This window comes from Synechococcus sp. JA-3-3Ab (genome assembly GCF_000013205.1).
Lineage (GTDB): Bacteria > Cyanobacteriota > Cyanobacteriia > Thermostichales > Thermostichaceae > Thermostichus.
Window position 1 is genome coordinate 509,215 of sequence record NC_007775.1, and the last position, 222,160, is coordinate 731,374.

General features: G+C 59.7%; 220 protein-coding genes, 2 tRNA genes, 8 pseudogenes and 1 riboswitch. Of the genes and pseudogenes, 120 read left to right on the forward strand and 110 right to left on the reverse strand.

Going from position 1 to position 222,160, the window contains the following annotated elements; genetic code table 11:
- Window positions 1–219 precede the first annotated feature (219 nt).
- On the forward strand, window positions 220–597 hold the full coding sequence (locus CYA_RS02315; RefSeq protein ID WP_011429400.1) for a hypothetical protein: 378 nt from the start codon (window positions 220–222) through the stop codon (window positions 595–597).
- Window positions 598–616: 19 nt separating this feature from the next.
- Here CYA_RS02315 and CYA_RS02320 read toward each other — a convergent pair whose 3' ends face one another.
- The 6 genes from CYA_RS02320 to CYA_RS02345 all read right to left on the reverse strand — a co-directional run bounded on the left by CYA_RS02320 (window position 617) and on the right by CYA_RS02345 (window position 6,410).
- Window positions 617–991, reverse strand: a complete 375-nt coding sequence (locus tag CYA_RS02320; RefSeq protein ID WP_011429401.1) for a DUF3493 domain-containing protein — start codon at window positions 989–991, stop codon at window positions 617–619.
- A gap of 2 nt (window positions 992–993) precedes the next feature.
- Window positions 994–1,635, reverse strand: a complete 642-nt coding sequence (locus tag CYA_RS02325) for a hypothetical protein (RefSeq protein ID WP_011429402.1) — start codon at window positions 1,633–1,635, stop codon at window positions 994–996.
- A 132-nt stretch (window positions 1,636–1,767) separates the two neighbouring features.
- Window positions 1,768–3,069: a gamma-glutamyl-phosphate reductase gene (locus tag CYA_RS02330; protein WP_011429403.1), complete on the reverse strand. Its 1,302-nt coding sequence runs from the start codon at window positions 3,067–3,069 to the stop codon at window positions 1,768–1,770.
- A gap of 117 nt (window positions 3,070–3,186) precedes the next feature.
- Window positions 3,187–3,639 (reverse strand): hypothetical protein, encoded by a 453-nt coding sequence (locus CYA_RS02335; RefSeq protein WP_011429404.1) that lies wholly within the window; start codon window positions 3,637–3,639, stop codon window positions 3,187–3,189.
- A gap of 57 nt (window positions 3,640–3,696) precedes the next feature.
- Window positions 3,697–4,974, reverse strand: a complete 1,278-nt coding sequence (locus tag CYA_RS02340) for a hypothetical protein (protein WP_011429405.1) — start codon at window positions 4,972–4,974, stop codon at window positions 3,697–3,699.
- Window positions 4,971–6,410 (reverse strand): NAD(P)/FAD-dependent oxidoreductase, encoded by a 1,440-nt coding sequence (locus CYA_RS02345; protein WP_011429406.1) that lies wholly within the window; start codon window positions 6,408–6,410, stop codon window positions 4,971–4,973. Before CYA_RS02345 ends, CYA_RS02340 begins: the two co-directional genes overlap by 4 nt.
- Before the next feature lie 95 nt (window positions 6,411–6,505).
- On the opposite strand from CYA_RS02345, the gene gshA reads away from it, so the two are divergent.
- The gene (gene gshA / locus CYA_RS02350; protein WP_041438083.1) at window positions 6,506–7,642 is read left to right on the forward strand and encodes a glutamate--cysteine ligase; all 1,137 of its coding nucleotides are present in this window, start codon (window positions 6,506–6,508) and stop codon (window positions 7,640–7,642) included.
- A gap of 225 nt (window positions 7,643–7,867) precedes the next feature.
- Here the strand turns inward: gshA and CYA_RS14575 are convergent.
- Window positions 7,868–7,999 (reverse strand): annotated as a pseudogene (locus CYA_RS14575) (IS200/IS605 family transposase); the annotation flags it as partial.
- Between the two features lie 343 nt (window positions 8,000–8,342).
- Here CYA_RS14575 and CYA_RS15665 point away from each other — a divergent pair.
- Complete coding sequence (locus CYA_RS15665; RefSeq protein ID WP_346426101.1) at window positions 8,343–8,489, forward strand: hypothetical protein; 147 nt, start codon at window positions 8,343–8,345, stop codon at window positions 8,487–8,489.
- A gap of 42 nt (window positions 8,490–8,531) precedes the next feature.
- Window positions 8,532–8,888 (forward strand): IS200/IS605 family accessory protein TnpB-related protein, encoded by a 357-nt coding sequence (locus CYA_RS15210; protein WP_049749708.1) that lies wholly within the window; start codon window positions 8,532–8,534, stop codon window positions 8,886–8,888.
- Between the two features lie 72 nt (window positions 8,889–8,960).
- Here CYA_RS15210 and CYA_RS02360 read toward each other — a convergent pair whose 3' ends face one another.
- The 5 genes from CYA_RS02360 to CYA_RS02380 form a co-directional block, all read right to left on the reverse strand.
- On the reverse strand, window positions 8,961–10,601 hold the full coding sequence (locus CYA_RS02360) for a cation:proton antiporter (protein WP_041438822.1): 1,641 nt from the start codon (window positions 10,599–10,601) through the stop codon (window positions 8,961–8,963).
- Window positions 10,602–10,720: 119 nt separating this feature from the next.
- Window positions 10,721–10,821: riboswitch (Fluoride riboswitch) on the reverse strand.
- Between the two features lie 45 nt (window positions 10,822–10,866).
- A complete protein-coding gene (locus CYA_RS02365) occupies window positions 10,867–11,535 on the reverse strand; it encodes a DUF1997 domain-containing protein (RefSeq protein WP_228375414.1) in 669 nt (222 codons plus the stop codon).
- Entirely contained in the window at window positions 11,495–12,190 is a 696-nt protein-coding gene (gene hisIE, locus CYA_RS02370) for a bifunctional phosphoribosyl-AMP cyclohydrolase/phosphoribosyl-ATP diphosphatase HisIE (RefSeq protein ID WP_011429410.1), read from the reverse strand. Before hisIE ends, CYA_RS02365 begins: the two co-directional genes overlap by 41 nt.
- Window positions 12,191–12,450: 260 nt before the next feature.
- Complete coding sequence (locus tag CYA_RS02375; protein WP_083759144.1) at window positions 12,451–14,814, reverse strand: polysaccharide deacetylase family protein; 2,364 nt, start codon at window positions 14,812–14,814, stop codon at window positions 12,451–12,453.
- Between the two features lie 188 nt (window positions 14,815–15,002).
- A complete protein-coding gene (locus tag CYA_RS02380; RefSeq protein WP_011429412.1) occupies window positions 15,003–15,494 on the reverse strand; it encodes a phycobilisome linker polypeptide in 492 nt (163 codons plus the stop codon).
- 189 nt (window positions 15,495–15,683) lie between these two features.
- On the opposite strand from CYA_RS02380, the gene CYA_RS02385 reads away from it, so the two are divergent.
- From CYA_RS02385 to cobN, 5 genes and pseudogenes are all read left to right on the forward strand, one after another.
- The gene (locus CYA_RS02385; RefSeq protein ID WP_011429413.1) at window positions 15,684–16,217 is read left to right on the forward strand and encodes a DUF4079 domain-containing protein; all 534 of its coding nucleotides are present in this window, start codon (window positions 15,684–15,686) and stop codon (window positions 16,215–16,217) included.
- 489 nt (window positions 16,218–16,706) lie between these two features.
- Window positions 16,707–17,054: a hypothetical protein gene (locus tag CYA_RS15215; protein WP_206336911.1), complete on the forward strand. Its 348-nt coding sequence runs from the start codon at window positions 16,707–16,709 to the stop codon at window positions 17,052–17,054.
- A pseudogene (locus CYA_RS14580) lies at window positions 17,045–17,336 on the forward strand (IS630 family transposase); the annotation flags it as partial. The gene CYA_RS15215 and the pseudogene CYA_RS14580, both read left to right, overlap by 10 nt.
- Before the next feature lie 12 nt (window positions 17,337–17,348).
- Entirely contained in the window at window positions 17,349–17,594 is a 246-nt protein-coding gene (locus CYA_RS15670; protein ID WP_071813496.1) for an SBBP repeat-containing protein, read from the forward strand.
- A 389-nt stretch (window positions 17,595–17,983) separates the two neighbouring features.
- Window positions 17,984–20,188 (forward strand): cobaltochelatase subunit CobN, encoded by a 2,205-nt coding sequence (gene cobN / locus CYA_RS02400; RefSeq protein WP_011429414.1) that lies wholly within the window; start codon window positions 17,984–17,986, stop codon window positions 20,186–20,188.
- Window positions 20,189–20,279: 91 nt separating this feature from the next.
- Here cobN and CYA_RS02405 read toward each other — a convergent pair whose 3' ends face one another.
- Window positions 20,280–20,594, reverse strand: coding sequence for an RNA recognition motif domain-containing protein (locus CYA_RS02405; RefSeq protein ID WP_011429415.1), 315 nt, complete (start codon window positions 20,592–20,594; stop codon window positions 20,280–20,282).
- A gap of 254 nt (window positions 20,595–20,848) precedes the next feature.
- Window positions 20,849–23,587 carry a valine--tRNA ligase gene (locus CYA_RS02410; protein ID WP_011429416.1) on the reverse strand — a complete coding sequence of 913 codons (2,739 nt, stop codon included), beginning with the start codon at window positions 23,585–23,587 and terminating at the stop codon, window positions 20,849–20,851.
- 153 nt (window positions 23,588–23,740) lie between these two features.
- Here CYA_RS02410 and CYA_RS02415 point away from each other — a divergent pair, with 153 nt between their 5' ends.
- Both CYA_RS02415 and CYA_RS02420 read left to right on the forward strand, forming a co-directional pair.
- Window positions 23,741–24,163, forward strand: a complete 423-nt coding sequence (locus CYA_RS02415) for a heavy metal-responsive transcriptional regulator (protein ID WP_011429417.1) — start codon at window positions 23,741–23,743, stop codon at window positions 24,161–24,163.
- Window positions 24,160–24,621 (forward strand): putative iron-sulfur cluster-binding metallochaperone, encoded by a 462-nt coding sequence (locus tag CYA_RS02420; RefSeq protein ID WP_049749709.1) that lies wholly within the window; start codon window positions 24,160–24,162, stop codon window positions 24,619–24,621. Before CYA_RS02415 ends, CYA_RS02420 begins: the two co-directional genes overlap by 4 nt.
- Window positions 24,622–24,760: 139 nt before the next feature.
- Here the strand turns inward: CYA_RS02420 and CYA_RS02425 are convergent, their stop codons facing one another.
- A complete protein-coding gene (locus CYA_RS02425; protein WP_011429420.1) occupies window positions 24,761–25,582 on the reverse strand; it encodes a phosphatidate cytidylyltransferase in 822 nt (273 codons plus the stop codon).
- Window positions 25,583–25,901: 319 nt separating this feature from the next.
- Here CYA_RS02425 and pdhA point away from each other — a divergent pair, with 319 nt between their 5' ends.
- The gene (pdhA, locus tag CYA_RS02430; protein ID WP_011429423.1) at window positions 25,902–26,903 is read left to right on the forward strand and encodes a pyruvate dehydrogenase (acetyl-transferring) E1 component subunit alpha; all 1,002 of its coding nucleotides are present in this window, start codon (window positions 25,902–25,904) and stop codon (window positions 26,901–26,903) included.
- Window positions 26,904–27,123: 220 nt separating this feature from the next.
- Complete coding sequence (locus CYA_RS02435) at window positions 27,124–28,704, forward strand: NAD(P)H-quinone oxidoreductase subunit 4 (RefSeq protein ID WP_011429424.1); 1,581 nt, start codon at window positions 27,124–27,126, stop codon at window positions 28,702–28,704.
- Window positions 28,705–28,898: 194 nt separating this feature from the next.
- On the opposite strand, the gene CYA_RS02440 is transcribed toward CYA_RS02435, so the two are convergent.
- The 6 genes from CYA_RS02440 to CYA_RS02465 all read right to left on the reverse strand — a co-directional run bounded on the left by CYA_RS02440 (window position 28,899) and on the right by CYA_RS02465 (window position 32,878).
- The gene (locus CYA_RS02440) at window positions 28,899–29,078 is read right to left on the reverse strand and encodes a hypothetical protein (protein ID WP_011429425.1); all 180 of its coding nucleotides are present in this window, start codon (window positions 29,076–29,078) and stop codon (window positions 28,899–28,901) included.
- 317 nt (window positions 29,079–29,395) lie between these two features.
- Window positions 29,396–30,085: a V4R domain-containing protein gene (locus tag CYA_RS02445; protein WP_011429426.1), complete on the reverse strand. Its 690-nt coding sequence runs from the start codon at window positions 30,083–30,085 to the stop codon at window positions 29,396–29,398.
- 16 nt (window positions 30,086–30,101) lie between these two features.
- Window positions 30,102–30,572 carry a phycobilisome protein gene (locus CYA_RS02450; protein WP_099834947.1) on the reverse strand — a complete coding sequence of 157 codons (471 nt, stop codon included), beginning with the start codon at window positions 30,570–30,572 and terminating at the stop codon, window positions 30,102–30,104.
- 31 nt (window positions 30,573–30,603) lie between these two features.
- Entirely contained in the window at window positions 30,604–31,128 is a 525-nt protein-coding gene (locus CYA_RS14970; RefSeq protein ID WP_168175276.1) for a hypothetical protein, read from the reverse strand.
- 408 nt (window positions 31,129–31,536) lie between these two features.
- Window positions 31,537–32,175 (reverse strand): V4R domain-containing protein, encoded by a 639-nt coding sequence (locus tag CYA_RS02460; RefSeq protein WP_041438834.1) that lies wholly within the window; start codon window positions 32,173–32,175, stop codon window positions 31,537–31,539.
- A gap of 217 nt (window positions 32,176–32,392) precedes the next feature.
- Window positions 32,393–32,878 carry a 2Fe-2S iron-sulfur cluster-binding protein gene (locus tag CYA_RS02465; RefSeq protein ID WP_011429430.1) on the reverse strand — a complete coding sequence of 162 codons (486 nt, stop codon included), beginning with the start codon at window positions 32,876–32,878 and terminating at the stop codon, window positions 32,393–32,395.
- A gap of 444 nt (window positions 32,879–33,322) precedes the next feature.
- On the opposite strand from CYA_RS02465, the gene CYA_RS13680 reads away from it, so the two are divergent.
- The gene (locus tag CYA_RS13680; RefSeq protein WP_011429431.1) at window positions 33,323–33,886 is read left to right on the forward strand and encodes a phycobilisome rod-core linker polypeptide; all 564 of its coding nucleotides are present in this window, start codon (window positions 33,323–33,325) and stop codon (window positions 33,884–33,886) included.
- Here CYA_RS13680 and CYA_RS02475 read toward each other — a convergent pair.
- Window positions 33,850–34,854 carry an ABC transporter substrate-binding protein gene (locus CYA_RS02475; RefSeq protein ID WP_011429432.1) on the reverse strand — a complete coding sequence of 335 codons (1,005 nt, stop codon included), beginning with the start codon at window positions 34,852–34,854 and terminating at the stop codon, window positions 33,850–33,852. The two genes, CYA_RS13680 and CYA_RS02475, sit on opposite strands and share 37 nt — an antisense overlap.
- A gap of 193 nt (window positions 34,855–35,047) precedes the next feature.
- Between CYA_RS02475 and cobA the strand changes: the two genes are divergently transcribed.
- From cobA to grxC, 4 genes are all read left to right on the forward strand, one after another.
- Window positions 35,048–36,550 (forward strand): uroporphyrinogen-III C-methyltransferase, encoded by a 1,503-nt coding sequence (gene cobA, locus CYA_RS02480; protein WP_011429433.1) that lies wholly within the window; start codon window positions 35,048–35,050, stop codon window positions 36,548–36,550.
- A 36-nt stretch (window positions 36,551–36,586) separates the two neighbouring features.
- A complete protein-coding gene (gene menB, locus CYA_RS02485; RefSeq protein WP_011429434.1) occupies window positions 36,587–37,411 on the forward strand; it encodes a 1,4-dihydroxy-2-naphthoyl-CoA synthase in 825 nt (274 codons plus the stop codon).
- A 44-nt stretch (window positions 37,412–37,455) separates the two neighbouring features.
- Window positions 37,456–40,242 carry a DNA polymerase I gene (polA, locus tag CYA_RS02490; RefSeq protein WP_011429435.1) on the forward strand — a complete coding sequence of 929 codons (2,787 nt, stop codon included), beginning with the start codon at window positions 37,456–37,458 and terminating at the stop codon, window positions 40,240–40,242.
- Window positions 40,243–40,307: 65 nt separating this feature from the next.
- Complete coding sequence (gene grxC / locus CYA_RS02495; protein ID WP_011429436.1) at window positions 40,308–40,568, forward strand: glutaredoxin 3; 261 nt, start codon at window positions 40,308–40,310, stop codon at window positions 40,566–40,568.
- Window positions 40,569–40,619: 51 nt separating this feature from the next.
- Here the strand turns inward: grxC and CYA_RS02500 are convergent, their stop codons facing one another.
- From CYA_RS02500 to CYA_RS02510, 3 genes are all read right to left on the reverse strand, one after another.
- Window positions 40,620–40,916, reverse strand: coding sequence for a DUF2470 domain-containing protein (locus CYA_RS02500; protein WP_011429437.1), 297 nt, complete (start codon window positions 40,914–40,916; stop codon window positions 40,620–40,622).
- A 148-nt stretch (window positions 40,917–41,064) separates the two neighbouring features.
- Complete coding sequence (locus CYA_RS02505) at window positions 41,065–41,592, reverse strand: class I SAM-dependent methyltransferase (protein ID WP_011429438.1); 528 nt, start codon at window positions 41,590–41,592, stop codon at window positions 41,065–41,067.
- A 9-nt stretch (window positions 41,593–41,601) separates the two neighbouring features.
- The gene (locus tag CYA_RS02510; protein WP_011429439.1) at window positions 41,602–42,486 is read right to left on the reverse strand and encodes an arginase family protein; all 885 of its coding nucleotides are present in this window, start codon (window positions 42,484–42,486) and stop codon (window positions 41,602–41,604) included.
- Between the two features lie 222 nt (window positions 42,487–42,708).
- On the opposite strand from CYA_RS02510, the gene CYA_RS02515 reads away from it, so the two are divergent.
- Window positions 42,709–43,143, forward strand: coding sequence for a photosystem I reaction center subunit II PsaD (locus CYA_RS02515; protein WP_369781438.1), 435 nt, complete (start codon window positions 42,709–42,711; stop codon window positions 43,141–43,143).
- A 369-nt stretch (window positions 43,144–43,512) separates the two neighbouring features.
- On the opposite strand, the gene CYA_RS02520 is transcribed toward CYA_RS02515, so the two are convergent.
- The gene (locus tag CYA_RS02520; protein WP_011429441.1) at window positions 43,513–44,121 is read right to left on the reverse strand and encodes a peroxiredoxin; all 609 of its coding nucleotides are present in this window, start codon (window positions 44,119–44,121) and stop codon (window positions 43,513–43,515) included.
- 162 nt (window positions 44,122–44,283) lie between these two features.
- Between CYA_RS02520 and CYA_RS02525 the strand changes: the two genes are divergently transcribed.
- Window positions 44,284–44,520, forward strand: a complete 237-nt coding sequence (locus CYA_RS02525) for a hypothetical protein (protein WP_011429443.1) — start codon at window positions 44,284–44,286, stop codon at window positions 44,518–44,520.
- A gap of 1 nt (window position 44,521) precedes the next feature.
- Here the strand turns inward: CYA_RS02525 and CYA_RS02530 are convergent, their stop codons facing one another.
- Window positions 44,522–44,779 (reverse strand): DUF1830 domain-containing protein, encoded by a 258-nt coding sequence (locus CYA_RS02530; RefSeq protein ID WP_011429444.1) that lies wholly within the window; start codon window positions 44,777–44,779, stop codon window positions 44,522–44,524.
- A gap of 255 nt (window positions 44,780–45,034) precedes the next feature.
- Between CYA_RS02530 and glpX the strand changes: the two genes are divergently transcribed.
- From glpX to typA, 4 genes are all read left to right on the forward strand, one after another.
- On the forward strand, window positions 45,035–46,078 hold the full coding sequence (glpX, locus tag CYA_RS02540) for a class II fructose-bisphosphatase (protein WP_011429446.1): 1,044 nt from the start codon (window positions 45,035–45,037) through the stop codon (window positions 46,076–46,078).
- A gap of 318 nt (window positions 46,079–46,396) precedes the next feature.
- On the forward strand, window positions 46,397–47,692 hold the full coding sequence (locus CYA_RS02545; RefSeq protein ID WP_011429447.1) for a glutamyl-tRNA reductase: 1,296 nt from the start codon (window positions 46,397–46,399) through the stop codon (window positions 47,690–47,692).
- A 112-nt stretch (window positions 47,693–47,804) separates the two neighbouring features.
- Window positions 47,805–47,912 carry a photosystem II reaction center protein Ycf12/Psb30 gene (gene psb30 / locus CYA_RS02550; protein WP_011429448.1) on the forward strand — a complete coding sequence of 36 codons (108 nt, stop codon included), beginning with the start codon at window positions 47,805–47,807 and terminating at the stop codon, window positions 47,910–47,912.
- Between the two features lie 183 nt (window positions 47,913–48,095).
- Entirely contained in the window at window positions 48,096–49,913 is a 1,818-nt protein-coding gene (typA, locus tag CYA_RS02555; protein ID WP_011429449.1) for a translational GTPase TypA, read from the forward strand.
- A gap of 10 nt (window positions 49,914–49,923) precedes the next feature.
- Here the strand turns inward: typA and CYA_RS02560 are convergent, their stop codons facing one another.
- The 4 genes from CYA_RS02560 to tnpA form a co-directional block, all read right to left on the reverse strand.
- Window positions 49,924–52,032, reverse strand: a complete 2,109-nt coding sequence (locus CYA_RS02560) for a zinc metalloprotease HtpX (RefSeq protein ID WP_011429450.1) — start codon at window positions 52,030–52,032, stop codon at window positions 49,924–49,926.
- A 37-nt stretch (window positions 52,033–52,069) separates the two neighbouring features.
- Window positions 52,070–53,386, reverse strand: coding sequence for a competence/damage-inducible protein A (locus tag CYA_RS02565; RefSeq protein WP_011429451.1), 1,317 nt, complete (start codon window positions 53,384–53,386; stop codon window positions 52,070–52,072).
- A gap of 121 nt (window positions 53,387–53,507) precedes the next feature.
- Window positions 53,508–54,002 (reverse strand): GNAT family N-acetyltransferase, encoded by a 495-nt coding sequence (locus CYA_RS02570; RefSeq protein WP_011429452.1) that lies wholly within the window; start codon window positions 54,000–54,002, stop codon window positions 53,508–53,510.
- 87 nt (window positions 54,003–54,089) lie between these two features.
- Window positions 54,090–54,566 (reverse strand): IS200/IS605 family transposase, encoded by a 477-nt coding sequence (gene tnpA / locus CYA_RS02575; protein WP_011429453.1) that lies wholly within the window; start codon window positions 54,564–54,566, stop codon window positions 54,090–54,092.
- A gap of 9 nt (window positions 54,567–54,575) precedes the next feature.
- Here tnpA and CYA_RS02580 point away from each other — a divergent pair.
- Window positions 54,576–55,763: pseudogene (locus CYA_RS02580) on the forward strand (RNA-guided endonuclease InsQ/TnpB family protein).
- A 132-nt stretch (window positions 55,764–55,895) separates the two neighbouring features.
- Here the strand turns inward: CYA_RS02580 and CYA_RS02585 are convergent.
- Window positions 55,896–56,183: a DUF6464 family protein gene (locus tag CYA_RS02585; RefSeq protein ID WP_228375415.1), complete on the reverse strand. Its 288-nt coding sequence runs from the start codon at window positions 56,181–56,183 to the stop codon at window positions 55,896–55,898.
- 177 nt (window positions 56,184–56,360) lie between these two features.
- On the opposite strand from CYA_RS02585, the gene CYA_RS02590 reads away from it, so the two are divergent.
- Entirely contained in the window at window positions 56,361–57,443 is a 1,083-nt protein-coding gene (locus CYA_RS02590; protein WP_011429455.1) for an Mrp/NBP35 family ATP-binding protein, read from the forward strand.
- On the opposite strand, the gene CYA_RS02595 is transcribed toward CYA_RS02590, so the two are convergent.
- From CYA_RS02595 to cysE, 4 genes are all read right to left on the reverse strand, one after another.
- Window positions 57,440–57,808: a hypothetical protein gene (locus CYA_RS02595; protein ID WP_011429456.1), complete on the reverse strand. Its 369-nt coding sequence runs from the start codon at window positions 57,806–57,808 to the stop codon at window positions 57,440–57,442. The genes CYA_RS02590 and CYA_RS02595 overlap by 4 nt on opposite strands.
- Before the next feature lie 64 nt (window positions 57,809–57,872).
- Window positions 57,873–59,696 carry a BamA/TamA family outer membrane protein gene (locus tag CYA_RS02600; protein ID WP_228375416.1) on the reverse strand — a complete coding sequence of 608 codons (1,824 nt, stop codon included), beginning with the start codon at window positions 59,694–59,696 and terminating at the stop codon, window positions 57,873–57,875.
- Window positions 59,697–60,165: 469 nt separating this feature from the next.
- Window positions 60,166–60,513, reverse strand: a complete 348-nt coding sequence (locus tag CYA_RS02605) for a hypothetical protein (protein WP_011429458.1) — start codon at window positions 60,511–60,513, stop codon at window positions 60,166–60,168.
- Window positions 60,514–60,881: 368 nt separating this feature from the next.
- On the reverse strand, window positions 60,882–61,685 hold the full coding sequence (gene cysE, locus CYA_RS02610; RefSeq protein WP_011429460.1) for a serine O-acetyltransferase: 804 nt from the start codon (window positions 61,683–61,685) through the stop codon (window positions 60,882–60,884).
- 186 nt (window positions 61,686–61,871) lie between these two features.
- On the opposite strand from cysE, the gene grxD reads away from it, so the two are divergent.
- The 3 genes from grxD (at window position 61,872) to CYA_RS02625 (ending at window position 63,214) form a co-directional block, all read left to right on the forward strand.
- Window positions 61,872–62,210: a Grx4 family monothiol glutaredoxin gene (gene grxD / locus CYA_RS02615; RefSeq protein ID WP_041438844.1), complete on the forward strand. Its 339-nt coding sequence runs from the start codon at window positions 61,872–61,874 to the stop codon at window positions 62,208–62,210.
- An 8-nt stretch (window positions 62,211–62,218) separates the two neighbouring features.
- Entirely contained in the window at window positions 62,219–62,500 is a 282-nt protein-coding gene (locus CYA_RS02620; protein WP_011429462.1) for a BolA family protein, read from the forward strand.
- Between the two features lie 363 nt (window positions 62,501–62,863).
- Window positions 62,864–63,214 carry a phage holin family protein gene (locus tag CYA_RS02625; RefSeq protein ID WP_011429463.1) on the forward strand — a complete coding sequence of 117 codons (351 nt, stop codon included), beginning with the start codon at window positions 62,864–62,866 and terminating at the stop codon, window positions 63,212–63,214.
- 53 nt (window positions 63,215–63,267) lie between these two features.
- On the opposite strand, the gene topA is transcribed toward CYA_RS02625, so the two are convergent.
- Window positions 63,268–65,928 (reverse strand): type I DNA topoisomerase, encoded by a 2,661-nt coding sequence (gene topA / locus CYA_RS02630; RefSeq protein ID WP_011429464.1) that lies wholly within the window; start codon window positions 65,926–65,928, stop codon window positions 63,268–63,270.
- 200 nt (window positions 65,929–66,128) lie between these two features.
- On the opposite strand from topA, the gene CYA_RS02635 reads away from it, so the two are divergent.
- Window positions 66,129–66,548: a VOC family protein gene (locus tag CYA_RS02635; RefSeq protein WP_011429465.1), complete on the forward strand. Its 420-nt coding sequence runs from the start codon at window positions 66,129–66,131 to the stop codon at window positions 66,546–66,548.
- Between the two features lie 227 nt (window positions 66,549–66,775).
- Here CYA_RS02635 and CYA_RS13685 read toward each other — a convergent pair whose 3' ends face one another.
- The 5 genes from CYA_RS13685 to ebsA form a co-directional block, all read right to left on the reverse strand.
- Window positions 66,776–68,854, reverse strand: coding sequence for a DNA polymerase III subunit gamma/tau (locus CYA_RS13685; RefSeq protein ID WP_011429466.1), 2,079 nt, complete (start codon window positions 68,852–68,854; stop codon window positions 66,776–66,778).
- An 88-nt stretch (window positions 68,855–68,942) separates the two neighbouring features.
- Entirely contained in the window at window positions 68,943–69,416 is a 474-nt protein-coding gene (locus tag CYA_RS02645; protein ID WP_187147164.1) for a hypothetical protein, read from the reverse strand.
- A 91-nt stretch (window positions 69,417–69,507) separates the two neighbouring features.
- Complete coding sequence (coaE, locus tag CYA_RS02650; RefSeq protein WP_011429468.1) at window positions 69,508–70,200, reverse strand: dephospho-CoA kinase; 693 nt, start codon at window positions 70,198–70,200, stop codon at window positions 69,508–69,510.
- 99 nt (window positions 70,201–70,299) lie between these two features.
- Entirely contained in the window at window positions 70,300–71,967 is a 1,668-nt protein-coding gene (cimA, locus tag CYA_RS02655) for a citramalate synthase (protein WP_011429469.1), read from the reverse strand.
- Window positions 71,957–72,328 (reverse strand): type IV pilus biogenesis protein EbsA, encoded by a 372-nt coding sequence (ebsA, locus tag CYA_RS02660; protein ID WP_011429470.1) that lies wholly within the window; start codon window positions 72,326–72,328, stop codon window positions 71,957–71,959. Before ebsA ends, cimA begins: the two co-directional genes overlap by 11 nt.
- A 288-nt stretch (window positions 72,329–72,616) precedes the next feature.
- Between ebsA and larE the strand changes: the two genes are divergently transcribed.
- From larE to CYA_RS02675, 3 genes are all read left to right on the forward strand, one after another.
- On the forward strand, window positions 72,617–73,441 hold the full coding sequence (gene larE / locus CYA_RS02665) for an ATP-dependent sacrificial sulfur transferase LarE (RefSeq protein ID WP_011429471.1): 825 nt from the start codon (window positions 72,617–72,619) through the stop codon (window positions 73,439–73,441).
- A 47-nt stretch (window positions 73,442–73,488) separates the two neighbouring features.
- Window positions 73,489–75,315: a DUF3769 domain-containing protein gene (locus CYA_RS02670; RefSeq protein ID WP_011429472.1), complete on the forward strand. Its 1,827-nt coding sequence runs from the start codon at window positions 73,489–73,491 to the stop codon at window positions 75,313–75,315.
- A 280-nt stretch (window positions 75,316–75,595) separates the two neighbouring features.
- On the forward strand, window positions 75,596–75,877 hold the full coding sequence (locus CYA_RS02675; protein WP_011429473.1) for a DUF1830 domain-containing protein: 282 nt from the start codon (window positions 75,596–75,598) through the stop codon (window positions 75,875–75,877).
- A gap of 24 nt (window positions 75,878–75,901) precedes the next feature.
- On the opposite strand, the gene CYA_RS02680 is transcribed toward CYA_RS02675, so the two are convergent.
- Genes CYA_RS02680 through CYA_RS02690 form a run of 3 tightly spaced genes read right to left on the reverse strand, consistent with a single transcriptional unit; the run spans window position 75,902 to window position 77,617 of the window.
- The gene (locus CYA_RS02680) at window positions 75,902–76,276 is read right to left on the reverse strand and encodes a hypothetical protein (RefSeq protein WP_011429474.1); all 375 of its coding nucleotides are present in this window, start codon (window positions 76,274–76,276) and stop codon (window positions 75,902–75,904) included.
- A gap of 31 nt (window positions 76,277–76,307) precedes the next feature.
- Window positions 76,308–77,033, reverse strand: a complete 726-nt coding sequence (locus CYA_RS02685; protein WP_041438088.1) for a hypothetical protein — start codon at window positions 77,031–77,033, stop codon at window positions 76,308–76,310.
- Window positions 77,034–77,074: 41 nt separating this feature from the next.
- Entirely contained in the window at window positions 77,075–77,617 is a 543-nt protein-coding gene (locus CYA_RS02690) for a DUF3110 domain-containing protein (protein WP_011429476.1), read from the reverse strand.
- 481 nt (window positions 77,618–78,098) lie between these two features.
- Between CYA_RS02690 and speD the strand changes: the two genes are divergently transcribed.
- From speD to CYA_RS02705, 3 genes are all read left to right on the forward strand, one after another.
- Window positions 78,099–78,557 carry an adenosylmethionine decarboxylase gene (gene speD, locus CYA_RS02695; RefSeq protein ID WP_011429477.1) on the forward strand — a complete coding sequence of 153 codons (459 nt, stop codon included), beginning with the start codon at window positions 78,099–78,101 and terminating at the stop codon, window positions 78,555–78,557.
- 28 nt (window positions 78,558–78,585) lie between these two features.
- Window positions 78,586–79,524, forward strand: a complete 939-nt coding sequence (locus tag CYA_RS02700) for a polyamine aminopropyltransferase (RefSeq protein WP_011429478.1) — start codon at window positions 78,586–78,588, stop codon at window positions 79,522–79,524.
- A gap of 99 nt (window positions 79,525–79,623) precedes the next feature.
- Window positions 79,624–80,775 (forward strand): NAD-dependent epimerase/dehydratase family protein, encoded by a 1,152-nt coding sequence (locus CYA_RS02705; protein WP_011429479.1) that lies wholly within the window; start codon window positions 79,624–79,626, stop codon window positions 80,773–80,775.
- Here CYA_RS02705 and CYA_RS02710 read toward each other — a convergent pair.
- The 6 genes from CYA_RS02710 to CYA_RS02735 form a co-directional block, all read right to left on the reverse strand.
- Window positions 80,772–81,683 (reverse strand): histone deacetylase family protein, encoded by a 912-nt coding sequence (locus CYA_RS02710; RefSeq protein WP_011429480.1) that lies wholly within the window; start codon window positions 81,681–81,683, stop codon window positions 80,772–80,774. The genes CYA_RS02705 and CYA_RS02710 overlap by 4 nt on opposite strands.
- A 49-nt stretch (window positions 81,684–81,732) precedes the next feature.
- Entirely contained in the window at window positions 81,733–82,053 is a 321-nt protein-coding gene (locus tag CYA_RS02715; protein ID WP_011429481.1) for a hypothetical protein, read from the reverse strand.
- 580 nt (window positions 82,054–82,633) lie between these two features.
- A complete protein-coding gene (gene rsfS, locus CYA_RS02720; protein ID WP_011429483.1) occupies window positions 82,634–82,972 on the reverse strand; it encodes a ribosome silencing factor in 339 nt (112 codons plus the stop codon).
- 45 nt (window positions 82,973–83,017) lie between these two features.
- Window positions 83,018–83,659: a bis(5'-nucleosyl)-tetraphosphatase (symmetrical) YqeK gene (gene yqeK, locus CYA_RS02725; protein ID WP_011429484.1), complete on the reverse strand. Its 642-nt coding sequence runs from the start codon at window positions 83,657–83,659 to the stop codon at window positions 83,018–83,020.
- Window positions 83,652–85,463 (reverse strand): translation elongation factor 4, encoded by a 1,812-nt coding sequence (gene lepA / locus CYA_RS02730; RefSeq protein WP_011429485.1) that lies wholly within the window; start codon window positions 85,461–85,463, stop codon window positions 83,652–83,654. Before lepA ends, yqeK begins: the two co-directional genes overlap by 8 nt.
- 266 nt (window positions 85,464–85,729) lie before the next feature.
- Window positions 85,730–86,203: an NYN domain-containing protein gene (locus CYA_RS02735; RefSeq protein WP_346426099.1), complete on the reverse strand. Its 474-nt coding sequence runs from the start codon at window positions 86,201–86,203 to the stop codon at window positions 85,730–85,732.
- 19 nt (window positions 86,204–86,222) lie between these two features.
- On the opposite strand from CYA_RS02735, the gene CYA_RS15225 reads away from it, so the two are divergent.
- On the forward strand, window positions 86,223–86,405 hold the full coding sequence (locus CYA_RS15225) for a hypothetical protein (protein ID WP_168175270.1): 183 nt from the start codon (window positions 86,223–86,225) through the stop codon (window positions 86,403–86,405).
- On the opposite strand, the gene glyQ is transcribed toward CYA_RS15225, so the two are convergent.
- The 3 genes from glyQ to CYA_RS02750 are packed head-to-tail and all read right to left on the reverse strand — an operon-like array spanning window position 86,402 to window position 89,673.
- Complete coding sequence (glyQ, locus tag CYA_RS02740) at window positions 86,402–87,388, reverse strand: glycine--tRNA ligase subunit alpha (protein WP_011429487.1); 987 nt, start codon at window positions 87,386–87,388, stop codon at window positions 86,402–86,404. The genes CYA_RS15225 and glyQ overlap by 4 nt on opposite strands.
- A gap of 45 nt (window positions 87,389–87,433) precedes the next feature.
- Window positions 87,434–88,204 (reverse strand): proteasome-type protease, encoded by a 771-nt coding sequence (locus CYA_RS02745; RefSeq protein ID WP_011429488.1) that lies wholly within the window; start codon window positions 88,202–88,204, stop codon window positions 87,434–87,436.
- Between the two features lie 59 nt (window positions 88,205–88,263).
- Complete coding sequence (locus CYA_RS02750) at window positions 88,264–89,673, reverse strand: DUF697 domain-containing protein (protein ID WP_011429489.1); 1,410 nt, start codon at window positions 89,671–89,673, stop codon at window positions 88,264–88,266.
- A gap of 231 nt (window positions 89,674–89,904) precedes the next feature.
- On the opposite strand from CYA_RS02750, the gene CYA_RS02755 reads away from it, so the two are divergent.
- The 11 genes from CYA_RS02755 to CYA_RS02800 all read left to right on the forward strand — a co-directional run bounded on the left by CYA_RS02755 (window position 89,905) and on the right by CYA_RS02800 (window position 100,067).
- Window positions 89,905–90,189, forward strand: a complete 285-nt coding sequence (locus CYA_RS02755; protein ID WP_011429490.1) for a DUF427 domain-containing protein — start codon at window positions 89,905–89,907, stop codon at window positions 90,187–90,189.
- 119 nt (window positions 90,190–90,308) lie between these two features.
- Entirely contained in the window at window positions 90,309–90,827 is a 519-nt protein-coding gene (locus tag CYA_RS02760; protein WP_041438852.1) for a TolB family protein, read from the forward strand.
- 34 nt (window positions 90,828–90,861) lie between these two features.
- Entirely contained in the window at window positions 90,862–92,046 is a 1,185-nt protein-coding gene (locus CYA_RS02765) for an LL-diaminopimelate aminotransferase (RefSeq protein ID WP_011429492.1), read from the forward strand.
- Between the two features lie 115 nt (window positions 92,047–92,161).
- A complete protein-coding gene (locus CYA_RS02770) occupies window positions 92,162–92,950 on the forward strand; it encodes a hypothetical protein (RefSeq protein WP_228375419.1) in 789 nt (262 codons plus the stop codon).
- A 243-nt stretch (window positions 92,951–93,193) separates the two neighbouring features.
- Complete coding sequence (gene hisD / locus CYA_RS02775) at window positions 93,194–94,507, forward strand: histidinol dehydrogenase (protein WP_011429494.1); 1,314 nt, start codon at window positions 93,194–93,196, stop codon at window positions 94,505–94,507.
- 49 nt (window positions 94,508–94,556) lie between these two features.
- Window positions 94,557–95,381: a hypothetical protein gene (locus CYA_RS02780; protein ID WP_041438096.1), complete on the forward strand. Its 825-nt coding sequence runs from the start codon at window positions 94,557–94,559 to the stop codon at window positions 95,379–95,381.
- 96 nt (window positions 95,382–95,477) lie between these two features.
- On the forward strand, window positions 95,478–95,783 hold the full coding sequence (locus CYA_RS02785; RefSeq protein ID WP_011429496.1) for a hypothetical protein: 306 nt from the start codon (window positions 95,478–95,480) through the stop codon (window positions 95,781–95,783).
- Window positions 95,784–95,807: 24 nt separating this feature from the next.
- Window positions 95,808–96,998 (forward strand): tetratricopeptide repeat protein, encoded by a 1,191-nt coding sequence (locus CYA_RS02790; protein ID WP_011429497.1) that lies wholly within the window; start codon window positions 95,808–95,810, stop codon window positions 96,996–96,998.
- A gap of 359 nt (window positions 96,999–97,357) precedes the next feature.
- Window positions 97,358–97,975, forward strand: coding sequence for an IS607-like element ISSoc2 family transposase (locus tag CYA_RS13950; protein ID WP_011429498.1), 618 nt, complete (start codon window positions 97,358–97,360; stop codon window positions 97,973–97,975).
- Window positions 97,863–99,047: an RNA-guided endonuclease InsQ/TnpB family protein gene (locus tag CYA_RS13955; RefSeq protein ID WP_148203176.1), complete on the forward strand. Its 1,185-nt coding sequence runs from the start codon at window positions 97,863–97,865 to the stop codon at window positions 99,045–99,047. The genes CYA_RS13950 and CYA_RS13955 overlap by 113 nt, the downstream gene beginning before the upstream one ends.
- A gap of 249 nt (window positions 99,048–99,296) precedes the next feature.
- Window positions 99,297–100,067 (forward strand): RNA polymerase sigma factor SigF, encoded by a 771-nt coding sequence (locus CYA_RS02800; protein WP_041438097.1) that lies wholly within the window; start codon window positions 99,297–99,299, stop codon window positions 100,065–100,067.
- A gap of 195 nt (window positions 100,068–100,262) precedes the next feature.
- Here CYA_RS02800 and CYA_RS02805 read toward each other — a convergent pair whose 3' ends face one another.
- Window positions 100,263–101,033: a hypothetical protein gene (locus CYA_RS02805; protein ID WP_011429501.1), complete on the reverse strand. Its 771-nt coding sequence runs from the start codon at window positions 101,031–101,033 to the stop codon at window positions 100,263–100,265.
- 167 nt (window positions 101,034–101,200) lie between these two features.
- Window positions 101,201–101,485 (reverse strand): transposase, encoded by a 285-nt coding sequence (locus CYA_RS02810; RefSeq protein ID WP_071813498.1) that lies wholly within the window; start codon window positions 101,483–101,485, stop codon window positions 101,201–101,203.
- Between the two features lie 412 nt (window positions 101,486–101,897).
- On the opposite strand from CYA_RS02810, the gene CYA_RS02820 reads away from it, so the two are divergent.
- The 7 genes from CYA_RS02820 to CYA_RS02850 all read left to right on the forward strand — a co-directional run bounded on the left by CYA_RS02820 (window position 101,898) and on the right by CYA_RS02850 (window position 106,890).
- On the forward strand, window positions 101,898–102,200 hold the full coding sequence (locus CYA_RS02820; protein WP_041438099.1) for an urease subunit gamma: 303 nt from the start codon (window positions 101,898–101,900) through the stop codon (window positions 102,198–102,200).
- A gap of 82 nt (window positions 102,201–102,282) precedes the next feature.
- Window positions 102,283–102,639 carry an urease subunit beta gene (locus CYA_RS02825; RefSeq protein WP_041438100.1) on the forward strand — a complete coding sequence of 119 codons (357 nt, stop codon included), beginning with the start codon at window positions 102,283–102,285 and terminating at the stop codon, window positions 102,637–102,639.
- Complete coding sequence (locus CYA_RS02830; protein ID WP_011429503.1) at window positions 102,636–104,345, forward strand: urease subunit alpha; 1,710 nt, start codon at window positions 102,636–102,638, stop codon at window positions 104,343–104,345. The genes CYA_RS02825 and CYA_RS02830 overlap by 4 nt, the downstream gene beginning before the upstream one ends.
- 7 nt (window positions 104,346–104,352) lie before the next feature.
- Entirely contained in the window at window positions 104,353–104,802 is a 450-nt protein-coding gene (gene ureE / locus CYA_RS02835; RefSeq protein WP_011429504.1) for an urease accessory protein UreE, read from the forward strand.
- A gap of 6 nt (window positions 104,803–104,808) precedes the next feature.
- Complete coding sequence (locus tag CYA_RS15675) at window positions 104,809–105,462, forward strand: urease accessory protein UreF (RefSeq protein WP_011429505.1); 654 nt, start codon at window positions 104,809–104,811, stop codon at window positions 105,460–105,462.
- Window positions 105,438–106,082, forward strand: coding sequence for an urease accessory protein UreG (ureG, locus tag CYA_RS02845; RefSeq protein WP_049749711.1), 645 nt, complete (start codon window positions 105,438–105,440; stop codon window positions 106,080–106,082). Before CYA_RS15675 ends, ureG begins: the two co-directional genes overlap by 25 nt.
- A gap of 49 nt (window positions 106,083–106,131) precedes the next feature.
- Window positions 106,132–106,890, forward strand: coding sequence for an urease accessory protein UreD (locus CYA_RS02850; protein WP_143597337.1), 759 nt, complete (start codon window positions 106,132–106,134; stop codon window positions 106,888–106,890).
- Window positions 106,891–106,947: 57 nt separating this feature from the next.
- Here the strand turns inward: CYA_RS02850 and CYA_RS02855 are convergent, their stop codons facing one another.
- From CYA_RS02855 to CYA_RS15545, 4 genes are read right to left on the reverse strand one after another with little or no spacing between them, the layout of a single operon-like run.
- Window positions 106,948–107,328: a transposase gene (locus CYA_RS02855; protein ID WP_083759147.1), complete on the reverse strand. Its 381-nt coding sequence runs from the start codon at window positions 107,326–107,328 to the stop codon at window positions 106,948–106,950.
- Window positions 107,240–107,443 (reverse strand): transposase, encoded by a 204-nt coding sequence (locus CYA_RS15680; RefSeq protein ID WP_071813500.1) that lies wholly within the window; start codon window positions 107,441–107,443, stop codon window positions 107,240–107,242. The genes CYA_RS02855 and CYA_RS15680 overlap by 89 nt, the downstream gene beginning before the upstream one ends.
- Window positions 107,440–107,613, reverse strand: a complete 174-nt coding sequence (locus CYA_RS15540; protein ID WP_255322526.1) for a transposase — start codon at window positions 107,611–107,613, stop codon at window positions 107,440–107,442. Before CYA_RS15540 ends, CYA_RS15680 begins: the two co-directional genes overlap by 4 nt.
- A 19-nt stretch (window positions 107,614–107,632) precedes the next feature.
- Window positions 107,633–107,962: a transposase gene (locus CYA_RS15545; protein ID WP_168175274.1), complete on the reverse strand. Its 330-nt coding sequence runs from the start codon at window positions 107,960–107,962 to the stop codon at window positions 107,633–107,635.
- A 119-nt stretch (window positions 107,963–108,081) separates the two neighbouring features.
- On the opposite strand from CYA_RS15545, the gene CYA_RS02865 reads away from it, so the two are divergent.
- From CYA_RS02865 to CYA_RS02910, 11 genes are all read left to right on the forward strand, one after another.
- Window positions 108,082–108,441 carry an ureidoglycolate lyase gene (locus CYA_RS02865; protein ID WP_228375420.1) on the forward strand — a complete coding sequence of 120 codons (360 nt, stop codon included), beginning with the start codon at window positions 108,082–108,084 and terminating at the stop codon, window positions 108,439–108,441.
- A gap of 267 nt (window positions 108,442–108,708) precedes the next feature.
- Window positions 108,709–108,864, forward strand: coding sequence for a hypothetical protein (locus tag CYA_RS14975; RefSeq protein WP_168173315.1), 156 nt, complete (start codon window positions 108,709–108,711; stop codon window positions 108,862–108,864).
- 16 nt (window positions 108,865–108,880) lie between these two features.
- Window positions 108,881–110,038 (forward strand): CAP domain-containing protein, encoded by a 1,158-nt coding sequence (locus CYA_RS02870; RefSeq protein ID WP_011429509.1) that lies wholly within the window; start codon window positions 108,881–108,883, stop codon window positions 110,036–110,038.
- A gap of 460 nt (window positions 110,039–110,498) precedes the next feature.
- Window positions 110,499–112,046 (forward strand): ferredoxin--nitrite reductase, encoded by a 1,548-nt coding sequence (locus CYA_RS02875; protein WP_011429510.1) that lies wholly within the window; start codon window positions 110,499–110,501, stop codon window positions 112,044–112,046.
- Between the two features lie 61 nt (window positions 112,047–112,107).
- A complete protein-coding gene (locus CYA_RS02880) occupies window positions 112,108–113,430 on the forward strand; it encodes a CmpA/NrtA family ABC transporter substrate-binding protein (RefSeq protein WP_011429511.1) in 1,323 nt (440 codons plus the stop codon).
- 133 nt (window positions 113,431–113,563) lie between these two features.
- On the forward strand, window positions 113,564–114,523 hold the full coding sequence (gene ntrB / locus CYA_RS02885; RefSeq protein WP_011429512.1) for a nitrate ABC transporter permease: 960 nt from the start codon (window positions 113,564–113,566) through the stop codon (window positions 114,521–114,523).
- A 72-nt stretch (window positions 114,524–114,595) separates the two neighbouring features.
- Window positions 114,596–116,587 (forward strand): nitrate ABC transporter ATP-binding protein, encoded by a 1,992-nt coding sequence (locus tag CYA_RS02890; protein ID WP_011429513.1) that lies wholly within the window; start codon window positions 114,596–114,598, stop codon window positions 116,585–116,587.
- A gap of 38 nt (window positions 116,588–116,625) precedes the next feature.
- Entirely contained in the window at window positions 116,626–117,468 is an 843-nt protein-coding gene (locus tag CYA_RS02895; RefSeq protein WP_011429514.1) for an ABC transporter ATP-binding protein, read from the forward strand.
- Between the two features lie 96 nt (window positions 117,469–117,564).
- Complete coding sequence (locus tag CYA_RS02900; RefSeq protein WP_148203177.1) at window positions 117,565–117,918, forward strand: hypothetical protein; 354 nt, start codon at window positions 117,565–117,567, stop codon at window positions 117,916–117,918.
- Between the two features lie 225 nt (window positions 117,919–118,143).
- Complete coding sequence (locus CYA_RS02905) at window positions 118,144–120,279, forward strand: molybdopterin oxidoreductase family protein (RefSeq protein WP_011429517.1); 2,136 nt, start codon at window positions 118,144–118,146, stop codon at window positions 120,277–120,279.
- Window positions 120,280–120,303: 24 nt separating this feature from the next.
- Window positions 120,304–120,795, forward strand: coding sequence for a nitrate reductase associated protein (locus CYA_RS02910; RefSeq protein ID WP_011429518.1), 492 nt, complete (start codon window positions 120,304–120,306; stop codon window positions 120,793–120,795).
- Here CYA_RS02910 and CYA_RS02915 read toward each other — a convergent pair.
- The 4 genes from CYA_RS02915 to CYA_RS02930 form a co-directional block, all read right to left on the reverse strand.
- Window positions 120,767–121,960, reverse strand: coding sequence for an RNA-guided endonuclease InsQ/TnpB family protein (locus CYA_RS02915; RefSeq protein WP_011429519.1), 1,194 nt, complete (start codon window positions 121,958–121,960; stop codon window positions 120,767–120,769). The genes CYA_RS02910 and CYA_RS02915 overlap by 29 nt on opposite strands.
- A 460-nt stretch (window positions 121,961–122,420) precedes the next feature.
- Complete coding sequence (purD, locus tag CYA_RS02920) at window positions 122,421–123,716, reverse strand: phosphoribosylamine--glycine ligase (RefSeq protein WP_011429520.1); 1,296 nt, start codon at window positions 123,714–123,716, stop codon at window positions 122,421–122,423.
- 125 nt (window positions 123,717–123,841) lie between these two features.
- Complete coding sequence (locus CYA_RS02925; protein ID WP_228375421.1) at window positions 123,842–125,032, reverse strand: glycosyltransferase; 1,191 nt, start codon at window positions 125,030–125,032, stop codon at window positions 123,842–123,844.
- Window positions 125,033–125,098: 66 nt separating this feature from the next.
- Window positions 125,099–126,388 carry an HD domain-containing protein gene (locus tag CYA_RS02930; protein WP_011429522.1) on the reverse strand — a complete coding sequence of 430 codons (1,290 nt, stop codon included), beginning with the start codon at window positions 126,386–126,388 and terminating at the stop codon, window positions 125,099–125,101.
- A gap of 262 nt (window positions 126,389–126,650) precedes the next feature.
- Between CYA_RS02930 and CYA_RS02935 the strand changes: the two genes are divergently transcribed.
- Window positions 126,651–127,568, forward strand: a complete 918-nt coding sequence (locus tag CYA_RS02935) for an SGNH/GDSL hydrolase family protein (RefSeq protein ID WP_187147165.1) — start codon at window positions 126,651–126,653, stop codon at window positions 127,566–127,568.
- 17 nt (window positions 127,569–127,585) lie between these two features.
- On the opposite strand, the gene CYA_RS02940 is transcribed toward CYA_RS02935, so the two are convergent.
- Window positions 127,586–129,436 (reverse strand): ribonuclease J, encoded by a 1,851-nt coding sequence (locus CYA_RS02940; RefSeq protein WP_011429524.1) that lies wholly within the window; start codon window positions 129,434–129,436, stop codon window positions 127,586–127,588.
- A 253-nt stretch (window positions 129,437–129,689) separates the two neighbouring features.
- Window positions 129,690–130,646 carry a 4-hydroxy-tetrahydrodipicolinate synthase gene (gene dapA / locus CYA_RS02945; protein ID WP_049749712.1) on the reverse strand — a complete coding sequence of 319 codons (957 nt, stop codon included), beginning with the start codon at window positions 130,644–130,646 and terminating at the stop codon, window positions 129,690–129,692.
- 271 nt (window positions 130,647–130,917) lie between these two features.
- Between dapA and CYA_RS02950 the strand changes: the two genes are divergently transcribed.
- The 3 genes from CYA_RS02950 to CYA_RS15240 all read left to right on the forward strand — a co-directional run bounded on the left by CYA_RS02950 (window position 130,918) and on the right by CYA_RS15240 (window position 132,670).
- Window positions 130,918–131,544: a nitroreductase family protein gene (locus tag CYA_RS02950; protein ID WP_011429526.1), complete on the forward strand. Its 627-nt coding sequence runs from the start codon at window positions 130,918–130,920 to the stop codon at window positions 131,542–131,544.
- A 191-nt stretch (window positions 131,545–131,735) separates the two neighbouring features.
- Window positions 131,736–132,239: an RNA-guided endonuclease InsQ/TnpB family protein gene (locus CYA_RS15235; RefSeq protein ID WP_228375422.1), complete on the forward strand. Its 504-nt coding sequence runs from the start codon at window positions 131,736–131,738 to the stop codon at window positions 132,237–132,239.
- Window positions 132,240–132,268: 29 nt separating this feature from the next.
- Window positions 132,269–132,670, forward strand: coding sequence for a transposase (locus CYA_RS15240; protein ID WP_228375423.1), 402 nt, complete (start codon window positions 132,269–132,271; stop codon window positions 132,668–132,670).
- A gap of 13 nt (window positions 132,671–132,683) precedes the next feature.
- Here CYA_RS15240 and trpD read toward each other — a convergent pair whose 3' ends face one another.
- From trpD to purN, 3 genes are read right to left on the reverse strand one after another with little or no spacing between them, the layout of a single operon-like run.
- Complete coding sequence (gene trpD / locus CYA_RS02960) at window positions 132,684–133,715, reverse strand: anthranilate phosphoribosyltransferase (RefSeq protein WP_011429527.1); 1,032 nt, start codon at window positions 133,713–133,715, stop codon at window positions 132,684–132,686.
- Between the two features lie 29 nt (window positions 133,716–133,744).
- Complete coding sequence (locus CYA_RS02965) at window positions 133,745–134,545, reverse strand: PIN domain-containing protein (RefSeq protein ID WP_011429528.1); 801 nt, start codon at window positions 134,543–134,545, stop codon at window positions 133,745–133,747.
- A 26-nt stretch (window positions 134,546–134,571) separates the two neighbouring features.
- Window positions 134,572–135,234: a phosphoribosylglycinamide formyltransferase gene (gene purN / locus CYA_RS02970; RefSeq protein WP_011429529.1), complete on the reverse strand. Its 663-nt coding sequence runs from the start codon at window positions 135,232–135,234 to the stop codon at window positions 134,572–134,574.
- 738 nt (window positions 135,235–135,972) lie between these two features.
- On the opposite strand from purN, the gene CYA_RS02975 reads away from it, so the two are divergent.
- The 4 genes from CYA_RS02975 (at window position 135,973) to CYA_RS02990 (ending at window position 138,592) form a co-directional block, all read left to right on the forward strand.
- Window positions 135,973–136,443, forward strand: coding sequence for a hypothetical protein (locus CYA_RS02975; RefSeq protein WP_011429530.1), 471 nt, complete (start codon window positions 135,973–135,975; stop codon window positions 136,441–136,443).
- Between the two features lie 16 nt (window positions 136,444–136,459).
- Complete coding sequence (gene aat, locus CYA_RS02980; RefSeq protein ID WP_011429531.1) at window positions 136,460–137,038, forward strand: leucyl/phenylalanyl-tRNA--protein transferase; 579 nt, start codon at window positions 136,460–136,462, stop codon at window positions 137,036–137,038.
- Window positions 137,039–137,129: 91 nt separating this feature from the next.
- Complete coding sequence (locus tag CYA_RS02985; RefSeq protein ID WP_011429532.1) at window positions 137,130–137,312, forward strand: DUF3285 domain-containing protein; 183 nt, start codon at window positions 137,130–137,132, stop codon at window positions 137,310–137,312.
- A 146-nt stretch (window positions 137,313–137,458) separates the two neighbouring features.
- Window positions 137,459–138,592 (forward strand): histidine kinase, encoded by a 1,134-nt coding sequence (locus tag CYA_RS02990; RefSeq protein WP_011429533.1) that lies wholly within the window; start codon window positions 137,459–137,461, stop codon window positions 138,590–138,592.
- Here CYA_RS02990 and CYA_RS02995 read toward each other — a convergent pair.
- From CYA_RS02995 to CYA_RS03020, 6 genes are all read right to left on the reverse strand, one after another.
- Window positions 138,558–139,058 carry a fasciclin domain-containing protein gene (locus tag CYA_RS02995; RefSeq protein ID WP_011429534.1) on the reverse strand — a complete coding sequence of 167 codons (501 nt, stop codon included), beginning with the start codon at window positions 139,056–139,058 and terminating at the stop codon, window positions 138,558–138,560. The genes CYA_RS02990 and CYA_RS02995 overlap by 35 nt on opposite strands.
- 134 nt (window positions 139,059–139,192) lie before the next feature.
- Complete coding sequence (locus CYA_RS03000; RefSeq protein ID WP_011429535.1) at window positions 139,193–140,503, reverse strand: CO2 hydration protein; 1,311 nt, start codon at window positions 140,501–140,503, stop codon at window positions 139,193–139,195.
- A 45-nt stretch (window positions 140,504–140,548) separates the two neighbouring features.
- Window positions 140,549–142,078 (reverse strand): NADH-quinone oxidoreductase subunit M, encoded by a 1,530-nt coding sequence (locus CYA_RS03005; protein WP_011429536.1) that lies wholly within the window; start codon window positions 142,076–142,078, stop codon window positions 140,549–140,551.
- 40 nt (window positions 142,079–142,118) lie between these two features.
- Entirely contained in the window at window positions 142,119–143,954 is a 1,836-nt protein-coding gene (locus tag CYA_RS03010) for an NAD(P)H-quinone oxidoreductase subunit F (RefSeq protein WP_011429537.1), read from the reverse strand.
- Between the two features lie 352 nt (window positions 143,955–144,306).
- A complete protein-coding gene (gene psbM, locus CYA_RS03015) occupies window positions 144,307–144,414 on the reverse strand; it encodes a photosystem II reaction center protein PsbM (RefSeq protein ID WP_011429539.1) in 108 nt (35 codons plus the stop codon).
- An 80-nt stretch (window positions 144,415–144,494) separates the two neighbouring features.
- Entirely contained in the window at window positions 144,495–144,791 is a 297-nt protein-coding gene (locus CYA_RS03020) for a 2Fe-2S iron-sulfur cluster-binding protein (protein WP_011429540.1), read from the reverse strand.
- A 362-nt stretch (window positions 144,792–145,153) separates the two neighbouring features.
- Here CYA_RS03020 and psbB point away from each other — a divergent pair, with 362 nt between their 5' ends.
- From psbB to CYA_RS03035, 3 genes are all read left to right on the forward strand, one after another.
- Window positions 145,154–146,686 carry a photosystem II chlorophyll-binding protein CP47 gene (psbB, locus tag CYA_RS03025; protein ID WP_011429541.1) on the forward strand — a complete coding sequence of 511 codons (1,533 nt, stop codon included), beginning with the start codon at window positions 145,154–145,156 and terminating at the stop codon, window positions 146,684–146,686.
- Between the two features lie 113 nt (window positions 146,687–146,799).
- The gene (locus tag CYA_RS03030) at window positions 146,800–146,898 is read left to right on the forward strand and encodes a photosystem II reaction center protein T (RefSeq protein ID WP_011429542.1); all 99 of its coding nucleotides are present in this window, start codon (window positions 146,800–146,802) and stop codon (window positions 146,896–146,898) included.
- A 397-nt stretch (window positions 146,899–147,295) separates the two neighbouring features.
- Window positions 147,296–147,703 carry a response regulator gene (locus CYA_RS03035; RefSeq protein WP_011429543.1) on the forward strand — a complete coding sequence of 136 codons (408 nt, stop codon included), beginning with the start codon at window positions 147,296–147,298 and terminating at the stop codon, window positions 147,701–147,703.
- On the opposite strand, the gene purQ is transcribed toward CYA_RS03035, so the two are convergent.
- Both purQ and purS read right to left on the reverse strand, forming a co-directional pair.
- Window positions 147,700–148,377 carry a phosphoribosylformylglycinamidine synthase subunit PurQ gene (gene purQ, locus CYA_RS03040; RefSeq protein WP_011429544.1) on the reverse strand — a complete coding sequence of 226 codons (678 nt, stop codon included), beginning with the start codon at window positions 148,375–148,377 and terminating at the stop codon, window positions 147,700–147,702. The genes CYA_RS03035 and purQ overlap by 4 nt on opposite strands.
- A gap of 52 nt (window positions 148,378–148,429) precedes the next feature.
- A complete protein-coding gene (gene purS / locus CYA_RS03045; protein WP_011429545.1) occupies window positions 148,430–148,687 on the reverse strand; it encodes a phosphoribosylformylglycinamidine synthase subunit PurS in 258 nt (85 codons plus the stop codon).
- Between the two features lie 59 nt (window positions 148,688–148,746).
- On the opposite strand from purS, the gene CYA_RS03050 reads away from it, so the two are divergent.
- Window positions 148,747–149,520, forward strand: a complete 774-nt coding sequence (locus tag CYA_RS03050; protein WP_011429546.1) for an ABC transporter permease — start codon at window positions 148,747–148,749, stop codon at window positions 149,518–149,520.
- A 46-nt stretch (window positions 149,521–149,566) separates the two neighbouring features.
- On the forward strand, window positions 149,567–150,295 hold the full coding sequence (locus tag CYA_RS03055) for a 2-phosphosulfolactate phosphatase family protein (RefSeq protein WP_011429547.1): 729 nt from the start codon (window positions 149,567–149,569) through the stop codon (window positions 150,293–150,295).
- On the opposite strand, the gene CYA_RS03060 is transcribed toward CYA_RS03055, so the two are convergent.
- Complete coding sequence (locus tag CYA_RS03060) at window positions 150,292–150,576, reverse strand: hypothetical protein (RefSeq protein ID WP_049749713.1); 285 nt, start codon at window positions 150,574–150,576, stop codon at window positions 150,292–150,294. The two genes, CYA_RS03055 and CYA_RS03060, sit on opposite strands and share 4 nt — an antisense overlap.
- Window positions 150,577–150,782: 206 nt before the next feature.
- Here CYA_RS03060 and argC point away from each other — a divergent pair, with 206 nt between their 5' ends.
- The 9 genes from argC (at window position 150,783) to CYA_RS03105 (ending at window position 160,050) form a co-directional block, all read left to right on the forward strand.
- Window positions 150,783–151,889, forward strand: coding sequence for an N-acetyl-gamma-glutamyl-phosphate reductase (argC, locus tag CYA_RS03065; RefSeq protein WP_011429549.1), 1,107 nt, complete (start codon window positions 150,783–150,785; stop codon window positions 151,887–151,889).
- A gap of 38 nt (window positions 151,890–151,927) precedes the next feature.
- Window positions 151,928–153,358 carry a hypothetical protein gene (locus CYA_RS03070; RefSeq protein ID WP_228375424.1) on the forward strand — a complete coding sequence of 477 codons (1,431 nt, stop codon included), beginning with the start codon at window positions 151,928–151,930 and terminating at the stop codon, window positions 153,356–153,358.
- A 230-nt stretch (window positions 153,359–153,588) separates the two neighbouring features.
- The gene (locus CYA_RS03075; protein ID WP_011429551.1) at window positions 153,589–154,671 is read left to right on the forward strand and encodes a tocopherol cyclase family protein; all 1,083 of its coding nucleotides are present in this window, start codon (window positions 153,589–153,591) and stop codon (window positions 154,669–154,671) included.
- A gap of 150 nt (window positions 154,672–154,821) precedes the next feature.
- A tRNA-Arg gene (locus tag CYA_RS03080) sits at window positions 154,822–154,895 on the forward strand.
- Window positions 154,896–155,014: 119 nt separating this feature from the next.
- Window positions 155,015–157,489 (forward strand): ATP-dependent Clp protease ATP-binding subunit, encoded by a 2,475-nt coding sequence (locus CYA_RS03085; RefSeq protein WP_011429552.1) that lies wholly within the window; start codon window positions 155,015–155,017, stop codon window positions 157,487–157,489.
- Window positions 157,490–157,637: 148 nt separating this feature from the next.
- Window positions 157,638–158,270 (forward strand): ATP-dependent Clp protease proteolytic subunit, encoded by a 633-nt coding sequence (locus CYA_RS03090; RefSeq protein ID WP_011429553.1) that lies wholly within the window; start codon window positions 157,638–157,640, stop codon window positions 158,268–158,270.
- A gap of 17 nt (window positions 158,271–158,287) precedes the next feature.
- A complete protein-coding gene (locus CYA_RS03095) occupies window positions 158,288–158,869 on the forward strand; it encodes a Uma2 family endonuclease (protein WP_011429554.1) in 582 nt (193 codons plus the stop codon).
- Window positions 158,870–158,896: 27 nt separating this feature from the next.
- Complete coding sequence (locus CYA_RS03100; RefSeq protein WP_011429555.1) at window positions 158,897–159,508, forward strand: ATP-dependent Clp protease proteolytic subunit; 612 nt, start codon at window positions 158,897–158,899, stop codon at window positions 159,506–159,508.
- A 275-nt stretch (window positions 159,509–159,783) separates the two neighbouring features.
- Window positions 159,784–160,050, forward strand: coding sequence for a hypothetical protein (locus tag CYA_RS03105; protein WP_041438869.1), 267 nt, complete (start codon window positions 159,784–159,786; stop codon window positions 160,048–160,050).
- A gap of 33 nt (window positions 160,051–160,083) precedes the next feature.
- Here CYA_RS03105 and CYA_RS03110 read toward each other — a convergent pair whose 3' ends face one another.
- Window positions 160,084–160,683: a chromophore lyase CpcT/CpeT gene (locus CYA_RS03110; protein ID WP_071813501.1), complete on the reverse strand. Its 600-nt coding sequence runs from the start codon at window positions 160,681–160,683 to the stop codon at window positions 160,084–160,086.
- A gap of 162 nt (window positions 160,684–160,845) precedes the next feature.
- Between CYA_RS03110 and CYA_RS03115 the strand changes: the two genes are divergently transcribed.
- On the forward strand, window positions 160,846–162,240 hold the full coding sequence (locus tag CYA_RS03115; protein ID WP_011429558.1) for a malic enzyme-like NAD(P)-binding protein: 1,395 nt from the start codon (window positions 160,846–160,848) through the stop codon (window positions 162,238–162,240).
- A 379-nt stretch (window positions 162,241–162,619) separates the two neighbouring features.
- The gene (locus tag CYA_RS03120; RefSeq protein WP_011429559.1) at window positions 162,620–163,291 is read left to right on the forward strand and encodes a DUF1614 domain-containing protein; all 672 of its coding nucleotides are present in this window, start codon (window positions 162,620–162,622) and stop codon (window positions 163,289–163,291) included.
- Here CYA_RS03120 and CYA_RS03125 read toward each other — a convergent pair.
- From CYA_RS03125 to zds, 5 genes are all read right to left on the reverse strand, one after another.
- Complete coding sequence (locus CYA_RS03125) at window positions 163,288–165,420, reverse strand: caspase family protein (protein ID WP_011429560.1); 2,133 nt, start codon at window positions 165,418–165,420, stop codon at window positions 163,288–163,290. The two genes, CYA_RS03120 and CYA_RS03125, sit on opposite strands and share 4 nt — an antisense overlap.
- Before the next feature lie 648 nt (window positions 165,421–166,068).
- The gene (locus CYA_RS03130) at window positions 166,069–166,959 is read right to left on the reverse strand and encodes a CPBP family intramembrane glutamic endopeptidase (protein ID WP_011429561.1); all 891 of its coding nucleotides are present in this window, start codon (window positions 166,957–166,959) and stop codon (window positions 166,069–166,071) included.
- Between the two features lie 130 nt (window positions 166,960–167,089).
- Window positions 167,090–167,800 carry a class I SAM-dependent methyltransferase gene (locus CYA_RS03135; RefSeq protein WP_011429562.1) on the reverse strand — a complete coding sequence of 237 codons (711 nt, stop codon included), beginning with the start codon at window positions 167,798–167,800 and terminating at the stop codon, window positions 167,090–167,092.
- A 49-nt stretch (window positions 167,801–167,849) separates the two neighbouring features.
- Window positions 167,850–168,797 carry a sugar phosphate nucleotidyltransferase gene (locus tag CYA_RS03140; RefSeq protein ID WP_011429563.1) on the reverse strand — a complete coding sequence of 316 codons (948 nt, stop codon included), beginning with the start codon at window positions 168,795–168,797 and terminating at the stop codon, window positions 167,850–167,852.
- A gap of 131 nt (window positions 168,798–168,928) precedes the next feature.
- The gene (zds, locus tag CYA_RS03145) at window positions 168,929–170,380 is read right to left on the reverse strand and encodes a 9,9'-di-cis-zeta-carotene desaturase (RefSeq protein ID WP_011429564.1); all 1,452 of its coding nucleotides are present in this window, start codon (window positions 170,378–170,380) and stop codon (window positions 168,929–168,931) included.
- A 139-nt stretch (window positions 170,381–170,519) separates the two neighbouring features.
- Between zds and CYA_RS03150 the strand changes: the two genes are divergently transcribed.
- Window positions 170,520–170,591: transfer RNA gene (locus CYA_RS03150), tRNA-Gly, on the forward strand.
- A gap of 48 nt (window positions 170,592–170,639) precedes the next feature.
- Here the strand turns inward: CYA_RS03150 and CYA_RS03155 are convergent.
- From CYA_RS03155 to CYA_RS03165, 3 genes are all read right to left on the reverse strand, one after another.
- Complete coding sequence (locus CYA_RS03155) at window positions 170,640–171,374, reverse strand: M15 family metallopeptidase (RefSeq protein ID WP_011429566.1); 735 nt, start codon at window positions 171,372–171,374, stop codon at window positions 170,640–170,642.
- A gap of 39 nt (window positions 171,375–171,413) precedes the next feature.
- A complete protein-coding gene (locus tag CYA_RS03160) occupies window positions 171,414–171,851 on the reverse strand; it encodes a peroxiredoxin (protein WP_011429567.1) in 438 nt (145 codons plus the stop codon).
- Window positions 171,852–171,921: 70 nt separating this feature from the next.
- A complete protein-coding gene (locus tag CYA_RS03165; protein ID WP_011429568.1) occupies window positions 171,922–172,545 on the reverse strand; it encodes an HD domain-containing protein in 624 nt (207 codons plus the stop codon).
- Window positions 172,546–173,090: 545 nt separating this feature from the next.
- Here CYA_RS03165 and CYA_RS14600 point away from each other — a divergent pair.
- From CYA_RS14600 to CYA_RS03180, 4 genes and pseudogenes are all read left to right on the forward strand, one after another.
- Window positions 173,091–173,222: pseudogene (locus CYA_RS14600) on the forward strand (IS200/IS605 family transposase); the annotation flags it as partial.
- A gap of 1,054 nt (window positions 173,223–174,276) precedes the next feature.
- A complete protein-coding gene (mgtE, locus tag CYA_RS03170) occupies window positions 174,277–175,656 on the forward strand; it encodes a magnesium transporter (RefSeq protein ID WP_041438117.1) in 1,380 nt (459 codons plus the stop codon).
- Window positions 175,657–175,760: 104 nt separating this feature from the next.
- On the forward strand, window positions 175,761–175,958 hold the full coding sequence (locus CYA_RS03175) for a DUF7219 family protein (RefSeq protein WP_099812376.1): 198 nt from the start codon (window positions 175,761–175,763) through the stop codon (window positions 175,956–175,958).
- A 34-nt stretch (window positions 175,959–175,992) separates the two neighbouring features.
- The gene (locus tag CYA_RS03180) at window positions 175,993–176,694 is read left to right on the forward strand and encodes an MgtC/SapB family protein (RefSeq protein WP_011429571.1); all 702 of its coding nucleotides are present in this window, start codon (window positions 175,993–175,995) and stop codon (window positions 176,692–176,694) included.
- A 230-nt stretch (window positions 176,695–176,924) separates the two neighbouring features.
- Here the strand turns inward: CYA_RS03180 and CYA_RS03185 are convergent, their stop codons facing one another.
- On the reverse strand, window positions 176,925–177,518 hold the full coding sequence (locus tag CYA_RS03185) for a TMEM165/GDT1 family protein (protein WP_240527955.1): 594 nt from the start codon (window positions 177,516–177,518) through the stop codon (window positions 176,925–176,927).
- Between the two features lie 441 nt (window positions 177,519–177,959).
- Here CYA_RS03185 and CYA_RS15550 point away from each other — a divergent pair, with 441 nt between their 5' ends.
- From CYA_RS15550 to CYA_RS03195, 3 genes are all read left to right on the forward strand, one after another.
- Window positions 177,960–178,082 (forward strand): hypothetical protein, encoded by a 123-nt coding sequence (locus CYA_RS15550; RefSeq protein WP_011429573.1) that lies wholly within the window; start codon window positions 177,960–177,962, stop codon window positions 178,080–178,082.
- 22 nt (window positions 178,083–178,104) lie between these two features.
- Complete coding sequence (locus tag CYA_RS03190; protein ID WP_011429574.1) at window positions 178,105–178,506, forward strand: YraN family protein; 402 nt, start codon at window positions 178,105–178,107, stop codon at window positions 178,504–178,506.
- 299 nt (window positions 178,507–178,805) lie between these two features.
- Window positions 178,806–179,042, forward strand: a complete 237-nt coding sequence (locus CYA_RS03195; RefSeq protein WP_228375425.1) for a hypothetical protein — start codon at window positions 178,806–178,808, stop codon at window positions 179,040–179,042.
- Here CYA_RS03195 and CYA_RS03200 read toward each other — a convergent pair.
- The 3 genes from CYA_RS03200 to CYA_RS03210 form a co-directional block, all read right to left on the reverse strand.
- Window positions 179,039–179,581 carry an NYN domain-containing protein gene (locus CYA_RS03200; RefSeq protein ID WP_011429576.1) on the reverse strand — a complete coding sequence of 181 codons (543 nt, stop codon included), beginning with the start codon at window positions 179,579–179,581 and terminating at the stop codon, window positions 179,039–179,041. The two genes, CYA_RS03195 and CYA_RS03200, sit on opposite strands and share 4 nt — an antisense overlap.
- A gap of 134 nt (window positions 179,582–179,715) precedes the next feature.
- The gene (locus CYA_RS03205) at window positions 179,716–180,426 is read right to left on the reverse strand and encodes a class I SAM-dependent methyltransferase (protein WP_011429577.1); all 711 of its coding nucleotides are present in this window, start codon (window positions 180,424–180,426) and stop codon (window positions 179,716–179,718) included.
- 49 nt (window positions 180,427–180,475) lie between these two features.
- Window positions 180,476–181,435 (reverse strand): nucleotidyltransferase family protein, encoded by a 960-nt coding sequence (locus tag CYA_RS03210; RefSeq protein ID WP_011429578.1) that lies wholly within the window; start codon window positions 181,433–181,435, stop codon window positions 180,476–180,478.
- A 456-nt stretch (window positions 181,436–181,891) separates the two neighbouring features.
- Between CYA_RS03210 and CYA_RS03215 the strand changes: the two genes are divergently transcribed.
- The 6 genes and pseudogenes from CYA_RS03215 (at window position 181,892) to CYA_RS03235 (ending at window position 188,725) form a co-directional block, all read left to right on the forward strand.
- Window positions 181,892–182,755, forward strand: coding sequence for an ABC transporter substrate-binding protein (locus tag CYA_RS03215; protein ID WP_011429579.1), 864 nt, complete (start codon window positions 181,892–181,894; stop codon window positions 182,753–182,755).
- A complete protein-coding gene (locus tag CYA_RS03220; RefSeq protein WP_228375426.1) occupies window positions 182,752–183,573 on the forward strand; it encodes an amino acid ABC transporter permease in 822 nt (273 codons plus the stop codon). The genes CYA_RS03215 and CYA_RS03220 overlap by 4 nt, the downstream gene beginning before the upstream one ends.
- Window positions 183,574–183,667: 94 nt before the next feature.
- A pseudogene (locus tag CYA_RS15685) lies at window positions 183,668–183,824 on the forward strand (RNA-guided endonuclease TnpB family protein); the annotation flags it as partial.
- 284 nt (window positions 183,825–184,108) lie between these two features.
- Window positions 184,109–185,320: an RNA-guided endonuclease InsQ/TnpB family protein gene (locus CYA_RS03225; RefSeq protein WP_011429581.1), complete on the forward strand. Its 1,212-nt coding sequence runs from the start codon at window positions 184,109–184,111 to the stop codon at window positions 185,318–185,320.
- 152 nt (window positions 185,321–185,472) lie between these two features.
- On the forward strand, window positions 185,473–187,188 hold the full coding sequence (locus CYA_RS03230; RefSeq protein ID WP_011429582.1) for a succinate dehydrogenase/fumarate reductase flavoprotein subunit: 1,716 nt from the start codon (window positions 185,473–185,475) through the stop codon (window positions 187,186–187,188).
- Between the two features lie 139 nt (window positions 187,189–187,327).
- Complete coding sequence (locus CYA_RS03235; protein ID WP_011429583.1) at window positions 187,328–188,725, forward strand: aspartate aminotransferase family protein; 1,398 nt, start codon at window positions 187,328–187,330, stop codon at window positions 188,723–188,725.
- Window positions 188,726–188,749: 24 nt separating this feature from the next.
- Here CYA_RS03235 and CYA_RS03240 read toward each other — a convergent pair.
- A pseudogene (locus tag CYA_RS03240) lies at window positions 188,750–189,990 on the reverse strand (RNA-guided endonuclease InsQ/TnpB family protein).
- Window positions 189,991–190,275: 285 nt separating this feature from the next.
- A complete protein-coding gene (locus tag CYA_RS14980) occupies window positions 190,276–190,425 on the reverse strand; it encodes a hypothetical protein (protein WP_011429585.1) in 150 nt (49 codons plus the stop codon).
- A 134-nt stretch (window positions 190,426–190,559) separates the two neighbouring features.
- Here CYA_RS14980 and CYA_RS03245 point away from each other — a divergent pair, with 134 nt between their 5' ends.
- Window positions 190,560–191,804, forward strand: a complete 1,245-nt coding sequence (locus CYA_RS03245; RefSeq protein ID WP_011429586.1) for an Era-like GTP-binding protein — start codon at window positions 190,560–190,562, stop codon at window positions 191,802–191,804.
- Here the strand turns inward: CYA_RS03245 and lipA (CYA_RS03250) are convergent.
- From lipA (CYA_RS03250) to CYA_RS03265, 3 genes are all read right to left on the reverse strand, one after another.
- Window positions 191,801–192,655, reverse strand: a complete 855-nt coding sequence (lipA, locus tag CYA_RS03250) for a lipoyl synthase (RefSeq protein WP_011429587.1) — start codon at window positions 192,653–192,655, stop codon at window positions 191,801–191,803. The genes CYA_RS03245 and lipA (CYA_RS03250) overlap by 4 nt on opposite strands.
- Before the next feature lie 221 nt (window positions 192,656–192,876).
- Window positions 192,877–193,371 carry a DUF4079 domain-containing protein gene (locus tag CYA_RS03255; protein ID WP_011429588.1) on the reverse strand — a complete coding sequence of 165 codons (495 nt, stop codon included), beginning with the start codon at window positions 193,369–193,371 and terminating at the stop codon, window positions 192,877–192,879.
- A gap of 465 nt (window positions 193,372–193,836) precedes the next feature.
- Window positions 193,837–194,073, reverse strand: coding sequence for a DUF3148 domain-containing protein (locus CYA_RS03265; protein ID WP_011429589.1), 237 nt, complete (start codon window positions 194,071–194,073; stop codon window positions 193,837–193,839).
- A 508-nt stretch (window positions 194,074–194,581) separates the two neighbouring features.
- Between CYA_RS03265 and CYA_RS03270 the strand changes: the two genes are divergently transcribed.
- Together CYA_RS03270 and mazG are read left to right on the forward strand one after the other, a co-directional pair.
- Complete coding sequence (locus CYA_RS03270) at window positions 194,582–194,803, forward strand: DUF2949 domain-containing protein (protein ID WP_041438119.1); 222 nt, start codon at window positions 194,582–194,584, stop codon at window positions 194,801–194,803.
- Window positions 194,784–195,752, forward strand: a complete 969-nt coding sequence (gene mazG, locus CYA_RS03275) for a nucleoside triphosphate pyrophosphohydrolase (RefSeq protein ID WP_011429591.1) — start codon at window positions 194,784–194,786, stop codon at window positions 195,750–195,752. The genes CYA_RS03270 and mazG overlap by 20 nt, the downstream gene beginning before the upstream one ends.
- Here the strand turns inward: mazG and CYA_RS15690 are convergent.
- Window positions 195,739–195,922: pseudogene (locus tag CYA_RS15690) on the reverse strand (hypothetical protein); the annotation flags it as partial. The gene mazG and the pseudogene CYA_RS15690 overlap by 14 nt on opposite strands.
- 97 nt (window positions 195,923–196,019) lie before the next feature.
- On the opposite strand from CYA_RS15690, the gene CYA_RS15555 reads away from it, so the two are divergent.
- From CYA_RS15555 to CYA_RS03290, 4 genes are all read left to right on the forward strand, one after another.
- Window positions 196,020–196,145, forward strand: a complete 126-nt coding sequence (locus tag CYA_RS15555) for a hypothetical protein (RefSeq protein ID WP_255322527.1) — start codon at window positions 196,020–196,022, stop codon at window positions 196,143–196,145.
- A 116-nt stretch (window positions 196,146–196,261) separates the two neighbouring features.
- Window positions 196,262–197,299 (forward strand): isopenicillin N synthase family dioxygenase, encoded by a 1,038-nt coding sequence (locus CYA_RS03280; protein ID WP_041438122.1) that lies wholly within the window; start codon window positions 196,262–196,264, stop codon window positions 197,297–197,299.
- Window positions 197,300–197,402: 103 nt separating this feature from the next.
- On the forward strand, window positions 197,403–198,362 hold the full coding sequence (locus CYA_RS03285) for a transglutaminase family protein (protein ID WP_228375427.1): 960 nt from the start codon (window positions 197,403–197,405) through the stop codon (window positions 198,360–198,362).
- 92 nt (window positions 198,363–198,454) lie between these two features.
- A complete protein-coding gene (locus tag CYA_RS03290) occupies window positions 198,455–198,961 on the forward strand; it encodes a hypothetical protein (protein WP_011429595.1) in 507 nt (168 codons plus the stop codon).
- Window positions 198,962–198,970: 9 nt separating this feature from the next.
- Here CYA_RS03290 and CYA_RS03295 read toward each other — a convergent pair whose 3' ends face one another.
- Window positions 198,971–201,697, reverse strand: a complete 2,727-nt coding sequence (locus tag CYA_RS03295; protein WP_011429596.1) for a CBS domain-containing protein — start codon at window positions 201,695–201,697, stop codon at window positions 198,971–198,973.
- 235 nt (window positions 201,698–201,932) lie between these two features.
- Complete coding sequence (gene frr, locus CYA_RS03300; protein ID WP_011429597.1) at window positions 201,933–202,481, reverse strand: ribosome recycling factor; 549 nt, start codon at window positions 202,479–202,481, stop codon at window positions 201,933–201,935.
- Window positions 202,482–202,719: 238 nt separating this feature from the next.
- On the opposite strand from frr, the gene CYA_RS03305 reads away from it, so the two are divergent.
- Window positions 202,720–203,259, forward strand: a complete 540-nt coding sequence (locus CYA_RS03305; RefSeq protein ID WP_011429598.1) for a hypothetical protein — start codon at window positions 202,720–202,722, stop codon at window positions 203,257–203,259.
- On the opposite strand, the gene CYA_RS03310 is transcribed toward CYA_RS03305, so the two are convergent.
- Entirely contained in the window at window positions 203,231–204,424 is a 1,194-nt protein-coding gene (locus CYA_RS03310; RefSeq protein ID WP_011429599.1) for an RNA-guided endonuclease InsQ/TnpB family protein, read from the reverse strand. The two genes, CYA_RS03305 and CYA_RS03310, sit on opposite strands and share 29 nt — an antisense overlap.
- A 76-nt stretch (window positions 204,425–204,500) precedes the next feature.
- On the reverse strand, window positions 204,501–205,106 hold the full coding sequence (locus CYA_RS03315; protein ID WP_255322528.1) for a TMEM165/GDT1 family protein: 606 nt from the start codon (window positions 205,104–205,106) through the stop codon (window positions 204,501–204,503).
- Window positions 205,107–205,522: 416 nt separating this feature from the next.
- On the opposite strand from CYA_RS03315, the gene CYA_RS15560 reads away from it, so the two are divergent.
- Together CYA_RS15560 and CYA_RS03325 are read left to right on the forward strand one after the other, a co-directional pair.
- Entirely contained in the window at window positions 205,523–205,645 is a 123-nt protein-coding gene (locus CYA_RS15560; RefSeq protein ID WP_041438124.1) for a hypothetical protein, read from the forward strand.
- A gap of 94 nt (window positions 205,646–205,739) precedes the next feature.
- Window positions 205,740–206,108 (forward strand): YraN family protein, encoded by a 369-nt coding sequence (locus CYA_RS03325; protein ID WP_049749715.1) that lies wholly within the window; start codon window positions 205,740–205,742, stop codon window positions 206,106–206,108.
- Here CYA_RS03325 and ruvX read toward each other — a convergent pair.
- On the reverse strand, window positions 206,075–206,554 hold the full coding sequence (gene ruvX / locus CYA_RS03330) for a Holliday junction resolvase RuvX (RefSeq protein WP_011429602.1): 480 nt from the start codon (window positions 206,552–206,554) through the stop codon (window positions 206,075–206,077). The two genes, CYA_RS03325 and ruvX, sit on opposite strands and share 34 nt — an antisense overlap.
- A gap of 110 nt (window positions 206,555–206,664) precedes the next feature.
- Between ruvX and ahcY the strand changes: the two genes are divergently transcribed.
- A complete protein-coding gene (gene ahcY, locus CYA_RS03335; protein ID WP_011429603.1) occupies window positions 206,665–207,945 on the forward strand; it encodes an adenosylhomocysteinase in 1,281 nt (426 codons plus the stop codon).
- A gap of 140 nt (window positions 207,946–208,085) precedes the next feature.
- On the opposite strand, the gene CYA_RS03340 is transcribed toward ahcY, so the two are convergent.
- A complete protein-coding gene (locus tag CYA_RS03340; protein WP_011429604.1) occupies window positions 208,086–209,297 on the reverse strand; it encodes an argininosuccinate synthase in 1,212 nt (403 codons plus the stop codon).
- 566 nt (window positions 209,298–209,863) lie between these two features.
- Between CYA_RS03340 and CYA_RS03350 the strand changes: the two genes are divergently transcribed.
- Together CYA_RS03350 and lipA (CYA_RS03355) are read left to right on the forward strand one after the other, a co-directional pair.
- Window positions 209,864–210,361 (forward strand): DUF4079 domain-containing protein, encoded by a 498-nt coding sequence (locus tag CYA_RS03350; RefSeq protein ID WP_011429606.1) that lies wholly within the window; start codon window positions 209,864–209,866, stop codon window positions 210,359–210,361.
- A gap of 78 nt (window positions 210,362–210,439) precedes the next feature.
- Window positions 210,440–211,312, forward strand: coding sequence for a lipoyl synthase (lipA, locus tag CYA_RS03355; RefSeq protein ID WP_011429607.1), 873 nt, complete (start codon window positions 210,440–210,442; stop codon window positions 211,310–211,312).
- Here the strand turns inward: lipA (CYA_RS03355) and CYA_RS03360 are convergent.
- Window positions 211,309–212,523, reverse strand: coding sequence for an Era-like GTP-binding protein (locus CYA_RS03360; protein WP_011429608.1), 1,215 nt, complete (start codon window positions 212,521–212,523; stop codon window positions 211,309–211,311). The two genes, lipA (CYA_RS03355) and CYA_RS03360, sit on opposite strands and share 4 nt — an antisense overlap.
- 169 nt (window positions 212,524–212,692) lie before the next feature.
- Here CYA_RS03360 and CYA_RS14985 point away from each other — a divergent pair, with 169 nt between their 5' ends.
- Both CYA_RS14985 and aroQ read left to right on the forward strand, forming a co-directional pair.
- A complete protein-coding gene (locus tag CYA_RS14985) occupies window positions 212,693–212,842 on the forward strand; it encodes a hypothetical protein (protein ID WP_011429610.1) in 150 nt (49 codons plus the stop codon).
- A 208-nt stretch (window positions 212,843–213,050) separates the two neighbouring features.
- Complete coding sequence (aroQ, locus tag CYA_RS03365; protein WP_011429612.1) at window positions 213,051–213,554, forward strand: type II 3-dehydroquinate dehydratase; 504 nt, start codon at window positions 213,051–213,053, stop codon at window positions 213,552–213,554.
- A gap of 243 nt (window positions 213,555–213,797) precedes the next feature.
- On the opposite strand, the gene CYA_RS03370 is transcribed toward aroQ, so the two are convergent.
- On the reverse strand, window positions 213,798–214,334 hold the full coding sequence (locus tag CYA_RS03370; protein ID WP_011429613.1) for a thioredoxin domain-containing protein: 537 nt from the start codon (window positions 214,332–214,334) through the stop codon (window positions 213,798–213,800).
- Window positions 214,335–214,710: 376 nt separating this feature from the next.
- On the opposite strand from CYA_RS03370, the gene CYA_RS03375 reads away from it, so the two are divergent.
- Window positions 214,711–218,001 carry an AAA family ATPase gene (locus CYA_RS03375; RefSeq protein ID WP_011429614.1) on the forward strand — a complete coding sequence of 1,097 codons (3,291 nt, stop codon included), beginning with the start codon at window positions 214,711–214,713 and terminating at the stop codon, window positions 217,999–218,001.
- Here CYA_RS03375 and CYA_RS03380 read toward each other — a convergent pair.
- The 5 genes and pseudogenes from CYA_RS03380 to CYA_RS03400 all read right to left on the reverse strand — a co-directional run bounded on the left by CYA_RS03380 (window position 217,998) and on the right by CYA_RS03400 (window position 222,050).
- Entirely contained in the window at window positions 217,998–218,429 is a 432-nt protein-coding gene (locus tag CYA_RS03380) for a GerW family sporulation protein (protein WP_011429615.1), read from the reverse strand. The two genes, CYA_RS03375 and CYA_RS03380, sit on opposite strands and share 4 nt — an antisense overlap.
- Before the next feature lie 292 nt (window positions 218,430–218,721).
- On the reverse strand, window positions 218,722–218,985 hold the full coding sequence (locus tag CYA_RS03385) for a DUF2973 domain-containing protein (protein WP_041438126.1): 264 nt from the start codon (window positions 218,983–218,985) through the stop codon (window positions 218,722–218,724).
- Window positions 218,985–219,305, reverse strand: coding sequence for a DUF2605 domain-containing protein (locus CYA_RS03390; protein WP_011429617.1), 321 nt, complete (start codon window positions 219,303–219,305; stop codon window positions 218,985–218,987). The genes CYA_RS03385 and CYA_RS03390 overlap by 1 nt, the downstream gene beginning before the upstream one ends.
- A 49-nt stretch (window positions 219,306–219,354) precedes the next feature.
- Window positions 219,355–220,845: pseudogene (locus tag CYA_RS03395) on the reverse strand (cobaltochelatase subunit CobN); the annotation flags it as partial.
- A 26-nt stretch (window positions 220,846–220,871) separates the two neighbouring features.
- Entirely contained in the window at window positions 220,872–222,050 is a 1,179-nt protein-coding gene (locus CYA_RS03400; protein ID WP_011429619.1) for a transaldolase, read from the reverse strand.
- Window positions 222,051–222,160: the final 110 nt, after the last annotated feature.

Consider the following 222,160-nt stretch of genomic DNA (forward strand, 5'->3'; position numbering starts at 1 on the left):
TGTTTGAAAGATTAAAAAAAGGTTTACCGAAGGGCGTGGCAGCAACACCACTGCACGGGTGCCTTCAGTGTACTGTAGTCCTGCCAAACCACCCCGAACTGCGATCCAAATGTTCAGACAAATTTACATCCCCAGGGATCCCTTGCCGCGCCGACGGGAAGGTCGCCCTCGCGGTTGGGCTAGGATTGCCTGAGGAAGGACAGGGCAAGGATCCTACGAATGGGACGCTCGCTGCGGAATTGGAGAAGGCAAACTCGAAGCCAAATGCACCGCCTGGGGCCCGTTTTGGCCGGCATTCTCCAGGAAATCTATGCGGAGAACATACCTCGCCTGCGCCGCTGGGATCGGCAGCTCACCGACTGGGTGTACAGGCGTGGCTGGAGGGTGGATCCTTCCTTGCCCAAGGTGGCCATCTACGTGTTGGGCGCAGTGGTGATCCTGGCGATTCCAATTCTCACCTTGGCAGTTTTAGTGGCTCTCGCGGCCTTTCTTGCCATCCAAATAGCCCAAAAGTGGCCCCAGGAAGCCCGCCGTTATCTTCCCAGCGCCGACGAGGAAGACGACTCCGATCCCCGCCAAGGGGACTGGGACTATTGACAGGCTAGCCGTCCCTGCCCTAAAGCGGGGCATCGCCCTCGGGCGGACGGGGCGAGTCTTTTTGGCTGCTAAGGCGCTGCTTCATCCGTCTGACCAGCTTTTGCTGGGAGTGGCTTTCCAGCCTGTTGAGGCCGAGGGCGCCGGCCAGGATCCCTAACTGTAAGGCCAAGCTGGGCAGGGTGGTCTCCAGATCCCGCCCTGCCAAGGCTCGAAAGAAAAATACAAATGCCCCGATGGTGGCCGAAAAACCCACCGCCAGGTAGACAAAGCGCCGCAGACTGCGGTAGGGGGCGGCCAGTTCCGTGAGCAGCCTCACCCGATCTGCCGCTGGATCCCGACCTGGGGGCAGGGGCGAGCCAGGTTTTGGGGAAGGTTTGGGCTCCGATGTTGCCACGGCTACACCTCCTCGGGCAATAGTAGGGGATCCCGGCCAGAAATCGCCGCCAAGCTTTCCTCGGCAGCCCGACAGGCAGCCAGAATATCTTGCTCTTCCCCGCCCAAGTAGACGCGGCCAAAGCTGCCAAAGGGCATCACTTCGAGGATGTTGATGCGGGCCGATTTTTCTGCCTCGTTGGCGGCCAGGGGGGCATAGCCTGCCGGCTGCACCTCCAGGATGTAGAGGGTTTGGCCGGCTAGGAGCATCTGGCCGCGGCGGAAACGGTTGATCAACTGGGTTTGGTGGGGATCGATGTTGCGAATGATCTGGCTGGAGATGATGCGCGGCCTGAGGCGCTCCTTTTCGCTCACCCCCAAAGCCGCCAGGATGGCCCGACCGGCAGTGCGGGTATCCCCCTGGTTGCTGGAGTGTACCTCCAAAAGGCCGTAGAGGCGCTCCACCACCTGCAGCCCCGGCCTTACCGAGGTGGCTTTGAGGGCGATGTCCATAACGCGGTTGATCTCGATGCCGGGGGAAATCTCGACCCAGAGGGAAGTATCCCCTGGCAGAGGCAAAAAGCCCTGGGCCACCGTGCCCAGATAAGCAGCGTACTGGGGCTGGAGCCGATCCAAAAACACGTAACTGCGCAGGTCAATCCCCAAAGGAGTTCTCCCCCCTGTCTGTTGGGCTGGGTTGGACGTCGGACGACGGGGCCGGCATTCCTCCCTTTCTAGTCTCACGCCATCTCTTGGCTTTTGGGGAGAACAGCAGTTCGGTATCCCAACTTTCCCCTGCTACAGGTCACCCTGAGCCACTACCTTCACCGTTGTCAAGGCTTCCAGGTCGATGGGCCCGCGCACGTGCAGCCGCTGGGTGGAAATGCCCAAAGACAGGTCGCGAAACGCTCCCAAGGTGGGGATCCCGGCTCCCCGGCCTGCCGAGAGGGGAGAGGTGTTGATGTGGATCAGGGCGGCATCCACCTCCTGGAGAAAGCGCTGGGCTGCCGATTGGCTGTCGGTGAGGATCGTCTCCGATTGACGACAGCCATTTTTGTTGATCCAGGCGATCGCCTCCGTCAGGTCGGCAACGGGCTGGAGGCGCAGATGAGGCCGTTCTGTGGAGTCAAAGCCTTCCCCCAGCGGCTGAAGCTGGGGGAATCGCTCCAGAATGGGGGCTGCTGCCTGTATATCGATCCCTTGACCCAGCAAGTCTTCAATCAGGGCGGTCAGATGATGGGCGGCCCAATCGGTGTGGATCAGCAGCCAAAGGGTGAGGGGCTGATAGATCGGGATCCCTTCTGGGCCATAGCGAGCCAAGGGATCCAACAAAACCGACTTCACCAAAGGCCAAGGAGCGGTGCGATCCACATAGATGTGGCCGTACCCCAGATGCGTGACCAGAGTCGGCACTTTGCTGGCCTGCAACAGGAACTCCACCCAGCCGGGGCGACCGCAGGGGATCACCAGATCCACATAGCGGGTTTGCTGCAACAACAGCAACAGTGGGGAATCGGCCTGGGGATCGGTCGCTTGGTCTTGGGCGGGGAGGGTTTGAATGGCCCCTTCCGGGATCCCGTGCTCGTAGGCGGTCTCTGCCAACAGGTTGACCAGGGCCTGATGGGTTTTCTGGATGGGGCCGCTGCCGGCCAAGATCACGCCATTGCTCGTCTTGAGACACATGCCAATGCCATTCAAGGCAAACTCGGGGTAGATCTCGTAGACCAAGGCGATCAGCCCCAAAGGGACGCGGTAGCGGCCAATAAACAGCCCGTTGTCCTGACGGCACCCCCTCTCCAGGCTCCCGATGGGATCCGGCTGTTGGGCCAGGAGAGCAAGCAACTGGGCGGATCGCTGCAGGCGCTCGGGGGTAAGCTTGAGGCCGTTGAGGATCCACTCCGGCAGGGTTTGCTCGCGGCAGCTTTCCAGGTCGAGGGTATTGGCCTCCAACAGCAGATCGGAGCGCTCCAGCAAACGGCGCGAGAGAGCCAGCAGGGCCTGGCGTTTGGTTTCGCCGCTCAAGCGCTGGAGCTGAGGCAGTAAGCGGCGCACCTGGCGCAGGGTGGTGCTGAGGTCAAAGGCTGAACCAAAATCGGTCACTCGCTTCCCTCCTGCCCGGCTGACCGACGACAGACCTGCTCCTGACCACTGCTAACAAGAAATGGCTAGATCCACAAGGGCTGAAACTAGGGATCCCTGGCAACGATCCCAAGCATCTCAAGGCCGCCGCAGCAGCAGGATCGCCGTCACCATCAACAGCGTCAGCAACAGGCAAAGAATCAGGAACCAACTGAGCAACTGGGCTTGGCTGGGGAAGAGCAACACGCCCAGAAACCCCACCGCCAAAGCAACCCCCAGGCTGAGGGTGAGGCCCAAGAGCGCAGATCCCTGGAAAGTGCTTTGCCGGTGCAACACCCACTGATGGCCGTTCCAGAACCAGATTTTACGGTAGGGGTAGGAGACGGCCAGTTGCTCAATGTGCAAACGGTCGGGGGTGATGGCGAAAATATGCTGGCAACGGCTGCAGCCAAAAGCCTCAGTCAGGGTAATCAGGCGCAACTGACCTTGGTGGCAACAGGGGCAGGGGTAAATTTTGGTGGGCTCGATGGGCTGAGCCACTCGCAGGGACGATTTCTGCCGAGGCCACTTGTGGGGAGAGGAAAACGCCACAGCTCTCAGTCGGTGAGAAGTCGGGATCCCTCACATCCTATCCTCAAGAAAGCAGGGTCAAGCCACCCAGAGATGGTGGACGTAGCGCCAGGTCAAGATCTGGTTGAGGACGAGGAAGATCAGGCCCAGAAGCCCATAGCCCAGCTTGAGAACTCTGCTTAGGTGGGGGCGCGCCCACAGGGGAAGGAAGCCGAAATCTGTGTGCTTGGCCCAGTGCAGGAGGGCCAGCACTTGCACGAGGTGAACCGGTAGGCAGTAGCGAATCATGCTTCGCTGGCCTAGGGGACTCATGCCGGCTACAGCGATGTAGAACATAGCCCAGGCAGCTAGGTGAAACCCCAGCCGCTCCTGCCAGCGCCGGCTCTTACCGGCCACGACACTCAAACCATCCAGCAAGCCTGTAACAACTAGGGATCCCAGCGTAACAGACACAAACAGTTGGCTGAGAGCATCAGACCACAGGCCAGGATCCTGCAGCGGTGCAGAAGGAGAGAGCAAGACCTGCCATCGCTCAGGGGAAAGAACATAGGTATGAGCCTGGAAAAGGGCTTGGTAATTGGCCTGGACGCCGGTAAAGTAGCGCTGCATCTCCATGTAGAGATCCCAGCGACCGAAGCGGAGCTGACAGTAGAGGAAAAAACTCAGCCCCCCCAACAAGGCCAAAACAACGGCGCCTGCCGTCCAAAACCAACGGCGGGATAGCCGCAGCAGGGGAACCAGCGCCACCGGCAAACCCACAATGCGGGTGGCACTCATCGCAAAACCGTGGATCCCGGCCAGGAGCCCTGCCTTCATCGAATTCAAGCAGGCCAACCAGTAGAAAAAACCCAACAAGCTGGCCATGAAGAGGGATTCGCTGTAGCCCACGACAAGGTAAAAACTGCTGGGATAGACCAAGATAATCAGACTTGCCAAAACTTGCCAAAGAGTGGGGATCTGCCAGCGGCGGTAAAACAGGAAAAGGTAAATCCACATCAGCCAGCAAAAGAGCTGGGCAGTGAGATAAAGCCCCAGTTCAGGGTCAACTCCCAACAGGCGGCTCATGGCGGCCACCGCCAGGGGATAGCCTGGAAAGAAGGCCACATTGCTCTGCTCGTAGGCAATCTTGTCAAAGCCCACAAACTGATACCCCCGCTCCACAATGCTCAGGTACCAGTAGCTATCGCGCTGGGTTAAACCCTTGAAGATGGAAGCATAGTCATCCTCCTGGCTCCAAAAGGAGATCAAGAAAATCTGCAGCAGCGTCAAAGCCACAGCGGGAAGCAAAACTTGGACGGCAAAAGAGACCAGATGCTGCCGGCTGTGCTGCAAGAGGTGGCTAGGAGGGAAGCTCATTGTCGCACCTTTGCGGGTGGGGATGGCACTTTAATCTCCTCTTGGTAATCGTCATCGGAGTTCACCTGCCAGAGATCGTGGCTGCCGGGTTGGAGAATGTTCTCAGCAGCCAGCAGGCCCATCAGCAAACTGTGATCTTGGTTGTTATACTTAAACGAGCCGTAGCGGCCTACCAGTTGCAGATTTTCAAACTCGCCAAGATACCTCTGCAAAATGGCCAAGTCTTCTTTGTAGCTGCCGGCGTAGATGGGATAGGTGCGGGGCAGGCGCACCACAAAGCCACCGCAGATCTTCTGATCCTGGAGCAGGCCAATTTGGCGCAGCTCCCTCTCAGCCAAAGCCAGCAATTCCTCCTCAGGGGCTTGCCACAAGGGATCCTCAAAGTTGCACCAATACTCACAGCACAAGGGGGTTTGTTCTCGGTTGGGGAGCATAGCCGGCGACCAATTGGCAAAATTGGTTACCCGACCAACTTGTACTGTTGGTTCATTGATATACAGCCAGTTATCGGGGAAAAGCTGGGATCCCTGCACAATCAAGTAAACCAAAACGGTGTTGCGAAACTTGAGCTTGCGAGCTGCCTGCAGCACTTGGGGGGGAGGCAGTTCCCGCAGGCTCTGCACCAACACTGTCAAAGGGATGGAAGAAATGACGTGGGAGGGGGAGACCCAAGTTTCCCTTCCATCCTGGAGATGGCGCAATTGCAGCTCGACAATCCGGGATCCCTGATGTCTAAGGGCGATGACTTCTGTATTTAGCCAAACCTTTTGACCCTCAGCCAGCAAAAACTCCTGCATTTTTTCGTAGAGCTGTCCGGATCCCAGGCGGGGAAACTGAAACTGGTCGATCAGGGATTTGACCGAACCGCGCTTCCAGCCCAAGGCCTTGCGGATGGCTTGCCCAAGGCTGAGACCTTTGATGCGCTGGGCAGCCCAATCGGCGCTGATTTCGGTACAAGGGATCCCCCAGAGCTTTTCCGTGTAGCTCTTGAAGAACATCTGAAAAAGCCGGCTACCAAATTTTCCCTTGACCCAGTCGGCAAAGTTCTGGGGAGCTGGGTGCGGGATAAGTTGGGCCCAGAGGTAGGAAAGAACAATGAGCAGGCTTTCCCACCACCCCACTTTGCGCAGGACTTCCCAGGCTTGAATGGGGTACTGAAAATAGTGCTTGCGGTAGTAGATGCGGGTAAGCCGCCGGACAGTCACTTGTTCGGATCCCAAAACCTGGTTCCACAGCTCCAGCACCGCTGGGATCTTGGTAAAAAAGCGGTGCGGGCCATAGTCGAGAATGAACCCCCGGTAGCAAATGCTTTTGGCCAAGCCCCCAACCCTGTCTTCCCGTTCCACTACCACCACAGGGAAGCCCAGTTGGGTCAAGCGGTAGGCAGCCGCCATGCCCGCCGGCCCTGCTCCCAGAATGTAGATGGGATCCCGCATCTGGCCTTGCGCTCGCCTTCAAGCCTTGCCGACATTGTAGTACCTGCAAAACCCTGGGAAAATAGGCAGAGGAGGCTGCGGCTGGAGGCTGGCCTGTGCTGTTGACCAAGGGCTTTGAGGTAGAGATGTACACCGGCACCGCCGCCGGAGAAGTGGTGGGGTTGTCGGATCGCATCTGCCAGGCTTTGCCGGGGTTTGTGCGAGAACCAGATCGGCGCAACGTCGAGTACATCACTCCGCCCCTTCGCCGCTACGAGGATCTGCTCTGTGCCCTGCTGCGGCCTCGGCTGCAACTGCGGCAATTTTTGCGCCGCCTTGGCCCCTACACCCTGTTGCCGGGGAGCACGCTGGCTTTGGGCGGCAGCGACCACTTTGAGCGCTCGGATCCGGACAACCCCTACCACGACTACATCGAGCGCACCTACGGCACGCGGGTGGTGACCGCCAGCATTCACATCAATGTTGGCCTGCCGGATAGCGAGGCCATTTTTCTTGCCTGCCGTTTGCTGCGGGCGGAAGCTCCCCTGTACTTGGCCCTGAGCGCTTCTTCTCCGTTTCTGGACGGCCAGGTGACAGGCTACCATTCCAGCCGTTGGCAGGTGTTTCCCAAAACGCCGGCCCAGGTGCCCTTCTTCCGGGATCACGCCCATTACATCGCCTGGATGCGGGAGCAACTGGCCCTGGGCACGATGCAGAATGTGCGCCACCTCTGGGCCTCTGTGCGGCCCAACGGCCCAGAGCGGCCCTACCATCTCAACCGGGTGGAGCTGCGCATCTGCGACCTGGTGGCAGATCCGGTGATGACCCTGGCCATCACTGCCTTGGTAGAGGCCCGTCTCTGGCAGTTGCTGGCCCAGCCAGAAGCGCTGGATCCCTTGCGGGGGCCTTTGACACCGACGGAGCTGGAGAGCCTTTGCGAGGCCAACGAGCAGGCCGCTGCTCGCGAGTCCTTGCGAGCCCGTCTGGTCGATTGGCGCACGGGCCGAGAACGGGTGGCCCAGGAGTGGATTGAAGAGCTGCTGACCGAAGCGTGGCGCCTCGGCCAACCCCAGGGCCTGGGCTGCTTTTTGGCTCCCCTGCAAACTCTGCTCCAACAGGGCAACGAGGCCCAGCGCTGGCTGAAGCAGGTCGACCAGGGATCCACACCCGCCCAGGTGTACCAACGGGCCATTCAGGAGCTGGCCGAACAAGACCGAGAAAGACAAGAGACCCTCTGCCAGCTTGTTGGCTAAGCCTTTGCCCAACGGTGGGCGCTTCTCAGTCCGGTGCCTGCCCCCCACCAGATCCCCAGTTCAAACCTGACTTAGATTCGCCTAGACAGGCTCCACCACTTCCCCTAGGGCTTGCCGAGCCACACAAAAGGATAGCTTGGTAGCCCCGCACTTGAGTGCGGGGCGGAAAAGCCCGCTAGCGACTTTGGTCGCTTACCCATGATGGGGGTCGTTGATATAGTTTCATAGCTCAAACAACCTCTTCCTGACTTCTCCTACCAAGACCTCTTTCCTTCTCTTTAGCCAAAAAATAAGATAAACAACCGCTAGCCCCACACCATGGTTGTAGTGATTGTACCGTTGACTTTCCTCTCGCACTATCGCTTGCCCATGTCAGACTGCGGTTGTCATGCCGCTTGCCAACAATGATGGAGTACGGCTGTCAGCAGGTTATAGTCAGGAACAGAGAGCTAGTCCCCCTATTAGTGTGTCAACAGTCTAATAAGCAACTGTGCTTTGTACTATGCGAGACAAGTCTATTTCAAAACGAAGCGATGGGCAAGCTATGGTGAGCTTTGCGCTGAGATGGGGAGAACCCAAAGCAAGCACTTCATCGCAATGTATGTTTCCGCCGCGCAACAGACCTGCAAGTCTGTAGCTGAAGTGGGTCTATGCCAAGCCTGCTCAACCTCAATCGCTGGATCCGAGAAAAGCTTTAGCAATTGACCACGGAGTCAACAACTGGCTTACGTGCGTTAGCAACTTAGGACATAGCTTCATCATTGACGGCCGCAAAGTCAAGTCCTTTAACCAGGGGTACAACAAGGAGCTGGCTAGGCTCAAGACTCACAAGCTGCCGGGGTTTTGATTGCAAAAGCTTGGTCGAATTACGGAAAAAAGAAACCGGCGGATGCGGGATGCAATCCACAAAGCTGCGCGCAAGGTCATTGACTTCTGTTTACACCACTCAATTGGGAGAATCGTCTTTGGTTGGAACAAAGAACAAAAACAAGAATGCGGCTTTAACCAAAACTTTGTTTTCATTCCAACAGGTCGGTTCAAGGAGCGTATTGCGCAATTATGTCAGCATTATGGCATGGAGTTTATTGAGGTAGAGGAGGCGTACAGCTCGCAGGCAAGCTTCCTAGATGGAGATGAGCTACCTAATTATGGTGAAAAACCCGACGGGTGGAGACCCTCTAGGCTGAGGCGAATGCTGCCACCAACCTACTTAAGAAAGTCAGCAGAACCTTGGGGCTTTGCGTGAAGGAACTGTCTAGAGGCGCTTTGACAACGCCGTTACGGGTTCTTTTGTGGACTGCGTAAGAATCCCCCGCCTTTAGGCGGTGGGAGTGTCAATTCTGGCTTTCCCGAACTCCTCTTCTTCCACCAAAATCACCGGGATGGGGCTGGTCTCCAACACCGCTTGCGAAGTGGATCCCAGCAATACTTGCTCCCAGCCCCGCTGGCCCCGCTTGCCCATGACTATATCGGTAACCTGACGCTCCTGGGCTAGGCCCACGATGGTCTCTGCCAAAGGCCCGGAGGCCAGGCAAAATTCGTGGCGAATGTCGGCCAAGAGGCGCTGGGCCAGCTGCCGCAACTGTTCTACTCTCTTCCCCTGCGGCTCGTCGGTAACATGGAGCACAATCACTTCCCCGTCCAGCCGCCGCGCCAGATCCGCTGCCTTGCGCAGCACTGCCTCGGCCAAGGGAGAAGTATCGACGGCTGCCAAGAAGCTCACCTTGCCCTGGCTGCCCACCTTGGTGGGATCCACCTCCCCTTTTTCCAGCAGGCGAGGGGCAAAGACCTGGGTCAGCCAAGCCCCTAGGGGTGCTGTGGCCAGAATCGACAAGGCCGCTATGGCCAGGATGGTCTCTCCGCCAGGGATCCCTTGGGCCAAGGGGATGCCGCCGATGGCCGCCTGCACCGTGGCCTTGGCCATGTTGCCCGGCAGCAAAAAGAGCCGCTCCCGCCAGTTCCAGTTGCTCCCTACCGTGGAAAGCCACCAGCCCAGGCCCCGGCCCAACAGCAGGCTCAGGGTCAAAAGCAGCAAGCCGGGCAAGAGCAGGGATCCCAGTACCTGCAGATCCAAAGAGGCCCCCAGCAGGACAAACAGCACGATCTCCGCCACCGTCCAGAGGGCGTCGAACCCAAGCCGCAGCCGCCGCGCCAGCGGCCCATCCAGTTGGACGAGAAAAAACCCCAGGGCCATCACCGCCGGGTAGCCGGAAAAATAGGGCCACACCTGCGACGCCAACACCAGGCCCAGCGCCAGGCAGGCTGCCAGCAACACCTCTTGCGTGCTGTTGCGCGTCCAGTTCTGCTGCACCAGGAGCGCCACCAAAAGCCGCGCCCCCAGGTAGCCGATGACCACCCCCAGCAGGATCTCCATCCCCACCTGGAACGGCAGCCACTGCAGCGGCGACAGCTCCAGGCCGAACAGGCGAAGGCCCTCTGGAGATCCCTGCCCCAAAAAGCTCAGCAACAGGCTAAAGCCCAACAGCAGCAGCACGTCGGAAAGGGCGCTGCCGGTCAAAATGGCGTCCGGGATCCCTTTGGCCACCCCCCAGCCCAAGCTCTTGAGGCGCAACATCCCCGGCACGATCACCGCCGGCGACTCCGCCCCGATTACACAGCCCAAAAGCAGCCCCGTCGCCCAGTCCAACCCCAGGATCCAGCGGCTCAAGAGCGCCACCGCCAGCGCCTCACAGGCTGCCGGCAAAAACCCCAGCCGCAGCGCCACGGATCCCTGCTGGGCCAGCTTTTCCCGATCCAGCCCCAGCCCGGCCTTCATCAGGATAATCGTGACGGCCACCAAGCGCAGATCCCCGGCTGCCGCCAACAGCTCTGGGGACAAGACCTCTTGCAACAGGATCCCGACCAGGATCATCCCCACTAGCGGCGGCATTCCCAGCCGGCCCAGGATCTGGCCGACAAAAAAGCCCATCCCCAAGATCCACAGCCAACTGCCCAGCATCAACAAAACCTCTCTCCTCGCCGTCCGCGTGTTGAAGGGCAGCCCAGGGAGAAAAAGCCGTTCGCGTTTCTGCGGGGTGAGAACTCAACATCAAAGACTCCCACCCCCTGGATCTGCCCAGAAGAGTAGGAGTCATCAGCCCCAGCTCTAAGTCTTAGAGAAACTTTATCCCTAGGATCTGCCTGAGGCGGTTGCGGCGAACCCCATCGCCCGTTGCCGGGAAGGACCAAGCAGCCTGCCCGCAACACATGTGCCCCTTACCATATCACGCCCCATCTTCCACCGCAACCAAGCGATAGGGGTGATGGGAACGGCCAATGGAGCCATAGAAATCGCTGCAGACATTGTGGGTAAAGCGATCGCTGAGGCCGCGGGTAACCTGCTGCACCACCTGGCTGCCCACTTTCTGAACCAACTTGCGCGGCAGAACCTGCAAAAACTTGGGCAAATGCAGCCGGATATTCAGCTGGAGATCCCAGTGGACGCGGGTGGTGGCCAGGGATCCCGGTAGTTCTTCCAGCCGGAAGCTGGCCCGACAATCCACCCAGTAGGGCAGGGCGGCATCCCCCGGCAGCTCAATGGAAGTCAGCCGAAACAGGTAATCTTCCTCTGGCCAGATCTTCACCCCAAAGCTGGGCTCCAGCTCAAACCCCAGCCCGCCCATGCGGAAAAACTGCAGCCTATAGATTTCGGCAGAGAGGGGCTCCACCTGGAGTGGCCGGAAGCAGCGCTGGATCCACTGGCCATGGCCGCGCAGGTAACGGGCCAAAGTCTCCCGGTCGGTTTCCAGATCCACCTGGCCCCGTCGCGCAGCCTGTAAATCTAGGTAGGTCTTGGCGGGGGGTTGCTCCATCTCCTCCAAAGGCAGCTCCCCCTCCTCGGACAGAGCACCTTCACTGAGGGGAACGGCGGGCTTGGAGCTGGCGATAGACATCCCGAATATCCACCTGATGATGAGCAAGAGCCACGAGGCAGTGGTACCAGAGATCCGCCACCTCGCGGGCCAGGGCTGCCTTGTCTCCCTCTTTTGCCGCCATCACCACTTCAGCCGTCTCCTCGCCGAGTTTTTTCAGGATGGCGTTGTCTCCCTTGGCCAGCAGGCTGCTGGTGTAGGAATCGGGCCGGGGATCCGCCTGGCGGGCCTTGACCACGGCAAACACCTGCGACAGGGTATCGGCGGCCGGCATGGGATCCCCTTCCTTCTCGGGGAGAGTGCGGAAGAAGCAGCTTCGCGCCCCTGTGTGGCAGGCCGCCTCTCCCACCTGCTCCACCAAGATAACCAGCGCGTCGCTGTCGCAGTCGTAGCGGATTTGCTTGACCCACTGCACGTGGCCAGAAGTTTCCCCCTTGGGCCACAGCGCCTGGCGGGAGCGGCTCCAGAACCAGGTGCGGCCCGTTTCCAGAGTCTTCTGCAGCGACTCGCGGTTCATCCAGGCCATCATCAGCACCGTCCCGTCCAGGTAGTCCTGCACGATGGCCGGGATCAAACCCTGTTCGTTGTAGCTGAGGTTGTCTAGATGGGCGATTTCCGCCGGCAGAAGAGTGCGGGGCAGATTTGCTGAAGCAAGAGAGGCCAAAGCAACAACCATCAAAGGCGGCAGAAAATCAGAAAGGTTAAAGATTCCTGAAAGCAGGATAGCAGAACTCGCCCCAGAAAGGATATCTCTCACTCCCCCCAGATCCCAACCCCGCTCGGCCACTTTCACGCGCAACAGTCGCGACCAGCCTGGCTTCTGCCGGGAGAAACTTCACCCTGCAAACCAGGGGGGCCTAGCCTGGCTTTGGCCTCAGCTTGAGGTTAAATCGCTGCGCTCACCAACTCTTTGCAGCTATGGCTGTGGGGAGTATGTCAATCCAGAGCCGCTCTCGGCAGCAGCTTCCGGGTCGGCTTGCGCTCCAGAGGCCAAGTTGGCCGCTCCAGACGGGTATCCACCAACACAGAGGCTGGGGCGAGATTAACCCGCTCCAGTAAGCGTTGCAGCAGTTGAGCATCGATGGCATCCACCCTAAGGACTCCGTCCCACGGACGCGATCGGGACAGGGTTGCCGTTCCCGCCACCAGGGGAGTGGGGGTTGTTTGCGGGGATCCCGTCTCACCGCCCCCAGCTAAGGACTCCGTCCCGCTGACGCGATCGGTCAACAGCAACTCTGCCACTGCCTGGGCCACCTCATTGCCATACACCCCATCGGGGCCAGAGGGGAGCAGATCCAGCCGTCCCTGCTGAGCGGCCAGGCGGCTTAAGCCCAGTTGCACCGCCACCACGGCCGGGCCCCGCTCCCCCCGCTTGAGGGTGCGCTGGCCGGCCAGGATGCTCTCCAGCTGCGCCTTGGCCACTTCCTGGTCGCCGCTGGGGAGCAACTGCACCAGCCCCTCCAGCTGGCTGCCGGGAGAGTTGGCGCTTGCCTGCTGCTGGGGATCCTCCCTCCACAAACGGGTTAGGTCGTAGAGCAAAATGGCATGGGGCACCGGGCGGCTGGGCTGGTTGGGGCCGGCATGGCCAGTGGCCAGAATTTCTCCTCGGTAAACCAACGAAGTGCTAAAGCCAGAGTCCAGCAGCACCGCCTCGCGGATCCCGATTTTGGGCAATAGGCTAGCCAGGATGGCGGCGTTGACGTGGGTTTTGGTAACTCCGATTACCACCTGATCCTGGTCGTCCACCCCAAAAAAGGCGCGGGGTCGGAACTCGGCGGCGCTAGAGAGGCGAAACGAGTCAATCTCCGCTGGCGAAAGGGCCCGGCCATCCTTGACCAGCCACAAGCCCGCCACAAACAGGTCCGTGACATCCGGCATGAGCTGGCGAAGGTTGTCGAGCTGAGTCATCGTGTCGGGATCAAAAGGCACAAAGCGCAGCCGATCCCTGCCCAGCAGCACCAGGGGGCGACCGCGCACCACCTTGTCGTCTTCGGGGCGACCGGGGATGAACGTCTTGTGGTTGGCGGCCATCACCGGTCCCACCATGACGTTGCTGGCGGAGTTGATCCAAGGAATGGAGAAGAAGCTGCCGTTGATGCCGGCATCGGCCTGGTAGCGCTGGGCCAAGGTTCTCACCTCGTAGCGCCGCTCCGCGTGCACCGTGGCTGCCCGTCCGCCGCGGATGGTGAGGATCCTCACCCCGTCAATGACCTCATCGGTCGGGGCCAGGGGCTGAGTCACATCCAGCCAGTAGTCGGGGCTGCGGCTGAGGGTGAAGGTGCGGGCGCCGATGATGGCCTCGGTGATGCGAAACTGGTTAAAGCGCCGTACCTCCAGCAAGTTGGGCGACTGTCCCGTAAAGCCGGGATCCATCGTAAAGGCCATCCAGTAACCCGCCTCGGCCAGGTATTGCTTTACCCGCTCGTCCCGATTGCCTTCCGGATAGGCGAAGTAGTGGATGGGGTGGCCCAGCTCCTCTTCCAGCTTGGTCTTGCAGTCAAACACCTCTCGCCGCAGGCGGGCATCGTCTAGCACCCGTAGGTCAGGGGGATGGTTGACGGTGTGGGCAGCAAAGTCGATCAACCCGCTGGCATCCATCTCCCGCATCTGATCCCAGGTGAAGTGATCTTTGCTGGTGGGCACGCCGACAAAGCCGGTCTGCACAAAGTAGGTGGCGGGGTAGTTGTACTCCTTCAAAAGCGGGTAGGCGTTTTCGTAAAGCCCAAGGTAGGCGTCGTCAAAGGTGAGCAAAATGGCCTTTTCCGGCAAGGGATCCCCATCTCGCAGGTGTTTGTAAAGCTGGTCGATGTGGATGGGAATCAGCCCCGCCTGCTTGATGGCTTCAAAGTGCTGTCGCAGCTCCGCCGCCGTGGTGTCAAACCAAACCTCTTTGCGGCCGGCCACCACATCGTGATACATGATGGCGGGCACGTAGGAGAGGCTGGCCAAGGGATCCAACGCAAAGGGATCCCGCTGCAGTTGCGGCTGTTGGGGGAGGGGCGGGCGCTGTCGGGCTGCCTTGGCCTCGGCCCGAGGCGCTGGCAACTCGGCTGGGGGTGGCAGCAGCCCCGACAGGCGGCTCACCCAACCAGGATGGGCAGTGGCCCAGGCCACCAGGGCTCCCGTCCCAAATCCCAGCACTGTGGTCAACAAAGCCAAGAAGCGGAGCAGCTGGAAGCGCAACTGGGTTGGCGGTCGCTGCGCAGAGCTAGAAAGACTTCGGCCCAGGAAGGGGGATCCCCTTTTTGCCCTAGGAACTGGATGGCCGCCCCGGCGCGTCGGCGGCTGTCGAGACGTCATGTCCTCCTCCTCACCGGCAAAACCAACGTCAGCCTACCACCCCCATCTCCTGGTTGGGGATAGGGAAGCCCTTGCCCGTGGTTCCCTCCAAAACGCCCAGGGATCCCTTTCCTCGCCCAGGTAGCACCCCAGCCCATAGAAGTGGCAGCAGAGCCAAAGCCCACCGCCCCAGATGCCTTCCAGGCAAGTTAGTCGAGGTTGCTCAACAAATTGGACTCCGTAATGCTGACGATCTTGCCCCCCCTTTGGGTAATCCGCTTTACTTCTTGAGAAAGGCGGCTGAAGGGCACTTTGTACTCGACAACGCTTTTGCGCACGCCCCCTCCCACCAGACCGGCTACCTTGATGGTGAAGATCTTGTCGCTGTTGGGCAGGGACGAGGCTGCCGAAGGGGCAACCTGAGCAGGTTTGGTCGCTGGAGCCGCTTCCGCTTGCGGTGCAGCGGCACTCTCCCGCTCCAGAAGCAGCCGCCAACTGCGAGGATAGGCGGGAGCCAGACGATAAACCACCTTGTAAGAGCCGGTTACATGGTCATCTTCCGACTCCACCCTCACCACTGTTCCTGCTGGGATATCCAGTTTGGCGCCCTTGGACATGATTTTAATTCCAGGCCAATTGGTGGGCACATCCGTCAGCAGCTCAACTTCAAAGGACTGATCCCCCAACAACAACTTGGCCATGTGAATAACTCCGTTTTGCTCATCAGCAGGCGGCAGCCGAAGATCTGTGGCCGACCACGGCTTCACCGCTAGACATTTTACCGTTGCGGCTGCACCCCCTGAAGCTTCCCGCCGGCATCTGTCATCGAAAGTGGGTTTGTTGTAGATTTGTTAAGAAGTTGTAGTTGTCCCGAAGGTGGAGGGATCCCTATGCTGAGTGTGGCTCTGCCCGATCTGTCGGCAACTTCGGAGAGGTTGACGGCTGCCTTGCAGCCGGTGGCCCAGTTTTTTGCCGGCTTCAACCTGCCCCAGCCAATCGTGCAATGGGGACATCCTTTGATGATGGGCATTGTGGTAGTGGTCATGGGCAGCTTTGTCGGCCTGACCGGCTGGCGGGGGCGGGTCTTGCGCCTAGCAGCCGAGGGATCCCTGCCGGAATCGGCCCAAAAGCCGCTTTGGGATCACCGCAAGCTGGCCCCTTGGATGGCCACCTTCATTGCCCTAGGCTACACCGGCGGCCTTCTCTCCTTGGTCATGCAGGGCCAGCCCCTGCTGAGCAGCCCCCATTTTTGGACGGGATCCCTGGTGTTGCTGCTGTTGGCAGCCAACGGTGCCCTGTCCCTAAGTGGCTTTGGGGGCAACCGCGAGGCCCTGCGCACCACCCATGCCTACTTAGGCAGCCTCATCCTCTGCGTGCTCTTCGCCCATGCTTTGCTGGGACTGAAGCTGGGCCTATCTCTGTAGGCGATCCCGGCTTTCTTCCTTCCAGTGCCTGGGGTGGGGGCGTTGCTCAGCGAAGTAAGCAGAACCTTAGGGCTTTGCCCTAGAGAACTGTGTAGGGGCGTCTTGACAACGACTTGATGAGTCCGCTTGTGGACTGCGTAGGAATCCCCCGACTTTAGTCGGGGGAGTGTTTCGGGACAAAGAGACGGCCCCAGAAGTTGTAGCCAAGGGATTTTTCTGGAACTTCAAGGGAGATGAGGCTCTGTTCCCGCTGGTTTCCGAAGCCTAACGAATTCGTCTAGCCCACTTTTCAATCCCCTACTTCCAGTTCATACCTCCCTGGCGGAACCTCTGCCCTACCAGATTAGCGCCGTCTATGAAAAAATGCTGACGCGGCAGCCGCTGCGCTTTTTGCTGGCTGAAGATCCCGGCGCCGGCAAGAGAGTTATGGCGGGGCTCTTGATTCGCGGCAATCTGCACCGTTGTCTCATTGTCTGTCCTGGCAGCCTAGTGCTGCAGCGGATTGAAGCTGCGCGAACGGGAAATTTGTTTCAAGAGATCCCTTTGCTGATTGCCCGGCTGGATAAACTGAGCCGAGATGAGGCGCTGCAAGAAAAGCTGAAGGCAACAGATTGGGATTTGATTGCTGTCAATGAGGCTCACAAGCTCTCGGCCTCTTTTTTCGGCGGAGAAGTCAAGGAAACCAAGCGCTATAAGCTAGGTAAGTTGCTCTCCCAGCTAACGCGCCATTTCTTGCTAATGACAGCTACCTCCCACAATGGTAGGGAAGAGGATTTTCAGCTCTTCCTAGCCCTTCCGGGCGGGGATCGCTTTGAGGGAAGATTCTCAAGAAAGTGATGGCAATTATTGCGGAACAACCAGACTTCTACCTGTGGCAGTATCAAGAACTCTTGCGGGAGGGCTTAGCGATTGATGTGAGTACCGTCACGATACACAATCTCTTGAAAAAGCAAGGAATGACTCTAAAAAAAGACTTACCGCAGTGCGAGAGACCAAGAAGAAGAGGTGCAAAGAGAACGACTAGCTTATAGTCAAGAAGTCAGGGATATTCCAGCGGAGGATTTGATTGCCCTCGACCAGACAGGGGTGTGGGAGGGAATGAAACGGGGAGTAGCTCGGAAAAGAGGGCCTATGAGCAGGAGACAGGCACTGGCTAGAGCAGTTCTGGGCGGCTTAGCTTGTGTCGGCTTAGGTTTTGGGTGTGGTCGCGGCCCTTGGCTGCGCCAGTTGGGCACCCCTTCCTCTGACGAAGCCCGCGCCATCGCGATTGATGCCCAGGGAAATGTTTGGGTGGCAGGGGTAACCGAGGGAAACTTTTTTGGCCAAAGCTCGGCGGGGAGCAGCGATGTTTTCTTGCGCAAGTACACAAGAGGATAGCTTGGTAGCCCCGTACTTGAGTGCGGGGCGGAAAAGCCCTTGAGCAACTTTAGTTGCTTCTTTGTTATAGTTAGTACAGAGCTTCTCCAGGAAAACAACCTACTGCGGTGCAAAACCCGCGCGGCAATAACTAACCTGGAGGAACTTAAGTCCGAAGTAAGCAGAACTTTGAGGTTATGCCTCAAAGGACTGTCTAGGGGCGTCTTGACAGCGCCTTTGCGAGTCCATTTTGGGCTGCGTAAGAATCCCCTGGGTGGGAGTGTCAACCAGGGAACTTTCCCCGGCCAGACCAGCGCCGGCGGGCAGGCTGCTTTTGTGCTTAAGTACGGTCGCTAAGCTGAGGTGTACGCTGAGGAGAAGTTACTGGCGGAGCGCTTGGCGCTGGCTCTATGCATCGGATAGCCGCTTTGCCAGGGGGATGGGATCCTTCGCAAGGCGGGGTCGTTTTCCTGGAGCAGGATCCGGCCCCCATCGTTGTCCTGTCGGCAGCCGACACGGATCTGACGGCCTTGAGCGCGGCGATGCGGCTGCTGCCGGCTGATTTTCCAGCGGTGCGGGCGGCCAATTTGCTGCAGTTGCAACAGCCCCTGAGCATCGACGACTACGCCGAGAAAGTGTTGCGGCGGGCCCAGGTGGTGCTCCTTCGCCTTTTGGGGGGAAGGGCCTACTGGAGCTATGGCCTGGAGGTGGCCAAAGAGGTAGCGGCAGCAGCGGGATCCACCCTGATTGTGATCCCTGGGGATGACCGCCCCGACTGGGATTTGGTCAGCCACTCCACCGTGCCCCTAGCGGTGGCAGACCGGGTGTGGCAGTACTGGCTGGAAGGGGGGGCGGCCAATGTGGCGGCCTGCTTGAAACTCTTGGCCAGGGAGTTCCTGGGGCAGGAGTACGCCGTGCCGGAGCCGCAGGTGCTGCCCCGCCTGGGGATCTACTATCCCCCCCTGCCCAGGGATCCCCACGCCCCCAAGGTAGGGATCCTGCTCTACCGGGCCCATGTTTTGGCGGGGAATACGCAGCCCATAGATGCCCTGGCCGAAGCCCTGCAGGAGCGGGGGTTGCAGCCGCTGTGTCTTTATACCTACAGCCTGCAGGAGCCGGACTTGCCCCAGGCCATGCGGGAGCACTTCGGCGGCCAAATTGAACTTTTGTTGAACACCACCAGTTTTTCCCTCGCTCGGCTGGAGAGCGAGCAGCCCGATGTTCGCCTTTGGCAGGAGCTGGATGTGCCGGTTGTGCAGGTGGTCTTGAGCAGCGGGTCGCGGGAGCGCTGGGAGAACGCCACGCGAGGCTTGGGGGCGCGGGATCTGGCCATGAACGTGGTGCTGCCAGAGGTGGACGGGCGCATCCTCAGCCGGGCCATCTCGTTCAAGACGGTTCAACAGTGGGATCCCCGCCTGCAGACGGAGATCATGGCCTATGAGGCCGTGCCGGATCGGGTGGCGTTTGTGGCCGAGCTGGCGGCCAACTGGGTAAAGCTGCGGCGCACCCCTGCCGAGCAGCGCCGTCTGGCCTTGATTTTGGCCAACTACCCCAGCCGGGATGGGCGGCTGGCCAATGGGGTAGGGTTGGATACACCGGCAAGCTGCGTCGAGATCCTCAAAGCCCTGGCGCAAGCCGGCTACCGCGCCTGTCCACTGCCCCAGAGCGGAGATGAGCTCATCCGCTGGCTAACCCAGGGCCAAACCTATGATCCGCTGGGATCCCTACGCCCGGCGCGGCAGGTGCTGCCGGCTGCCCTCTATCGGGAGTGGTTTGCCCAGTTGCCTGCCGCTGTCCAAGGCGATCTGCTGCGGCAGTGGGGGGATCCGCCTGCCCACGACATCCCCATTGTCGGCCTGCAGCTAGGGCACGTTTTTGTCGGGATCCAGCCGCCGCGGGGCTACGACCGGGATCCCTCTTTGAACTACCACGCTCCGGATCTGGTGCCACCCCACGAGTACCTGGCCTTTTACCTGTGGCTGCGCCAGGTGTTCGGCGTCCACGCGGTGGTGCATGTGGGCAAGCACGGCAACCTGGAGTGGCTGCCCGGCAAGGGATCCGCCCTTTCCGCCACCTGCTACCCAGAAATTGCCCTAGGGCCTCTGCCCCACTTCTATCCTTTCATCGTCAACGACCCCGGCGAAGGATCCCAGGCCAAGCGGCGGGCCCAAGCGGTGATCCTCGACCACCTCACCCCGCCCCTGACCCGCGCCGAGCTCTACGGCCCCTTGGCAGAGTTGGAGCGGCTGATGGACGAGTACTACGAGGCCCAGCAGATGGATCCGGGCCGCTGCCCCCTGATTCGCGCCCAGATCCAAGAGCTGGTTCGCCGAGAGCAGCTGGACTGGCAGTTCAACCTGGAGAAAGAGGAAGACTGGGGCCGCCTCGATGGCTACCTCTGCGAGCTCAAAGAATCCCAGATCCGGGATGGGCTGCACATTTTTGGCCGCACCCCCACTGGCGAGCAACTGGTGGATCTCCTGTTGGCCCTGGCCCGCTACCCGGGCGCTGGCCAGTTGGGCCTCACCCAGGCCATTGCCCGCGACTGGGGCTGGGACTGGGATCCCCTAGCCGTTGACCTGACAGAGCCCTGGCCGGACAAACCGCCGGCTTAGTTGCAAGAAAAGGCTCGTTGTCTCGATCCCCAACCCCCCTCTCCCTCTGGGAGAGGGGCCGGGGGTGAGGGGTTGACGTTTTAATAGCGAGTTAATAGCGAGATTGGAAGTTGCGCCGCCGCTCGCCGCCGTTACCAGAGCGGAAACCGGAGGTGGGGCGTTCTTCCCGCGGGCGAGCCTTGTTGACCTTGAGGTCGCGGCCCATCCATTCCGCGCCATCCAGAGCGGCAATGGCAGCCTGCTCTTCGGCCTCAGAGCTCATTTCCACAAACCCAAAGCCGCGGATGCGGCCCGTCTCGCGGTCGGTGGGGATCTGCACCCGCTTCACAGAACCGTACTCGGCAAACACAGCGGTCAATTCCGCTTCCGTCACCTTAAAGGAAAGGTTACCTACATAAATCGACATCGACGATCTCCGAAAGAGAGAGGAACAAGCGAGATATTCGGAGAGCCGTCTGCCAATACAAAACGTGAAAACCCGTCCAGACCGGAAGAACCGAACGCTACAACCGACATTTATCTCGAGCTAAGCCTTATCGTAACACAGAGATGGGGAATGGCCACTGCAATTTCGCAAAAATAGCCGGTGCCATTAAGCTCGAGGCTACGAAAGTCGGCTGCCCAGGGCAAGAGCCGCCAAGGAGAGCGCTCCCCACTGCTCTAGCCCAACTTTTCCATGCGGGCTTGCAAAAGCTGCATCTGGGCCTCCAGCTCCGCCAGTTGCTCGCGGCTGGCCTGCACCACTTCGGGGTTGGCCCGGTTGAGGAAATTGGGGTTCTCCAGGCGGGCGCGGATCCCTTGGGCTTCTTTTTCCAGCTTGGCCAGATCTTTTTGCACCTTGGCCCGCAGCGCCTCCACATCCACCAGCCCTGCCAGGGGCACCAGCACCTGCACTGTGCCCACTACGGCAGCCGCCACCTGCTTGGGATCCCTGGCCAGGGATCCCGTGATTTCTAAGGACTCCACCTTGGCCAGCTCGCGGATGTAGGCCTGGGCGGTGGTGAGGATCCGCTGCTCGTCCGGATCGGCGGTAACCAGAAAGGCGGCGATGGTCTGATGCGGCTTAAGGCCAGCCTCTGCCCGCAGGTTGCGCAGGCTGCTGATGGTCTGGATCACCAGGCCAAACTCCCGCTCCAGTTGCGGGTTAACCCAGCTGGGGTCGGGGGTGGGATAGGGCTGGACGGAGATGGAGGTGGCTTGGTTGGCCTGGGTGAGGAGCTGCCAGACTTCTTCGGTGATATGGGGCATCCAGGGGTGCAGCAGCCGGAGGATGGTCTCCAGCACGCTGGCCAACACCTGCTGTGCCGTGCGCTTGGAGGTGGGGTCTTCCCGCCGCAGCCGCGGCTTGACCAGCTCGATGTACCAGTCACAAAAGTCATCCCAAATCAGGGAGTACAAGAGCCGCGCCCCCTCGCCCAGGCCGTAGGCTTCCAGCTCTTCAATAACCTGGGTGGCCGTGGAGTGCAGCCGCGACAGGATCCAGCGATCGGCCAGCTCCAGCGCCTCCGGAGCCGGGGATCCCAGTTGGGCGGGGGTTTGCCCCTCTAGGTTCAGCAGCACAAAGCGGGAGGCGTTCCAGATCTTGTTGGCAAAGTTGCGGGCCGCCTCGACGCTGGCGCTCTCGCCAGTCTTGCGGTCGTAGGCCAGGCGGATATCCTGGCCGGCCCCCACCACTTCTTTAACCAAAGCGTAGCGCAGGGCGTCGGTGCCGTACTTGTCCAAAAGCTCGATGGGATCGATGCCGTTGCCCTTGGACTTGGACATTTTCGCCCCGTGCTCGTCCCGCACCAGGCCGTTGATGTAGACATCTTTGAAGGGGATCTGGCCGGTAAACTGCACTCCCATCATGGCCATGCGGGCCACCCAGAAGAAGATGATGTCGAAGCCCGTAGACATCAGGGAGGTGGGGTAGTAGCGCTTGAAGTCCTCCGTCTCCTCCGGCCAGCCCAGCGTGGAAAAAGGCCACAGCGCCGAGCTAAACCAGGTGTCCAACACATCGGGATCCCGCTCCAGCCGCTCCACGTCGGGGCCGAACTTCTCCCGCGCCTTGGCCCACGCCTCTTCGGCGTTGCGGGCCACCACAAAAGCCTGCGGATCCTCAGGGAGCTGGCCGTCGATGACCGGATACCAGGCCGGGATCTGGTGCCCCCACCACAGTTGCCGCGAGATACACCAGGGGCGCAGCTTCTCCAGCCAGCCCGTGTAAACCTTGGTCCAGCGCTCCGGAATAAAGCGGGGGTTGTGGTGTTCCCGCTCCTCCTGCAAGCAGCGGGCCGCCATCCCGGAAACATCGCAAAACCACTGAATGGAGAGCAGCGGCTCAATGGGCACACCCCCGCGGTCGCTGTAGGGCACGCTGTGGGTGTACTCCTCCACCTTCTCCAGCAGGCCGTGCTCAGCAAACCACTGCACCACCTTCTCGCGGGCCACAAAGCGATCCAGGCCGGTGAAGGGATCCCCGTTCTCGTTGAGGGTGCCGTCCTTGTTGAGAATGTTGATCAAGGGCAACTGGTGGCGCCGGCCCATCTCAAAGTCGTTGGGGTCGTGGGCCGGGGTGACCTTGACGCAGCCAGACCCAAAGGTGGGATCCACATACTCGTCGGCGATGATGGGGATGAGGCGATCCTTGATGGGCAGCCGCACAAACTGGCCGATGAGATGGCGGTAGCGCTCGTCTTGGGGGTGGACCGCCACGGCTGTATCCCCCAGCATCGTCTCCGGGCGGGTGGTGGCCACCACCAGGTACTGGCTGGGGTCGGCGGCCAAGGGGTAGCGGAAATGCCAGAGGTGGCCCTTGACCTCTTTGTTGTCCACCTCGATGTCGGAGACTGCTGACTGGGTGGCCGGACACCAGTTGACCAAATACTCGCCCCGATAGATCAGCCCTGCTTCGTAGAGGCGGACAAAGGCTTCCGTAACTGCCCGGCTCAGGCCCTCGTCGAGGGTAAAGCGATCCCGCGTCCAGTCCAGCGACAGGCCCAGCCGCCGCAGTTGGCTTTTGATGGTGCCCTGCGATTGCTCCTTCCAGGCCCAGGCCCGCTCTAGAAAAGCCTCGCGGCCCAGGTCAAAGCGGCTCTTGCCCTCCTGGCGCAGTTGGTTTTCCAGAATGGTGTGCACGGCAATGCTGGCATGATCCGTGCCCGGCAGCCAGAGGACGTTGTAGCCGCGCATGCGCTTGTAGCGCACCACCACATCGGGCAGGGTAAAGGCAAAGGCATGGCCCATGTGTAGGCTGCCGGTGACATTGGGCGGGGGCAGCACCATGCTGAAGGCTTCTCCCGGCGCCTTGGGATCCGCTACGTAAAACCCCTTTTCCTCCCAAAAGCGCTGCCACTTCGGCTCGGTCTCAAAGGGGTTGTACTGGCTGGGCAGGTGGGCGAGGGAAGGTGCAGCAGTCATGCAGAATCCAGGCCAGGCTTGTTAAAGGACTACCCTATAGGTTAGCAGGCTTACTTTAAGCCGGCGGGCTCTTGCTAGGGATCCCTCTTGACCTTGTAGTTAGCTATAGGGTTTAGGCTGAGAGAGCTTCTGGAGAGAGGGAATCAACCGGGCATGTCTGAACTGCTGCGGGTGGGTCAGGTAGCCGAGAAACTGGGCATCACCCCCCAAACCCTCTACTTCTACGAGCGCCTGGGGCTCATTCCCAAGCCGCGCAGGACGGAGGGGGGCTATCGCCTCTACGGGGAGCCTGAGCTGGAGCGGCTGGCTTTCATCGCCCGCGCCAAGGCTTTGGGACTTACCCTAGCCGAGATCAAGGAACTGCTCTTGCTTCAGGAGAATGGGCAGGCTTTGCCCTGTTGGCAGGTGTACGTAAAGCTAACCGAAAAGCTCAGACAAATCGATAAGTCAATTGCCCATCTGCAGGAACTCAGAGGGGAGTTGTCAACACTCATTGAAAAGTGTCAACAAAAATTTTCTGAGCAAGAGAAAAGCTCTTCTTGCGCCATCTTTCAACAACAGCTTGATAACTCATGACAAGAGAACCCCTTGTACCATTTTCTGCTAGTGCTTGGCAGCCCTTGTGCCCAAGAAGTGGGGAGCAGGGGATCTCAATTCAACTGATTACCCTGAAGAGCCTGCTATCTCCTCCAGCTTTGGCACAATTGGATGCCGACAGCAGCTATGCGTTTTGTCGGGATCCCATTTGTCCTGTTGTTTATTTTTCTGAGCAAGGTCAGAGCTTTGGGGTTGACGACCTCAAGGTTCCAGTCTTTCAAAAAGAAAGTGGCGAGGACGTGCCCGTCTGCTACTGTTTTGGCTGGACGCGCCAGCGCATCCGGCAAGAGCTGAAGGGATCCAAAACGCCCCAGGCCATTCTGGAGGAAATTGCCGCCCACATCAAAGCCAAGCGCTGCGGCTGCCAGGTCAACAACCCGCAGGGGTTTTGCTGTCTGGAAAATGTTAGGCAGTTTATCTCTGAAGTGCAACAATGAAAAGCTCAGGAACAAAATAACTCGGACCTCTGCCCGCAACTCTAGCTATCTCAAACCCAGTTGAGAGTTTTGCCGCCGACCCACAGCTCCGCGCTGCTATCGCAATACCCTCAGCCCTGAGAGATGCGGCTAAAGTATGTCAACGATTGAAATAGGCGCTAAGCCACTCCAGGCATTGCATAAAGTAAAACACCAGGGGCCCGGTAAAGACGTAGCTATCTCCCCGATCCAAAATGCCGCCGTGGCCGGGGATGAGATCCCCGGAATCCTTGACGCCGGCATCTCGCTTCATCAGCGATTCGGTCAGATCCCCCAGCAGGCTGGTCAGCCCAATTAAAAACCCCAACACCCCGCCGCTCAGCCAGCTCCACGGCCACTTGAGGTAGTAGGCTCCCGCCACAGCCAGGGCCATGCTGGCGGCAATCCCCGCTACGGCCCCTTCCACCGTCTTCTTGGGGCTGAGGATGGAGAGCTTGGTGCGCCCAAAGGTCCGCCCACAGAGATAGGCGGCCACATCCGCTGCTATGACACAGCCGATGGCCAGCAGCGTAATCCACAGTCCTTCCCCAAGCTCTTGGGAAAAAGACAGGGCCCTGACCCGGATCCAAAAGCTGGGCAACAGCGCACAGTAAAACAACCCCAAAATCGAAGTGGCAATGTCGGCAATGGTGGCCACCTTGGGCTTAAAGAGCAAATAAAAACAGATGATGGATCCCGCCACAATAAAAGCAGGGCTGGTCCATTCCGGCTTTGCCTGCTGCAAAAACACCAGCACCTGGCTAGACAACATGGTGGTGCGCATGGCCGGCGCATTGCCCTTGGCCTGCACCAGGCGGAAGAACTCCAGTTGGGCCAGGAAAATGATCAGCCCCATGGCTGCTGTGAAGTACCAGCCCCCTAGCAGGGTAACCGTCAGGGCAAACAGGACCGCCGCAAAACCGCTAACCCAACGGGCTCCCATAGGCACACCCCGTCACGTTGGTTGGCCAAAGACCTCCTGCCCGCGGCTCCAGGTCAAAGTCCACGCCGAAGGCAGAAGCAGCCCTCAGCCTTGCGCTCTTGGTGTTTAGGATTTGCGTCTGCGCGATGAAGTCCTGCTGCGGCTGCTGCAACGAAAATGCCTCTTGCCCTAGCCTTCCAGTTTACTCTTCTTGATCCCAGAGGAACCCCTCTCTGGAACTGGGATCCCTACCTATCCCTGGGTTGGGGGCTTCAGATGTCGCGGAGCATGGAATAATTGAAAAGCTGCAAAAATTGGTTACCCTCGACCCGATTCCAGCATGGTTCAGGAACTGACGTCCCCCGTGGCTAGCGCTCGCATCTCTGCCGAAGAAGCCCGCATGCTCTACGAAGACATGGTGCTGGGCCGCCTGTTTGAGGACAAGTGCGCCGAAATGTACTACAAGGGCAAGATGTTCGGCTTTGTGCACCTGTACAACGGGCAGGAAGCCGTCTCCACGGGGGTGATCAAGGCGCTCAAGCCCACCGACTACGTCTGCAGCACCTACCGGGATCACGTGCATGCCCTTAGCACCGGGATTCCCCCACGAGCAGTGATGGCGGAGCTCTTTGGCAAGGCTACCGGCTGCAGCAAGGGCCGCGGCGGCTCGATGCACCTGTTTTCGGCAGAGCACAACTTTTTGGGGGGCTATGCCTTTGTGGCCGAAGGGATCCCGGTGGCGACGGGAGCAGCGTTTTCGGCCAAGTACCGCGGCACCGACCAGGTGACCGTCTGCTTTTTTGGGGATGGAGCCTGCAACAACGGCCAGTTCTATGAATGCCTCAACATGGCCGCCCTCTGGAAGTTGCCCATCGTCTACGTAGTGGAAAACAACTTCTGGGCCATTGGCATGGCCCACAAACGGGCCACCTCGGTAACCGACATCTACCTCAAGGGCCCCGCCTTTGGCATGCCCGGCTACCAAGTAGACGGTATGGACGTGCTGGCGGTGCGGGAGGCAGCCCAGCAGGCCATTGCCCGTGCCCGCGCCGGGGAAGGCCCCACCTTGCTAGAGTGCATCACCTATCGTTTCCGGGGCCATTCTCTGGCCGACCCTGACGAGCTGCGCAGTCCTGAGGAAAAAGAGTTCTGGCGGCAGCGGGATCCCATCAAACGACTGGAGCGCTACGCCTTGGAACACAACTTGATGACTGAAGCGGACTTCCAGGCCATTCAGGAAAAGGTGAGCGCCGTGATTGAGGATGCCGTCCTTTTCGCGCTGGAAAGCCCTGAGCCTACCCTGGACGAGTTGCACCGCTTCGTTTTCGCTGAAGACGAGTAGATCCTGCTTGGTTCCCAGTGTCGAGGGAGTGCGGGGGCCCAACTCCGCGCAACTTTCCACCCGGGCTGCCATCGCCGCTCCCTTGGCAATCCTCCCGGCTTAGCCTCAGAGAAACCTTCTCCAGATCTGCGCAAGAGCGCAGATCTGTAAAAATCGCTTTCCATTTGTTTACATAGCTTCATATCATTGGGGTATCGAGCATGAGTATTTATTCCCGGTCATGAGCAATTCTCTTGAGTTTCCCTGGCTGTCGGCCCTGGTGCTCTTGCCGCTGCTGGCAGCCTTTGGGATCCCCCTGCTCCCCCAGAGCCGCTGGGCGCGTTGGTATGCCCTTGCCGTGGGGGCTTTGGATTTGGGCCTGATGGCCTACATCTTTGGGTGGCACTACGACCTGCGGGATTTTTCGCTGCAACTGGCCGAGCGCTACGCCTGGGTTCCCCAGATTGGGTTCCACTGGTCGCTGGCGGTGGATGGCCTCTCCTTCCCGCTGGTGCTGCTGTCGGGCTTGATTACGACTTTGGCGATCGTGGCGGCTTGGAATCTCACCCACAAGCCGCGTTTGTTTTTCTTCCTGCTGCTGCTGATGTACGGCGCCCAGGTGGGCGTGTTCTTGGCGCAGGATCTGCTCCTCTTTTTCTTGATGTGGGAGATCGAGCTGGTGCCCGTTTATCTCCTGATTGCCATCTGGGGTGGGCCACAGCGCCAGTACGCCGCCACCAAGTTTATCCTCTACACCGCTGCCGCCTCTATTTTCATTCTGGTGGGATCCCTGGCGATGGCCTTTGGCAGCGAGGGCTTTAGCTTGGAGATGGCAGAGCTGGGGGCCAAGTCCTATCCGCTGGCTCTCCAGATCTTGGCGTATGCAGCTTTCCTAATTGCCTTTGGGGTGAAGCTGCCGGTCTTTCCGCTGCACACCTGGCTGCCGGATGCTCATAGCGAAGCCTCGGCGCCCATTTCCATGATCCTGGCCGGGGTGCTGCTCAAGATGGGGGGCTACGGCCTGATCCGCCTAAACGTGGGCATCTTGTCGGAGGCGCATGTGTACTTCGCGCCAGTGCTGGCGGTGCTGGGGGCAGTGAACATCGTCTACGGAGCCCTGGCCGCCCTGGGGCAAAACTACCTCAAGCGGCGCTTGGCCTATTCCTCCATTGCCCATATGGGCTTTGTCTTGATCGGCATTGCCGCTTTTACGGAGCTAGGTCTCAACGGCGCCCTCTTGCAGATGATCTCCCACGGTCTGATCGCTGCGGTTTTGTTCTTCCTGACGGGGATCACCTACGAGCGCACCCACACCCTTGCCCTCGACAAGTTGGGCGGGTTGGCTAAGCAAATGCCGAAGGCCTTTGCCCTGTTTACAGCAGGATCCCTGGCCTCGTTGGCGCTACCCGGAATGAGCGGATTTGTGGGCGAGCTGACGGTGTTCTTGGGCTTGATCACCAGCGATGCCTATGCGCCGACCTTCAAGGCAGGAATTGCTCTGCTGGCGGCAGTGGGCATTATTCTGACGCCCATTTACTTGCTCTCTATGCTGCGGCAGGTGTTCTATGGGGCTCAGGATCCCGGCTTGGTGTTGGAAGACTACCTGGGGGATCTGCGCCCGCGAGAAATGGCGGTGGCTCTCTGTCTGCTGTTGCCGATTCTCGGCATTGGCCTCTACCCGCGGCTGGCTACCCAAACCTACGACGTTACAACGGTGGCGGTAGCTGCTCAGTTGCGCAGTGCCCTGCCGACGGAAATTGTGCAACGGCCCCTCCTGCCGGTGCAACCGGCTCAGGTGGCGGCTTTGCCCCCGACAGATTAGGGAGCATCGGGATCCCCGCTTCTCTCTATTGGTCTCGCCTTGAACGGAAGAGCTGTTGCTTGAGAAGTTGCTTACCTCAAGTTTCAGCTCTTCTTTTGTTTTTTTAGCTTGCTTTAACTTTCGAGTTGGACTCGTGAGTGAGGATGTTTTGGGCTGGAATTCCCTTCTAACCGACTCTCCTTGGGCTGTCAATCCTAGCGAGGATCAGAATGAATGGAGTTGTGCTCGCTCAGATTGAGCTGCACCACCAGCCACCAAAGGGTAACGTCGGAGTAAGTTGCCCGCCGCTTCAGCCGGGAAATGGAATGAACCGGATTTTGGCTGTCGATCATCCACTCCGAAGCGATGATTTGGCTCCGTTGCTGAGCATTCATTGCCTCTCCCCCTTCGCAACTGCTCAAGACTTGGAATAGCTAATATCTAATATTTAGGATGGCGAATTTGTAGGGGAGCGTGTGAAAAAATATATTACGCAGGGATCCCTAAGGACAGCTAACTTTCTTAGCAATTGGGATCTCGACGGCTGCTCAGTTGAGGACCTACTGGCCGAGGAGCCCAAAAAACTTTGCAAAAGATGAAAGATTGAGCAGGGAGATTTGTCTTTGTCTTTACAAGTCTTAAGACCCAGAAAAATTCAATTCTCTCCTTCTCTGCCAGCCTGGAAACATGGGTCTTCAGCAGGGATCCCTCCCTAGGAACCGGCGGCCAGCCGATCCCAAATCTCCTCGTGGGAGAGGCCTTTGCGCACCCATTCTTCACAATTGTGCAGGCGCTGGGCGGTGCCGATGAGGAAGCGGTTGAGGTCGGCCCCCAGGGACTCGCAGGTGGTCTGCACACAGACTAGATCCCGTTCCGAGAGCAAGGAGAAGAGGCCGGCCAGCATGCCCGCCTCCAGATGGCCAGCCGGCTCCCGCCGCGCAGACAGTTCCTCCGGCCTAAGGCTGGCACGAGCAGCCAGGGCAAAGCCGGAGTTGCGGATCTTGGCTTGAACCAGGCCGCGGTCGGCGGCGGAAAAATCCAGCTCCAGGCGGCCCCAGCCGTGGGTGGCCCAGAGATCGCTGAGGGCATCGAGGAAGATCCCCATCGGCAATTCCTGCAACGGCTGTTGGTAGTAGCGGGAGAGTTCGTCTTCAATGCGGCGGAAAAACGCCTCTCCCCACTCGCGACCACAGTTGTAGAGGATGACGCGGGTGGCTTGGCCGGTTTCGTAGCGCAAGCCGGCGTAGATGGCTTCCAAGAGGGGCATGGGAAAGGCCGCCAGGCGGTATCCTCCCCGGCTGTAGAGCAGGCCGCTGTGGATGTCGGGGCGGATGTAGTAGGCAGGGCTGAAGCAGTGGCCGGGCAGGATCTGGTCTTGCAGGAGCTCTTGCAGGGTGGTCATGGCTGTCCTCTGGACTCTAGTTGACCAGCATCGACTTGGCCAAGAGCACGTAGGGGCGGATGGACTCGCTCTCTTCGGGGCCGAAAACAGCGCTGAGGGAGTCGAGCATCAACTTGTAGGCGGGCTGGCACTGGTCGCGCATCTTGAAAGATTTCAGGATCGTCTCCAGCCAGTAGAGCAACTTATCCCGCAGGTAATCCTCGTCATTGAGCAGCATAGCCAGGCAGCAGTAGCGCCACACCATGATCAGGTCGCGGCGGCAGCGCTCCCAGGCCAGGTGCCCATGTTGGCGGGGCAAATTCGGCATCATCTGTTGGAACTTTTCCATCACCCAATCCACCAGCTCCTGCTCCTTGGCCTGCAGGACTTGATACAGGCGGACTCGTTTGGGGATCCCTTCCACGTAGGCGTGTAGGGTTTTCAACTCATCTGGGCACAGATAGCGACCCTCGCTTTGCTGCATCAGCTCGGCCACGCTTGAATTCATCAGCATCATCGGGAGCCTCCGTTGGCTGGTCTTACGCGAACATTTCCATCAGGGTAGGTGCCGGTTCCGAGGCCCCTTCTGCCTTGGCTTTAGGCAAAGGGGCAGAAGAGGGATCCCCAGTAACCCGCAGGAGTTGCCAGTAGGGGGCAAGCAGTTCCCATTGCTCTGCTGACAGGGATCCCTGCACCACTGCACCTAGTTGATCCAGCGCCTGCGGCAGCCCCAAATACTGTTCCATCGCGCCAAGGGTCCCCTGCTGCAGAGGGGTGGGATCCCCCAGCAACAGGCTCAAGCCCAGGGAGCGCAGGCAGAAGGCCAGTTGCCGGGCCAAGAGGCGCTGAGCGGGGGTAAGAGAGGATTCTGCCCCGCCGGTGTACCCGTGCTGTTGCAGAACCTGCTCGATCCACGCCCGCTCTTGTTGTTGCAAGACTTGGTAGAGATCCAGCCGCTCTGGAAACGAGAGGGCGTAGCGGATGAGATCTTGCAGATCGTCGGGTGTCAGGTAATCCCCTTCTCGATCGGCAATGCGCTCCGGCCAAGGGCGAAGGTCGTTCATGGGTGAGGTCTCCTTAAAAAACGCGATACGAGTCAAAAGATCGAGCGGCTCGAGGAAGCAAGGCCTAAGTTGGGGCCAAGCAGGGCTAAAGCAAAGCTCCGCCAAACAAAGCGGCAAAATCCTCAAGGGTAAAGGGATCCTCTGGCGGCAGCTCTGGGCGCAGGCAGATGCCCGACCAATTGCAGCCGGCAAAAACACCGACTGGGCCAAAAGCAGGGACGCGCCGAACTCCGGCAACACTTCTGAGGAGAAAAAGGTCTGGACTGAGGGACGGTTATCCCAATTCAACCCTTGCAAAAAAACTGCTAGCGGTTGCCCTAAGTCCAGATTGGGGTTGAGGTTGGAAGTAAGCATAGGCATCCTCCCCACAATGCCGAAGAGAGGGACTGCAAAAGCCACAGGCAGGCCTCACAGTTGGCGCAAACGCTGCTCGATCTCACGGGCGCTGGCCCCTTCGCTCATCCAGAAATTGGCGGCATCGATGCGCTCTTGGCTGCCCAGCAAAAACTTGCAGTAGGTTTCGCCCATTGCGTAGCACTGGATCTCGATGCAGGCCAGCTCACGGGAGGTCATGGCAGAGAAAAATCCGGCAAACAGCCCGGCATAGAGGTGACAAACCGGTTTGCCCACGTCGCCCAGGGTGCGGGCCACCATCGAGTCAAACAGGTTGATGAACAAGAACCCTTTTTGTTTGGATTCGGTTTCCACCTCCCACTTGCCCCACCCTTGCGCCGTAAAGGGCCACCACCAGGTCTCCAGCAAAAACAAAAGGTTGGACTGCTTGACCCCAACCCCGTACTCCCGCTCGTACCACTGGGAAAAGTGCTGGGCATCGCGGACGCCCCACTCCTTGCCGATGGTGTACATCACCGCCGCAGAGGCATCGCCCACTTCCCGCTCTAGGCCGGCCTGCAGGCCGACAATGAAGTCTTCGCTAAGCAGCAGGTTTTGGGTGTTATTCCAGTCGATAATCGTGCCTTGCTCTCGGTTAAAGCGGAAGAAATCGCGGTAGCTGTAGTGAGCGTGCTTGTCGCGGCCCACCGGCATGGTGACTGCGGGACGGGGATCCGATCGAGTGGTGGTGCTAACCATGGCTTTCTCCTAAGGAGCAATCTAGACGGCAAAGTAATCGGAAAAGTCCCTAGCTTTGATGGGCTGCCTTCTTGTTGAAATTCAATCTATTGAGCCTCTAGCCTGGCCTTTTTTGCCTGTGAGCCACGGGGATTGCGCCCCCGCAGCGGCCTAGCTAAGCTGCCGCGATCCCTTAGGCCTCGCTGGTCTGGGCAAGGGTGCTGCCGATGATGCGAAAATCTTCGTTTTCCAGTTGCTTGACGGTGGAGCGAGTGATGATCTTGCCCTGCTCCACCAAAACGCGCCCCGTCCGCGGGTGGAGCAGATCTTGTTCGGCCCGCCGACCGATGAGCACTTCGATATCCCTGAGCGAGTTCACGTACATCCCCGGCGGCAGCTCCACCACCACCCCATCGGCCACCACCCGCGCCTGACAGGCCAGCCGGGAATTGCTGCGGGCGCTGGTGATTGTCTCCAGGGTTTTCGCCTCGCGGGGGGTGATGGGGGTAAGAGCCTCCATCCCCTCCTTGACGTGGACATGACAGGTGGCGCAGAGGCCGCGACCGTTGCATTCCTTTGAGACATGGAGCTCCTCCGACAAAATGGCCGACAGCAAATTGCTGTAGGTATCCACCTCCGAGACGCGGGATAGGGGCTCTAGCCGGATTTGTTTCACCATAGGCGGGATCCCCAAGTTCAAAGCAAACAAAACCTCTGCCGACAGGCACGCCCTGCCGCAAAAGCAATGCAAGCGGAAAATCAGTTTCTACTCGTATTCTGGATTTTGACCAGGCTGGAAGAATCAAAATGTCATAATCTTTAACTACGAGTAGATACGGAAAAGTTATCCATCCAGAAAGCTGGAAAGTAGAATCACGTAAACCCGAGAAAACTGTGGCCTTCTCGTAAATATTTATCGCAAGCTTCCCCAGTTCATCTTATCGACAAGATAAATCTTGAGTAGGGCTTTTGCTCGATTGGGTTCCAGGTTGGCATTGACAATTTTTGGATCGGGCTACTGCCGACTGTAAAAGTTATCGAGCAACTCTATCTTCATCGTTTCTTTAAGTCGATCTTTTGGCTAATCGCTTTTTGTCGGTCGCGTTGCTTGGGAGCTATCGCTATGGAACTACGCCAGCGGGATCCGCAACTGTTGCAAAACCTGTTGCGGGCCGCCTACCAACAGCTTTTGGAACGCCAGCCCTACCAGCACGAGAAGGCGGGAGAGCTGGAGAAGATCGAGCAGGACTTCTTGCGGGGCCAAATTGGGATCAAGCGCTTGGTTCGCCAAATTGGGGGATCCCGGCTCTACCGGCAGCTCTTTTTCAGTGCCGGCTGCAACACCCGCTGTGTGGAGCAGGCTTTTAAGCACTTTTTGGGACGGGCGCCGGCCAGCAGGGAGGAGGTGGCGGCCTATCACAACATTCTGGTGCGCCAGGGCTTTCAAGCCATGGTCAATGCCTTTATCGACTCGGAGGAATACCGCCGCACGTTTGGCAACGACCGTCTGCCCCACCCGCGGCAGCGGCTGAGCGGCTACCCGCCTCTGGCCTACCTGCTGACAGAGCAGATGCACCGGCGCCATGAGCTGGCGATGCAGGGATCGCCGCGGCTGCAGAGCTTGGCGGTGATGGAGGGAGGTGGGATCCCTCAGGCGGTGGGGCCGGGGAGAAAGTCGAGGCTGTAGGCCTGGCGGACATTCAGGCCAGCTTCGACAATTCCCAGGGCAACCATTTCCTGAAAATAGGTCTGCCAGCGCTGGTGGGTCATGGCGCCGATCCCCAGGGTGGCGGCGTCGCCGCCGGTGAGGAGGTTGTAGTCTTGCAGGGCTTGGTGGGCATAGGCCAGAAGGGCCTCGCTCATGTTGGGGTTGTCCTGGCGGATGAGGCGGTTGCCGGGGCGGGGATCCTCCAGGTAGCTCTGCCAGCCCTGGATGGAGGCGGCCACAAATTTTCGCACCTCCTCAGGGTGTCGTTCGGCAAAGGGGCGGGTGGTCTCCAGGGTGGTAGCATAAGGGGAATAGCCGTAGTCGGCCAGCAGGAAGACGACCGGATCAAAGCCGCCCTCCTGGCGCACGCGGAAGGGCTCGGAGGTGACATAGCCCTGCTGGGCAGAGGATTTGTCCAGCAGGAAGGGGGTGAGGCTGAAGTTGTAGGGGCGCTTTTGCTCGTCGGTAAAGCCAAACTTGGCCCGCAAGAAAGGCCAGTAGGTGAGGTTGGCCCCTGGAGAGACCCAGATGGGCTTGCCCCGCAGGTCTTCTAGGCGCTCGATGCCCACCCCCGGATGGGCCAAAAGACACTGGGGATCCTTCTGGAAAAAGGCGGCCACGGTGAGCACGGGGATCCCTGACTGCAGAGCCGCTAGGGCCTCGGGGCTGCCGCCGAGGACAAAGTCTGCCGCTCCCCCGGCCAGCAGTTGCAACACGTTAACCGCCGTTCCCCCCATGCGGATTTCCACCTGCAGGCCATAGTCGGCGTAGATGCCTAGGGCCAGGGCCTGGTAGAAGCCGCCGTGTTCCGCTTGGGCATACCAGTTGGTCACCAGGCGCAGGGGCCGGGAGTGGGAGCGACGGGATCCCGCTGCTGCTGCCACTAGAGCAGCTCCACTGGCCAGAAAGCGCCGCCGGGGCCAGAGCTCTGCAGTTACACCAGACATGGGCAGGGATCCTCAGGCTGCAACGCTTTCAGTATCTCGCAGGCAGGCGGTTTTTGCCTCAGCTTGGCCCAAGTGGCCCCAACCCCTCTCCCTGAGGACCCTCACCCCCAGCCCCTCTCCCAGAGGGAGAGGGGAGCGGGATCCCGCTTTTGCGGCAGGATCAACAGGTAGAGGGCAAGATAAGGGGTGCGGCATGGGCAAGGTGTATCTGGTGGGCGCGGGGCTGGGCGGGCGGGCGGGCCTGACGCAAGGGGCGTTGGAGATCCTGCGGCGGGCCGAGGCAGTCTGGGTGGACGAGCTGGTGGACGAGCGCTTGTTGGCGGAGCTCCCCGCCCAAGCGCAGGTGTGGCGACGTTCAGGAGCAGCGGGTTTGCAGGAGGGCCTTCGCTGGCTCATCCAGCGCTGCCGCGAGGGCAAGCAGGTGGTTCACCTCAAGGCGGGGGATCCCTTGATCTTTGGCCGTGCCCGCGAGGAGGTGCAGGCCCTGCGGGAGGCGGGCTGCCCGTTTGAGATCTGGCCAGGTCTATCTTCGGCCTTGGCCGGCCCCCTGTGGGCGGGGATCCCCCTGACGGACAAGCACTTGAGCCGCGCCTTTGCCGTGCTGACGGCCCACGAGCTGGAGGCCCTGCCCTGGAGCGCCCTGGCCCAGTTGGATACGTTGGTTATTTTGATGGGATCCCGGCAGCGGCAGCAGATTGCGGCCCAGTTGATGGCAGCGGGGATCCCGCCGGAGCGAGCGGCGGCCCTGATCTGGGGGGCGGGGCAGGCGGAGCAGCGGGTTTGGGTGGGCACCCTGGCAGAGCTGCAACAGGGGGAAGGGCCAGAAGCTGGGGAGAAGTTGCCCGGCCTGCTGGTGGTGGGCGAGGTGGTGCGGCTGCGGCAGGAATTTTTGCCGGGGATCCCACCGTTGCCGCCACCGGCTCCTTTGGCAGGCAAGACGGTGCTGGTCACCCGTGCTGAGGGGCAGTCGCCGGCTTTTCGCGAGCTGCTGCGGGCTCAGGGGGCGCGGGTGTTGGAGATGCCTGCCCTGGTCATCCAGCCGCCTAGCAGTTGGGATCCCTTGGACGCGGCCATTGCCAACCTGGAGAAGTTCGACTGGCTGCTGCTGACTTCGGCCAATGGGGTGCAGGCTTTCTTCGAGCGGCTGCAGCAGCAGGGGCGAGACAGCCGGGCGCTCCACTCCCTGCAAGTGGCGGTGGTGGGAGCCAAAACAGCGGCGGCGCTAGCGCAGTACGGCATCCGCCCAGATTTGATGCCCTCCGCGTTTGTGGCCGAAGCCTTGCTGCCCATTTGGCCAGAGCCGGTGCAGGGGCAGCGCATCCTCTTTCCCCGCGTCGAATCCGGAGGACGGGAGGAGCTGGTGCAGGGGCTGCGGCAACGCGGAGCTGAGGTGGTGGAGGTGGCTGCCTATCAATCGACCTGTCCGGCAGCGGCGGATCCCCAAGTCCTGGAAGCCCTAAAGACCCGCCAGGTGGATATTCTCACCTTTGCCAGCTCCAAAACGGTGCAGCATTTTGCCCATCTCCTGCGCCAGGCAGGGCTAGGCCCTGAGGTCTGGGATCCGCCGGTGCAGATTGCGGCCATTGGCCCCAAAACGGCGGCAACCTGCAGGCAGATCTTGGGGCGGGTAGATGTGGTGGCCCAGGAGTACACCCTGGAAGGGCTGGTGGGATCCCTCCTGCAGACTGTCCCCTAGCAGGATAATGGGAGGGCAGTTGGGACGCTGGACACCATGTGGCAGACGGCCAAGCTCTACGAAGACATCCTCTACGAGAAGACCGACGGCATTGCCAAGATCACCATCAACCGCCCCCACAAGCGCAACGCCTTCCGCCCCAAGACCGTTGCCGAGATGATCGATGCCTTTGTAGATGCGCGGGAGGATCCCAAGATTGGAGTCGTGCTCTTGACGGGCGCCGGGCCCCACACGGATGGAAAGTATGCCTTCTGCGCCGGCGGGGATCAGAGCGTGCGGGGAGAGGCCGGCTACCTGGACGAGGCGGGGATCCCGCGCCTCAATGTGCTGGATCTGCAGCGCCTCATCCGCTCCTTGCCCAAGGTGGTGATTGCCCTAGTGGCCGGCTACGCCATTGGGGGAGGCCATGTTTTGCATCTCCTCTGCGATCTCACCATTGCCGCCGACAACGCCATCTTTGGCCAGACCGGGCCTCGCGTGGGCAGCTTCGACGGCGGCTTTGGGGCCAGCTACCTGGCGCGGGTGGTGGGGCAGAAGAAAGCGCGCGAAATCTGGTTTCTCTGCCGCCAGTACACAGCCGCCCAGGCGCTGGAGATGGGCCTGGTCAATGCGGTGGTGCCCGTGGAGGAACTAGAGGCAGAAGGGATCCGCTGGGCGCGGGAGATCCTCCAGCACAGCCCCCTGGCCATCCGCTGCCTCAAGGCCGCCTTCAACGCCGATTGCGACGGCCAGATGGGACTGCAGGAGCTGGCGGGAGACGCGACGCTCTTGTATTACATGACCGAGGAAGCTGCCGAGGGCAGACGCGCTTTTTTGGAGAAGCGTCCTCCCAACTTTCGCCAGTTTCCCTGGCGGCCCTAGGGGGCAGCAAACGATAGGCTGGACTCAGTTGTTGGTCTTGGCCGATGGCTTCCCACCCTCAGACGCTCCTTTTGGTCGATGGCCACTCCCTGGCCTACCGCTCTTTTTACGCCTTTGCCCATAGCCGCGAGGGGGGCTTGCGCACCTCCACCGGGATCCCGACCAGTGTCAGCTTTGGCTTTTTGAAATCGCTACTGGAGGTCTTGGAGAAATACCCCCCCACCCACATAGCTGTTGCCTTTGATACCCGGCAGCCCACCTTTCGCCACGAGGCCGATGAAACCTACAAAGCAGGCCGTCCGGAAACGCCGCCGGAGTTCGTTGAGGATGTGGAGAACCTCCAGCAGGTGTTGGCGGCGCTGCGCATTCCGATTTTGGCAGTGCCCGGCTTTGAGGCTGACGACGTTCTGGGTACGCTCTGCAGGCTTGCCCCCCAAGAGTATCGGGTGCAGATCTTAAGCGGCGACCAGGATCTCTTTCAGTTGATTGACCCCGAGGGAAGAATTCGGGTTCTGCACCTCAACAGCAAAGATCGCGTCAGCGAATTTGGCCCCCAAGAGGTCAAAGAGAAACTCGGCATCTGGCCTTGGCAGGTGGTCGACTACAAAGCCCTCTGCGGTGACCCTTCCGACAACATTCCCGGTGTCAAGGGGATCGGCCCCAAGCGAGCGGCGGAGCTCTTGCAGCGCTATGGCAGCCTGGAGGAGATTTTCAACCATCTGGGGGAGATCCCTGGCAAAATCCAGCAGTACCTCAGGGAAGGGATCCCAGCAGCCCAGCACTCCCAATTTCTGGCTCGAATTCACTGCGATGTCCCCCTTTCGCCTGACTGGGAGAGCATGAGGTTAACTGGGTTTGACCCAGAGGAAGTGCTGCCGCTTTTGGAGAAACTAGAGTTTCGCAGTTTCATTGCTCAAGTGCGCAAGCTGCAAGCCACTTTGGGCGGGATCCCAGCCCAAGCCTCTCAAGCAAGGACAACTTCAAAGGATGGCTCTACCTACGACGAGGCTCTTTGGTTTGATTTTCCCGCTGCTCCCGCTCCCTCTTTGCCAGCAGTGTGCATCGTGGATACAGCGGAGAAATTGGAGCTGTTGCGGCAGGAGCTGTTGGCCTGTTCCGGGATCGTAGCCTGGGACACAGAAACCACGAGTCTGGATCCCCGCGACGCCCAACTGGTGGGGATTGGCTGCTGCTGGTCAGAACGGGATGTTGCCTATTTGCCCCTTGGCCATCGCCAGGGATCCAACTTGGACTGGGACCTGGTCAAACAGAGTCTACAGCCCATTTGGGAGGATCCCAATCGGCCCAAAAGCCTGCAAAACTGCAAGTATGATCTCAGCATTTTTCGCGCCCATAGCATCCGCCTGCAAGGGATCCAATTTGATCCCATGCTGGCCAGCTACGTTCTCAATCCAGAGGCCAGCCACAACTTGGCCGACTTGGCAGCTAGCTATTTAAATTTGCCCACCACCAGCTACGAAAAGTTGCTGGGCAAAGCAGAGTCCCTCGCCGATCTGCCCATTGCCAAAGTGGCAGAATACTGCGGCACCGATGCCTACTGCGCCTATCGTTTGGTGCCCATCCTCACCGAAAAGCTGCAACAGACTGACCCACGCCTCTGGAATCTTTTTGTCCAAGTGGAGTTGCCTTTGGCCCATGTTTTGGAAGAAATGGAGTGGGTCGGCATCCGCATCGACACTGAGTTTCTTCGGCAGTTTTCCCAGGAGCTGGAAAAAGAGCTACACAGTCTAGAGCAGAAAGCCTATGCTCAAGCAGGCGAGGTGTTTAACCTCAACTCTCCCAAACAACTGGGATCCCTGCTCTTTGAAAAGCTCAAGCTAGATGTCCGCAAAACTCGCAAGACGGCCACCGGCTACTCCACCGACGCCTCGGTTTTGGAAAAGCTGGAAGGGGATCACCCAGTCATTGAAACCATTCTCCAGTACCGCACCCTGGCCAAGCTCAAATCCACCTATGTGGACGCGCTGCCGGCTCTGGTAAGACGCGATACGGGTAGGGTGCACACCAGCTTCAACCAGACCGTTACTGCCACTGGCCGGCTCAGCTCCTCCAACCCCAATTTGCAAAATATCCCCATCCGCAGCGAGTTTAGCCGCCGCATTCGCCAGGCCTTCGTTCCCCAGGAGGGATGGCTGTTGGCCTCGGCTGACTACTCGCAAATTGAGCTGCGCATCCTGGCCCACCTCAGCCAAGAGCCAACCCTCATCGAGTGCTTTCGCTCTGGGGAAGATGTGCATACCCTTACCGCTCGCTTGCTCTTTGAAAAACAAGAAGTAACCAGCGAAGAACGCCGCCTGGCCAAGACGATTAACTATGGGGTGATCTACGGCATGGGGGCGCAGCGTTTTGCCCGCACTGCCGGCGTCTCTCTAGCGGAGGCGAAGGAATTTTTGCGGCGATTTAACGAGCGCTACGCCGGCGTTTTTGCCTATCTCCGCGCCACCGAAGCCTTTGTGGAAAAGCACGGCTATGTGGAAACCCTTTTAGGCCGCCGTCGCTATTTTCCCAATTTGTCTCAGCTATCCGGCCATCGCAAACAGGCCGAGCTGCGGGCTGCGGTGAACGCCCCCATCCAGGGATCCGCCTCAGACATCATCAAAGTGGCCATGGTTCGCCTGCAGGAAAAGCTGCAGAACTTTCGCTCGCGTTTGCTTTTGCAGGTTCACGACGAGCTGGTGTTTGAAGTAGAGCCCTCCGAATGGCAGGACTTACGGCCCCTCATTCAAAGAGAAATGGAAGAGGCAGTGCCCCTTTCCATACCGCTGGTGGTGGACATTCAAATTGGCCACAACTGGAAGGAGGCCAACTAAGGGATCCCGGCCTCGGAGAAATGTTAAGCTATGTAAAAGTGTGTGAAAGTGTTGGTTATCTCCCTATGGCCGTTGAGATCTACACGTGGCGTTTTTGTCCCTTCTGCATCCGCGCCAAGCAACTGTTGGATCGCAAAGGGGTGAAGTACATCGAATACGCCATCGATGGGGATGAGGCGGCGCGGGCGGAGATGGCCAAGCGGGCCAACGGGCGCCGCTCCGTGCCCCAGATTTTCATCAACAACCAGCACATCGGCGGCTGCGACGACCTCTACGCCCTTGAGGCCCAGGGCAAGCTGGATTTGCTCCTGCAGCAGGCCAGCTAGCTGCCTGCTTTCCTGCTAGCCTGGGCGGGATCCAAACCCGTTAACTTGTGGCTAACCGGCGGCCTGCCTGAGCTGGGCACGGGCTTGTTTGAGCATGGCAATCAGGGTGTGGTGGGCATCTTCAGAATCTTTGAGAGGGTGATCAAAGGGGATGCGCAGCTTCCGCACAGCCCCATCCACCTCCACCTGTAAGTCCATTCCTTCCGCGTCGATGGCCTCCATACGGGCCTGGACCACTCCTTCCACCTGGCCGAAGACCCTGGCGTAGAGGGCCACGGCATCGGCGTGGTCTTCGTTCATGTGCTTGCAGATGCGCTCGCTAACTTGAGGGGTGAGAGGATCGCCCATAGAAGGTGGGAATTGCCAGGTACAGGTTTTAGTCTAGCGGAGTCTTGACCGAAACCTTGGCGGCGCAGATCCCGCTCTTCCCCTTTCCCCCCGTATACGGGGGATGAAAGGGGGGAGAACGCCAATCAAAGAGCTAGTTGAGGGCAGGCTAACGGTTGCCAGGGCCAGCCATATCTCGGTCTAGGTTGCAGCCATCTCCGATCGCCCTCTGGATAGGGTTGAGACGCCTTTGCCAGCTTTGCACCTGGGGATCCGGGCTGAGGCCGTGCTCGAGAAAAAACAGCTTGCCCCCCACCCGCAGCACCCGCCGGATTTCCCCCAAAGCCTTGGCCAAATCGGGGATGCTACACAGGGTCCAGGTGCTGACCACGCTGTCAAAACTCTGGTTCGAAAAAGGCAGCTCTTGGGCGTCCGCCACCAGCCAATCGACGGCGATGGAGGAAGCCGCGATGCGGCGGCGGGCCAGGGATCCCATGCCGGGGTTGGGATCTGCCACTGTAATTTTTTGAATGTGCTCTGGGTAGCAGGCCAGGTTGAGGCCGGTGCCAAAGCCGATCTCCAAGACCGCTCCCCGCACCTGGGCCAGAAGCTGCCGCCGATAGCTCTCCAGACGCTCGCTGGCCAGAGCCCAATCCAGCAACCTCGGAAAAAGCACCTGCCGGTAGAAAGCCTTCATAAGCCGGGCTCAAGAGGTTCGCGATCTATTTTCGGGCCGTTCGAGCGTAGCGGGGTTGGGGGCCAGCTTCAGGGAGTAGAGGCCGTAGCAGGCCAGCAGCCAATTGAGCAGGCGGGCCACCACGCGGGCGGTTGGCCGCGTCGCCGCTCCCACCGCCACTCCTCCCAAGGAAAGGCCGATCACAGGGCGGGCGGCGAAGATGGCCTCACAGGTTGTTAACAGTTGAAACCAACTCAGCCCCCCCGGCTCCGGGTGGTGCACCGCCGGCGCCAAAGAGGGATCCAGCACACTGCAGTCCACCACCAAAAACACCGGCTGCTCCGGCAAAGCCTCCACCACCTGCTGCGGATCCCAGCCATCCTGGGCCCAAAAGATCGGGCTGGCGTGGTTTTTCAGCCAGGCGTAGGCGCGGGCACTGCCGCTGCGCAGCCCCACATGCACCACCGGCAGCCTATGCTGGTAGAGCAACTCCACCCAGGCAGCGTTGCCATAGCCCATATCTTGCTCCGGCTGGGTCATCTCCTCGGGCGGCATCAGGTTGGCATGGGCGCTGCAATGCACCACACTCAGGGCGAGGTAGTGCTTCCAAAGGGCACGAATGGCTCCCCAACTGGCCGCCAAGACCGAAGGCAACAGCACCGGCCACTGTTGTCGTCGCCAAGCCTGAATAACCGCCGCCTCACACATGCCATAGGGCGGCTCATCCACCAGCCCCGGCAACTGCGCCACTGCTATCTCATCCACATTGATCCCCAACCGCGGCTCAAAAGCACACAGCTCAGCACCGGCGTTGAGGATGGCCAGCGGCGCCTGCGTATCTGGGCCAAAGGCAGTGGGAATGAGGACAACCCTGGCGTTGGACTGGGAACTGGGATGGAGGGACCACTGGGCCATGGGCGTCGTTCCTGTTGCAAACGTGGGGCTCTGCCGCCTGCTTCTATGGTGGCTCAGAGAGTAAGCCGGGATCCGCCCGCGCCAGAGCTGGATCTGCTACGAAAAATTACAGTTCGCCGGCAGATCTGGGGTCAAAAATCGGGCCGATGGTACATTCAAAGTGCTCCGCGCCTCAACCCCAAGCGCGGCCCAACAACGCAAACGACGACGAGAAGGTAGGCTATGGCTGTGATGGAAGGCGATCCCCGTCAGGGGGCAAAGTTGCCCCTATTCGGGGGATCCACCGGAGGGCTGTTGAGCGCAGCCGAAACCGAAGAAAAATATGTGATCACCTGGACAGGCAAGCCGGGGCAAGTGTTTGAAATGCCCACCGGCGGCGCCGCCGAGATGGTGGAGGGCAAAAACTACCTCACCTTCGCCCGCAAAGAGCAGTGCCTGGCGCTCGGCGCTCAGTTGATCTCCGAGTTCAAGATCAAGGACTACCAGATCTTCCGCATCCCGGCGGGTGGACAGCCGGAACTGGTGCATCCCAAGGATGGTGTCTTTCCCGAGAAGGTCAACGAGGGGCGCCAGCCCGTCGGCAAGGTGGATCACAACATCGGCAAGAACAAAGAGCCGGTTACCTACAAATTCACCAACGGGAAACCCTGGGACTAATTCCGGCGACCTTTGTCTTTCTGTCTTGTCGGATCCCCTGGCCAGCCCAGGGGATCTTTATTTGTTCGTCTCCACATTTGTTCGTCTCCACTGGCAACCGGTTTGAAAGGGTTCGGCGCTGTTAGCCCTCACCCCCGGCCCCTCTCCCCGAGGGAGAGGGGAGGCGGAAGGTCATGTTGAGAAGAGTCGGATCCTTTGTCGGGCTGCCTTTTGCTAAAAAAAAAGCTCCAGCAAAGCATACCTACACGGAACTGTCTAGAGGTGTCTTGACAGCGCCTTTACGAGTCCGTTTATGGACTACGTGAGAATCCCCCGCCTTCAGGCGGGGGAGTGTCAAAACCCGGGATCCCTGACAGGGCCTGGACAAGCCTACTTGGCAACCGCCGCGAAGAACTCCTTGGATTTCACCGGGTCGGGGTTCAGGGTTCTCTGGCCGGGCTGCCAGTTGGCCGGGCAAACTTCATCGGGGTGAGCTTGCACGTACTGGATGGCCTGCAGGGTGCGCAGGGTTTCATCCACGCTGCGGCCAAAGGCCAGGTTGTTGATGGTGGCGTGCTGGATGATCCCTTCCTTGTCGATGATGAACAGGCCGCGCAAAGCCACCCCTGCCGCCGGATCCAGGACATTGTAGGCGGCGCTGATCTCCTTTTTCAGGTCGGAGACCAGCGGATACCTCAGCTCGCCCACCCCTCCGGCTTTGCGGTCGGTCTGAATCCAGGCCAGGTGAGAGTACTCGCTATCCACCGAGACGCCGAGGATCTCCGTGTCCAGCTTGGCAAACTCGTCGTAGCGATCGCTGAAAGCCGTGATCTCCGTCGGGCAGACGAAGGTGAAGTCCAAGGGGTAGAAGAACAGCACCACGTACTTCTTGCCCCGGTAGTCGGAGAGCCTCACCGTCTTAAATTCCATGTCGTAAACGGCAGTGGCCGAAAAATCGGGAGCGGGCTGCCCCACCCGCAGACATCCTTCCTGAGACATCAGTCGACGCTCCTTACGGTAAAGTACAAATGTAAACTAAACCTAACATACCATACTCATAATGACTTTGTCTTACTGGCTGGCTAAGCTGGAGCGCCGCGATCCAGGGGATCCCCATTTCTTTCCGTTTTTCGGCTCTGCCAGGTCAGGGAGTCGGTTGCCATGAGGGTGGCGCTGCAGTTTCTCTACCACTTCTGTTGTGACCGCTGCCGGCGGTGGTGGAGAGGGGATCGCCTCTATTGCCCCTACTGTGGCTATCACAATTGCGTGGAGCGCATCGATACCTTTCGCGACGCCGCGCGAGGCAGTTGCCTCACCCGTCCTCCCGATGCCCCCTCTGCCGAGCTGCCCTGCGAGGAAACCGAGGCTCGGCCTCAGGAGCCGGGATCCCCAAGCTGATTCATCCGTTCACTGCATCTGCCAGCCTGTCCAGGTGGGGGTCAGCCTCAGGCAGTGAGGAGTCCAACAAACGGCGGCAGGGGTGGCGCTCTTCCAAAATGGTGGTAGAACAGCAGCAGCTATAAACCTCCAGGTAGTCGTCCGGCTCTGCCTCGAAAATGGCATACTGGCCGGGGAAGAGGGTGCGCTCCCAGTGGCCGGGAATTGTTCGGATGACCTGAACCTGCTGAGAACGGTTGACGAAAACGTATCTTTTCATTGCGTTTTTTTAATCGCCTTAAGAAAAACTTATTGGCTTTAAGCCAGGCTATCACTCTTGATCCCCAGCCGACAATAGCCAACGGGCAAGACGGGGATCGCTCTTTCTGCTTGACTTTGGCCGATTTGTTTTCTCAGCTTATGAAAGCTGAGGCAAGGGGATCCCGAGAAGAAGCCCGCCTGGTAAACTGAGGGGAAGAGTCTGAAGATATCCTTAATTGGCCTTCATCGTTCCGACATACCAAGGGGGCACGCCGTGGACAACAAGTTGGGGCTAGAGATCATCGAAGTGGTGGAGCAGGCTGCCATCGCCGCTGCCCGTTGGATGGGCAAAGGCGACAACAAGACCGCCGATCAGGTGGCCGTCGAGGCCATGCGGGAGAAACTGAACCAGATCCCCATGCGCGGCCGCATCGTCATTGGGGAGGGAACCCGCGATGAGGCCCCCATGCTCTACATCGGGGAAGAGGTGGGCATCTGTACGCGCCCGGACGCCGAGCAGTTCTGCCGCGTGGAAGAGCTGGTGGAAATCGATATTGCCGTGGATCCCTGCGAAGGCACCAACCTGGTGGCCAAGGGCCAAAACGGCTCCATGGCGGTGCTGGCCATCTCCGAAAAAGGCGGCCTTCTGCACGCGCCGGACATCTACATGCAGAAGCTGGCGGCTCCGCCCCAGGCCAAGGGCAAGGTACATCTCGACTATCCGCCGGAAAAGAATCTTCAGATTATCGCCGAAAGCCTGGATCGGGAGGTCTCCGATCTGACGGTGGTGGTCATGGACCGCAAGCGCCACGTCGATCTCATTCGCCAAATCCGGGAGGCGGGGGCGCGGGTAAAGCTGATTACCGACGGCGACATCTCGGCGGCCCTCTCGGCAGGCTTCAACGGCACCGGCATCCACGCCCTGATGGGGATCGGGGCAGCCCCAGAGGGGGTGATCTCGGCGGCGGCGCTGCGCTGCCTCGGCGCCCACTTCCAAGGTCGGCTGATCTACGACCCCGAGGTGGTGCAGGCGGGCACCTACCTGCCGCCGGTGGAAGAGACAAGACGGCAACTGAAAGAACAGGGCATCGAGGATCCCGACAAGGTGTGGGAATGCGAAGAGCTAGCCAGCGGCAAGGAAGTCCTCTTTGCGGCCACCGGGATTACTGATGGCGACCTGATGCGCGGGGTGCGTTTCTTCGGCGGCGGGGCACGCACCGAGACCTTGGTGATCTCCAGCCAGTCGCGCACGGTGCGCTTTGTGGATACCATCCATATGAAAGACGGCCAACAGCCCCGCAGCCTGCAACTGCGCTGACGGATCCCCGGCCCGACATCTCCCTCGGCAAGGGCGGCTTTCCTCTGGCGAAGGTCGCTCTTGTCCTTTGGGAAGTTAAGAAATCTATCAGTCAGTCGCCCGAAAAAACGTAATAACTCTTCAGCAAAATCCTGCAAAACCGGCTCGATACTGTTCTTAGGGTTTAGGTAGGCTGAGAAAAGTTACCTAAGCTTGCTGCAGCCGAGACAAGGCAATCCCTTGACATCGGTCTTGCCTTCCTTGTCCTAGCTAGGTGAGTTTGCTTTTGTTCATAGTTTCTGTTTTTAATAACTGTTGCTGTACAGACGACGGAGAGGCATGTTTATCGCGGTTGTCGGTCTTAGCCATCGCACAGCTCCTGTGGAGATCCGGGAGCGCCTCAGCATTCCCGAGGCCGAGGTGGGGGAGCGGATCCAGCAGCTCCGTGCCCACCCCCACATTGAGGAAGCGGCGATCCTCAGCACCTGTAACCGGCTGGAGGTCTACATCGTCACTCCAGAAATGGAAAGTGGTGTCCGACAGACGATGCAGTTCTTGGCCGAGGCGAAAGGGATCCCGCTGCCCCAACTGCGCCCGCACCTGTTTACGCTGCTCTACCAGGATGCGGTGACGCACCTGATGCGGGTGGCCGCCGGGCTGGACAGCTTGGTATTAGGGGAAGGGCAGATCCTGTCGCAAGTGAAAAAAGCGCAGCAACTGGGCCAGGCCTGCAACGGCATGGATCGCATCCTCAACCGCCTCTTCAAGGCGGCCATCACCGCCGGCAAGCGCATCCGCACCGAGACGGGGATCGGCACTGGCGCCATGTCCATCAGCTCGGCAGCGGTGGAGTTGGCCTTGCAGGAGCAGGGATCCCTTTCTCAGGGCAAGGTGACCGTGGTGGGGGCGGGGAAAATGGCTCGCCTGTTGGTGCAGCACCTCTTGGCCAAAGGGGCGGTGGATATCACCGTGGTCAACCGCTCCTTGGAGCGGGCAGAAGCGCTGGCCAAGCAATTTGAGCAGCCAATTCAAGTATTGCCTTGGGAGTCGCTGCTGAGTAGCATAGCGGAGTCCAACCTGGTCTTCACCAGCACCGGCGCCACCCAGCCCATCCTCACCTACGAGCAACTGGCGGGGGTGCTGCAGCCGGATCAGCCGCTGCTGTTGGTGGACATCTCGGTGCCCCGCAACATCGATCCCGGCGTGGAAAAGCTAAGAGGGGTACAGGTGTTCAACGTGGATCACCTCTCCCGTATCGTGGAAGAAAACCGCGCCCAACGGCAAAAGCTGGCCCTGGCCGCCGAAGCCTTGGTGGAAGAAGAAGTAGAACAGTTTATGGAGTGGTGGCGCTCCTTGGAGACGGTGCCCACCATTTCCAGCCTGCGCCACAAGGTGGAGTCCATCCGCGAGCAGGAGATGGAAAAAGCCCTCTCCCGCCTGGGCAAAGACTTCGCCGAAAAGCACCTGGAGGTCATCGAGGCGCTCACCCGCGGCATTGTCAACAAGATCCTGCATGATCCCATGGTGCAACTGCGGGCCCAGCGGGACATCGAGGCGCGGCGCAGGGCTATGCAAATTCTGCAGGAGCTGTTTAACCTCGATCCAATGCCGTTTCAGGCGCAGCAGGAGCGCTAGGGATCCCCAGGGGGTGAAGTGGGGTCAGGTGTTGAAGAATTGTAACAGCTCTCTCATCTCAGGGGGAGAGCTGCCCTTAGGATACAAAACGTAAGCGCTGGGAGTTGGGGGCATGTTCGGACAGTACGAAGTGTTTGTGCAGTTGCTGCTGTTGGCCTTGATCGTCCTGGCAGGGCCAGCGGTCATTCTGCTGCTTTACCTGCGCGGCGCCGATATGTAGGCGAGCCAGGCTGGTTGCCGGCGCAGTTGACAGAACCCCCTGAGCAGCCCCTGTCGGCATCGACCAGGGAGTTCGCCTTGTTTCTTTGTTATCTCTTAATGTAACGCTTCTTTGCGCTACAGTTATAGAGACAGCCCTAGGGCAAACTCGCCTGTAGGGCAATACTTTATGGGTTGATTATTTATGTCACTCCCCATCCGCAACGTCGCCATCATCGCCCACGTCGACCACGGCAAAACCACACTTGTGGACGCCCTGTTGCGCCAGGCGGGCACCTTCCGCGAGGGAGAAGACATTCCCGCCTGCGTGCTGGACTGCAACACGCTGGAGCGGGAGCGGGGCATCACCATCCTGGCCAAAAATACAGCCGTCCGCTACGGCGAAACCCTGATCAACATTGTCGATACCCCCGGCCACGCCGACTTCGGCGGGGAGGTGGAGCGGGTGCTGGGCATGGTGGAGGGCTGTCTGTTGGTTGTGGACGCCAACGAAGGCCCGATGCCGCAAACCCGCTTTGTGCTGCGCAAGGCGTTGGAAAAAGGCCTGCGCCCGCTCGTAGTGGTCAACAAAATCGACCGCCCTCGCGCCGAGCCCTACAAAGTTGTCGACAAGGTTCTGGATCTGTTTTTGGAGCTGGGGGCAGACGAAGACCAGTGCGATTTCCCTTACCTCTTTGCCTCGGGGCTGCAGGGCTTTGCCCTGGAAGAAGCCGACCTGAAAGCCTTTTTGGAAGGGAGGTACAGCGGCCCCTTGGACATGAAGCCCCTCTTTGAAGCCATCCTCAAGCATGTCCCACCGCCGATTGGGGATCCGGCCAAGCCGCTGCAACTACAGGTCACCACGCTGGAGTACTCGGAGTACTTGGGCCGGATCGTGATCGGCAAGATCCACAACGGCACCATCCGCCTTGGGGATCAGTTGGCGGTGGTCAAAGAAGATGGGTCGATTGCCAAGGGCAAGGTAACCAAGCTGTTTGGCTTCCAGGGCTTGCAGCGTGTTGAGCTGACCGAGGCTACTGCCGGCCATATCGTCGCCGTGGCGGGGTTTGCCGAGGCCAACATCGGCTACACCCTCACCTCTCCCGAAAACCCGCAGGCCCTGCCGCTCATTAAGGTGGACGAGCCGACGTTGCAGGTGATGATCTGCGTCAACGACTCTCCCTTTGCCGGCCAGGAGGGCACCTTTGTTACTTCGCGGCAATTGCGGGAGCGCCTGCTGCGGGAGCTAGAAACCAACGTGGCGCTGCGGGTGGAAGAAACCGACTCCCCCGATTGCTTTTTGGTCTCCGGGCGGGGCGAGCTGCACCTGGGCATTTTGCTGGAGACCATGCGGCGGGAGGGCTACGAGTTTCAGGTGGGGCAGCCGAAGGTGATCTTCCGCGAGGTAAATGGCCAGCCCTACGAGCCCTACGAGTGCTTGGTGCTGGATGTGCCGGAATCCACGGTGGGCGCCTGCATTGAACGGCTGGGGCAGCGGCGGGGAGAGATGCAGAACATGATGGTAGGCGCGGACGGACGGGCCCAGTTGGAGTTTGTCATCCCGGCCCGAGGGCTGATCGGCTTCCGCAGCGAGTTCATCCGCATTACCCGCGGCGAGGGGATCATGAGCCACAGCTTTTTGGAGTACCGTCCCCTGACGCCGGGGATCGAGACCCGCCGCAACGGCGTGCTGATCGCCTTTGAAGAGGGGGTGGCCACCACCTATGCCCTGAAAAATGCGGAAGACCGAGGGGTGTTCTTTATTACGCCAGGTACCCGCGTTTACAAGGGCATGATCGTGGGCGAGCACAACCGGCCGCAGGACTTGGAGTTGAACGTCTGTAAAACCAAGCAACTGACCAACCATCGCGCTGCCGGCGGGGAGGAGCTGGTGCATTTGCAGGCGCCGGTGGAGATGAACCTGGAGCGGGCGCTGGAGTACATCGGCGAGGACGAGCTGGTGGAGGTTACACCGAAGTCGGTGCGGCTGCGCAAGGCGCAGTTGACGGCCTCTCGCCGCTAGCGGTCGGCTCCTACCGTCGCAGGTAGAAGCGCAGGTTGGGAAAAGAGAAGGCCCCCCAGACGCCGAACAAGACGACTCCCAGGCCGAACAACGCCAGCCACAGGCGGGGACGGCTGTGGAGCTGCTGGGATCCCGCCTGGACGTAGGCCAGATCCACCCAGGCGGTGTTGCCGCGGCGGAACCAGCCCACCACCTTGACGCGCTGACCCATGAGGGCGCGGAGCCGCTTCAGGCCGGAAAAGACATTGCCCACCGGCCCCAGGGAAGAGGTGAAGCGCAGCGGCATCAGCCCAGTGGCATCTTGCAGCTTCAGCTCTGCCCCCAGTTGGTAGCCAGCCTGTCCCAGCCCCACCAATTCCCCCTCCAACTCCACCGGCTGGCTGCGGCAGGGATCCGCCTCGGGATCGGCCAGCAAGTGCAGCACATCGGTCGGCTGGGGCGACAGGGATCCGCGGTACATCAAGACCGCCTTGGATCCCAGGCCCAGGCCATAGCCCACCACCGCTGTTGCCGCAATCACCTTGGGATCGAGGCGATCTGGCAGCGCCAGATAGAGGATCAGCCCCAGGAGCCAGCCAATTACCATCCCGCTCACTTCGGCAGCATAGATAGCCAGATCCAGCCAGAAGCGGCTTTGCAGACGGGCCCCATCCAACTTGGGTCCGGATCCCAGGCTCAACTCTGGCAGCAGGCGCAGCCGTTGGGCATACCCCGCCAAGACCTGGAAGCGGTGCCCCAGCAACGGATGGCTGGAGTTGACCTGCATCCAGCGGGCCCAGGGGTTGAGCTGATCCCAGAGAAAGACTTGGCCGGCTTGGGCGGGATCCCGCAGGCGGCTGGCGGCACTGGCGGCGGCGGTGGTTTTGAAGTCCAAGAAGCTGAAGAGGCGGGTGCAGTGCAGCAGCGAAGAGGGGCGGCGGTCGTTTTTGTGGGCCTCCTGCAGGCCGGCAGCCGCTTTGAGCAGAGCGGCCATCAGACCGTTGGGATTGCCCGTCGCTTCCACTGCAAAATGGTCGGCGTGGTAGGTGCCGAGGCGACAGAGGAAAAACAGGGGATAGGAGAGCACCGTGTAGATCAGGTAGAGCAGCGGAGCCACATGCCCGATCAGATCCCGCCGCTTGTTTGCCAGTTGGCTCACCTGCTCCAGGGCCAAGTAAACCAGTTGAACGGGGGATCCCAGTAGGGTCAGGATCAAGATGTCGCCGTTGAGGATGCGCCCCAGGGCTTGGGCATAGACGGCGGCAATCTCATCCGGGGCAAGCTGCTGCAACAGGGCCTGGGTGACCACGATGCGGCCGCCGTCGGGAAGCGTGCCATAGACAAAAGCCAGCGGCCCCCCTTCCGGGATCACCCCCAGCCGAGGCAGTTTTAGCTGTTTTTGGGCGCAGAGGCGCTGCAGCAGACGGGCAGTCTCGGGACTGTGGCGCTCGATTTCCCCCAAGGTGGCCCAGCGCAGCTTGTGCAGCCGCCGGTGCAGGTGATCCATCAGCCAGGGGGCAAAAAACAAAAGGCCGACGCCAAAGTTGACCGCCAGGCTGCCGGCTACCAACCAGCGCAGGCCATTGCGCAGCCAGGGCAGCAACCCCTGCAAAAACCAAAGCTGCCGCGGAAAACTCAGCCGTCCGAAATCCAGGTGAGCGCCCACCAGCACAAAACTCAGCCACCAGAGGAACAGAATGCCCACCCCCAGGGATCCCCACTTGGCCCAGCGCAGAGGGCCGGCCCGCTCCGGCAGGGGGATCTTCAGGCCCAATTGACCGGCCCGTTGGCGGCTGGAGAGCGGCTGAGCCTCAGGAGCTGGCTCTGGGGAGGGTGGGGAAGCAGCGGGTTTTTCCACCGTTTGGGGCAGGCGGGGCAGGATTTTTTGGGCCCAGCCTCGCGCCTGCGGATCCGGGTGCTGCAGCAGTTCCAGACAAAGCGCCCGCGCCTTCTCCGTCTCGCCCAACTGATGGTAGGCCCGCACCAGGTTCATCTGGGCCTCCAGGGCTTGGCTGTCGGATGCGCCTGCTTCGCCCCGCTGGCGAGACTGCGCCAAGTAGGCCTCCAGCAGTTGGATGGCTTCTTGGAAACGGCCCTGCTGCAGCGCCTCCCTGCCGGCCTGAAGGGCATCGGGGGTCATCAGCCTGCTCCGAGATCTGCCTGCTCCCCCAGCTTACTCAAGGATTTGGCCTTGCTGAGGTGGATCCCCCCGAAAGGGGGTAGTGGAGCAAGCGCCGCCGCAGGCAATCCAGCGCCGTCTGGGCGCTCCACCAGCGCACCCCCTCTCGGCCCCGCAAGCTGCCGAAGCGGTACTCGTGGACTTCCACTTTCCCCTCCGGGTCGGCCAAGCCCAGATAGACCAGGCCAACCGGCTTGGTGGATGTTCCCCCCTCTGGGCCGGCAATGCCGGTAATGCTCAGGGCCCAGTCGGAGCCGAGGACTTGCTTGGCCCCCAGGGCCATCTGGGCCGCCACCGGCTCGCTCACGGCCCCGTGCTGCCGCAGCGTCTCTGGATCCACCCGCAAAAGCTGCTCCTTGATGCGGTTGTCGTAGGCAACAATCCCGCCGACAAAATAGCGGGAGCTGCCCGGGATCCCGGTCACCAATTGCCCCAGGAGCCCGCCGGTGCAGGATTCCGCCACCGCCAGCGTTTGCCCCCGCTGCAGCAGCAGCTCCCCCACCACGCTGGCCAAGGTGGCCTCGTCGCTGCCGAAGTAGTCTTCCCCAGAAACCTGTAAAATCTGCTCCACCACCGGGGCAATCAACGCTTCCGCCGCCTCGCGCGTGGGGGCGCGTCCGGTAACCCGCAGGCGCACCTCCCCCTGGCTGGCGTAGGGTGCCACGGTGGGATTTTCCCCCGCCAGCAGGGATCCCACCCGTTCGGCCAAGGTCGATTCGGGAATGCCCCAGTAGCGCAACACGCGGCTGTAGAACACCTCCTGGCCCCAGCCCAGGGAGCGCAAATAGGGCACAGCCGTCTCCTGCCACATCTGCTGCATCTCCCGCGGCACCCCGGGAAAGGTGAGGATGTGCAGGTCGGGCCGCGGCTGCCAGATGAGGCCACAGGCGCTGCCGACCGGGTTGGGCAGGACGGTTGCCCCCTGAGGCAAAAAGGCCTGCTTGCGGTTGCTGGGGGAGGGCTCCATACCTCGCTGGCCGTACTTCTGCCGGATCTCCTCCCAAACCTGCGGGTGCTCCACCATCTCCACCCCGAAGAAAGAGGCCAGCGCCGCGTGGGTCAGATCATCAGGGGTCGGCCCCAGGCCGCCGGTGATCAAAATCAAACGGGAGCGGTTGCAGGCCACCTCCAGGGCGTGGTGGATGCGGGCTTCGTTGTCCCCCACCACCGTTTGGTAATAATGGGGGATCCCCAGCTTGGCCAGCTCGGCTGCCAGATATTGGGCGTTGGTGTTGGTGATCTCTCCCAAGAGCAACTCTGTGCCAATGCAGAGGATCTCAGCCCCCTGGGGAATAGCGGTTTGCGGTGGGCTCATGCTTGGCCTTGAGCTCAGCTCAGCCGCAAGTATACAAGCATAGAGGTCTCGGCCCCCCTTCACGCCCTCAGATTTTTGGCTGGTCGTCGGCCATTCCGAATTGCGATCCCAGAAGACTTGCTCAAGCTCGCCAGGGATCCTCGGCCAGCCGAGCCAAAGCTTCCAAATCAGCACCCACCACGCGGTGCAGGATCCACTCGGGATGTGGCTTGGCGCCCAGGCGCCGGTAGAACTCCAATGCCGGCTGGTTCCAATCCAAAACCATCCACTCCAGCCGCCCGTATCCTTTGGCCACCGCCTCCTGGGCCACCCGCGCCAAGAGCGCCCTGCCGATGCCCCTGCCCCGGAACTCCGGCAACACGAACAGGTCTTCCAGGTAGATTCCCGGCCGGGTGAGGAAGGTGGAGAAATTGCGAAAGTAAAGAGCAAAGCCCACCGCCTGCCCTTCTACCTCCGCCAGCAACGCCGAAACGAAGGCCTCGGGGCCAAACAGATGCTGTCGCAGCAGCTCAGCGGATCCCGTTACCAAGTGGCTCAGCTTCTCGTACTCGGCCAAAGCACAAATGAGATCAAACAGAACGGGCGCATCCTCAGGGGTGGCAGGGCGGATTTCCATCAGAACCTCCGGGGTACTCCCGCCACAGCGCAGCTTGGCGGGATGGGGGATAGGCGGTGAGACGAAGGGGTTCAATGCCCCTGAGTCTCACAATCTGGGCGTTGCCTGCTGCTCGACATACTTCTTCAACTCCTCAACGGTGACCCCACCACAAGAGGCAACAAAATAGGCCCCTGTCCAAAATACAGGCTTGCTGTAGAACCGTGCCACCTCTGTGGCGAACTCTTTGCGAATCAACCGGCTGGAGACTGTTTTCAGGTTGTTCACCAGCTTCGAGACCTGAACATCCGGCGGAAAACTCACCAACAGATGCACATAATCCGCCTCACCGTTGAACTCCACCAAGGAACAGCGCCACTTTTGGCAGGTCGCTCGAAATATATCTTCCAGCCTCTGCAACATTGGAGCAGTTATCACCCGACGACGGTACTTTGTCACCAGCACCAAGTGGATTTGTAGGCTGTAAACAGAACGATGGCCTATGTTGTAGCTCGTTGCGCTAAATGCTAGAACCGTCTCATGATTCTCACCCACGAGTACCGGATCCTGCCCAGCGACGACCAAGCCGCTCTGATGACCGAGTGGCTGGAATTGTTGCGGCGGCAGTGGAACGACGCTCTGGGGCAGAGACTGGATTGGCTGACCGCAACCCGTTGCCCAATTGACCGCTGCAGTCTTGTCTCTTGTCCGTTGCCTGTGTCAGAACCCCCGCTGGAGCCGAATTATTATCGGCAGGCGGGATCCCTCAAACAAATCAAGCAACTGTTCCCGGCCTACCGGGGCATTTACGCCGAGGTGCTGCAGCAAAACTTGATGCGGCTGGACAAGGCGTGGAAAGCGTGGCAGGTGCCGGATAGCACAGGCAAGCGGCGGGGGCGGCCCCGCTTCAAAAAAGCGGGGGAGTTGAGATCCTTCACATTCCCCCGCATCAATTGCCCCAAGGCGGGAGCGCATCTGGAAGGGGAGACTCTGCGGCTGAGCAAGATTGGCTCGATGCCTGTGGTGCTGCACCGCCCCTTGCCGGAGGGGTTTGTGCCCAAAACCTGCACAGTGGTGCGCAAGGCCGATGGGTGGTATGTCTGCATCACCTTGGAGGACAAAAGCGTCCCTTCCCCAGAGCCTGTGCCGGTCAAAAGGGCGGTGGGCATTGATGTGGGATTGGATAGGTTTCTCACCACCAGCGATGGGGAGGTGGTGCCTATCCCGCGGTACTACCGCCGAGCCCAAAAACACTTGGCTCGACAGCAGCGGCAACTGAGCCGCAAGGTGAAGGGATCCGCCAACTGAAAGAGACAAGCCACGAAAGTTGCTTGTTTGCAGTTGCACGTTGCCCGACAACGCAAAGCGTTCCACTACCAAGTGGCGCACTGGCTGGTGGGGCAATACGACCTGTTGGTGGTGGAGGATCTCAACGTCCGAGGGCTGGCACGGACTCGGTTGGCTAAATCGATTTTGGATGCGGCTTGGGGACGATTTCTCGACATTCTGACAGCAGTGGCGGTCAAACGCGGCAAACAGGTGTTGAGAGTGGATCCCCGTGGTACGTCCCAAAATTGTTGTGTTTGTGAGGAGCGTGTTCCCAAGACCTTGTCGGAACGGGTGCATGATTGCCCCCGTTGCGGGTCGTGGGACAGAGACTTGAACGCTGCTATCGAGATTTTGAAGCGAGGACTCAGGTCCCCCCGTATACGGGGGGATATAGGGGGGCGGTGGGACTGCCGCTCTCTGGCTGTGGAGGATCCTGGTTTACCAGTCCGTTGAAGCAGCAACTCCGGGAAGTGATTCTCGGAAGCTCCCGTCTACAGCCCGTCAGGGCTTAGCGGGAGAGGATGTCACACTCTTGTCTAGATCCACACACGAATTCTGTAAGATACCCGCACGAGACCAGGGGGACTAACCTGTTGACCCCGCTCCTGGGTCGGTGGAGCTCTGGCAACGCGCGACGTAGTGGGGGCAGCGACAGGGGCCCAGGGGGTTCACAGCACAGGGCAGATAGGGCGAGCGAGAAAAGTAGCGGCAGGAGGGATCCCAACTCGAGGTGGGCTGCAGCTGGCGGGAGGGAGTGGGCTCATCCCAGCTTGAGGGGCGACGGGAGCCTCTCTTTTCCAGCAGAGGGAGCAACTGGGCCAAGAACGTCAGGCCCAACCACAAACCGACTCCCAGGATCAGCGCTGGCACCATTGCCCTCCTCCGTCGGCCAACAGCCTTGTCTTCCAACCAGAACCAGCCTAGGCCAGCCGGTTGGCAGAGGGCCAGCCTTGGCAGACAGTTTCGCAACTGTCCTGGTTAGCCAGCGAAGAGCCGGGAGAAAAAACGACTAGAGTGAGAAATGGAGCCGTTACCTCGTTTTTGAATGCCATGACCACCTCCACCCTCGATGCTGCCGCCATCCTTGAGGCGTTGCGCCCGGTTCAAGATCCGGAGCTGCGCCGCAGCCTGGTGGAACTGAACATGATCCGCGACATTCGCGTCGAGCCCAAGCGGGTGGCCTTTACCCTGGTGCTGACCACGCCGGCCTGCCCCTTGCGGGAATTCATTGTGGACGAGTGCAAAGCTGCCATCCGCCGCTTGGCCCCAGTTGAAGCCATTGATGTCACAGTAACGGCGGAAACCCCCCGCTCCCCTTCTCTGCCGGATCGCCAGTCTGTCCCCGGCGTGCGCAACATCATCGCCATCTCCAGCGGCAAGGGAGGCGTGGGCAAAACCTCCGTCTCGGTCAATGTGGCCGTGGCCCTGGCCCAGAGCGGAGCGCGGGTGGGGCTGCTGGATGCCGATATCTACGGCCCCAATGTGCCGCTGATGCTGGGCCTCCAGGATCGCTCTTTGTTGGTGCGCAAGCGGGAGGACGGCGGCGAAGACATCTTCCCCCTGGAAAATTACGGCGTCAAGATGGTGTCGATGGGCCTGCTGGTGGGGCGGGATCAGCCGGTGATCTGGCGGGGGCCAATGCTCAACGGCGTCATCCGGCAGTTTCTCTATCAGGTGCAGTGGGGGGAGCTGGACTATCTCATCGTGGATATGCCCCCCGGCACCGGCGACGCCCAACTGACCCTGGTGCAGGCGGTGCCCTTGGCCGGCGCCGTGATCGTCACCACACCGCAGTCGGTGGCCCTGCTGGATAGCCGCAAGGGCTTGAACATGTTTCGCCAGTTGGGGGTGCCCATCCTCGGCATTGTCGAGAACATGAGCTACTTCATTCCCCCCGACCTGCCGGATCGCCAGTACGACATCTTTGGCTCAGCAGGCGGAGAGACCACGGCCCGCGAGCTGGGTGTCCCACTGCTGGGGCGGATCCCGCTGGAAATTGCCCTGCGGCAGGGGGGAGATGCGGGCCAGCCCATCGTGGTCGGTCAGCCTGAGTCTGCTTCTGCCCAAGCTCTGCAGCAGATCGCCAAAACCTTGGCCGGCCGCGTCTCCATGCTGGCCTTGGGGGCCGGCTAGAAGCGCTCCGCTTCCACCAACGACACCCCGAAGCTGCGTCCTCCCAAGACAATGCCCTCTTGGGCCTTGCCGCGCACGGTTACGGTGCTGTTCATGGCCGGCAAGCCCTTGTCGGTGATGACCCAGAGGGAGCCGCTGCTGTCTTGGATCTCGTACACACCCTGGCCGAACACCCCTATCTGGTTGACCACGCGACCGCGGACGTACACATTGGTGTAGCGGGAAGGATTTTGTTCGATCTGGGCAATCGGGGTTGTGCCAATGCCTAAGCGCGCCAACGGCCCACATCCTGTCAGGGCTAGGCTGGCACAGAACAAGAGTACCAGGGATCCACCGCGGAACGATTGGCCGAGTTGCCGTTTCATGGGTTGCTTCCCTCACGAGCCCTTGCTCTCACCATAGCAAGCCGGCAGCAGATCCACCGCCAAGCTAGAACTTCTCGCCAATGCCAAAGTGCAGTTGAGGCCGGCCGGCCTCCCCTTGCCCGATGGCGTAGTCGATGCGCAGCGGCCCCAAGGGAGATTGGATGCGGATGCCGGCCCCCAGCCCCAAGCCGCTGCCCGGCTTGTTGCGCACCGCCGCCGGATTGCCGATGACCGCCGCGCCGCTGCCCAGATCGGTGCCGTAGTCGGCGAAGACCACCGCCCCCACCGGGTCGAACAGGGGGAAGCGCAACTCCGCCGTCGCCGTGGCAAAGCTGCGACCGGAGCCGACGCCGCCCTCAAAAAATCCCCGCACCGAGCTGCCCCCGCCGATGGGGAAAGCATCGTAGGGAGCCAAGTCGCCAATCGTGGTGCCCGCCCGCACGTCAAAAGCCAGCACCTGCGGTCGCTCGCTGCGCGTCTCGAACAGCTTGACGGGAATGAACTGGCTGTAGCTGGTCTCGAGGCGGTTGGCGTTGAGGCCGTTCTCCAACAGACGGACCGACTGTTCGGTGGAGAGGCGAAAGACGGATCCCTGGCTGGGGCTGTTGGGGTTGTCGCGGCTGTCGTGGACAAGGCCGAACCGCAGGGTGGTGTAGCTGTCTTGGCCGCTTGCGCTGAAGGTAATCGGGTTGCCCAGCACATCGAAGCGCTCCTGCTCGCCGTTGCTGTTGCGGGCTTCCACAAATTGGACGCGGGTGCCCAGGCTGGCCCGCCAATTGCCCCCAATGGGACGGGAGAAGGTGACGCCGCCGCCCAGCCGGTTGATGCGCACGGGATCCCCGTTGGGCAGGGTCAATCCCTCGTTGAAGACAAAGCTGGAGCTCTGCTGGTTGGCGATGTTGACGTTGTAGGAGGTGGGGATCTCCAGCGTGGCAATGCGCGGGTCGGTGAAGTTGAGGTCAAACAGAGTTTCGTTGGTGCCCACCTGCACGTTGAAGCTGGCGCTTTGGTTGTTGCCGCCCAAGTTTTCTTCCGAGACGTTGAGGCCGGCAAAGACCCCTGTGGCCGAGCTGACGCCGATGGTGCCGCTCAAGGTGCCGGTGCGGCGCTCTTCCACGTTCACCACCACCACCACCTTGTTGGGATCCTGGCCAGGGTTGAGCCCAACATTCACATCTTGAAAAAGGTTAAGGTCGAAAACTGCCTGGAGATCCTTCTGGATTTGGTTGCGGTTAAACACATCCCCTGGCTTGGTCTTGAGCTCGCGGGTGATGATGAAGTCGCGGGTTCTGGTGTTGCCTTGAACGCGAATGTCCTCGATCTCCCCTTCGGCAATTTCCAGAGTGAGGGTGCCATCTTCGGAGGAGCGCACGTCGGTCACCTTGGCCAGCACGTAGCCCTTGTCGGCGTACCACTGCTCGATCTCGGCCACTGCCGCTTGCAGCTCGCCAAAGTTGAGCACCCGCCCTTCTTGATCGGCAAAGGCCTTCTTGAGCACCTCCGGATCCAGAACTTTTGCCCCTTCTGTGCGCACGGCTTTGAGGATCGGATTGGGCTTGACCTCAAAGGTAACCCGCACCCCCAGGGGCGTATCGGAGGGCACCGCCCGCACATCGGCAAAAAACCCAGTGGCAAACACAGCATTGATGTCTTCCCGCAGTTGGGAGCGAGTGGAGACCTCGCCGGCCCGCGTGCGAATAGCCTTGTAAACCTGCTCGATCAACTCTGGGTCGTCGGTTCCTTCCACCACCACTTCCGCTACCAAAACTTCTGGCTCGCCAGCGGCTGGGGTAGGTGTAGGGGAGGGTTGGGCGGGGGTATCGCCATTGGTGCGCAGATCCAGGGTGCCGGGCGGGGGAGCTGATTGCGCCCAAGCCGCGGATCGCATCGACAGACCGTTCGCGAAAGCGGTGCGTAGCACTACCCCACAGGCGAACACTGAAGCAAGCCGGAGTCCGAGTTGCTGGGAACGGTTCATAGGGATCCCTCACACACCGCCAAAATCCAAAGAGCTAAGTTGCAGAACTTCTTATTGCCCGGCAGCGGACAATTGCCCTGAATTATATCAACCCCGACCCGGGCAGAGCTGAGCATTGCCGCGAGCCGGATTGCGGGCTTGGGCAGTGTAAACTACCCGACTCCAACCGCTAGGCGGCACGAAGCAGGCTTTCAGTAGCCCCCAAAAGCGCAATCCCCTTGGCACCATCTACATCCTTTCCCCAGCCACAGGCCGAGTTGACATAACGGAGCGGCCCCCAGTCCCCCTTCGCCCCCCGTACACGGGGGGTGTGGGGGGTGGGGAGTCCAGTGCGGGGCTCCTGCGGCTTCTAGCTGAAGTACAAGCAGCAGCCTCTTCTTTACGGCAGGCGCAGGGATCCCTGGCAGCGCTGGCCACAGGCCTGGGGCTTGGCTGCCTCGGCGGACAGGTTGGCTTGGGAGTTGAGGATAAGAATTGTCATGGGGGCGGGGGGCGGTGAGGGGCTGCTGTGCCAACCCCACCTGCCGGCGAAGTGCCGCGTTGGGGCGCTGGGCACAACGAAGACGATGTTTTGTAGGACATTGCCTTGTAGAGGGGTGGCGCTGTTCTGTCTGCTGTCGAGGAGCACTGTTTGCTGCGGGAGGAGTGTCTGGGCCAGAGCGGCTGGAGCGGATCCCAAACTGAGCAGAGCTGCCAGACCAGAAAAGATGAGCTTGCTCGGCAACATCAGCCTTCCTCTCCAAAATGCTGGGACGCCGGCACCTTAGCTAGTTCCATCCAAAAAGCTCTATCGACTTGCCGCAAAAAAAGCTACGCTCTAGAGCAAAATTTCTCCTGGGCACAGAGAGCTTGCAGAAACGCCCTCCTCCTCTCAGGAAGCTGCAAAAAGGTTGTGGGCAAAAATTCTGGACAGCCCAATCGGGGTTGAGGGCAAACAGGCCGACTGGGCTCGAGGGGTTATCCCGGGCAGACAGCCAGACGGGCAAAGCTGAGCAGAACCGCCCTGGGTGCTGCCCCTTTTCCCAGGAGTTCTGAGCCGCCAACCTGCCCTACAGTTAGCCGGCACCAAGGATGCTCCCCGCCATAGCCGCAGCCTCATTCGCATCTGACCTGATCCTGGCGGTCCTGTTCCCGCTCTTGGTTGAGGCGGGCCACCTGGGCTTCCAGCTCTTGAATGCGGTGCAACAACTGCTCGATCGCCCGTCCCACTGGGTCAGGCATGAGGTGGTGATCTAGATCGATGCCATGGGCGGGGATGCGGCGTTGATGGGGTGGGATGACCGCTCGACCTGGGATCCCGACCACCGTCATGCCGGGGGCCACATCTTGAATCACCACTGCGTTGGCTCCGATGCGGGCTCTAGCACCGATGCGAACCGGCCCCAGGATCTTCGCCCCTGTGCCCACAATCACCCCATCTTCTAGGGTGGGATGCCGTTTACCTTTGGTCCAAGAGGTGCCCCCCAAGGTAACCCCGTGGTAGAGGGTGACGTCATCGCCAATTTCCGCCGTCTCCCCGATCACCACGCCACAACCATGGTCGATGAAAAAGCGCCGTCCAATCCGGGCTGCCGGGTGAATTTCGATCAACGTAAAGGAGCGAGAAATGAAACTGAGCAAGCGGGCCAGAAAAAAGCAGCGCCGTTTCCACAGCCAATGGGCGATGCGGTGCAGGAAGAGAGCATGTACCCCTGGGTAGGTGAGAAGCACCTCCCAGCGGTTGCGCGCCGCCGGATCCCGCTCGAAGACACAGTCGATGTCTTCCCAGAATTGCTGCCAGAACCCCAGTTTTGGCTCCGGCTTGGCAGAAGAGGGAGAATCACTCCCCCCTGTCTCGGGGCTTTCCACCGCCGACGGCAAGGACTTCGTCCCGCTAACACGAGAGGACTCTGTTAGCATGAATGGCCTCCGGTGAGAAACCTCCACTGCTTCCCCTTCTAGCACTTTTTGTTGTCAGCAGGGGGATCCCCCGCCAAGCTCCAGGATGCCTGTTGACGCTTTTCGTCAAAAGCAGATGAAAATGAGATCACGATAGGAGCCGAATTGGCCTGTCCCCTGTTGTCGCTAAACTGGCTGGCTACCATGCTGGATCCCCTTTTGGAAGAGAAAATCCGCAACCAGGTCCGCACGCACAAGGTGCTGATTTACATGAAGGGCACCCCAGAAATGCCCCTGTGTGGGTTTTCCTACGCCGCCGTTCGCATATTGGATAGCTTGGGCTTCCCCTACACGGCAATTAACGTGCTGGAGGATCCTGAGCTTCGCCAAGGGATCAAAGAGTTTTCCAACTGGCCGACCATTCCGCAGATCTATATTGACGGGGAGTTTGTGGGCGGCTGCGACATCCTCCAAGAGATGCACGCCCGCAACGAGTTGCGTCCCCTGATCGAGGCGGCTTTTGCCAAGGCCGGCACTCAATCTTAAAGGATCCCATGCTCACCTCGAACCGCCTTCGGCAGCTCTTGGCTGAGAAGCTGCAAGCCCTCTACGTCCACGTGGAGGACGAATCACACCGCCATGCCGGCCATGGGGAACGGCAACAGGGATCCGGGGGGCACTACCGCGTGCAGGTGGTGTCGCCTCTGTTTGCCGGCAAAACTTCTCTGCAACGGCATCGCCTGGTGTACGCCGCCCTGGCCGAGGAGATGGGGCAGAGTATCCATGCTTTGGCGTTGCAAACTTACAGCCCGGAAGAGCATGACTCTAGTCAATAATAAGCTCAACTATACTGAAAGTAATGTATAATATGTTCAGTACGGATTACTACCAGTTGATCTTTCTGTTTACTTTCGAGTCTGCCAACATGGTAGCCAAAGCAAAGCAGAAAATTGGTAGTAAGACGACACGGAAACTGCGCTTTGGGTATTCTACTCAAAGCTTTGCGGGATACCGCCATTCTGTTTGGACTCCGTCCCGCTAACGCGAATGGAAACAAGCAGAATGCTATCGCTGCATAGTTGAACAGTGATGTTCAGCAGTGTTCAGCGTAAATGTATCAGGTGCCGACAGCCGGGATCCCTCACAATTGGATAGCATAGAGGGCGAAATGGCTGCCCCAGCGGGGTAAGGGAGGAAGTATGGCAGCTCTTTTGGCCACCTGGCTGATGTCGGCCTTGAGCGTGATGATTTTGGCCTGGCTTTTGCCCGGGATCCACGTCTCCGGGTTTGGAGGTGCCTTGGTGGCGGCGCTGGCCATTGGTTTGGTGAATAGCTTGGTGAAGCCACTCCTGCAGTTGATTACCCTACCGCTTACGATCTTCACTTTTGGTCTGTTTTCCCTAATTTTGAACGCCATTTGCTTGCTCATTGCCGACAAGCTTGCCGGTGACGCCTTCAAGGTTGACAACTTCGGCTGGGCACTGGTTGGGGCAATTGCCCTCTCCATCATTAGCAGCTTGGTTCGGAGCATTTTTGAACAAGCTGCTTAGTTTCCTTGCAGAACAAGCCGAGTTAGCCAGCAAGTTGCCCCTACCCCCACCGCTCAAGCCCGAGCTTTGGAGACAGCCTCCAGCAGGGTGGGATGGGATTGTTGCTTCTGGGGAGCAGCTTCAGCCTTCTTGGCCCGCTTGGCCGCCGCTGGTCGGCTGGCTTTTGCCTGGCCCTTGCCTTCTTTTTCCGCCAGCAACTCCAGCGCCATCTCCAGCGTCACGGCTTCCGGGGAGAGATCTTTGGGCAGTGAGGCGTTTACCTTGCCGTGCTTGACATACAGACCATAGGGGCCGTCGTGCAAGGTGACCGGCTCGCCATCCTCAGGATGGGATCCCAGCTCGCGCAGGGGCTTGGCCGAGCCGCGCCCACGGCCTTTTTTGGGCTGGGCCAGCAGCTCTAGCGCCCGCTCTAGGCTGATGGTCAGCACATCCTCATCGGCAGGCAGCGAGCGGAAATCCCCGTCGCAGACCACGTAGGGGCCGAAGCGGCCAATGCCGGCCTGCACCTTTTTCCCCGATTCCGGGTGCTCCCCCAACGTGCGGGGCAGGCTGAGCAGCCCCAGGGCAATCTCAGGGGTGACCTGCTCCGGCTTCAGCCCTCTGGGCAGGGAGGTGCGCTTGGGCTTTTTGTTCTCCTCCGACACCTCTCCCAACTGCACATAGGGGCCGTAGGGACCCTGGGGAATTACGTAGACCGGCTCTTGGGTTTCCGGGTGGAAGGCGATGGGCTTGGGACCTTCCTGCTTGCGCCGGATGAGCTCCTCGATGTGTTCGGCGCTGAGATCGGCGGGGGGAATATCCTCCGGCAGGTTGGCGCGCACCTCTCCTGATTCAGTCTCTACCGACACATAGGGGCCGTAGGGGCCGATGCCGATCTTGACGGGCAGGTTCTCCAGGTAAATGGAGCGGGCCAGGCCGGAGTCGATTTCCAACTCGCGCGCCTTCACCTGGCCTTCTAGGCCCTGCTCGCCCAGGAAGAAATGGCGCAAGTAGGGCAACCAGTCTGCCTGGCCAGAAGCGATGTCATCGAGGGTTTGCTCCATCTCGGCAGTGAAGCGGGTGTTCACCAGGTTGGGAAAGTATTTTTCCAGCAGCTCGGTCACCGCAAAGGCGGTGTAGGTGGGCACGAGGGCGTTCCCCATCGACCTGACGTAGCCGCGGCTCATGATGGTGTTCAGGATGGTGGCGTAGGTGCTGGGGCGGCCAATGCCCTCGCTTTCCAACACCTTGACCAAGGATGCTTCCGTATAGCGAGGCGGCGGCTGGGTTTCGTGGCCCACCGGCTCCAACTGCAGGCAGCTCAAGGGATCCCCCTGCCGCAACAGGGGCAGATGCACTTCCCGATCTTCCAAAGCCGCCTCTGGGTCGTCGGATCCCTCCACATAGGCGCGGAAGAAGCCGGGAAAGTCAATGCGCTTGCCGCTGGCCCGAAACACCGCATCGTCCACCGCGATGAGCACGATGGTGTGGGTCTGCCGCGCCTCGGCCATTTGGCTGGCGACAGTGCGCTTCCAGATCAGGTCGTAGAGGGCCAGCTCCTGCCCTGTGAGGGGGGTTTGGCTGGGCAGGCGAAACTCCGAGCCGGCGGGACGAATGGCCTCGTGGGCTTCTTGCGCCCCTTTGGTTTTGGTGGTGTACTGCCGAGGTTCGGGGCTGAGGTACTCCTTGCCGTACATCGACTCCACGCAGGCGCGGGCGGCGCGGATGGCCTGTTCCGACAGGTGTACCGAGTCGGTGCGCATGTAGGTGATGTAGCCCTCTTCGTAGAGCTTTTGGGCGATGCGCATCGTCTGCTGAGCCGACAGGCGCAGCTTGCGGTTGGCCTCCTGTTGCAGCGTGGAAGTGGTGAAGGGAGGGGCGGGCTTGCGGGTGGAGGGGCGTTCTTCGACCGAGCTGACGACCCAAGCTTTCCCCAGCAGGCGATCCCGTAGGGCCTCGGCCTGGGCTTGATCCAACAGCACCACATCCCGTCCGGCTATGAGCTGCCCGGTGCTGGGATCGAAGTCTTGCCCGCTGGCCAGACGTTTGCCGCCCAGGCTCACCAGCTCTGCCGGGAAAGAGGCCGCTTGGCTTGCTGTCCTCGGTTGCAAATCCGCTTTCAGATCCCAGTAGGTGGCTTTTTTAAAGGCGCGACGCTCCCGCTCCCGATCCACCAAGAGCTTCACCGCCACCGACTGCACCCGACCTGCCGAGAGTTTGGGGGCAATTTTTTTCCACAGCAGCGGCGACAGAGTGTAACCCACCAGGCGATCCAAGATGCGGCGCGTCTCTTGGGCCCGCACCAGTTGCTCGTCCACCTCACGGCAATTTTGCAGCGCCTCCTGAATGGCCTCGCGGGTGATCTCGTGGAACACCATGCGGCGGGTGGGCACCTTGGGCTGCAGCACCTGTTGCAGGTGCCAACTGATACTTTCCCCCTCCCGGTCTTCGTCAGTGGCCAGAATTAGCTCGTCGGCTTTCTTAAGCGCCTCCTTCAGCTGTTTGACTACCTTTCTTTTGTCCTTGGGGATCACGTAGAGAGGCTCGAAGTTGGCGTGGACATTGACCCCGAGACGGCTCCACTCTTCTCCCTTCACCTCTTCGGGAATGTCAGAGGCCGACTCCGGCAGATCGCGTACATGTCCCATCGAGGCTTGCACCTCATAGCCGGCGGGCAAGAAGCCGCGGATGGTACGGGCTTTGGTGGGAGATTCGACAATGACCAGCTTGGGCATGATGATGTTGACTAGAAGGAATCGACTGAAGGTGGTGAGCCTCCCGACCCAGGGGTGCGGCGGATCGGCGCCCACAATCGGGTCTACCTATGGATCTATCGCTACTTCTTCTGGAGCCTAGCAAGTCTGCTTGTGCTTGGCTAGCGATCCTGGGCGGTTGACCTGGGCAGTCTGCTCCTATTCGACCTCTTAGCACAACCATGAAGCTGCATCACTTTTCCATTCGCACCGCCGATATTTTTCGCTCCATCGCCTTTTACGAGGGTCTGGGCTTTGTGGTGGAAGAACGGTTTACCGCTGGGATCACCTTAGCCTGCTGGATGCTCAGCCCCTGGGGTCGCCTGGAGCTGATGCAGGTGCCGCAGCCCCATCCTGCGCCGGATCCTTTCGGGGATCCCCACTATGTGGGCTACTACCATCCCTCTTTGGAGATCGGCCCTGAATGGGGATCCCTGGCCGACTATCTACAGCATCTGGAGGCACAGGTGCCCCTTACCTTGCTGTTGCCGCCGCAGTGCCAGCAAATTGGCGGCCAAGTCTATGAGGTGGCGTTCATCGCCGATCCCGATGGCCTGCCGATCGAACTCATCCGCCCCCAGGGATGCCCAGGATCAGAATAAGGTTTGCCCCGACGCAGGGATCCAGGAGATATCTCCTCAATTGACGGAACGGGTGGAGGCGGTCGCTCTCTCTAGCTGGGCTGGCCCTTAAGGATCCCAGCGCTAGAGGCGTTCCTTGATGGGCCAGCCAAAGTGGCAGGGGCAGAACCAGCGCCCAGTCCGGCGCCTGCGCCGAGAAGCGGATCAGATCATGGGGCCCAAGGGTCAAGACAATCCCAAAGTAACGCCTAGAAAGGTAGCTCCTCCTCTGCGGGGGCTAGGGGGGACTGGGTTGCCGGCGGGCCGTAGGCTTCACCCAGATCCGGGGATCCCTCTGCTTCCAGGCTCTCGAGAGCGGACAGTTCTGCCGTCGCCTCCTCGGGCGAGGCCAGGATCCCTTGCAAATCTATCAGGCTGCCGTTGAAATGGTCGGCAAAGCGGCGGGCCACCTCCGCCAGCTCGTGGGCAAGGTGGTAGGAGGGAGGCTTTGCCGCTTGCGCTGGCGGGATGGAGTTCTCGCCAGGGGTCTCTGGCTCAGCAGGAGGAGGTTGCCCGACTCTACCGTAGCTTTGGGATCCCGCCTTGGGAGATGGCGATAAGTCTTTGGGGAGGTTGTCGCCCCTGGGGGTTCGGCTCTGCAACTTTGCAGGGGCGAGGGGTGGAGCCTTTTCGCGACCTGAGGTTTCGCCAGCACTCCCCTCACGATGGCGGGACGAAGGTCCCTGCTGCACCACCAAATTTAGCCGCACCGGGCGCTGCAGCAGGTTGTGGAGCGCAGAGCAGAGCTCGGCTTCTTTGCTGCGCACCTTGTCCACTAAGCCCTTATTGGGAAAAGCAAGGGTGATCTCTAAGGTCTCCGTCCCGTCAGAGCCAACGAGAGACTCCTGCTGCAAATAGCCGGATGCCAATAGGCCTCTGGTGATGGGGCGAAGGTTTTCAAGAAACTCCTCCCACCGGGGCCGCAGCAGCTTGAGGGGATGCGGATCTTTCGCTTTTTCCGGGCTGGCCGGCTTCTCCCGACTTGGCTTTGCCGTTTGCGACGGCGGGAGGGATCCCCCTGTTGCAGCAGGGGAAGGGGCTGGGGTCTCTGGAAGGGTTGTCGTAGGAGCTGTCAGCTCCTCGCTGGCTGGGACGGTGGGGCTAGGGGTCTTTCCGACCGTTGGCGGGCCGACGGCTGGGAGCGGCTCTCCGCCTTTGGCCTCTATTGACGGCAGCGGGACGGCACTCTGGCGAAGCTGGCCCAGCAGATCCAGCAGGGCGATCTCCAACCAAAGCTGGGGTTGCCCGCTCTGGCGAATTTGCGGCTCGCACTGGCGCAGGTGGCTCTGGGCCGCCAGCAGCATCTCCACCGAGTAGCGAGGAGCCCGCTGCTGCAGAGCTGCCCAGGTGGGATCCGTTACGGCCGCCAACTGCCGCTGTTGGGGGGCCGTCTTGGCCAGCAGCAGATCCCGGTAAAAAACCACCAGGCTCTGCAGCACCACCAGGGGCTCTCTGCCCCGCTCCAGCAATTGTCGCGTCTGGGCCAGCACCGCCTGCACATCCTGAGCCAGCAACGCATCGGTCAAATCCAAAAGCTGCCGCTCCGGGATCCCGCCCACCAAGTCCCATACGGCTTCTGGGGTGATGGATCCCTCCAGCAAGCTGAGCTGATCCAACAGGCGCTCGGCGTCCCGCAGCCCGCCCTGGGCCAGTTGGGCCACCAGGTGCAAGGCTTCTGGTGCAATGGGGATCCCTTCCTGGGCGGCGATCTGGCCCAGGTGGGCCACCATGTCGTCAAGGGGGATGCGGCGGAAGTCAAACCGCTGACAGCGGGAAACGATGGTGGGCAGAACCCGCTGGGGGTCGGTGGTGGCCAGCACAAACACCACGCGAGGAGGCGGCTCTTCCAGCGTCTTCAGCAACGCGTTGAAGGCGGCATTGCTGAGCATGTGGCACTCGTCGATGACATAGACCTTGTAGCGGCTATTTACCGGCGCAAATTGGGCCCGCTCGATCAGCTCGCGGATGTTGTCTACGCCGGTGTTGCTGGCCGCGTCGATCTCAATCACGTCCAAAGAAGAGCCGGCGGTGATGGCGCGGCACTGGCTGCATACCTGACAGGGATCCGGCGTTGGCCCCTGCTCGCAATTTAAAGACTTGGCCAAGATGCGGGCGCTGGAGGTTTTTCCGGTGCCCCGCGGCCCACAGAACAAGTAGGCCGGCGCCACCCGCCCCAGCCGGATGGCATTGGCCAAAGTCTGCACGACTGCCCCTTGGCCCACCACCTCGGCAAAGCGCTGCGGGCGGTATTTCAAATGAAGGGGTTCGTACTTGCCAGCAACGGCCATTTTTTCGAGCTCTCCAGTCGCCTTGCAAGCGCGCCCCCGCCGAAACCGCTCTTGCTGGGCAATGCTGAGGCATCCCAGGGGGGCTCCCCTATTCTGGCTTCTCCCTTTGTCCCTCAAGAGCGATACTGGGCCTGGGAGGAGATGTCGCTCCCTGGGCGGGCAGAGCTTTGGGATCCCGGCGGCGCAGCGGAGGGATCTGCGGCAATTGCACCTTCCAGCCGGGGGCATCCAGTTGATCCACGTGCTGCAGCCGGTAGCTGAGCTGGTACAGTTCCCTCTTGAGCCGGCGATTTTCTGCCTGCATGGCGGCGATGCGCTCGCGGATGGGCTGCAGGCGGGCCTGAAGTTTGCGCCGGTAGAGCTCCGGCAGCTCCTGGAGCATCTGCTCCAACACCTGCTTTTCTTGGTAGAGCTGCTCGATCTCGGCCTCGTAGCTGCGAATTTGCCGCTGTTGCTTTTCTTGGCGCAGCTCCAACAGGTCGATCTGGCTCTGCAGCAGGCGGTTGCGCTCCCGCAAAAGCTGGATCTCCCGCTCCCGCGCCGCCAGCGCTGAGGTCCACAAAGACTCTCTCCCGCTGCCACAAAGTGCTTCCTGCATCGCCTCTTTCTCGATCCATCCAGACATAGCTGCAAAGAAAGGGATCCCTCCCCCGTCACTCTATCCGGCTCGGCGGGGTGGGGCAAATGGCCCCTCCTTCTCTGGGGTGAGCCCCCAGGGCTTGCCTAACCTGGGCTTCCAGCTGCGCCAGGGATCCGGAATTGTCCAGCACTACATGGGCGCGACGGGCCTTTTCTTCTAGGGGCCACTGGCTGGCCAGGCGCGCCTCGATTTCTGCCGCCGTCAGCAGATCCCGCTGCGCCAGCCGCTGCCGCTGCTGCTCCGGGGTACAGGTCACCACCCAGATCTCGCTGGCCCAGTTTTCCATGTGGGCCTCAAACAGGAGCGGGATCATCAGGCAAACGGTGGGATGGCCTTCCCCGTGAGGACATTGGCAACTGGGTCGAGCCTCAGTCGCTTCCTCAGGCGGCGCAGATGCCCCGTGGGCCTCGAGAAACTCCCGCAGCCGCGCTTTGACAAAAGGATGGATCTGGGCTTCCAGCCAGGCCCGCTCGGCGGCATCGGCAAAGACAATCCGCCCCAACTGGCGGCGATCCAGCGCTCCAGAGGGATCCTGGATGGCCCGGCCGTAGCGCTGCAGCACCCGCTCGCGGATGGGGGATCCCACCGCTAGGGCTTGCCGCGCCATCTGATCTGCATCGGCCACCGGGATCCCGTGCCGTTCCAAGATGCGGGCCACCGTGGATTTGCCTGTGGCTATGCCGCCCGTCAGGCCGATGATTCTCATGGGAGCTGGGTGATTTCAAATGAGTTGGAGACAGGCCCAAGCGCTCCGCGCCGGCCCTCACCCCCAGCCCCTCTCCCAGAGGGAGAGGGGAGATCCCCTTCAAGGCGAGGCCCTTTGGGTAGAGGGTGGGGAAAGGCAAGGTTCTGTTAAGAGACTATACTCAAAGCCTTCCACCAAGGCCCGGCAGGAGGCTTCGATGATGTTGGTGGAAACTCCCACCGTGGTCCAACGGCGGTGGCCGTCGCTAAACTCCACCAGCACCCGCGTCTTGGCCGAGGTGCCGGCCCGCCCGTCCAAGATGCGCACCTTGTAGTCGGCCAGGTGAATGGCCTCCAGTTGCGGGTAAAACTCCAGCAAGGCTTTGCGCAGCGCCCCATCCAAAGCCGCCACCGGCCCATTGCCTTCCGCTGCCGTCACCCGCGTCTGCCCCCGCACCGCAATCTTCACCGCCGCCAAGGACTGCACCTCCGTTGCCTCGCCGCTGGGATCCCAGTCTTTGCTGCTCCAGTCGGAGCGGGTGGTGGCGCTGACATGGAAGCTGAGCACCTCAAACGGATGCGAGCGCTGCCCCAACAGCTCCCGCACCAAGAGCTCAAAGCTGGCCTCAGCGGCCTCAAACTGGTAGCCCTGCAGCTCCAAGGTCTTCAGCCGCTCTAGGATCAAGCGGGCCTGGGGATCCGACTTGTCCAGCCGGATCCCGAACTCGGCCACCTTGCTGAGGATATTGCTCAACCCCGCCTGATCCGAAACGACGATGCGCCGGCAGTTGCCCACCTGCTCCGGAGCAATGTGCTCGTAGGTAAGAGGGTTTTTCTGAACAGCGCTGACATGGATCCCACCCTTGTGGGCAAAGGCGGATCGGCCCACGAAAGGAGCATGGTCGTCCGGGGCCAGGTTGACCACCTCACTGATGGCGCGGGAGATCTCTGTTAGGTGTTGCAGCTTTCCCTCGGGCAGACAGCGGTAGCCTAGCTTGAGTTGTAAGTTGGGGATAACGCTGCACAGGTCGGCATTGCCACAGCGCTCCCCGTAGCCGTTGATGGTGCCCTGCACCATGCGCGCCCCCGACTGTACTGCCGCCAGGGCATTGGCCACAGCAGTGCCAGAGTCGTTGTGGGTGTGGATCCCCAAGGGCAAATGCCCCAGGTGATGGGATTCGGCCAAGACGGCTGCCGTGATGGCGGCGATCTCGTGGGGCAGGGATCCGCCGTTGGTATCGCAGAGAACCAGCCACTCCGCCCCTGCCTCGGCAGCCGCCACGAGGGTTTGCAGGGCGTAGTCGGGGTTGTGGCGGTAGGCGTCGAACCAGTGCTCGGCATCGTAGATCACCCGCCGCCCTTGGGAGCGCAAATAGGCGATGGTGTCGCGGATCATGGCCAGGTTTTCCTGCAGCGTGGTGCCCAGCCCCTCCGTAACATGCAGATCCCAAGACTTGCCAAAAACCGTCACGTAGCGGGTTCCCGCCGCCAAGATGGCCTGCAGCAGGGGGTCATCGGCTGCCCGCCGCCCCGGCTTGCGGGTGGAGCAAAAGGCCACCAGCTCCGCCTGCTCCAGCGGCTCTTCCCGCAGTTGCCAGAAAAATTGTCCATCTTTGGGATTGGCCCCCGGCCAGCCCCCCTCAATAAAGGGGATCCCCAGCCGATCCAGCAGCTTGGCAATCTGCACCTTATCTGGCACCGACAGCGACAGCCCCTCCCGCTGCGCCCCATCCCGCAGCGTGGTGTCGTAGAGGGTGATGGCGACCGGAGAATCTGCTTCAGTCTTCATACCGCATCAACTTTTTGTAAAAGGCGGTGGTGAAATCCGGCGGCTGCCCCCGCTGCACCAGCGCTACCAGGTCGATGAGGTAGTCCACAAACTCGTAGTTGACGATGGAGAGCTGGTAAGTGAGCTCGGCATCCTGATCGAAGACCACCTGCACCACGGTCAGATCTGCGGGCAACAGCGACGTGTGCCAACTGGCCAGGAAACGCACGGGCTTGTCTCCCTCGATGGCCCTCTGTCCTTCCAGGCTGCCTTTTTTGTAAAGGCCCACGGCCAGGGGCAGGTACTGCCGGCGGGCAACCGCGTAATAGGGCTGATAGACGGACACTTCCGACGGGCCGGCGGGTTCGAGCTGCAGAGCCATGGCGTGTCAAGGGAAGAAAACGGTTAAGGACGGCAACAACCCCAACTGCAATCCAGCCTACCGCCTCGACGACTTGCTGGTCTAAGGGTTAGGGGCTCTAGGAGGATCCGGCACCTTACTTTGGGAGAAAAGCGTTGGAAAGTCGAGAAGCTCTGCGGAAGAATAGGAGAAGTAAAGAGGGGATCCCCCCAAGCGACTCCCTCTTCGGCATGTCCTGGACCCATGGACACCAACCAAGACAGGAACATCGCTTCCCCCGCCCCAGCTCTGGCGACGGAGTGGGATCCCGTGCTGCAGCAAAAGTTTGAGCAGCTTGCCCAGATCTTGGCCAAGATGGGGCGGGTCTTGGTGGCCTACTCAGGCGGGGTGGATAGCAGCCTGGTGGCCAAGCTGGCCTGGGATCAGTTGGGGGAGGGGGCCCTGGCCGTCACTGCCGCCTCCCCTGCCCTTTTGCCCGAAGATCTGGAGGAGGCCATCTGGCAAGCCCAATCCATCGGCATCCGCCACCAGATCGTCGAGACCCAGGAGCTGCAGGATCCCCGCTACGCCGCCAACCCCGCTAACCGCTGCTACTTCTGCAAAAGCCACTTGCATGACCTGCTGTGCCGGCTGGCGCAAGCCCAAGGATACGACTACGTGGTGGATGGCCTCAACGCCGACGATCTGGCCGACTACCGGCCGGGAGTGCAGGCAGCTCGAGAGCGGGGCGTGCGTTCCCCCCTGGCGGAGGTGGGGATGAGCAAGCTGGAGGTGCGGCAACTGTCTCGCCATCTGGGCCTGCCCTGGTGGGATAAGCCGGCTCAGCCCTGCCTCAGCTCCCGCTTTCCCTATGGCGAGGCCATCACTGCCGAGAAGCTGCGCCGAGTGGGGGCGGCAGAGCGCTATTTGCGCAGCTTGGGCTGGCACCAGGTGCGGGTGCGCTCCGAGAAAGATACTGCTCGCATCGAACTGCCCCCTCACCAGATCCGAGAGTTTGTGCAAAAAACCGATCTGGAAGCGCTGGTCAGGGCTCTGCAATCCTTCGGCTACCTCTACGTCAGTCTCGATTTGGAGGGCTACCGCAGCGGCAAGCTCAACCGCGCCCTCAACCCGCCCCCGCCGACAACGGGCTGAGCCAGCCCGGGGGCTTGGGCTGAAGTTTTGCGCAGGTTTGGGGGAGTATGAAAGGGTTTTGGTGGCTCTGGCTTTGCTTGGGGGTGTTTGGCCTGGCAACGGCTGCTCCTGCCTCAGCCCAGAAAGACCAGGTGGCAGCCGCTCAGCCTGGGGATACGAGTGCCCCCGATACCCTTGCGGATCGCACGTTACGGCTGCGCTCCGACCGCCAAACCTTCGACCAACGGGCGCAGGTTTTCCAGGCGGAAGGAAATGTGGAGATGCGGCTGGGCCGCTCTGTGCTGCGGGCAGACCGCCTGCGCATCGAGCTGCAACAGCGGCGAGCCGTGGCCGAGGGCAATGTCTCGGTGGAGCTGCATCGGCAGCGCATCCAGGGATCCCGCCTGGAATACGACTTTGAGCGGGAGCAGGGAGTTTTGGAAGAGGCCTTCGGGCAGGTGGATATCGGCCAGTTGCAGGCCGCCGGATCCCCGGCAGCGGCCCTCTCGCCGCAGCGGCTGGTGCGCTTTCGCGCCGTTCGCATCCGCTTCGCTGCCAACAACTGGGAAGGAGAGCAAGTGCAGTTGACCAACGACCCGCTAGATCCGCCAGAGCTGGAGATCCGCAGCCCGCGAGTGACCTCCGCCCTGCAGCCGGATGGTTCCAGCCTGCTGATGGCCGAGGCGGGGCAACTGGTTTTCGACCAGGTCTTTTTTTTGCCCCTGCCCATTCGGCTGCGTCTTGACTCCTTCAACCGTCAGCCTCCGGTCAGCCTTTTTTACGATGACTTCGACCGGGAAGAACTGCGGCGCGGCCTGATCCTGCAAGCCAACATCGAGCTGCTGCAGGATCCCAACCTCAGCTTGGTGCTCTCCCCCCAACTGTATCCGCAGCGCCTCTGGGGGAGCCTCCAAGGGATCCGCGATGGGGTTGGGCTGCGGACGGATTTTCGTTGGCGGCAACCGGAAGCCAATGCCCAAACCTCGCTGTTTGCCGAGCTGCGCGGGATCGTCTTCGAGGAATTTGCTCGGCGCTTGCGGGCGCAGGTCGAACACCGCGTTACCACCGGCGACGGCGGCCAAGTCACCTACACCTATGCTTATCGGGAGCGTTTTTTCAGCGGGCGGCTGGGGTTTCAGATCGTGGAAAATCGCTTCGGTGTCAGCTACAACTCGCCCACCCTCCTTCTCGGCGACACCGGCTTGAATTTCAGCTACCGCATAGCCGCCGACTCCATCGACGCCCTAGGACAACTCGGCGACATCGACACCGATCCCGATCTAGCCCTGGCCAAGACCACCGACCGCATCCAGCTCACCCGACTGCAACTGGGGGCAACCGTGAGCCGCTCCTTTCCCATTTGGCGGCCCCCCAAGACGGCAGCAGATCCCCCACCCCGCTTTTCCGCTTTGCCCATCGAACAGGGAATCTGGCTCAACACCGGCCTCAGCAGCAGCCAGTCGTTCTACTCCAATGGCCGTGCCCAAAGCTATACTGCCGGCAGCATTGGCCTCGACGCGGTAATCGGGGCTTTCGTGGCCGATACCTTCGACTACACCAACCTGAGGGTGACCTACTCCAATGGCTTTTTGGCGGGGGCCTCGCCGTTTTTGTTCGACCGCATCACCACGCGGGAGCAGCTTGTTCTGGGCTTTTTACAGCAACTGTACGGCCCGCTGCGGGTGGGGGCCGAAACCACACTGGATCTCCAATCCGGCCAGCAGGTGGATACCACCTATCGCCTGGGTTACGACCGCCGCACCTATGGATTTAGCTTGCAATACAATCCGGTGCGTCAGTCGGGGGCGCTGGAGCTGCGGGTGGAGGGCCTGAACTGGGATCCCCGCCAGTCCTCGCCGAAGCCGACGACCGGAGCGAGCCTCCACGAGCCGTGATCCCCAAACTCCCAAGGGGACTCAAAATGTAATCTTAACTACTGCTCTGCGGAGATTCTCTGTGAGAAATTGCCTCGCCGCAGGGAGAAATTTCAATCCAAATCCCTCCTGATTTGAAGGGCCATTCTGAAAAATCAAAACGGTAAGATAAAATACAGAAATTACTTTTCCAGGATTCATTTTTGCTGGTTGGGATCGCCGTATCAAAGGCTACTGCAGCGATCCCCAGGCGGTGTTAGGGTAGATAGTAGGCTGAGCAGAGTGGGCTGGTGATCTAATTATGCAAACACTTGATGCGATCCCCGACAAAAAACGAGTAGAGCGAATAACCTGTAGCTACATCAACGCGACCAGCTCCGTTCAGGTGGTTCGCATCACAAATATCGAGAACTGGTACTTTGAGCGGGTGGTCTTCCCAGGGCAGCGGCTGCTGTTTGAGGCAGTGCTGGGAGCCAAACTGGAGATCCACACGGGCATGATGGCCAGCTCCATCCTGACGGATATCATCCCTTGCGAAAAGCTGCGCGTGCGAGAGACGGAGCCGGTGACGGTGGGCGCCTAGATGCCCCGAGGCCAGCGGTGTGGACTAGGTCTCGCGACCTTGCTCCTTTCTCTCCTCTCTTTCCGGGCTAGGGGAAGGTTGGGGTGAGGGGCGAGGCTTGGGCGGCAGTGGGATCTCAAGGAAACGGGCGCTCAACCGCACCGGGCTGATCTCGCGCCGTTGCGGCGGCCACGGGATCCCCAGCCAACGGGCCGTGAGCTCCAGCAGGCTGGGGGGCGGTGTGGGAGTAGGGGTGGGCGTTGGTGGTGGGGTGGGGTACAGATCCAAGCGCGGCGGACGGGGGGTGCTGACCCGAAAAGCATCGGGGGGAGGTTGGGTCAGCGGCACATTGGGATCCCCGCACCCCAGCAGGCCCAGCCCCAGCAGGATGTACAGCGTTGCGGTGCCTCTGCTTCTCATGAACAAGCTGCCGAGCATCGACACCAGACTATCACCGGGATCCCAGGGCTCTGAGCTGGGTTTGCAGATCTGCTTCCAGGGCAGATAGCTCGCGAGCTATGGCTGCGTAGCGGTTGGCAGTCAAGTTTTTGGCGATAAATTGCTCCAGCAGTTGCTGATCCCGGGCAACCATCTGGTTAAAGTACTGCTCTACGGGAACCCGTGGGTCTTCGATCAAGGCTCTGCACATCTGCAAAGCCGTGATCAACTGGGCCCGCACCTGCAAAAAGAGCGACTGGATATACCGCTGCTCGGCCTCGCTCAGTTGGCGAAAATCTCGCCAATACTGGCCCCCCTCCAGCGATTGTTGGAGCTCTTGCACCCAGCGGTTGTACTCTTTTACCTTGCGGGCGAGATCGCTGGCAAACTCCATGATCTTGGGAGGGCTATTTAGGAGGTGGGCCTCCTGCCAGCGCTGGCGAATGCGGCGCAGGCTCTGCTGCAGCTCCAAGCTGGCCCAGAGGAGCCCCAGCAAAACCACCGCCAGCAACACGACGGCCACTGTATACAGTAGCCAATAGCCGGGATCCCGCATCCCCAAAAAGATCACCAGGGCAACCACCAACAGGCAGAGGGCCAGCATAACCCAGAAGCGCAGTTGTTGTTGTTGCAGACGCAGGTACCCTTCCCTCAGGCCAAATGCTTCACAGCAAGCCTCCAGATCCGCATCCATGATCTGGCGAAACTCCTCTAGAGAGATTGGTTCGGCAGTGATCATCGAAGACCCTCGCAACGCAATCTGGGTTGAAGTCCAGGCCGTTAGGATTTGCCCTGCCAATTCCGCGCGGCTTCCGTACTCTCCTCCAGCGGCTCCAGCACCTCGCTGGCTGGAACCACCATCAACCCATAGCCCCCTTCGCGACAAAAATCGACGATCTCCTGAGTATCAAAGCGCTCGGCCAGCGGCTTGGGCAGCCCCTGCTGGGCCAGCCTTTGGGCATATTTTTTCGCCCCAAAGGCGCTCTCAAACGCAATGACAATGTCCTGCCCCCCGATCTGGCGTGTGCAGATCCCCTCTTGGCCATTGGCTTGGTAAAGCAGCACGATGACCTGGGAAGGCAAGTCTTCCGGGCTAGCCCAAGCCAACTCCTTCTCAGCCTGGGATCCGCCGCCGAGCAACACATCCCGCGCCTCGTTGAGCCGTGCCAGTTGCGCCTCCAGCAAGGGCCTTTGCCGTTCGTCCTCCAGCTCCAAGAGGGCGGCACTGAGGGTTTGATATTCTCGAAACCACTTCCTCCGGATCTCCCGTTCGCTGGCATCCGGCGGCAGGTTGAGAACTTGGAGGGCCTCGGCGGTGTCCATCGACAGCCTCTGCTCGGATTGAGAGGAACGTCACTGTCCACAGTCTAGACTAACCGCTCTGGGAGCTTTGAGAGGGGGACTCTTCCAGGGATCCCCGCTCCTTGGCGCTGTCAGCCGGTCGTTGGGTAGGAAGCCGAACTGCTGAGCAATTCCCCTTGCACCACGTTCGAGATGCCGCCAGCGGGGTGGGCAGATATCGGGCTTGGCCAACTGGATAGGCAAATCGGGCAGAGCAGCAAAGGATGGTGTGGCACAGCAAGTGGGGGTTGCCTGCCAGCAGCTACTGCAAGTTGTGAAAGAATCGCCGCTCTCCCCCTGCGTGGGAGCAAGCCGGCAGGGCTGCGGACAACGTCAAGGTTAATTCTCAGTTAAGAAAAAAGCCGTTGCGGGGTGTAATCCCGCTGCATCTATGAGAAGATGGTAAAGCTGTGCTTTTTGTTCGCACGGCTTCGGTAGTCTATCTGGCCAATTAGGGGATAGTATGCTGCACACACTATCTGGCCAATTAGGGGATAGGTCTCTGGCTCTGATCGGGATCCACTGCATCCTAGAGCTTTACGACTGCCCGGCCAAACTTCTGGATGATGTTTCCCTGGTGCAACAGGCCTTGCGGGAGGCAGCAAGACGCTCCAACTCCACCCTCTTGGGCGAGCTTTGCCATCCGTTTGAGCCACAGGGGATCACGGCTCTGGCCCTTTTGGGAGAATCCCATATCTCCATTCACACTTGGCCCGAAGCGGGCTATGCAGCGGTGGATGTGTTCACCTGTGGTCGCCACACGCGGCCCGAAGCAGCCTGTGAATACTTGATCCAGGTGTTTCAAGCGCGGCGGTATTCGCTGCGCAAGCTACCTCGCCGAACCACGGATGCGGCACCCATTGAAGAGATGGCGGATTTTCCCAAAGCGCTAAGCTGTGAAACGGCCGGACGAAGGCGCTGAGATCCCGCCACTTTTTGTCAGGTGTCCTATGAACACCCCAAAGAGCTTCTTCTGGGCGCAGGAGTACTTCACCCCCTGGGACTACACTGCCCGTGCCATCACGCGCATTCTGGCCTACCGAAAAACCCGTTTTCAGGAGATGCTGATCGCCGAGACGGGAGCCTATGGCAAGGGCCTGATGCTGGATGGCCACTGGCAGTCCACCACGGCGGACGAATTCCTGTACCACGAGGCTCTGGTTCATCCGGCCCTGGTGCAGGTCGTCCAGGCGGGTGGGATCCCGCGGCGAGTGTTGATATTGGGTGGTGCGGAAGGGGCGACGCTGCGGGAGGTGCTGCGCTGGCGCTCGGTGGAGCAAGTGGTGATGGTGGATATCGACGGGGAGGTGGTGGAAGCCTGTCGAGAGCATCTGCCGGAAATGCACCAAGGATCCTTTGCGGATCCGCGGGCAGAGGTGGTGATCGCCGACGCCTTGGACTTTCTTGGCCAGACGGAGCCGATCTGGGACGCGATCCTTTCCGATCTGTCGGATCCCGTTGAGGCCGGCCCGGCCTACCGCCTCTTTACCCAGGAGTTTTTCCGCCAGGTTCGCTCCAAGTTGCAGACCGCTGGGGCTTTTGTCATCCAAGCTGGGCCGACGGGTCCAGTGGAGTTGTGGCAGCACACTCGCATCGTTCACACCTTGAAAACGGTGTTTGCTGCTGTGCAGCCCTACGCTATCTACGCCCCCACCTACGGCGGGCCGCTGGGGTTTGCCCTGGCAGCCCAGGATCCCATCTCTTCCAGGCCGGAGCCCGAACAGGTCGACCAGATCCTGGCCCAACACCTGGATCCCGACCGCGGAGCGCTGCGCTTCATCGATGGCATCACCCTCCTGGGACTCTACCAGGTTCCCGCCCACCTGCGCCGTGCCATTGCTGCTGAGACCACCGTCTACACCCTGGCCAACCCTCCTCAGGTCGAGTAATCTGGCGGCCCAATCCGCGATTAAAAGTGGGATCCCAGGGTATTTGTCTTCGGTGCCATAACTTGGTAGATTCGTGAGCAGCCGAATTTTGCTTCCCCGATGAAAGTCCTGGTTATTGGTGGTGACGGATACTGCGGCTGGGCAACGGCCCTACACCTGTCCAACAGGGGCTATGAGGTGGCCATTCTCGATTCCTACGTGCGCCGCCTCTGGGATCTGCAGCTAGGGGTTTCTACCCTGACGCCCATTGCCCAGCTCGAGCAGCGGGTGGATCGCTGGAAGGGGCTGACCGGCAAGGATATTCCCATTTTCGTTTGCGACGTCACCAACTACGAGGCCCTCATTTCTTGCATGCGTCGCTTTGAGCCGGAGGCCATCGTCCACTTTGGCGAGCAGCGCTCTGCTCCCTACTCGATGATTAGCCGCGAACATGCGGTGATGACCCAGGTCAACAACGTGGTGGGCACCCTGAACATCCTCTACGCCATCAAGGAGGAGTTTCCCGACTGCCACCTGGTGAAGCTGGGCACCATGGGCGAGTATGGCACCCCCAACATCGACATCGAGGAGGGGTACATCACCATCGAGCACAACGGCCGCAAGGATACCCTGCCCTATCCCAAACAGCCGGGTTCCATGTATCACCTCTCCAAGGTGCACGACAGCCACAACATCCACTTCGCCTGCCGCGTCTGGGGCCTGCGGGCTACCGACCTCAATCAAGGGGTGGTGTACGGCGTGTTAACAGAAGAAACCGGCATGGATGAGGTGCTGATCAACCGCCTCGACTACGATGGCGTGTTCGGCACGGCCCTGAACCGCTTTTGCGTTCAAGCCGCAGTGGGCCACCCCCTGACGGTGTACGGCAAGGGGGGCCAAACCCGTGGCTTCCTGGATATCCGCGATACGGTGCGCTGTGTGGAGCTGGCCATCGCCAATCCTCCTGAGCCAGGTCAGTTCCGGGTGATGAACCAGTTCACCGAGCAATTTAGCGTGGAGCAACTGGCGCTGATGGTGCAAAAGGCCGGAGCCGCCATGGGCCTGAAGGTGGAAATCAACTACTTGGAAAACCCCCGTGTCGAGCTGGAGGAGCACTACTACAACGCCAAAAATACCAAGCTCCTAGACCTGGGCCTACAACCCCACTACCTATCTGACTCGCTTTTGGACTCGCTGCTCAACTTCGCCCTCAAGTACAAAGACCGCGTGGATGTGCGGCAGATCCTGCCCAAGGTGAAGTGGAAGGGCTAGCTCTCCAGGCAAGCTTGGGCCAGGCTCAGCCAGCCGCGGGCCAGATTCTCCAGGTCATAGCCCCCTTCTAACCCGAAGACGGTCTTGCGGGTCACCTCCTCCAGGCAGAGGTGGGCCATGCGGCCAAAGTCTTCCGGCTCCAGCAGCATACTGGCCAAGGGATCCCCTTTGGCACAGTCAAAGCCGGCGCTCACCAGCAGCAAATCCGGTTGGAAGGCCCGCAAAAACGGCAAGACCTTCTCATCGAGAGCTTTTTTGTAGACCGACCAGTCTGACCTGGCAGGCAGAGGCACGTTGCAGAGGTTGCCGTGGATCCCGGTTTCCTCGGCCAAGCCCGTGCCAGGGTAGAGGGGAAACTGATGGATAGAGGCATAGGCCAGTTGGGGGTGACGCTCCACCACCGCCTGCGTGCCGTTGCCGTGGTGCACATCCCAATCGAAAATGGCTACCCGCCTCACCCCCGGCTGATCCAGGGCCCAGAGGGCGGCAATGGCGGCGTTACTGAAGAGACAAAACCCCATTGCCCGTTCCGGCTCCGCGTGATGCCCCGGCGGGCGACACAGCACCAAAGCAGGCTGAGCCGCGGCCAAAGCCGAGGCCGAAGCAGCAATCCAGGCTCCAACTGCCTGCCGCGCCGCCTCAAAGCTCGCTGGGGAAACGGCGGTATCGGCATCGAGGCGACCCCCTCCTGCCTCAGCCAACTCGGCCACCCGTTGAATGTGCCAGCGCGGGTGTACCCGCTCCAGTTGTGCAAGATCGGCCAAGGGGGGATCCCGCCATTCCAGATGCTCGGCGAAAGAGGCACCGCGCAGCGCCTTGACAATGGCCTGCAGGCGAGCCGGACGCTCGGGGTGAAACGGCCCGGCGTCGTGGCGGAGAAAAGTCTCAGAATAGTAAACGGGCAACATACCAGGGCAAGGTAGCGTTCTTGCAGTCTAGCCTAAGCCCATCTTCCCTCTACCCGTAGAAGGCTTCCGACATGGATCCCGCATAGGGATCAACGCCAAAAGAAGCTTGTTGCAGCTTTTGATTGACCACCTCCCGCACTACCGAGCGGAGCAATTCCAGCTCAGAAGGGTTGAGCTGATCGCGGCTGGGACACTCATCGGCAGCCAGCCACATATAAACAGCAGGAACCCGGTTTAAGATCTGCTGCATCAGCGCTTCCCGCTCCCTGGCATCGTGGAAAACCTGCTGATGGGGGTGCTCAGTACAGAGGACATTTTCCAGTTCTCCCAAAGCCAGGTACTCAACGATATTAACCAACATCTTTTCCATTTGTCCCTCCTAAAAATCCCCGTCGCTCTTAAAACAGGCATTAAACAAAAAGTGCAACTTTCTCCTTTCCTCCTTCGCCGCTCTTTGCCTCGGACTCTTGCCTACAGGCCGGATAGCTGAGCCGGCGGCAGATCCAGTCCACCAGCGGGAAGAGGTTGTGGATTTGTCTGCTAAGATCTCCCCTGCGGCCAATCCTTAGCCCCCTCTATTTGCCCCGTTTGCCCTCCCCTCTGCCGCTGAAAGCAGCCAACAATCAGCAGCCGGAAAATCTCTTCGCTGGTATCCGGTACCAACGAAAAATTATCGGCTTTTTGAGAAGGACAGGGTAGGCCATTTAACAAAGACTATAGAAACTCAACCGCAAGAGGGAAGAAGATCTTACCCAGCTACTCCTCCTCCAATACGCTAACACGTAACTATGTAGGAAGTTATGGGACTATTAAGAAGTTTACACATTTCTTGACGATCGGCTAACACTTTCGTTTGGCAAAGACACCCACTTGAAGAGCTAAGCGGAGCAACTCTTCGCCTGGCTACAAGCTCTGAAAAGCTGCCAAGATCTAAGGATCTAAAACTATGTCTAGCCTGCTATTGGCAAATCGACTCGCTGAGCCTGGATCCAGAAAGATTCCAGGTCGTAATAGTCTCTTTCCTCCTGCATGAACACATGGACGATGAGATCGGCATAGTCGATCAGTATCCAAGAGCCTGACTCTTGACCTTCGATGCGGCGCGGACTCTGTTGCCACTCCTCCCAAACCTTTTCCTCGATTGCTCGGGCAATGGCCCGTACTTGCGTAAGCGAGTAGCCACTGATCAAAAGGAAGTAATCCGCCAACGTGGAAATTTGGGATACATCCAGCAGGACAATGTCGCCGCCTTTTTTTTCTTCTGCTGCGCGAGCTGCGCTCAACGCCATGCGATAGATGGGATCCCTGGCACGGACAGGCATGGACTGTAGCAACTAAAACCCTCCTGAAACGACTGAATTGACTGGAGACACAATCTCCTCCGAACCTTTTTTACCCAAAGGATGCAGCAGAAAATGATTCCGAGTCATGAGTGTGCGTGGATGGATCACCTGATACCGGTTTAGCAGAAATCTCAGGCTGAGATCGCAAACCCCCACCACAGCTTTAGATAAATCTACAAAAGCTAGTCGTCGCAGATGTTCTAGCTCCGGACTGTTGCCGCGGTTGGGTTCCAGAGCATCGGCTACAAAAACCACACAACTGAGCGGATCCATGCCGGGCCGTCCCAGGGTGTGGTTGGCGATGGCTGCCAAGATCTCCGCATCCTGCACCTGAAATCGCTCCCGTGCCAGCAGGGATCCCACCTCGGCATGGAGAAGGTGGGGCTCGGCCCGCTCGATCTCGTCCAACTCCCGCTCCTGAGCGACGCTCTGCAGCAGTTGCTCCGGGGGGAAGGACTTGGCCAAGTCGTGCATCAGCCCTGCCCAAGCAGCTTTTTGCTCATCCAGCCCATAGTGAGCTGCCAGTTGCCGGGCCATCGCCTCTACCCCCAAGATGTGGCGAAGGCGAGGGGGGGGCACCTGCTCCTGGAGCCAGGCCAACACCTCTTCCCGCCGTAAGACCGGGCTAGTCATTTTGCAACTTCAGCACCGCCATAAACGCCTCTTGGGGCACCTCGACGGTTCCCACCGCCTTCATGCGCTTTTTCCCCTCCTTTTGTTTTTCCAACAGCTTGCGCTTGCGGGTCACATCCCCCCCATAGCACTTGGCCAGGACATTTTTGCGCAGGGCAGGAATAGTTTCGCGGGCTATCACCCGAGAGCCAATTGCTGCTTGAATGGGCACCTCAAACTGGTGGCGTGGGATCAGCTCGCGCAGCTTGGCTACCAAAGACCGGCCCACATAAAAGGCTTTGTCCCGATGCACAATGGTGGACAGAGAATCCACCACGTCGCCGTTGATGAGGATGTCCAAGCGCACCAGGTCGTCGGCGCGGTAACCCACCATTTGGTAATCCATACTGGCGTAGCCGCGGGTGCGAGATTTCAGTTGATCGAAAAAGTCGGTGACCACTTCTGCCAGCGGTAGCTCATACACGAGCGTAGTTCGACCCTGCGCCAGGTATTTCATGTCCTTAAAGGTGCCGCGTTTGGTCTCGCACAGCTCCATCACGGTACCGACAAATTCCTCAGGAAGAATCACCTCTACCCTCACAATCGGCTCCTCAATGCTGGTGCGCTCGTTGGGGGGAGGCAGCTTGCTGGGATTGTCTACCCGAATCACAGAGCCATCGTTGAGGGTAACCTGATACACCACCGTCGGAGCGGTGATCACCAAATCCAGGTTGTATTCCCGCTCCAGGCGTTCCTGCACCACCTCCATGTGCAGCAGGCCCAAGAAACCACAGCGGAAGCCAAAGCCCATCGCAGGGGAAACTTCCGGCTCAAAGTAGAGGGCGGCATCGTTGAGCTTCAGTTTTTCCAGAGCTTCTTTGAGTTCGGCGTATTGATCGGAGTTGCTGGGGAAGAGGCCGCAGAAGACCATCGGCTTGGCTTCTTTGTAGCCGGGCAGAGGCTCAGAGGCCTTGCGATGGACAAGTGTGATGGTATCCCCGACACGGGCGTGCTCGACACTTTTAATGGCGGCGGCAATGTAGCCCACTTCCCCAGCATGGAGAGACGCAACGGACTCTTGATGAGGGCGCATCACCCCCAGCTCGGTAATTTCGTATTCCCGACCGGAGGCCATGAAGCAGATCTTATCTCCCGTCTTCACCTCCCCATCCATGATGCGCACATAGACAATCACGCCGCGGTAGGAGTCGTAGTAGCTATCGAAAATTAGGGCCCGCAAGGGATCCGCCACTGTATCCCGCGGCGGGGGCACCCGCTGCACAATGGCCTCTAGGATCTCTGGGATGCCGATGCCCATTTTGGCAGAGGCCAAGATCGCTCCGCTGCAATCGAGGCCGATGACCTGCTCGATCTCGGCGATCACCCGCTCCGGCTCCGCCCCCGGCAGGTCGATTTTGTTAATGACCGGGATGATCTCCAGGTTGTTCTCCAGGGCCAGATAGACGTTGGCCAGGGTCTGCGCCTCCACACCTTGAGAGGCATCCACCACCAGCAGCGCCCCTTCGCAGGCGGCCAGGGAGCGGGAGACTTCGTAGGTAAAGTCCACATGCCCCGGCGTATCGATGAGGTTGAGGACATAGTCTTGGCCGTCTTGGGCGCGGTAGTTCATGCGGGCCGCCTGCAGCTTGATGGTGATGCCCCGCTCCCGTTCCAGTTCCATGTTGTCCAACAGTTGCGGCTTCATCTCGCGGGCTGAAACGGTGCCGGTCGCCTCCAGCAGCCGGTCGGCCAGGGTGGATTTACCGTGGTCGATGTGGGCGATGATGGAAAAGTTGCGAATGCGGGAGACGGGAACGTCGGTCATAAAAACCTGGTTGGGGCAAAGATTTTTTACAATGCTAGCCTCTTTGGCCCTCTGCCTGGGCCAAGGTTGCCCAGAAGTTAAAGTGGCTGGGACAGCTTTTCCCGGCAACGCCGACGATGGCCGGTGTAACAGATGGGTCGCTTGCGTGGCAGCAATTTTACCAAGCAGACTTTCTCTCAAGGCGGAGAAACCCGAAGGACCTCAGGTGGGTTGTGACAACTCCGCCGGGGAGCTGTGGGGCCAGCTCGAGAGTAGAGGGATCAGCCCTACTTATCCAGCTTCTCGATGTAGGGGCGAATGTCGTTGAGGTCGATGTAGCGATCGGTGGCATTGCGCAGCTCGCGGGCGATCATTCCTTCAGTGGAGACGACTGTAATCAAAGTGTTTTTGGAGCGCAACAGCTCAACGGCCCGCTCAAAATCGCCATCGCCGCTAAACAAGATGATCCTGTCGTATTGCCCAACCGTGTTGAACATATCGATGACGATCTCGATATCCAGGTTGGCCTTCTGGGAGTAGCGGCCAGAGTCTTCGTCTCGATACTCTTTAAGGATCTTGGTGCGCACCGTAAAACCCAAGCTGATCAGAGCATCTCGAAAGGCCCTTTGATCGTTGGGATCCTTGATGCCGGTGTACCAAAATGCGTTGACTAGCTCGACGTTGGGCTGTGACCTGACAAAATAATCCAAGACTCGGCGCGGGTCGAAAAACCAGCCATTTTTTTGTTGAGCATAAAACATATTGTTCCCATCGATAAAGATGGAAACCCGCGTGACGGGATGGCGAAACATAAAGATTTTTCTCGGAATAAAGGTGGACTGGTCAGGAAAAGAGGGTGAAAACGAGAGTGTCGATTATCCTAAGGTAAGGGTGGCCACGGCAGGCCAGCGCCTGCTGATACCAATCACCCATCATAGCGAAAACAGGGATCTTTTTCCCTAGCCATTAGCCCAGGCGCCTTTGGAGATCAGGGTGGGTTCCGGCTGCCGCAGGGCATAGCTGGATCCAGGGCGGTCGGCTTGGCTAACGTACAGCTCTGCCAATTGTCGGGCCAGGTTGCGGATGCGCCCAATGTAGAGGGTGCGCTCGGCTACGGCAATGACGCCGCGGGCATCGAGCAGGTTGAAGGTGTGGGAGCACTTGAGCACATAGTCGTAGGCGGGCAGGAGCAGCGACACCGCCAGCCGATCGGGAAGCACCTGTTTTTGCAGCTTCTGCTGTGTGGTTTCGATCAGGCGCTTGGCTTCAGCTTCGTAGAGGCGGAACAGCTCCAGCAGCATCTCGGGATCCGAATACTCGAAGTTGTAGTAGGACTGCTCCACCTCGTTTTGGAAATAGATTTGCCCATAGGTAATCCGGCCTAGGGAAGGGTGCTCACCCCAGCAGAGGTCGAAAACCGAGTCCACCCCCTGTAGGTACATGGCCAGGCGCTCTAGGCCGTAGGTAATCTCCACAGAAACGGGGCGACAATCCAGCCCGCCCACTTGCTGGAAGTAGGTGAATTGGGTTATTTCCATGCCATCTAGCCACACTTCCCAGCCCACACCCCAAGCCCCCAAGGTGGGAGATTCCCAGTCATCTTCCACAAAGCGAATGTCGTGTTCTGCCGGGTCAATGCCCAGGGCCCGCAGGCTCTCCAGGTACACCTCCTGGATGTCGTCGGGGGAGGGCTTGATCAGAACCTGGTACTGAAAGTAGTGCTGCAGACGGTTGGGGTTTTGGCCGTAGCGCCCATCGGTGGGGCGGCGACAGGGTTCGACATAGGCCACTCGCCAGGGATCCGGCCCTAAGGCGCGCAAAAACGTGTGGGGGCTCATGGTGCCGGCGCCTTTTTCCAGGTCGTAGGGTTGCAGGATGAGGCAGCCTTGCTCCCCCCAAAACTGCTGCAGGCGAAAGATCAAGTCCTGAAAGGTGTGGGCTGACATACCAAGGGCTGAGCAGGGATACCTTATCCTACCAATCTCCCCCCCTCAGTCGATCAGCTCTTCTTGATCGGCATCCGCTGGGTCTGAGTGGTTCCACTCGATGGGCGGCATTTGGTCGAAGGCTTGTTTGAGGGCGCTCTCCCACAGTTTGCGCATCTTGGCCAGGTAGGGATCCCTGGTGCGCAGGCGCAGACGGTGGGTGACCTTGAACTGATCCGCTTGCACCATCACCAAATCGATGGGGGGGCCGACGGAGATGTTGGATTTCATGGTGGAGTCAATGGAGAGGAGAGCGCATTTGGCCGCATCTGCTAGCGAGGTTTCGTAGGAGAGGATGCGATCCAGGATGGGTTTGCCGTATTTGGTTTCCCCCATCTGCAAAAAAGGGGTTTCCGGGGTGGCCTGGATGCAGTTGCCCTGGCTGTAGATCAAAAAGAGGGCCGGCTCTTCGCCTCGGATCTGTCCCCCCAGCAACAGGCTGCACTGGGCGTCGATACCGTCCTTTTCCAGCCAGGGTCGGTCTTGCTCCTGGATGTACCGAATTTTGGATCCCAGGTAGCGGGCCACGTCGTAGAGATGGGGGAAGGTGTGGAGATTGGAACTTTCCGGTTGGCGCAGATCCCGCTGCACTTCGGTCAAAACGCCCTGGGTGATGGACAGGTTGCCGGAGGTGCAGATCAAGATCACCCGCTCTTCGGGCACGGAAAAATCGAACAGCTTTTGGTAGGTGGAGACGTAGTCCACCCCGGCGTGGGTGCGGGAATCTGCCGCCATCACCAAGCCAAAGCGGGTGATGATGCCAAGGCAGTAGGTCATGCGAACGATGCGGCTCGGCTCTCTGATTGTAGAGGGATTGTAGAGGCGATTGTAGAGGTTCAGGGGAAAGCAAATCCGATTTTGTGGCGGATTTCCTCCCGCAGGCGGGCGGTGATCGAGGCTTCGTCCAAATCGGCCAAAATCTGGGCTATGGCGGCTTTGGGGCCCTCTGGCCCCCAACTGGCTCCCTGGGCCAGGTAGTGGCGGGCGGACTCGCCGATGGCATAGCAGGAAAACCCGGCCAACACCGCCTGCGTCAGGGCCACGGAACCGTAGGCCCCCAGAGAGAATCCTCCCAGCAAGGTTTTCAGGGATCCCAGGCCCAACAGCGCCACCCACTCGCCGGCGCCCAGGCTGAGCATGCTGAGGACGATCTTCTGCAGCAGTTGTGCGGCTCCCGCGCTGCTCATGGGCCAGCCATAGAGGCGGGACAGGCGCAGGATCAAGGCAATATCCAGGGCCAGCCCTCCCAAGGTATCGAGCAGGGTAACGGGGTTGAGGGCAACCGCCAGCGCTTTGGTGCGGGCGGCTGAGGCGATGAGGTCTTGGGCTTGCTGGGCGCGGCTTTGCAGCTTGCGCTCGATGACCTGTTGGTTGACGCGATCGGCAAACAGGAGGGCATTCAAGGCCAGCAGGGAGCGCCCCTCCCGATGCAGGACTTCCAGGATTTTCAGGCGCAGCTCATCCACCTGCGGGGATCCCACTTCCATCTGGGCAGCAAAGCTCCCATCCGGCCTTTGCACCAGGCGGGGCACGCGAGGGGAGGCCGCCACCATGACGATCTCGTTGGGAGAAAGGAGCTGCCGCACCCGTTCGTTGCGGATCTTGTCGTAGATGGCCTGGCGATCTGCCTCTGGGTACTGGTCGATCTTGTTGAACACCAGCAGCATAGGCTTGCCCGCCTCCCGCAGGGTGGCCAGAGCCTCAAACTCCACCCGCGTCAGATCCCCGCAGACGACAAACAGGATCAAATCCGCCCGCTGCGCCACTTCTCGGGCCAGCCGCGCCCGCTCTTCGCCGTCTACTTCATCCAGGCCGGGAGTGTCGATCAGCTCCAGACGGGATCCCTGCCAATGGGCGACCTGTACCGACTGCACCGAGGAAGGGGGGAGGCGGGATCCCTGCAGGGATGTGCCAGAGAAGGAGGACTGGGGGCGGGTTTCCCAGCTGATGTTCCAAGTTGCCGCTTGCTGGGTACGGGTGATGCCATGGGTGGGCCCCGTCTCAAAGACTGGCTCGCCCAGCAGGGCATTGAGCAGGGAAGACTTGCCTCGCCCCACCAGACCAAAGGCGGCGATGTGGATGACCTCGGTTTCCAGCTTGTCCAAGAGCGCTTGCAAGCTCTCCAACTCCCCTTCTAAGCCCGCGACCTCTTGGGGGCGCAGATCCAGTTGGGCCACCCACTGGCGCAGGCTGCGCTTGGCTTGTTGGTAGTTGAGGTCATCTTGTAGGGTGTTGCGGCGAGCCATAGCCGTAGCGCTCAATAGCGGTAGGAAGCAGCCCTTAAAAGACTCCACTTTGCTCTCGGGATCGGCAGGCTTCCCCACCAGACAGAGAGCTTCTCATCGGACAATACAAGGGACAATACAAGACGATCATAAGAGGAAGGGAAGAGTTAAGCTCAAAGCAAGGCGGCCTCAGCCGCCGGGATCCGCAACTCAAAAATCCGATATCCAAAACTTGGCAAGAGGAGGTTTTCCATGCCCAGGGCTATCTGGAATGGGGTAGTGGTGGCGGAGACAGACCGCTACGAAACCGTGGAAGGCAACATCTATTTTCCGCCGGAATCCCTGCGCTGGGAATACTTCCAGCCCAGCTCCACCCACACCACCTGCCCCTGGAAAGGACAAGCCAGCTACTACACCCTGGTGGTCAACGGCCAGGAGAACAAAGACGCCGCCTGGTACTACCCGGATCCCAAGCCGGCTGCAGCCAACATCCGCGGCTACGTGGCCTTCTGGAAGGGCGTCGAGGTAGAACTCTAGCCGAGCCGAGTTGCCAACTGAGTATGATGGAGAAGAATTGGAGGGGCAATGCGATGCTGACCGATGGCCAGATTCCACGCAGCCCAACCCGCTGGGCAAGCAGGTGGTGTTGGGCCGGCTTGAGCCTCCTGTTGCTCGGTTGTGGCCCGGCAGGGTTTCGCACGCCGCGCCCCACGCTGGCCGGCAGCGGCCTCAACAGTATCTTCCCCGATGGGGAGCCTTCCTTCAGCGGGGATGGTCGCTACCTGGTGTTTTCCTCCGCCCGCGGCGGCAGCCAGGATATTTTTCTCTACGACACGGTGGAACAGCGGCTGGTGGACTTGCCCGGCCTGAATTCCAGCGACGTGGCCGCCACCTCGCCCGACATTAGCGCCGACGGCCGCTACATCGTTTACGTGTCCAATGCGCTGGGCAAATCGGAGATTTTTCTCTACGACCGCCAAACCCGCCGCGTTGAGAATATCAGCAGCCGGGTACCGGGAGATGTGCGCAACCCCACCATCAGCGGCGATGGCCGCTTTATCGCCTTTGAGAGCAACGGTCGCGGCCAGTGGAACATCGAGATCTTCGACCGTGGCCCGGCAGCGGCCACACGGCCCTCTGCCCCCAGCTCTTCTAATGCCGGCAGCAATCCCTAAGGGGATTCAGGAATAGCCAACCTGGACTTGTCGCATGCTCGCTGCCTTCGCCCAACGACTGGAGCCGCTGCACTCCAATGTCTTTGACCAGCTAGACCAGGCCAAGTGGGAGGCGCGCCGGTCGGGCTTGGATGTCATCGACCTTTCTTTGGGCTCCTCAGACCTGCCCCCGCCCCCGGAAGCGCTGGCAGCCATTCAGAGGGCCCTGGCAGATCCCTCCACCTATGGCTACACCCTGTTCCACGATACGGCCGAGTTTCGCGCCGCCTGCGCCCAATGGTATCTCAGGAAGTTCGGCCTGGAGATCGACCCAGAAACTGAGGTGCTGCCGCTGATCGGATCCCAGCAGGGAACGGCTCTCCTACCGCTGGCCCTGCTCAATCCCGGGGATGTTGCTTTGATCACCGACCCGGGCTACCCCTCCCATGGGGGCGGGATCCATCTGGCGGGCGGGATCCCCTACTATCTGCCCCTGCGGGCGGAAAACCGCTTCCTGCCCCAGTGGGATGAGATCCCGGCGGAGATCTGCCGTCGGGCGCGGCTGTTGGTGCTGAGCTATCCCCACAACCCCACCACCGCCACCGTCACCCCAGAGTTTTGGCAGGAGACGCTGCAATTTTGTCAGCAGCACGATATCTTCCTGGCCCATGACTTTCCCTATGTGGACTGGCGTTTCGACGGCCAGGTGGCTCCCTCGGCGCTGCTGGCGGATCCCGGCAAGACCCGCACCATCGAGTTCTTTTCCCTCTCCAAGTCTTACCACATGGGGGGGTTCCGGGTGGCCTATGCCATCGGCAGCCGCGAGCTGATCCGAGCTTTGCGCCTGGTGAAGTCCACCATCGACTTCCACCCCTACCAGGGCATCCTGCGGGGGGCGGCGGCGGCCTTGGCAGCTCCCGACAGCTTTTTGGATCACTGGCGGCAAGTGTACCGCGAGCGACGGGATATAGCTGTGGCGGCTCTGCACCGCATCGGCTGGCCTGTGCCTTTGCCGGAGGCCACCATGTACCTGTGGGCGCCTTTGCCGGAGTTTTATCGCGGCTCTTCTGCCCAGTTTTGTTTGGACTTGGTGAGAGCCACAGGGGTTGCCCTGTCTCCAGGCTCTGGCTTTGGCCCCAGTGGGGAAGGCTATGTCCGCTTTGCTTTGGTGGCAGAGGGATCCCGTCTGGAGGAGGCGGTGGGACGGATCGAGGCGTTTTTGTCCCGGTGCATTTCCTAAATCCCAAACATCAATCCCAAACATCGAGCATCCAGCTCTCGGTTGGTTGTGCTCGCCCACCCTCGGGCAATCTAAGTCAGGATAAGAGTAAGAGTGTTATCCAAGTTGAGTGGGCATGGAGAAGGAAACGCTCGACAGTTTTTTGTCCATCCGTGGGGTGATGGGGGTGGCGCTCTTGAGTCGGGCAGGTCGCCCTTTCTTCTACCGCTCTTTTCAGGATTTGGATAGCCGACAGCAGCAAGCCCTTACCGAAGGGCTGTTTCAAGTTTTGCAGACCATGCCCCCAGGACTTGACTATTTTGACTTTCAGTTTGCCGAGCAGCGGGTTTTCGTTTACCCCCTTGGGCCGGAATGGGCGCTGCTGGTGGCGGTGAATGACGAGCTGGTGATGCCGGTTTACACCTTGGCCGTGAACCGCCTGCGAGCCGAGCTGCAACGGGATACGCCGAAGGGCCTGGCCACCTTGCGCCTGTTGACCAGCCAGGCGGAGACGGGTCGGAACCTTACCCAACCCAGCTCCACCCTAGCAGAAGGCAAGCCCACACCAAGGGAGGAGGCGACCCAGCCGGCAGCGACAGGCAGCCGCATGGAGATGGATGTCTTCGTGCAATCTCTCAATCGTCTTTGCCAGATCACAAGCGGCTATTTGGGCAAGGCGGTGATCGTCAACTATTGGAAGGCGACGCGGCAGGAAGTGGTGGAACGCCAGGGATCCTCAGCCGAGTGGCTCCATCAGTTCGAGATCGAGCGCAGCGGACAAATCCACTACAAGGGCACCCTCAAGGAGCTGGACGAATCTCAACAAAAGGTGCTGCGGGACTGGGTGCTGGCTTTTTTCCGCCGCTGCGAAGAGGTGATCCACGATTTTCGCAATTTAATCAAATCGGCGGAATTGCGCTTTTGACATGCTCCCTAAGGCCACAACACCCCCGCCCCGCAAAGGCTGGGCGGCTCTTGGCCGCGGAAAATCCAGGCTAAGCTATGACCATAGCCACCGTGGATCACGCTAGGTGCAGACGGGATCCCTGACCGAGGGTAGCTCCTCTGGTCACTGCGAACCGGTGCAGCGAGGATCTGCTTTGCTACCGCGATGCCACCGGATCCCTCGCTACCATCTGCTTACGGCACGCTAAGCGAAGGAGTTGCCATGCTGAGAATCGTCACCCAGCTAGCTGAGGCTGAAGCCGAGCTTAGACGGATCTCGGAGCGCACTCAGGCTGACCAGAACTTGCACCGCGAGGCAACCGTGCGGGAGATCCTACAAGCGGTACGCCGCCAGGGGGATCGCGCTCTCCTGGCCTACACGGCGGAGTTCGACCAGGTGGAGCTGAGCGTAGCCGAGCTAAAGGTGTCGGGGGCTGAGCTGGAGGCAGCCTACCAGGCGGTATCTCCGCAACTGCTATCGGCCCTGCGCTTGGCCAAACAGCGCATCGAAGCCTTTCACCGGCAGCGGGTGCCCAGCAGTTGGGTGAGCTTTCCCGGCCCCGAGATCGTCTTGGGCAAGCAGTACCGCCCGGTGGATCGCGCTGGCCTCTACATTCCAGGAGGGCGGGCCGCCTATCCCAGCACGGTGTTGATGAACGCCATTCCGGCCAAGGTGGCGGGGGTGCCCGAGATTGTCATGGTGACCCCGCCGGGATCCGACGGGCTGGGGGGCAAGGGGATCAGCCCGGCTATTTTGGTGGCCGCCCAAGAAGTGGGCATCCACACCATCTATCGCGTCGGCGGGGCCCAGGCTATTGGGGCCTTGGCCTATGGCACCGAGACCATCCCCAAGGTGGACGTGATCACCGGCCCCGGCAACATCTATGTGACGCTGGCCAAGAAGCTGGTCTACGGCACGGTGGGGATCGACTCGCTGGCGGGGCCTTCCGAGGTGTTGATCATCGCCGACGAGAGCGCCAATCCCCTCTACGTGGCTGCCGATCTGCTGGCCCAAGCGGAGCACGATCCCTTAGCAGCCGCGATCCTCCTGACCCCCGATCCCAAGCTGGCCCAACAGGTGCAGCAGGCTGTAACCACCCAGATGGAAGCCCACCCCAACCGTCTGCTGGTGGAGAAGGCGGTGGCCAACTACGGCCTGATCGCGGTGGTGCCGGATCTGGCCACAGCGGTCAACTTGTCCAACCAGTTTGCGCCGGAACACCTGGAGCTGCAGGTGGCGGATCCCTGGGCTCTGCTGGATCCCATTCGCCACGCGGGGGCGATCTTCCTGGGACACTACACCCCAGAAGCGGTGGGAGACTACCTGGCCGGCCCCAACCACACCTTGCCCACAGCGGGGGCGGCCCGCTACGCCTCAGCGCTGGGAGTGGAGACCTTCCTGAAGCACTCCAGCCTAATCCAGTACGGCTCGGCAGCCCTGCAGGAGGTGGCCGGCGCGATCCAAGCTCTGGCGCAAGCCGAGGGGCTGCCCGCCCATGGCCAGTCGGTACAGGTACGGCTGGCGGAGGAGCACTAACCTAGCCTAGACAGGGCTTGAACCGCAGTGAAGACGGAAGGTGGAGCAGATGGGGAGCCGGCTCAGGCAAAACTGGCTGGGGCAACTGGGGGGAGCCCTTGTGGCGGTTTGGATCGTCTGGGCGGAGGGGAGCGCCGCCTGGCCGAAGGACATAAAAGACATAATGTCGGCTGCCCCCGAAGCAATCTCTTCTCCTGCCTTGCCCATCCCGTGGGAGTGGGTATACGACTTGCAGGAGCAGGCGCGGCAACGGCAGTGTACGCTGGTGGGCCTGTTGCGCAGCCGGCCCCTGCCGGCCCCGGATCCCCAGTGGCAGGTGTACACTCGTCTGGATTTGGTTGCCACGCCTCAGACCAGTCGGTTGACCAGTGTGTTGTTTGCCAAGAACACTCGTACCCAAGCCTTGCAAGTGATCTATCAAGCTGCGGCGTCTGTGTACGACCCCGTTGAGCCATTGGATTTTGCCATGATCCTGCCTCTGGCCTGGCAGGACAACACCCTGCTGGCGCGGGAGTACGCAGGCTGGTTCCAGACCGACTTGAGCTGGGATCGGGCGGTGATCTGGCCCTTGCCCGCCGACTCGAACAGGATCCCACCGGTACAGGTTTGGGAGCCACCGCCGGCCCTGGGGTATGCCGAGCTGCTGGACTGGGATCCCCAGGCGCGAGGGCGGGTGCTGTTTGCCGTGGCCGATAGCCTGGAGGAGGTGCCGCGGCTGGTGAGCGTTGGCCCTGGTCAAGACTTGCTGTTGCGAGGGACGGCACCGCTGCCAACCTCCGAGCCTCCTCTCCCGCAAAAGGGCTGGACCAGCGCTACCCTCGCAGGGTCGGTACCCATTTGTCATGCCAACAACTTTGGGCTAAACATCAGGTAGTTCCTCCCCAGGGTTTTGGAGCTGCCGCCGATCTTTGGGGTGCTTAGGAGCCGAGGGGAGGATCTAGAGCAGCCCCTAGCGGGAGAGGGAGTAAGCATGCCTAGACCCCAAGTACGACGCGGCTGGCCTTTAGAGGCCTTTGTGGGCGATGTTATTGTCTGTACGCTGGAGGGATCCCATCTGGATCAGGTGACGGAGATCCGGATCAGCCCGGCGGGCAAGGGGATCCGGGTTAGCTTCGGGGATCCCTTGGGGCGCTCCCAAGAGCCGGTGCAGGCCACTGCCGAGGCGCTGACTGTGACTTTTGAGATCGATCCCAGCACCTACCCCGGCGAAAAGCGCATCGAGCTGATCTCGCCGGCAGGGCCCAGCGATCCCCTGCCGTTTTTGGTGATGATGTAGAGGCGCGCAGAGGGGAAGTGAGTCATGGCGTTGGCAACTGCCTCGACCGACTTGGGCGCGCTGCTGCTGGGAGTGGGCCTGTTGCTCCTGGTGGGAGGCTGGGCCTGGCGGCTGCGGCGACAGCAGCGAGCTGCTCCCCCAGACTCGACAACTGTTTTGCCGGCAACGGCGATTGACCTCTCTGCCCTTACGGCGGAACAGGCGGCCCAACTGCAGCCCTTCGAGCAGGCGGTGGGAGATCGGCCGCGGGATCCCATTGCCTGGTACAACCGCGCCACCACCCTCGACCAAATGGGGCAGGCCCAAGCCGCCCTGGCCAGCTACGACCGGGCCCTGCAGCTGAAGCCGGATTTTCCCGAAGCCTGGAACAACCGCGGCTCTCTGCTGGACGATCTCGGCCGTCACCAGGAGGCGCTGGCCAGCTACGAGCGGGCTTTGCAACTGAGGCCGGATTTTTTCGAGGCCCGCTTTAACCAGGCCAACACGCTGCGGCAACTGGGCCGCTACCAAGAAGCGCTACGCGCCTACGAGCAGGTTCTCACCTTCCGCCCCGACAGCGGGGAAGCCTGGCATCTGCACGGGCTGACCTTGGCCTCCTTAGAGCGGTGGCAGGAGGCGGTGAACAGCTACGACAAGGCCCTGGCCATCAATTCCAGCGATCCCCGGGTTTGGCAAAGTCGCGGGCTGGCCCTGGTGCACCTGGAGCGCTACGCCGAGGCTCTGGCCAGCTATGAACGGGCTCTGCAACTGGGATTGGAGTCGGCCTCTCTCTGGGCCGGCCACGCCCTCGCCCACCACCGCCTGGGCAACTGGATGGAAGCTCTCAACAGCTACGACCGCGCCCTGCAGCAGGATCCCCGGCGTTCTCAGATCTGGGTGCAGCGCGGCCTGGTGCTGATGGACTTGAACCTCTACGGGCTGGCCATCCAGAGTTTTGACCGAGCCCTGCAGATGGATCCCGACGATGCCGAGGCCCACTACGCCAAAGCCTGCTGCTGCGCCTGGGAAGGCCAGGTGCCCCAGGCCCTGCAAGCCTTGGAGCAAGCCCTGCGCCTGCAGCCGGAACGCTACCGCCCCTTGCTCGCCTCTGAGCCCTATTTCGACCTCATTCGCGGTGAGCCGAGCTTTACGGCCTTCCTGACAGCCCTCTCCGGCCTTGGAACCGACACGAACTCTACCTCCCTGACGCGAACGGCTCCATCCTCTGCTTCCTAGATTTCTTCTGAGGTTCCAAAGTGAGCCAGCAGCAGCAATCCGGCGATTCCGCCAAATGACGGAGAGAAATTCGGCTCTTTTGCTGAAGAAAGCTGCTGATTTTCCGTAGGGATGCTGTTGCTTGCGGCGGAAAACCCAGTAAACTAAGAACGCTCCAGCTCCTGGCAGATCTCGGAGGCAAGCTGTGTTCTTGTTAACATCTGGTAGCATTTTCACGGCTACAACCTGATACTGTCTGCCTGCAAGCTTCTTCGCGGTTGGTTCCAGCAGAAGTCTGGCCTAGGGAGCATGACTCTAGTCAATGATATGCTGGACTATACTGAAAATAATGTACAATATGTTCAGTATGGCTGCTTGGTATGGCTAGGTATGTAAAACCGAGAGAAGCGGCGGATTATTTTGGGGTGTGTCTCCACACCTTGAGGCGATGGGAACAGAAAGGCTGGATCCATGCAGTACGTACACCATCCGGTAGGGCGAGAAGGTATGACCTCGACAGCTACATTGGCCTCCGGCCCGCTGACGCGAACAGAGCACCCAAGAAGGACAAACGAGTCGTTTTGTACGCCCGAGTTAGCAGTCGAGGGCAGAAACCAGACTTGGAGAGACAGATTGCAAGACTGGTTGACCTCTATCCTGGAGTCGAAGTGGTCGGAGAGGTTGGCGGCGGTCTCAACTTCAAAAGACCAAAGTTCCTTGCCTTATTGGAACGAGTTCGTGCGGGAGATGTCGGAACAATTGTGGTCGCTCACCGGGATCGACTCTGCCGGTTTGGATTTGAGTTCGTTGAGTGGTACTGCCGTCAATACGGGTGCGAAATCTTGGTTCTCGATGACGATCACCTTTCTCCCCAACAGGAACTGGTTGAGGATATCCTCACCATCCTGCACTGCTTCAGCAGTCGGCTCTACGGACTCAGAAAATACCGGGCTGCAATCGAGAAAGATACGGATTTATCCGGAGCCAGCGCTGGCTAAAGTTTGGAAGCGGTGGCAAGCGGCGTGCCGGTACTGCTACAACCAAGCGATTGCCTATCAGCGTCAGCATGGTGCCCCAAAAACGGCCAGAAAGCTGCGGGATATCATCCTGCGCTCCGACCTGCCTGGGTGGGTAAAGGACGCCCCCTGCCACATCAAGCAGAACGCGGTCGTCGAGGCGTGGTTGGCGTTTCGCCGAAGCAAAGACGCGAGGTTTCGCAGTGTGCGGGACAGGTCGCATACGCTGCAATTCAACGCCGGCAACTTTCGCAATGGGACGTGGTATCCGAAACTCACCCGAGGTTTGGCGTTCCGTGCATCCGAGGAGATGCCCAGAGAGTGGGTACGTGGAACTGAGCTAATGCGGGTGAAAGACAGATGGTATGCCATCTTTCCTGAGCCCGTGAACGAGCAGTGTTCGTTAGCAAAGGGGGTGATCGCACTTGATCCTGGAGTAAGAAGCTTCCTTACAGGGTTTGATGGGGCGGGCTTTGTAGATATCGCCAAGGGAGACTTTGGCAGGATCGTTCGGCTGTGCTACCACCTAGACGATCTGCAATCTAGGCTGAGTAAAGCACCGCGACCCAAGCGTAGGCGAATGCGGCAAGCGGCGTTTCGTCTGCGGGAGAGAATCAGGAACTTGGTGGACGAGTGCCATCGCAAGGTAGCGGCGTTCCTAACGGATAACTACCGATTGATATTCCTCCCCACTTTCGAGTCAGCCAAGATGGTTGCCAAGGCAGGGAGGAAGTTTGGTAGCAAGACAGCAAGGGCGATGCTCACCTGGGCGCACTATCGGTTCAAGCAGCTCCTGAAGTTTCAAGCCAAGAAGAAAAACGTGGTTGTCGTGGAAGTATCGGAAGCGTACACCAGCAAAACCTGTACCAAGTGCGGGCACATTCACACTAAGTTGGGTGGCGCAAAGGTGTTTAGATGCCCAAAGTGCAACCATAGGCTACCACGAGATTGGCAAGGCGCTCTGGGTGTTATGCTCAGGGCTTTGCGGGATACCGCCATCCTGTTCAGCAGTGGGCAGGATGCTATCGCTGCACCGTTGAGCGATAATGCTTAGCAGTGTTCAGCGTAAATGTATCAGAATGGGGGTCGCCTGGCATCCTCTGCCTTTGAGTTGTTTGGGTGCTGAATCCAACCTTGAATGGCTTCAGCTCAAAAAGAAAAAAAGTAGTTGTCTATGCTAACGGCTCCTCAGCAGCCTTCTCTCGACGACTCCGAGCCGCCGGCGCCATCGACAGCCGCGGCTCCCCTGTTTTCTGCCAAAGCTGGTGCTGGGGATTCTGGATCCGGAGCTGTGGGTGCGTCTATGGCATCCAAATATGAAGATGTTAAAGCTCAAACTGCTGCACTGTTGCGACTCTACCACCAGACTCGGGATCCAGCCCTGCGCAACCGGCTGGTGGAAATAAACCTGGGCTTGGTGCGCAAAGAAGCCCACCACTGGCGTAACCAATGCGACGAAGGATACGACGACTTGGTGCAAGTGGGTTGCATAGGGCTCATCCAAGCCATCGAGCGCTTCGATATCAGCCGCGGCCTGGCTTTTAGCTCCTTTGCCATGCCCTACATTCGCGGAGAAATTCAACACTACCTGCGAGACAAAAGCCCAACAATACGGATCCCACGCCGCTGGGCGACGCTGCAGCGACAAGCCAAGAAGGTGATCGCGCGCCTGAGACAAGAATTGGGCCGTTCTCCTTCTGAGGCGGAGGTGAGGGAAGCCCTACAACTGACGGAGCAGGAATGGCGAGAGCTGGAGCTGGCCCAACAAAACAGCCTTTTGCTCAGCCTAGATGCTCCCGTACAAGTTGAAGAAGACAGCGTTGCTTTGGGGGATACCATTCCCGATCAGCGCTACCGCAGTTTTCAACTGGCCGAAGAAGATCGCATCCGCCTGCAAAATGCCTTGGCCAAGCTGGAGGAGCGCACCCGACAGATTTTGGAATTTGTTTTCTTCTACGACCTCACCCAAAAAGAAACAGCAGAGCGGCTGGGGATCAGTGCCGTTACCGTTTCCCGACAGGTTAAAAAGGGCCTGGAGCGCTTGGCTAAGCTGCTGAGTCAGGACATTTTTTAGGGCGTTGCCGAGAAGGAAGATCCCTGGGCTTCGCGACAGTCTCCAGCGCTTTTCCAGGCAGATCTGAACCCTCTCCCAAAGTGGAGATCAAGGCGACAAAGAGCCTCACAACGACTTTCCCGTAGTCCAAGGCTTTGGTTACTTCAATATCAGTGCAGTATCCTGGTCGAAATAGCTGTAACTTGTGTCTTCGCTTTAATCTTTTTTGTCTCGAGCTTTGTCTGAAGCTTGATCTTTGTCTTGGGAACAATTTGCTCCCCGGTTCTGCAGTTGGCTTAGTTGGGAGCGCACCTGCAAGGCAATTTGCAAAGCAGCATCCAAAAGCTGCGACTGTTCGCTGGCCTGTTCTCTTAGCTGGAGCGCAGTCAGAGCTGCCAGCTCGTCGCCGAAGAACTCCCTTTGCTGCTCAATAAAGTCTTTGTTCTGCCGCAAGATCCGTTCAGTTTTCAAGGCGCGGATTAGGTCGCTGCGAGTCAGCTTCAGAGCCTCGATGATCTGATCCCGCTGGGGCAGCTTGGCCTCAGGATTGCCCGCCTCTACCAATTCATCGTTGATGTGAATGGCTTGAATGAGCCGATTGTAGCGATCTACTTCTTCTAGCAAGTTCAGCAAGAGCGGCATGCGGCGGCTGCGGAAAATCCAATAGGCTTGGCCCAAAGCGGCAATGGCTGTCAGGATTCCCCATTCCACCAGCCAACTTTCCCAACTGCTGCGCAGGCCAGGGATCAAAATTCGCCCCACCAAGGTCAGCAGGGATCCCCCTGACCAAAAGGTCAAGAAACGGCAGAACAAATCCAGCACCAACAGCAGGCCCAGCAGATCCCAAAAGGCGGAGAACTGGCGCAGCCAGTCTTTCCAGCGACGGATAGGCCGAGGTCGGTACAGCCAGGCTATGGGTACCCCAGAAAGGTTTTCCACCAGAAAAGGGGAAATGACCAGCTCTTGTAAATCCCGCCGCATGGCCATGGACTCTGCCAAGGGCTAAGTTTTCCACCCAATTCTACTGCCGGCACCTGAGATCCTGCTGAGATCCCTTCTCAGGGGTAAAAGCTGGCCAAAGAGGAGACAAGCAGGGTGAGTAGCCCAACTACGCCAACTGAAGGCACCTCTGGTTGAAGCGGAAAACTTTGCGGTCAAGTCGCGATTTTTGTGGGTTTCTCTTCCGCGGCCCAAAGCGGGTCCATGTCCAGGTAACGCCGGAAAGCCCAGTCCTCCGTGGCCCTCAGCATCACCACCGTGGCCAGATTCACCAGGCTCCCCTCGCCGGGGAAACTCCGCCGCTTCACCTCACGGATAAGCCGCTCCAGCACATTCGTGCTCTTGATGTGCCTCTGGTGGCCGCTGGGAAAGTCCAGGTAGGTCAGGGCCTCCCCCAGACCCTGGGCAAACACCTCCACCGCCCGCTTAAACCCGTACACAAACGCTTACACATAGCATACTGTCAGCGAAGTATTCGCTAACTGTATCGTTGCATACTGTCAGCTTGGCTAATGCAACTTTATTTTATGCTTTCCACCAGGGTCGGACCTGAAGTCCGACTCGGAAGGAGGAACACATGGGAAAAGGCTGGAGGTTACTAGGGGTACTGCTAGGGGTACTGGGGGTGGTTAGCTTGGTGGGTCTGAGCCTCGCCCAAGGCCTTGCCCAAGGCGAGGTCAAGGTGGGCGTACTCCACTCCCTTACCGGCTTGGTGGAGCAGAAACTAGAGTTCGCCTGGAACTTCGCCCAAAGATTTTACATAATGGACCGGGGACGTGTGATCCTGGAGGGTCGGACCTCGGAGGCCAGTCCGGAGACGGTGGGTCGGCTGATCAGCTTGTAGGAGAGGCCATGCGGTTGACCGAACGCGAGATCGATAAGCTCCTGATTTTCCTGGCGGCCGAAGTCGCCCGACGCCGCCTTGCTCGGGGACTCAAGTTGAACCACCCCGAGGCGGTGGCCTTGATCACGGCGGAGGTACTGGAGGGTATTCGCGAGGGTAAAAGCGTGGCTGAGCTAATGGACCTGGGAGCCCAGGTATTGAAACGGGAGGACGTAATGGACGGAGTGGCGGACATGATAGAAGAGGTTCAAGTAGAAGGCACCTTTCCCGACGGGACCAAGTTGGTAACGATCCACAAGCCTATTCGCTAGGGGGTAAAAATGCGGCCGCGGCCCTTTTTGCCTTGCTGGCCTCAGGGAGGCTTTTTTGGGAGATCTTGGTGCGAGGTGAATCGTGATTCCCGGAGAAATCTTCACCGAGTCAGGGGAAGTGGAACTCAACCCCGGCCGCCGCACGGTCCGCCTCGAGGTGGCCAATACTGGGGACCGTCCTGTTCAGGTGGGCTCCCACGCCCATTTCTTTGAGGTCAACCGCGCCCTTCGCTTTGATCGAGAAAAGGCCTATGGGTTCCGCCTCAACATCCCCGCTGGAACGGCTGTGCGATTCGAGCCTGGGGAGACCAAGGTGGTGGAACTCGTAGAGATAGCGGGTCTTAGGAGGGTTTACGGTATGAATGCCTTGGTCATGGGCTCCTTGGAAGAGAAGCGGGCGGAGGCGCTCCGTGCAGCTCGGGAAAGGGGGTTCCTATGAGGCTTTCCCGGGAAGCCCGTGCTCGCCTTTATGGACCCACAGTAGGGGATCGGATCCGCCTGGCCGATACCAATCTGATCCTGGAGGTGGAAGAGGATTGGACCCTGCCCCCAGGAGAGGAGGCGGTCTTCGGCGGAGGAAAGACTGTCCGGGACGGCATGGCCCAGTCTCAGAGGAGCCGGTCGGAGGGAGCCCCCGATCTGGTGATTACCAATGCGGTGGTCCTGGACTGGTGGGGTGTTGTCAAGGCAGATGTGGGTGTCCGGGATGGGCGCATTGTGGCCTTGGGTAAGGCGGGCAATCCGGACATCATGGACGGCGTTACGCCGGGCTTGGAAATCGGTCCAGGAACAGAGGTCATCTCTGGCCAAGGTCGGATCCTCACCCCCGGAGGTATTGATGTCCATATCCACTTCATCGCTCCCCAGCAAGCTTGGGAGGCCCTCTTTAGTGGCATAACCACCATGACCGGGGGAGGTACCGGACCGTCCGAAGGAACCAAGGCCACCACCTGTACCCCGGGCCCTTGGTATATCCACCGGATGTTGGAGGCCCTCGAGGGGCTACCCCTTAACTTCGGTTTGCTGGGGAAAGGGAACGCCTCCTCGCCCCAGGCGCTGGAGGAACAGATCCTGGCCGGTGCTATCGGGCTCAAGATTCACGAGGATTGGGGGGCTACCCCCGCCGTTATCGACACCGCTCTGACCGTGGCCGAGGCCTACGATGTCCAGGTGGCCATTCACACGGATACTTTGAACGAGAGCGGTTTTGTAGAGGATACGCTGGCGGCCTTCAAGGGGCGAACCATCCACACCTTTCACTCGGAGGGGGCCGGGGGAGGCCATGCCCCGGACATTCTCAGGGTAGTGGGGTACCCCAACGTGCTCCCCTCTAGCACCAATCCCACCATGCCTTACACGGTGAACACCCTTGACGAGCACCTGGACATGCTAATGGTGTGCCACCATCTAAGCCCCAATATCCCCGAAGACGTGGCCTTTGCGGAGTCCCGCATCCGACCCGAGACGATGGCAGCGGAGGATGTTCTCCATGATCTCGGAGCCATTAGCATGATGACCAGCGATTCCCAGGCCATGGGACGCGTGGGGGAGGTGATCCTAAGGACATGGCAGACAGCCCATAAAATGAAAGAGGAGCGGGGTCCACTACCGCAAGACAGCACGAGGAACGACAACTTCCGCATCCGGCGATACCTGGCTAAATACACCATCAACCCGGCCATCGCCCACGGGATCGCTGAGTATGTGGGGTCCATAGAGCCCGGAAAGTACGCGGACTTGGTCCTGTGGCATCCGGCTTTCTTCGGCGTCAAGCCCGATCTAGTTCTCAAAGCTGGCTTTATCGTTGCTACGCCTATGGGAGATCCCAACGCCTCCATTCCCACCCCTGAGCCCGTCCGTTATCGCCCCATGTTTGCTGCTTTTGGCAAAGCGCTGACGCGAGTCTCGTTTACCTTTGTCTCCCAAGCCGCCCTGGAGAGGGGGGGGCTTCCGGCCGGGCTAAACCGTACTCTGCTTCCGGTACGGAAAACCCGGGGGCTCACTAAGAAGGATATGCGACTTAACGATGCCTTGCCCCAGGTAGAGGTGGACCCGGAGACCTATAGGGTTTTGGTGGATGGGGAGGAAATAACCAGCGAGCCTGCCAAGATCCTGCCTTTGGCCCAGAGGTACTTCCTTTTCTAGGAGACTTATGATCAAGACCTACGTGGTGACCCATCTTAGAAAGATGGAGGAGGGCATCCCTGAGGGGTTACAAGTGGTAGACTTACCCATGACCTCGGAGGAGCGTACCCAGGTGCGCCGGCGCTTGGAAACGCCAAGCGGCCTTGTCCTGAACCTGGCCCTGCCTACAGGAACTGTGCTTCAGCCAGGGCAGATTCTCTGTGTGGTAGAGGGTGTGGCCTACCGGGTAGTAGCAGCTCCGGAGGAGGTTCTCGTCATTTATCCCAGAAGTCTCAAGGAAGCGGCTCAAGTGGGCCACCTCATCGGCAATCTTCACCGCCCCATAGACCTTTCAGGGGAGGTGATTGCGATCCTCTACGATGCCGCTTTGGAAGAGCGGTTACGGAACCTTGGTTTGGTAGTGGTTAGGGAAATGCGCTCTTTCGCCAAGACCCCTCTGCCTGGGCATAGCCACTAGCGCTCCATGAAGGAAGTAACCCTCCTCAGGCTTTTCCAACTCGCTGATACGGCCTTCCCGGTAGGAAGCTTTGTGCACTCCTACGGCTTGGAATCCTACGCGGCCGTTGGATTGGATCCTGGAAGGATACCCGATCTGATCCTCGCTGACCTTCGGCTTGGGCAGCTTCGTTTGGATCTAGCCGCCTTGGTGCTGGCCTTTGAGAAGAGTCCCGACCTCGAGGCCCTGCAACGGCTTAACGCCCTGCTTACCGCATGGAAGCCGGTACGGGGGGCCAGAGAGGCCAGCCTGCAGGTAGGAAGACGCGTTCTGGCGCTTCTAGGCCGTCTATATCCCAACCTGCCTTGGCCACCCTTACGGGAAGGGCATCAAGCAGTAGCCTGGGGTATTGCGGGAAAAATGCTGGGGCTTGAGCGGGAACCTCTGGCCCTGGCCTTCCTGCACACTTCCGTACAAGCTTTGCTTTTGGCCGGAACCCGGGTGTTCGCGTTGGGAGCTGAGCGTGCCCAACACATGCTTTGCTCCCTTCACTCTTCCATGGCCAAAACGGTGCAAGAGGTACTCCGCAACCCTGATGAGGCGTTGTTTGCCGCTACGCCTGCCTGGGACCTGAGAGCGCATCAACAGGACTTCCTATGGACCAGGCTGTTTCAGAGCTAAGGAGGGGGATTGTGAAACCGGTAAAAATCGGTGTGGCCGGGCCTGTCGGCTCAGGGAAAACCGCCCTTATAGATCGGCTGGCCAAAGCCATGCGGGATCGCTACAACCTTGCGGTGATCACCAACGACGTCTACACCTATGAGGACGCCGAATTCCTTGTGCGCTCGGGGGCTCTTCCCCCCGAGCGGATCGCAGGGGTGAGGACGGGAGGATGCCCTCATACGGCCATTCGCGAAGACCCTGCAGCCAACCAGGAGGCGGTGGAAGCCATGCTGGCCCGCTTCCTCGATCTGGACATCCTTTTTTTGGAATCAGGGGGGGATAATCTCGCTGCTTCCTTTAGCCCAGAACTGGTGGACGTGTGGATCTATGTGATCGATGTGGCTGCGGGAGACAAGATTCCCCGCAAGGGGGGCCCGGGCATTGAAAAAAGCCATCTCCTGGTGATCAACAAGATCGATCTTGCCCCTTTGGTTGGGGCCGACCTTGGGGTCATGGAGCGGGATACGCGGCTCAAACGGGGTTCACGTCCTTGGGTGTTTACCAACCTCAAGACGGGGGAAGGGCTGGATAGCGTGGTGGAGTGGATCCGACGGGAGGTCCTCTTTGAGGGAGACTGAGGCGTCCCCACCAGCTTTGGTTAGCCAATTTTTGGTTAGCCAATTGGAATTGGAGTTCATCGCTATCGGCGGCCGGACCCACCTGCGTAGGGCTTACAGCCGCGGTGCCCTCAAAGTGCTAAGGCCCTTTCCCTATGGGGAAGGCCTGGTGTTGCAGCTTTTGACCCTTGGCCCTGGCCTTATGGGAGGGGACCAGGTGGAGATCCGGGTTCATGTTGCTCCGGGGGCCAAGGTAATCCTCCTCAACCAATCGGCGACCAAGGTTCTCCCTGCCCGGGGGTATCGACCGGTGGTTCAGAGGCTCCTTTTTCGGGTGGAAGGCTTTTTGGAGTACTACCCCGGCCTCACCATTCCCCACCCCGCCTCGGCCTTGGACCAAAGGATGGAGGTGAGTTTGGGAACGGAAGCGTCTTTTAGCTGGATGGAAATGTATGCCCTAGGGAGATTAGCTAGAGGAGAAGTGGGAAAGTTTAAGTGGATTCGCGCCCGAACGGCGATTTTCGGCCAGGTTCCCTTTTATATGGACGCTTTGGAGCTCCTTCCTGAGGAGCTGGGTCCAAACCACCCAGGGGTTCTAGAGGGTCACCCCTACCTTGTGTGCGGTTTCTGGAACTGGGAAAGTCACCCCTTCTTTGAGGAAACGGAAAACGGGCTTCTAGGAGTGGGGCTTACCGCGTTCAGGCACTCTTTTCTTAGGGGGATTGGGAACAAGGAGGTGACCCAGAGGGCCCTAAAGATTTGGAGTCAGGAAAGAGCCTTAAGGGGGCTTCCAGCCGTAGACGTAATGCGCTATAGCAGCGCCCTTTAAAGGGCGCTGCCTGGCCGCTTGATCGTGTAAGAGGCTGTCGTAAAAGTCCTCCACAGGTCAAGTCGCGATTTTTGTGGGTTTCTCTTCCGCGGCCCAAAGCGGGTCCATGTCCAGGTAACGCCGGAAAGCCCAGTCCTCCGTGGCCCTCAGCATCACCACCGTGGCCAGATTCACCAGGCTCCCCTCGCCGGGGAAACTCCGCCGCTTCACCTCACGGATAAGCCGCTCCAGCACATTGGTGCTCTTGATGTGCCGCTGGTGAACCCCGGGAAAGTCCAGGTAGGTCAGGGCCTCCCCCAGACCCTGGGCAAACACCTCCACCGCCCGCTTAAACCGGTCCCGGTAGCGCTCAACGAACCCCCGGGCCAGAGATTCCGCCGTGCCCCGCCGCCGCGCCACAAACACCTCCTGGAGGGAGCCGCTCCGACTGCGGCACATGAGCTAAAACGTTCCGCATAAAGTGCACCACGCACCGCTGCCAGCTGGCCCCAGGAAGCTCCGCCATCACCGCTTGGCGGATGGAAGGGTGGTCGTCGGAAATGACCAGCCTCACCCCATGAAGCCCCGCTCCACCAGGCCCTTCAGCAGGTTCCTCCAGGCCTCCTCCTCCAGGCGCTGGGCTACCCTGGAGACCGCGTCCTTACCGATGCGCACCCGGGACACGCCCTCCGTGATGGCCGCTACCTTGCGGGTGGAGACCCCTTGCAGGTACATCTCCAGCACCGCCTCTGCTTTGGGGCCCCTACCCCAAATGAACCGCTACCTCCCCGGTCATCCGCTTGTACCGCTCAAAGACCTCGGTCAGGAAAGTCCCCTCCCGGTCCCGGGGTACCCGGAGCTGGGCGATCCTGCCCGCCGGCGTGATGAGGTCCCGGGTGTAGTAGCCGTTCCGCTCCCCGCGGCGGCTTGGGGTGCGCTCACGGTAACCCGCAGCCAGGTGCTCGGTCATTTCTTCTTCCAACACCTGCTCGTTCGCGTAAGCGGTGCGGAGCACTATGACGGCCTTGACCCCTTCCCGGATGCGCCGGCTGATCTCCTCCTTGGTCAACCTCTTGAGCTCCTCTCGGTCCATTCCGCCCTCCATGCTTAACCCACAAAATACGCGACACTACCAACTTTGCCCCTTACGGGCAGGCGATCTACCCTGCTCCCGACGACAAGCCTTTCGACAGCTCAGATGCCCAGTTGTTTTTGAATCAGGGCCAGCCCCGCTTTTACCTCATGCGCCTGCCCCGCCGCGGCCTCAAGTTTAGCCAAATAACCCGCCACACCCGTTGCACCCAGTGCCTGGGATCCCTGCACGGCAAGGAGTGGTTTATCGCCGTCGCGCCGCCCGCCGACGAGCTGCAAGTGGACGAGATTCAGGCTTTTCGGGTGCCCGGCGATCGCTTTATCAAACTGGAGATGGGCACCTGGCATGCCGGCCCCTACTTCGACCACGAGGAGTTCATCGATTTCTATAATCTGGAGCTGGCCGACACCAACCTCACCGACCGCGAGACGATCAACCTGCTCCAGACCTACAACCTGGAGTTTCAGATCGTCCCCTGAAGGCGGATCCCTGCAGTCTCGGCAAAAAAATCGATGTAGTCTTTACGCTTGAGCGCGGAAAGAGGTGCGGGGATCCGCAGCTACGCTATAGGAAGGGGCAGAGGCTGAACTCAGGTTCTAGCCCTAGAGGATCCGGCTGAGTTGGGTGAGCATTTCTTGACTGGGGTTCGAGTTCTGCCCTTGCCGACAGAAGTCTCGGCACAGCAACTTGTTGGGCCAGGTGATAGAACAGGGTCAAACCTGGCAGCGTTTTGGAGGTTTGTTGCGATGGCCGCACTCCAACTCAACAAGGTGAGCCGCCAGCTCTTGGGGGCTCTGGCCCTGTTCCTGTGCCTGGGACTGTTGTCTGCCTGCGACGAGGGTAGCAGCAGCACCGTCAGTCCCCCCAGCCTCACGCCCACTCCCACCCCCGCTGGTCGGTAAGCCCACAGGATCTTGCATGCCTTGGCAGCGGCTGCCCAGTTTGCAGCAAGTCTGGGCAGGGATGGTTTTGAGTCTGCTCTGCCTTTTTCTGTTGGCAGCCTGCGGCGGTGGGGAGGGATCCCTTACTGCGGTGGGGCCCCCTCCGGCAGGGGAGCTGCCCATCGCCGGTTTCTTGTGCCAGTTGGATCGCCAGACCCGCAGCTTTGCCGGCCCCATCTATGCCGAGCAGCCTCAGGCTGCCACCTGCAATCCCGGTCGCCTCACCCCGGCAGCAGCCCAAAAGATGATGGATCGGCTCAACTTTCTGCGGCTGTTGCACGAGTTGCCGCCGGTGAAGCTCAATCCCGAATTCTTGGAGGCCGCTCAGCAGGCGGCCCTGATGCAGGTGGCCAATGGCGCCCTCAGCCACCAGCCGCCCCCCTCTTGGCGCTGCTTTACCCCTGCTGGGGAGGCGGGATCCCGCTTCAGCAACCTGGCGGTTGGGCCCATCCTAGAGCTGAACGGCCCCGATCCAGGCCGGGTGTTGGCGCGCCAGGTGGATATCTACTTTGCCGAGCCGGGCCGAGAGAACTTTGTAGATGTGGGGCATCGCCGCTGGAACCTCTATCCCCAATATGCCCAAGGAGCCTACGGCATCGTCTTTGACCCGCGGGCCGGGCGGGTGACCCAGGCCAATGCCAATTGGGTCTTCGGCTTTGACGAGTCGGTACCGGATCCCGAGTTTATTGCTTTCCCCGAAAGAGACGGCTACCTGTACCGTCTGGAGGGCTTTTCCGGCCAGCCCTTGTCTGCCTACCGCTGGTCTTTCTCGGTGCCCAGCCGCGGCGGCCTGTCTGACCTCAGCCAAGCCCAAATCCGCATCACCGATGCCGTCACAGGTGAGCCGGTGCCCGTTGGAGATATCCGGGTTGGGGATCCCGCCTTTGGCCTGGAAACTTTGACCTACTCCGTGGGTTCGATCCAGCCCAATCGCAACTACACCTTTGAAATTAGCGGCATTCGCCTCAACGGTGGCCCCCCCCGCAGCTACCGCTACACCACCGCTCTCTACGACTGCGATCCCCAAACTTCCCAACGGCCCGCACCCCTCACTGAAGGGCTGGGGATCCCGCCCCGTCTGCTCTGGCAGATGGAGCCTTTCAACTCTTTCAACCCTCTCAACCCTCTCAACTAGCTTTTCCTCACCCCTAGCCCCTTTCCCAAAGGGGAAAGAGGGGTCTGCTGCTGATACATTCACGCTGAACTCTCCTGAACATGGTTCAGGAAAGAAGCGATCGCATCCTGCCTATCTCTGAGCAGGAAGGCGGTATCCCGCAAAGCCCTGAGGAATACCCCCCGAGCGCTTTCCCCCTTCACTTCCCGGCAACCGTTGCGGTGGACTCAAGGATCAGGGGGAAACTTGGTCTACTATATCCCTCTCAATGACTTTTGCCAAACCGCCTAAAGCTCAGTAAATTCAGCAAAGTTCAGGGTTTTGGGGGTTAGAGGCATGCTCCTGGAAGACTGACTTTATGCATAAAGCGCAATTCGAGAATGACAAAACTGCATAACCTGTTACAAAGTGTAACTGCCAATACCAAAGTTAACGGTTCGTCATCGCTAGGGTAGCTAGTGTTCACCCCACGGCAGCGATCATGGCGAACCAATTTGAACGCCTCAAAAGCGAAAAGGATGGGCTGGCGGTCAAGGCCGAGCTGGAGGCGTTTGCCCGGATGGGTTGGGAGAACATTCCTGAAGACGACCGGGATCACCGCCTCAAGTGGCTGGGGATCTTCTTTCGCAAGCGCACCCCAGGTCAGTTCATGCTGCGGCTGCGCCTGCCCAATGGGATCCTAACCAGCGGCCAAATGCGGATGTTGGGCGCAATCATCCACCCCTATGGAGAACAGGGCGTAGCCGACATCACCACCCGGCAGAACCTGCAACTGCGCGGCATCCCCATTGAAGAAATGCCCCAGATCCTGGGCTACCTGAAAGAGGTAGGCCTGACCAGCATCCAGTCGGGCATGGACAACGTGCGCAACATCACGGGATCCCCTCTGGCCGGTATTGACCCGGATGAGCTGATCGATGTGCGCGGTCTCACCCGCAAGGTGCAGGACATGGTTACCAACAACGGCGAGGGCAACCCTTCCTTCAGCAACCTGCCGCGCAAGTTCAACATCGCCATCTGCGGTTGTCGCGACAACTCCGTGCATGCGGAGATCAACGACCTGGCCTTTGTGCCCGCCTTCAAAAATGGCCGCCTGGGCTTCAACGTCCTGGTGGGCGGCTTTTTCTCGGCTCGCCGCTGCGCCGAGGCAATTGGCCTAGATGTCTGGGTGGATCCCCGCGATGTAGTTCCCCTGTGCGAGGCGGTGCTGCTGGTCTACCGGGATCACGGCCTGCGGGCCAACCGGCAAAAGGCGCGGTTGATGTGGCTCATTGACGAGTGGGGCCTAGAGAAGTTCCGGGCGGCTGTGGAGCGCCAGATAGGCCACCCTCTGCCCAGGGCAGCGGAAAAAGACGAGGTGGTCTGGCACAAGCGGGATCTGCTGGGGGTGCATGCCCAGAAGCAGCCGGGCCTCAACTTTGTCGGCCTGCATGTGCCGGTGGGGCGGCTCAACGCCCTGGAGATGATGGAGCTGGCCCGCTTGGCGGAGGTGTACGGCTCCGGGGAGCTGCGGCTGACAGTGGAGCAGAACGTGCTCATCCCCAATGTGCCCGACTCCCGAGTGGCCCCGCTCCTCAAAGAGCCGCTCTTGAAGAAGTTCTCCCCCAACCCAGGGCCCTTGCAGCGGGGGTTGGTGTCCTGCACGGGCAACCAGTTCTGCAACTTTGCCCTTATCGAGACCAAAAACCGGGCTGTGGCCTTGATGGAGGAGCTGGAGGCGGAGCTGGAGATCCCCCAAACGGTGCGCATCCACTGGACGGGCTGCCCCAACTCCTGCGGCCAACCCCAAGTAGCCGATATCGGCCTTATGGGCACCACTGCTCGCAAGGACGGCAGGGTGGTGGAGGCCGTGGACATCTACATGGGGGGAGAGGTGGGCAAAGACGCCAAGCTGGGCGAATGCGTGCGCAAAGGGATCCCTTGCGAAGACCTCAAGCCGGTCTTGGTGGAGCTGCTCATTGAACACTTTGGGGCCAAGCCGCGTCAGCATCCGTCCGCCGCCCAGGCTTCTGTTTTGGTAACCCGCTAGCGGTTCTGTTGCCGTCCTGAAAGTTTTTCTTTCTTCGTCGTTGTAAATCTTGGAGGTTTCGATGTCTAAGCTGTTCAGCACTTCCTCTCCCGTCTCCCGTCGGCAATTTTTGGCCGGGGTGGCTGCTCTCACGGCTGGGGCGGCCACGGCTGGGATCCCGCGCGCCCAATCGCAATCCTTGGGCAAAGGCTACTGGGTGGCGCAGGCCGATACTCCCGAAACCACCAGCGCCAAGCTGGGGTTCATCGCTCTAACCGACGCGGCCCCCCTGATCATCGCCAAAGAAAAGGGGTTCTTTGACAAGTACGGCATGAAGGACGTAGAGGTGGTCAAGCAGGCCTCTTGGGGCACCACCCGCGACAACTTGGTGCTGGGATCCGCCGCCGGCGGCATCGATGGGGCACACATCCTCACCCCCATGCCCTACCTCATCACCACCGGCAAAGTTACCGATGGCAAGCCGGTGCCTATGTACATTTTGGCCCGTCTCAATCTGGACGGTCAGGGCATCAGCATTTCCAACCAATATCGGGATTTGCAAATCGGCCTGGATAGTTCCCCCCTCAAGGCCAAGTTTGCCGAGGTCCGAGCTGCCGGCGGGGATCCCAAATGTGCGATGACCTTCCCCGGCGGTACCCACGACCTATGGATGCGCTACTGGCTGGCCGCAGGCGGGATCGATCCCACTAGCGACGTCTCCATCATTGTGGTGCCGCCGCCGCAGATGGTGGCCAATATGAAATCCAGAACCATGGAAGCCTTCTGTGTGGGCGAGCCTTGGAATGCCCAGCTGGTGAACCAAAAAGAGGGGTATAGTGCCCTCACCACCGGCGAGCTGTGGAACGGCCACCCGGAAAAGGCCTTTGCCCTGCGGGCCGACTGGGTGGATGCGCACCCGAAAGCCACCCTTGCCCTGTTGAAAGCGGTGCTAGAAGCCCAGATCTGGTGCGACCAGATGGAAAACAAAGAGGAGATGTGTCGCATCATCGGCGACCGCCGCTGGCTGGGGGTGCCTGTGCCCGATATCTTGGGCCGTTCTCGGGGCACTTTTGACTACGGCACCGGCAAGGTCGTTGAAAACAGCCCCCACCTGATGAAGTTCTGGCAGAACTACGCTTCCTACCCCTTCAAGAGCCACGATCTCTGGTTCTTGACCGAAAACATCCGCTGGGGCTATCTGCCTGCCGACACCGATACCAAAGCCTTGGTGGAGCGGGTGAATCGGGAAGAACTCTGGCGAGAAGCTGCCAAAGCCATTGGCCAGCAGGCTGCTATTCCCCCCAGCACCTCCCGCGGCGTGGAAACCTTCTTCGATGGGGTGAAGTTCGATCCCGAAAATCCTGCCGCCTATCTGGAGAAGTTGGCGATTAAGAAGCTGGCCTAACTTGCTGACTTGCCTGAGTTGGTAACTGCCCAGGAGAGAAGGGATCCGCCAACTTCTACCTAGAGTGTTCAAGTTGAACCCCTTCTCTCTTGGGATCCTCTTAAGTTGACTTCAACCTTACTCCCAGCAAGCCATGAGGATTTTCCACTCTGCCCTACAGTTGGGCTACCACCTCTTTCGGATCCTGCTTCCCCTACTGGTTGGCCTAGGCCACTGGCTGCTGAAAACCGGCCAAGGTTCTGTTCTTCAGTCCAGTACCGGAATCGGTTCTCCCGCCAGTTCTGCACCTTCTTCTGCTTGGCGGCAAAGAGTCCAAATCCACAAAGCGCTGCGTCGCGTTCTTTTGCCCACCACGGCCATTTTAATAGTGCTCGTTCTCTGGCAAATTGCCTATAGCCGCCCCGGAGCCAACTTGCCCACCCCTCTCCAGGTTTGGCAGGACACCTGGGATCCCCTCATTAAAGATCCCTTTTTTGACTATGGCGGCAATGCCAAAGGGCTGTTCTGGCAAATTTGGGCCAGCTTGCGGCGGGTGTTCATTGGGTTTGCCCTGGCCGGCTTGGTGGGGGTTGTGGGCGGCATGATCATCGGGGTCAATCGCTGGCTGTACGAGGCTTTGGATCCCATTTTTCAGGTGCTGCGCACGGTGCCGCCTTTGGCCTGGCTGCCGATTTCTTTGGCTGCCTTTCGAGATGCCAACCCTTCCGCCATTTTCGTAATCTTCATTACGGCCCTCTGGCCCATTTTGATCAACACCGTTGTCGGCGTACAGCAGATCCCTCAGGACTACCGCAACGTGGCCAGAATTGTGCGCATGTCCGGCTGGAAGTACTTTTTCAAAATCGTTTTCCCGGCAACTGTGCCCTACATTTTTACCGGCTTGCGCATTGGGGTGGGCTTGTCTTGGCTGGCCATTGTGGCAGCGGAAATGTTGATTGGCGGTGTGGGCATTGGATTTTTCATCTGGGATGCCTGGAATAGCTCCCGCATCAGCGAAATCATTCTGGCTTTGATCTATGTCGGGATGGTGGGTCTTCTGCTGGATCGGATCACGGCTTGGATTGGCTCGCTGGTGGTGGCTGAGGATCGCTAAATGAGCTTGGCCGAGTTTTAGATTGGTTGCTGACAATTTCTCCATGCTCTCAGAAATCATCTCAGAGGAATCATGAAGACCCAGTCTTACATTGAAGTGGATCATGTCGACAAGGAATTTCTCCTCGACAACGGAGAGATCTACCCTGTCCTGAAAGACATCCACCTGGAGATCCAAAAAGGGGAATTTGTCTCGTTGATCGGCCACTCTGGCTGTGGCAAATCGACCCTGCTCAACATCATTGCTGGCCTGGAAAAGCCTTCCCGAGGGGGCATTCTCCTGGAGGGCCGACAGGTTACGGATCCCGGCCCGGATCGCATGGTGGTGTTTCAGAACTATTCCCTGCTGCCCTGGCTGACGGTGCGGGAGAACATTGCCCTGGCCGTGGACGAGGTGCTGGGATCCCTTCCCAAAGCGGAGCGGGACCGGATTGTGGCAGAACACATTCGCCGTGTGGGGTTGCAGGGGGCAGCCGACAAGCGACCGGCCCATCTGTCAGGAGGGATGAAACAGCGGGTAGCCATTGCCCGGGCTTTGGCCATTCGTCCGCGGGTGCTGCTGTTGGATGAGCCCTTTGGCGCTCTGGATGCCTTGACGCGCGGCAACCTGCAGGAGCAACTGATGGAGATTGCCCAGGCGGAGCAGCTCACCTGTGTCATGGTTACCCACGATGTGGATGAGGCCCTCTTGCTTTCGGATCGGGTGGTAATGATGACCAATGGCCCGGAGGCCCGCATTGGCCAGATTTTGCGGATCCCTTTTCCTCGGCCCCGCCATCGTTTGGAAGTGGTGCGTCACCCCGATTACTACAGCCTGCGGGGAGAGATGATCTACTTTCTCAACCAGCAAAAGCGGGCTCGCCAGAAAACGCCTATCTCTGTGGCTATTGCCAAGCATGGCCTGGAGAAGGTCAATTTGGAGGTTGGCTTTGTGCCCCTCAACGACTGCGCGCCTCTGGTGGTGGCCCAGCAAAAGGGCCTGTTTCAAAAGTACGGCCTGGAGCAGGTCACCCTGGTGCGAGAGCCAGGCTGGAAGACCATCTGGGAAGGGATCCGCTCCGGTCGGCTGGATGCGGCCATGGTGGTGGCCGGGATCCCGTTGGCCTCCACGTTGGGGGTGGGGGGAGTTCCGGTGCCTTTGATTACCGCGCTAACCCTCTCCCGCGGCGGCAACGCCATTACCTTTGGGCGCAGACTTTTGGAGCGAGGCGTTCAAAGCCTGGCGGATTTTCGCCAATACCTCAACCACACCCCCGACACAGTCCACACCCTGGGAGTGGTTCATCCGGCTTCCATGCAAAACTTCCTGTTGCGGCACTGGCTGGCCGGTGGGGGGGTGGATCCGGATCGGGACGTTACGTTGACGGTGATCCCACCCCCGCAGATGGTGGCCCATCTCAAGGCCGGCAACATCGATGGCTACTGCGTGGGCGAGCCCTGGAACTCCCGCGCCGTGCGGGAACAGTTGGGATTTATCGTCACCACCACTCCCGAAATCTTGCCCAGCCACATTGAAAAAGTGCTGACAGTGCGCCAGGATTGGTCGCAAAACTACCCCCGCACCCATGTAGCTCTGGTCAAGGCACTACTGGAAGCTTGCCAATACTGCGATCAGCCGCAGCACCGTTCTGAGATCTTGGAGTGGCTGGCTCAGCCCCAGTATGTGGGCGTGGCCCTGGAGGATCTGCAGCCGGGGTGGACGGGTATTCTGCAGCGGGGAATTGCCGATGAATCCCAAGCCCTCACCGGTTTTCACCAGTTTGCCAACGGGCGCAACACCTGTCCCGAAAGGTTGGAACACCTCTGGATCCTGACGCAGATGGCTCGCTGGGGCCTCTGCGCTTTTCCCCGCAATTGGGTTTCGGTTCTCGACCAAGTTCTGGACAGCAAAACCTACGCCCTAGCCGCTAGAGAACTGGGCCTGCCGGATCGGGCCCATGACCGCGGAGCTTTGCTCTTTGCCGATGGATCCCGCTTCGACGGAGAGGATCCCGTTGCTTACCTGGAGTCGGTGGCCATCCGGCAGGATCTGAAGCTGCAGGAGTACCGGCTCAGCGAAGTTTAGCTTTTGTTACCTTAAACTCTCGATTGGAAAACACCATGATGACCAGTTCTCGCCTATCTTCCTCACCGCTATCTTCTGCTTCTCCGGTTGCAGGACTGCCCCTTCTTTGTCTTCAGAATGTGGGCAAGACCTACTTCACCTCAGCAGGGCCCTTCGTTGCGCTGGAAAATATCAATCTGGAAGTGGCCGCCGGTGAGTTTGTTTGCATTATTGGCCACTCCGGTTGCGGCAAATCCACCTTGATCAACATGGTGGCGGGTTTTTCGACTCCCACTTCGGGATCCATCGCCCTCAAGGGCCAGCCCATCACCTCCCCAGGGCCAGATCGGATGATGGTGTTTCAACATTATTCCCTTTTGCCCTGGCTGACTGCCTTTGAAAATATTTATCTGGTGGTGGATCAGGTTTACCCAAACAAATCCCGGCGGGAGAAAAGGGAAATTGTTCAAGAACATCTGGAATTGGTAGGTTTAGCAGAGGCAGCCCACAAGCGGCCCAAGCAGCTTTCTGGAGGCATGAAGCAAAGGGTAGCCATTGCCCGCGCTCTTGCCGTTCGTCCAGAAGTTTTGCTGTTGGATGAGCCTTTTGGGGCCTTGGATGCCATTACCAAGGAAGATCTACAAGATGAGCTGCTGGCCATTTGGCGGGATCACCGCTGCACAGTTTTGATGATTACCCACGACATCGACGAGGCTCTCTACTTGTCAGACCGTGTGGTGATGATGACCAACGGCCCCGCTGCCCATATTGGTGAGATCTTGACCATTCCCTTTGAGCGACCGCGCATCCGCTCCCGCATTATGGAAATGCCTGAGTTCTACGAATTGCGTAACCGCGCCCTTGACTTCCTCTATCGCCGCTTTGCCCATAGGGAGGATTAAGCTACGAATCAAAACGCTTGGGGAGGGAAGTTGATGGCCACTGCTCCGGTTCAGGTAGTTCCAACCGATCTCCCAATGGAGGAGCGGGTCTCTAGCTTGCCCAAAACCCTTGCCGACTATCTGGCCAATCCAGTTGCCCAAACCAAATGGGTAGATGGCTACATTGTGGAGAAAGTGGGGCAAACCTTAGGGCATGCAAAGATCCAAACCCGACTTCTCTTCCGTTGGCTCGGTTATGTTGAATGTCAGCCATTGGGGGGTATGGTTTTGGTGAAGGCTCCCGGCCAAACCAAAGGCAGAGTCAGAAGACCTGATGCTGCCTACTCATCTCCAGATTTAATCCAGCAATTTGGAGAGGATATTGCCACGCTGCTGCAGAGCTATCCTCTGGTTGAGGAGATCTTCTCTCCAACCGACTGTGGAGAAGATATTTTCCTAAAAGCCCAATAGTATCTCAGCTCCGATGTACTGGAAGTCTGGCTGATTTTTCCCAGAAGCAAATACGTTTTTATCCAAACTCAAGATGGCCATCTTTGGCTAGCTGAACAGGACACTGACAAGAGCTAGGTTGTATTACCTGGCTTGGAGATCCAAGTTGCCGCTCTTCTCAGCTAAGGGATCCAAAATGCGAGAGAATTGGGCGTTTAATAGGGATCCCAACTCATGGTGACCGCGATGGAGCCGGAAAAAGCCGTCATCAAAACCCTATGTCCCTACTGCGGCGTAGGGTGTGGATTGGAAGCGGTTGCAACAGCCTCAGGTGACTGGAAAATGAGAGGCGACCGGGAGCATCCTTCCAGCTTGGGGATGGTCTGTGTAAAGGGGGCTACGGTTCTGGAGGCAGTTGGTCGAGATCGGCTGCTCTCTCCCCTGTTTCGGGAGAGCTTGGATCAGCCCTTTCGCCGCATTTCTTGGGATCAGGCTTTTGAGGAGATGGTTTCTCGGCTGCGCCGCCTCAAAGACAACCCCCACTCCATGGCTATGTATGGATCGGGGCAGTTGCTCACTGAAGACTATTACGTTGCTCAAAAGCTCATTAAGGGCTGCCTGGGCACCAATAATTTTGACACCAACTCGCGCCTGTGCATGTCCTCAGCCGTCTCGGCCTACACCCAATCCCTGGGATCCGATGGCCCCCCCTGCTGCTACGAGGATCTCGATCTCTGCAATCTGGCTTTTCTGGTGGGCACCAACACAGCAGAGTGCCATCCCATTCTTTTTAATCGCCTGAAGAAGCGGCACAGGACCGGATCCCCCCTCAAAATAGTGGTAGTGGATCCCCGGCGCACTCAGACAGCAGAAGCTGCCGATCTCCACTTAAAAATTCGCCCCGGTACGGATATCGATCTTTTCAATGGGATTGCCCATTTGCTGTTGAAGTGGGGATCCATTGCTGCTGATTTTATCGAGGGCTTCACCCAAGGTTTTGCTGAATATGCAGCTTTGCTGGCCGATTATGAGCCGCAGATTGTGGCCCAGCGCTGCGGAATTGCCACCGAGGATTTAATCGAAGCAGCCAAGCTTTGGCAGGGATCCCAAAGGGTTCTCTCCCTTTGGTCGATGGGCCTAAACCAGTCCAGCGAGGGCACCGCCAAGATCACCAGCTTAATCAACCTGCATCTCCTGACCGGGCAAATTGGCCGACCGGGGACCGGCCCCTTTTCCTTGACCGGCCAGCCCAATGCCATGGGTGGTCGAGAGGCGGGGGGGTTATCTCATCTGCTGCCGGGATATCGGCTGGTGAGCCAGCCCCAGCATCGGGCAGAGGTGGAGCAGGCTTGGGGTTTGCCCGGCGGCTCCATCTCCCCCCACCCAGGACTGAGGGCCACCGAGATGATTGCCGCTCTGGAGACGGGATCCCTGCAGTTCTTTTGGATTGTGGCCACCAATCCTTTGGTGAGCTTTCCGGATCTGGAACGGGTCAAAAAAGCCCTGAAAAAGTCTCCCTTTACCGTTTACCAAGAGGCTTATTACCCTACAGAAACGGCAGAATATGCCCATTTGCTTTTGCCCGCCTGCCAGTGGAGCGAGAAAACCGGGGTGATGACCAACTCCGAGCGCAGGGTTACCCTTTGTCAAGCCTTTCGAGACCCCCCTGGCGAAGCCCGACCCGATTGGGAGATCTTTGCTGAAGTGGGGCGCAGGTTGGGCTTTGCAGCACAATTTTCCTTCCAAACAGCGGCAGAGGTTTATGCAGAATTTGCCGCCCTTACCGCAAATCGCCTCTGCGATCACTCCGGCCTCAGCCATGCCCTTTTGGCAGAACAAGGCCCTCAGCAATGGCCTTATCCCAAAGAAAGAACCTCGGCCCCTAAGTCCACTCGCCTCTACACAGATTGGCGTTTCCCGACCCCCGATGGCCGCGCCCGCTTTATCCCCCACCATTCCCGTGGCCTAGCAGAGCCGCCGGATCCCCAGTTTCCCTACGTATTAACCACGGGCAGGCTTTACGGCCATTGGCACACCCAAACCCGCACCGGCAGGATTGAAAAAATCAAGCAAATGCACCCCCAACCCTTTATTGAAATCCATCCTCGCGATGCGGAAAAACTGGGCATCCAAGATGGAGATTGGGTTCAAGTGCGTTCTGCCCGCGGACGGGCCTATTTCCCGGCCAAGATAACTGCCAACATTGCTCCCGGTACGCTATTTGTACCCATGCACTGGGGATCCCTCTGGGCAGAACAAGCCGAGTGTAATGCCCTTACCCATGACATCAGTTGTCCCGATTCCGGCCAGCCGGAATTAAAAGCCTGTGCCGTTGCTCTTGAGAAAGCCGACCCACCGCTCAAGCAATCCCCTCAACTCTAGATTTGGTTCCTAATCGAGGTTCCCATGACTCTGTTTCAGTTTGAGCAAGATTTTGCCGACTCTCTGCGATGCATCCCCATGACCTTGCGCCTAAAGCTGGATTTGTGCGGGATCAAGCTCAAGCTCCATCAATGGGCCAAGTTTTCCTTAGAAGAGCGGCGGAAGTGTGTTGATTGGCCCCCTGAATCTCCACAGGATCTAGAAGAACTCCGCAACCATCTGCGCCATTTGGTTCGCTCCATCTGCCACGAAGAGGTGCAAGAGATTCCCATTGATCCCCAGCCTGAATGGCAAAATCCCAACCAGATCCCAATGGCTGTCCAACAAAAAGCTCAAGACCTGGGGATCCGGCTTGCCCTCGATTTCTGGAGAAACTTGCACGATATCCAGAGATTTGCCTTGCTGAAGTTGAGCCGATCCCATCACGAAAACAAAAATTTCTTGCCCGCTCTGCGAGAGTTTGGCGTAAACTACCCGGCTCCGACCGCTAAGCGGTACGTAGCGGGCTTTCAGTAGCCCTGAGCCTGTTCTGCTCTACCAGAGAACAAAACAGGCCCGAACCTCTAGGCTGGTTTACGACAGCCCCCAAAAGCGCAATCACATTCGCACCATTCAAATCCGCATCCCCTTCCCATCCACAGTGCCCACACTTGAACGACTTGCCACTGCGGTAGGATTGCGCAGGATCGGGATGGATGTGCAAACACCGGTGGCAGGTCTGCGACGTGTAGGCAGGCGGAACAAGAATCAGAGAAACCCCTGCAACCCTCGCCTTGTATTCCAGAAACTGACGTAGTTGGTAGAACGCCCAACTGTTGGTTCTGCGCCGTTCGGCCTTGTTGCGCGGCTGTTGATTGACCCTTTCCCGGATCCCTGTCAAGTCTTCCAGAGCAATAGCGCTGTTTGTCGCCTTTGCCCTAGAGACAATAGCTTTGGAGATGCGATGATTGACCCACGCCTGAAAGCGCCTCTCCTTGCCAGACAGCCGTTGCAACAGTTCTCTGCATCTGCGCCGCGAACTGCGTGTGCCCTTACTGGCTTTGCGTTGGAGTGCCGCCCTCAGCTTGGAGTAGTGGTCTCGGATTCGGTTCAACTGCTGTCCATTCCAGTTATCCCCTTCTGACGTATGGGCAATATCCGTCCTGCCCAAATCCACGCCTAGCACTCTATCCGTGCGTTGCGGTGGGGATGGCTCCGCTTCCACACAGATCTGAATAGAGTAGGAGCCGTCTTTACGCTTGACCAGAGTGGCAGATTTGGGATTGGAGCCCGCCAGCTGTTCTCTCTGGTAGCGGCCAATCGCCAGCTCAAAGCGCTCCCGACCCTCCACCGTGGTGAGCGACACCGTCCAGTCTTTCTTGCGGAATGAAAAGATACGTGCATCGTAGGTAACGAACCTACGCTTGAACTCTTTAACCGGACGGTTGCGCTGTCTCGCCACTTTGCGAGCGCCTGCCACCCGTCTGCACACCTGTTGAGCCAAGTTACTGGACAAGCCGAACCGGGCTCGAATCTCGTAGTAGCAAAGGGATTGCAGTTTGACCGCGTTGACGATCTTCTCCGGCGTGTTCTGGTTGACCCAGTTCAATGCCTGCACAAAGACATCCATCGTCGCGTCCAATTTGGCGGCTTGCGACTGGGATGCCTTGAGCTTACAGGAGACGGTCAGGACTTGGCTCATAAGTTCATTGTACTTCATCAAAGCGCATTCCTCCCGGCACTGACCCTACGGGTACAGTGCGGGGCTCCTGCGATTTCTAGCTGAATCTATTTGAGAGAGATAGCCTCCTCTGCCATGCGCTGCCCCAGACGACCACCCCCAACCCCTCTTCCACCCTGGGAGAGGAAATGCCTGCTCTAGGGGATCCGGGTCCGCAACAGTTCAAGTGGGCTAATGGGGGATCCCCCTCGAGAGGGGAGAGACTCAGCTCAGCAATATCCGTGCCTAGTCAAAGCAGAGGGCTATTGTTAAGGAATCTAAAGTAAAGTTGAGCTTTTGATATCACTGTTGCCGTCTTGTTACCGAAAGCGCTATCGTCTAAGCATCAAAGCTTTTTTCAAAGCTGCTTTATGGGCCCTGGAGGAGCGACCCCTCTGGGGCTTCTTCCATCCGGCTGCAGCTGAGAGGGCAAGGGATGGCTTTATGGGGTAGGGATCACTCCTCGGCGGACGGCAGGCCCCAGGGCGTGGCTGCCGATGTCAAAACGGTAGTAGGCCTTGGGAAACTGCACTTGCTCCACAGCTGCGTAGGCTTGGCGCAGGGCCTCGGATAGGGTTGCCCCTTGGCCGGTAAGACAGAGAACGCGCCCGCCATCGCTCAGGAGCTGCTTGCCTGCCTGGCGGGTACCCGCATGAAACACCAACGCCCCCGTGGTGGCAGCTGCATCCAAGCCGGAGATGGGGATCCCTCGCTCGTAGGCATCGGGATAGCCTGGGGCTGCCATCACCACGCAGGCGGCATAGCCGGGTTTCCATTTGAGCTGGATTTGGGCCAGCCGTCCTTCTATACAGGCCAGCAGCACCTCGTCCAAAGGGTTTTCCAGCAAGGGCAGGAGGACTTGAGCCTCTGGATCCCCAAAGCGGCAGTTGTACTCCAACACGTAGGGATCCCCACTGGGCGTGATCATCAAACCGGCATAGATCACCCCCTGGTAGCGGATGCCCCGCCGTTGCAAAGCCTCCAGGGTGGGATCCAGGATCTGGGTTTGGATGCGGGCCAACCCTTCTGGAGTGACCAGGTGATCCGCAGGGGCATGAGCTCCCATGCCGCCGGTGTTGGGGCCAGTATCGCCCTCGCCAAGGCGCTTGTAGTCCTGGGCAGGTGGCAGCGGCACACAGATCTGGCCATCGGTTAGAGCCAAAACCGACACCTCCTGGCCGGGGATAAACTCCTCGATCAGCACCTGATCGCCCGGCTTGGCCAGGGCTGCTTCCAGGGCTTGCACGGCTTCTTCCCGGTTTTGGGCAACGGTTACCCCCTTGCCGGCAGCCAGCCCATCTTTTTTGATCACCACGGGGTAGCTGCGAGAATTCAGGTGGGCCAGCGCCTCCGACAAGTCGGCAAAGCCTACCGCCGGAGCCGTAGGGATCCCTGCTTCCTGCATCAGTTGCTTGGCCCAGAGCTTGCTTCCCTCCAGTTGGGCGGCGGCGCGACTGGGGCCAAAAATGGGCAGCCCCGCTGCCTGAAAGGCGTCCACAATTCCCTCCACCAGGGGCAGCTCCGGCCCCACCACCGTCAGGCGGATCCCCTGCACGGTAGCAAATCGCACCAGCCCCTCGATGTCGGTGGCCGCCAAAGCCACTGATTGGCAGCGGGGCATCTGCTGGGCGCCGCCGTTGCCAGGTGCCCAGTAGACCCGAGTAATCTGGGGAGACTGCAGCAGCTTCCAGGCCAGAGCGTGTTCCCGTCCCCCGGAGCCGATGACCAAAGCCTGCATTGTGCTATCTCACTTTGTAAACGCCTTGTAAACGCCGCTCTTGTAAACGCCGCTTGGTTATTTTGGGATCCTTCCCGAACATTCCCCATTAGACCATGTTCCCAAGGGGTTTCAGAGGATCCAGGCTAGTTTGACCTCAGGGGACGGCCCCGCCAAGTCCAGTTGCGCCCGCTGGTGGTGCGGATGGCAGAAGCCAAGATGATAGCCGCCGTCACCCAGCCTCCCACCGCCGTCAGCCACCAGTAGCGCAGGGGCAGGTGGGCCCAACGCCACAGAAGCAGGCGGATGACCCCTTGGCCCAGGATCCCGGCCAGGCTGGCCGCCAAGACCTGCAGGGATCCGGTGGCCAAGGCCAAGATCAACCCCAGCCAAGGCAAGCTGCAGAGGCCCAAGACCGTGACCATTGCCAACACGGCCAAGGCCCAGTTGCGCTCCAGGCCCAGGAACCAGTTTTTCGTCCACCCTTCCCAGAGGGCGGCCCCATTGGCGTACATGCGGCTGCGCACCCGCGGCCCCCCCAGGCAGATCTGCAGGCCGAGGCCGGCCGCTTTGATGCGCTGTCCCAGCGCCACATCCTCGATGACCACCTCGGCCACGCCGGCGTGTCCGCCCACTTGCTCGTAGGCGGAGCGGCGAAACAGCATGAACGGCCCGAAGGCAAAGGCTTTGGGGTTGTCGGGATCGTTCACGGCGGCAAAGTCGTAGCCTGCCGCCAAGATGACCATCATGATGGGCTGCACCAGCCACTCGGCCAGGCAGCCGCACACCAACTGCGGCCCCACGCTTACCAGGCCGCTGCCGCTTGCCAGCAAATGTCCTAAGGCGGCTTCGATGGCTCCACTTTCCAGCCGCACGTCGCAGTCGAGAAAGAGCAGGTAGTCGGGGGGATCAGGCTGGGCGGCTAGGGCGGCAACGGCTTGGGCACAGGCCCAGTTTTTGCCCACCCAGGTCTGGCCTTGGGGGCGGGGATCCCCTTTGAGCAGGTGCAGCCGCGGATCCTGTCGCTTGGCGGCCAGTCCCTGGGCCAGCTCCCAGGTGGCATCGGTGGAGTCGTCGTCCACCAGCCACACTTGCAAGGGGGCGGCGGTGCTGTCCAGGATGCTGCTCAGGCAGCCCACCACGTTCTCCGCTTCGTTGTAGGCGGGCACGATCACCGCCAGCCGCTCCATGGCCGCTGCCACTGCTGCCGCTTGCTCCGGCGAGGGATCCCTCAGCCAGGGGGAGGCCCGCAGCGCCCGCCACAGCCGCAGCGCCACCAACGCAATGGCCAGGGCCGTCGGCGCCAACACCCCCGCCAGGATCTCCGGGATCCCCACGCTTGCTTCCCTCGCTTAGATACGAACGGCTTTGCCCATGCCCTGGCCCTAGGATCTCCCAATCCTCTAAGCAGACAGCGCCCCTTCTACGATATCGCTGTAGGGGCGGGGAAAGATCAGCCAAACCTGGCTTTGCGTTTCCACCAAAGCCCGCACCAGCGGCGAGAGCTGGGCAATTTCTGCGTAGCCGTCTTCGGTTTTGAGCTGGATCCCTTGGTCGTAAAAGCTGTAGCCCTGGACGTGGGCGGAGCGGATTCCCAGATAGCTTTCTGGATCCAAGCCATCTCGCTGCATCTTCTGGCTTAGAGTTGCCACCAGCTCTTGGCGTCGCTCGGCTGGCAAGCGGGTGAGGTTGCGGGCTTTGAACAGATCCCGCTCCAGGTAGCGCCGCGCCAGATCCGCCAAGATGGGATCCTTCCCCACCATAGCCCAAAAGCGGAAAGGGTAGCTGAACATCACATCGTCAGCGGCCAGGTAGAGGGGCAAAGGCAGCTCGAAGGGATCCCCCTTTTGCGCCGCCAGCGCGGCCCAGCACCAGGCGCTCAGGATGGGATCCAACTCGATCTCCCCCTTTTGCAAAAGGATCTGGGCCCGCTTGAAGAGGCGATCCAAAATGAAGCGGGCGCAGAGGCTCTTGGGGTGCTGGTAGACCTGGGTGTACATGAAGTAGCGCACCACCAGGTAATGTTCGATGGCTCCCAGGCCTTTGCGGGCGGGAATGGAGAGGGATCCCGTCTCCGGGTCGTAGTCCAACACCGTGAGGATGCGATCCAGATCCAGGTGGCCGTATTGGGCGCCGGTGAGCAGGCTGTCGCGCATGAGGTAATCAAAACGGTCGCAGTCCAGTTGGCTGGCAATGAGCTGCCCCACCAGCGGCAGGGGGAAGCGTTTCTGCCACACCTGCTCCAGTTGAGCGGGCAGTTGCGGGTCGAACTCCGCCAGAAGAGTCGCCACCTGGGGATCCTCGCGTACAATGCGGGCCGTCCAGACCTCATGGCGGCAGCCAAAAATCTCCTCCCCTGCATGGCTAAAAGGAGGGTGCCCAATGTCGTGCAGCAGGGCGGCAACCAGGGTAACGGCGCGGTAGGGGCGCAGCTCCGGGTAGCGGCGGGCCAACTTGTCGAGCAGCCGCCGCGTAACCTGCAGCACCCCCACCGAGTGGGTAAAGCGGGATCCCTCGGCCCCGTGGAAGGTCAAAAAAGCGGTGTCCAACTGGCGGATGCGGCGCAGGCGTTGGAAGGCCGGTGTGTCGATGAGGCGAATCAGCAGCGCCTCAACCGGATCCCCGCCATCCAGGCTGATGGCGCCGTGCAGGGGATCGTGGTAGGTGCGGGACTTGCAAAAGCGCAGCGCCATACTCCCACCATACTCGCCGATTGGCCGATCTTTGGTTAGCCTGTCTGGGGGGCTTCCCGCCCGGCCCGACCCCTGCCCAGTCTTTCCAAAGCTACCCCCTTGCACCTGCTTTCTTTGCCGACAGATGCAAGCGTCCAGATACCGAAAAAACCGACCTCCAGACCCTCAGACGGCTGGGCTGCTCCTCCTCTCAATCCTAATTTTGCTGCTCGGATCAGGGCTAGCCGCCTGTTCTGCCGCTTCGAAATCCCCTCTGCCTGCTGTGCCCGGCCCACCCGCCCTCACCCGCTACGTTGCCCTGGGAGCCAGCGATGCCGTCGGCTTCAACGCCTCCATCTCCTGCGATGGCCCGGCCAACGCGGCCGGCACCCGTCCGCAGCGCTCAGAACCCCTGGACTGCCCCAATGGAACGGGGTATGTCCCTCGCCTGGCCCGCCTGCTGCCCGGCCCGGTGGAGCTCATCAACTTGGGCCGCTCGGGAGCGGTGCTCAGCCCGGCCATGCAAGCCCTGCGGGAAGGGATCCCGGCCAACCTGCTCCAGGATCAAGTGCCGCGCATCCCTCCCAATGCTGACCTAATCACCATCTGGGTGGGCGGCAACGACACCAACGCCATTGTTTTTGCCGCCGCCCAACGGGCCCTGCAGGGGGAGGATCCCTTGCCCTTTGTCGAGCGCCAGATCCAACAATTTGCCGCCGACTACCAAACCCTGCTGCAGGCGGTGCACGCCCGCGCCCCCCAAGCCCGCCTGGCAGTGGCCAACCTGCCCAACTTTGCCCTGATCCCCTTGGGCCAGCAGCAGCCCAGCAGCCTGCGCCGACTGCTGGCTCTGGTCTCCGTCGGCCTCAGCCAACGGGCCATCAACCCCTTGAGCCAGCAAGGGATCCCGGTGGTGGACTTGCTCTGCGATCCCCGCTCCTACCGCCGCGAATCCTTCTTTCCCGGCCCGCTGGCCGACGGCTTCCACCCCAACGACCGGGGCTACGCCGACCTGGCCGAGGCCTTCCTGAGAGCCCTGCAGCAGCCCGTTCCGCCCCAAAACCGCTGCCCGCCCTTTAGCGACGTGGGATCCCTTTCTCCCGAAGCGTTGGCCGCCCTTGGCAAGGCAGAGCTCTCTTCCAGCAGCTTTCCGGCAGCAGAGCTCAACCCCCCCGGCCTAGGGAAGAAGGAGGAGACCTGAGCGCCAGCCACCGGGTCTTACGAAGCCGCCACCGCCGCCGAGGAGCGCCGCCGCCGCCCCAGGGCTATCCGTTCCTGTTCTGTCTTCGTCTCCCCTGTGGGCAGAGCAGTTACAGGTACAGACTCCTCCTCAGGCGATTGCACAAAAACCAGCACCGTCGGCTTGCCGGGCAACTGTTCCCGCACAAAGCGGCGCACCACCCGCTCCACTTCTGCCTTGAGGCCGGCCCAGTCAATATCCAGCCTGCCCCGCTCCAGCGAGCGGGCAAAGCGCGGCCAAGCTTGCTTGAGGGTGTCCTCCAGCAGGGGTTTCAGGTCGGATCCCTTGAGAGAGGTGCCCTCGCCTGCTAGGCCCAAGCTTTGCACCTGCGGCGTGCAGAGCAACTGGCCCCTGCCATCCAAGCTGATCACCACCGTCAGCATGCCATCTTTGGCCATCTGCTGGCGCTCTTGCAGCATCTCGTCCATCACCACCCCATCGTGGGAAGCGGCGATCATCTGCAGGCCAGAAGGCACTTTGTCTACAATGGCAATGCGCTCCTGGTTCACCTCCACCACATCGCCGTTGCCGATGATCACGATGTTTTCCCGCGGGATCCCCATGCTCATCGCCGTTTCGGCGTGCTTGACGAGCATGCGGTACTCCCCGTGGGTAGGAACAAAGAACTTGGGGCGCGTGAGGGCGATCATCAGCTTTTGGTCTTCCTGACAGCCGTGGCCGGAGACGTGTAGCCCCTTGTCCTTGCCGTAGATGACATCGGCTCCCAGCTCCATCAGCTTGTCGATGACCCGCGTTACTGCGAGCGTGTTGCCGGGAATGGGGTTGGCCGACCAAATCACCGTGTCTCCTGGCTTGATCTGCAACTGCGGATGCTCGCCGTTGGCAATGCGGGTCAGAGCAGCCAGCGGCTCGCCTTGGGATCCCGTGGTGAGGATGATCACTTTGTCGTCCGGCAGGCTGTTGATGACATGCATCGGCTGCAGCGTCTCGTCCTTGCAGCGGATGTAGCCCAGGCGCCGCGCGTGAGCCACCACGTTCAACATCGAGCGCCCCAGCAAAGACACCACCCGGCCCTGCTGCTCAGCAATCTGCAACACCAAGTTGAGGCGATGTACCGAAGAAGCGAAGGTAGTGATGATCACCCGTCCCTTGGCTCCCGCAATCGCCTTGGTAAGGCCTGGCACTACCGAGGCTTCGGAAGGAGTAAACCCGGGCACCTCGGCGTTGGTGGAGTCGCTAATCAGACACAGCACCCCCTTTTCCCCGTGCTCGGCCAGCCGCTGCAGGTCGAAGCGCTCCCCATCCACCGGTGTGTGGTCGATCTTGAAGTCGCCCGTCTGGATGACAACACCCACCGGCGTGTGCAGAGCCACCGTGAAGCTGTCGGGAAAAGAGTGGGTATTGCGGATGAATTCGGCAAAAAAGTTCTTGCTCAGGGGCACGATATCTCGCGGCCCGACCGGGCGCAATTCTGTGCGGTTCAACAGCCCCACCTCGCGCAGCTTGTCCTCCAGCAGCGCCAGCGCCAAACGCGGGCCATAGATAACCGGAATGTCGAATTCTCGTAGGTGATACGGGATCCCGCCAATGTGATCTTCGTGGCCGTGGGTAACTACCATCCCCCGCACCTTGTCCCGGTTTTGCTTGATGTAGGTCATGTCCGGCAGCACGATGTTGATGCCGTGCATGCTCTCATCGGGAAAAGCCAAACCGGCATCCAGCAGGATGATGTCATCCTCGTAGCGGAAGGCCCAGGTGTTTTTGCCGATCTCCCGCTCGCCTCCTAGCGGGATCATCTGCAGAGAGGAAGTGGGCTTAGCTGCCGAAGCCGCAGGACGGGAAGCGATCGAAGTAGGTGGTGTTGGCATACTAGCTTTAGATCCTCAACAGTGACAGTCAAACAACAGACGAAAACTGGTATAGACAAATCCCAGCAAACTTACCCGCAAGGTCATAGGTAAAAGGCGGATTCCGCTGTTGCAATTTACCTCTTTCCCAGTTGGGAAAAAGCAAAAATTAGAAGGAAAACTGTCTTAATCACAGCTCAAACGCCACAGAAGACCCCCTAACCCTTAAAAAACTCTCGTCATGGTAAAGGTAAAACCTAAGAAAATAATCGAATCATGAAGCCTTCGCCGTCCTTCGTTCGGATCCCTGCGCTTCAGCCAGGAGGCCCATTTCTTGCAGCACTTGCCGTAAAACCTGTAAAGAACCGCCCTGGAGAGGCACCAGCGGAGGGCGCACCTGCCCCACTAGCCAACCCTGCATCTCTAGCGCTGCTTTGATCGGAACAGGGTTGGTCTCAATAAACAAAGCCTTAAACAGCGGAAACAGACGCAAATGATAAGTCAAGGCTTGGTCGTGTTGTCCCCTGCTGTAGCTTTGAATCAATTCCTGCAGTTGCGGCCCAACTAAGTGGCTAGCTACACTGACCACACCGCTGCCTCCCAAAGATAGGATCGGCAATGTCAGAGAGTCATCTCCTGAGTAGATGCCGAAATGTGAGGGAGTGAGCCGCCGAATTTCCGAGACTGCGTCCATTATACCACTAGCTTCCTTGATGGCGACAATCGTTTCCAACTCCGCCAATTTCGCCACAGTTTCCGGCTGCAGGCTCACCCCCGTCCGACCAGGAATGTTGTAGAGCATGATGGGCAGGTCGCTGGCTTGGGCGATCGCCTTAAAGTGCTGATAGAGGCCAGCTTGGGTGGGTTTGTTGTAGTAGGGCACCACCTGTAAAGAGCCATCCAAGCCCAATTGGGCAGCTTTTTTGGTGGCTTCAATGGCTTCGCGGGTGGAGTTGGATCCCGTCCCGGCGATAACTTTAGCCCGACCGGCCACCGCATCTCGCACCACGCGGAACAGTTCGTACTCCTCTTGCCAGGTTAGGGTGGGAGACTCGCCGGTGGTGCCACAGACCACGAGACCATCGCTGCCATGGGTTACCAAGTAATCGGCCAAACGAGCGGCTTCTTCGTAGTTAAGCTCCCCCTCAGGTGTAAAGGGAGTCACCATTGCCGTCAGCACGCGACCGAAATTCACAGGTTGCCTCTCCCCATCAACCACACCGCTCGCCATCGCCGGTCTGTGACCCCGCAAAATCCAATGCTGCGGGCTAGAGCCTTGATTATCCCCTTATCATAGCCGCCTTTGGGCCAGGGATCCCGTTTGGCCGAGGGGGCTGCTTGCCAAGGCCCGGCTCACCGGTTGCTTCAGACCGGCTAAAAAGGAGATAACCTAGAGAGGGCAGACCGTTTGAACCCAGAATGTACGGCTGCTCACCAACTCTGCCTCCAGTCGTGGGGTCAGCAGCCTTCTTGCTTTCGACCTTTGAGCTTCGAGGATTGCGATGGACGCCCTAGCCGCCCTAAAAGCGCGCATCTCCGCCGACAAGTTCGATCCCAGCCGCTCTTTATCGGAGATGGAGATCCAAGAGCTGGTTGCCTATGCTACGGAAGCCCCCTCTTCCTTCAACATCCAGCATTGGCGGTTTGTTGCCGTCGCCGATCCTGCAGATAAAGAGCGCCTCAAGGCCCTGGCCTACAACCAGCAGAAGGTGGCGGATGCGGCGGTGGTGTTTATCATCTTGGGGGATCTGAAGGGCTATGAGAAGCTGCCTGAGATCGCCCAAAGGGCCGTTGCCGCCGGGATCCTCCCTGCTGAGCGGGCGGAAAGTTGGGTAAGCATGGCCCAAGCCACCTACGCCAACAACCCCACCTTGGCGCGGGACGAGGCGATTCGCTCCGGGGCGCTGGCGGCCATGGCACTGATGATCGCGGCGCAGGCGAAGGGTTTGGTGAGCGGGCCGATGATCGGCTTTGACCCTGAAGGGGTCAAGCGAGAGTTTGGGATTGCCGATCGCTACGTGCCGGTGATGCTGCTGGCGGTGGGCTACCCTGCGCCCGGCAACTTGCCGCGCAAGCCTCGCTTGGGGGTGGATGAAGTTCTGGCCTTTGGGCGAGGGCGGGAGTTTTAGCTAATCCGCCGTTCGCGCTAGCGGGACGTAGTCCTGGAAGCCCCGCTCTGTACCCCCCTATATCCCAGCCCCCCAGCCCCCCAGTCCCCCCGTATACGGGGGGATATAGGGGGGCGGAGGGATGTAGGGGGGCGGGCCGGCCAGAGTCGGGATGAGAGGCGGGAGCGTTCAACAGGTACGATGCATTCATCATGAGAACCGCTTACCAGTACCGCTTGCGCCCTACTGCTAGCCAAGTCGCCCTGATGGGTGAGTGGCTGGAGCTGCTGCGTAGGCAGTACAACTATCGCCTGGCAGAACGGTTCAACGGGTGGGAGCAAAATCGCTGCAACAGCCACGCTTGCCCGTTGACAGTCTGCCATCTGCCTGTGTTGAAAGACAAGCCCACCTTCGACTCACAGAAACGAGACTTGGTAAACACAAAGGCTCTCTTCCCCGAATACCAAGCGATTCATTCCCAGGTGCTCCAAGACTGCCTACAGCGGGTGCAAAGGGCCTTTGACCGATGGCTAAAAGGCGACTGTAACGGCAAGCGGGCAGGCAGGCCTAGGTTTAAGGGAGTAGGGCGGTATCGCTCCTTCACCTTCCCTCAGATGAAGCAGGACTGCATTCGAGGGCAGTTTATCCATCTGCCCAAGGTTGGGCCGGTCAAGCTGGTCCAACACCGCCCTTTGCCCGACGGTTTTACAAAGTAGCCAACCAGCGCAAAGATTTTCACTACAAGATGGCAAAGAAGTTGTTAAGTAAGGGGAAGCACATTGCTCATGAGGCGCTTACTATTAGGGGTCTGGCTAGAAGCAGACTAGCCAAATCTGTTGATGATGCCGGGTGGGGTGAGTTCCTGCAAATTTTGGCAGCCAAGGCTGAAAGAGCTGGGCTGTTGACGATTGCAGGGGATCCCCGCGGCAGCAGTCAAGGGTGCTCGGGGTGTGGTCGAGATGTGCCCAAAAAGCTGCATGAGCGGTGGCACGATTGTCCGCACTGTGGGTTGAGGATTGGCAGGGATCACAACTCGGCGAGGGTCATCAAATCCAGAGCGGTGGGGCGTCCCGTTCTTCAAGCTCAGGAAATGTCCTGCTATTGGGCAGGAGTCACTGGGAAGCCCGCACTCTATGCGTCAGCATGAGTGCGGGAGTACGTCACGAAGCCAGAAAATTGACCAGCTTTTGCAGGCGATCCCAGGCAGCGCCGCTGGCAAGGATCTCCCGCGCTTGGGCAATTCCGGATCCCCAATCGGGAACGGCTCCGGCCACCTGCAGGGCCAAAGCGGCATTGAGGGCCACCACATCCCGCTGGGCAGGCGCTCCGGATCCTTGGAGAACTTGGGCGAGGATGGCGGCATTTTCCGCCAAGTTCCCCCCCTGGAGGGCCTGGACAGGTGCGGGCGTAAGATCGTAATCTCGCGGGTTCAAAACTTCTGTTCGTACCAGCCCACCGGAAAGGATGCCCAGATCGGTGGGCTGATCCAACCCGGCCTCGTCCAGACCTTCGCGGCTGTGCAACACCACGGCCCTTTCCCGCCCCAACAGACGCAAGGCCTCGGCCATCACCGGCACCAGCTCCGGGGCATAAACCCCGATCACCTGGCGGTTGGGATAGAGGGGATTGACCAGGGGCCCCAAGAGATTAAAGACAGTGCGAACTTTAAGGGCGCGGCGGTAGGGGATCACCGCCCGCATGGCCGGGTGCCAGTGGGGGGCAAAGAGAAAGGTGATGCCCACTTCCGCCACCGCCGCCCGCACTTGCTCTGGCTCAGCGCTCAGGTTCACCCCCAACGCCTCCAGCACGTCCGCCGAGCCAACCTTGCCAGAAGCAGAGCGGTTGCCGTGCTTCACGACTGGGATCCCGGCAGCGCTGACCACGAAGGCCACGGCAGTGGAAATGTTAAACGTGCCGGCCCCATCTCCCCCGGTGCCGCAAGTATCCACCAACAGGGGCAGATCCAGGGGGGATCCCAGGGAAGCTCGCTGCAGCACCCGCGCCATGCCGGCCAGTTCACTGGCGCTGACCCCCTTGGCTTGCAGGGCCGCCAAAATCGCTCCCGACACCACATCCGGCACTTGGTTGTGCAGCCAGCCGTTCATCAACTGTTCGGCTTGGGCTTCGCTCAGAGATTGCCGCTCCAGCAACTGTCCCAAAAGCTGGGGCCAAAGGTCAGCCGTTTCCGTCATGGGGCGGGATCCGGGTTTTCAGCAAGCCCTCATCCTAGCATAGGTCTGCGGGGGCTCTTTCGGCCAAAGCGGCTAGAGATCGCGCAGCCAAGGGTCCGAGACAGGGGCAGCCGCCGCCAGATCCCTTCGCTCCCCGTGGGATCCAACAAACGCCAGGCCAGCAACCCTGCTGCCGAGAAGAAAGCCAAAGCCAGCAGCAGCGCCAGGGAGTTTTGCACGCTTTTCCAGGCGAATCCAACCTGAGATCTCCGTTGAACAGGTCGGGAGCCCTTTTGAGCGGGGGAGGGTGGTTTTGCAGAAGTTGGGGAGGGGGGCAACGGAGCAGCGGGAATGGGAGGCCCTGGCAGCCGCTTCCAAGCCATAGCCACAGCCTGGGGGCGCTGGCGCTGGCGCATCCACCGGTTGAGCTCGGCCAGAGAGATGGCACAGAGGTTGGCAAGGCCCAGCCCCTGCACTCGCTCGACCAAGGGTCGGTCGTTGCTCACCACCACCACCAGGGATCCCGGCTGCTGTTGGGCCAGGGCATAGGCACACTCGGCAATGGCCTGCTCTAGGCGGACTCGCAGCGACTGCTCGCCGGCGTTGACTTCACCCACCAGGGCGCGGGCTTCTGAGACGGCAAATCCCAAACGGGGCCAGTGGCGCAAGAAGGCGCGCGCTGTCGATTCTTCTTGGGGGTCGATGGCCTGTCGGGTTAGGCGTTCTAGCTCCGCCATCACCGCCTGGGGCAGCACACACACCCCAAAACGGGCCCATTCCTGCCACAGAGCCGGGCGACCGGCCAGGATCGCAGAGCTGTCGAAAACGAGCAACGGCGAGATTTCGGCCATAGGGGGCGCCAGCGGCGGGCTCACCCTCAATTGTGCAGCTTCTCCGAGAACTTGGGGAGGCGGGATCCCTCGGCCAAACAGAGGCGGATGGCCAGCGGGTAGAGGCGGTGTTCCTGGGCCTGGATGCGCCGGTAAAGGGATTCCACCGTATCTTCCGGCAAAACCGGTACGGCTGCTTGCGCCACAATGGGGCCGCTATCCATTTCCAACGTGACCCGGTGGACGGTGCAGCCGGTGATTTTCACGCCGTACTCCAGCGCCTGCTCCACCGCCCGCAGGCCCTTGAAGCTGGGCAAGAGGCTGGGGTGGAGGTTTAAAACCCGCTCCGGATAGGCAGACAGCAACACTTGGGTCACCAAACGCATCCAGCCGGCCATGATCACCCACTCCACCTGATACTCCTGGAGCACTTGCAAGATGGCCGCGTCCAGCGCCTCCCGGCTGGCATAGTGCCGATGGTTGAGCAGAATACAAGGGATCCCTCTTCGCCGCGCCCGCTGCCGCACGTAGGCGTCTGGATTGTTGGTGATCACGACGGCAATTTGCGCCCGTAGCTCGCCAGCATCGATGGCTTGGGCGATGGCCTCGAAGTTGCTGCCGTTGCCGGAAGCCAAGATGCCCAGGATCCCCGGCTGGGGAGGAGCCGGGATCTCGCCGGGGTCTGGCCAGAGGAGGTTAGGCAAGTCCATACGAAAAACTCGAGGGAGAGTCCGCAGCCCCGCTATTTTAGACCCAGCCGGATTTGGCTGCGACCTGCTCTTGTCGGAGAGAGAGTCCAAAAACTAGGCTGCCACTGATGCTATCCAGCCTGTCCAGCACCGCTCAAACCCTGGGCAAGGAGCTGAAAGCGCTGAACTGAATTGTGCAAAAGCACGAGGTGCTGATCGCAGAAACTGATGCTGGCTCCCCGAGGAGCTCTGGCTCGCTTTGACAGGCGCAGCGGTGCTATCGAGCTCCGCCCGGCTTAGCTGCAGGAGGAAACGGGAGAGCATGACTCTAGTCAATAATAAGCTCAACTATACTGAAAATAATGTATAATATGTTCAGTACGGATTACTATCAGTTGATCTTTCTGTTTACTTTCGAGTCTGCCAACATGGTAGCCAAAGCAAAGCAGAAAATTGGTAGTAAGACGACACGGAAACTGCGCTTTGGGTATTCTACTCAAAGCTTTGCGGGATACCGCCATTCTGTTTGGAAACAAACAGAATGCTATCGCTGCATAGTTGAACAGTGATGTTCAGCAGTGTTCAGCGTAAATGTATCAGATACGCCAAGAAATGCTGCGGATGTGGCAAGGGATCTGCAATTGGTGGCGGGATTTTCTGGAGTTTCTGCAAAGATAGGCCAAGCCAATTCCAGGAACTGGGCCTGGATCTTTCGCGGGCTGGTCTAAATTGGGAAAGCATTGACCTTGGTGTGAGAGCATGGCTCCCTTGAGAAAGCGACAGCGGCGATTTTGGCTTTTTGGCCTGATCGTCCTTCTGGTCGGATTGATGGGATCCCTGACGCAAGCGCAGCAAAGCCTCACCCAGGCCCAGTTGGAGCAGGCCCAATACGTGCGCAGTTGCGGCACTTGCCATGTGGCGCTGCCCGCTCAGGTGTTGCCCACCGAAACCTGGCGACGGCTGCTACAGGATCCCAACCACTACGGCCAGCAGATCCAGCCCCTGACCGGCGTGGCTTTACAACTGGCTTGGGGCTATTTGCGGCCTAATTCCCGTCCCCTGCGCCAAGGGGAACCGGTGCCCTATCGCCTGGCCGAGTCTCGCTACTTCCGCGCTTTGCACCCGCAAGTAGACTTTCCCAACCCAGTGCGGGTGAGCGGCTGTGTGGATTGTCACCCCAAGGTCGATGCGGGAGACTTTGCCAGCCTCTCGCCGGAATGGCAATCTTGAGAGGCGCAGAGACAGCATGCAGGTAGATATAGGCGCTATTCTGACCGGATATGCCCAGGGCTACTTCCTCATGGCGGACGAAGAAACCGGATCCCTGGCCTGGTATGGCACCGAGCAGCACGCGCTGATCCCTTTGGACGAGCGGTTTCACTGTCCCCGTTCGCTGCGGCCTTTGGTGCGCGGCAGTTGCTTTCAGGTGCGGATCAACGGCGCTTTTGAGCAAGTGGTGGAGGGCTGTGCCGCTCGCCCCCAAACTTGGATTAGCTCGGAATTAAAGCAGATCTACCTTGCCCTGCACCAAGCGGGGTTTGCCCACAGCTTTGAAACCTGGCAGGGAGACACCCTAGCAGGCGGGATCCTGGGCATTGCTTTGGGGGCGGCCTTTATCGGCGAATCGATGTTTTACCGCATTCCCAACGCTTCGAAGGTGGCGCTGGTCAAGCTGGTGGAACACCTGCGGGAGCGGGGCTTTCGCCTTTTTGACGCCCAGTTGATGAACCCGCACCTGGCTCGCTTTGGGGCTTTTCTCATGGACGGACGGGATTACCAGGAGCTGTTGCAGCAGTGCCTGCGGATCCCTTGCCGGTTTGACTGAGCCAGCGCCCTGGGGGGCAGGGGGTATTTATCAAGAGGGGTGGATTGGGCTAGGTTAAAGGTAGTGTTCAGCTTTTGTTCCGGCCATCCCGATGTCGCAGCCCTCTCCTGTCAGCTCCACCCCTGTTGAGAAGGGATCCTCGCCTCAGGTGAGCTATACCCGCCTGGCCATGCGCAACATGGTGCGTAAAGGCAAAACCTCCCTCCTGCACTTCACTCTGACAACAGCGGGGTTGCTGGCAGTGTTGGTAGGGCTGGCGTATCTGTTTCACTGAGTTTCACTGCCTTTGATGTTCCCTCCTAAACTTTTCCCAAAGTTAAGTGTTAGGAAGGTAAAGGACGGGCAGCGAGGGAGCCGGGTTTCGTTGGCGGCAACCTCTGCTGCTGCAGACCTCATCTTTGGCCCTTGGGACTTTTGCCTATGCAAACTTCGCTAGATCGCACCTCCACCCGTTCTGGCATTCGCCTGCTGTTGTTTGCTCAGGGTCGAGCCAATATCGAGGAACTGGCGGAGCAATTGCGTCGGCACATCCAGGGGCTGCCGGGCCAGCATCCTGCCCATCTGAAGGTGGTACCGCTGGAGGAGCACCCCTACCTAGCAGAGCACTACAAGTTGGTGGTGACGCCAGCCTTGGTGAAAGCAGAACCCCTGCCGGCTCAGGTCTTGGCGGGCGAAGATCTGGCGACGCAGTTGGAAGTGTGGTGGCCCCGCTGGCAGGGTCAGGCGGCTTTGGTTTCCTACCAGGAAGAGGCGGGTCAAGATCCTGCTCCTCCCCCGACCACCGAGGCGTTGTTGCAAATGTCGGAAGAGGTGTTTTCGCTGCGCCAGGAGCGCGCCCAACTGCGGGAGCAGTTGGACTTCAAAGACCGCGTTCTGGCCATGCTGGTGCACGATTTGCGCAGCCCCCTGACGGCTACAGCCCTGGCGGTCGAAACCCTACAGCAAGGGCGAGAAGGATCCCTGGACAAGGCGGTGGAGCGGCAGTTGTTCGAGCATGCCCGCCAGCAATTGCGCAAGATGGACAGCATGATCACCGATATTCTCGAGTCGGCCCGTGGCAGTGCCTCGGAGCTGCGGATTCGAGCCGTGGAAACTCAGTTGGCCAGCCTATGCCAGCCAGTGATCGAGGAGCTACTGCCTCGCATCCAAGCCAAGCAATTGCAGTTTCAAGCCGATATTCCGGTGGATCTGCCCACAGTTCACGTGGATCCCGACAAGATCCGCCAGGTTATTTTCAACCTGTTGGACAATGCCATCAAGTACACTCCCGCCGGGGGATCCATCCGCCTCAACATCCTCCACCGCACCAGCCAAAAGGTACAGGTGACCGTCAGCGACACCGGCCCTGGGATCCCGGAAGCCGAGCAAGAGAACATCTTCTCCGATGCGGTGCGCCTATCCCGCGACCAACAGCAGGAAGGCTATGGCATTGGCCTTTCCCTTTGCCGTCGCATCGTGCGCGCCCACTATGGCCAGATTTGGGTGGAATCGATCCTGGGCAAGGGCAGCAGTTTTCATTTCACCTTGCCGGTGTATCGACTCTGCGGTCGCTAGCCAAGCTTTGGCCCTCGCTTTTCCCTGTTTCTCCCGAGAGCATGATCGGCCAGAACCAGTGGGGGCGCATCAGGATCACGGTGTCGATGACGTGAATGATGCCGTTGTCCGCCTCGATATCCGCCTGGATAACGGTGGCATTGTTCACCTCAAACACGTCCCCCTCGATAAACAAATCGATGGGGGATCCCTCTACCGAGCCTACACGCTGGTACTTGGCCAAATCCGCCTTTTTCAGGCGACCGGGCACCACGTGGTAACACAAAATGCGAGTCAATTGGGGGATGTTTTGCACTAGGGTGGTGACGGTGCCGGGGGGCAACTTGGCAAAAGCCGCATCGGTGGGCGCAAAAACAGTGAAAGGGCCAGGGCCTTTCAAAGTATCCACCAAGTTTGCCGCCTTCACGGCTGTAACCAAGGTGGAAAAACCCTCAGCAGAAACTGCAATATCGACAATATCAGGCATGGCCAAGATCCTTGTTTTGCTGAAGTGGGAATAAAGGTCTGGACGGCAGGTTCAGAAGAGCAGTTGGGTCCAAGCAGGATCGGGAAAAGGGAAAGCCAAAACCGACCACCTGAAATCGGCGTAATTGTCCTCAACTAGCGGTAGTTTTGATCCTGAATATAGGAGAGGCGGGCTGCCTCGCGGATGCCGTATTCCGGTCGGGTGAAGCGATTGAGCTGTCCCTCAAAATAACGGCGGTTCATCATCAAATGCCGCGGGTTGGGATCGTCCAGAGGATACAAGAAAGCGGCTCTCCCCGCCTGGATCACGGCTGAAGTAACGTTGTACATGGAGCGCTGGAAGCTGATCCCAAGCTGGATCAGCATGTCGTCTTCACCACGGCAATGCTTGCGGTAATACTCCACCAAATACTGGGGCAAAAAGTGGTACATATCCTGGTGCAAAAGGGTCGGCGGGATCCCGGCACTGGCCACGGGAAACTTGTCGGCGTAGAGAACCCCGTAGTGAAAGTCCAACTGGTTAACGGGCACTTGGTTGGCCTGGGCGTTATAGGACTTGGTGCCGCGGAAGGGAGAAGAGCGATAAAACACCGCCTCTACGTAGGGGAAAGCCGCCTCGTATAGCCAGGTAAATCCCTTGGATTTGGGCACAATATCGTACCATTCTCCGCGGATGCGCACCCGGTGATAAATGGGCCGTCCGGCAACGGCGAAGATCCCCCTGACCAAGAAGTTCATCGCCTCCGGCACGCTGGTAATTTTGCCCTCGTCGTAGAGATCGCTCATTTCAAAGAAAACCGGCGCCATCACCTCCCAAAAGAGTCCCAGCACTGAATACATGGTGGCCTGGCGGCATAGCTCTAAAAACATGTCTGGGAAGAGCTTGTATAGCCCCATCAACAGAGGGTTGCCTTGGCAGTAGGCGCGGATGGCGCGGTCGGCATTTTGCTTGTATTCTTCCGAATCCATATAGGGATCCAGCAGGCCCCCCATATCCCGGTGCCAGAGCATGGCCCGCATACATTCTTCGGCAAATTCCATGTTGATGCGGTCATGCCAAAGGTGATGCAAAATCCGCGGCAGCTTGCGCTTGAGCTCCCCTTTTTCCATGAACTCCAGCAGTTCCGGGTGGGCCGTAGCGGGGCCGCGCCAAATGCGCAAATCGGCATTATCCCCCGCGTAGTGGTTGGCCAGCTTCAAATATTCTTCGGGAATGATGAACTTAAAAAAGGGCAAGGGATCCACAAACACCTGCTCGGCAATGTAGAGCAGATCGCGCCAGTAAAAGTCCATCGGCACCGCATAGGCTTTGTAGAGGCCGATAATTTGCATCAGGTTTTCCGGCGTATCCGGCAGCATCGATCCCCCTGCCTCGAGGCGATGCACCACCTCGGCAAAGGGATGGGTGGAAGGGGGGAGCTTGGGCGTAACCAGGGTCGTCGTCATGGAAAAAGTCTCCAACTCTTCACTGCCTTCGGCTAGGGGAGAAAGTCATGAGCTTGCGTTGTCCATCAGGGATCCCTGCAGCAAACTGGAGGGAGAAGAATGTTCGGCTTCCGCGATGACAAGCGTCTGGGCTTGAGCCACCTGGGTGGATAGAGTAAAGGCCAAGGTTTGGGGCCATTTCACCAGGTTCATGGGCTGGATCCCAAACCAGACGATCAAGGCAGTTAAAAGAAAGCCCGGGATCCGCTCCCAACCTTGCACCCGGGGGTAGTAGGCGGTGCGGTTGTCCAATTTGCCGAAGCAGGTGCGGTTGAGCAAAATCACAAAATACACCGCCGTCAAGCCGGTGCCGCAGATGCTGAGCAACGTGGGCAACGGAAAATCTTGGTAGCTGCCCTGGAAGATCAAAAACTCGGCCACAAAGCCCACCAAGCCCGGGATCCCGGCGCTGGCCATGCCGCCCAAGATCAACAGGGCACTCACCGTGGGCAGGCCGCGCAGGGGATTGAGCAGGCCGTTGATCACGTTGAGATCCCGCGTTCCCACCTTGCGCTCCACCAGGCCCACCAGATCAAACAGCAGCGCCAGAATCAGGCCGTGGGAGACCATCTGCACCATCGCCCCCGTCAGGCTAATCGGCGTGGCCGCCGCCATACCCAGCAGGATGTAGCCCATATGGCCGATGGAGCTGTAGGCCACCATGCGCTTGATGTCTTTTTGGGCGATGGCCGCCAAAGCCCCCGACAGCACAGCAATAGCCCCCCACCAGGCCAGCAGCCCACTCAGATCGGCCCAAACCTGGGGAAACAACTGCAGCCCAAAGCGAAACAGACCATAGGTGCCCAACTTGGAGAGCACCCCTCCCAGCAGCACCGCCACCGGCGGGGAAGACTCGCCGTAGGCGTCGGGCAGCCAGGTGTGGAAGGGCACCAGCGGCATCTTGATGCCAAAGGCCACAATCAAAGCCAACAGGGCCAGGGTTTGGGCAGCGGGGCCCAGGGAGCTGATGCGAATCTCGGCCAGCTCAAAAGTATGGGGATCCCCCAGCCAGTAGACGGCCAGAAACGCCCCCAACAGGAAGACGGCGGAAACAGCGGTGTAGATCAAAAACTTGATGGCGGCATAATCCCGCTTGGGGCTGCCCCAGATGGAAATGAGCAAGTAGATCGGGATCAGCACCAGCTCGTAAAAGAGGAAAAACAACAGCAGGTTCTGGGCGGCAAAAGCCCCGTTGACCGACCCACTCATCAGCAGAATGCAGCCGTAAAAGAGATTGGGCCGCTTGGTCTCCGGCTCAGCCGTCAAAATGGCGATGAGAGTGAGCAGCCCGTTCAGGGCCACCATCAACAAAGCCAGCCCGTCCAAGCCCAGGGAGTAGCTCAGCCCGATTTGCGGGATCCAATCCCACCGCTGCTCCCACTGAAAGCCGGTCGCCTGCACGTCGAAGCGGGTAAACAGAAATAGCGAGATGGCCAACGGGATCCCGGCCAAGACCACCGCCAGCTTGCGCCCTCCCAAGCCCAGGAACAGCAGCAGGGATCCCAAAATCGGCAACACAATCAAGGCACTCAGCATGGTCTTTTCCCTCTTTCTTAAGGACTCCGTCCCCCTCTGCCTAGAGAATTAGCCAGCCCAGCAGGGCCACCCCCACCACAATCGTCAGCACATAGGCCTGCAACTGGCCGGAGGTGGTGTATTTCAAAACCTGACCTCCTGCCAGCACAACTAAGCTGGTCAAATTCACCACGCCGTCCACCACGTAGCGGTCAAAGAGGGCCGTAACCTCAGAAATGATGCGCACCACAAACACCACGCTGGCGCGGTAGAGCTTGGGGGTGTAGAAGTCGTTGGCCAGCAGATCCTGCCAGTCGGCCAAGAAAGCCCAGTCCACTGGCCGCCGCCCCCGCGGCAGGTACAGCCAGGCTCCCAACGCGATGCCCGCCAAGCTGGATCCGGCCATCACCGCAATCGGGATCCCCTGCAGAGCCGGCAAGAGATCCAAGGCCGCCAGAATCATCGGCACATGCAGCGTCACCCCCATCATGGCCGTGCTGGGCAACATCATCGGCCAGTGCACCTCTGGGGAGCGCTCGCTCATCTGCTGCGGCTTGCCTCCCCAAACCAGGCCGAATACCCGCGTCAGCCCCAGCGCCGTTACCGCGTTGGTGACCAGCACCACTGCCGCCCACAGCCCCTGCCCCGATTGCGCCAACTGCTGCCACAGATCCGTCAGCACCCAGAAGGAGCCGAAAGGCGGCAGGGCCACCATGCCGGCCATCCCCGTCAAAAAGCACAGGCCGGAAATGGGCCGCCGCGACCACAAGCCCCCCAGATAGCGCAGATCCTGGGTAATGCTGTTCCAGATCACCATGCCCAGCGCCATCACCAGCAAGGCCATCGCCGGCGCATAGGTGAGCAGCAGTTGGTAGGCCTGTTGCGTGTGTCCTGTGCCCACCGCTACAAAGATCAAGCCCATGTAGGCGCTCACCAGGTAGGACAAGGCCCGCTTGGCATCAATTTGGGCCAGGGCCACCAGGGATCCCCCCACTGCCGTCAGCCCCCCGATCACCAGCATCAGCCGCAACACCGTCGGGGAAAGCTCATAGAGCGGCTGCAGCCGAATCAACACCCAAGCTCCTGTGCCCACCACCACCGCATTGCGCAAGATCGTAGAGGGGATCGGCCCTTCCATCGCCTCATCCAGCCACAGATGCAGAGGGAACTGGGCACACTTGCCCACAGGGCCGGCCAGCAACCCCAGCCCCACCAAGGCGATCAAGTTCGGATCCACAGAGATAGCTCCTGCCTGCACCGACTTTGCCCAAGCCGTCAAGTCCTCAAACTCCCAGGATCCCGTCAAAGGATAGATGGCGATGACCCCCATCAAGAGCAACAGGTCGCCGATGCGCTTGGTTAGAAAAGCATCCCGGGCCCCAGTTACCACCAGCGATTGGTTAAACCAAAAGCCCACCAACAGGTAGGTGCCCAGAGTCAAAATCTCCAGGATGACGTAGCTGAAAAACAAAGAGTCGCACAGAGCCAGAGCGCACATCCCCCCCTCAAACAGGCCCAGCAGCGAGAAGAACCGCGCCCAGCCCCAGTCCATTTCCATGTAGCCAAAGCCGTAGATCTGGGCCGCCAGGTTTAGCCCCGTCACCACGGCGCAGGCCCCCAGCGTTAGCGATGAAACCTGCAGCGGCAGCTCCAACACCAGATCCCCTACCTGCAGCCAGGGCAGCCGAATCACCTGCGCCGGCTGATCCCAAATCGCCACCAGCGCCCCCACACTGTGCAAGAACGCCACCAAGGTCAGCAGCGCATTTAGATAGCCCGCCGGTCGGGGGCCGGTGCGCCGGGTGATCCCAGGGGACCAAATCAACGCCCCCAGCCACGCCACTAGCGCATAGAGGGGAATTAACCACGCGGTTCTGACCAGCCCGTCCAAACTCATAATCCTCCTTACGGCCAGGAATCCCGCCTGACCCCATCGCCTACTGAGATCCTGTAAAAAATCTTAAGAGGCATCCTAGTGGCAAACTAGGATAGACAAAAATCAAGTTTTCCGATGAAGGCTATAGATTTCTAGCTAGGGAAGCGGAAACCTTCTCGCAGGCAACACAGACAGGCAGGAACCGTTGCCGGAGGGCTCCAGGTGGAGAGGGCCTCGGCCAAGGGACAGCTTGGCGCAAAAAGTAGAGGGATCCCCTTTTCCAGCGGGGATCCCCGTCGAGCTTTGGATGTCATCGTCGACTGTGAGCCTTGGTTCCTCAGCAGGAGGTAAGACTTGCCTTCATGGGCCTAGGTCAGCTCTCCGACTTGCTGGAAGTCTGCACGTACAAGATCACCAGGAAGATCGAGGGCACCAGAATAACCAAAATGGTGGCCAAAAGGCCCAGGTAGTTCGTCTCCATAGCTGCACACGCCGCAAACCCAACTGGCAGCTAGCATACCATTCTCAGGTACGCCTTGCCCAAAAGCGGCCAAGCCGGCTCTAGGGTTTCGTCTTCACCGCAACATCCCCCAATACCTTCGTCTGGCAGGCGAGACGATAGGTATCGGGCTTGCGCTTGAGCTTGCGGTTTTCCGCCTCGGTGCGGGGAGAGAGGTTCTCGGCTCCCTCGACAATCTCCACCACACAGGTGCCACACTGGCCGTTGCCGCCGCAGTTGAGCAGCTTGGCCATCATCTTGTAGAGGTCGATCTGGTTCTCCAGCGCCTTCAAGCGCAGGTTAGCGCCTTCCGCGACGACGATCTCTCTATTCTCGTTGACAAAGCGAATCGTTGCCATAATCTCGCCCGAAACCACGACACCTTTCAGATTGAGCCAGGAAAGCTCCAGGGTTTGCTAAGTATTGTTACACTTTAAATCATATTTTTAATCTTTGGCGAGAGATCTGGGAAGATGATGGCAGATAAGAGGGCATCCCGCCTGAAGCCGCTCAGGTCAGTTGCGTTTCGTTATACTGTTTGATGCCTGTGATGAAAATTCTGAGAGCGATGTCCTCACTGGGTGCGCTCTTGGGTTAGGTGGGTGCGGCACCCCTCGACACTGAAGAGACTGCTTAGGTAAGGATCCCAGGTGAAGATGTCGGCTTCAGTTTTTTGACTGGATATCGCGCAAGTGTTGGAGAACGTGGAGGATCGAGCTTTATGGGACTACCGTGGTACCGGGTCCACACCGTTGTATTAAATGACCCAGGTCGCCTGATCGCGGTACACCTGATGCACACTGCGCTGGTGGCAGGTTGGGCCGGATCGATGGCGCTGTATGAAACGGCTATTTTCGATCCATCGGATCCTGTCCTGAATCCGATGTGGCGTCAGGGCATGTTCGTCATGCCATTCATGGTGCGTCTGGGGGTGGTCAACTCCTGGGGCGGCTGGAATATCTACGGCGAGAGCGTGGCCAATCCCGGCTTCTGGACGTTTGAAGGGGTAGCCACTGCTCACATTGTTTTGTCTGGCTTGCTCTTTTTGGCCGCCTGCTGGCACTGGGTGTACTGGGATCTGGAGCTGTTCCGGGATCCCCGTACCGGCGAGCCGGCTTTGGACTTGCCGAAGATTTTTGGGATCCACCTGCTCTTGGCCGGGATCCTTTGTTTCGGCTTTGGGGCTTTTCACCTGACGGGGGTGTTTGGCCCAGGGATGTGGGTCAGCGACCCCTACGCGACGACAGGGCATGTGCAGCCGGTGGCGCCGGAGTGGGGGCCGGCAGGGTTTAACCCCTACAACGCTGGCGGGGTGGTGGCCCACCACATTGCCGCGGGCATCGTGGGCATCATTGCCGGCCTGTTTCACATTACAGTACGCCCACCCCAACGCCTCTACAAGGCTCTGCGCATGGGGAACATTGAGAGCGTGCTCTCCAGCTCGATTGCGGCCGTGTTTTTTGCCGGCTTTGTGGTGGCCGGGACGATGTGGTACGGCAGTGCCACCACTCCTGTGGAGCTGTTTGGCCCCACCCGCTACCAATGGGACTCCGGCTATTTCAACCAGGAAATTAACCGGCGCGTCAATGCCGCTATGGAGGCCGGGATGACCCGCAGCGAGGCCTACAATTCTCTCCCCAAGTCGCTGCTCTTCTACGATTACGTGGGTAACAGCCCGGCCAAGGGTGGTTTGTTCCGGGCTGGTCCGATGAACAAGGGAGACGGTATTGCTATCGAGTGGCTGGGCTACCCCGTCTTCCGGGACCGTGAAAGTCGGGAGCTGACGGTGCAACGCATGCCCAACTTCTTCGAGACGTTCCCCGTCATCCTGCGGGACGCCGATGGCGTGGTGCGGGCGGACATTCCCTTCCGGCGCGCCGAGTCACGCTACAGCTTTGAGCAGGTGGGCGTGACGGTGGAGTTCTACGGCGGCAAGCTGGACGGTCAGGTGTTCACTGACCCGCCAACGGTTAAAAAGTATGCCCGTATGGCTCAGTTGGGCCAGCTCTTCGAGTTCGACCGCGAAACGCCTAAGGCCGACGGCACTTTCCACACCAGCCCCCGCGGTTGGTTTACCTTCGCCCACGCGGTCTTTGCGCTGCTGTTCTTCTTCGGGCACATCTGGCACGGCGCCCGTACTCTCTTCCGGGATGTGTTCGCCGGTATTGACCCGAACATGAGCGAGGAAATGGTGGAATTCGGCGTCTTCCAGAAAGTGGGGGATCCCACCACGCGCAAGGTGCAAGAAGCGTAAGGCTTTCTCGCGGGATGACCGCCGGCACTCTGTTTCTCTGGGGAGAGGGGGTGCTGGCGGCTTTGAGCTAATCTGGAATCAAGCCCCCTTAGGATTCTGATTTGGAGGTTGGTATGGAAGCCATCACCTACACCTTTATTCTGTTTTTGACGCTGGGCCTTCTGTTTTTTGCCGTCGCCTTTCGCGAAACTCCTAGGATTCAGAAGAAGTAACCTGCGCCAGGGGCTGCTGTTGTCGGCTTGCTGAGAGTGTTGAGTGGGTTGAGGCGGCCAAAAGAGACGGCAGTTGTACCCCGTACAAGGCCGGAAAAATCCCCGGCCTTGTTTTTGTTTTGTTTTCAGAGGGCGCTCGGTTCCAGGCTGGTAGAGTACCCCCCAGGCAACCCAGCAAAGCTGTTTTCAAAACGGTAGCTGTCCTCTCCTGCTGGCAGAGGGGGTAGCTACTGGCGCTACTTTATTGAGCTTTATTGAGATTTGTTATCAGTATTTTGGAGGGGGAGCTCTTGTCCCACTGCTCGAATGGGATGGCTAGAATTGCTTCGGGATGGTTTCCAGAACTACGGGGATTGCTGCGGCTCGAGTTCGCAACCAAGTCAACTTCAGGTTAGCGATGGCAACAGTGCTGCTGGTGGAAGACGATCCAATTAACGCCCGCGTTTTCGACAAAGTGTTGCGGCGGCGAGGCGGGTTTGAGGTCTTTCACAGCCAGGATGTGGAGGAGATCCTACGGCTGGCGCAGGCGCACGAGGTGGACGTGATTTTGCTGGATGTCTCCCTTTCTCAAAGCACCTTTCGTGGCGAGGCCGTGGACGGGATCCGCATTGCCCAACTGCTGAAGGGGGATCCCAAAAGCAGCTCCATTCCCATCATTTTGGTGACGGCCCATGCCATGCGGGGCGACCGCGAGGCCTTTTTGGCTCAAAGTGGGGCCAATGGCTACATCGCCAAGCCGGTGGTGGATCACGAGGAGATGGTGAACCAGGTGCGCAGGGTGTTGGCTCAGGCCCAGCAGGGCTAACCGGCCAGGCTTTGGACAATGGACTGCCAAAAGGGGATCCCATCCTGCCCCGGCAAGTCGGGATCCGCCGCCCGCTCCGGGTGAGGCATCAGGCCGAGGATGCGACCGCTAGGGTCACAAATGCCGGCGATGTTGTCCACCGAGCCATTGGGCGCGACCGGAGCATAGCGAAAGACGATCTGCCCCCTGTCCTGCAACTGCTTGAGGGTATCGGCATCGCAGACGTAGCGGCCTTCCCCATGGGCGATGGGCAGGGTCAGGGTGGCTCCGCAAGGGTAAGCGCTGGTCCAGGGCAGGTCTTGCCGCTCCACGCGGATCCCTACCCGGTCGCAGATAAAGTGCAGGTTGGCGTTGCGCACCAGCGCCCCCGGCAGCAGACCGGCTTCTGTCAAGATCTGGAAGCCGTTGCAAATGCCCAGGACATAGCCCCCCCGCGCCCCATGCTCGGCCAGGGATCCCATCACTGGCGCAAAACGGGCCAGCGCCCCAGCTCGTAGATAATCCCCGTAGCTGAAGCCCCCTGGCAGCACCACCACATCCAGCCCCGATAAATCGGTTTCCCGGTGCCAGATGAGTCGCGTCGGGCAGCCCAAGAGGCCGCGGGTTACCCAGGCCACGTCGCGGTCACAATTGGAACCGGGGAAAACGACAATGCCAAACCTTACCTTAGCCATGGGGATCCCTTGCTGTGAAAACAAAAAGGTGGTGAGGGCTAGGCGTGAGCAATCAACTCTCTACAGGATCCACTTGGATTTGATAGGTCTCGATGACCGGATTGGCCAGCAGTTGCTCGCACAGCTCGTTCACCTGCTCTCGGGCAGTTTCGGCGTCAGGGGCCTCTAGCCGCAGTTGGATGTGTTTGCCAATGCGCACTCCCTGCACCTGGGTATGCCCTAACCGATGCAAGCTAGCCTGGAGAGCAGCCCCAGCAGGATCAAGTACCGAGGGGCGCAGGTGGATCTGAATCTGGGCCTGGAACTGCATAGAATAAAGCTGGACTTCTACAAGTGTATAGCTGGATGTCGCTTGCTTGAGGTCAGCTTATGGATGCGGCGCGCGTCGTGGCCATTGCCCAGAATGTTTTCCGGGAAACGATTCGGGATCGCGTTCTCTATCTGGTGATGGTGTTTGCGGTGGCCATGTTGGGAGCCATCGTTTTGATCCCCCAGGTAGCCAACCAGGCCCACAACAAGATCATTGCCGATCTGGGTCTGGCCGCTATCCACTTCCTGGCGCTGGTGGTGGCTATTTTCGTCGGCACCGGGCTGGTGAATAAAGAGATCGAGAGGCGCACGGTCTATGTGCTGATTGCCAAGCCCATGAGCCGGGCGGAGTTTATTGTCGGCAAGCATCTGGGCCTGTCGGCTTTGCTGTCGGTGCTGCTGGTCATAATGACGGCCGTCTTTTTGCTCAGCCTGCTGTTGGTGCAGGCCCCCATTTCCCCCTGGGCCATTCTCTGGGCAGTAGTTTTCACCTTTTTGGAACTGGTGCTGATTGTGGCGGCAGCGCTGCTGTTTGGGGTTTTTACCTCTCCAATTTTGGCCACCCTCTACACCATTGCCCTGTTCATTATGGGCCACGCCAGCCGCGCCCTGCTGCAGTTAAGCAAGCTGGTGGAAGACGCAGGTTTTGGCAAGGTGTTCGAGGTCATTTACTTGGTCTTGCCGGATCTGGAGCGCTTTAATCTAAGAGATGCTGCCGTTTACGGCCAAATTCCTCCGCCCACCCAGCTCCTTGGTGACGCGCTTTACGGTCTGATCTACACCGTTTTGCTGCTCATTTTGACGGTGCTGGTGTTTGCCCGGCGTGAGTTCTAATAAGCTCTCGTGGGGCTCTAGTTGAACCTTTTTTGCTCCCTCTCTCATGCAACTTTTCCACTTCCACACCCCTGAGCAAGTCCCTCCGGCAGGGATCCCAGCCTGCGCAGTGGCCATCGACGTGCTGCGGGCCACCACCACCATCGCCGCAGCTCTGGCGGCAGGGGCAGAGGCCGTTGAGGTGTTTGCCGACTTGCAGTCCTTGCAAGCGGCCAGCCGGAGCTGGCCGGCCTCCAAACGGCTCTTGGCCGGGGAGCGAGGCGGCAAAACGGTGACGGGATTTGACCTAGGCAACTCCCCCCGCGAGTACACCCCAGAGCGCGTGCGGGACCAGCGCATCTTCATGAGTACCACCAACGGCACCCGCACCCTGCAGCGCTTAGAAAGGATCCCGGTGGTGATCACGGCGGCCCTGGTGAACTTGGGAGCGGTAGTGGAGTTTCTCAGGCGAGGAGCTTTTGCCGAGGTGTGGCTGGTGGGATCCGGCTGGGAAGGGGCGTTTGCTTTGGAAGACACCGCCTGTGCCGGGGCAGTTCTGCATCGCCTGGGCTGCTCGTGGGAGCAGTTGGGCAACGACGAGGCAGTAGCCGCCCTGGCCCTCTACCAAACTTGGCAAGACAATCTCCTGGGCCTGTTGCGGCGCTCCAGCCATGGGCAGCGGCTGCTGGCAATTAGCCCCGAAAACGACAGCGACCTGGCCTATTGTGCCAAGTTGGATCGGCTCTCAGTGGTGCCCCAGCAGGTTCAGCCCGGAGTTTTGGCCCTCGCCGGCTAGCTGGCCTGGGGTGTCTTGTCGGCAACAGCCAAAGCCTTCTGGTGCAGCCACTCCTGCCATTCTCCCGGGATCAGCTTGCTGTGAAACGCATCTCCAGAGACAAACATATCCCGCTGGTTTTGGGCCAAAACAAAAATGGAGCGGCGGTCGAAATGGGAGGTGAGCTTGTAGAGGGTGTAGGGGCCTTCGGAGTAGAGGGTCAACGTTTCCTGATCCAGGCCGTGGCGGCTGCTTTGGCCGCAGGCCCGCAGGATCATGTTGATCAATTGTTCGTAGTACATATAACCCTTCCCGACGAGGTAGGGAACATCCCTGGGCACGACCTCAACAGCCAAGGCGGCTGCTGAGGCCCGAGCGGCTCGCGTGAGCCCAGTATAACTCCCGGCTCAGGCAACACTGAGCCCAACAGAGCAGGTGAGTTCAACCAAGGCAGCGGCAAATGCGATAAATAGTAAGGCAAGCCGTCAATTTTGTGCAGGCAGCCCCCATGGCCACTACGGCGCCTCGTTCTCTTCCTCCCACCGATCCCGTCCGTGTCGCCATTGTCGGGGCCTCCGGGTATGGAGGGGTGCAGTTAGCGCGGCTGCTCAGCGAACACCCCGGCGCGCAGATCACCTACCTGGCCGGTCAAGACAGCGCCGGCAAACGCTACGGGGATCTCTATCCTCACTTGGCCCAGGCGGTGGATTTGACCATCCAGCCTGTGGATGTGGAGGCCATTGCTGCTAGCAGCGACGTTGTCTTTTTGTCTCTGCCCAACGGCCTGGCGGCAGACCTGGCGCCGCCTTTGCTGGCCAAAGGGTGCAAAGTTCTCGATCTCTCAGCAGACTACCGCTTTCGCAACCTGGCCACCTACCAATCCTGGTATCGCTTGGGGCAGACGGATCCCAACTGGCCTAGCCCTGCCTATCGCCAGGCCAACGAGCAGGCGGTTTACGGGCTGCCAGAACTCTACCGGGAGGCCATCGCCCAAGCGCAACTGGTAGCCTGCCCCGGCTGCTACCCCACGGCCTCCCTGTTGGCGGTTGCCCCTCTGCTGCGGCAGGGGTTGGTGGAGCTGGACAGCCTGATTTTCGATGCCAAATCGGGCGTCTCGGGGGCGGGCCGCACCCCCAAGCTGGGATCCCTATTTGCCGAGGTGGACAGCTCGCTAGGCGCCTATGGCGTGGCCCAACACCGGCACACACCCGAGATCGAGCAGGCCTGCTCCGACCTCACCCACACCCCCATCACCGTGCAATTTACGCCCCACCTGGTGCCGATGGTGCGGGGCATCCACGTGACCTTGTACGCCAACCTGCGGGATCCCGGCCTTGTGGGCGAAGATCTCATCACCATTTACAACGCCTTCTATCGCCAATCCCCCTGGGTCAAGGTGCTGCCCCGCGGCGTTTACCCGCAAACCAAGTGGGTTGCCGGCACCAACACCTGCATGATTGGGGTGGAAGTGGATACCCGCACCAACCGAGTCATTGTCCTGTCGGTCATCGACAACCTCATGAAGGGACAAGCCGGGCAAGCGGTGCAATGCCTCAACCTAATGATGGGGTGGCCGGAAACCTTGGGCCTACCACAGCTCGCCTTTTACCCCTAGCTATAATGCCGGTAATGCCCCTGAGGCCAAGTTTGCCCATGCCTGAGTTCTTCTCCCCCAATCTCGATCCCAACGCTGCCCCACCTGCCGCGCCGGCGAACTCTCCACCTTCTAGGGCCGGGGATCTGAACTGGGAGGAGCTGTGGCGGCAACTGGAGGCGGGCTGGCAGGAGCTGCCCCGACGCTCCGAAGAAACAGTGCAGCAGACCCTAGCTCGTTGGCAACTGGAGTGGGGCGGCTTGTGCCGCGAGGCGCGAGATCGGCTGCAGGCAACTCTAGACAAAGCCAGAGCCACAACCTCTCCAGAGCCCCTCCCGCGAGAGCTGCAAGCGCTTTTGCCTCTGCTCAACCCCTGCCAATGGGAGGTGGTCATCGGCTCTCTGGAACGGGCCGCCGACCGAGCCTGGGTGGCCAGCCTGCTGTATCACAGCCTGCAGGAGCCACCACACCCCGAAGCAGCCACCAACGGCATCCCTGCCTGGGCGGGGGCCTTGACCTCTGAGCAGCGCTCTACCTTGGAGGCGATGAGCCTGCGGGCCTATGGCAACAGCCGCCTACCTTTGGTGATGGACAAAAGCGGCGAGATCCAAGTGGAAGCCTCAGCCGCCCTCTTGGCCGCCCTTATTGCTGTCGAGATCGGCAGCGTGGGATCCGCAGGCGCCCTCTCTTTGCTGGGCACACCGGAGCTGCGCAAGCTCTTGAATGCCGAGGGCAAGCTGCGGCGCAGCGTCTTAAAACAGGGGCGAACTGCCCTCACAGAAGAGGAATGGCAAACTCTGCGCCAGTGGCTTGATCCCAAGGGATCCCCCCCCGACTGGTACCTCTCCCTCACCCAAGTGGGGATCCAAACCACCCAAGTGGGGGACTATCTGGCGCGGCGGCTGCGGGAGTTTTTCCAAAGCGAATGGATCAAGCTGGTGATCCCGCCCCTGTACCACTTGGTTATCGACGCCGTGCGGCTGTTGACGGGAGAAGTGTTTCTCAGCGTGGGCACAACCCTAGAATCGGCTTTGGAGTCGGCAGAGGCGGGGCGACGCCTGGAGTTGCTGCTGCAAGCTTTGCCCCAGGCCCGGCACATTCCCAGTCCCAAGCGCATCCAAGCCGCTCTTCCCGCCGTTGTGGAGGCTGCTGAGACAACCCTCAGGCCGCTCTTGGCGCGCCAGTTGATGACGGTGGCCGACATCTTCGACCCGCCCATTCGCAACGAAAGCCTCAACGAATTGGGGCGGCAACTCAACCTCTGGAATCCCTTGCAGTTTTTGCTCACCTGGGGTACGTCTGGCTGGCTGGGCGCTCTGCTAGATGAGATCAAAAAATTGCAGCAAACCTACCCGGAAATGCCCTTGTGGGAGAGCTATCGGCAAGGGGTTGAGACGGCAGTGCAAGCGCCTCGAGTGATGGATCAGGCGGAAGCCTTGCGCCTTACCGCCAAGAGCTTGGATCCCAAGATAGAACCGTCGGACGACTAACCTAGCGCAGGCGTACCCTACCCCCTCAGCCGAAGTGCCCCCATCTGCGGGCGTATTCAGCATCGCATAGGGCACAAACTTAAGGCCGAAAAGTCCCAAAAAGTTGGACTTAAAATCTCAGCTTGGTTGATATCCTAAAAGCAGACAGACATAGAAACAATACAATTGTTCTTTTGGTAGCTATAGACTTTTTTCTATCTTCTGGCGATTCTCGAGGGAGTTGCTCTCCGGTGGCAGAGTGCTTTAAGCAAAACGGCTCAACGGACTGGGGATCCCTGCCCCATGGCGGCTATCACTGGGATGGCTGTGCCGAGCCGTTTTTCGAGGGCTGGTACAGCCGGGTCACTTTACCTGGGGATCCGCCCCTCAGCTTTGCCTTCATGTACGCCATCGACCCCAGGCGGGGAGGCATGGCGCAGGTGTTGGGGCCAGAGGAGGAGCTGCATTGGCGCACCTTCCCCAATCCACAGCGCTTCTGGGCCAGTTGGCGGCACCTGGCCTTGGGGCACGCTGGCGGGCCAGGCGAGAGCTGGCGAGGGCTGCAGGAGCCCCTCACCTTCTTCCAACACACCGCCAGCGGCTACCAATACACCGCCCGCCTCAACCAGGGGATCCTGCCAGATCCTGTCAGAGGCGAGGCCATCCGCTGGCTCTATCGCATTCAACTCTGCTCTGCCTACGGGATCCCGCCGCGGGCCACCATGGGAGCCTGGTCTTATCTGCCCATCTTCGAGCCGGGCTGGCAGATCCTGATGAGCCACGGCCTGGCCAGCGGCTGGGTGGAGTGGCGGGGCAGGCGCTTCGAATTCGAGCAGGCCCCCGCCTACGCCGAAAAAAACTGGGGACAAAGCTTCCCTCGCCGCTGGTTTTGGATCCAGTGCAACGCCTTTCCCAACCATTCCGGCCTCAGCCTCACCTGCGCCGGAGCCGAGCGGCAGGTGCTCACCCGCCCCGAAGAAGTCGCCCTGATCAGCCTGCACGGCGGGGGATCCCAGCCTTTTTTGGAGTGGCGGCCCGGCCAAGCTCGGCTAACCTGGCAGGTGGATCCCTGGGGATCCTGGCAGGTGCGCGGCGAAGACGCCCGTTGGTGCATCCAACTGGAAGGTCACACCCAGCGGCCTGGGCAAACCGTCTTCACCCCTGGCCCGGAAGGGATGCGGCGCAACTGCCGCGACACCCTGGCCGGCCATCTGCAGGTGCGGCTGTGGCAGCGCAACGGCCAGGTCTGGACGCAGGTGCTTGCGGCCAGCAGCTCCCAAGCCGGCCTCGAGGTGGGGGGAGAAGTTCCGCGATCCTGGCCAGGGCATTGTTGAACGTTGGCGGATATCTACACCCCCGTTGGACTTCCCAAAAAACGCTCTTGTGCTAAAATACCTAAGCCACATTGATAAGCTTCCATCTCTGGATAGGAGAGACGGGTCTTCAACCGTGGCTGTTTCGCTTTTCTTGCAGGTAGATAGCTTGCGCCTGTAGCTCAGTGGACTAGAGCACGTGGCTACGGACCACGGTGTCGGGAGTTCAAATCTCTCCAGGCGCGTTACGATCCCAGATGATTTTTCGTCTGGGGTATTTACCGTCCCTTAGTTGGCCTGAATCCTGTGTTAGGATTAGGCCTATCAAGTCCGCCTTGATGCAGGCGTAGGGAGCCCGAGGATCATGTTTGAACGCTTTACGGAAAAAGCCATCAAGGTGATCATGCTGGCCCAGGAGGAGGCCAGACGGTTGGGTCACAATTTCGTTGGCACCGAGCAAATCTTGTTGGGGTTAATCGGCGAGGGCACTGGGGTCGCCGCCAAAGTTCTCAAGTCCATGGGAGTGAACTTGAAGGACGCCCGCATTGAAGTCGAGAAAATTATTGGCCGGGGATCCGGCTTTGTGGCCGTCGAGATCCCTTTCACTCCCCGCGCCAAGCGAGTGCTGGAGCTCTCCTTAGAAGAAGCTCGCCAGCTCGGCCACAACTACATCGGCACTGAGCACCTGCTCCTGGGCCTGATCCGCGAAGGGGAAGGGGTAGCTGCTCGCGTCCTGGAAAACCTGGGGGTGGATCTGTCCAAGGTGCGCACCCAGGTGATCCGCATGTTGGGCGAGACCGCCGAAGTGACGGCGGGGGGTGGGTCTTCCAGCCGCACCAAGACGCCAACCCTGGACGAATTCGGCTCCAACCTCACCCAATTGGCCCAAGAGGGCAAGCTGGATCCCGTGGTGGGTCGGACGCGGGAGATCGAGCGCGTGATCCAGATCTTGGGCCGCCGCACCAAGAACAACCCCGTTCTTATCGGCGAGCCGGGCGTGGGCAAGACCGCCATCGCCGAAGGTCTGGCCCAGCGCATCGTGCAGGGGGACGTGCCCGACATCTTGGCCGACAAGCGGGTGGTCAGCCTGGATATCGGCCTGTTGGTGGCTGGCACCAAGTACCGCGGCGAGTTTGAGGAGCGCCTCAAGAAGATCATGGATGAGATCCGCAACGCCGGCAACATCATCCTGGTCATCGACGAGGTGCACACCCTCATTGGAGCCGGGGCTGCCGAAGGGGCCATCGATGCCGCCAACATCCTCAAGCCGGCTTTGGCCCGCGGCGAGCTGCAGTGCATCGGCGCCACCACGCTGGATGAGTACCGCAAGCACATCGAGCGGGATGCCGCCCTGGAGCGTCGCTTCCAGCCCATCATGGTGGGCGAGCCGAGCGTTTCAGAGACGATCGAGATCCTGTTTGGCCTGCGGGAGCGCTACGAGCAGCACCACAAGCTGAAGATCTCCGACGCGGCCTTGGAGGCAGCGGCCAAGCTGGCCGACCAATACATCTCTGACCGCTTCCTGCCGGACAAGGCCATCGACCTCATCGACGAGGCGGCTTCGCGGGTGCGCCTGATCAACTCGCAACTGCCGCCGGCGGCGCGGGAGCTGGATCAGGAGCTGCGGCGGGTGCTTAAGGAGAAGGATGCCGCGGTGCGGGCCCAAGACTTCGACAGGGCCGGCGAGCTGCGGGATCGGGAGATGGAGATCAAGCAGCAGATCCGCGCCATTGCGGCGGCCAAAAAAGCCGAGGAAAGCAGCCGCCAAGAGATGCCAGAGGTCACCGAAGAGGACATCGCCCAAGTGGTGAGCGCCTGGACGGGCGTGCCAGTGGCCAAGCTGACCGAGAGCGAGTCGGAGAAGCTGCTGCACATGGAGGAAACCCTGCACCAGCGCATCATCGGCCAAGATGAGGCGGTGCGGGCCATCTCGCGGGCCATTCGTCGGGCTCGCGTGGGGCTGAAAAACCCCAACCGTCCCATCGCCAGCTTCATCTTCTCCGGCCCAACAGGGGTAGGCAAAACCGAGCTGACCAAAGCCCTGGCGGCCTACTTCTTCGGCTCCGAGTCGGCTATGATCCGCCTCGACATGTCGGAGTACATGGAGCGGCACACGGTCAGCAAGCTGATCGGATCCCCGCCCGGATATGTCGGCTACAACGAGGGGGGGCAGCTTACGGAAGCGGTGCGGCGCCGTCCCTACACGGTGGTGCTCTTCGATGAGATCGAGAAGGCCCACCCGGACGTGTTCAACCTGCTGCTGCAGATCCTGGAGGACGGCCGCCTGACCGACGCCAAGGGCCGCACGGTGGACTTCAAAAACACCCTGATCGTGATGACCTCGAACATTGGCTCGAAGGTCATCGAGAAGGGTGGTGGCAGCCTCGGCTTCGAGTTCAACACCAACGACGAAGATGCGAACTACAACCGCATCCGCAACTTGGTGCACGAGGAGCTGAAGCAGTACTTCCGCCCCGAGTTCCTCAACCGGGTGGACGAGATCATCGTCTTCCGGCAACTGACCAAGGAGGAAGTGAAGCAGATCGCCGACATCCTGCTCAAGGAAGTGTTCGACCGCATGAAGGAGAAGAAGATTTACCTCACGGTCAGCGATCGCTTCAAGGATCTGCTGGTGGAGGAGGGCTACAACCCCAGCTATGGGGCACGTCCGCTGCGCCGTGCTATTCAGCGCCTGTTGGAAGACATCCTGGCAGAAGAGATCTTGACTGGCCACGTCAAAGAGGGATCAGAAGTCCTCATCGATGTGGACGAGGAGCGTAAGCCCAAGGTGCTGGTCACGGAGCCGGAGCGGGTGCTCTTGCCCCAGGGAGCGGAGTAAAGCTGCCGCCTCCCCTTCAGGTTCTGGTTCTTAGGAAGACAAGGGATCCGCTGCTGTTCTCGGATCCCTTGCTCTTGTCCTTCATCTGTGCTGTCGTTCTAGGAAGTTGTCTCTAGAGTCAAGGGATTGGCCGTAGGAGAACTTTGGCATGGTGCAATCGACCTACTACTATGGCGGCGCTCCGGTTCGGACTCCGCCTCCCGATTTGGCTTCGCTGCTGCTGCAAGAGCGCATTGTCTATCTGGGTCTGCCCCTGGCCGAGGAGGCGAATGCCAACGTCACCAAGCTGATTGTGGAACAATTGCTGTATTTGCAGTACGAGGATCGGGAAAAGCCGATCAAGATGTACATCAACTCGACGGGCACCTACAGCTACGACACGGCAGCTTTTGCCATTCTGGATACGATGAACTACATCAAGCCGCCGGTGCATACCATCTGCATTGGCAATGCCATTGGCATGGCGGCCATGCTGTTGGCGGCGGGCGCCAAGGGGTTCCGGGCCAGTTTGCCCAATGCCACGATCGTGCTGCATCAGCCGTATGGGGGCACCCGTGGACAGGCCAGCGATATTGAAATTCGCACCCGCGAGATCTTGACCTTGCGCAACATGATGCTGGAGGAATTATCTCGCAGCACGGGCCAGCCCATAGAGCGCATCAAGAAGGATACGGAGCGGCTGTTTTTCATGACTCCGGAAGAGGCCAAAGCCTACGGTCTTATCGATCAGGTGTTGACCAGCTCCAAAGCCCTGCCGAAGTTGGCAACAGCCAAAAGCTGAAGCAGAGGGATCCGTCGATGGTTCAGGTCCCTGTACAGCCTTTAACGGCGGAGGAGTACCTACGCCTCAAAAGCTGGCCTTATGAAGGACGGCTTGAACTTGAAGACGGGTATATTCGGGAAGTGCCAACTGAGGAGCGCATTAACACCCTCATTGAGCTGTTTCTGATTGCGGAATTGCTCAAGTTTTTGCCCGTCCAACGCCTGAGCTTGGGCCAAGTTGAGGTCGAAGTGCCCGCAGCCAAGGCTCGGTTTCGCAACCCAGATGTGATGGTTTTACATCCTGACCATGTGAGCTTGCTGGGGAACGGTCGCGGAACCCTTCGGCTGCCCATGCCCCCGCCGCTGCTGGTGGTGGAAGTGGTTTCTCCTGGAATAGACAATGAAAAACGTGATTATCAAGACAAGCGCAAAGACTATGCTGCCCGTGGGATCCTGGAATACTGGATTGTGGATCCCGCCAAGCAGTCGGTGTCGCGCTGGGTTGGCGGGGAATACGAAGACGAGGTTAAAACCGGCCCTGAACGCATTGTTTCCTCGGTTTTGCCCCAGCTAGATTTAAGCGCGCAAGACCTCTTGCAAGCGCATCGTTCTGTGTAGTGTTCTGTACTTTGCCAGGAGAAACTTATGCCGATTGGAGTGCCTCGCGTTCCCTACCGTCTGCCCGGTGAGCCCTACAGCCAGTGGATCAGCCTCGACGACCGCCTGTACCAAGAGCGGATCTTGTTTATCGGCGAGCCCATCGACGACAACCTGGCCAATACCATCGTGGGGGTGATGCTCTACCTCAACTCCCAGGATCCGCAAAAGGATATTGTGATGTACATCAACTCTCCTGGTGGCTCTGTAACGGCGGGCATGGCCATTTACGACACCATGAACCACGTCAAGCCCGACATTGTTACCGTTTGCGTGGGCCAAGCAGCCTCGATGGGGGCCTTCTTGCTGGCTGCCGGCACCAAGGGAAAACGCTTTGCCCTGCCCCACTCCCGCATCATGCTGCACCAGCCTTCCCTGGGGATGATCCAAGGTCAGGCCAGCGATATCGAAATTCGCGCCCGCGAAACTTTGCGGGTCAAGCGGCGTATGAATGAGCTCTTGGCGCAAATGACTGGCCAGCCGCTGGAGAAAATCGAGCGGGATGTGGAGCGGGATTTCTACCTCTCGGCTACGGAAGCCCAAGCCTACGGCATTGTAGACCGAGTGATCCAAGAGCGCTCGGAAGCAATGGCCGGCTAAGGGGGATTTTGGCTCGCTGCAAAAAGACGGCCTGGGCAAGATCCCGAGTAAGATTAGGGAGCTGAGGACTGGCTCGCTGTGGTTTGACCGTTTGACGGGCCTGGATTCCGGCAGGTGTGATGTTCCCCGGCTTATACGGTACTGGTTCTAGGGTGCTGGGAGAGGGGCTGAGGATCCCTGGGGTAGCTAGGATAAGGCGGAGTGGACCGAGAGATTTGCATCCGGTGAACCGAAAGCATTGGGTCAAAAGGAGCAGTGGATGGGCCAGTCTGCTGGTGTTCCTGCTGTATCCGCCGAATCAGGCCTTGGCTTTGCCCCCGGCTTCTGAAATCCCTGAGGAGGTGCTGCGGGCGCAGCCAGATTTGCAGGCTCGCTCTCCGGTCGATAATCAGCCCCTCACCGCTGGCGAAGCTCTGCAACTCCAGGCAGCCCTGGCAGCCCGGCCCGAAACCGGATCTGTTTCTCCAGAGGTGGAGCGGCTGATCTTTTTGCTCAAGCTGCGCAGGGGTTTCCGCGACCTGTTTCCTTTTTTGTTCCCATAGCCCTCCTAGCTAGCCCAACAGTTTTCCGAACCCTTAGGGGCGAGGGGGAAATACCACAGGGATCCTTTTCTGGTAGCGGTAAGGGCCGGCGCGGGATCCCCAAGTTTGTTGGCCGGTGGTGGCGTCGAAGCCGCGATCCCAGGTGATGAATTCCTGGGCTGTGAGGTCAAACTCGATGTGGATGTAGGTGCTGTCGCCGGGGTTGAGGCGGCAGCCACCGCCCGGCAGCATCTGGCCGTGGTAGCAGTCTGCGCGCTTTTCTACGAGGATGCGACAACCGGGCAAATGCTGCAAGTCAGACAGAGAAAGCTGCGCCAAGCGCTGCAGATCCTGAGAGGCACCTGCCCAAGCCGCTTGATCCCGCAACTTATAGTTCTCGATCCGCAAGGGATCCGCCAATACCTGCAGCACCCGGCTGCGGTAAAACCGGCCCGGCGTGTGCTCGTTAAATTGCTCGGTAAAAAAGCCGATTCCTTCTGAAAACAGGTGGGGAAGGCGCACGTACCAAAGGCTCACCGGTACAAACCACACCGGTTCTGCCATGGCTTGGGCGCGGTTGCTGTAGTAACCTTCCAGCCAATCGGCAAAAGTATTGAGGTCGGAATCGGAAGTTGCCGCAGCAGAAGCTGTCATATGCAAGAAGGAGGATCGCCTGTCTTCGGGATTTCTCGATCCTAGGGTTATTCTCACCCCTAACCCTGCTTCCGGAGGGAGAAGGTTGGGTGCCGAACCGGAGGGCTCAGTGTTGAGGAGCTTGCTCTGCTGAAGGCAATTTTTCTTCTACTATAGAAAGCTATGACAAAACTCACCCCCAGCTCCAGCTACAGCATTGCTCTACGTCTGCGCCTGCCCAACCAGCCAGGAGCGCTGGCCCGTGTTACCCAAGCTATTGCCGAGGTGGGAGGCAGCCTCAGCCAGATCGACCTCATCCACCAATCGGCAGCCGAAACGGTGCGGGAAATCTGCGTGGATGCCGTTAGCAGCGAGCATGCCGAGCAAATTCGCGCCGCTGTTGCCTCTTTGCCCAACGTAAAAGTGGAGCGGGTGGTGGATCGCACCTTTGAGCTGCACCGGGGGGGAAAGCTACAGGTGGTGGCCAAAAGCCGCCTGGAGAGCGCCGCCGATCTGGCCATGGCCTATACCCCGGGCGTGGGTCGGGTGGCGCTGGAAATTGCCGCCGATCCCAGCGCTGTGTATGAATACACCATCAAGGGCAATTGCGTTGGCATCGTAACCGATGGCAGCGCCGTGCTGGGCCTGGGGAATATCGGCCCGGAGGCGGCTCTGCCAGTGATGGAGGGAAAAGCAGCCCTGTTCAAACGCTTTGCTGATATCGATGCTTTCCCGCTCTGCCTGGCCACCCAGGAGGTGGGGGAAATTGTGGAGACGGTGGTGCGCCTGGCGCCGGGGTTTGGCGGCTTCAACCTGGAGGACATCAGCGCCCCCCGCTGCTTTGCCATCGAGTTGCAGCTCAAGGCCCGTCTCAACCTGCCGGTGTTCCACGACGATCAGCATGGCACCGCCATTGTGGTGCTGGCAGCGTTGTTGAATGCCTTGAAGGTGGTTAAAAAAAGCCTAGAGGAGGTGCGCATTGTCCTCAACGGGGCAGGAGCAGCCGGTATTGCGGTAACTCAACTGCTGCGACGGGCCGGGGCCAGACATATCCTGGTCTGCGACCGCCAAGGGATCCTCAGCCGCTCCCGCGCCGACCTCACCCCCGAGAAAGCTGCCGTTGCCGTTGAGGAGAGCGGATCCCTGGCAGAGGCTTTGGTGGGAGCAGATGTGTTCATCGGGGTGAGCGTGGCCAATGCTTTGACACCAGAGATGGTGGAGAAAATGGCGCCGGATCCCATTGTCTTTGCCTTGGCCAACCCGGTGCCAGAGATCCAGCCCGAGCTGGTGGCAGATCGAGTCGCCGTGATGGCCACCGGGCGCAGCGACTACCCCAACCAGATCAACAATGTGCTGGCCTTCCCAGGGGTGTTCCGCGGCGCTCTCGATTGCCGCGCCAAGCAGATCAACACTGAGATGTGCCTGGCTGCCGCCCAGGCCATTGCCAATTTGATCCCACCGGAAGATTTGGATCCCCAGTGGATCATTCCCTCGGTCTTCGATGGGCGGGTAGTTCCTCAGGTGGCTGCCGCCGTGATCCAAGCTGCCCGCCAAACAGGAGTGGCCGGGATCCCTTGAGGGTTCCCCCTGGCCAAAAGCGGGTGGAAGGCAGCAGGCCTCAGCTAGAAGCCGCAGGAGCCCCGCACTGTACCCCCCTCAATCCCCCCGCCCCCCTGCCCCCCGTATACGGGGGGTTGGGGGGGAAGGGGGGCGGTCGGAGCCGGGTAGTTTACGATTTGCTTTTGCGGAGATCCGCACTATCAAATTGCTCTATCCACAACTCCCAGCAATCGGCGCGCCGGTTGCAAAGTTGCTCAAGATATTTCTTTGGGCTCTGACAGAGTTAACCGGAGACTTGCTTGTTATTTTTGTTACAAGATCGGGGATCCTCTCTACCTAGAGTCGAGGAAGCCGGACTAAGTCCTGATAGGCTGGAGGAAAGTTTGGGATCCCTGCCATGTTCTACTTGCCGGTCTCGCTGTTGCTGTTTTTGATGCTGGTGCTGCTGCTGCCTTTCCTCTGGCTGGGGCTGGCGGTGGATGTGGTGGCGTTGGCGGTGGGCAAGTTGGGGTTCTCGCGGGAGGGGGCGCTGTTGCTGCTGCTGGCTATCCTGGCGGGCAGCTCGGTCAATATTCCCCTGTATCGTGTGAAGTGCGAGGTAACGCTGGTGGAAGACCTGGCCAGCCTGTGGATACGGCAATTTTGGGGGATCCCGTTGGCCAAGATCTCTCAGGAGACCGTGGTTGCTCTGAACGTGGGCGGGGGGCTGATCCCGGTGCTCTTGGCCCTGTATCAATTTGGCCGGGCCGATGGGCTGTTGATCCTGGCCGTAACGGCGCTGGTGACTGTGGTCAGCTACTATGCTTCCCACGTGGTGCCCGGAATCGGCATTCAGATGAATCCCTTGACCGCCCCGGCTACGGCAGCCTTGGCCGCCATGTTCTGGGCTGGAGATCAGGCGCCGGCGGTGGCCTTTGCTGGCGGGGTTTTGGGCACGGTGATCGGAGCGGATCTGCTGCACTTGCCGGAGGTGCTGCGGCGCAATTGCTCGGGCATTCTCAGCATTGGCGGGGCCGGGGTTTTCGATGGCATTGCTCTCTGTGGCCTGTTTGCCCTGTTGCTGAGCTAAACCAGCAAATAGGTGAGGGAAAGGGTAACAGCCTGGCCGGGATCCAGCCAGCGCAAGTCGGGATCCCCTTCGGGGGCACGCTGGGTCAACTCCTCGAGGAGAATTTGCGTCCATTCCAGCGGCCCATTGAGCAACAGCGGCGAACGGGCTACCCCCAGCTTGCGGGCCATGGTTTTGAGGGCTTCCAAGCTGGCCGACAAGGGGCGAGTGCTGGCCACAAACAGCAGCTCGGTCAGCCCCTGGGCATGGCAGGTGAGCAGATCGGGATTGACGGCAGAGCGCGAATTGCCAGCCATCTCAGGCAGAGGTGGCAAAGTCAGGCTGCTCTTGGCCTCCAGGCGCAGCGGCAGGGCAAAGTCCTCCTGGGGCATGGGGGCCAGCAGGTGCAGTTGCCCGCTGGAATCGACCATCAACAGGTACCCGAACAGATCCTGCTCGCCCTCGTTGCGCAGAGTGAGATAGAGGGGATCCCCGCGCATAAAGCGTGGCATGCCTGGCTCGCCAGGAGCAGCGGCCCCTTGGGCAAGCCGTGACCCCCGCAAGGGTTTGCCCTTGGTGGACAATTCCCCCACCACCGCCAGCGGCGAGATTGCCGCGTTGAGGGTAGCCCGCAGGCGCTTGGCCGCCAGCAGATGGGCCAGACGGGGCACCAGCCGCTGCACTGCCGTAGCGGCAGCTTCCCCAGCCGGCCCGCAGGAATTGAGCAGCAATTCTCGCCCCGGCCAAAAGAGGCTGTAGCTGTTGACTTCCAGGGGTTTGGGCAGAGCGTCCAATTGAAAGGCGGCGGCCATTTCGGGGGTGATGCGGCCCAGCAGGCAATCCACCTGGCGCTCGCGCGGGTTGGCCGTCTCCATCCAGCTGTAGCCGGCGATGGCGTTGGTCAGATCTACTTTTTCAACGCGGCCTAAGTTGTCTTCCAGACCCACCAAAAGCTTGAGGCTGCTGGAGAGGCTGCGCAACTGCTCCCGCACCAGCGTGCCCACGGGGGGAAATTGACCTTCCCCGTTGGCCGGCTGCACCTGTGCCAACAGGCCGCTGCGAGAACGAATCAGCAGCGGCACCGGCGAGGCGGTGGAAGGCTCGGCAGCAATGGGAACCAAAAGAGTACCTGGCTGCAAGCCGCAGAGTGCCGCCGGTGGGATCCCACCCAGCCACACCTGGGCCCGATTCCCCTTCACTTCCTGGATGGCGCCGCTGACTCCCACCTGAGGGGGGGTGAGGAAGTAGGGCGGGATGCGCCGAGCCGTTTCTTTGCCCTCCAGGATGGGGCGCTGACAAGCAAACAGGCCCAGCTCCCGCTGACCGGCCACTTGGTTGAAGGCTATCAGCAGGCGGGTGGCAGGTGTGGTCTCCCACAGGTACTGCGTCAACAGGTAGGTGAGTATCCCTGCATGAAATCCCGGCCAAGCGGCTTCTGCCGCCAAATCTTGGGGGGTGGTGGCGGCAATTAACAACCCCTTGGGCGGAGAGGGCCAAATCTGCTGCACTTCACCAGAAGGCAGGCGACCGGGAGCCACCGCCTCTGGGGAGGTAGAGGCTACTTCCTTGGGGACTTTCGGCGGGCGGGAGCGCAGTTGCAAGTTGCCCCGTACTGCGGGTGCAACATAGGTAAAGCCACAATCGAGTACGGTCGTGAGCTGGGCTGTGCCCAAGCTTTGCACAAGCTGGAAAAAGCGCTCCAGACCCATAGCCGCCGCTTCTTCAGGGCCAGCCAACAGCAGCGCCGGCTGCCAGCGCTCGGGCGAAGATCCCGCCCGCCATTGGCCGTAGCCGCTAAACTGCACCACTACCGTTTCAGCCGTCTGACTTGCACTTCCCAAGTGCTCGGCAAAGGCTGACTGGATCGCGCTTGAAGTGGCAGCTCCATCGGTGAGGATGAGAATGTCTGCCGGGTCAAAGCCAAAGCGATACCGCAGCAGCTCCCGCTGCAGCTCCACATCCGTGACACACCCCTGTAACGGGGATCCCTCGCCGGGGTAGCGGTTAATGCCTATCAAGAGAGCCAACTTGCGGGAGCTGGCCGCCAAAGCTTGCCCGTAGCGCTCAGCCTGACCCACCAACCAGCCGGGAGAGAGACCAAGGCCGGCAGCAACCAGGAGTAACTTTTGTAGAAAAGACCGCCTTTCCATGTCAACCCTGTGGGCTGCCTCGCTGGCGTAACAGCCACCCTGTTGGCGAACGAGCCACAGCTCAACTCTGCACCGGATCTGTTGCTGCCTATTTCAGGATATCCCCACCCCTCCAGCTTTTTCGAGGGATCGGGTGACAGTTTTTGGCGTTTCGTTTACATTCTTGGCGGGATCCCGCCTCAAGTCCTTTCCGTCTGGGGATACCGACGCCAAGGCCGCTTAGGAGTTCAGCTAGAAACGGCAGGAGGCCCGCCCTTTTCCTCCTGTACACGGGGGATACGGGAGCGTGTCAATCAACAGCCGCGCAGCAAAACAGAGCGTTGGCGGTCGAACAGTTGGCGTTTTCTCAACTGAGGCAGTTTCTGCACTCCAAGGCGGTGGGGCCGGGGTCAAGGTTGTGGTGGTGCCGCCTGCCGACAGTTTGCAAACCGGCCACCGATGTTTATGGCTTGGCCAGCAGGAAGGGAAGCGTTTTCGTTGTGTGAACCCGGCCTGGGGCTGGGAAGGGGAGGCAGATTTTAACGGTGCCAATGTGATTGCGGTTTTGGGGGCTGCTGTAAGCCGGCCTGCCCCCCGTACACGGGGGGTGTGGGGGGCCCTTGGTTGGCTTGCCAACTGCAGGGCTACCCAAAGCCTGCACTCTATGTGTCAGCATGAGTGCGGGCAATTTACAAAATAGGGCAAGTGAGCCCCCCGTTCCGGCCAATGGCAGCGGAGGAAAGGGATTACGATGAACCCAGCCAAAACTAGACAGCACAGGCTGTAGTAGAGGTGAAAGCTCCCGATGGGATCCACCTGTTCCACTACCCCTCCTCCCAGGGATCCCAGCGCTAGAGCCAGGATATTGTTCAAAGCATGGGCCAGGATGGGTAAGCTCAAGGAGCGTGCTTTCAGGTAGAGCAGCCCCATCACCAGGCCAAACACCGTCAGCCCAAGTGGGTTAGGGTGCAGTAGGCCAAAGACCACGGAAGAAGCCAGCAGGCCTCTGTCAAGCCCCCACTTGAGGCTCCAGCGGTGGAGCAAAATGCCGCGAAACAGCCATTCCTCCGTTATGGGGGCCACCACTGCAATCGAGAGCCAGCGCAACCCCTGGTACACCTGCGGCCAGGCTGTCTCCCCCTCCTCTTCCCCCAGGGAGTCCAGCATCGACTCCGCCAGCTCCGGGAAAGACAGCGACACCCAGTAGAGCATCAGCAAAGTGGTGCCCATGGAGAGCACAACCAAAGCCGGCACTACCCGCAGCAGGGATCCCCAGGGAATCACAGCTCGCCAGTTGCCCCACAGCCGCCTCATCTGCAAATGGGCTCGTCGCCCGCGCTGCCAGCTCCAGATACAAGTGAGCACAAACGTGACGCAATAGACAACGTAGGCCAGCACCGGATCGTCCGAGGGCAGAGGCAACAGCCTGGCCAAAGCGACAACCCCCAGACCCACCCCCCCGTTGATCGACAGGAAAGCCAGCAGCAGATAGCGGGCCTTCAGCGCTGAAAATCCGGCTGAACCCGGCTCGGCAGGCGGCAAGGCGGGGGATCTGGACATAAAAAAGTAAGAGGTAGGAGTTTTCCCATCTTATAAGGGTGGGGGAGAGAGCACCGACTTTGGAAAGCCAATCCTCCGGGCAAGCTACCTCGTGGAAGGGGAAAGCCCCCCTCTTCAAAGGGAGAGGAGGTCACTGCTTGCGCTGAATCCAATAGGTGGTAAATAGCTCGCCACTGGCCTGTTTCTGGATTTTGCCCCCCAAGTCGGCGATGCGCCGCTCCCACTCCTGTAGGGGCGTGAGAATCGGCTCGCTGCCTTTGAAGAGCTCAATCAACCCCCACTGTTCGGCCCACACCGACTCAGGATTGACCACTTCGATAATCACTGGCGCAGCCGGACGCAACACCCGCCTCAGTTCTGCCCAAACCGCGTCAAAGTAGTCTATCGGGTAGTAGTACAAAAATCCTGTAGCAATGGCCAGATCGAACTGCTCTGGCCCGTAGTTTTCCAGGTGATGGGCGGATCCCTGCTGCATCGACTTGAACAGCTTGGAGTTAAGCTGCGGTGCCCGCGAGCGCACAAAGCGCACGATCCCCCCGCTCAGCTCATGGCCGTAAAAGTAGGCCTGCCAATCGTTCCAGGGATAGGTCAGGAAACTCACTCCACAGCCCAGATCCAAGCAGGCTTCCCGCTTTTTGGGGGCGCGCAATTGCCAAAAGGGGATCCCCAGGCGTTCCTGGAGGTGATCCCGCTTTTGGGCTTGCCAAAAGGGCAACTGTTCCAGGTCGGGGGGAAGCTGCCAACTGGCCCGACCCAACTGCACCTCCAGCTCCCGGTTGAAGCGGGCGGCTACGGCGGCAAGATAGGGATCCCAGCGTTCCCCGCTTTGCGGTAGCTCCATCTTTGGCCGGCTCTGTTGTGGAGGCTTGGGCGCTTAACTGGCCTTTAACCTAGACTACCAGGAGGCCCGGCCCATAGGCCCCCGGCTGCAGGGATCCATTGACCCAACTGTAGCTGCCGAGGATGGTGCCGGCGGGGACTTGAGCTTGGGAGCCCAAGCGCGTGTAAGCGCCGATGTAGCAGGGCGCGTGCAATTGAACGTCAGGGTGGATCTCGGCGGTCTTGTGAACCCATACCCCTGGCGCCCGTTCTTCCACATCCTCGAGAGGGAAATCCCTCATCCGGCTCAGGAGAATGTCCAGTTGGCCGTGGTAGTAGCTGGCCGGCGTGCCCAGATCCCGCCAGTAGCCAGTGTGCAGGTAGGCTTGCAGCCGTCGCCCCTGCCGCAGCAAGTCGGGGAAGATACGCCGCTCGAAGCTGAGGGGATCCCCGCTGGGGTAGTCTTTGAAAATAGCCGGATCGAGGACATAGGTACCAGCGTTGATGGTGTTGGTGGTGAGGGTGAGGGCTTCGGCAGCAGTGGGCTTTTCCCGAAAGGATTGGATCCGGCCCCCTTCCCCTACCTCCACCAGGCCGTAGGCGGTGACGTCCTCCACCTGGGCGAGGGTGAGGGTGGCGACGGCCCCGCTCTGCAGGTGGCAGTGTATCAAATCTAATAAATCCAGATCGGTGAGGATATCGGCATTGAAGACCACTAAGGGATCCCCGCTGAAGTAGGGTTGGGCCAGCACCAAAGCTCCCGCTGTATCTAGCGGCGTCTCCTCGACGACGTAGCGGAGCTTTACCCCCCAAGCAGTGCCATCTCCCAGAGCCGCCTCGATCTGTCTGCCCAGATACCCCACGCTGAGCAAAATGTCCGTCAGGCCGGCCCGGCGGCAGCGCCCGATCAGCCAGTGTAAAAAAGGCACCTCTAGCAACGGCAGCAGAGGCTTCGGTTGCCACAAGGTCAGCGGCCGTAAGCGAGTTCCTTGCCCCCCTGCCAAAATCACCGCCTGCATAGCTATCCCCAACCCATTTTCCCAGCCTAGATGGTAGGGGAAAAGGATCCAGCCTGCCACAGCCAACTGGCTGAGGCCAGAGGCAGGGAGAGCCCCCCTTTGCCGCTGTTCTGCTGGGCAGCGAAGGCCCGCTAGGCTGGCGGCGACGTCTGGGGATCCCGGTAGGCGGCCAGGATGGCCTGGGCAGCCAACTGGCCAGAGAGGGTGGCTCCTTCCATGCTGTCGATATAGTCTTGGGCGGTGTAGCTGCCGGCAAGGAAGAAGTTGGGCACGGGAGTTTTCTGCTGCGGCCGATAGGGCTCCATGCCTGGCGCCTCGCGGTAGAGAGAGTGGGCCAGCTTGACCACGCTGTACCAGGTCAGGTTCAGTTGCCGCGAGGAGGGAAAGAGCTCATGCACTTGGTGCAGCACGTGCTGGGCAATGGCCTCGTTGGACATGGAGATGAAGGGATCCCCCGGCGTGAGCACACACTGCAGCAGGGATCCCTGGCCGGGTTTGTAGTAGTCGGCGGGGCTGGTGAGAGCCAGATCGGCAAAGCAGGAGAAATCGGCATCGGGGGTGTAGAGGAGGTTGTCGATGCCAACTGGCTGCGGGTGGTCAGCGGCGCGTTTGGCCCGGCCCTTCAGCTCCGTCACCCAGCCGTCGAAGCGCAATTGCACCGTTGCCACGGGTACGGATTCCAGCTTGTAGAGGTTGTCGAACTGGGGCCACTGCCGCCACACCTGGGGGATCAGCCGTTTCGCCCCTTCCACGGCTGTTGCACACACGTACACATCCGCTTCCACCCGCTCGCCATTGGCCAAGACCAGACCGGTTACTGCGTAGGGAGGAGAGTCGCTGACTTCAATGCGGCTGACCCCTCTGCGGGTGTAAACCTGGCCGCCGCGGGCTTGCAGGTAGCGGACGATGGGCTGGGTGAGGTAGTTGTCCGGGGATCCCTTGAGGAGGTTGAGCTTGGAGGCATCGGTTTTGCTGGCAAACATCTGAAAAATGGTCAGCATGCAGCGGGCGGAAATCTGCTCCGTATCGATGAAGCCCAGGGCATAGGCAATCGGGTTCCACATCCGCTTCAGGCTGGCCTCGGATCCCCCGTGGCGGCGGAACCACTCGGCAAAGCTCATCCGATCCAAAGCGCGAATCTGCCGCATCGCCCCCTCGTAGTCCAGCAGGCCGCGAATCAGAGGGCTGGTGCCCAGCGCCAGGGCGTTGCGCAGCTTATCGGCCCAAGAGAGCTGCTCGGTGGCAAAAAAAGCCTTGAGGCCGTTGAAGGGCGCCCCTAGCGGGAAGCGAAAATCGAGGCTGGCCACCTGCCCCCCGCGGTTGACAAAGGTGTGGGTGTGTTGCTTGGGCAGCAGGTTCTCGTAGGCCCCCACCTTCTTCATCAGGGCAAACAGGTTGCTGTAGTTGCAGAAAAAAACGTGCAGCCCCATCTCGATGTGGTTGCCCTCGGCATCCTGCCAGGAGCCCACCTTGCCGCCCACAAAGGGCCGCGCCTCGTAGATCTGCACCTGGTGCCCCGCTTCCACCAAATCCACCCCTGTGACCAAGCCGGCCAACCCGGCCCCGATAATGGCTACCCGCATCGTGATCCCCTCAAATGAGCTCAGCCAAAGGCTGAGGCAACTGCAAAGAAAGATAAACTTCTCTCATTCTGGAACAAAATGCGCCAGGGATCCCTGGCTTGACAAACGACCGCAAAACTTGCCATGATAGATGTCCGATGCGGATGTAGCTCAGTGGTAGAGCTTCTCGTTGCCAACGAGACGGTCGCGCGTTCGAATCGCGTCATCCGCTTTTCGATCCCTCACCCCCGTCCCCTCTCCCAAGGGGAGAGGGGAGGTGTTAGCGCTTGTAGAAGGTCTCCAGGCTGTGGCGGTCGCCCACAAAGCGCCAGTGCCAAGGTTCGTAGTTCACCCCCTGCGGATTGTTTCTGGGGAAAGACAGCTCAAAGCCAAAACGGGCGGCATTTCTCTCCAGCCACCGGAAGGCAGGGGTGGTCTCAAAGGCTTCTTGAGTGTCCCACTGAGGAAACTGGGCATCGCCAATATCAATGGCGTAGCCGGTGTGGTGCTCGCTGTAGCCGGGGGGAGCGCTGAGCGCAGCCCGTTCTTCCGGTCGCAAGGCTCGCGATTGGGCCAGTTGAAAAAACAAAAACTCCTGCTCCGCTATCGAGCGAAACCCAGAGATAGGGACAAGGCGGATCCCGTCGGCTTGGGCTGCTTCACTCATGCGCAGGTAGCTCTCGGCAGCCGCCTGGCGCAGGCGCACCTCTCGACCGTGGTAGCTGCCCACCACCCGTAGGCTATCTGCGGGGGCCTCGGAATAGGCATAGTGCCCCAGCAGCAAGACCCGCTCATTCTGCTCAGTTGGCTGCGCCAGAGGGGGCTGACCGGCTTTTTCGAGGACTGGGGAATCTGCTGGGGATCCCGCCAATCTCTCCAGCCACCACGCCATCCAGAGCAGCAAGCCAACTATGGCCAGCCCTACGCCCAGCCACAGGCCCCACGAAGCTGAGGAACCTTGCGCTTTTTCCGCACCAGATGGCTGGCGACGCGCAACCGGAATGTCGTCGTTCATGCGCAAGGGCTGGGATCTCAGAGAGGAACCGAAGAGATTTTACAAACCCAAGTCGGCCAAAATATCGCGGGCGTGGGTTTCGGTGTTGATGTTCTGATAGACCTTGGCAATTTTGCCCTCGGCGTCGATGACGTAGGTCACCCGCTTGGCGTAGCCGCCTCCATCCACATCGTAGGCGCGGGCGATCACCCCACTGGTATCCACCAGCAGAGGGAAAGGCAAGTTGTACTTCTCGGCAAACTTTTGGTGAGAGGCCTGGTCGTCCATGCTCACCCCCAACACCACCACGTTTTTGCTTTGATAATCAGCGTAGGCGTCGCGGAAGCCGCAGGCCTCTTTGGTGCAGCCAGGGGTGTCGTCTTTAGGGTAAAAGTAGAGGACAACGGTTTTCCCGGTAAAATCAGCCAGAGAAACTTGGTTGCCGTGGGTGTCGGTCGTGTTGAACCCTGGAGCAACGGTGCCAACAGCGAGAACCATAGACAGGTGACCTGAAGAGTGCAAGAGAGAAAGCTGCCCTCAGCATTTTCTTCAGCCCTGGTCGTCTCTGTCAAGCTGTTGCCGGCCCCGACCCGGCTGCCCGTTGCAACTCGACCACCAGCTCTTGGAACTCCACTGCCAGCCTAGAAGGCAGCCGTCGCCCCAGGATCTCCGCCAGCGACCGGTAGTACCACAGGGATCCCTCTTTGCCGCCGGAGAAGCGCTCCCAGAGCTGATCCCCCAGTTGGCGAAAGTCGCGTAGGATGCAGCGGACGTTGTGCAGCTTGTCGGAGGCGGCCACCAGCAAAACCGAGGCATCTGCGGTTTCCAAGTGCTTGAGATAGGCCACTTTGCGCTCTTTCCAGTCTTCTTTGGGCTCGCCCAGGGAGCTATCGCTGTCGGTGTCCGTGCATCCCAGGACGATCTGCAGCACCCGTTCTCCGAAGTGCTCCCGCAGCTCCCGTTCAATCTGAGCCCGCGGCTCGCCGCTGTAGCGGGGGCCATCCTCCAGGCTGTCGTGGAGGAGGGCAGCAATGGCCTCATCTTCGTCGGCGCCATGCTCCAGGGCGATGGACGCCACCGCCAGCAGGTGGCTGAGGTAGGGGATCCTTGTTCCCTTGCGGGTTTGAGCGGCATGCCAGCGGTAGGCGTAGCGCATGGCCTCGGCAAACCGCGGCGTCAACTGGGTAGACATAGGTATCTCTCCGGTCGAGGTTGGCAGTTGAGGGGATTGGTATTGGTAGGAAATCGTATCCAGAAAGCCTCTATTCCAAACCAAGCTTTGACCTGGTTGCCGAGCGGCACTCTGACTTTTGCTTCTTGGAACTTAAGCCACTTTTTCGGGTATGCTACTGAGAACATCCCCTTCTTACGGTAGCGCGGCAGGTTTGGTCTTAAACTCATTCCTTCTTGCCAGGAGAGCCTCAGCTTTTTCTTAGAGCTACTGAGTGCCTCAGCTACAGACTTACACGTCTGTTGTGCGGCGGAAACATACATTGCGATAAAGTGCTTGTTTTGGGTTCTGGCCATCTCAGCACAAAGCTCACCATAGCTTGCCCATCGCTTCGTTTTGAAATAGACTTGTCTCGCATCGTACAGAGCACAGTTGCTTATTAGACTGTTGACACAACTCTAATAGGGGGACTAGCTCCCTGTTCTTGACTCGAACCTGCTGACAGCCGTACTCCATCATTGTTGATGAGCAGTATGATAACTACAGTCTGACATGAGTAAGCGATAATGCGAGAGGAAAGTCAACGGTACAATCACTACAACCATGCTGTGGGGCTAGCGGTTGTTTATCTCATTTTTTGGCCAAAGAGAAGGAAAAAGGTCTTGGTAGGAGAAGTCAGGAAGAGGTTGTTTGAGCTATGAAACTATATCAACGACCCCCATCATGGGTAAGCGACTAAAGTGGCTAGCGGGCTTTTCCGCCCTGCACTCAAGTGCGGGGCTACCAAGCTATCCTTTTGTGTGCAGGTGGGGACCGGCCCGCAGGGCCTGGATCACCGGAGCCAGCTCGATGGCTGCGGGCCGCGTACCCAAGATCACAGAAACCAGGGGAAGGGTGGCCATAGGCTCATGGGCAGCGGCACCTGTAGAGGCTGGAAAGAGCTGATCCACTCCGCGCAGCTCATTGGGGTGAGCCTCTTAAAAACACAGGCAGCATAGGGCAGCGTTTTCCCAAGGTCACAAGCTGCCAGGATGGGGACTCTACTCAGTCAGGCTGCGAGCAGAACCCGGAAGAGGTTGTGCTCTCTTGTTCGCTTACCCCGATCTTAACTCCCCATCTGCTCCGCTGATCGTTCACCGAATATGCCAGAAAAAGGTTGACGGGATCCCCTTCCTTCAACTAGCCTAAAAAGGGCTGAAGAGATCCTCTTCGGGCTGTCCGGGTTGTTCCGGTTCAACTCTTTCGGAGGAAAACGTTCAACAACATGGACGCTTCTGGCAGTTGTAGCACCGGCCAGCGGAGATCGCTCTTAGGAGCTCAAGTCCTTGGAGATCTGCGCCTTCCTGGTGCCTTCCATTTTCCCGCTGACAGCCTCAGTCGTCGCTTGAGAGGATCCCGTTTCGCCAACGCGAAGGGACAGGAGAGCTTTCTCAAATAGCTTCTGGCTTGGGTGGCTCTCTCGGTCGGCGACGAACAGATGGGCTGAGCAGAGCTCGACCTGAGCATCGGAAAAGGGAAAAGCAGGAGTGCTTCAAAGGGGACTTCCCCTAGCCTTGGGTTTTGTATTTGTTGTTCGTGGGCCAGGGGGAACCCTTTGGATTCCCTTTTATCGACTTGGGCTTGTGGGCGTCGAGTCGGGCCTAAGACGTTGAGAGGCGTTCAGCTTCAGGGCTCCCATGAGCCTCGGAGCAGGGGTTGGTCGTTGCCCTCCGGGTCTTTTATCCGGCTGACTCCAACCTTCGGAGGTTTGTTATGCAGCAAAACATTCTTCGCGATCTTCTCTCTCCTGCCTCTTTGGAAGCCGCCAAGCGAGCGGCTAACCGCGCCCCTATTGCCGAGCTGGTGCAGCAGTTGATGGAGATTTCTCCGCGGCAGCGGGTACTGGCTTTTCGGTTGCTGGAAAAAGACAAGGCCATGGCGGTATTTGAGTATTTGCGGCCTGAAGAACAGGCCGATCTCATCCGCAGCATGGAAAACCCAGAGGTGATCCGGCTGGTGGAAGCATTACCCCCAGACGAGCGGGTGCGCCTGTTTGAGGAGCTGCCGGCCAAAGTTACCAAGCGGCTGATCGCCAACCTCAGCCCAGAAGCCCGCGAAGCCGTGAATATCCTGCTGAACTACCCGGAGCGCAGTGCCGGTCGGCTGATGAACCTGCGCTACTTGGCGGTGCGCGATACCCTCACCGTCGGGGCAGCTTTGGCCAGTGTGCGCGACTCCCAACTGGGGGATGACGAGCTGGATGTGATCTTTGTGGTCGATGACCAGCGGTTCTACAAAGGTCTGGTGCGCACCGTGCGGCTGGTGAAGGCGGATCCCGACCTGCCCATTCGGGAGCTGATCGAGGGATCGGATATTGTTGCTCGGGTTACCGACCGGGATTTGCAAGCAGCCCGTTTGCTCAAGGATTCCGGCTTGCCGGCCATTCCGGTGGTCGACAGTGAAGGACGCTTGGTGGGAGATATCACCTTTGAAGATGTCATCAACTTGGTGGAAGAAGAAGCCACCGACGCCGCTCTGGCCCAAGCAGGGGTGGGCAACTTGCTCAGCCGAGACAAGGTTTGGAGCGAGCGCCTGGTTAAAGGCTCCCGTTGGTATGCCGTCCGCCTGCGCATCACGTTTTTAATCATCACCTTGATTGGCGGCATGGTGGTGGGGGGAGTGATCGAAACCTTTGAGGAAGTGTTGCAATCAGTAACGGCAGCGGCTATTTTCATCCCCTTGGTCATGGATATGGGCGGTAATGTCGGCACCCAATCTACGACCATCTTTGCCCGTGGCTTGGCTTGGGGCCACATCAACGTGCGGCAGTTTCTCCCCTATTTGCTGCGGGAAGCCAGCATTGGTGGCATTATCGGTGTGCTCCTGGGGGCCACGGCTGGGGTGATTGCCTACTTCTGGCAGGGGGCACCGAATGGGATCCCACAATTGGGTCTAGCGGTGGGCTTGGCTCTGGCCATTGTCCTCACTTTGGGGGCTATCTTGGGCGCCATTTTGCCCTGGGTGATGTTAAAGCTGGGCTTTGACCACGCTCCCGGAGCAGACCCTTTCATCACTACCATCAAAGATTTCACCGGCCTCTGGGTGTATTTCACCTTGGTAGCTTGGCTGGTCGGCGTTGAAGTCGAGTTCTGAGGCTGCTCTCTTCGCCTTGCAGTCCAACTTTGGCTCCCAGGCTACCCCCGGCCTGGGGGAGCTGGATTCAGATTGAATCCGATTATTCGTTCAGGAGGTGTGCCATGACTTTGAAAGCTCCTTCCACCACAGCTCAGTTCCGGTTGCTGCTGCAGCGCTACGCCCATCGAGTCAGCATAACCTGCGCTTTAGAAACGGGTGGTAAGCTGGCCCCAGAAGTGGCCTTTGCTCAACTGGAAACCCTCTGGCAGGCTCTGGAACAGGAGGCCAAAGCCCTGGGGATCCCAGATGTGGCCGGCTAGCCCTCACTCCTCCACGGCAACTGGAGCATGCCCTATGACCTGGATTGACTTCACCTTCCGCCTAACGGTTGCCTTTATCTTGGGATCCCTTATCGGGCTGGAGCGCCAGTGGCGGCAGCGCATGGCCGGCCTGCGCACCAACACCTTGGTGGCCACTGGCGCAGCCTTGTTTGTCATGCTCTCAGTGCTCACCCCTGATGAAAGCAGTCCAACTCGCATTGCCGCCCAGGTGGTGTCGGGGATTGGCTTTTTGGCCGGGGGCGTGATCCTCAAAGAGGGGGCCAGCGTGCGCGGCTTGAACACCGCTGCCACCATCTGGTGTGCAGCAGCCGTAGGGGCTTTTGCCGGATCAGGGTACATTCCCCAAGCCACCATTGGGGCAGGAGCCGTGTTGATCGCCAACATTCTGCTGCGCCCCCTGGGCTACCGCATCAACCAACAGCCCCTCAAAGGCACGGAGCTGGAACTGGTCTATGAGTGTTCATTTATCTGCAAAAGCCATGCGGAAGCCCACCTGCGCGCCCTGCTGCTGCAGGGCATAGCGCCCACCCATCTCAAATTGCGAGCCCTCTACAGCGAAGACCTGGAGGACAAGCCCGATCTGGTCAAAGTCGAAGCAGAGCTAGTCACCCAAACCCGCGATGACCAGGCCCTGGAACTTGTCGTCAGCCGCCTCAGCCTGGAGCCAGGAGTGATTACTGCCAGATGGCGAATTATCGAACAGGAATTTGGATAATCCGAACTTTTTTTCCGACTTCATGGGAGTTCTGCAGCCAAAAGGCAGAATGTGCCCAGCTCAACAAAGAGCGGACCTTCGCGCCATGAAGCGAGAGGAGATTTTGCAGTCCAAGCGGGAGCAGCTCCTACGGGTATGGTTGTTTCAAACCCGATTAAGACGCTCCTCCAGTGCTCGGCTCCACTGACGCAACGAGCTGTTTCATTGCTCTTTGAAATAACTACAGTTGTTTATCCTAACAATTCCCAACTGGTTACCAACGCAAACAGCAGAAACAAGCCGCCCCCCACCCAATGCACGGCCCGTTCAGAGATGTGGGCTGCTAAGAAGCGACCGCCCACCACCGCCAACCCCACCATCAGCCCATGGCCGAGGGTGGCCCCTGCCCAGACACTCAATCCCGGGTGGGTGGCTGCCAAGGAAACGGTGGCAATCTGGGTTTTGTCCCCGAACTCGGCCAAGGCGGTCAGGCTAAAGGCCTCCCACACAACAGCCCAAGCCCCGCCGCGGCCAGCGCCTTTTGCTTCGGCTTGCTCCACCAGCCTGAGGGCTTCTTCCTCTTCTTCCTTCTCCTGCTGGGGAGTCATTTGGTAAGCTTGCCAGAGCATTCTTAGCCCAAAAGCCGCGAAAACTCCAGCCGATAGCACTCGCACGCCCAGGGGTGGCAGCAGCTCAAAAAGCACTTTCCCGGCCACCACAGCCAGCAAGGTCATCGCGGCCAAAGCCAGCCACGTTCCCAAGAAGACCCAGCGGCGTGGGTGCCGCATAGCCAGAATCAGGGGGGTAAAAAAGGTCTTATCCCCAAACTCAGCTACCGTAACCAACAGCAAACTTGACGCAAAACCAGCCCACATCGTTTAGCCTCCAACCTCTCTTGTGTGTGGAATCGGTTCACACCTGGAGGCGAAGGCTGGGAAAGTCAGACGGACTCACCAAGCTCACCTCCGCGTGAACTCAGTGAAAGTCTCGTCACCAAAGCAGCCTGCCGGGCTTGCTTTGTCTCTTGCACCGGGCTGTTTTTAGCCAGTATGTCGATGCAGAGGGCGGTAAGCCGCCTGACTACTCCCTTTCCGTCTGAATGGTAGCATGCTGAGCTCCCAGTGGGAGTCATTCATTCAAGCATTCAAGAAAAGCTCTCCAATGGGATCCCCCAAGACTTGCTGTGCCTTGGCCGATATCAGTGCCGCGCATCGCTTACCAGAGGATTGTGAAGGAGCGGCAGGCTATTATGATCACGGTTGAGGAGAAAATCAGGGGAAAACCACGTGGATGCAAAGTTAGTCTTGGTGGGGGTTGCTCTTGTCCTCTCTCTGGCAAGTTTCTACTTCGGCACCCGCAACGGCTTTTACGACACCGACAAGTATCACGGCAATGGCTCTGCTCATTAGAGCCGGGCGCTGGTGATTTTTTATGGATCCCTTGCCCAGAAGGGCTTCCCTCCAGAATACAGGCAACGTCGGCGAGGGCTGGGTGCGGCAATATCTCTGTCAGCAGGGCTGGCAGATCCTGGCCCAGCGGTGGCGCTGCCCTTGGGGCGAGCTGGATCTGGTTGCCCACAAAGCTGATGTGCTGATTTTCGTAGAGGTGAAAACCCGTAGCCCCGGTAGCTGGGATCGAGGCGGGCTTTTGGCGGTTGGGATCCCCAAGCAGCGACGCTTGATCCGGGCTGCCCAGGCCTTCTTGAGCCAGCATCCCCACCTCTCCGAGTTGTCCTGCCGTTTTGATGTTGCGCTGATAGAACGTCGGGCCTCTGGGGAAGGGGTAAGCTATGCTTTGGTTGACTACCTGCAAGCGGCTTTTGAGATTTGTTGAAGCAAGCTTATCCGAGATGCTGTGGGAGCTTATGGCCGTTTCAGGTTAGGTGAGATGCCTGGGCTGCTGAGACAAGCCCTCTAGCCCCGCGCATTATTGCTCCGCAACGCTATTGCTCCACAACCCTGACGCAGTGTCCTAGAGTGTCCTAGTTTGAATCAAAATAACTATAAAGCTGGGCCAGCCTCTCCGACTCATCTGAATACGAAGAACAGATGGAGCTTTCTGGGGTCATTCATCATCCTCACTAAGATCCGGCCTGGGGATCCCTTCATTGGCTCATGATTTTGGGAAACAGCATGAAAGCGCATGAGTTCTGGGCTCGTACCGACAGCCAAGGTCAACTGATTTTGCCCATGCGGGCGCAGGAGCAATTGCCCAAAGATCGAGTTGTGCGGGTGCTGGTGTTGGTAGATGAGCAGGAGCTGGCTCCAGCAGAGGTAGCGGATCCTTCACAGGAGCAGTTGCCCACTGCCTCGCCAGATGAGGAGCATCTTTGGTATGGAGCTCCCACCGTTCCCTACGATGGCATTTAGCGCATGGGATCTTGGCCGGACAGCCGCCAGCGGTTTAGGCGCGAGAGGGTATCTGCATCCAAGTAGGCATCAATGCCCCGCTTGCTCGATAGCCGTTTTGGTTGGACGCGCCGGATCTGCTGCTGGGCCTGCTGCACTTCATCCCACAGTTGTTCTGCCGAGACCCATTCGGCGTTGTAGCCGCCAATCACCAACTGCTGGACACGATCGGAGGTAGCCACCCGTACCCGACACCCATCCCTCTGCAACTGGGCACACAGCCGTTCAATACAACTGTCGGCGGTCTCGCCATAAGAGGTATACAGGATCTCGATACCCGAAGGGGAGCGCTCTTGCCGGGCTGGGGTGGGTTGGGCGTAGGCATCGTACACCACGGTCGCCTGGTAGCCCCGGAAGGCCACATAGTTGGCCAAAGATTCCACCAAGCGCAGACGGGCCAATTCCATCAGGGAGCGACGCGCCAACTGGCTCAGGGTGGGCCAAGCTCCGATGATGTTGTAGCCATCAACCAAGAGGAAGGTGGGAGAGGAGGCTTGCATGGATGGCGGTGGATCCCTTGTCCGGGATCACACTTCTTAATCTTAATCTTTATCTTATTTTTAATCTTAGTACCCAGCCTTAAAGGTTACCCCACTACTCCGAATGCTCCGATACTTTCCCGGTTGTGAGCAGATCACGGTCTGCGCTGAATCCAATAGGTGGTGAACAGTTCGCCACTGGCCTGTTTCTGAATTTTGCCCCCCAAGGCTGCGATGCGCCGCTCCCACTCCGTTAGGGGGGTGAAAATCGGTTCGGTGCCTTTGAATAGCTCGATGAGGCCCCATTGTTCCGCCCACACCGAGTCGGGATTGACCACTTCAATAATCACAGGTGCAGCCGGTCGCAACACTCGCATCAACTCTGCCCAAACCGCGTCGAAGTACTCAATCGGGTAGTAGTACAAAAATCCGGTGGCAATGGCCAGATCAAATTGCTCCGACTCGTAGTTTTCCAAATGGTGGGCGGATCCCTGTTGCATTGACTTGAACAGCTTGGAGTTAAGCTGGGGTGCCCGCGAGCGAATAAAGCGCACAATCTCACCGCTCAGCTCATGGCCGTAAAAGTAGGCTTGCCAATCGTTCCAGGGATAGGTCAGGAAGCTTACCCCACAGCCCAAATCCAAACAGGCTTCCCGTTTTTTGGGGGCACGCAGTTGCCAAAAGGGGATCCCGAGGCGCTCTTGCAGGTGATCCCGCTGCTGGGCTTGCCAAAAAGGCAGTTGCTCCAGGTCTGGGGGAAGTTGCCAACCTGGCCGACCCAGTTGAATTTCCAGCTCCCGATTGAAGCGAGCAGCTACGGCAGCAAGGTAGGGATCCCAGCGTTCCCCAGTTTGTGGTAACTCCATCTGTTGATGGCTTTGTCGTGGATGGTTGTGGACTTAACTTGCACTTAACCTACACTACCAGGACTCTCGGCCCGTAGGCTCCCGGCTGCAGGGATCCATTTACCCAGCTGTGGCTGCCGAGGATGGTGCCTGCTGGAATCTGAGCTTGGGATCCCAGCCGGGTGTGGGCGCCAATGTAGCAGGGGGCGTGCAGTTGAGCGCTGGGATGGATCTCAGCCGTTTTGTGCACCCATATCCCCGGCGCCTGTTGCTGCACATCTTCCAGGGGAAAATCCGTCATTCGACCCAGGAGAATGTCCAGTTGGCCGTGGTAGTAGCTGGCCGGCGTGCCCAGATCCCGCCAGTAGCCTGCGTGGAGATAAGCTTGCAGCCGGTGCCCTTGCCTGAGCAAATCGGGGAAGACACGCCGCTCAAAGCTGAGGGGATCCCCACTGGGGTAGTCTTTAAAAATGGCCGGATCCAAGACATAGGTGCCGGCGTTGATCGTGTCGGTGGTGAGGGTGAGGGCTTCTGCAGGGGTGGGTTTTTCCCGAAAAGATTGGATCTGGCCCCCTTCCCCAACTTCCACCAGGCCATAGGCGGTGATATCTTCCACGCGGGCGAGGGTGAGGGTGGCAATGGCCTTGCTCTGCACATGACATTGCATCAACGCCTGCAAATCCAGATCCGTGAGGATGTCTGCATTGAAAACCACCAAGGGATCCCCGGTGAAATAGGGCTGAGCCAGCACCAAAGCTCCTGCCGTATCCAAAGGCGTCTCTTCAGGAATGTAGCGGAGCTTCACCCCCAAAGCAGAGCCATCTCCCAGAGCAGCCTCAATTTGTTGGCCCAGATAACCCACGCTGAGCAAAATATCTGTCAGGCCGGCTCGGCGGCAGCGCCCGATCAGCCACTCCAAAAAGGGCACATCCAAAAGGGGCAACAAAGGCTTAGGCTGCAAAAAGGTAAAGGGCCGTAAGCGAGTTCCTTTTCCACCCGCCAAGATTACCGCCTGTATATTCCCTCTCAACCCTACCCTCCTTCAAGATATTGACATCCTCTCCGCCCAGTTGCTACTCGATATGGGCTGGGATCCCTTGGGTCGAGCCAAATGTTTCTTGCTACACATTCGGCTAACCAGACCGAGCACTATTTTGACTTCATGAGCATTGTCAATGTCAATTTTCCGCTGCTCACAGACGGGCACGGCTGACCCATCACAAATCTTGGTCGTGAGTCTCAGCGGAGACATTCTATCGGGATTCTTGCCATCGGGATTCTTGGGCTCAATCCTGAGATGGTTGGAGAAGGTTTGCTTTTTTTAGAGCCTTTTTGGAGAATTGCGACCCGCTTGCCCCAGTCGGGAATAGCCACCCAAAGCGGCAGTGTCAGGTGATACTACCTTGCAACGGGAATTGTGACAGCCTTGGATAGCTTGGATGGATTCCAATGGGTTTGCCCTTCACCTTCATCTGAGGTTTTGCCGATGTCTGTTTCTCGACGCCGATCCCTACAAGCCCTCTTCTTGACCCTGGCCGGATGCTGGGCTCTGGGCACACACCAGGGATCCCTGCTGGCCCAAGGTAGCGATTTGTTGGCTCAAGTTCAAGAGCGGGGGGTACTCCGGGTTTCCACCGACTCCAATTACCGTCCTCAGAGCTACCTCAATCCCGACGGCAGTTGGGAAGGATTTGACGTGGATGTGGCGCGCGAGATCGCCAAGCGCTTGGGGGTAAAGGCTGAGTTTCTGGATATCAACTTCGATGTCATCACCGCCGGATCTTGGAATGGCCGCTGGGATGTCAATGTCGGCTCCATGACCGTAACTGCCGAACGCCAGAAAGCTCTGCTGTTTACCATTCCCTACTACTACACCCCCGCCAGCTTCGTGGTCCACCAAGCCTCGACCCTGACCGATATCGCCGCTTTGGAAGGAAAGCGAGTTGGGGTGGGCACCGCCACCACCTACCAAGCTTACCTGGAGGGCAACCTCACCCTGGAAGGAGAGACCATCCAAGTTCCAGCCCCGCGGGTGGACATTCGCATCTACGACACCGATAGCCTGGCTCTGCAGGATTTGGCACTGGGGGATGGCACCCGCCTGGATGCAGTCTTGACGGCTTTGCCGACGGCTGAAAACGCCATTCGGGAAGGACTGCCCCTGAAAACTCTGGGGGATCCGGTCTACTATGAAGCCTTGGCTGTGGCCTTGGATCGCTCCAGCCCTGCCCCTTCCGAGAGCTTACAAGCCAAAATCAACGAAATTTTAGAATCCATGCATGCGGACGGCACGCTAACAGCCCTCTCGAAGCGGTATTACGGCATTGATCTGACGAAAAAAGCTGAGTGAGCAAAGACTCTATCCCACTGGAGCAGCCCATTTACCCACCGCCCCGGATTCGAAAAGGGATCCCGTTCCCGGTGGCCCAGGGGTTGTGGTTGGTTTTGTGGCTGCTGTTGTTGGTGTTCACCTTCAGCGGGGTACAGTTGGAGTTGGCCGGGATCCCCATCCGTACCTTGCGTCTCAACGGCAACTTTGTGCGCGAGTGGTGGTGGTTCATCTCGCAAGGGGTGGGCACTACTTTTCAACTGTCCTTGGTCTCCATCCTCTGTGCCACCACCTTGGCCTTTTTGTCGGCACTGGCGGGCCTCTCCCAAATTGCCCCTCTAAGCAGCCTCTCCGCTCTCTATGTCTCGTTGATGCGGGGCACACCTCTATTCCTGCAGTTTTTGTTTATCTACCAGGCTTTGCCGCAACTGGGCCTGGTGTTCGGCTCGTTCACTTCGGCAGTGCTGGCCTTGAGCCTGAACTATGGCGCCTACATGAGCGAGATCTTCCGGGCCGGAATCCAAGCCATTCCCATTGGGCAGCGGGAAGCTGCCTATGCCCTGGGGCTTAAGCCCTGGCAAACCCTGTGGTGCATCATTTTGCCGCAAGCTTTCCGAATTGTCCTACCCGACATTGGCAATCAATTCATCGCCATGCAGAAAGACACTGCCCTGGCCAGTGCCATTGCTTTGCAGGAGTTGATGGGCCGGGCTCGACAGGCAGGTTTGCCGCGCCAACATTTTTTTGAGGCTTTGGTGGTGGCAGCGCTGTGGTACTGGCTGCTGACGTTGATCTTGTCATTTTTCCAGGGACGCTTGGAACGGTACCTGGCCCGCTAGAGGAGCCTGACTCTAATCCGGCCATTACTTTGGTGTCTGCTTGCATACGTTTGTGGTTGCCCACAAAGACCGGCTGTGCCGTTCGCGATAGCAGGGGGCTCCAAAAACAGCCAGAAAGCTGGGGGACATCATCCTGCACTGACCTGCCGCAGTGGGTGAAAGAGGATCCCTGCCACCTCAAGCGGAACGCCATTCAAGAGGCAGGGTTGGCCTTTCGAGAGAGCAAAGACCCGAAGTTTCGCAGCGTCAGATCAGAGCTTTGCGGGATACTGCCATTCTGTTTGGCAACGAGCAGGATGCAATCGCTGCAGCCCTGGGCAACAGTGTATGGCTTCGCCATGCAAGCCATAGCCATTCCAAACTGGATTGGGACACTCCCCAAGCGTTCCGCGCTGCTTCCGCGACCACTCCCAGGGGAAGAGGGAAGTTAGGAAGCGATGCAACTTAAAGCTGTTCGTCAGCTAGAAATCGCAGGAGCCCCGCACTGTACCCGTAGGGTCAGTGTCGGGAGGAATGCGGAAGTTATGATAGAACCATGACCCAAGTCCTGACTGTAGCTTGCAAACTCAAGGTGTCCCAGTCGCAAGCCGCCAAATTGGACGCGACAATGGATGCCTTTGTGCAGGCGTTGAACTGGGTCAACCAAAACACACCAGAAAAAGTAGTCAACGCAGTCAAACTCCAATCCCTTTGCTATTACCAGATTCGCGCTCGGTTTGGCTTGTCCAGTAATCTGGCCCAGCAGGTCTGCAGACGGGTGGCAGGCGCTCGCAAAGTGGCGAGACAGCGCAACCGTCCGGTTAAAGAGTTCAAGCGTAGGTTCGTTACCTACGATGCACGTATCTTCTCGTTTCGCGAGAAAGACTGGACAGTGTCGCTTGCCACGGTTGATGGAAGAGAACGCTTTGAGCTAGCCATTGGCAACTACCAGAGGGGAATGCTGGCTGGCTCTAACCCCAAATCGGCCACCCTAGTCCAGCGGAAGGACGGCTCCTACTCCATCCAGATTTGTGTCGAGGCAGAGCCCCCCAAGCAACAGAACACCGACAAGGTGATTGGTGTTGACCTGGGACGGCGAGACATTGCACATACCTCCGAAGGAGACAACTGGAATGGACAGCAGCTGAACAAAGTCCGAGATCACTACTGTCGGTTAAGAGCGTCTCTTCAGCGCAAGGCCAGTAAGGGCACCCGCAGTTGCAGGCGGCGATGCCGTCAACTGCTGCAACGGCTGTCTGGCAAAGAGAGACGCTTTCAAGCTTGGGTGAACCACAGTATCGCCAAGCGCATCGTTAAAACAGCAAAATCTCTTTCTGCCTGCATTGGGATTGAGGACTTGAGCGGCATCCGGGGGCGTACCAACCGGCAGCCCCGCAGTCGTGAGGAGCGGCGGCGTAGCAATAGCTGGGCGTTCTACCAGCTGCGGCGGTTTATCGAATACAAGGCTGTGAGGGCGGGTGTCAAAGTGGTAGTTGTCCCTGCGGCCTATACCTCGCAGATCTGCCACAAGTGCCCGCATATTCATCCCGACTCCGCTCAATCCTATCGCAAGGGTAAGCAGTTCAAATGCGGGCACTGCGGTTGGGAAGGGGATGCGGATTTTAACGGTGCGAAGGTGATTGCGCTTTTGGGGGCTGCCGTAAACCAGCCTAGAGGTTCGGGCCTGTTTTGTTCTCTGGTGGAGCAGAGCAGGCTCAGGGCTACTGAAAGCCCGCTCCGTACCGCTTTAGCGGTCGGAGTCGGGTAGTTTACAGCAGAAAGTGGTAAGCCTACGGCACCGCACCGCTGCTGATAACGAGCTATACTCAGCTGCTGCTGGAGAGGCTGCTGGGGCCGGCCATAATGGGAAAACGCCATCCTGGCTGTGGCGGAATCCTTTGCGAGAGCTTGCCTGCATCCATGCTGGAACACGACATTGTCATCATCGGGGGAGGGCTGGCCGGTTGCCGAGCGGCTTTGGAGGTTATGCGACGGGATCCCAGCCTCGACCTGGCCTTGGTGTCCAAAACCCATCCCATTCGCAGCCACTCGGTAGCAGCCCAAGGGGGCATTGCCGCCGCCTTACAAAATGTTGATCCGCAAGATTCCTGGGAGGCTCATGCCTTCGATACCGTCAAGGGATCCGATTACCTAGCGGATCAAGATGCGGTGGAGATTCTAGCCCGGGAAGCCCCTGAGGTGATCATTGACCTGGAACACCTGGGGGTCTTGTTCTCCCGCCTGCCGGATGGCCGCATTGCCCAGCGGGCCTTTGGGGGACACAGCCACCCGCGCACCTGCTATGCCGCCGACAAAACTGGACAAGCCATTTTACACGAGTTGGTGAGCAACCTCAAGCGCTTTGGGGTCAAACTCTACAGCGAATGGTATGTGCTGGATCTGATCCTGGCAGAAAACCAAGTCCAGGGCGTGGTGATGTTGGAGCAGGCCAGCGGACGGCTGGAAGTGCTGCGGGCCAAGGCGGTTATGTTGGCTACAGGCGGCTATGGGCGCATCTACAACTCCACGTCCAACGACTTTGCTTCCACCGGCGATGGCATGGCAATGGTGGCGCGGGCCGGCCTGCCTCTGCAGGATATGGAGTTTGTGCAGTTTCATCCCACGGGCCTGTATCCGGTGGGGGTGTTGATCTCAGAGGCAGTGCGTGGAGAGGGGGCCTATCTGATCAATGGGAAGGGGGAGCGCTTCATGGCCGCCTATGCCCCCAGCCAGATGGAATTGGCCCCACGGGATATCACGTCGCGGGCAATTGTCACGGAGGTGCGGGCCGGGCGCGGTATTGACGGCAAAGATTTTGTCTACTTGGATCTGCGGCATCTGGGGGCAGAAAAGATCCACACTCGGCTGCCCTTCTGTTGGGAGGAGGCCCATCGCCACTTGGGCATCGATGCGGTTGTCGATCCCATTCCAGTGCGACCGACGGTGCACTACTGCATGGGTGGGATCCCGGTGACGGTGGATGGGCAGGTGTTGCGGGATGTCCAAACCCGTGTGGAAGGGCTGTTCGCTGCCGGTGAAACGGCCTGTGTTTCGGTGCATGGGGCTAATCGGCTGGGCAGCAACTCTCTCCTGGAGTGCGTTGTTTTCGGGCGGCGCACAGGGGCAGCCATGGTAGAAGCCGTCAGAGGTCGAGCCTTGCCGAAAGTGGACGAGGGATCCCTACTCAAACAGGCCGCCGGGCGGATTGCCGGGCTCCTGGAACGATCAGGGAAGAGCCGCATTGATCAGGTGCGGCGGCAATTTCAAGATTGCATGACCGAGCATTGTGGGGTCTACCGCACCGAATCGGTTCTCCAAGAGGGGATCCAAAAATGGCAGCAGATCCGCCAGCGTTACGAGCAGGATTTGCGCTTGGACGATCGGGGCAAGGTGTGGAACACCGAGCTGATCGAAGCGCTGGAGCTGGACAACCTCATGACGGTGGGGGCCTTGATCCTCGCCAGCGCCCTAGAACGGCGGGAAAGCCGTGGCTCCCACGCGCGGGAAGATTACCCCCAACGGGATGACCAACGGTTTTTACAACACACCTTGGCTGCCTTTCGCGAGGGATCCCCGCAGATCAGCTATCGCCCCGTGGTGATCACCCGGTTTCCCCCTCAGGAGCGAAAATACTAACTTTCCAGAGGCCTCCCAGGCCGATTAGGATTGCTCTATCGTTCCCGTTAGCAGGATGGAGCCCCTTTCAAAATTATCCAATATCTAGGGATTCTATCTTCGCCAGCTTGAAATCTCGTCTACTGCCGGAGGGCCAGCCATGCAAGAAACCCTGGAGAAAGCAGCCGTCGCCCTGCAAGCGGAGCTGAATCTGGAGCCTTTTTGGATGCCCTTTACGGCCAATCGGCAATTTAAAGCCAACCCGCGCCTGTTGGTGGCCGCCCGAGACATGTATTACACCAGCCACGATGGCCGCCAAATCCTAGATGGGACTGCCGGGCTGTGGTGTGTGAATGCCGGCCACTGTCGTCCCCCGATTGTGGAAGCGATCCAACAGCAGGTGGCCCAACTGGACTACGCCCCAGCTTTTCAGATGGGCCATCCCAAAGCCTTTCAACTGGCAGAGCAGCTCATCCAGCTCACTCCTGCCGGACTGGATCACGTTTTTTTCACCAACTCTGGCTCTGAGGCGGTGGATACGGCCCTGAAAATGGCCATCGCCTACCATCGCTTACGCGGACAGGGATCCCGGCAGCGGCTGATTGGCCGGGAACGGGGCTACCACGGCGTTGGCTTTGGGGGCATCTCGGTCGGGGGCATCTCCAACAACCGCAAGTTTTTCGGCAGCCTCATTCCCGGAGTGGATCACCTGCCCCACACCCACAACCTGGAGCAAAACGCCTTTAGCCGCGGCCTGCCCCGCTGGGGATCCCACTTGGCAGAAGACTTGGAGCGGATCGTCGCTCTCCACGATGCCAGCACGATTGCAGCGGTGATCGTAGAGCCGGTTGCCGGTTCAACGGGGGTGTTGCTGCCGCCGGTGGGCTATTTGGAAAAGCTGCGGGCCATTTGCGACAAATACGGCATTCTGCTCATCTTCGATGAGGTGATCACCGGCTTTGGGCGTCTGGGATCCCCTTTTGCGGCCAATTACTTTGGGGTGGTGCCGGATCTGATTTGCTGTGCCAAGGGCCTCACCAATGGCACCATCCCGATGGGCGCAGTGATCGTCAAGCAAGAGATCTACAGCGCCTTCATGGAGGCTGCTGGTTCCGCTGATGACCTGCACCGTCCAGGGGACAACAGCAGGACGCTGTCCTGGAGCCCCATCGAGTTTTTCCACGGCTACACCTACTCCGGCCACCCAGTTGCCAGTGCCGCCGGCTTGGCTACCCTGAACCTGTATCGAGAAGAAGGCTTGTTCGAGCGGGCTGCCAACCTCGCTCCCCTCTGGGAGGAGGCTCTCCATTCCCTACGGGGCTTGCCTCATGTCATCGATGTGCGCAACCTCGGCTTGGTGGGGGCAATTGAATTGGAAGGGATCCCTGGCCGACCGACAGCGCGGGCTTTTGAAGCTTTTTTGCGCTGCTACGAACGTGGGGTATTGATTCGCACTACAGGTGATACCATTGCCCTTTCCCCGCCTTTGATCATCGAGGAAGCCCATATTGAACACCTGATCGCCACCCTGAAGCGAGTTCTTCAAGAGCTACCTTAGTCGTAAACTACCCGACTCCGACCGCTAAGCGGTACGGAGCGGGCTTTCAGTAGCCCTGAGCCTGCTCTGCTCTACCAGAGAACAAAACAGGCCCGTTCGCGAAGCGAGCCGTAGGCTTAACCTCTAGGCTGGTTTACGACAGCCCCCAAAAGCGCAATCACATTCGCACCATTCAAATCCGCATCCCCTTCCCATCCACAGTGCCCACACTTGAACGACTTGCCACTGCGGTAAGATTGCGCAGGATCGGGATGGATGTGTAAACACTTGTGACAGGTCTGCGACGTGTAGGCAGGCGGAACAAGAATCAGAGAAACCCCTGCAGCCCTCGCCTTGTATTCCAGAAATTGACGTAGTTGGTAGAACGCCCAACTGTTGGCCCTGCGCCGCTCGGCTTTGCTGCGCGGCTGTTGATTGACTCTTTTCCGGATCCCTGTCAGGTCTTCCAGGGCAATAGCGCTGTTTGTCGCCTTTGCCCTAGAGACAATAGCTTTGGAGATGCGATGATTGACCCACGTTTTTGCTACGCAACGCTGACGCGACTGAAAGCGTCTCTCCTTGCCAGACAGCCGTTGCAGCAGTTGACGGCATCTGCGCCGCGAGCTGCGTGTGCCCTCACTGGCTTTGCGTTGGAGTACCGCCTTCAACCGCGAGTGATGGTCTCGGACTTTGTTCAACTGCTGTCCATTCCAATTGCCCCCTTCTGACGTATGGGCAATATCCGTCCTTCCCAAGTCCACCCCCAGCACTCTACCCGTGCGTTGCGGTGGGGATGGCTCCGCTTCCACACAGATCTGAATAGAGTAGGAGCCGTCTTTACGCTTGACCAGAGTGGCAGATTTGGGATTGGAGCCTGCCAACTGTTCTCTCTGGTAGCGGCCAATCGCCAGCTCAAAGCGCTCTCGACCCCCAACGGTGGTCAGCGACACCGTCCAGTCTTTCTCGCGGAACGAAAAGATACGGGCATCGTAGGTCGCAAAGCCTCTCTTGAACGCTTTGACGGGGCGGTTTTTCTGTTGGGCAACTTTACGGGCGCCGGCCAGCCGTCTGCAGACCTGCTGAGCCAAGTTACTGGATAAGCCGAACCGGGCACGGATTTCGCGGTAGCACAGAGACTGGAGCTTAACGGCGTTGGCGACTTTCTCCGGCGTGTTCTGGTTGACCCAATTCAAGGCTTGGCCAAAAGCCTCCAAAGTCGCGTCCAATTTGGCGGCTTGTGACTGGGACGCCTTGAGCTTGCAGGATACGGTCAGGACTTGGGTCATGGTTCTATTGTAACCTCGCATTCCTCCCGGCACTGACCCTACGGGTACAGTGCGGGGCTCCTGCGATTTCTAGCTGACAGGCAACTTGGTAACTTGGAAAACCCTTCCCACCCTCTGATCGGGTTGGGGTTATTTCGAGTTGCAGTGCAACTGTTTGCCAATTCTGGGATCCCCTCTCCTCATAATGGGCAAGGGGCTGGGAGTGCTTGCCTGTAGCAGTGCTAGAGGAATGCCTCAGACTTAGACTTGTTCGGAATCACCTAACGATGGGCTTGCCAAGTTGGACTAGCGAAGGGCGCTCAGAAGCACAACATCCATAACCAGCAGCGCCCCAGCAAAGGCCAGCAGGCTGCGCACGATCTGGCGCTCTTGCTTAGAACGATGGGATCCACCCACACGAAGCCATTTCAGAGATTGGGGAAGGCGGTACAGCATAGGAGATTCGGCGGAACCCTAGGGTGATCATGCCCTATTTTGTGGGGTTTGGATTCCCCACGCTGGGGGGGAGAAACGGCTAGCCCTGAGGGGCAATTCCCTCTAGAGTGAGGGTTAGTCCATTGCCCCTGTCTATGACCACTCCCTTGACCCAAGCCGAAACCGTTTTGCAAAGGTGCTGGGATCATTGGCAATCTCTGGCCAGCCGTCGGGATTTACAACCGGAGTTCAGGGCTCTATCCACTTTGCGCAAGCGCCTCACCGCGCGGCTGTTTTCCATTGCGGTGTTTGGGCTGGTCAACCGTGGCAAGTCGGCCGTCCTGAACGCCCTAACCGGCGAGGAGCGATTGAAGGTGGGCCCCCTCAATGGGGTCACTCAGCAGCCCCAATCCCTGCTGTGGCAGCCGGAGCCAGGGATCCCTTGGCGAGTGAAGCTGGTGGATACTCCGGGTTTGAACGAAGTGGAAGGAGAAGCCCGCGAACAGTTGGCCTGGGATGTGGCCCGCTCGGCGGATTTGATCGTGTTTGTCATCGCCACCGACCTGACCCAGTTGGAATACCAAGCTCTCTCGGAGCTGCGCACTCTATACAAGCCCATCCTGCTGGTGTTGAACAAATGCGATCTCTACTCCGAAGCGGAGTTGCAGGCCATTTGTGCCCAGATCAGCCGCCACCTGGGCTGGGTATCGCCACAGGAGATTTTGACCGTGGCCGCCTGCCCAAAACCCCTGAAAGTCCGCACCCACTGGCCGGATGGCCGCATTACTTTGGAATGGGAACGGCCTGCACCCCAAATTGAAGCCTTGCGGGGGCGAATTCTGCAGATTTTGCAAACCGAGGCGGGATCCCTTCTGGCTTTGAATGTGTTGAAGCGGCTGGATCGGGTTCAGGCTCAGATTTTGGAAAAACAGTGGCAGCATCATGCCCGCTTTGTGGAGCAATGGGGCCAAGCTGTCGCCCTCGGCAAGGGGATTGTGGTGGGCTTGGCTCCGCTGGGGTTGGATTTGCTGTTGGCCCCACTGCTGGATGGCCTTTGGCTGTTGGGCTTGGGAGTGCGGCTTCACCTACCCCGGACGGCCTTGTGGAGGGGGCTAGTCTCCTTTCGCGAGGGGCTGTGGCGACCGCTGCTGCTCAATGGGGCTCTGCTGCTGCTGGCGGAAGGGGTGAGTTCCTGGCTGTGGGGAGACTGGGGCAACGGCCTTTTGCCGGGTCTGGTGGCGGGGGTCAGCCTGTATCGCCTGGGATCCCTGGCGCCACAGGTGCTCAGCCGGTTTGCAGCCCGAGCGTTCGGCCTGGAAGCGGGCCTTCGTGCCTTGATCGGACGGGAAAGGTTGGCTATGACAGACTGCACAGCCTCTCTGCCAAGCTCCCTGGCCTAGTTCTCAACCATTTCGGCAGCGTGGTAGGAGCTGCGCACCAATGGCCCTGAGCGCACCTGGCGAAACCCCATCTGGCGGGCTATCTGGCCCAGCTCGGCAAACTCTTCCGGAGTCCAGTAGCGTTCCACAGGGCGATGGGCCAAGGAAGGTTGTAGGTATTGCCCCAGAGTCAGACGATTGCATCCCACCGCCAGCAGATCCCGGAAAGTTTCCAGCACTTCTGCGCGGGTCTCCCCATGCCCCAGCATCAGCCCAGACTTGGTGGGTAATCCAGGATTCAGCTCCTTGACCGTTCGCAAAACCCGCAAGGACAAGTCGTAGCCGGAGCTGCGCCGTACTGCCTGGGAGAGGCGTCGCACCGTTTCGATGTTGTGGTTGTAGCAAACAGGCTGGGCAGCCACCACACGGGCAATGCATTCGCGATCCCCGCGAAAGTCGGGGGTAAGCACCTCGATCTGGGTGCCGGGGCAGCGCCGCCGAATTGCCTCCATGACCTCCACAAAGCGACCGGATCCCTGGTCGGGCAGATCGTCGCGGGCCACCGAGGTGAGTACCACATAGCTGAGCCCCAGCAGCTCAACCGCCTCGGCCACTTTCTCCGGCTCTGCGGGATCCAACGGTGCGGGCCGTCCACTGGCCACCTGGCAAAAAGAGCAGGCGCGGGTACAGATCCCTCCCATCAGCAGAAATGTAGCGGTTTTTTGGCTGTAGCACTCGGCTCGATTTGGACAGCGCCCCTCCTCACAAATGGTGTGCAGGCCCCGCTGCTTGATCACCTGCTGCACCGCTGAAGTCTCGCTGGCTTTGCCGATGGAACGCTTGACCCAACTGGGAAGAGGGCTAACCGACATAGGGAGAACCGTTGCGTTAACTGGGTATCGGCAACAAGACTGCGCCCCTCTACAGCCGAAGGATGCAGCGCCTGCTCTGCCATTCTGACATGATGAAGCTCTGGGTTCCGAAAAGGGGAGGCCGAAGTCTTTGGGTCGACGGACTTCTCGGCTCGCACCAGCGGGACAAAGTCCTCCCAAAGCTCAGCCCTGTTCAGGGTTGCATGGGTCTTTCGGGGAGATTAAGCCACCTGGGGTGTGGTCAGCATTTGGTTGACGATGCGCTGCACAATCTGAAAGCCGGTCACCGCCTGCCAACCCAAGATCGCCAGGATCACCACGTTTAATAGGACATGCACATTACGCGCCCAGACCTTTTGCCCGTCTTTCATCAGCGGTGCTAGAGCCGCAGAGCTGGCCACCAAGGCCACAATGCCCAACCCAGCCAGCAGGTGAGGCCCAACAAACAGCTTGCCGTTGTTCAGGTAGGTAACCCCCATGCCGCCCAGGGCTCCGAACACCATCAACACCAAGAACAGGGATCCGGCGAGGAAATGCCGCTGACCAAACTTCCCTTTGATCAGCTCCTTGCGTTCTTCTGCCGAGGCAGTGCGCACCCGTCGCGCTTGCAGACCCAGGTAAAGGGCATACAGGGCCAGCGCAAACGCCAAAATCATCAGCACAGGATGAAAGAAAGGCAAGGCCAGTTCTAGCCAGCGAGGAAGTTGAATGCTCATAGAGATCGCAGGATGGAAGAGGAAGACGCCCCCAAATTAACATGAGTTAACCTGATGCGCGGCAGTCTCCAGTCTCAGCGCAGCGGACTGGCACCCTATGGCAGGGTAACCCCCTGCGTCACTTTGTGGCTACGCAACGCTGCCGCGGCCCAGCTTTATCCCAGTCGCCAGCAAGAAAAACTCTTGCACCACTGGGGGCGGATGTGCTGAGCCCTCTACAGCGCGGCGGTGGCAGATCGCAAAACCAGCTACCAAAAGCTGGGCAGGTCTGTCAGCTACTTCGACACCGCTGACGGGAATAAGCAACTGAGCTCGCTGAAGCGTCAGAAGCGGCTAGCCGCGGTTCAGGCTATCGCGAAAGTCCGCCGGCCAGTTGAAGGCTCGCTTCTGCAGAAAGCTGCCAGCTCCCAAAGGTTCTAAAGGCCGGCAAACCCATCCAGCTGGCTCGGAGGAGAGATGGGCGTGTCAGGACAGGGATCCCACCGGCGCGAGATATTTTCCGTCTATGAGAAAGATGCCATTGGCAAACTGCACACTGTAGGTGCCCAACAGCCGCCGCTGCAGGATCACCCCTTGTTCGTGCAAGCGGATCAAATGGGCCGGGCGCAACATCGGCATTGGGTCAGCCGTTTTTAGGTAAGGAGGCATCTCCACCACTTGAACCGTTGCCCCCACCGGCAGTAAACCCTGGGCTTCAGACATAACGGGAGTCCATGTGGCAAGTGTCTCTAGCTTAGCTGAACGTAAGACGATGTATGCCCAAAACCGAACCCGAGCAGGATGACAGCATTAGGGCAGATCCCAGAGGAGCCGAACAGATTGGATCCCCGAAGAATTGTTGTAAGATTTTTATCAAGCACGAGGATTCAACGAGATAAAAAGGTAACATCTTGCAAGGTGAGTTGGTTTTTCCCACAAAGAAAAAGCAGTCGGCCTTTCGGGGTGCTGCCAACTGATCGCCAATTTGCTACCATACCATGAACTCTTGGTACCCATTTTTTGTGTCCTTGGATACATAAACCTCATTTGCTGAGGCAATTTAGGGGTTTTCTTGCCGTGGAGCTGTGGGCACAGGGCTTGGTAAGCTCACCTGTGGCCTATTTGCCAGCCGGATCTTTGCCGAAACTCTGTAGGAGTGTTAAGAATAGTTACGTTAGTTTACTATCTTCTCAGTTTCATATTTGTCCTTCTTCAGCGCTGCGAAACGACCATGCTAGATCCCATTCCCCCCCCAGCCCTTGAGGAATATCTATTGGAAACGGGCATTATCGACCGTTCTCAACTGAGCCTGGCCAAGAAGCTGCAGCATCGCCAGCAAGGGCCGTTGCTGATGATCCTTTTGGAGTTGAGTTTCATCGATCTGGAGCAGCTCAGCCGCCTTTTGGATTTGGGCCGCACCTACCCTTTTGACCATGCTGCAAACGCTGGATAGTCTTCAGCCCGACTGGCAACAGGCTCTGGCTCGGTGGTTCGCTGCTGAGCAGGGATCCCTGCTGCTGAAAAGCTGTGGGGGCCAGGATCTGGCGAAGCTGCGCAGTGTTTTGCAACAGATCTGTTCTCCTGTCCAGTCTGTTACGTTGCTAACAGAAGACTTGGAGGTGGTGGCCGGCCCATTGACGCTCCAAAGCTGGGATCCTCAAGCGACGGGCCATTTTGCCCACCTTTATCTGGAGCGTTCCGCCTCTAGCTCACACATGAGTCGTTTGGCGGCTGTTGTTGCTCGGTTGCGCGCTCCCGACGGGTGTCCTTGGGATCGGGCCCAAACTCCAGAGTCTCTTACCCCCTACATTCTTGAAGAAGCGTATGAGACGGTAGCTGCCATTCGAGCCGGGGATCCGGCAGCAATTGCCGAAGAGCTGGGGGATTTGTTGTTGCAGGTGGTGTTGCAGTCTCAGATCTTTGCCGAGCAGAACCACTTTGATCTGGAAGCTGTGGCTGCGGGAATTGCCGATAAGCTCATCCGCCGTCACCCCTATGTGTTTGGGGATGCTGTGATGGCAGATCTTCCGGAGTTGCACCGCTCTTGGGAACAGATCAAGCAAAGGGAGCGACCGGATCAAAGCCTTGGCCAAAAACTGCTGCACTATGCCCAAAGTTTGCCTCCCCTAATGGCTGCCCTGAAAATTTCCTGCAAAGTGGTGGGGGCAGGGTTTGAGTGGCCAACGGTGGAGGGGATCTGGGCCAAGATCCGCGAGGAAGAAGCCGAGCTGCGTCGAGAATTGGAGAGGGATCCCCCCGATCCAACTCGGCAGGAAGCCGAACTGGGGGATCTGCTTTTTGCCCTGGTCAACTTGGGCCGTTGGTATGGTTTGGATGCTGCCCAAGCTGATACATTTACGCTGAACACTGCTGAACATCACTGTTCAACTATGCAGCGATAGCATTCTGTTTGTTTCCAACCAGAATGGCGGTATCCCGCAAAGCTTTGAGTAGAATACCCAAAGCGCAGTTTCCGTGTCGTCTTACTACCAATTTTCTGCTTTGCTTTGGCTACCATGTTGGCAGACTCGAAAGTAAACAGAAAGATCAACTGGTAGTAATCCGTACTGAACATATTATACATTATTTTCAGTATAGTTGAGCTTATTATTGACTAGAGTCATGCTCTAACCCAAACCAACCTGCGCTTTGCTCGCCGTTTTTTGCGCATGGAAGAGCTGGCTCAGGAACCAGCGGGATCCCTGCCCGGCGATGGCATAAGCTCCCTTCTGAAAGGGCGCAGTCTCCAGGAGCTGGAAGTCCTCTGGCAACAGGCCAAGCAAGAATATCCCTAGTTTCGATATGGGGTTGAGCTGGCGCTGGCTTTGAGGGGGTATCCGCCCACACAGTCTTGGGGCAAGTTCTCTTTGTAGGGTAGGAGCTGTTCTGAGCACCTGTCTCTATGTCGGCTATGTCTCCAGTTTCTTCCTTTGAGCAAGCTGGGATCCCTTGTCTGGATTTGACCCCCTTTCGGGAGGGCACGGATCCGCTAGGGGTTGCAAAGGCTTTTGGGGCAGCCTTGGAGGAGGTGGGGTTTGTGGTGATCACAGGGCATGGGATCCCGGAGGCCATCATACAAACAGCCTACGAGAGAGCGAGGGCTTTCTTCGACCTGCCGCTGGAACAAAAAATGGAGGTGGTGACTCCGGATCGCGTCAAAAACCAGGGATACCTGCCGATTGGCATCGAAAGTGTAGCCGCTACCCGTGGGGCAGAGGTTCCCTACGATCTCTGTGAGGCGCTGGTGTTCAATGACCTGTTTCGGGAAGATCCACAACGGCCCCAAGCAGGGGTGGATCCGGATTCGGGCAACCTTTGGCCCACCCATCCAGCAGGACTGCGGGCTGCTCTTCTGGCTTATGATGCGGCTCTGCTTCAGCTCACCCAAACCTTGATGCGCATGGGCGCGTTGGCTTTGGATCTGCCGGAAACCTATTTTCTGCCTTTTATGGAGGGGAAAGGGGGAGTGCTGCGGGCTGTGCATTATCCTGAACAGGAGGTGGAGCCCATCCCGGGACAGCTACGCTATGGGGCTCACTCCGACTACGGTGGCTTCACGATTCTGCGACAGGATGGGGCGCCGGGAGGGCTGCAGGTGTACTCCAAAGCAGGAGAGTGGATTGATGTGCAGGCTGTTCCCAACGCCTTTGTCATCAACGTTGGCGATCTGCTATCCCGTTGGACCAATGACCGTTGGCGCTCCACGTTGCACCGCGTGGTCAATCCACCCCGATCGGCTTTCGGTTCCAGTCGCCGCCTGTCTTTGGTTTACTTTACAGCTCCTCGGGACGATGCTTGGATCGAATGCCTGCCCACATGCCAGAATGCAGCAAATCCCCCTCGCTATGCTCCTGTACAGGCTGGGGAGTACATCCGCTCTAAGCTGGAGGTTTCGATGATTGGGAAGGCAGGGCAAAGCTCTCGGAGATCTCAAACTCGGGATCCCTGAAGTCTAGAGATCTCGGGCAGACGATGCAACCGCTTCTTGGCTTTGATCTGGGAGCAGTTTGGGTTGCCTGATCTCGGTGCTCCTTTGCCTGTGATAAAACTCCTTGCCCGTCATTTGGCCTGTGCAAATTCAGATCCGCCATCTCATCGAATATCGCTACAGTCGTCCAGTCCAACTGGAGCCCCACACGGTGCGATTGCGACCGCGCTGCGACGGGATCCAAACTCTCCTGGCTTTTGAGTTGCAGGTGGATCCGCAGCCGGTGGGCCAATCGGCGCTGGTGGACCTGGAGGGCAACGCGGCGGTTCGGCTCTGGTTTGGGGATCCCACCGAGCACTTGCGCATCCAAACTCAGGCCACGGTGCTCACCCTGCGGCAGAATCCCTTCGACTACCTGCTCTGCGATTGGGCCACCCATCTCCCCATCGACTATCCCAGCACGCTGGCAGCCCAATTACAGCCTTATCTGACGGCTCAGGCGGATCCCGGCATCCAGGCCTTGGCCTGGGAGCTATGGGATCACGTGCAGGGGGAAACGACAGCTTTTCTGCCGGCGCTGAACCAGCGCATCTATTCAGAATGCCGCCACATCTTGCGGGAAAAGGGGGATCCCTGGCCTGCCGGCTTGACCTGGCATCGCAAAACCGGAGCCTGCCGCGATTTGGCCCTGGTGTTCATGGAGGTCTGCCGTACGGTAGGCTTGGCCGCGCGCTTTGTCAGTGGCTACCAGGTCAGCCCCTCACGGCCTTCGGGGGAGAGCATGGGCGGAGAACCCCCAGAGCCTGGGCGCCGTCATCTGCACGCTTGGGCGGAGGTGTACTTGCCGGGGGCCGGTTGGCGGGGCTTTGATCCCACCCAGGGGTTGGCCGTGGCCGATGGTCATGTGGCTTTGGCGGCCAGCGCTTACCCCAGAGATGCCGCTCCCATTTACGGCCATTGGCTGGGCAAGGGCGTTCACAGCAGTATGAGCTACACCATCCACATCCAGGCGGGATCTTCTGCGCAAAGCCAAGCCCAGGTTGCTGCAGACAGCCTTAGCACTTCACCAAAAGTGCGGAGCTGAAGCCGTAGAGCTTCAACTTGGCCGGATCCCAAAGCGAAAATTTGAGATAGCATAGCCTAGCCAAGATCTAGAGAATCTGCCGAGGGATCCCGTTGACCCAGTCTATTGATGTCCCCACCAGCGTTGATACGTTTTTGCAGGAGTTGGCCGCCATTCAGCAAGTTGGGCCGAAGCGAGTGGCCATCCTGGGCAGCCGTCATGTGCCCATTACCCATCAGTATTTGATCGAGACCCTCAGTTATGCCCTGGCCCTTACCGGCAATCAGATCCTCACCTCTGGGGCCATTGGCACCAACTTGGCCGTCATTCGGGGGGCGATGCGGGCGGACATGAAGTCCTTGACGGTGATCTTGCCCCAGAGTTTGGAGCGACAGCCGGCAGAGTCGCGGGCCAGCCTGGAGCAGGTGCTGCATCTGGTGGAGCATCCCGAAAACGACCATCTTCCCCTGGCGGAGGCCAGCCGCCTGTGCAACCTGGAGATCATCGGCAAGTGCCAGCAGTTGATCTGCTTTGTCTTCCACGACAGCGTCACGCTGCTGGATGCCTGCAAGCATGCTGAGGAACAACACAAGTTGGTCACTCTCTTCTATTTCGACTGATTTGCCCTTCTACTTTCTTCCTCGGTATTGAGCTTGCAGCAGGGGGAAGTGTTCTTGTAGCCAGGCTTCAGCTTCTGCCGGGGTGGTGAGTTCACCGTTCAGGGTGAGGCAACGCAGTTGCTCCAAAATGGCTTGGAAGGGGCGACCTGGCTTATAACCCAGACGACGCAGATCGTGGCCGTTGAGCAGCGGCTTCACCCAGTACCACTCCTGCAAATAGCGCCAGATCAGCCGCCGGGCCGGCTTGGGGGCGATCCCGGCCACCAAAATCACTGCTGGGATCCGCAGCCCCTGCAGCAGTTGCACCACCTGGGCCGGAGAGAGGGTGCTGGGATCCAGTTGGGCCAACAGGGTTTGGTAATAGGAGGAATGGCTGAGGCGTTCGATGCCTGCTTGGGTGAGGTGGAGTTGGCTGGCCACCTGGGGGGCTTGGGGTAGGGTGAGGAGGAGAGCCTCTAGGCGCAGTTGCCAGATCTCCTGGGATCCCAGCTCAGGATAGCGGCGGCGAAAGTGATAGGCCCAGCGGCCCACCCGTTGCAACCGCTGACACAGGGAGGGATCCCACTCCAGGTCGGGGTGAATACAGCGCAAAGCTCCCCATTCTGCCAGCCGCTCAAAGGCTTGGGGCCAATCGCGGGATCCGAGAATGTAGGCCAGCTCCTGCTTGAGGCGATCCCCGCCGACGGCATCGTGCAGACCACTGGCCACGGCAGCGCGGATCCATTTTTCTGTGGTCGAGTCCAGGGCGAAGCCCAAGCGCACCGCAAAGCGCACCGCCCGATAAATGCGGGTGGGATCCTCGATGAAGCTGTTGGGGTGTAATGCCCGGATGATCCCCTGTTGCAGATCTGCTTGTCCGCCGAAAAAATCCAGCACCTGTCCTCGCTGGGGGCCGTTGAGGCGCAAGGCCAAGGCGTTGATGGAAAAATCCCGCCGATAGAGGTCTTGCTGGATGGATCCCATGGCCACTTCGGGGGGAGAGGCCGGGTAGGGATAAAACTCCGTGCGGGCGCTGGCGATATCCACACAAAAGCCGCCTGGCCAGATCAAGGCCGCCGTTTGGAATTTGCCGTGGATCTCCAGCCGCGCTTCCGGGAAGCGCTGTTTGAGCGCTTGTCCCAAAATCAAGCCCCAGCCCGGGGGATCCGTCCCATCCAGGGCCGGAGAGTAGGGCCCATCCACCACCAAGTCCAGATCCAGCCGCTCCAGGTTGGGCGAGGGCTGCCGTCCCCACCGGTGCAGCAGCAGATCCCGCACCGTTCCCCCCACCAGATACAACCTCAGGCCCTTCTCATCGGCGATGTGGGCGGCCTGCTCCAGCAACTGTCGATGCCGCTCCGACAGGGCCGCGAAGGTGAGATCCAAAGGGCAGGAAAGGGTGGGCAAAGCCAACTGGGGTGAGAGGGCCGGCAACTCGTGTAGGTGCCGCAACACATCGGTGCGAGTTACAATGCCCACCAACTGTCCATCCTGGAGAACCGGCAGGCGGCCAATATCCCACTGCACCATCAACCGCTGAATCTCCGCCAAGGGGGTGTCGGGGGAGAGGGTTTTCACGTCGGTGGTCATGTAGCCCTTGACGGGGGCATGGCCAAATCCGTGGTGCAGGGCGATATCGATATCCCGCCGCGAGATCACCCCCACCAGGCGACCTTGAGCGTCCACCACCACCAGGCCGGAATGGCCGTAGCGCAGCAGCACCCGCTGGGCCTCGTCGATGGTGATCTCCGGTCGGATGGTGCGCACCGGAGCCGACATCAAATCTTTGGCCGTCACCGGGGGCGGGATCCGCTCTTGGACAGCCTGCCTGAGGGCCGCCATGACTTGGGCCGGGTCGGGCAAAGGCTGCTCTGGGCTGGCTTTTAACGTGGCTGCTGCAGCACAATCGTGTCCACCGCCGCCGTAGAGGGCCATCACCCTGCCCAACTGGGCAAACTCCTGCCGCGCCCGCCCGATCAGGCTGAGCCGCTCCCCCTGCCGCGCCACCAAGAGCAGCACATCCACTCCCGTCAGATCCATCAGCCGCATCACCAGGCTGGCCAAGCCGGGCACAAACTCCGGCAGCTCCAGCAGCCATTCTCCCAGGCGATACTCCCCCACCTGCTGCACCTGCATCTGGGCCAACCCCTGGCTGAGCAGCTCGCGCATCTCTGGGGTGAGGCCATCCCCCAAAAAGCGCCGCAACAAGACCAGGTTCACCCCCTGATCCAACAGCCAGCTCAGGGCAGCAGCATCGCGGGCGGTGGTCTCCGGGAAGGTCAGGGATCCCGTATCCATGTGAATGCCCAAAGCCAGCGCCAGCCGCTCAAAAGGGCTGAGAGGGATCCCAGCAGCCTGCAGCCGCTCCACCAGCAAGGTACAGGTGGCCCCCACGGCCTCGATATGACAGTTCACCTGCTGCTGCGGCCAAAAGCCATCCGGTGGGGTTTCCGGATCCCTGAGGTGATGGTCGAAAATCTCGATTTGGGTGCCGGGGACGCTCAACCAAGCGGCAGCTTTTCCCAAGCGATCCGGATCGTGACAATCCACAACAATCCACCGCTGCACCTGTCCCGGATCCACAGAGCGCAGCTCGATGAGGGGAAATTCATCTCGGTACAAGGCCAAAAACTCCTGCACCCCCGGCAGGGATCCCCCGGTCAAGGCGATGCGGGCACCCGGATACAGGCAGGCCGCTCCCACCGCCGCCCCCAGGGTGTCGAAATCCGCCGATTGATGGCACAGGATCAGATCCATTGCGGCAAGAGTTGTCGTATTCCGCTCTTCCATCCTGGCCTAAGCCGGGATCCCTCTTGTTGGAGTCGGACAAGAAGAAATGAAGGGCTGCTCAACTCCGAGGGGCAAGTGAAAACCTCGAAGCTAAGTTTCAGGACGGGTGTCCGGGTTTTTATCAAAAAATTGGGTCATAACCCCGTCCTACCGCTGCGCAGAAGCAATCCAGTAGAGTGGGGAGGATGCCAGCAAGGAGCCTTCACAGGGTCGTCAGCTCCTTTTCTTTTTCTGCCAGCAGCTCATCGATCTTCTTAATGTAGCGGTCAGTTAGTTTCTGGATGGCATCCTGCAAGCTTTTGGACTCATCTTCAGACAGCTCGCCATTTTTCTCTCGCTTGCGCACCGAGTCAATGCCATCCCGCCGGATGTTGCGGATCGAGACTCGCCCCTCTTCGGCCAGCTTGGCCACCTGTTTGCTCAGCTCTTTGCGCCGCTCTTCTGTCAGGGGGGGAATGGTGAGCCGCACCACCTTGCCGTCGTTGCTGGGGGTTAGACCTAGGTCAGAGGCGACAATGGCCCGCTCAATGGCCGCCAGGGTCGAGGGATCAAAAGGCTGGATCAAGAGAGTGCTGGAGTCTGGCGTGGTGAGGCTGGCCAGGGCCTTGAGGGGAGTGGGCACGCCGTAGTACTCCACCTGAATGCGATCCAGCAGGCTGGAATTGGCCCGCCCGGTGCGCACCGTATTAAAGGAGCGCTGTGTGGCTTGCACAGCTTTGTTCATCAACTCCTCAATCTCAGCTAGCTCCACGGGGTTTTCCTCGCTTTCAAAACAGTTTCCAGACAGTCAGGCTTGGGCAGCCAACCTGGCCCCTCTACGGTGAGCCTGACCTCAATTCTACCGCCTTGTCTTAGGATCCCGTTCCTCAGAGCTGCACCTGCAGTCGGCGAATTTCTCGCCAGATGCCCCCCAGTGGGATAGTACGAGCTCAAAGCTTTTCTTAGACTGGTCTGGACTTTACTGCACAATACAGGCACGACGAAGTTTTATGCCCTCTCGTCAAGTTTGTTCTTCAACGGCCCTAGCCTGGCTGATCGGCAGCTTGAGTCTCTTGGGTTTTGGAGCGGCTGCGGCAGCCTTAGAGCTGCAGATTGTGTCCCCCAATGCTTATAAAGTGCCCTACCTGGGAATTGATGGTGTTTTCACTCTGGATACGTCCCTGGAACAATCGGCCAACGATCCGCGCAATCCAAAGCGGGTGAAGTTCGAGAAGATGGAGTTCTTCTCCTTCTACGCCGATCTGGAGGGGAAAAAGCCCCTGGCGGAAAATTGTCGCTACGCCTATCGGGGGGCTGCGCCGGATCCCTTCTACTACCCTGAGCGCTCCTTAAGTTCCATCTGGGATTTGTTTCAGTTGCGGCCTGGAGCAGACGCCAGTTGCGAGACCTTCACCTATGTGATTCTGCGGGCACCCCACGGGGATCCGGTGCACATGCACCTGCGCTACGGAGGCCGCAACAGCAGCTTCCAGGAACTTGTAAACTACCCGGCTCCGACCGCTAAGCGGTACGGAGCGGGCTTTCAGTAGCCCTGAGCCTGTTCTGCTCTACCAGAGAACAAAACAAGCCCGAACCTCTAGGCTGGTTTACAGCAGCCCCCAAAAGCGCAATCACATTCGCACCATTCAAATCCGCATCCCCTTCCCATCCACAGTGCCCACACTTGAACGACTTGCCACTGCGGTAGGATTGCGCAGGATCGGGATGAATGTGCAAACACCGGTGGCAGGTCTGCGACGTGTAGGCAGGCGGAACAAGAATCAGAGCAACCCCCGCACGCAGAGCCTTGTACTCCAAAAATTGACGGAGTTGATAAAACGCCCAACTATTTGCCCGCCTACGCTCTGTCTTGCTGCGGGGCTGTTGATTGACCCTTTCCCGAATCCCTGTCAAGTCTTCCAGAGCAAGAGCGCTGTTTGTCGCCTTTGCCCTAGAGACAATAGCTTTGGAGATGCGATGATTGACCCACGCCTGAAAGCGTCTTTCCTTGCCAGACAGCCGTTGCAACAGTTGACGGCATCTGCGCCGCGAACTGCGGGTGCCCTTACTGGCTTTGCGTTGGAGTACCGCCCTCAGCTTGGAGTAGTGGTCGCGGACTCGGTTCAACTGCTGTCCATTCCAATTGTCCCCCTCTGACGTATGGGCGATATCCGTCCTGCCCAAGTCCACCCCGATCACCCTGTCAGTATCTTGTTGCTTGGGCGGGTTTTTCTCTACGCAAATCTGGATGTAGTAGGAGCCGTCCTTCCGCTGGACTAGGGTGGCCGATTTGGGGTTAGAGCCAGCCAGCATCCCACGCTGGTAGTTGCCAATGGCTAGCTCAAAGCGTTCTCTCCCTTCAACCGTGGTCAGCGACACCGTCCAGTCTTTCTCGCGGAATGAAAAGATACGTGCGTCGTAGGTAACGAACCTACGCTTGAACTCTTTAACTGGACGGTTGCGCTGTCTTGCCACTTTGCGAGCGCCTGCCACCCGTCTGCACACCTGTTGAGCCAAGTTACTGGACAAGCCGAACCGGGCTCGAATCTCGTAGTAGCAAAGGGATTGCAGTTTGACCGCGTTGACGATCTTCTCCGGCGTGTTCTGGTTGACCCAGTTCAGTGCCTGCACAAAGGCATCCATCGTCGCGTCCAATTTGGCGGCTTGCGACGGGGACACCTTGAGCTTATAGGATATGGTCAGGACTTGACTCATAAGTTCATTGTACTTCATCAAAGCGCATTCCTCCCGGCACTGACCCTACGGGTACAGTGCGGGGCTCCTGCGATTTCTAGCTGATCCCGGATCCCAGCAGCTCCCAACCGGTCAGCAACGCAAACACCAGAAATAAGCCGCCCCCCACCCAATGCACGGCGCGTTCAGAGATGTGAGCTGCTAAAAAACGACCTCCCACCACCGCCAGCCCCACCGTCAGCCCATGGCCGAGGGTAGCCCCTGCCCAGACGCTCAATCCCGGGTGGGTGGCCGCCAAGGAGACGGTGGCAATCTGGGTTTTATCCCCGAACTCGGCCAAGGCTGTCAAGCTAAAGGCTTCCCACACAATGGCCCAAGCACCGCCGCGGCCCGCCCCTTTTTCTTCTGCCTGCTCCACCAGCCTGAGGGCTTCTTCCTCTTCTTCTTTTTCCTGCTGGGGAGTCATCTTGTAAGCTTGCCAGAGCATTCTCAGCCCAAAAGCCGCGAAAACCCCAGCCGACAACACTCGCACGCCCAGGGGTGGCAGCAGCTTGAAAAGCACCTTCCCGGCCACCACTGCCAGCAAGGTCATCACGGCCAAAGCCAGCCACGTCCCCAAGAAAACCCAGCGGCGCGGGTGTCGCATAGCCAGAATCAGGGGGGTAAAAAAGGTTTTATCCCCAAACTCCGCTACCGTAACCAACAGCAAACTTGACGCAAAACCGGCCCACATCGTTTAGCCTCCAACCTCTCTTGTGTGCAGAATCGGTTCACACCTAGAGGTGAAGGCTGGGAAAGTCAGACGGACTCACCAAGCTCACCTCTGCGTGAACTCAGTGAAAGTCTCGTCACCAAAGCAGCCTGCCGGGCTTGCTTTGTCTCTTGCACCGGGCTGTTTTTAGCCAGTATGTCGATGCAGAGGGCGGTAAGCCGCCTGACTACTCCCTTTCTAGCCTGAATGGTAGCATGCTCAGCTCATCCAGGAAAGCTCTCCGTTCGCGCCCGTAGGCCTTTGGGATCCCTGCCTTGCCGATGTTGATGCTGCTTCCCACAAGAGGGCTATGCAGGAGAGACAGGCTATCATGGTTACGGTTCAGGAGGAAATCAGGAGAAGGCCACGTGGATGCAAAGCTAGTCTTGGTGGGGGTTGCTTTTGCCCTCTCTTTGGCAAGTTTTTACTTCGGCACCCGCAACGGCTTTTACGACACCGATAAATATCACGGCAACGGCTCTGCCCACTAGGGCCAAGGGGGGAGCGATTCTGAATAGTTCCTTCGAGGAGTTTGTATCTAGGTAGGCTGGGGATCCCTTGCCCAAGCGAACTTCTCTCCAAAACATGGGCGAGGCTGGCGAAGCTTGTGTGCGGCAGTACCTGGAGGAGCAAGGCTGGCAGATCCTGGCGCAACAGTGGCGCTGTCGTTGGGGAGAGCTGGATCTGGTGGCCTCTAGGGCAGGGGAGTTGATTTTTGTGGAAGTGAAAACCCGCAGTGGCCAGGGCTGGGATCAAAAGGGGCTTTTGGCGGTTGGGATCCAAAAGCAGCAGCGCCTAATCCGGGCCGCCCAAGCTTTCTTGAGCCAGCACCCTGATCTTGCTGAACTAGCTTGTCGCTTTGATGTCGCGCTGGTGGAACAGCGACCGGGCAAGGAAGGGGTGAGCTACGCTTTGGCAGACTATCTGCAGGGCGCTTTTGAGCTCTGGGAATAGCGCCGCTCGTCCAGCCAAGTTTGGAGAATCACTGCCGCCGACTGCTGGTCGATAAGCGCTTTCTGGGCCTTAGCCGGGATCCCGGCCTGGCGCAGATCCCACTCCGCCTGTACGGTGCTCAGGTACTCGTTGACCGTAACCACCGGCAAATCCACGGCCGCCTGCAGCGCCCGCACAAACCGCTGCACCTTGCGGGCCTGGGACCCCACCGATCCATCCGCCAAAAGCGGGATCCCGACCACCACCACGGTGGCTTGGCGGCGGCGGATCCACGCCTGCACTTGGGCGATATCTTCCGGCAGGGAACGGCGCCGGATCACCCCCAGCCCCGTGGCCAGCAGCCCCAGCCCGTCGGAGCCGGCCACGCCGATGCGGCGGTTGCCCACGTCCAGCCCCAGCGCCGAAAAGGGATCCCTTGTGGCAGAATAGTTCAGGTCTGTTGACATCTGTTTGTCCCTCTTGCCGACATTGTAACGGCCTGAAACTCCCTCTCTCTGGCCGTGTAGCTCGGCTGAACCTCTATCCTTTTTCGACAACTCTCTTTGGAGCCTTCTCGATGACCAGCGCCACCCTGTCTCTCCCCAAGCACGAAGTTAAAGACCTGGGCCTCGCCTCTCTGGGCAGGCAACGGATCCAGTGGGCGGCGCGGGAGATGCCGGTGCTGGCCCAGATCCGGGAGCGCTTTGCCCAAGAAAAGCCCCTGGCCGGCCTGCGCCTGGTGGCCTGCTGCCATGTCACCACCGAGACGGCCAATCTGGCCTTGGCGCTGCAGGCAGGGGGAGCGGAGAGCGTCCTCATCGCCAGCAACCCCCTCTCCACCCAAGACGATGTGGCCGCCAGCCTGGTGGCCGACTACGGCATCTCGGTCTTTGCCATCAAGGGGGAAGATGTGGAAACCTACCGCCGCCATGTGCAAATTGCCTTGGATCACCGTCCCAACTTGATCATCGACGACGGCGGCGATGTGACGGCGGAGCTGGTGCAGCATCGCCAGGAGCAGCTCCCGGAGATCATCGGCACCACGGAAGAGACCACCACCGGCCTGGTGCGCCTGCGGGCCATGTCTAAGGCGGGGGTGCTCAGCTTCCCGGTGATGACCGTCAACGATGCCGAGACCAAGCACCTGTTCGACAACCGCTACGGCACCGGCCAATCCACCCTGGACGGCATCCTGCGCTGTACCAACATTCTTCTGGCCGGAAAAACGGTGGTGGTGGCCGGCTACGGCTGGTGCGCCAAGGGGGTGGCGATGCGGGCCCGCGGCATGGGATCCCAGGTAATCGTGACCGAGGTCAACCCGGTGCGGGCCCTGGAGGCGGTGATGGACGGCTTTCGGGTTATGCCCATGGCCGAGGCCGCTTCCCTGGGGGATCTGTTCATCACCGTCACCGGCAACAAGCACGTCATCCGCGGCGAGCACTTCGACCGTATGAAAGATGGGGCGATGGTCTGTAACGCCGGCCACTTCGACATCGAGATCGACCTGGTGGCGCTGCAAGAGCGGACGGTTTCCCGGCAGACGGTGCGCCCCTTTGTGGAAGAATACCGTCTCCAGTCGGGCAAATCGGTGTTCGTCCTGGGAGAGGGCCGGCTGATCAACCTGGCTGCCGCCGAAGGCCATCCCGCCAGCGTCATGGACATGAGCTTTGCCAACCAGGCCCTGGCCTGCGAGTACCTGGTGAAAAACCGTGGCCGCCTGGCGCCAGGGCTGCACCCCATTCCGGCAGAGATCGACGAGGCCATCGCCCGCCTCAAGCTCAAAGCCATGGGGATCTCCATCGACAGCCTTACCCCGGAGCAGATCGAGTACGGCAACACCTGGACGGCAGGAACCTAGAGAGAGCCCCTCACCTCCGCGGTGGCAAACCTGGCCCACCTGCGCCGTCGTGCCAGCAGGCAAGCGGCTTGACACCTCCCCCCCAGCAGGCTAGCCGGTTGACCAGCACCCCGGATGGACAAATTGCCTGGCGGTAGAGTTCAAGCACCACTGCCGCGGTGCACCTGCGCCCAAGTGCGGGTAGGCAGGCCCCAGATGTAGATGAAGCCTTCGGCAGCCCGGTGGTCGAATTGATCCCCTTCCCCGTAGGTGGCCAGCTCCGCGTTGTAGAGGGAGTAAGGGGAGCGGCGGCCCACGCAGACCGCCTGGCCCTTGTGCAGGCGCATCCGCACCACGCCGGTAACGCTTTTTTGGGTGGTGCGGATGAAGGCGTCCAGGGCCTCCCGCAGCGGCGAGTACCAGAGGCCGTTGTAGACCAACTGGCTGTAGGTGGTCTCGATGCCGTACTTGTAGTGGAGGACCTCGCGAGTGAGGGTGAGGCTCTCCAGCTCGCGGTGGGCCTGGATCAACACCGTTAGGGCCGGGCACTCGTAGATCTCGCGCGACTTGATCCCCACCAGCCGATCCTCGATCATGTCGATGCGACCGACACCGTGGCTGCCGGCCAAGGCGTTGAGCCGCTCGAAGAGGGCTCTGGGGCCGAGGCGCTGCCCGTCCAGCTCCACCGGGATCCCCTCTTCAAAGGCGATCTCCACGTAGGCGGGCTCGTCGGGGGTTTGAGCAATAGAGCGGGTGAGGGCGTAGACTTCCTCCGGCGGCTCTTGGTCGGCGTCCTCCAGGATCCCGGCTTCGACGCTGCGGCCCAGGATGTTGAGGTCGATGCTGTAGGGGCTGGATTTTTGTACTGGCATAGGGATGCCGTAGCGCTCGCCGTAGGCGATGGTCTCCTCGCGGGTCATGCCCCACTCGCGCGCCGGGGCCAGCACCTTGAGCTTGGGGTTCAAGGCGGCGATGGCCAGGTCGAAGCGGACTTGGTCATTGCCCTTGCCGGTGCAGCCGTGGGCCACGGCGTCGGCGCCCACCTCTTCGGCCACCTCCACCAACAGCTGGGCGATCAGGGGCCGGGCCAGGGCAGTGGAGAGAGGGTAGCGCTGCTCGTAGAGGGCATTGGCCTGGATAGCGGGGAAGGCGTAGTCGGCAATCAGGGTCTGGACGGCCTCCCGCACCAGGGATTGCTCGGCCCCGGCCCTCAGGGCCTTGGCTTGAATGGCCTCCAGCTCCGCCCCCTGACCCAAGTCCACCGCCAGGGTGACCACCGATTCCACCCCCCACTCGTGCTTGAGATAGGGGATGCAGACGGAAGTATCGACGCCCCCCGAATAGGCCAATACCACTTTCTTTGCCCGTCCCATGCTGCTGCGGATCCCTGTTCAAAAGAAGTTGCTAGCCCATTATGCCCTGTGGCTTGGATCTTGAGGCGGGGGGTGGCAGCGGACGAAGGGGAGACATCACGGTATCGGGGCGCGCCAAGGGATCCCTCCTCGGCCAGGCTTACGGAGGGAGGAAGAACGCCTTGTGCGCAAGGACGGTTTCCACCCTCGACCCAAGCCCAGAGGGCAGGCAGCAAGGCCGAAAAGGCAACAGCAATCGAGCTACCGGAAAAAAGCTAAAAGGGATCCACGGTTACCGAAAAGCGCCACAAAGCCCCTCCTGATCAAGGCTCCAACTGCTTACCCTGAAATTGGGGATGGCTTCTTGCAAGACTGGTTGGAAGACTGCTACTGGAATTGGGATCCGCAGCGTTACCCAAGTCGCAAAGCCCATCATCTGGCCCGCTGCCAATGGCAAATCCATTTCTACCAGCATCTGATGCAGATAGGGCTCCCACTCCCGGAGTCCACACGCGCCCGTGCCGCGACAGAAGTTTTTTAAATTTGTGTTAATTTAGGGGCAGCCTCCTCTTCGTTGCGCAATCCCTATGAACAGCATTCAACTTCCCCAATGGCTGAAGCTGGCTTTGCCCTTCTTTCACCCTGTGCTGATGATTTTCGCCTTTGCCCTAGCTCTCTACGCTCTTTACCTGGGCCTGCAGGTGCGACGGCTGCGCACTGCTTCTGCACAAGAGCGCAAAGAACTCGTCAAGGGTAAGTTTGGCCAGCGGCACTTTCTTGCGGGATCCCTGTTCTTGCTGTTGATGGTGTTCGGGGCCCTGGGCGGCATGGGGGTGACCTACCTCAACAACGGCAAGCTGTTTGTTGGCCCCCACTTGCTGGCGGGATTGGGCATTGTGGCCTTGGTGGCTAGCTCTGCGGCTTTGGCGCCCCTGATGAAGGATGGCCAAAAGGCCTGGGCTCGCAATGTCCACCTCCTGCTGAATTTGGTGATTTTGGGGATCCTGGGCTGGCAGGCGGCGACTGGCTTTCAAATTGTGCAGCGCATCGTCAACCAGATGCTAACCTCTCCTCAGGTGGCCTAGCCCTTTTCCGGCCAAGGGCGATCGATCTGGAAGGCGTCCATGCCACAATGGACGCTATCTCTTCTTTCTCGTCCTCCCATGCCTGTTAGCTCTCTTCCCAGTTGGGTCAAGCGCTCTATCGGCAAGGCCAGCGATATCTCGGCAGTGCAGCAGGTGATCAAGCAGCGGGGCCTGCACACCATCTGCGAAGAGGGGCGCTGTCCCAATCGGGCCGAATGCTACAGCCAAAAGACTGCCACCTTCCTGCTGATGGGCGGGATCTGTACCCGCGCCTGTTCCTTTTGTCAGGTGGCTAGCGGGCGGCCCGCGCCGTTGGATCCGCAGGAGCCGGAAAAGGTGGCTGAGGCCGTTGAGCTGCTGGGGCTCCGCTATGTGGTGCTCACCTCGGTAGCTCGCGACGACCTGCCCGACCAGGGATCCGGCCGCTTCGTGGAGGTGATGGAAGCGATTCGGCGGCGCTGCCCTGGGATCCAGATCGAGGTGCTCACCCCCGATTTTCGCGGGGAGCGCGACTGCATTGCCCGTGTGGTGGCGGCCCGACCGACCTGCTACAACCACAACATCGAAACGGTGCGCCGGCTGTCGCAGGCGGTGCGGCGCAGCTCTGGCTACGACCTGTCGTTGCGGGTTTTGCGAACGGTGAAGGAGCTGGATCCCGGCCTGCCCACCAAGTCCGGCCTGATGCTGGGGCACGGCGAGACCCGCGCAGAAGTGCTGGAAACCTTTCGAGATCTGCTGGCGGTAGGCTGTGACCGGCTCACCCTGGGGCAGTATCTGCAGCCTTCCCTGGCCCATCGCCCGGTGCAGCGCTACTGGACGCCGGAGGAGTTTGTCGAGCTGGGCCAGATTGCCCTCCAGATGGGGTTTCGCCAGGTGCGCTCTGGGCCCCTGGTGCGCAGCTCCTACCACGCCGCCGAAATGGCTCAGGATGGCCGGGAAGAGGAACCCTAGGCCTTTTCAGCCAGCTCTTGGCTGCTGATGAGATCCCGCAAGAGGGCCCCTAGGCCGAACCCCTCTGGGGCAAACCGGAGCAACACCCGTGGCGCCAGGGATCCCAAGCGGTACAAACTCGCCCCCGCCACCAGACCCGGCAAGAGGCTGTTGCTCCAGCCTCCCCACAGCCAAGAGCTCACCCCCTCGGCCAAAAGCAGCAGCGCCCCATTGAGCAGCAGCAGTCGCCACAGCCCCTCCTGGGCGGATCCCAGCGCCTCCCGTAAGGATCCCCAGGGCAGGCGCAGCCGCATTCCCAGGCCCAACAGCCACAGCCCATCCAGTAGCGGCGCCAACAGCAGATCTAGCCCCAGTGGCGCCAAGCCCACCGCGATCCCCTTGCCGAGGGCGCAGGCCGTGCCCCATTGCTCGACAAAGCGGGCGTGGTGCTGCCACTGCTTTTGCCAGAGCTGGGCCTGGAGGTGCTCCAGCCGCTTCAGCACATTGAGGGCCAAGAGGGATCCCGCCTCTGCCTGCAAAATTTCCACAATGCGCCCTCGCAGGGCCTCGATCTGGGGTGCGGGCCGCTCCCATTCCAAGGTGATGCGGCCATCTGGCCAGTGGGTGCGCACCTTAGTGGGCTTGGGACGGGCGGCCACCGTCAAGATCTCCTGCGGCAACACCCAGCCCAAGTGGCGGCTGATCTGGGCGCGAATGGCCTGCAACTCGGCTTCCGAATAGAGATCGCACTTGTTCAACACCAGCAGGATGGGCTTGTGCAGGGTGCGCAGCTCCAACAGAGCCTGGTACTCCAACTGGGTCAGGTCTGCGGCGATGACAAACAGGATCAAGTCGGCGGCGCGGGCCACCTCCCAGGCCAACTGTTCGCGGGCTTCTCCGTTGATCTCGTTCAAGCCGGGCGTATCGATGAACCGTACCTGCCAAGGGATCCCCGGCCCCGGCTGCCACAGCAGCGATTGCGGCTGTTGCGTCACCCCGTTGAGGGGCCCTACCTCCAAGCGGGCCTCGCCGGTCAGGGCGTTCAAGACAGCCGACTTGCCGCGGTTGACCAGACCAAACACCGCAATGGAAAACACCCGAGTGACAAGACGCTTGCGCAGAGTGGATAAAGCTTTGAACTCCGGCTGCAGATCCTGACGGCTGGCCAGAGCTTGCCAGTGATCCCAGCAACGCTGAAAAACGGTTTCGGCTTGAGTTAGAGGAGTGGTCATCGACAACAAAAATGGCCTAACCCCCACTCTAAAAGGAATTGGTCCCCATAGCCACGCTGGTATTCCCCCCCAGCGTGGGGAAGTCCGCCGGGATCCGAAGCTCACAGAATGGGGCATGATCACCTTGGGGCATTGGCGCTCCTAAGTTAGGATCCCATCGACTGTTGCTATGCTGTACCGCCTCCCCAACTCTCTCCGCTGGCTCCGCCTTGGCGGATCCCATCGCTCCAAACAAGAGCGTCAAATTGTGCGCAGCCTGCTGGCCTTTGCAGGTGCCCTCCTGGTCGTGGATATCGTGCTCCTGAGCGCCCTTTACTAGTCCGATGGCATTTCCACGCTTGTCGGGAAAAAGCGCTATCATGGAGATCCATTGGTCAAGCTCCGTTGATGGCTCTGTAACTCCTACGAGGCAGGTCGGATGGATTGGGTAGAAAAAGTTCTCGAAAAGATCCGCGAATGGGTGGAACGTGTGATTGATACTCTTCTGGGAAGTCCTCAGCCCCAACCTGCTCCCATTCCCGTAGAAAATGGATCCCATCGTCGTCGTTAATCCGACTGCCATTGCTTCCGCTGGCGAGCTCCTAAGCCTTCTGGTTCTGCACGGCCCCAACCTCAACTTGCTGGGGGTGCGAGAAGTAGGCATCTACGGCTCGGTGTCCTTAGAACAGATCGATCGGGCGCTCCACCAGCAGGCAGAAGTTCTTGGGGCAAAGCTGGAGATCCTGCAGTCTAACCATGAGGGGGTGTTGGTCGATGCCATTCACCGGGCTCGCCAGCAGCACTCCGGCATCCTCATCAACCCTGGCGCCTACACCCACACCAGCATCGCTCTGCGGGATGCCATTGCTGCCGTAGGGCTGCCCACGGTGGAAGTTCACCTGAGCAATATCTATCGCCGCGAACCTTTCCGGCAACACTCCTACATTGCTGCTGTAGCCATCGGCCAAATCAGTGGATTTGGAGCCCACAGCTACCTATTGGGCCTACAGGCTCTAGTTCAGCACCTGCGGCTGCAGGCTGCCCAAGCCTAACCGAAGAAGTTTGGCCTTACCTCGACGCTGCCGAGACAGTCGCTGCTTGGCGATCCTCAACCGCGGGGACTCCCCCACCTGGAAGAGGTAGGCGCTGGTTTTCCCGGTGGAGAACATCCGTCCTCAGCGGCGTGGGAGAGGGGGGCGGGCGCAACTCAGGGAGCGGTTAACTGGCAAGACCAGTGGGCGGCTTAGAGGGACAGTTGGGAGCCTCAAGCCCGACAACTGCGAGCTCCTAGGTCTCTATCCATGGCTGCGCGGATCCGCCTGATGCGGGAGGACAGGCCTGCCCCGATCCAACTCAGACACCTGTCCGGCATTGGTCAACTGCAGGGGCTGCCCAGTTGCCAGAGCCAACACATTGCCCCGCAAAATGGCGGCAGGCTGCTCTCCGATGGCAAATCCCAGCACTTCCCCTTGACCATCCAAAAAGAGAAAGTGAGGGATCCCGTTCACCCGGTAGCGGCTCAACTCCGGCAGCCACTTGGGGTTGTCCACGTTCAGCATGACGAAGTTCACCTGATCGGCAAATTCTTTCTTCAGGCTGGCCAGGAGAGGTGCCATCGCTCGGCAGGTGGTGCACCAATCGGCGTAAAACTCCACCAGAGAAGGCTTGCCGTTGGCCTGCGCTTCCTCCCAGGACACTGCCTCTGCAGCCAAGTCAGCCAAGCTGGTGCCAGCCTGACGAGCTTGATTGGCTAAAAACAAGCCTGCCGCCAGGAGCACGGCCACCACGGCAACTAAACTGTTGCGCAACCGTTTTGCCCAGTCTTCCTTCATAGCTCCATCACTCCGCCATCTGGTGTTCCGCCTTCCCCGTTCTAACATCCCCCTCGCTCCGCAGTGGGCCAACTAGGTTCTGGATGGCTGTCTCCCGGGATCCCGGCTGGCGAGGAGGGCAGATGGACGTACTCCCCCTAGCTATAGCTTGCTCCGGCCCAGCAGTAAGCCTAGGAACTCTTAGTTACTGGTTCCGCAACCGCACTTGCTCCTTCGGGTTGCTCCGCCTCAGCAGCAGTGCCAGTTTCCCTGGTGGGCTCAGGGCGGTGGGACAACCGTTTTCTGGCTGTGGCAAAACTTGGGATCTAGCCAATAACTTCATAAACTGGAGCAAATGGCTCATCGCCATTGCTTTGCAGGGACCAGAGCCGCCCTTGTGATCCCAGTTCGCCTGACCTTACACAATTTTCTCTGCTACTCTCAGGCGGTTTTGGATCTGCGCGGGATCCACACCGCTTGCATTTGCGGCCCCAACGGGGCGGGCAAATCGGCTTTGCTCGACGCCCTTACCTGGGGCCTCTGGGGACAGAGCCGGGCCAGCAACGACAGCGATCTCATCCGCAAGGGGGCCAGCGAAACCTGGGTGGAGGTGGTCTACCGCTCGCGGGGGCAAACCTACCGCGTCCTGCGCAGTCGCCACCTCGCGGGGGAAGGATCCCTGGAGTGGCAAATTCAAACTGGAGAAAGCGACGGCCAAGCCCGTTGGCGCAGCCTCACCCGCCGCGGCCTGCGTGCCACCCAACAGGCCATCCAAAATCAGCTCGGCCTCGACTACGATACCTTTGTTCACTCGGCCTACCTGCGGCAGGGGCAGGCCGATGCCTTTACCCTGAAGCGTCCCGGCGAGCGCAAGCAGATCTTGGCCGACATGCTCAAGCTGGGGCAGTACGATCTGCTGGCGGAGCGTTGCCGCGAACAGGCCCGCAGCGCCAAGCTCAAAGCCGACCTGCTCCAAGAGCGCCTGCACAAGCTGGATCAACACCAGGTCTCTATCGAGCAGATGCAAGCCGAACTGGAGCAGCTTCAACAGCGGCAAATCCATCTGCAACAGCTCCTGGCCCAACAGCAGCAGGAATTACAGGCCCTAGAACGCGCCTATGAACATCGCCACACCCTGGAGGAGCGCCACCAGCAGCTTGCCCAGCACCTGAACAAGCTCAGCGTCAACCTGCACCACACCGAACAGCAGTGGCGAGCTCAACGACAGCACCTGCTCCAGTTGCAAGAGCTGATTGCCCAAAGCGAGGAGATCCTGGCGGGCTACGAACGCTATCAAACCCTGATGGCCCAGGATCGCCATCTTCACCACCTCTTCGAGCAACAGCAATACCTGCTCCAAGAACGCCAAAAGCTGCAGGCCCAACAGGCCGAGCAACAACAGCAGCAACTGCGCAGAATGCAGCGGCTGCAACAGGAATTGGCCGCCTGCCAGGCCCAAGCCCAGGCCGATGCCCAGGTGCTGGCCGAACGAGAGCGCATCGAAAACGCCCTCCACCACTACCGGCAAGCCCAGGAGCGCCTGCAAAGCTTAAACGAGGCCCAGGCCCAAGCCGCTGCCCTCCTGGAGCAACAACGGCACTGGGAGGAGGAGATCCGCCGCGAGGGAGAACGTCTGCAAGCCCGCCTCCAGTTCCTCCAGGAGCACCTGCAAAGCCAGGAAACCCTGGCCCAACAGCAGCAGCACCTGGCCCAGAAAATTGCCGCCAGCGCTGCAGCCCTGGCCGAGCTGGAGCGGCAGCGCCTCTACCAGCAGCAGGTGTTGGAAAAAATCCAGGAGCGCCGCCTCTTTGTGCAGAAGCTGCAGGAGCGGCAGCGGGTTCTCCAGCACCAGTGGCAACAGGAGGAGGAACGCTGCCGCCTGCTAGAGGCTCCTTGGGAAGAGTTTCCTGTTGGCGATAGCGGAGCGGAGTCCCTCCACGCCGAGCGCTTGGATCCTGCAGAGCTAGAAGATCTGGATCGCCCGGATCACTTGGGCCCTTCGGATCCAGACTCTGGCCGGTGCCGTCCCACCCATGCTTTGTCGGGGGCGAAGGCCATTGCCGAGGGAGCTGCAGAACCGGGATCCGAAGTAACCGCAGACCCCCTCTTCTCAGAGCAGCCTGCCGAGTCCATGCCAGCACCGCCCACCAAAGTGCCGACCGCCCCAATTTGGGTTTGCCCTCTCTGTGCCCGTCCGCTCAGCCCGTCCTTGAGGGCAGTGGTGCTGAAGAAACACCGCCAGCGGCAAGAGGAAATTGCTGGCGAGCTGTTTGTAATCCGCGAGCAATTGGCGGTGGCCGACCGGGAGATCGGGCTGCTGCAGGAAGAAGCCCAGCGTCTTGGCCAAGAGTTGGCCACCTGGGACGAGCGCCTGCACCTTCAGGGGCGCCTGCAACAGCAGTGGGAGGCTGAGCAGGAGCGGCAGCGGCAACTGGAGGCGCGGCGGGCAGAAGCCGCAGAACTGGAGCAGATCCTCAGCCAAGAAGCTTATGCCCAAGAGGCGCGGCAGCAGCTTGCCCAGATCCAACAGGCCCTGCAGCAGCTGGGCTATGACGAGCGGGAACATGCCTTGCAACGGGGAGAGGTGGAGCGCTGGCGCTGGGCCCTGGGCCGCTCCCACGAGCTGCGCAAAGCCCAGGAGCGCCGCGCCCGCCTAGGCGAGCAAATCGCCTCCCTGCAAGCGCAACTGGAGGCCCTGCAACAGGCGGGATCCCCTGACTCGCCGCTGGCAGAACGCCTGGCCCAGATCGAGCAGGCGCTGCACCAGGTCGGCTACGACGGATCCCTGCACCAGCAGGTAAAAGCAGAACTGGCCCAGGCGCAACTGTGGCCGGCCCGCCTGCAAGCCCTCCAGATGGCCCGCCAGGAGCTGCCGGAAGCCACAGCCCGCAGCCAGGCCCTGTCCCAACGCCTGCAGGAAAGCCGGCAACACTTTGCCCAGGCTGCCCAAGAGCTGGAAGCGCTGCAGCGACAACTGGCCGAGCACCCCGATGTTTCCCCGGCTCATCTAGAAGGGATCCGCCAAGCTCTGCAGGAGAACCGGCAAGAGCTGGATCTGGTGCTTTCTCAAATCGGGGCGGCCCGACAGCGGCTGCAGCAGGCTCTTGAACAGCAGGCGGAGCGGACGGAGCTGGAGCGACAACTGCAGCAGGCCCGCCGCCAGCAGCAGGTGTACCAGGAGCTGGCCAACGCCTACGGCCGCAACGGCATTCCCGCCCTGATCATCGAAAATGTCCTGCCAGAGCTAGAGGCCCAGGCCAACCAGATCCTGGGCCGCCTCACCCAACACCGCCTCCATCTGCGCTTTGTAACCCAGCGCTCGGGGCGGCGCTCGGAGAAGCTGATCGAGACCCTCGACATCCTCATCGCCGATCCCCGCGGCACCCGTCCCTACGAGACCTACTCTGGGGGAGAGGCTTTCCGCATCAACTTCGCCATCCGCCTGGCTCTTTCCCGCCTGCTTACCCAGCGCTCGGGATCCGACCTGCAAACGTTGATCATCGACGAGGGGTTTGGATCCCAGGACGCCACCGGGCGGGCCCAGTTGCTGGCGGCCATCAACGCCATTGCCTCCGACTTTGCCTGCATCCTGGTGATCACCCACATCCCCAGCCTGCAAGAGGCCTTTCCCCACCGCATCGACGTGCAGCCCTCCCCCCAGGGATCCCGCCTCTTCATTCGCGGCTAGTCATTTGGCTGGTCATTTGAGGATGAGGAGTTGTCGGCCCGGCTTTGCAACCACTGCTGCAGCAGGGGAACTATAGTCTCGCCAAGCTGGCTCCACTGGCTGGGCTTTTGGGCCGTGGTTAGCAGCTCCACCCGCTCCCCCCGGATCACCAAAAAGCCCACCGGCTCGATGCGCACCCCGCCCCCCGCTCCGCCAAACAGGCTGGCCGGATCCCGTCCGTTGCTGCGAAAGCCGCTGGCCGTTTTGCCAAAATGGCCCCCTCCTCCCCCAACGCCAAAGTAGAGCGACACGTAGGGGACAATCGTTGTGTCGCCAATGGTAATCGGCTGGCCAAAGGTCTGTCCCGTCTCCGCCAAAACCTTCAGCTTGCTCAGCACCGCCTCCAGGACGGCTGCCACCTCGAAATCGGAACTGGAATCGGATCCCATTGGTGACGTTTGCGCAAACGCTGCAGGCCAGCTCCAGAGGCCACTGGGTGAAGAACCAGATTGACTGCAGTTGTCTCAGACAAGATTAAGATACCTTGCTGCCTACCCAAGCGCCCCGCGCCGCTGCCCTTACCCCTGGCCCCTCTCCCTGAGGGAGAGGGGAGTTGGGGATAGTTCTCGGCGCCAAATGTTTTACTGCAACTTCATCCAGGAAAGGCTGCTCACCCCCACACCTGACTCGGGCCGACACCGAGAAAGGGGGAGCTCCTGCGCCGCTCTTGAACTCCCTTTTTTAGTCCTCGTCGGGAGAGCCAGAGTAGAGATCCTCCAGGCGGCTGCGGGCCTCTTCCAAGCTGGCCGAGCGAATGACCAGCAAGGGCTCTTCCGTCAGGTTGCCTTCTTCATCCAACAGCTCTGGGTGGGGCACCTGCCGGCGGCCTCGACGTGGCGAGGCCTTGCGCTCTTCTTTGCTCAGAGTAACCACGTTGGCCACCAGGTTGCGCAGGGCTACAAAGGCAATGGCCACAAAAGCGATGAGGTAGAGGATCTGCAGCATCACGGGTCAGATGAGTCGGAGGAGGGGTGAATTTGGCGAAAGCGACGGCCCAGCTCGGCGCACTCCATCAGCAGGCGATGCCATTTTGCCATCAGGGCCGGGTCAACGCCAACTTCATTATCCGACAACTGATAGAGAGCTTCCGCTGCCTGGAGCTCCGCTTGGGCAGCCAAAACCCGCTCCAGGAGGGCCTGCTGCGCCTCTGGGCTGATGAATTCTAAAGTTTCTTCTTGCAAAAAGCGACGAGAGCGCTCAAACCAGTAGCGGTAATCTTCCAGCAGGGGCCCCAGAATCTCTCGCAACAGCTTGGCTTTGCTCATGGATCGGGATCCCTCCGCGTCTGGTTTGCTGAGAGCATCTTAGCCGAACTTAACCTTCCCCCGCCAGGGATCCCTGGGTAGCCTCCAGGCGGGCTTCCGTCTCCAGCATCAGGGCTTCTAGGTGGGGCACCAGCTCCGGCGCCTGCTCTTGCCAGTAGCCCCGCTGGTGGGCTTCCAGCAGCCGCTCGCTCATGTCCCGCAGCGCCCAAGGGTTGTGGTTGCGCAAAAACTGCTGCACCCGGGGATCCAGCAAGTAGGCGCGGGCCAGGCCAGCGTACATAAAGTCCGGCACGGCGTGGGTGGTGACGTCGTAGGCGAAGAGGTAGTCCAGGGTGGCGGCCATCTCGAAGGCGCCTTTGTAGCCGTGGCGCATCACGCCGGCAATCCACTTGGGGTTGACGACGCGGGCGCGGTAGACGCGGTCGATTTCTTCGGCCAGGGTGCGGATCTTGGGGTTGTGGGGACGGGCGTGATCCCCGAAGTAGATCTGGGGGTTGCGGCCCTGGAGCGCCCGCACCGCTGCCACCATGCCTCCCTGAAACTGGTAGTAGTCGTCCGAGTCAAGGAGATCGTGCTCGCGGTTGTCTTGGTTGTGCAGGACAATTTGCAGGCGGGCCAGTTGCCGCCGCAGGGCTGCGGGGGCCGGCTCTCCTTCGCCCTCGGCCCGGTAGGCGTAGCTGCTCCAGTTGAGGTAGGCGCGGGCCAGATCCGCTTCCGTTTCCCAGTTTTGCGCCTCGATCAGCCCCTGCAGGCCGGCTCCGTAGGCCCCCGGCTTGGAGCCAAAGATGCGCAGCCGCGCTTGCTTTGCCGCTTCTGAAGGCGGGATCCCTTGCTCCTGCCAGTACTGGGTATCGGCCAGCACCTGGGCCCGCAGGGGGTTGTCGCTTTCCGGCTCCTCCAGGGCGGCCACGGCCTGCACGGCGCGGTCGAAGAGGGCAATCAGGTTGGGAAAAGCATCGCGAAAGAACCCAGAAATGCGCAGGGTTACATCCACGCGGGGCCGGCCCAAAACCGCCACGGGCAAAATCTCAATATCCACCACCCGTCCCCCCTCCCAGCGGGGCCTGACTCCCAAGAGCGCCAGCGCCTCGGCCCAGTCGTCGCCGCCGGTGCGCAGGGTAGAGGTGCCCCAAACGGATAGGCCCAGGTGGCGGGGATATTCCCCCTGCTCTTGCACGTAGCGCTCCACCAGCCGCTCGGCAGCCAGCGAGCCAACCTGCCAGGCGGTGGGGGTAGGGATGGCGCGGATATCCACCGAGTAGAAGTTGCGCCCGGTGGGCAACACCTCCACCCGGCCCCGGGTGGGGGCACCGGAAGGGCCGCTGGGCACATAGCCGCCGTTGAGCCCGTGCAGGAGATGCCTCAGCTCCTGGGGGGTTTGCTGCAGCCGAGGGAGCAAGTCGGTCTCGATCCAGTGCAGCACTTGTCTGGCCGCCGGCCCCGGCGGCGGATCGTAAGGGATCCCCTGCAGATACTGGGCAATCCAGCGGCGGGCCTGGGCCTCCAGGGCGGCTACTGCGTCTCCAAAGCGGCGAAAGCTCTCGCCCATAGGGCTTGCTTGCCTGGCTAATTTCTCAGATAAACGGCTGCCCCCAGTCCGACCAGCATTTCTTCGGGAGTAATTTTGCCATCTTGGTTAGTGTCGAGGGCATCGAAGACGCGATCTGCTCCCATCCACTCCTCGCGGGTGATGAAGCCATCCCCATCCAGGTCGTAGATGCGGAAGACATCCTGGGCGGCGTGGGTAATCGTTTCCTTGGCGCCCTCCAGCTTCTGCAGCCGCTCGGTGAGCAGTTTTTCCAGCACCTCCAGCGCCTTGGAGAAGCCCTGGATCCCTTCTTCTAGTTTTTCCGAGGCCATGCGGTTTTCCCGGTGCATCTGGTCGAAGGTGGCCCGATCCATCACCAGGCGGGGAATATCCATTTTCTTAGCTTTTTCCGGATCCAGCTTGCGCTCCAGGTGGCCCTCGGTGTTTTGCAGCTCCGCCAACAAAGCCGGCGAGATGGTTAGGAGATCGCAGCCGGCCAGCTCGATGATCTCGCCAATGTTGCGAAAGCTGGCCCCCATCACTTCCGTTGGGTAATCGTATTTGCGCAGATAGTTGTAGATCTGGGTTACCGACTGCACGCCTGGATCTTCGGCGGGCGGGTAGCTCTCCCGGCCTGTGTGTTTTTTGTACCAATCCAGGATGCGGCCCACAAAGGGCGAGATGAGGGTTACCCCCGCTTCGGCGCAGGCAATGGCCTGGTGCAGGCCAAACATCAAAGTCAGGTTGCAGTGGATCCCTTCTTTTTCCAGGATCTCGGCGGCGCGGATCCCTTCCCAAGTAGCCGCAATCTTAATGAGCACCCGCTTGGGATCCGCCCCTGCCGCCTTGTAGAGCTCGATGAGATGGCGGGCCTTGGCCACGGTGGCTGCTGTGTCGTAGGAGAGCCGGGCGTCCACCTCCGTCGAAACCCGACCGGGGATGATGGACAAAATGCGCACGCCAAAGGCCACCGCCAGTTGGTCGATGGCGTGGGCCACCACGGCTTTGGTGTCGGCTTTGGATCCCAGGTCTTGGCGGGCCTTGAGCAAGGTCTCATCGACAATGCCCTGGTACTGGGGCATTTGGGCGGCTGCTGTAATCAAAGAGGGATTGGTGGTGGCATCCTGCGGCTTAAAGGTCTCGATGGCGTTGATATCCCCCGTGTCGGCCACCACCACCGTCATCTCTCGCAACTGCTCCAGCAAGCTCCTGCTCATACTCCCCTCCTTAGATATCGCGCTTCTGCGACCTAGCCCCAGTGTCGCCCACCTAGGCAAGGGATCCCGGTAGATGTGAGATTGTCTTAATTGTCTAGCCGGCTACTGAT

Excerpts from the sequence above, each read along its gene's own strand:
- CYA_RS03215 (WP_011429579.1), top strand. The coding sequence starts at position 181,892 with ATGTCTGTTTCTCGACGCCGATCCCTACAAGCCCTCTTCTTGACCCTG.
- CYA_RS02780 (WP_041438096.1), top strand. The coding sequence starts at position 94,557 with ATGGGGAGCCGGCTCAGGCAAAACTGGCTGGGGCAACTGGGGGGAGCC.
- ebsA (WP_011429470.1), bottom strand. The coding sequence starts at position 72,328 with ATGGCTCTGCAGCTCGAACCCGCCGGCCCGTCGGAAGTGTCCGTCTAT.
- ntrB (WP_011429512.1), top strand. The coding sequence starts at position 113,564 with ATGAGGATTTTCCACTCTGCCCTACAGTTGGGCTACCACCTCTTTCGG.
- CYA_RS02365 (WP_228375414.1), bottom strand. The coding sequence starts at position 11,535 with ATGTCTATCGCCAGCTCCAAGCCCGCCGTTCCCCTCAGTGAAGGTGCT.
- CYA_RS03280 (WP_041438122.1), top strand. The coding sequence starts at position 196,262 with ATGTCTCCAGTTTCTTCCTTTGAGCAAGCTGGGATCCCTTGTCTGGAT.
- CYA_RS02500 (WP_011429437.1), bottom strand. The coding sequence starts at position 40,916 with ATGGGCGATCCTCTCACCCCTCAAGTTAGCGAGCGCATCTGCAAGCAC.
- purN (WP_011429529.1), bottom strand. The coding sequence starts at position 135,234 with ATGGACTTGCCTAACCTCCTCTGGCCAGACCCCGGCGAGATCCCGGCT.
- cimA (WP_011429469.1), bottom strand. The coding sequence starts at position 71,967 with ATGAAGACTGAAGCAGATTCTCCGGTCGCCATCACCCTCTACGACACC.
- CYA_RS03245 (WP_011429586.1), top strand. The coding sequence starts at position 190,560 with ATGACCACTCCCTTGACCCAAGCCGAAACCGTTTTGCAAAGGTGCTGG.
- CYA_RS02770 (WP_228375419.1), top strand. The coding sequence starts at position 92,162 with ATGGAGAAGGAAACGCTCGACAGTTTTTTGTCCATCCGTGGGGTGATG.
- CYA_RS02505 (WP_011429438.1), bottom strand. The coding sequence starts at position 41,592 with ATGAAGGCTTTCTACCGGCAGGTGCTTTTTCCGAGGTTGCTGGATTGG.
- menB (WP_011429434.1), top strand. The coding sequence starts at position 36,587 with ATGTGGCAGACGGCCAAGCTCTACGAAGACATCCTCTACGAGAAGACC.
- CYA_RS02975 (WP_011429530.1), top strand. The coding sequence starts at position 135,973 with ATGGCTCCCTTGAGAAAGCGACAGCGGCGATTTTGGCTTTTTGGCCTG.
- CYA_RS02855 (WP_083759147.1), bottom strand. The coding sequence starts at position 107,328 with ATGTGCCGCAGTCGGAGCGGCTCCCTCCAGGAGGTGTTTGTGGCGCGG.
- CYA_RS02785 (WP_011429496.1), top strand. The coding sequence starts at position 95,478 with ATGCCTAGACCCCAAGTACGACGCGGCTGGCCTTTAGAGGCCTTTGTG.
- CYA_RS02755 (WP_011429490.1), top strand. The coding sequence starts at position 89,905 with ATGCCCAGGGCTATCTGGAATGGGGTAGTGGTGGCGGAGACAGACCGC.
- CYA_RS14985 (WP_011429610.1), top strand. The coding sequence starts at position 212,693 with ATGCTGTACCGCCTCCCCAACTCTCTCCGCTGGCTCCGCCTTGGCGGA.
- ureE (WP_011429504.1), top strand. The coding sequence starts at position 104,353 with ATGATCAAGACCTACGTGGTGACCCATCTTAGAAAGATGGAGGAGGGC.
- CYA_RS03020 (WP_011429540.1), bottom strand. The coding sequence starts at position 144,791 with ATGGCAACGATTCGCTTTGTCAACGAGAATAGAGAGATCGTCGTCGCG.
- CYA_RS03400 (WP_011429619.1), bottom strand. The coding sequence starts at position 222,050 with ATGAGCAGGAGCTTGCTGGAGCAGTTGCGAGAGATGACGGTGGTGGTG.
- CYA_RS03095 (WP_011429554.1), top strand. The coding sequence starts at position 158,288 with ATGGTTCAGGTCCCTGTACAGCCTTTAACGGCGGAGGAGTACCTACGC.
- CYA_RS03010 (WP_011429537.1), bottom strand. The coding sequence starts at position 143,954 with ATGAGTTTGGACGGGCTGGTCAGAACCGCGTGGTTAATTCCCCTCTAT.
- CYA_RS02605 (WP_011429458.1), bottom strand. The coding sequence starts at position 60,513 with ATGTTGCCGAGCAAGCTCATCTTTTCTGGTCTGGCAGCTCTGCTCAGT.
- CYA_RS15225 (WP_168175270.1), top strand. The coding sequence starts at position 86,223 with ATGGAAACCCGCGTGACGGGATGGCGAAACATAAAGATTTTTCTCGGA.
- CYA_RS02410 (WP_011429416.1), bottom strand. The coding sequence starts at position 23,587 with ATGACTGCTGCACCTTCCCTCGCCCACCTGCCCAGCCAGTACAACCCC.
- argC (WP_011429549.1), top strand. The coding sequence starts at position 150,783 with ATGGCCACTACGGCGCCTCGTTCTCTTCCTCCCACCGATCCCGTCCGT.
- CYA_RS02680 (WP_011429474.1), bottom strand. The coding sequence starts at position 76,276 with ATGAGAAGCAGAGGCACCGCAACGCTGTACATCCTGCTGGGGCTGGGC.
- trpD (WP_011429527.1), bottom strand. The coding sequence starts at position 133,715 with ATGACGGAAACGGCTGACCTTTGGCCCCAGCTTTTGGGACAGTTGCTG.
- CYA_RS03200 (WP_011429576.1), bottom strand. The coding sequence starts at position 179,581 with ATGCAAGCCTCCTCTCCCACCTTCCTCTTGGTTGATGGCTACAACATC.
- CYA_RS02510 (WP_011429439.1), bottom strand. The coding sequence starts at position 42,486 with ATGGCCCAGTGGTCCCTCCATCCCAGTTCCCAGTCCAACGCCAGGGTT.
- CYA_RS02600 (WP_228375416.1), bottom strand. The coding sequence starts at position 59,696 with ATGCGATCCGCGGCTTGGGCGCAATCAGCTCCCCCGCCCGGCACCCTG.
- CYA_RS02705 (WP_011429479.1), top strand. The coding sequence starts at position 79,624 with ATGAAAGTCCTGGTTATTGGTGGTGACGGATACTGCGGCTGGGCAACG.
- CYA_RS15545 (WP_168175274.1), bottom strand. The coding sequence starts at position 107,962 with ATGGACCGAGAGGAGCTCAAGAGGTTGACCAAGGAGGAGATCAGCCGG.
- CYA_RS02625 (WP_011429463.1), top strand. The coding sequence starts at position 62,864 with ATGGCAGCTCTTTTGGCCACCTGGCTGATGTCGGCCTTGAGCGTGATG.
- CYA_RS02985 (WP_011429532.1), top strand. The coding sequence starts at position 137,130 with ATGTCGCAGCCCTCTCCTGTCAGCTCCACCCCTGTTGAGAAGGGATCC.
- ruvX (WP_011429602.1), bottom strand. The coding sequence starts at position 206,554 with ATGTCAACAGACCTGAACTATTCTGCCACAAGGGATCCCTTTTCGGCG.
- CYA_RS03160 (WP_011429567.1), bottom strand. The coding sequence starts at position 171,851 with ATGGTTCTCGCTGTTGGCACCGTTGCTCCAGGGTTCAACACGACCGAC.
- grxC (WP_011429436.1), top strand. The coding sequence starts at position 40,308 with ATGGCCGTTGAGATCTACACGTGGCGTTTTTGTCCCTTCTGCATCCGC.
- CYA_RS02585 (WP_228375415.1), bottom strand. The coding sequence starts at position 56,183 with ATGGTGCCAGCGCTGATCCTGGGAGTCGGTTTGTGGTTGGGCCTGACG.
- CYA_RS02420 (WP_049749709.1), top strand. The coding sequence starts at position 24,160 with ATGACAAGAGAACCCCTTGTACCATTTTCTGCTAGTGCTTGGCAGCCC.
- CYA_RS03155 (WP_011429566.1), bottom strand. The coding sequence starts at position 171,374 with ATGAACGACGACATTCCGGTTGCGCGTCGCCAGCCATCTGGTGCGGAA.
- CYA_RS02700 (WP_011429478.1), top strand. The coding sequence starts at position 78,586 with ATGAACACCCCAAAGAGCTTCTTCTGGGCGCAGGAGTACTTCACCCCC.
- CYA_RS02560 (WP_011429450.1), bottom strand. The coding sequence starts at position 52,032 with ATGACCCCCGATGCCCTTCAGGCCGGCAGGGAGGCGCTGCAGCAGGGC.
- CYA_RS02910 (WP_011429518.1), top strand. The coding sequence starts at position 120,304 with ATGACTCTGTTTCAGTTTGAGCAAGATTTTGCCGACTCTCTGCGATGC.
- CYA_RS15670 (WP_071813496.1), top strand. The coding sequence starts at position 17,349 with ATGAGCAGGAGACAGGCACTGGCTAGAGCAGTTCTGGGCGGCTTAGCT.
- CYA_RS03230 (WP_011429582.1), top strand. The coding sequence starts at position 185,473 with ATGCTGGAACACGACATTGTCATCATCGGGGGAGGGCTGGCCGGTTGC.
- CYA_RS02830 (WP_011429503.1), top strand. The coding sequence starts at position 102,636 with ATGAGGCTTTCCCGGGAAGCCCGTGCTCGCCTTTATGGACCCACAGTA.
- CYA_RS02965 (WP_011429528.1), bottom strand. The coding sequence starts at position 134,545 with ATGGCCGAAATCTCGCCGTTGCTCGTTTTCGACAGCTCTGCGATCCTG.
- CYA_RS02445 (WP_011429426.1), bottom strand. The coding sequence starts at position 30,085 with ATGACCACCCTGCAAGAGCTCCTGCAAGACCAGATCCTGCCCGGCCAC.
- CYA_RS03175 (WP_099812376.1), top strand. The coding sequence starts at position 175,761 with ATGACTTTGAAAGCTCCTTCCACCACAGCTCAGTTCCGGTTGCTGCTG.
- CYA_RS03120 (WP_011429559.1), top strand. The coding sequence starts at position 162,620 with ATGTTCTACTTGCCGGTCTCGCTGTTGCTGTTTTTGATGCTGGTGCTG.
- CYA_RS03265 (WP_011429589.1), bottom strand. The coding sequence starts at position 194,073 with ATGTCTGAAGCCCAGGGTTTACTGCCGGTGGGGGCAACGGTTCAAGTG.
- CYA_RS03385 (WP_041438126.1), bottom strand. The coding sequence starts at position 218,985 with ATGCTGCAGATCCTCTACCTCATCGCTTTTGTGGCCATTGCCTTTGTA.
- mgtE (WP_041438117.1), top strand. The coding sequence starts at position 174,277 with ATGCAGCAAAACATTCTTCGCGATCTTCTCTCTCCTGCCTCTTTGGAA.
- CYA_RS03340 (WP_011429604.1), bottom strand. The coding sequence starts at position 209,297 with ATGGGACGGGCAAAGAAAGTGGTATTGGCCTATTCGGGGGGCGTCGAT.
- CYA_RS03255 (WP_011429588.1), bottom strand. The coding sequence starts at position 193,371 with ATGAGCATTCAACTTCCTCGCTGGCTAGAACTGGCCTTGCCTTTCTTT.
- CYA_RS03115 (WP_011429558.1), top strand. The coding sequence starts at position 160,846 with ATGACAAAACTCACCCCCAGCTCCAGCTACAGCATTGCTCTACGTCTG.
- CYA_RS14980 (WP_011429585.1), bottom strand. The coding sequence starts at position 190,425 with ATGCTGTACCGCCTTCCCCAATCTCTGAAATGGCTTCGTGTGGGTGGA.
- psbB (WP_011429541.1), top strand. The coding sequence starts at position 145,154 with ATGGGACTACCGTGGTACCGGGTCCACACCGTTGTATTAAATGACCCA.
- CYA_RS02635 (WP_011429465.1), top strand. The coding sequence starts at position 66,129 with ATGAAGCTGCATCACTTTTCCATTCGCACCGCCGATATTTTTCGCTCC.
- CYA_RS03295 (WP_011429596.1), bottom strand. The coding sequence starts at position 201,697 with ATGGATCTGATCCTGTGCCATCAATCGGCGGATTTCGACACCCTGGGG.
- CYA_RS02950 (WP_011429526.1), top strand. The coding sequence starts at position 130,918 with ATGGACGCCCTAGCCGCCCTAAAAGCGCGCATCTCCGCCGACAAGTTC.
- CYA_RS02545 (WP_011429447.1), top strand. The coding sequence starts at position 46,397 with ATGTTTATCGCGGTTGTCGGTCTTAGCCATCGCACAGCTCCTGTGGAG.
- CYA_RS02315 (WP_011429400.1), top strand. The coding sequence starts at position 220 with ATGGGACGCTCGCTGCGGAATTGGAGAAGGCAAACTCGAAGCCAAATG.
- CYA_RS03035 (WP_011429543.1), top strand. The coding sequence starts at position 147,296 with ATGGCAACAGTGCTGCTGGTGGAAGACGATCCAATTAACGCCCGCGTT.
- CYA_RS02415 (WP_011429417.1), top strand. The coding sequence starts at position 23,741 with ATGTCTGAACTGCTGCGGGTGGGTCAGGTAGCCGAGAAACTGGGCATC.
- aat (WP_011429531.1), top strand. The coding sequence starts at position 136,460 with ATGCAGGTAGATATAGGCGCTATTCTGACCGGATATGCCCAGGGCTAC.
- CYA_RS02590 (WP_011429455.1), top strand. The coding sequence starts at position 56,361 with ATGACCACCTCCACCCTCGATGCTGCCGCCATCCTTGAGGCGTTGCGC.
- CYA_RS03050 (WP_011429546.1), top strand. The coding sequence starts at position 148,747 with ATGGATGCGGCGCGCGTCGTGGCCATTGCCCAGAATGTTTTCCGGGAA.
- psbM (WP_011429539.1), bottom strand. The coding sequence starts at position 144,414 with ATGGAGACGAACTACCTGGGCCTTTTGGCCACCATTTTGGTTATTCTG.
- CYA_RS03380 (WP_011429615.1), bottom strand. The coding sequence starts at position 218,429 with ATGGGATCCGATTCCAGTTCCGATTTCGAGGTGGCAGCCGTCCTGGAG.
- CYA_RS02620 (WP_011429462.1), top strand. The coding sequence starts at position 62,219 with ATGCTCACCTCGAACCGCCTTCGGCAGCTCTTGGCTGAGAAGCTGCAA.
- lipA (WP_011429587.1), bottom strand. The coding sequence starts at position 192,655 with ATGTCGGTTAGCCCTCTTCCCAGTTGGGTCAAGCGTTCCATCGGCAAA.
- CYA_RS15235 (WP_228375422.1), top strand. The coding sequence starts at position 131,736 with ATGAGAACCGCTTACCAGTACCGCTTGCGCCCTACTGCTAGCCAAGTC.
- CYA_RS02710 (WP_011429480.1), bottom strand. The coding sequence starts at position 81,683 with ATGTTGCCCGTTTACTATTCTGAGACTTTTCTCCGCCACGACGCCGGG.
- zds (WP_011429564.1), bottom strand. The coding sequence starts at position 170,380 with ATGCGGGTAGCCATTATCGGGGCCGGGTTGGCCGGCTTGGTCACAGGG.
- ahcY (WP_011429603.1), top strand. The coding sequence starts at position 206,665 with ATGACCAGCGCCACCCTGTCTCTCCCCAAGCACGAAGTTAAAGACCTG.
- CYA_RS14975 (WP_168173315.1), top strand. The coding sequence starts at position 108,709 with ATGGCCGCACTCCAACTCAACAAGGTGAGCCGCCAGCTCTTGGGGGCT.
- CYA_RS14970 (WP_168175276.1), bottom strand. The coding sequence starts at position 31,128 with ATGAACGACCTTCGCCCTTGGCCGGAGCGCATTGCCGATCGAGAAGGG.
- CYA_RS15210 (WP_049749708.1), top strand. The coding sequence starts at position 8,532 with ATGCGGGATGCAATCCACAAAGCTGCGCGCAAGGTCATTGACTTCTGT.
- CYA_RS02880 (WP_011429511.1), top strand. The coding sequence starts at position 112,108 with ATGTCTAAGCTGTTCAGCACTTCCTCTCCCGTCTCCCGTCGGCAATTT.
- CYA_RS02685 (WP_041438088.1), bottom strand. The coding sequence starts at position 77,033 with ATGATCACTGCCGAACCAATCTCTCTAGAGGAGTTTCGCCAGATCATG.
- CYA_RS03235 (WP_011429583.1), top strand. The coding sequence starts at position 187,328 with ATGCAAGAAACCCTGGAGAAAGCAGCCGTCGCCCTGCAAGCGGAGCTG.
- CYA_RS03085 (WP_011429552.1), top strand. The coding sequence starts at position 155,015 with ATGTTTGAACGCTTTACGGAAAAAGCCATCAAGGTGATCATGCTGGCC.
- CYA_RS02995 (WP_011429534.1), bottom strand. The coding sequence starts at position 139,058 with ATGCCTGATATTGTCGATATTGCAGTTTCTGCTGAGGGTTTTTCCACC.
- CYA_RS02940 (WP_011429524.1), bottom strand. The coding sequence starts at position 129,436 with ATGCCAACACCACCTACTTCGATCGCTTCCCGTCCTGCGGCTTCGGCA.
- CYA_RS02440 (WP_011429425.1), bottom strand. The coding sequence starts at position 29,078 with ATGAATGCTCAGCAACGGAGCCAAATCATCGCTTCGGAGTGGATGATC.
- CYA_RS02870 (WP_011429509.1), top strand. The coding sequence starts at position 108,881 with ATGCCTTGGCAGCGGCTGCCCAGTTTGCAGCAAGTCTGGGCAGGGATG.
- CYA_RS02460 (WP_041438834.1), bottom strand. The coding sequence starts at position 32,175 with ATGCCGGTGGGCCGCGACAAGCACGCTCACTACAGCTACCGCGATTTC.
- CYA_RS03180 (WP_011429571.1), top strand. The coding sequence starts at position 175,993 with ATGACCTGGATTGACTTCACCTTCCGCCTAACGGTTGCCTTTATCTTG.
- CYA_RS03100 (WP_011429555.1), top strand. The coding sequence starts at position 158,897 with ATGCCGATTGGAGTGCCTCGCGTTCCCTACCGTCTGCCCGGTGAGCCC.
- CYA_RS03205 (WP_011429577.1), bottom strand. The coding sequence starts at position 180,426 with ATGGAGTTACCACAAACTGGGGAACGCTGGGATCCCTACCTTGCTGCC.
- CYA_RS02520 (WP_011429441.1), bottom strand. The coding sequence starts at position 44,121 with ATGTCTCAGGAAGGATGTCTGCGGGTGGGGCAGCCCGCTCCCGATTTT.
- CYA_RS13950 (WP_011429498.1), top strand. The coding sequence starts at position 97,358 with ATGGCTAGGTATGTAAAACCGAGAGAAGCGGCGGATTATTTTGGGGTG.
- CYA_RS15240 (WP_228375423.1), top strand. The coding sequence starts at position 132,269 with ATGGCAAAGAAGTTGTTAAGTAAGGGGAAGCACATTGCTCATGAGGCG.
- cobA (WP_011429433.1), top strand. The coding sequence starts at position 35,048 with ATGGGCAAGGTGTATCTGGTGGGCGCGGGGCTGGGCGGGCGGGCGGGC.
- CYA_RS03305 (WP_011429598.1), top strand. The coding sequence starts at position 202,720 with ATGCCCTCTCGTCAAGTTTGTTCTTCAACGGCCCTAGCCTGGCTGATC.
- CYA_RS02670 (WP_011429472.1), top strand. The coding sequence starts at position 73,489 with ATGAAAGGGTTTTGGTGGCTCTGGCTTTGCTTGGGGGTGTTTGGCCTG.
- CYA_RS02380 (WP_011429412.1), bottom strand. The coding sequence starts at position 15,494 with ATGGCCAAGTTGTTGTTGGGGGATCAGTCCTTTGAAGTTGAGCTGCTG.
- speD (WP_011429477.1), top strand. The coding sequence starts at position 78,099 with ATGCTGCACACACTATCTGGCCAATTAGGGGATAGGTCTCTGGCTCTG.
- lipA (WP_011429607.1), top strand. The coding sequence starts at position 210,440 with ATGCCTGTTAGCTCTCTTCCCAGTTGGGTCAAGCGCTCTATCGGCAAG.
- CYA_RS03055 (WP_011429547.1), top strand. The coding sequence starts at position 149,567 with ATGCAACTTTTCCACTTCCACACCCCTGAGCAAGTCCCTCCGGCAGGG.
- CYA_RS02525 (WP_011429443.1), top strand. The coding sequence starts at position 44,284 with ATGAGGGTGGCGCTGCAGTTTCTCTACCACTTCTGTTGTGACCGCTGC.
- CYA_RS03005 (WP_011429536.1), bottom strand. The coding sequence starts at position 142,078 with ATGCTGAGTGCCTTGATTGTGTTGCCGATTTTGGGATCCCTGCTGCTG.
- CYA_RS02765 (WP_011429492.1), top strand. The coding sequence starts at position 90,862 with ATGCTCGCTGCCTTCGCCCAACGACTGGAGCCGCTGCACTCCAATGTC.
- aroQ (WP_011429612.1), top strand. The coding sequence starts at position 213,051 with ATGGATCCCATCGTCGTCGTTAATCCGACTGCCATTGCTTCCGCTGGC.
- CYA_RS03270 (WP_041438119.1), top strand. The coding sequence starts at position 194,582 with ATGCTAGATCCCATTCCCCCCCCAGCCCTTGAGGAATATCTATTGGAA.
- lepA (WP_011429485.1), bottom strand. The coding sequence starts at position 85,463 with ATGACCGACGTTCCCGTCTCCCGCATTCGCAACTTTTCCATCATCGCC.
- pdhA (WP_011429423.1), top strand. The coding sequence starts at position 25,902 with ATGGTTCAGGAACTGACGTCCCCCGTGGCTAGCGCTCGCATCTCTGCC.
- hisIE (WP_011429410.1), bottom strand. The coding sequence starts at position 12,190 with ATGGTTGTTGCTTTGGCCTCTCTTGCTTCAGCAAATCTGCCCCGCACT.
- CYA_RS02930 (WP_011429522.1), bottom strand. The coding sequence starts at position 126,388 with ATGGCGCTGCGCTTTTGCAAGTCCCGCACCTACCACGATCCCCTGCAC.
- mazG (WP_011429591.1), top strand. The coding sequence starts at position 194,784 with ATGCTGCAAACGCTGGATAGTCTTCAGCCCGACTGGCAACAGGCTCTG.
- CYA_RS02805 (WP_011429501.1), bottom strand. The coding sequence starts at position 101,033 with ATGGCCATGCGGCGGGATTTACAAGAGCTGGTCATTTCCCCTTTTCTG.
- CYA_RS03360 (WP_011429608.1), bottom strand. The coding sequence starts at position 212,523 with ATGACCACTCCTCTAACTCAAGCCGAAACCGTTTTTCAGCGTTGCTGG.
- purD (WP_011429520.1), bottom strand. The coding sequence starts at position 123,716 with ATGCAGGCTTTGGTCATCGGCTCCGGGGGACGGGAACACGCTCTGGCC.
- CYA_RS02675 (WP_011429473.1), top strand. The coding sequence starts at position 75,596 with ATGCAAACACTTGATGCGATCCCCGACAAAAAACGAGTAGAGCGAATA.
- purS (WP_011429545.1), bottom strand. The coding sequence starts at position 148,687 with ATGCAGTTCCAGGCCCAGATTCAGATCCACCTGCGCCCCTCGGTACTT.
- CYA_RS02905 (WP_011429517.1), top strand. The coding sequence starts at position 118,144 with ATGGAGCCGGAAAAAGCCGTCATCAAAACCCTATGTCCCTACTGCGGC.
- CYA_RS13680 (WP_011429431.1), top strand. The coding sequence starts at position 33,323 with ATGGAACTACGCCAGCGGGATCCGCAACTGTTGCAAAACCTGTTGCGG.
- CYA_RS02435 (WP_011429424.1), top strand. The coding sequence starts at position 27,124 with ATGAGCAATTCTCTTGAGTTTCCCTGGCTGTCGGCCCTGGTGCTCTTG.
- CYA_RS03310 (WP_011429599.1), bottom strand. The coding sequence starts at position 204,424 with ATGAGTCAAGTCCTGACCATATCCTATAAGCTCAAGGTGTCCCCGTCG.
- CYA_RS03135 (WP_011429562.1), bottom strand. The coding sequence starts at position 167,800 with ATGGAGCTACCGCAAAGCGGGGAACGCTGGGATCCCTATCTTGCCGCC.
- CYA_RS03125 (WP_011429560.1), bottom strand. The coding sequence starts at position 165,420 with ATGGAAAGGCGGTCTTTTCTACAAAAGTTACTCCTGGTTGCTGCCGGC.
- CYA_RS02595 (WP_011429456.1), bottom strand. The coding sequence starts at position 57,808 with ATGAAACGGCAACTCGGCCAATCGTTCCGCGGTGGATCCCTGGTACTC.
- hisD (WP_011429494.1), top strand. The coding sequence starts at position 93,194 with ATGCTGAGAATCGTCACCCAGCTAGCTGAGGCTGAAGCCGAGCTTAGA.
- CYA_RS03110 (WP_071813501.1), bottom strand. The coding sequence starts at position 160,683 with ATGACAGCTTCTGCTGCGGCAACTTCCGATTCCGACCTCAATACTTTT.
- CYA_RS02340 (WP_011429405.1), bottom strand. The coding sequence starts at position 4,974 with ATGAGCTTCCCTCCTAGCCACCTCTTGCAGCACAGCCGGCAGCATCTG.
- typA (WP_011429449.1), top strand. The coding sequence starts at position 48,096 with ATGTCACTCCCCATCCGCAACGTCGCCATCATCGCCCACGTCGACCAC.
- topA (WP_011429464.1), bottom strand. The coding sequence starts at position 65,928 with ATGCCCAAGCTGGTCATTGTCGAATCTCCCACCAAAGCCCGTACCATC.
- psb30 (WP_011429448.1), top strand. The coding sequence starts at position 47,805 with ATGTTCGGACAGTACGAAGTGTTTGTGCAGTTGCTGCTGTTGGCCTTG.
- CYA_RS15555 (WP_255322527.1), top strand. The coding sequence starts at position 196,020 with ATGGAAGAGCTGGCTCAGGAACCAGCGGGATCCCTGCCCGGCGATGGC.
- CYA_RS02345 (WP_011429406.1), bottom strand. The coding sequence starts at position 6,410 with ATGCGGGATCCCATCTACATTCTGGGAGCAGGGCCGGCGGGCATGGCG.
- CYA_RS02405 (WP_011429415.1), bottom strand. The coding sequence starts at position 20,594 with ATGTCGATTTATGTAGGTAACCTTTCCTTTAAGGTGACGGAAGCGGAA.
- CYA_RS03060 (WP_049749713.1), bottom strand. The coding sequence starts at position 150,576 with ATGTACTACGAACAATTGATCAACATGATCCTGCGGGCCTGCGGCCAA.
- CYA_RS02360 (WP_041438822.1), bottom strand. The coding sequence starts at position 10,601 with ATGCTGGGCAGTTGGCTGTGGATCTTGGGGATGGGCTTTTTTGTCGGC.
- CYA_RS03165 (WP_011429568.1), bottom strand. The coding sequence starts at position 172,545 with ATGTCTACCCAGTTGACGCCGCGGTTTGCCGAGGCCATGCGCTACGCC.
- CYA_RS02750 (WP_011429489.1), bottom strand. The coding sequence starts at position 89,673 with ATGGCTCGCCGCAACACCCTACAAGATGACCTCAACTACCAACAAGCC.
- CYA_RS03325 (WP_049749715.1), top strand. The coding sequence starts at position 205,740 with ATGGGCGAGGCTGGCGAAGCTTGTGTGCGGCAGTACCTGGAGGAGCAA.
- yqeK (WP_011429484.1), bottom strand. The coding sequence starts at position 83,659 with ATGACTAGCCCGGTCTTACGGCGGGAAGAGGTGTTGGCCTGGCTCCAG.
- cobN (WP_011429414.1), top strand. The coding sequence starts at position 17,984 with ATGCATCGGATAGCCGCTTTGCCAGGGGGATGGGATCCTTCGCAAGGC.
- CYA_RS02790 (WP_011429497.1), top strand. The coding sequence starts at position 95,808 with ATGGCGTTGGCAACTGCCTCGACCGACTTGGGCGCGCTGCTGCTGGGA.
- polA (WP_011429435.1), top strand. The coding sequence starts at position 37,456 with ATGGCTTCCCACCCTCAGACGCTCCTTTTGGTCGATGGCCACTCCCTG.
- CYA_RS02715 (WP_011429481.1), bottom strand. The coding sequence starts at position 82,053 with ATGGAAAAGATGTTGGTTAATATCGTTGAGTACCTGGCTTTGGGAGAA.
- CYA_RS02515 (WP_369781438.1), top strand. The coding sequence starts at position 42,709 with ATGGCTGTGATGGAAGGCGATCCCCGTCAGGGGGCAAAGTTGCCCCTA.
- cysE (WP_011429460.1), bottom strand. The coding sequence starts at position 61,685 with ATGCTAACAGAGTCCTCTCGTGTTAGCGGGACGAAGTCCTTGCCGTCG.
- CYA_RS02735 (WP_346426099.1), bottom strand. The coding sequence starts at position 86,203 with ATGTTTTATGCTCAACAAAAAAATGGCTGGTTTTTCGACCCGCGCCGA.
- CYA_RS03190 (WP_011429574.1), top strand. The coding sequence starts at position 178,105 with ATGGATCCCTTGCCCAGAAGGGCTTCCCTCCAGAATACAGGCAACGTC.
- glyQ (WP_011429487.1), bottom strand. The coding sequence starts at position 87,388 with ATGTCAGCCCACACCTTTCAGGACTTGATCTTTCGCCTGCAGCAGTTT.
- CYA_RS03225 (WP_011429581.1), top strand. The coding sequence starts at position 184,109 with ATGACCCAAGTCCTGACTGTAGCTTGCAAACTCAAGGTGTCCCAGTCG.
- CYA_RS02745 (WP_011429488.1), bottom strand. The coding sequence starts at position 88,204 with ATGACCTACTGCCTTGGCATCATCACCCGCTTTGGCTTGGTGATGGCG.
- coaE (WP_011429468.1), bottom strand. The coding sequence starts at position 70,200 with ATGAGAATCATCGGCCTGACGGGCGGCATAGCCACAGGCAAATCCACG.
- CYA_RS02425 (WP_011429420.1), bottom strand. The coding sequence starts at position 25,582 with ATGGGAGCCCGTTGGGTTAGCGGTTTTGCGGCGGTCCTGTTTGCCCTG.
- CYA_RS02570 (WP_011429452.1), bottom strand. The coding sequence starts at position 54,002 with ATGGAAATCCGCCCTGCCACCCCTGAGGATGCGCCCGTTCTGTTTGAT.
- CYA_RS03090 (WP_011429553.1), top strand. The coding sequence starts at position 157,638 with ATGGTGCAATCGACCTACTACTATGGCGGCGCTCCGGTTCGGACTCCG.
- CYA_RS02990 (WP_011429533.1), top strand. The coding sequence starts at position 137,459 with ATGCAAACTTCGCTAGATCGCACCTCCACCCGTTCTGGCATTCGCCTG.
- CYA_RS03140 (WP_011429563.1), bottom strand. The coding sequence starts at position 168,797 with ATGCAGGCGGTGATTTTGGCAGGGGGGCAAGGAACTCGCTTACGGCCG.
- purQ (WP_011429544.1), bottom strand. The coding sequence starts at position 148,377 with ATGGCTAAGGTAAGGTTTGGCATTGTCGTTTTCCCCGGTTCCAATTGT.
- CYA_RS03130 (WP_011429561.1), bottom strand. The coding sequence starts at position 166,959 with ATGTCCAGATCCCCCGCCTTGCCGCCTGCCGAGCCGGGTTCAGCCGGA.
- CYA_RS02820 (WP_041438099.1), top strand. The coding sequence starts at position 101,898 with ATGCGGTTGACCGAACGCGAGATCGATAAGCTCCTGATTTTCCTGGCG.
- CYA_RS02465 (WP_011429430.1), bottom strand. The coding sequence starts at position 32,878 with ATGGTGAAACAAATCCGGCTAGAGCCCCTATCCCGCGTCTCGGAGGTG.
- ureG (WP_049749711.1), top strand. The coding sequence starts at position 105,438 with ATGGACCAGGCTGTTTCAGAGCTAAGGAGGGGGATTGTGAAACCGGTA.
- CYA_RS02385 (WP_011429413.1), top strand. The coding sequence starts at position 15,684 with ATGCTGAGTGTGGCTCTGCCCGATCTGTCGGCAACTTCGGAGAGGTTG.
- CYA_RS02875 (WP_011429510.1), top strand. The coding sequence starts at position 110,499 with ATGGCGAACCAATTTGAACGCCTCAAAAGCGAAAAGGATGGGCTGGCG.
- CYA_RS15675 (WP_011429505.1), top strand. The coding sequence starts at position 104,809 with ATGAAGGAAGTAACCCTCCTCAGGCTTTTCCAACTCGCTGATACGGCC.
- CYA_RS02450 (WP_099834947.1), bottom strand. The coding sequence starts at position 30,572 with ATGAATTCAAGCGTGGCCGAGCTGATGCAGCAAAGCGAGGGTCGCTAT.
- CYA_RS02375 (WP_083759144.1), bottom strand. The coding sequence starts at position 14,814 with ATGACGTCTCGACAGCCGCCGACGCGCCGGGGCGGCCATCCAGTTCCT.
- CYA_RS03030 (WP_011429542.1), top strand. The coding sequence starts at position 146,800 with ATGGAAGCCATCACCTACACCTTTATTCTGTTTTTGACGCTGGGCCTT.
- CYA_RS03000 (WP_011429535.1), bottom strand. The coding sequence starts at position 140,503 with ATGACGACGACCCTGGTTACGCCCAAGCTCCCCCCTTCCACCCATCCC.
- CYA_RS03370 (WP_011429613.1), bottom strand. The coding sequence starts at position 214,334 with ATGAAGGAAGACTGGGCAAAACGGTTGCGCAACAGTTTAGTTGCCGTG.
- CYA_RS02690 (WP_011429476.1), bottom strand. The coding sequence starts at position 77,617 with ATGGACACCGCCGAGGCCCTCCAAGTTCTCAACCTGCCGCCGGATGCC.
- rsfS (WP_011429483.1), bottom strand. The coding sequence starts at position 82,972 with ATGGCGTTGAGCGCAGCTCGCGCAGCAGAAGAAAAAAAAGGCGGCGAC.
- CYA_RS02475 (WP_011429432.1), bottom strand. The coding sequence starts at position 34,854 with ATGTCTGGTGTAACTGCAGAGCTCTGGCCCCGGCGGCGCTTTCTGGCC.
- CYA_RS02565 (WP_011429451.1), bottom strand. The coding sequence starts at position 53,386 with ATGAGCCCACCGCAAACCGCTATTCCCCAGGGGGCTGAGATCCTCTGC.
- CYA_RS02890 (WP_011429513.1), top strand. The coding sequence starts at position 114,596 with ATGAAGACCCAGTCTTACATTGAAGTGGATCATGTCGACAAGGAATTT.
- CYA_RS02915 (WP_011429519.1), bottom strand. The coding sequence starts at position 121,960 with ATGAGCCAAGTCCTGACCGTCTCCTGTAAGCTCAAGGCATCCCAGTCG.
- CYA_RS03390 (WP_011429617.1), bottom strand. The coding sequence starts at position 219,305 with ATGAGCAAAGCCAAGCTGTTGCGAGAGATTCTGGGGCCCCTGCTGGAA.
- CYA_RS02800 (WP_041438097.1), top strand. The coding sequence starts at position 99,297 with ATGGCATCCAAATATGAAGATGTTAAAGCTCAAACTGCTGCACTGTTG.
- CYA_RS03350 (WP_011429606.1), top strand. The coding sequence starts at position 209,864 with ATGAACAGCATTCAACTTCCCCAATGGCTGAAGCTGGCTTTGCCCTTC.
- CYA_RS13685 (WP_011429466.1), bottom strand. The coding sequence starts at position 68,854 with ATGGCCGTTGCTGGCAAGTACGAACCCCTTCATTTGAAATACCGCCCG.
- CYA_RS02530 (WP_011429444.1), bottom strand. The coding sequence starts at position 44,779 with ATGAAAAGATACGTTTTCGTCAACCGTTCTCAGCAGGTTCAGGTCATC.
- dapA (WP_049749712.1), bottom strand. The coding sequence starts at position 130,646 with ATGGCGAGCGGTGTGGTTGATGGGGAGAGGCAACCTGTGAATTTCGGT.
- CYA_RS03195 (WP_228375425.1), top strand. The coding sequence starts at position 178,806 with ATGAAAGCGCATGAGTTCTGGGCTCGTACCGACAGCCAAGGTCAACTG.
- CYA_RS02895 (WP_011429514.1), top strand. The coding sequence starts at position 116,626 with ATGACCAGTTCTCGCCTATCTTCCTCACCGCTATCTTCTGCTTCTCCG.
- CYA_RS03070 (WP_228375424.1), top strand. The coding sequence starts at position 151,928 with ATGCCTGAGTTCTTCTCCCCCAATCTCGATCCCAACGCTGCCCCACCT.